Here is a 224243-nt window from a genome sequence, read left to right on the forward strand (position 1 = left end):
GTATGCGGGCATGGACCTGAAGAAGTTCTACTGATGCAGGCCTGGTTGCTCAAGCCCTGGGCCAAGCCGCTGGTCTTCACGCTGTGCCTGCTGCCTTGCGCATGGCTGTTCTATGCGGCGTTTACCGACGGGCTGGGGGCCAATCCGGCCGAAGCCCTGCTGCGCAGCACGGGCGACTGGACCCTGCGCTTTCTCTGCATCGTGCTGGCGGTGACGCCGCTGCGTCAGTTCAGCGGCTGGAACCTGCTGGTGCGTTACCGGCGCATGCTGGGTCTGTACGTGTTCTTCTACGCCTGTCTGCACCTGCTTTGCTATGCCTGGTTCGACATGGGACTGGACTGGGGCGATATCCTGGCCGATATCCCCAAGCGTCCGTTCATTTTGGTGGGTTTCAGCACCTGGCTGCTGCTGCTGGTGCTGGCTGCCACCTCGCCAAAGTTCATGCTCAGGGCTCTGGGCGGCAAGCGCTGGCAATGGCTGCACCGCGCCGTCTATGTGGCGGTGCCGCTGGCCTTGCTGCATTTTTTCTGGATGCGTGCCGGCAAGAACAATTTTGCCGAGGTGGCTGTTTATGCAGCCATTCTCGGCAGCTTGCTTGGCTGGCGAGTGCTGCGCGCACTCAGAGGCAATCAACCGGCTACAGCGCGCAGGGGCGGACGTACCTGACGCGAGACCGGGTCGATCTCTGCTGAGGGCAGCTGGTAGGCGCGCTGGTCGAACAGGTCGATTCCGCACTGCAGGCCTTCGAGCCAGTTGAACAGGTCGCCAATCGCCTGTTTGCCCATGATGGGCGCGCCATGCTGGGGCACGATCATGTCTATGGACAACTGTCGTGCCATCTGCACCCATAGCCTCAGAATCTTGTTGGAGACCATGTAGCGGCGGTGAAAGCCTTCCATGCGCGAGATATGGGGAGCGAGGTCGGTGACGGGCTTCTGCGCTTCTGCTCCGGTGGTCAGGGACACGCCCAGGTCGCCGGTGAACAGGATCTTGCTGATGGGGTCGTAGAAGTGAAAGTTCCCCTCGGCATGGAGAAAATGCGCCGGCAGCAGCACCAGCTCGCTGTGGCCCAGAGGCAGGCGTGCACCCGAGTCAGGTACGCCGATGACGCGGTTTTCCGTTTTGCCCACCTTGGTGAAGTGCGGTGCAAAACGCTCCCAGATGCGCGATATGACCAGTTGTGCGCGGGTGCTGCTCATCCAGCGATCCAGCGAGGCAATGATGTCCGGGTCGGCATGCGAGGCAATCAGATAGGCGAGCTTTTGCGGCGGGAAATGCCGTGACATGCCCATGAACAGCTCGTTGAAAGCCAGGTTGCCACCGGGATCGATGATGGCGCCCGTGCCGTTGTCCACAATCAGGAACTGGTTGGCCTGAATGGCCTGACCGTCCTCCTCGATGAGGTCGGTGAACATCAGACAGACGTGGTTTTTGTCGCGATAGAGCTCAATGGACATGGCAGTTTGTCAAAGGACAAGATGCCGTCACTCTAGAGAGTAAGCCCGGGCGCCATGTTGATGTGTATCAAGCCTCAGGGCTTGGCATCGGTCCGGGGCATCTCGTCAGCCTCTGTCGGCGTGGCTTTCGTTGCGGGTGTTGCTGCGCTGGAAGGCTTGGTGGAAATGCCCAGTGTTTCGGGCAGCGTGGCGCGACCCTGCGCCGCAGGATCCGTAGGCAGATAGAGCGGGCCTTTTTGTCCGCAGGCGGAAAGTGCTGCCAGGGACGCCGCACAAGCCGCAAGGGCAATGCTCCTGACTAAAATTTGGTTGGCTTTCAACATGGGCAAATTGTAATGACTGACCTTGAATATCTGGATCGCGCCGACCAACTTCTGCTGGCTGTGGAGCAATGCTGTGATCGCATCAATGACGAAACCGATGCCGACCTTGATGCCCAGCGCGTGGGCGGCATGGTGACTTTGGTGTTTGCCAATCGCAGCCAGATTGTCATCAACCAGCAAAAACCCCTGCATGAAATCTGGCTGGCGGCCAAGGCTGGCGGCTTTCACTATCGTTTTGACGAAGACAAGAAAGTCTGGCTGGACACCAAGGGTGCTGGCGAGTTCTTTGCCAATCTGACGCAATATGCGAGCGAGCAGTCGGGCATGGCTCTGGAGTTCAAGGCCCTGGCCTGAATATTCAGGGTGCTGGAATAAAAAAGCCTGCCTCGATGAGAGGCAGGCTTTTTGTTGTTGGAGGCCTTAGTTTCTGAACAGGTCCAGAATGCGGCTGCGCTCCTCTGCGGCCGGCGGTTGGGTGGCACCCGGGCCTGCGTTGCCAGGATCGGAGACGCCTTCCATGCCGAGGCTGGAGACGCCGCCGTTGCGTGCGTTTTCTTCGTAATACCAGTCGCCGCCCATATTGACCACGCCAGGCGGGGTTTGCACTTCGGCCACTGGCACGCCCTTGAGCGCGTGCTGCATGAAACTGATCCAGATGGGCAGGCTCAGGCCGCCACCGGTTTCGCGCGAGCCCAGATTGCGCGGGGTGTCGTAGCCAATCCAGGAGACTGCGGCAATGCTGGGCTGGTAACCGGCAAACCAGGCGTCCACCGAGTCATTGGTGGTGCCAGTCTTGCCATACAGGTCGGGGCGCTTGAGTGTGGCCTGGGCACGTGCAGCCGTGCCCACGCGTGCCACATCATTGAGCAAGGTGCCGGTGAGGAAGGCATTGCGCTCGGGGATGGCCTGGGGCAGCTCCTTCACCGCGGGTGGCGTGAACTCGGAGAGGATGCGACCCTTGTGGTCTGTCACGCGGGCAATCAGCCAGGGATTGATGCGGTGGCCGCCGTTGGCAAACACCGAATAGGCGCCCGCCATCTGCAGCGGCGTGACGGAGCCGGCGCCCAGGGCCATTGTCAGGTAGGCGGGCTGTTTGGCGGCGTCAAAGCCAAAGCGCGTCGCCCATTCCTGTCCGGTCTTCGGACCGATGGCCTGAAGCAATCGGATGGAGATCATGTTCTTGGACTTGTTCAAGCCCGTGCGCATGGTCATGGGGCCGTCGTAGCGGCCGTCGTAGTTCTTGGGCTCCCAGGGCTGGCCACCGGTGGTTGCTGCACTGAAGAAGATCGGTGCGTCGTTGATCATGGTGGAGGGCGAGAAGCCGTGCTCCAGCGCCGCCGAGTAGATGAAGGGCTTGAAGCTGGAGCCCGGCTGGCGCCAGGCCTGGGTCACGTGGTTGAACTTGTTCTTTTCGAAGTCGAAGCCTCCGATCAGCGCGCGGATGGCGCCGGTTTGCGTGGACATGGCCACAAAAGCGCCTTCGACTTCGGGCAGCTGGGTGATTTCCCAGGCACCCTTGGCGTTCTTGATGGCGCGGATCACGGCACCGGGGCGGATCTTGATATTGGGCGGTGCCTTGGGGCTGAGGCCGGATTCGGCGGGCTTGAGGTTGTCGCCCGTGATCTCGAAATGGGTACCGTCCGCACGGGCCGCGACGATCTTGCGAGGCGATGCTTCCAGCACCACGGCCGCAACCACATCGCCGTTGTCGGGATGGTTGGCCAGCGCATCGTCAATGGCGTCTTCCAGCTCCTGTGCGTTGCTGGGCAAAGTGATGAACTTCTCGGGGCCGCGGTACTTCTGGCGACGTTCGTAGTTCATGATGCCTTCGCGCAAAGCCTTGTAGGCAGCCTCTTGTTCACCGGCATTGAGGGTGGTGTAGACGTTCAGGCCGCGGGTATAGGCGTCGCTGCCGTATTGGGCAAAGATCAGCTGACGGGCCATTTCAGCCACGTACTCTGCATGTACGCGGGTCGAATTGGCAGCAGTACGCAGCTTGAGCGGCTCTTCGCGGGCCTGCTTGGCCTGCTCGGCGGTGATGAAGCCGTTTTCCTCCATGCGCTCGATGATGTAGAGCTGACGGATGCGAGCGCGCTTGGGGTTGCTGATCGGGTTGTAGGCCGATGGGGCCTTGGGCAGGCCGGCCAGCATGGCGGCTTCTGCCACCGTGATGTCCTTGAGCGGATGGCCGAAATAGGCTTCACAGGCTGCTGCAAAGCCATAGGCGCGGTTGCCAAGGAAAATCTGGTTCATGTAGATCTCGAGGATCTGCTCCTTGGTGAGCAAGTGCTCAAGCTTGAAGGTCAGCAGTATTTCGTAGATCTTGCGGGTATAGGTCTTCTCGGAAGAGAGATAGACATTGCGCGCGACCTGCATGGTGATGGTGGAGGCGCCCTGGCTCTTGACCTTGCCCAGGTTGGCCAGCGCAGCACGCAGCATGCCCTTGTAGTCCACGCCGCCATGCTCGAAGAAGCGGGTGTCTTCGATGGCCAGCACCGCATCCGTCATGACCTTGGGGATCTCGTTGATGGGCGTCAGGGTACGACGTTCCTCCCCAAATTCGCCCAGCAGAGCGCCTTCGCTGGAGTAGACCCGCAGCGGTAGCTTGGGGCGGTAGTCTGCAAGTTCGGAGACGTCTGGAAGATTGGGGTAAGCCATGGCCAGCGCCACGGCCACGGCCAGCAAAACGGCCAGGGCAGCAGCGACGGCAAGTCCGATCAGCCAGAAAATGGAACGCGGCAGCCAGTGCATGCGTTTTTTGGGAGTTTGAGACCCAGGCGCAGGTGCCTGGTGAGCAGAATGTTCTGATGGCGGCATTTCGCAGTATTGGCAAGGGGTAGGGCATTATAGAAATGCCGCCCGGAAAAGCATCGTGGCGGCAGGGGAGGGGCCGCGCTTTGATGGAATCCTAAATCACAGGGTAAGCACCAGTATGCGCAGGGACTGAAGTTCTTGCAGTTTGACGTTACACAAGTTTGTCTTTTTTTGACCACGAAATACGGTGCAAAGCGCTGCAGCAAAGCATGTTCTGCTATAGCTTGCTGCTAGGATCCCGGGGTATTGCTGGCTTTTGTTTCCATTCTTACAAACCTGGGGGGGCATGTTGATTGCTCTGAGTTCTTTATTCAGCCGTCAGCCTGCGCCTTTGCTTGGCATTGATGTCAGCTCCTCCAGCGTGAAGCTGGTCGAGCTGGCCAAAAGCAAATCCGGCGAGTGGCAACTGGAGCGTTGTGCGATTGAGCCTCTTGAAAAAGGCTGGATCACCGACGGCAATATCGAGAAATTTGATGAGGTGGCGGAGGCTGTGCGCCGCCTGGTCAAGAAAAGCGGAACGCGTACAAAGCAGGTGGCCATGGCGCTGCCGGCAGCTGCTGTGATTACCAAGAAGATCACCTTGCCAGCCGGCTTGACCGAGCTGGAAATGGAAGTTCAGGTCGAGTCCGAAGCCAATCAATACATTCCGTTCTCGCTCGATGAGGTGAGCCTGGATTTCTGTGTCATAGGCCCGTCGCTGGCATCGCCTGGCGATGTGGATGTGCTGATCGCGGCGTCACGCAAGGAAAAAGTGCAGGACCGCCAGGGCCTGGCCGAGGCTGCCGGTCTCAAGCCCATCGTGATCGATATCGAGCCCTACGCCGCCCGAACGGCAGCAACGCGTCTGGTGTCGCGTTTGCCCAATGCCGGGCGTGACGCTGTCGTGGCGCTATTCGAGGTGGGAGCAATGACTACCAGCATGCAGGTGCTTCGCAATGACGAGGTGCTGTATGAGCGTGATCAGGCCTTTGGCGGTGCACAGCTCACCCAGTTGATTGCGCGCCAGTACGGTTTTTCTCCGGAAGAGGCAGAAGCCAAGAAGCGCAACGGCGAATTGCCAGACGACTATGCGGCTGGTGTGCTCAAGCCCTTCGTGCAAAGCCTGACCCAGGAAGTGGCGCGGGCGTTGCAGTTCTTCTTCACGAGTACTCCCTATAACCGCGTCGATCATGTTTTGCTGGCCGGTGGATCGTCGTCCTTGCCGGGGCTGGTGGATGCCGTCAGCCAGCAGACTGGATGTGCCTGCAGTCTTGCCAATCCTTTCGAAGGCATGGAAATTGGCAGCGGCGTGCGTCTGAAGAGGATGGCGCGTGAAGCGCCGTCCTATCTGACCTCTTGCGGCTTGGCCATGCGGAGGTTTCAAGAGTGATACTGATTAACCTTTTACCGCACCGCGAAGCAGCCAAAAAGCGCCGTAAAGAAGCGTTTCAGGTCAATATGGTGCTGGGCGCACTGGGTGGACTGCTGATCGCAGCACTGATTTACTGGTACTTCCAGATGATGATCGAGGGCCAGCAGAACAAGAACAATTTGCTGCGCTCCGAAATCACGGTCCTGGAAACACAGATCAAGGCAATCGAGGGGCTTGAGGCTGAAATCGCCGCTCTGCGTGCACGACAGAAGGCGGTGGAGGATCTCCAGTCCGACCGCAATCTGCCGGTGTACATGCTCAATGAGCTGGTCAAACAACTGCCGGACGGTGTCTACATCAGCAGCATCAAGCAAGAAGGCCTGTCTGTGACCATGCAGGGAACTGCGCAGTCGAATGAGCGTATTTCCGAGATGCTGCGCAATCTTACGGATGGCTCGCCCTGGTTCTCCAAGCCGGAGCTGATGGAAATTGTGGCCAAGACGGTTGATGTGACTGCCAAGGATAAGCGCCGTGCAGCTGCATTCACATTGCGCTTCAATCTGGCCAGGGCCAGCGATGCGGAGAAAAATCTGCTTGCTGTGACCTCCCCTGTGAAGGCGCAGTAATGGCAAAAAAGAAGAAATCTCTGGACATCGACTTCGTTGCACTGCAAGAGAGAGTTCAGCGTCAATTCCGGAATCTGGATCCCAATGATCCTTCGGTCTGGCCTGCCTTGCCCAAGGCACTGCTGTATGTTGCGATTGCAGTCGCGGTCGCTGCCTTGCTGTGGTTCGTCATCCTGAAGGATTACGAGGCAGAGCTGGACGCCGAGCGTGCGACCGAGGTGACTCTGCGCGAAGACTACTCCAGGAAAATGATCAAGGCGGTGAGTCTGGATGGCTTGAAGAAGCAGCGCGAGCAGGTGCAGCAGTATGTGATGCAGCTGGAAAAGCAACTGCCCAGCAAAGCGGAGATGGCTGCTCTGCTTTCCGATATCAACCAGGCAGGCTTGGGACGTAGTCTGCAGTTTGAAGTATTCCGCCCTGGCGCCATGGTGGCCAAGGAGTACTACGCCGAGCTGCCAATCACCCTGAAGGTGACTGGGCGCTATCACGACATCGGTGCTTTTGCCTCGGATATCGCTTTCCTGTCCCGTATTGTGACCTTGAACAATCTGTCCATCACTCCGGGCGGCAAGGACACGGATGTGCTGTCCATGGATGCCACGGCACGGACATTCCGATATCTGGATGCGGACGAAGTCAAGGCGCAGCGCGACGCGGCCAAGGGGAAGAAATGAGCAGAGCATTCTTGAGCCCTGTCTGGTTGGTCCTGATGAGCAGTGCTTTGCTGGCGGGCTGCGCCTCCTCCGAGGAGGAGCAACTGCGTGAGTGGATGGCCCAGGAGCGGGCCAATGCCAGGCCTCGTGTGACTCCTCTGGAAGAGCCCAAGCCTTTCAAACCCCAGGCCTATACAGGCGCTGATGGCATGGAACCCTTCAATCCGCTCAAGCTGATCCAGGTGCTGCGCAAGGAGTCTGCGCAATCCAACATCAGCACGGCGTTGCTCACGCCAGAGCTGAGTCGCCGCAAGGAGCCGCTGGAGGCCGAGCCGCTGGACACCATGACCATGGTGGGCAGTCTCGACAAAAAGAACGTGCCCACGGCCTTGGTCAAAGTTGGCGGTCTGCTCTATCAGGTACGTGTTGGCAACTATCTGGGGCAGAACTACGGAAAGATCACCAAGATTACGGAAAACTCCATCCAGCTAAGAGAAATTATCCAGGATGGCGGTGGTGACTGGATTGAAAGAACAAGCACTTTGGAGTTGCAGGAGGTTGGCAAATGATGGGTATTAATCGCAGCACTATGGCGAAGGCCCGTTGGGGTCTGACCCTGAGCGGCCTTTTGCTTTCTTCGGCAGCTTGGGCGCAAGCACGCATTGAGGCTGTTACAGGCACTTTGCAGTCAGGCTCCGAGGTCGTCCGTGTTGAGATGTCCGAACCGCTGGCTGCAGACCCGACCGGATTCGTGGTTCAGTCTCCTGCGCGTATCGCTCTGGATTTTCCGGGTGTGAGCAATGGTTCAGGCAAGTCCTTGCTTGAATTCAATCAGGGCAATCTGCGATCAGCAAATCTGGTGGAAGCATCGGGTCGCTCGCGTCTGGTGTTGAACCTGAGGACGGCTACGACCTACCGCTTGCAGCGCCAGGGCAAATCTTTGCTGATCTTGCTTGATCCCGCAGGTGCGGCGACAGCCGCTGCAGCTGCGGCTCCTGTCATGGCTCCGGTGTTCGAGAACAAGACGGCAGCCTCTGATGCAGCTCCGATTCGCGGTATCGACTTTCGCCGTGGTAGCGATGGCTCCGGCCGGGTTGTCGTCAGCCTTGGCAGCAGCCAGGTTGGGGTGGATCTGCGGCAGGAGGGCAAGGGTCTGACGGTGGACTTCCTGCGTACAGCCCTGCCTGAAAATTTGCGCAAGAAGCTCGATGTGGGAGATTTCGGTACGCCTGTGCAAACGATCTCGACCACTCAGCAAGGTGATCGTGTTCGGATGCGCATTGACCCCGTGGGGGACTGGGAGCACAGCGCATACCAGAGCGACAATCAGTTCGTGGTGGAAGTGCGCCAGAAAAAGGTCGACACCAGCAAGTTGACGCAAGGCCCGGGCTACAGCGGCGAAAAGCTGTCGCTCAATTTCCAGAATATTGAAGTGCGTTCTTTGCTGCAGGTCATCGCGGACTTCACCAACTTCAATATCGTCACCTCGGATACGGTGACCGGTGCCTTGACTCTGCGTCTGAAGGATGTCCCTTGGGACCAGGCTCTTCAGATCATCATGGATGCCAAGGGGTTGGGTATGCGCAAGTCCGGCTCCGTGCTCTGGATCGCTCCCAAGGACGAGATTGACGCACGTACCAAGCGTGACTACGAAGCGGCCATGGAGATCCAGAAGCTGGAGCCTCTGCGCACGCAAGGCTTCCAGCTCAACTATGCGAAGGCGGCGGACATTCTGCAGCAGATCACGACTTCGACAGGCGGCGGTGGTGCCGGCGGCACAGGTTCCAGCACGCGCTTTCTGTCGTCGCGTGGCTCCGCCATTTCCGAGCCACGCACCAATCAGTTGTTTGTGACGGATACGCCGACCAAGCTGGAAGAAATGAAGGCTTTGCTGGCAACGCTGGATGTGCCGGTACGCCAGGTCATGATCGAGGCCCGCATTGTGGAGGCACGCGATACCTTTGGCCGTTCGTTGGGTGTGAAGTTTGGCGGAGGGGCTGCAGGCAGCAATGCCGCCATGACATCGTCCCAGTTTCTGCCGGGCGGAAACTCTGGATCGACCAAGTTCCCCAGTGGCAATTTTGTCAATTTGCCGGCCAGTGTTGCTGGCGTTAACACGGTGGGACAGGTCGCATTTTCGGTCTTCAATAGCTCGATGTCGCGTTTTCTGTCCCTGGAGCTGTCCGCTCTGGAAGCTGAGGGTGATGGCAAGATCATCTCCAACCCCCGTCTGGTGACCGCAGACCAGAACAAGGCCTTGATCGAGCAAGGCACGGAATATCCTTATTCCGTCACGGCGCCGAACGGCGCCACGACGATTGCGTTCAAGAAGGCAGTGCTGAAGCTGGAAGTGACTCCGCAGATCACGCCTGAAGGCGACATCATTCTGGATCTGGATGTGAACAAGGACAGCCGCGGCGAGACCACGACTCAGGGCGTCGCCATTGATACCAAGCATGTCAAGACCCAGGTGCTGGTCGAAAATGGTGGCACCGTGGTGATTGGCGGTATCTTTGAGCTGGAGGAGACCAACCAGCTCAACAAGGTACCGCTGTTCGGAGATCTGCCTGTGTTGGGGCATTTGTTCCGTAGCAATACCAAGGCTTCGAGCAAGCGTGAAATGCTGGTTTTCATCACTCCCAGGATGCTGAGCCAGGCGCGCAGCACCAGCAAATAACTGTTATCAGTTTTTACATAGGGCCCGCACGAGTTGATGCGGGCCTTTTCATTTGTAATATCTGCGGGCTGCGAGAATCATGGGCTGGCCAGATTGGCGGATGACGGTAACGCGATGACTGTTCTAAAGAAATTTCATATTGCCCTTGTGGGCTTGCCAGGCTCCGGCAAATCCACCATCGGACGCTATTTGGCCAAGCGTTGGTCTATGCCTTTTGTGGATGTGGATGTGGCCATTGAAGAGCATATCGGCTGCACGATCCGCGATTTTTTTGCCAAGGAAGGCGAGTCCAGATTCAGGGATGTAGAGCAGGTGGTGCTGGCAGCGCTGCTGGCGCGACCTGAGAAAACGGTGGTTGCCACAGGTGGCGGTGCCGTGCTGAAGGCTGAAAACCGGCAAGAGCTGACCGAGCATGCACAGGTGGTCTATCTGAGTGCATCACCGCATGAAATTGCCAAGCGCCTGCAGCGGGATACGCAGCGCCCCTTGCTGCAGGTGGACAATCCATTGCAGCGCTTGCTGGATTTGCATGCCATCAGAGATCCGCTCTACAAGGAAGTGGCGGATTTTGTGGTGGCGGGCAGCGGCCTGTCTGCTGCGCAGGTGGCTCAGCGAGTGGCCATGCAGATTGAACTCGGTCAGCATTCCTGATTGCGCTGAAAAGCTTGCTGGTCAATACACTGCGTGTGGTTCCTGCTATGTATTTTGAGAGAGGTTGAACGTGGAAACGGTGCATATTGATCTGGGAGAGCGCAGCTATCCCATCGTGATTGCAGAAGGCTTGCTGGCCCAGAGCTCCACTTGGCAGGCATTGCCCAAGGCGGCGGCGGCTCTGGTCGTGACGAATGATGTCGTGGCTCCGCTTTATCTGTCTGCGCTCAAGCAGGCCCTGAGCGGCCAATATGCCCAGGTTCATGAGGTGGTGCTGCCCGATGGTGAAGCGCATAAAGACTGGCAGACCCTGAACCTGATCTTTGACGCCCTGCTGCAGCATGGATGTGATCGCAAGACAGTGCTGTTTGCGCTGGGCGGCGGTGTGGTGGGCGATATGACGGGCTTTGCTGCCGCCAGCTATATGCGTGGCGTGCCTTTTGTGCAGGTGCCGACCACGCTGCTGTCCCAGGTCGATTCCTCGGTGGGGGGCAAGACGGCCATCAACCACCCGCTGGGCAAGAACATGATTGGGGCCTTCTACCAGCCGCAACTGGTGCTCTGCGATCTGGCTACGCTGGATACCCTGCCCGAGCGCGAGTTGAGCGCAGGTCTGGGGGAAATCATCAAATACGGCCCCATTGCCGATATGCAGTTCTTCGACTGGCTTGAACAGAACATGGATGGTCTGCTGCGCCGCGATCGCGACTTGCTCGCCCATGCCGTCAAGCGAAGTGTGCAGATCAAGGCCTGGGTCGTGGGGCAAGACGAGAAGGAAGCGGGTCTTCGCGCGATTCTCAATTTTGGTCATACCTTTGGTCATGCGATCGAGGCCGGCATGGGCTACGGCAACTGGCTGCACGGTGAGGGTGTGGCGGCAGGGATGGTGATGGCAGCTGAGCTGTCCCAACGTCTTGGCCTGGTGGAGGCGAGCTTTGTCTCGCGCCTGCGCAAGCTGATTGAGCGAGCGGGCTTGCCGGTGCGCGCAGCGGTCATCGATGCCCATGACAATGCCGCTCGCTATCTGGAGCTGATGCGGGTCGACAAGAAATCCGAAGCCGGTGAAATCCGCTTTGTGCTGATCGATGGTCCTGGCAAGGCGGTGATGAGGTCGGCGCCCGACGCGCTGGTGCGTGAAGTGATAGGCAGTTGCTGCGCTTGATGGATGGCGCTATGTGAGCAGACCCTGGGGGCGGCAAGCCCATAGCTGTTAGAGTCATTGCATTGAGTTGTTGAGGCGATTTGCATGACCGCTCTGGCTTCCTACGCCTGCCATCCCCAGCAAAGTCGCGGGCGTCGCTTTGCTGAGCCCCCGGCTCCCACGCGCAGCGACTTTCAGCGCGATCGGGATCGCATTGTTCACTCCTCGGCCTTCAGGAGGTTGGTTTACAAGACCCAGGTTTTTGTGAACCATGAGGGCGATCTGTTCCGAACCCGGCTCACGCATTCTCTGGAAGTGGCGCAACTGGGGCGCTCCATCGCGCGTTCTTTGCGGCTGGATGAAGACCTGGTTGAAGCCATCTGTCTGGCGCATGATCTGGGGCACACACCTTTTGGACACGCGGGGCAAGACGCGCTCAATGAGTGCATGAAGCCCCATGGCGGCTTTGAGCACAACCTCCAAAGTCTGCGTGTCGTGGATAGGTTGGAGGAGCGTTATCCTGCCTTTGACGGTCTGAACCTGACTTTTGAAACGCGCGAAGGAATTCTCAAGCATTGCTCGCTCAGCAATGCGCAATGGCTGAATGCACGGGAGCCCGGCGGCGTGGCTCAGCGTTTTCTGGATGGCACTCAGCCTTCTCTGGAGGCTCAGCTATGCAATCTGGCGGATGCGATTGCCTATAACGCCCATGATGTGGACGACGGCGTTCGATCGGGTTTGATCACCATGGCCCAGTTGCGTGAAGCCGTGCCTTTGTTTGCCCGCTATTACGCCTCGACATTGGCGGATTGGCCCGATCTGGCTTTGCCGGATGCTCAGCGCAAGCTGCTCTATGAGAGCATTCGCCGCATGCTCAGTGACCAGGTCTATGACGTCATCCATCACTCACAGGCCGGTATTGAGCAGGCGGCTGTGAACTCGGTGCAGGAGGTTCGTCAGCATGGCCGGACGCTGATCGGTTTCAGCGAAGAGATGAAAGCGCAGTCCCTGGTGCTCAAGCAGTTCTTATTCAGGCAGCTCTATCGGCACCCTCAAGTCATGCAGACCATGAACAGTGCCCAGCAAGTTGTGAAAGAGCTGTTTGCCGCCTATATGGTGGAGCCTGAGCGCATGAAGCCGCGCTTTGTTCAGCGTGCCCATATCGCCACTACCCTGCATGAACGTGCGCGAGTGGTGGCAGACTTTATTGCGGGCATGACGGATCGTTATGCGGCGCGCGAGCATGAGCGCATTACCGGGCTTAGGCTGCTGGGCGAGGCCTGAGGGATGCTTGCCAACGGTCTTGCTGCCAGTGGCGAGCATGGCACAGGCCGGATCGCTAAAATAGCGGCGCTGTGTATCTAGAGCCGGAATATTTCCCGCCCAGTGCGCATTCTTTGGGGGCGATGGCCCCCGTTTGCATTTTGGAGGGCCTTGTCATGACCGAAACTTCAACCATCGCCGATCAGGCTTTCCCGCCAGAGCTTGTGATTGCGGATACCGTGCGCTGGCTGGAAAAGGCAGTCATCGGCCTCAATCTTTGCCCCTTCGCCAAAGGCGTGCATGCCAAAGCCCAGATCCACTATGTCGTCAGCGATGCGAGCGATGCACAGGGCGTGGCGGATGCCCTGCATCGCGAGCTTGAGGCCCTGGCCGAGGCCAGCGCGGAAAAACGCGACACCACGCTGCTGATCCTGCCCCATGCCTTGCAGGACTTCCTGGACTTCAATGACTTTCTTGAAGTGGCCGATGCCATGGTCGAGGAGCTGGATCTGGGCGGCATCTTGCAGGTCGCCTCGTTTCATCCTCAATTTCAGTTTGAGGGCACGGATGTGGATGACGTCACCAACTGCACCAATCGTGCTCCCTATCCCATATTGCATTTGCTGCGGGAAGACAGCATCGACAAGGCAGTGGAGGTGTTTCCTGAAGCCGAAACGATATACGAGCGCAATATGGAAACGCTGGAAAAGATCGGCATCGAGGGCTGGCTGGATCTGGATGTCGGGGCTCGCTGCCCCGTGACCGGCCATGGTGAGGCAAAGGCAGAGAAGTGATGGGTAAGACCGACAAAAAGCAGAGCCTGCAAAAGCCCGCCAAAGCAGGGGCACTTGATATCGCCGAGCAACTGGGGCTCAAGCCCGGCCAGAGCCTTGAGCTGCTCAAGGCTTTGCATATTCTGACGCGCGAGGGCAAGCTCAATCAGGATTCGCGCCGCAAGCTCAAGCAGGTCTATCACCTCTATCAGTTCATCGAGCCTTTGCTGACAGAACTGTCTAAGGATGGGCATGCCGTGACACTGGCTGACCATGGGGCGGGCAAGTCCTATCTGGGGTTCATTCTTTACGACCTGTATTTCAAGGCCTTGGCTCAGGGCCGGATTTTCGGTATCGAGACGCGTGCGCCGCTGGTCGAGGCGTCTCAGAAGTTGGCGACTGAACTTGGCTTCGATCGCATGGAGTTTCTCAATATGTCGGTGGCCGAGTCGACGCGAGCAGACTTCATGCCCGCGCAGTTCGATGTGGTCACGGCCTTGCACGCCTGCGATACGGCGACTGATGATGCGATAGCCTTCGGGCTGGAAAAGCAGGCCAAGGCCATGGTGCTCGTGCCTTGCTGTCAGGCAGAGGTGGCAGCATGCCTGCGCCAGACCAAGGCCATGAGTCTGGCGCGCACTCCGCTGGCCGAGTTGTGGCGTCACCCGATCCACACTCGCGAGATGGGCAGTCAGATTACCAATGTGCTGCGCTGTCTGTATCTGGAGGCTTGCGGCTACCAGGTCACGGTCACCGAGCTGGTGGGCTGGGAGCACAGCATGAAAAACGAATTGATCGTGGCCCGTTACACGGGGCAGAAAAAGCGCAGTGCGGCGCAACGCCTGCTTCAGCTGCTCGCCGAGTTTGGGCTGGAAGGTCTGGCCGGCGTGCGCTATCCCCATTTGCCGCAAACCAGCGCGGTTTGAGCAGGCTTGAAGCATGAGCCCTAGCGGGCTCGCTGTTCGTGATGCTCAGTGACCTTGCATCAGGCGCTTCATCAGCTCCTGCGTCGATGCGTCCACTCCTGCCCAGTCATTGTGGCTCTGGCGGGTATGCAGCTGCTTTGCCAGCTTCTTGCCCAGCTCCACACCCCACTGGTCGAAGCTGTTGATATCCCAGATGGCGCCGGAGACAAAGATGCGATGTTCATACAGCGCGATCAAGGCGCCCAGAGAGGCGGGGTCCAGTCTTTCAAGCATCAGGAAGCTGCTGGGGCGATTGCCGTCGCAGTCTTTTTCCAGACCTTCGCCGCTGCGCCCCACCATCAGCGCCTGGGCCTGGGCAATCGCGTTGACCACCAGGCTTTGATGGTGCTCTCCCAGGTATTTGCCCCCGTCGCGCAGGGCGATGAACTCGACCGGTATGACATCGCGCCCCTGATGCAGCATCTGGAAAAAAGCATGTTGCCCATTGGTGCCGGGCTCGCCCCAGATCACCGGTGCAGTGGGAGCTGTGAGTCGAACGCCATTCTTGTTGATGCTTTTGCCATTGCTCTCCATCTCCAGCTGCTGCAGATAGGCCGTCAGGCGGCGCAGACCATGGCTGTAAGGCGCAATGCAGCGGCTGGAAAACTGGCAGAAATTGCGATACCAGACATCCAGCAGACCCAGGCGCACCGGAAGATTGCTTTGCAGGGGGGCTGTGAAAAAGTGGGCATCCATCGCATGCGCGCCGCCCAGTAGCGCCCTGAATTGCTCCGAACCTATGGCGATGGCAATGGGCAGTCCGATGGCGGACCACAGTGAAAAGCGTCCGCCCACCCAGTCCCAGAAACCCAGTGTGCGCTGTATGCCGAACTCTGCCGCCGCCTGTGTGTTGGAGGTGAGAGCCACGAAGTGTCGGTCGATAGAGCAGGAGGCCTGTGGATCTGCGCTGCCTCCATGATCGAGAAACCACTGCCTGGCCGAGCGTGCATTCAGCATGGTCTCTGCCGTGGTGAAGGATTTGGAGGCAATCAGGAACAGCGTGCTTTCCGGCTTGACCCGCCGCAGCACATGTCCCAGTTCATGGCCGTCTACATTGGAGACAAAGTGAAAGTTCTTGTCCTGGTCTATCCAGTCCTCAAGGGCATTGACCACGACTTCCGGACCCAGGTGCGAGCCGCCGATGCCGATATTGACGATATCAGTGATCTGCTGGCTGCCCCTGATCTGATCGGCCAGGGCGAGCATTCGATCCAGCGTGTCGTGCACTTCACGCAGTGCCGAACGCATGTCCTGGGGCCAGGAGCGAAGCACAGGGGACTGGGCGAGCTGCCCGCCGTCTGCGGGAGTGCGCAGCAGCCAGTGCATCGCGCTGCGCTGCTCGCTGGTATTGATGGCTGCGCCGGCCAGCATGGCATCGCGTTTGCAAGCGAGCTGGCTCTCGGCTGCAAGCTGCCCCAGCAAGGCCTCGGTCTCGCAAGTCCAGAGGTTCTTCGACAGGTCGGCGAAGACATATGGTGCCTGCATGCTCAGGGCATCAAGACGTTGTGGGTCCTGTGCAAAAGCCTGGCGCAAATCCAGATGCTGGATCTGCGACCGGTAATGGGTTTGCAAAGCCTGCCAGGCAGGCAGCTCGTGACAAAGAGGCATCAAAGGAAATTCCCGTCAATCTGCAGCCGCTTGCTGCATCAATGCTTCCAGCTTCAGGGTGTCTGCGGTGAAAGCGCGAATGCCCTCGGCCAGCTTTTCCGTGGCCATGGCATCTTCGTTCAGCGCAAAGCGAAACGAGGCCTGGTCGTACAAAACGCGCTCCTGCGGCTGGGCCCTGGCCTTGTCCGGGTCCAGGGCGCGGGCCAAAGGCATGGCGTCGTCCTGCTGTGCACGGAGCTGGGCCAGCAGCTCAGGTGCAATGGTAAGCAGATCACAGCCCGCCAGAGCCAGAATCTGGCCGGTATTACGAAAGCTTGCACCCATGACTTCGGTGGAAACATCGAAGTGCTTGTAGTAGTCGTAAATTTTCTGCACCGAGCGCACTCCGGGGTCATTGGCACCAGCCATGGCGGCCTCATCCCATTGCGCGCCGGCTTGCTTTTTGTACCAGTCGTAGATGCGGCCCACAAAGGGCGAGATCAGCTGGACCTTGGCCTGGCCGCAGGCAACGGCCTGACAGAAGGAGAACAGCAGCGTCAGGTTGGTGTAAATGCCGCGCTGCTCAAGAATGCGGGCCGCTTCAATCCCTTCCCAGGTGGCGGCGATCTTGATGAGCACGCGCTCGGTGTGGATGCCTGCGGCCTGATACAGCTCGATCAGTCGCTCGGCGCGCGTGACCGTGGCCACGGTGTCGAAAGACAGGCGGGCATCGACCTCGGTGGAGACACGGCCGGGGATGGTGTTCAGAATCTCGCAGCCGAAGCGCACCAGCGTCCGGTCCATGATTTCGTCCAGCCCTCTGTCTTTGAACTGCGCCACGGTAGCGCGCATCAGCGGCGCATATTCGGTCTTTTGAACCGCCTTGAGAATCAGGGATGGATTGGTGGTGGCATCTTGCGGTTGAAACTGCGCCAATTGATGAAAATCACCGGTGTCCGCGACCACGGTTGTGAATTGCTTGAGCGCCTCCAACTGATTCATGTCCATCCTTTGCTGTGTTTCAAACTAACCAGCAAGTGTAGAGCGTGAATCCCAGATTGAGAACGAGCCTGCCGACACTCTGTTTGATGGTGCATCAAGGCAAACCCTGCTGAATATGTTCGCTCTCCTATTTATTTGCGGAAATATTCAAGTTTTGCAGCCATTTTGCAAGGTGTGAGGCGCTTCGGTCTTATGCTCGCCTTTTTCTGCACGCATTTATTGCTTCCACCTCATCCGCGCCAATATGCTTGATCGGATTACCGCCTCCCTTCCGTCCCTGGCGCCTGCAGAGCAGCGTGTTGCACGCCTGGTGCTGGCCGACCCGCGGGCCTTCGCGCATCTGCCGGTGCGAGAGCTGGCAGTGCGGGCGCATGTCAGCAAGCCGACGGTGGTGCGCTTTTGTCGCAGCATGGGCTATGACGGCCTGGCGGACTTCAAGCTCAAGCTCGCGGGCAGCGTCAGCGAAGGCGTGCCCTTCATCCATCGCAGTGTGGACAGCGATGACAAGACCAGCGATGTCATGGTCAAGGTGGTGGACAACGCGGTTGCCGCTTTTCTACAGTACCGCAATGCGGCCAGCACGGCGGCCATAGAGCAGGCTGCGCAGGCGATTGCGGCGACCTGGCAGACGGGCAAACGCATCGAGTTTTACGGCGCCGGAAACTCGGGCATCGTGGCGCTGGATGCCCAGCACAAGTTTTTCCGCCTCGGTGTGACCAGTCTGGCCACCAGCGATGGCCATATGCAGGTCATGAGCGCCACCTTGCTGGGTCCGGGCGATTGCGTGGTCATCATCTCGAACTCCGGCCGAACGCGGGATCTGATGGATGCGGCGGATATCGCCCGCAAGAACGGGGCCACCACGATTGCCATCACGGCCAGCGGCTCGCCTCTTGCCTCGGCGTGCCAGGTGCATCTGGCTGCCGATCACCCTGAAGGCTACGACCGCTACAGTCCCATGGTCTCGCGGCTGCTGCACCTGCTCATCATTGACGTGCTGGCGACCTGCGTGGCTCTGCGCATCGGGCCAGCACTGCAGCCGGCGCTGGAGCAGATGAAGAACAATCTGCGCGCCAAGCGCTACACCTGAAGACCTGCAAAGACGCAGTCCGGGACGGACAGCAGTGAAGGTCCGAATGCTCTTTTAATAGGAGCTTCTATCGCTCTATTGATAAACATTTCAGATGCAAAACATATTGAATTTGTTTGTGAGTAGGCGATGACAGCTATCAAAAAAAAGCCCATGCGGCCAGGAGCTGCATGGGCTTTGTTATGGGCGGGCGCTTGCCCGCAGCTTCCGTGCTTACTCCTGCACGATGGAGGAGGGGTGGTTGGCTAGGGGCTTGACCTTGATCTGCATATATGGGAACAGCGGCAGGCCGCTGAGCAGGCTGTGCAGCTCGTCATTGCTCTGGACATCGAAGATGCTGACGTTGGCGTATTCGCCCACCACGCGCCAGATATGGCGCCACTTGCCTTCGCGCTGCAGCTTTTGCGAGTATTCCTTCTCGTCCTGCTTGATCTGCGCAACCAGGGCGGGGTCCAGCGAGTGGGGGATCTGGACAATCATTTCGACCATGAACAGCATGGGTTCTCCTAGGTGAGGATGTGAACGGAAAAACGGAAAAAGGACGTCGGCGCCCGGTTACAGGTGCGGCCAGATCAGCATGGTGCTCGCGTAGATCACGCCGACCAGCATCATGGAGACCACGGTATAGCCCATGATGTCCTTGAGCTTGAGCTTGGACAGCGCCAGGGCCGGCAGGATCCAGAAAGGCTGCACCAGGTCGTTCCAGCCATTGCCCAGCATCACCGACATGGCGGTCTGGGCCTGCGAGGCCCCCAGGGTCTTGGCCGCGTCGATCATGAACGGGCCCTGCAGCACCCAGTGGCCGCCGCCCGAGGGTGCGAAGAAGTTGATCACGAAGGAGCTGATCAGCCCCCACAGCGGCAGCGTGTGCTCGTTGGCGATGCTCACGAAGATGTGGGCGATGGACTCCACCAGGCCCGAGCCATGCATGATGGCCATGATGCCTGCGTAGAAGGGGAACTGCAGGATGATGCCGCCGATGGTCTTGACGCCCTCATTGACCTTTTCCACATAGAGCATGGGTGTCTTGAGCAGCAGCACGCCCAGGAACAGGATGAAGAAGTTGATCATGTTCAGGTCGAGGTTGCCGCCCTTGACGAAGTGCAGTACCACATAGGCCATGCCGCACAGGCCGATCAGCAGATTGAGCACGCGGCTGTTGTTCAGGCGGTAGGCCAGGGTCTTCTGGTCGCCCAGCAGGTCGTGGCCTGCGCCGCCCTTGCCTTCGTCAGCGGCCATGGCGGGGTCCAGCTCCACGATCTTCTCGCCGGCCTTGGGGTGCATGGCGGCGTTGAGCAGCGGCAGGGCGATGAGCACGGCCAGACTGGTCAGCAGCATGGGGGCCGAGAAGATGGTCTGCGTCAGCGGGATCAGGCCCATGCTGCTCTCGAAGGTGTGACCCTTGGTCGAGATCAGCACCGGAATCGTGGCCGAGAAGCCCAGGCTGTACATGGTGAAGCCGGTATAGGCCGAGGCGATGATCAGCGGATAGTGAACGCCCTTGACCTTGAGCGCCAGCTTGCGCGCCATGATGCCGCCGATCACCAGGCCGAAGCCCCAGTTCAGGTAGCTGCCCACGCAGCCCACGATGGTGGCCACGATGATGGCCTGGCGCGGCGTGTGCACGTGGCTGGCGATTCGGTCCAGGAAGCGGTTGACCAGGGGCGCGGCCGCCAGCACATAGCCCATGACCAGGATCACGGCCATCTGGGTGGTGAAGGCCAGCAGGCTCCAGAAGCCCTTGCCCCAGTCCTCGACGACCAGGTTGACGGGCCGGCTTTCCACGGCAAAGGCCAGGACCATGGTCAACAGGGTCAGCAGGATGGCGAAGACAAAGGGGTCGGGCAGATACTTGCGCATCAGCTCGGTGAAGAAGGCGGTGATTTTCGACATGGGTGCCGGTCTCCGGGGTTGGAATGGTTTGTGGGGAGAGGAAGGCGCCTGCGCCGTGGGGCGCAAGGCTGGAGCGTGGTTCTGCTCAAGCGGCCGGCAGGGCTCGCGTCAGAGACGCCGAGCCAGGGCCGTCCCGCAGCGTGGGCGTCGTCCCCCTCCCGCGCAGCGAGAGAAGGGGGAGGCCGAACTGCGGCTCAGCGGGTGTTCATACGGACGCCACGCCGACGGTCATGCCGCCGCAGACATAGAGCACCTGTCCGGTCACGAAGCCGCTGCGCTCGTCGAGCATGTAGGACACGGCATGGGCCACGTCTTCGGGTGTGCCCACGCGCTTGACGGGCACGGACTGGATGATCTTTTGCGTGCGCGGTGCATCGGGCGGGTTGGCCTTGTCGAACAGCTCGGTGCGGATGGGACCGGGGCCGATGGCGTTGGCCGTGATGCCCCATTGGCCCAGCTCCAGCGCCCAGACCCGTGTCATGCCGATCAGGCCGGCCTTGGTGGCTGCGTAGGCGGTGCGCAGGTCCTTGCCCAGCGCGGCGCGCGAGGACATGTTGACGATGCGCCCGAACCCCGCCTCCTTCATGCCGGGCAGCAGGGCCTGCATGCACTGGAAGGCGCAGCGCAGGTTCAGCGAGACGGCCAGGTCGAACTCGGCCAGGGTCTGGGACGCGGCGTCATTGGGCACGACCACGCCCACGTTGTTGATCAGGCGCGTGATGGGCCCGCCCTCCAGGGCCAGGCGCAGGGCGCGGGCCGTGTCCTCGGCATTGCTGAGGTCGGCCTGGATGCCGCCCGCAACGTGATCAACCACACGGTCGATGATGATGGGCTCGTAGCCGTCGGCACGGCAGCGCTCGGCGGCGGCCGCACCGATGCCGGCACCGCCACCGGTGATCAGCACGCGGGGACGGACAGGAAGGGAAGCGTTCTGGGAAGACATGGCAATACTTTCGGGCGGAATGCGGGGAAAGGAGGGGCGGCCGGACTGGAGCTAGGCCGCCGCAGGCAGGTGGCTGGTGCCGGCGACATAGGCTTTGCGCCAGCGGGTGATGGACACGCGCTCGAACAGGCCGGCCTGGAAGAAGGGGTCGGATTCTATGAAGGACTGGGCTGCTTCGCGCGTGTCCAGTTCCACCACGTACAGGCCGCCGCCGAGGTCGCTGCCGTCGTCGGCCAGCTTGGCGCCGCAGGCCAGCAGCAGGTGTTTGTGGGTGTCCAGAAAGTCCAGGTGTGCGGGGCGATGGGCCTGACGCACGGCCTGGTGGCCGGGCTTGTCGAAGGTTTCGATGATGAAGGGCATGAAGGCTCCGGTGTTGGGCTCAGACCGTGGCGACCGGTGTGACCGGCGAGGCGATGGCACCCGGCAGGTTCAATGGCGGCGCTGTGAGCAGGAAGCGATGGCGGCCGTGCTCGCGCAGCCAGTGCGCCAGCGGCGTCAGATGCCACAGCTCACCCAGGTGCACGCCCAGCTTGAACAGGCAGTGCTCGTGCAGGGGCAGGGCCGCGCAGCAGGCGGCGCCCGGGCGCGCGGGGAAGGCCTCGACCGCGTAGTTGTCGGTGGCGATGACGGCGATCTGGCTGTCGGTGATCCACTGCAGCAGGCGTGCATCGCGCCCGTCGAGCACGGCGCAGGCGTGTTCCAGCACCTCGGGGTCGGGGTTTTTGTGCATGTCCAGCACGCGCTGGGCAAAGCCTGTGTGCAGGCACAGCATGTCGCCGGGTTCGATCTGCACGCCGTCGGCGGCGATGACCTGCATCAACTGCTCGTAGCCGACCAGGGTGCGGGCGTCGCCGAAATGGGCGCGCAGGTCCACCATCACTCCGCGGCCTTGCACGCCGTTGCGGGCCATGCCTTCAATGCCCAGGGCCTTGGCGCAACTGGTGCTGGCGTTGTCGTCAAGGCGCGCGGGAATGCCGGTGCCGCTCAGCTCGGCGGGGCCCACGATGTCGACGCCGGCGGCAAAGCCGTTGTAGTACAGCGGCTCGGGCAGGCCGTCGCCATTGGCATCGAACAGGGCGCCCACGTGGGCCAGGCCGTCCCACTGCGTGGAGTACTGCAGCGAGAGGATGACCATGTCGTCCGAGAGCACATCGGTGCGGCCCGGCTCCAGCTCCTGCAGCAGGCAGTTGAAGTTGACGCGGCCCTTGCGCTGCAGCGGGCGCAGCACGGGCGGCTTGCGGTTGGGGTTGAGGGCGCTGCCGCCCGGGTAGTCCAGCGGCAGGCTCAGCGCAAAGCGCTGGCCGGTCTGCACTTCGGCTGCACCTTGGCGGACTTTTTCGGGGGTCAGCAGGTTCAGGCGGCCGAGCTGGTCGTCTTCACCGAAGTCGCCCCAGGTCGAACCTTGGGGGCGCTGCTTCCAGCGGCGGGAGCGTGTGGACATGGCAATCTCCGTATCACAGGCTGTGGCGGCCGCTGCCGGATGCGGGCAGCCGGTCGTCGCGGCGTCGGTCAGTGCTGGCGCGCAAAGCCGGCCAGGGCTTGCTCGAAGGCCTCGGGTGCCTCCAGGTTGGACAGGTGCGAGGCCTGCAGCTCGGCCAGCTGCGAGCCGGCGATGGCGGCCTGCATGGCCTGGGCATCGGCCACCGTGGTCACGGGGTCCTGTGCGCCGGCCACCAGCAGAGTGGGGGTGGCGATGCCGGCAATCGCAGTGCGCAGATCTTCGCGGGCCAGGGCTTCGCAGCAACTGGCATAGCCCTCGGGCGCGATACCTGCGATCCAGCCCTGGGCGCGTTGCACCACGGCGGGCTGGGCAGCCGCGAAGCCCGGCGTGAACCAGCGGCCGGGCGATGATTCGGCCAGGGCCAGCATGCCGGCCGCGCCGTTGGCGCGCACCTGGGCGGCACGTTCCAGCCAGGCCGACTCCACGCCGATCTTGGCGGCGCTGTTGGCCACAGTGAGGCTGCGCAGGCGCTGGCCGGCATTGACGCCCAGCCACAGGCCGGTCAGGCCGCCCATGGAGATGCCGCAGAAATGCGCCTGCTGCACCTGCAGCGCGTCGAGAATGGCCAGCACGTCACGGCCCAGCTGGTCGAAGCTGTAAGGGCCGCTGCTGCAGACACTGGCACCATGGCCGCGCGTGTCGTAGCGCAGCACACGAAATTCGCTGCGCAGGGCAGCTGCCTGCGCGTCCCACATCTCCAGCGTAGTGCCCAGGGAGTTGGAGAGCATGAGCACGGGAGCGTCGGCAGGGCCTTGCAGATCAATGCGGAAATCGCCGGTGGCGGTGGAGAGGAGAGAGGTGGTCATACAGACTTGCAGACGATGCGTGAAATAGAGCGCGCAGCAGCGCATGAAACTGGCGTGGACCAAGCCAGGGACAGCGAGCAAGGGCCTATGCCGGCCGCGCCGTCCCGCAGCGGGGGCTGCCCCAGCGAGGCTGTCGTCCCCCTCCCGAAGGAGAGGGCGCCGTGCCACGGGGGAAGCCGCGCAGCGGCTCAGGGGGAGTGTTGGATCTCAGACGCTGGCGCCGGAGTCCTTGACGACCTTGCCCCACTTCTTGGTTTCGGCGTCGATGAACTTGGCAAAGCCTTCCTGGGTGTCGATCACGACTTCTCCGCCCTGGTCGTTGATCTTCTTGATCACGGCGGGATCCTTGAGCACCTTGGCGATGGCGGCATGCAGCTTTTGCTGGATATCGGCCGGTGTCTTGGCCGGAACGAAGAGACCGAACCAGGAGGTGGCCTCATAGCCGGGCACGCCGGCTTCGGCCACGGTGGGCACATCGGGCAGTTCGGGCGAGCGCTTGGCCGTGGTCACGGCGATGGGGCGCAGCTTGCCCGAGCGCACATGCTGGATGGCCGAGGGCATGTTGTCGAACATGATGGCGATCTGGTTGCCCAGCAGGTCGGTGATGGCCGGCGCGCTGCCCTTGTAGGGCACATGCACCATGTCCAGATGGGTCATGGACTTGAACAGCTCGCCCGACAGATGGATGGAGCTGCCCGAGCCCGAGGAGCCGAAATTGAGCTTGCCGGGATTGGCCTTGGCGTAGGCCATCATTTCCTTGACCGTCTTGAACGGCTGGCTGGGGTGGGCCACCAGCAGATTGGGCACATTGGCGACGCGAGTCAGCGGAGCGAAGTCCTTGACCGGGTCGAAGGGCATCTTCTTGTACAGGGCTTCGTTGATGGCGTGCGTGCCCACCGTCCCCATGAACAGGGTGTAGCCGTCGCCAGCTGCACGGGCTGCGGCCTGGCCGCCGATATTGCCGCCCGCGCCGGGGCGGTTGTCGATGATGATGCTCTGGCCCAGTTCGGTGTTCAGGGCCTGACCCACCACGCGCGCCAGGATATCGGTCGTGCCGCCGGCCGAGAAGGGCACGATCATGGTGATGGGCTTGCTGGGATAGGGCGTCTGGGCCATGGCGGGAGCAGCGCCCAGAGCGAACAGGGCGGTTGCTGCCAGGGTCTGCAGACTGCGGCGGCGAGACAGGGAAAGGGAATTCGACATTGAGGTCTCCGGGAAAAGGCAAGACACCGCCGGCCAGTGGCCGGGGCGCGGGCTGCCGCGGTGGCACACCTGCGAGAGAAGGTGCACGTCAGCGGTCGTTGTTTTTGAGCAAGAGGCAAGGGGGCGGCAGCAGGCCGGACTGATCCGGCCCTGCCGCAGTCGGGATCAGACGCGTTCGAGCACCACGGCAATGCCCTGGCCCACGCCGATGCACATGGTGCACAGTGCGTAGCGGCCGCCCAGGGTATGGAGCTGATTCACGGCCGTGGTGGCCAGGCGGGCGCCTGATGCGCCCAGGGGGTGACCCAGGGCGATGGCGCCGCCCCACTGGTTGACGCGGCGGTCATCGTCGGCAATGCCCAGGTCGCGCAGCACGGCCAGGCCTTGTGCGGCAAAGGCTTCGTTGAGCTCGATGACATCCATCTGCTCAAGAGTCAGGCCTGTCTGGGCCAGCACCTTGCGCACGGCGGGAGCGGGACCGAAGCCCATGATGCGCGGCGCGACGCCGGCCACGGCCATGCCGACCACACGGGCGCGCGGCACCAGTCCGTACTGGCGGGCGGCTTCCTCGTTGGCCAGCAGCAGGGCGCAGGCGCCGTCGTTGACGCCGCTGGCGTTGCCGGCCGTGACCGTGCCATCGGGGCGTACCACGCCCTTGAGCTTGGCCAGTGCCTCGATGGTGGTGGCGCGGGGGTGCTCGTCCTGGCTCACGACGATGGGGTCACCCTTCTTCTGGGCGATGGAGACGGGAACGATCTCGCGTGCCAGATGGCCGGCAGCAATCGCTGCTGCTGCCTTTTCCTGGCTGGCCAGGGCCATGCGGTCCTGGGCTTCGCGCTCGATCCTGAAGTCGTCGGCCACGTTTTCGGCGGTCTCGGGCATGGAGTCCACGCCATACTGGGCTTTCATCAGCTTGTTGACGAAGCGCCAGCCGATGGTGGTGTCGTAGACGGCATTGCTGCGGCTGAAGGCGGACTCGGCCTTGGGCATGACGAAGGGCGCGCGGCTCATGCTCTCCACGCCGCCGGCAATCATCAGGCGTGCTTCACCGGACTTGATGGCGCGCGCGGCCGTGCCCACAGCATCCAGGCCCGAGCCGCACAGGCGGTTGATGGTGGCGCCGGACACGTCTATGGGCAGGCCGGCCAGCAGTGCCGACATGCGGGCCACATTGCGGTTGTCCTCGCCTGCCTGGTTGGCGCAGCCATAGAGCACATCGGCCACGGCGGTCCAGTCCACGTCGGGGTTGCGCTGCATCAGCGCCTTGATGGGCAGGGCGCCCAGATCATCGGTGCGCACGCTGGACAGCGCGCCGCCGTAGCGACCGAAGGGGGTGCGGATGGCGTCGCAGATAAAGGCTTGGTTCTGGTTGCTCATGGCATGTCTCCGTTATGAAAATTGAACTTCTGGTGCAGACCGGATCGGCCCTGAAGGCCGTCAGCGTGTCGTTCAGGCCGCGATGGGCAGGCCCACGATGCGTTCGAGCTCGGCGTGCTCCAGGCCTTCGACCTTGTCGATCAGGCGCAGCCCCTCGGCAGTGCATGCCAGGGTGCACAGATCGGTGTAGATGCGCTTGACGCAGCCCAGCCCGGTCAGCGGGTAGCTGCACTGGGCCACGACCTTGCTTTCGCCCTTTTTGGTGAGCAAATCCATCATCACCCAGGTCTGCTTGGCGCCAATGGCCAGGTCCATGGCTCCGCCCACGGCGGGAATGGCGCCGGGCTCGCCCGTGCTCCAGTTGGCCAGGTCGCCCGTGGCCGAAACCTGGAAGGCTCCGAGCACGCAGATGTCCAGATGGCCGCCGCGCATCATGGCGAAGCTGTCGGCGTGGTGGAAATAGCTGCCACCGGGCAGCAGGGTCACGGGCTGCTTGCCGGCATTGGTCAGGTCGTAGTCTTCAGAGCCGGCAGCCGGTGCCGGGCCCATGCCCAGAATGCCGTTCTCGCTTTGCAGCACGATTTCGCGTCCTGCGGGGATGTGGTTGGCCACCAGGGTGGGCTGGCCTATGCCCAGATTCACATAGGCACCGTCATGAATGTCCTGGGCCACGCGCAGGGCCAGTTCGTCCTTGCTTCGTTTTTGATAGCTCACGCTTGTATCTCCTTGCTGGACATTGGCTGGCTCAGGCCGCCTTCTTGAAGCCGCCGGCCTGGGTGGCCACGCGCTCGATCTTCACCACCTGGCTCACATAGATGCCCGGGGTGACCACGGATTCGGGGTCAAGCTGGCCGAGTTCCACGATGTCATGCACGGTGGCCACGGTGAACTTGGCGGCCGAAGCCATCACGGGGCCGAAGTTGCGCGCCGACATGCGGTAGGTCAGATTGCCCCATCGGTCGCCTTTTTCCGCCTTGATCAAGGCCACATCGCCATGGATCGGGTACTCCAGCACGTAGTGCTTGCCGTTGATCTCGCGCGTTTCCTTGCCTTTGGCGAGTTCGGTGCCGTAGGCCGTGGGGCAGAAGAAAGCGCCTATGCCTGCAGCGGCGGCGCGCATGCGCTCGGCCAGATTGCCCTGGGCCACCAGCTCTAGCTCGATCTTGCCGCTGCGGTACAGCTCGTCGAAGACCCAGCTGTCCACCTGGCGCGGGAAGCTGCAGATGATCTTGCGCACCTGGCCGGTCTTGAGCAGGGCGGCCAGGCCGGTGTCGCCATTGCCGGCATTGTTGTTGACCACGGTGAGCTCGCGTGCACCCTGGGCGATCAGGCCGTCGATCAGCTCGCCGGGGATGCCCGAGGTGCCGAAGCCGCCGATGAGCACGGTGGAGCCGTCTTGAATGCCGGACAGGGCCTGAGCGACCGAGTCGGCGATCTTGTTGATCATGGGGGTCTCCAATTTTCTATACAAAGACTTGCGCCATTGGCGCTAAAATGTTCGCATATAGAACATTTGTTCGCTAAAAGAATTGTAGGAAAGGATGAAGAAAATGGAGACTGTAAAAACCACATCAGGGAAAACCCCGGTTGAGGGCGAGGTGCCCTCTCTCAAGCCCGGCGACAGCTATGTGCAGTCCTTTGCCCGGGGGCTGGAAGTCATACGCTCGTTCAGTGCCAGGGCGCCGGAGCAGACGCTCAGCGAGGTGGCTGCCGCCACGGGTCTGACGCGTGCCGGTGCCAGGCGCATCCTGCTGACGCTGCAGACGTTGGGCTATGTGCGCAGTGACGGCAAGTACTACGCACTCACCCCGCGCATCCTGGAGTTGGGTTTTGCCTATCTGAGCTCCACGCCGCTGTGGAATCTCGCCGAGCCTGTCATGGAGCGTCTCTCGGACGAGGTTCATGAATCTTGCTCGGCTGCCGTGCTCGAAGGACAGGATGTGGTCTATGTGCTGCGCGTGCACACGCACAAGATCATGAGCACCAATCTGGGGGTGGGCTCGCGTTTGCCGGCTTGCTGGACATCGCTAGGCAGGGTGCTGCTTGCGGCGCTGACACCTATGCAACTGGAGCAGGTCCTGAACGAGCGGCAGCGCAAGCAATTCACTCTTCATACTCTTCAGGACGACACAGCTTTGCGCAAGGAAATCGCTCAAGTACGACAGCAAGGTTGGTGCTTGCTGAACCAGGAACTTGAAGAAGGTCTGATTTCCATCGCTGCCCCCATCCTCAATGCACGGGGAGAGACGATTGCGGCACTGAACATCAGTGGTCAAGCAAATCGCACTACCCCCGACATCATGCGCGAACAAATGCTGCCTCGCTTGCTGAGTGCAGCAGGTGAAGTGTCGCGCTTGGTGGCACTGCAGCCGCGGCGTTGACGGCCTGTCGGCTCGATCAGAAGCAGGCTAAAGACAGTGCGCCAATAGCGTCATCTTGGAATATCTGCTTCTTTTTATTCTAAAAATAATATTAATCAATTTCTCAATTAGGATATTTCTGAAATTCAATGGGTTTTCTCAAGAATATGGTGAATACCCGTAGGTGATAATACTCAAATTAACGACTGGACCTATGAAATGTGTTCATCTGGATCTATGTCATACCCAATTGCCTATCTAGTATGGAGACGGTTTTCCATGGATTAGCGAGGCAAAAGAATGAGGATTCTCTTTCAGGCTGGTTTGGCGACTTTGATTTTGGCCAAGGGTATGGCGGGGTCAGTGGTCTTGGCCCAAGAAACGCCAAATAAAGGGGGCACTCTGGTCATGGCATTTCCCCAGACTCCCCGACACCTCAACAGCGCCGTGCAGTCAGGCGTGGCAACGCAGATACCGGCCACTCAGTTGTTCGCCAGCCCGCTGCGTTTTGACGATAACTGGAAGCCTCAGCCCTATCTGGCCGAATCCTGGGAAATGGCGCCTGACGGCAAGAGTCTGACCCTGCATTTGAGAAAGGATGCAGTTTTCCATGATGGAAAGCCGATTACTTCCGAAGATGTGGCATTTTCCTTGATAGCCATCAAGCAAGACCATCCTTTTGAAAGCATGATGGCGCCAGTCGAAAAGGTGGAGACGCCTGATAAATATACGGCCATCATTCGGATGAGTAAATCTCATCCGGCCATTATTCTGGCCATGTCACCGGCATTGGCACCTATTTTGCCAAAGCATATTTATGGTGATGGTAAGGATTTGAAAACTCACCCGCGCAACAGCAAGGATGTGGTGGGGTCCGGTCCGTTCAAGTTGGTTAATTTCGAGCCCGGACGTCGAGTGGTTCTGGAGAGATTCGACAAGTATTTCCTCAAGGGCAAGCCCTACCTCGACAAGATCGTGATCGATGTGTCGCCTGACATCACGGCCACCACACTGGCCTTCCAGCGCGGCTCGATCCAGATGATGCCCTTCTTCAACCGCACTGTGGACCTGCGACGCATGCAGTCGAACAAGCAGATTGCGATGACCTCCAAGGGCTACGAGGGTGTGGGGGCCATGGACTGGCTGGCCTTCAATCTCAAGAAGAAGGAGTTCTCTGATGTGCGCGTGCGCAAGGCCATCGCCTATGCGATCGACATGGGTTTCGTCAACAAGGCGCTGAACGCAGGGCTGTCCACCTCGGCCGACGGGCCTGTCGCGCCCTCCAGCCCCTTGGCCAGCAAGGAGCTTGAGATCTATTCCGTGGACCTGAAGAAGGCTGCCGAACTGCTGGATGAGGCAGGCTACAAGATCGAGGGTGGCAAGCCTCGCATGAAGCTCGTCATGGACTTCGTGCCCGGTGGGGGCAATGCCAAGACACTGGCGGAATACATCGCCGCGCAGCTGCGCAAGCTGAACATCGTCACGGAGGTTCGTACATCGGCCGATTTCCCGAGCTGGGCCAAGCGCATGGCGGAGCGGGACTACGACATGAGCATCGACACGGTCTTCAACTGGGGTGATCCTGTCATCGGCGTGCACCGCACATACCTGAGCTCCAACATCAAGCCGGCCGTATGGACCAATACGCAGAACTACAGCAACAGCAAGGTGGATGCGTTGCTGGAGCAGGCTGGGCAGGAGATGGATCTGACCAGGCGCAAAGCCCTGTACGCCGAGTTCCAGAAGATCGTGACGGACGAGGTGCCCATCCGCTTTCTCGACATGGTGCCCTACTACACGCTTACCCAGGGCAACGTCGGCAATGTGCCGACGACGATCTGGGGTCCAGTGAGCCCGCTGGACGAAGTTTTCCTGAAGTAGTGCGGTCGGTCATGAAAAGCCTGATCTTCAAGCTCCTGAGCGGACTTGTGCTGGTGCTGGCGGTCGTTGTACTCAACTTCGTCTTGATTCACGCGGCACCAGGTGATCCCGTGGAAACCATCGCCGGCGAGAGCGGTGGCATGAGTGAGGAGCTCAGAACGCAGTTGCGCACACAGTACGGTTTGGACCAACCCCTGCCGGTGCAGTTGGGCCGCTACCTGGGCAAAGTGGTGCAAGGCGACCTGGGCTACTCCTACTACTTCAACATGCCAGTGTCCTCGCTGATCCTGGAGCGGCTGGAACCCACGCTGCTGCTGGTGGTGGTCTCGGTGCTGCTGGCTTTCTCCGTCGGCACTTGGCTGGGGGTGCGGGCCTCGCGAAATCCGAATGGCTGGCTGTCGCAGTTCACCACGGTGTTCTCGATCGCCGGATTTTCGGCGCCGGTATTCTGGACCGGGATGATGCTCATCATCTTGTTCGCGTCGGTGTGGCCCGTGCTGCCGGTGGGAGACATGACCGATTCCGCCTCCACGGCTACCGGCTGGGCCGTGCTGCCGGATGTGCTGCTGCACACCATCCTGCCCGCGACGACGCTGGCTTTCGTCTACATGGCTCAGTACAGCCGGCTTTCACGCGCTTCGATGGTCGATGTGCTTGGCTCGGACTATGTGCGCACTGCGCGCGCCAAGGGCGTGTCGGAGCGCAACATTCTCTACAGGCACGCGCTGCGCAATGCAGTGCTGCCCGTCATTACGGTGCTGGGCTTGCAGTTCGGTAATGTGCTGGCTGGCGCCGTGCTGGTGGAGACGGTCTTCAACTGGCCCGGTCTGGGGCGCCTGGCATTCGACTCGGTGCTGCGGCGTGACTACCCAACTGTCCTCGGTATCTTGTTGTTCTCATCCATCCTGGTGGTGGTGATGAACGTGCTCACTGACCTGGTCTACCGCATGGTGGATCCTCGCATCAAGACATCATGAGTGCTGCAACCCCCTCTACCGTCAAGGCCCGTGTGCCGTCCGCACCGCCTGCGATCCAGACCGAGAACCCCTGGCAGGAAGCCGCGCGCATGTTCATGCGCAACAAGTCTGCCGTTGTCGGGCTGCTGGTGCTGCTGGCAGTGGTGATCGGCTCGGTGCTCATGCCCTACATCTACCCGACGGACCCGTTCGAGATCGCCGCAGCGCCGATGACGCCGCCGTTCATCGAGCCCGATGTGTGGCTGGGCACCGACTACCTGGGCCGCGATGTGCTGAACATGCTGCTTTTCGGCGGGCGCGTCACGCTGCTGGTGGGCGCTGTGGCCGCGCTGCTGTCTGTCACCATCGGCGTCACGCTGGGTGCACTGGCAGGCTTTTACGAAGGCCACTGGTTCAGCAGCCTGCTGTCGCGCATCACTGAGTTCTTCCAGGTGTTGCCGGCCCTGTTGTTCGCCATGGTGGTGACCAGCCTGTTCTCGCCCACGCTGGTCACGGTCACCATTGCCATCGGCATCGTGAGCTGGACGGCCACGGCCCGGCTGACGCGGGCCGAGTTCCTGCGCTTGCGCAACATCGACTACGTGCGCGCCGAGCGCGCCATCGGCGCGAAGAACGGCCGCATCATCTGGCAGGTCATCCTGCCGAACGCGCTGCCGCCGCTGATCGTGTCGGCCACGCTGGCCATAGGCACAGCCATCCTGTTCGAGGCCGGCCTGTCCTTCCTGGGGCTGAGCGACCCCAACCAGATGAGCTGGGGGCTGATGATCGGCTCCAGCCGCGCCTATGTGTTGACCAACTGGTGGGCGGTGACCTTTCCGGGCCTGGCCATCTTCATCTTGGTCCTGGCCATCAGCCTGATCGGCGATGGGCTCAACGATGCCTTCAACCCCAAGCTGCGGGAGCGCTGATGACTGAACAAGCTTTGTTGCACGTGGAAGACCTGCGCGTGGAATTCAAGACCCGCCGCGGCGTGGCCTCGGTGCTCAATGGCGTGAGCTTCCAGGTGCGCCCACGTGAGACGCTGTGCGTGGTGGGGGAGTCGGGCTGCGGCAAGAGCATGACGGCGCTGGCCTTGCTTCGGCTGATCCCGACGCCGCCCGGCAAGATCGCTTCCGGCCGTGTGCTTTACGGGCAAGAGGATCTGCTGCAGGCCAGCCCGGCGCGCATGCGCGAGATCCGCGGTAACCGCATCTCCATGATCTTCCAGGAGCCCATGACCTCGCTGAACCCGGTCTACACAGTGGGCCAGCAGATCGCTGAAGCGCTGCAATTGCACACCGACCTCAATGGCAGCCAGGTGCGCCAGCGCACCATCGCCATGCTGCGACAGGTGGGAATTCCGGCTCCTGAGCGCCGCGTTGACGACTACCCGCACCAGATGTCGGGCGGTATGCGCCAGCGCGTGATGATCGCCATGGCCCTGGCTTGCGAGCCCGAGGTTTTGATTGCCGACGAGCCCACAACGGCGCTGGATGTGACGGTGCAGGCGCAGATCTTCGATTTGCTGCGTCAACTGCAGGCCGATCGTGGCACGGCCATCGTGATGATTACGCACGACATGGGCGCGGTAGCCGAGATGGCCGACCGCGTGATGGTCATGTATGCCGGGCGTGTTATCGAGGAGGGCACGGCCGATCAGGTGCTGCAGCAGCCGCTTCACCCTTACACCCAGGGTCTGATTGCATGCTTGCCCGAACTGGGTCGCAGCGCTGGCGGCCAGCGCGCGGTGCTGCCAGAGATCCCTGGGATGGTGCCGTCGATCTGGGAGCTGGGCAGCAACTGTGCCTTTCACCAGCGCTGCGCCCATGCCACGGACCAGTGCCGGAGTCAGGTGCCGGCTATGGTGCAGAAGACGCAGGGCCATGGTGTGGCCTGCTGGCTATACCAGGCAGTACAAGCGCAGGCCCTAGAGGAGGTGCCGGCATGAGTGCGTTCCCCCATTTTTCCGAGCGCCAGCGCCAGCCTCTGGTCTCGGTGCGTGACTTGACGATTCATTTCCCGGTCGGCAAGCGCGGCTGGGGCCAGCCGCCTGAGCTGGTGCGTGCCGTCGATGGCGTGAGCTTCGATGTGGCGCGTGGTCGGACCATGGCCATCGTCGGCGAGTCCGGATCGGGCAAGACCACGACCGCGCTGGGCGTGTTGCGCCTGGTTCCGGTCACCTCGGGCCGGGTGCAGCTGGGAGGTGTGGACATGACGGCGCTGGAGGGCGAGCCGCTGCGACAAGCGCGGCGCCATGCGCAGATCGTGTTTCAGGATCCGTTCAGCGCGCTGAATCCGCGCCAGCGCGCGGGCGAGGTGGTGCGCAGTCCGCTTGAGCTGATGCGCATAGGCAGCAAGGCCGAGCGCGAGGACCGTGTGGACGAACTGTTCCTTCAGGTGGGCCTTCGCCCCGAGCAGAAGCAACTGTTCCCGCACCAGTTCTCGGGTGGTCAGCGCCAGCGCATCAACATTGCGCGCGCTCTGTCCACCAAGCCTCAGCTTGTGGTCTGCGACGAACCGGTCTCGGCACTGGATGTGGCCATCCGCGCGCAGACGCTCAATCTGCTGTCGCGGCTGCAGCAGGAGCTGGGTCTGACTTACATGTTCATTTCACACGACATGGCGGTCGTGGAGCACCTGAGCGACGACATCTCGGTGATGTACCTGGGGCAGATCGTCGAACAGGCGCCGCGCCGGCCGTTTTTCACACGGCCGCTGCATCCCTACAGCGTGGCGCTGATGTCGGCCGTGCCAACGGTGAGTGGGGGCCGGGCGCGTGCGGCTCAGCGCATCAAGCTGATGGGCGATCCGCCCAGCCCGATCTCGCCGCCGCCCGGCTGCCGCTTTGCCCAGCGCTGCCCGGTGGCGTTGCCGGAGTGCTCGCAGGCGCTGCCCGAGCTGCGCGAGGTCGAGCCCGACCACTGGGTGCGCTGCCACCGTGTGGAAACACGCTGTGGCGTGGCCCAGCCAGTGCTGCAGTGGCAGGCTGCCTGAAATTCCATTGTTTGAAACCACGCCACAGGAGCGGTGCGCATGTCTGAAACCACGGTCTATGTAGCCAGGAAAATCCTCACGATGAATCCCCGCCAGCCCGAAGCGACCCACTTGGCGGTGCGCGATGGCCGTATCCTCGCCGTGGGCGATCTGGCGCGTATGCAGGCCTGGGGGAGGCACCGTCTGGACACCCGGTTCGAGGGCAAGGTGCTGATGCCCGGCCTGGTTGAAGGGCACTGCCATCTCAAGGAAGGTGGCATGTGGGTGTTTCCGTATGTGGGCTGGTTCGACCGTGTAGGGCCAGACGGTCGCCTCTGGCAAGGCTTGCAATCCATGGAGGCGGTGGTCGACTCCATGAAGGCTGCCTCCGACGCCTGGGACGCAGCGGGTCGGCCGGCGGACGACCCGCTGGTGGTCTGGGGGTTCGATCCGATCTACTTCGGCCGGGATCGCATGAGCGTGAAGCACCTGGACCGCGCCAGCAGCACGCGCCCGCTGGTGGTCTGCCATTCCAACGGCCATCTGATGAACGTGAACTCGCGCATGATGGCCATGGCCGGTATTACGCGTGATACCGACATCGAGGGCGTGGTCAAGTTCGCCGATGGCGAGCCCACGGGTGAGCTGCAGGAGCCGGCGGCCATGTTTCCGGTGGCGCGGCGCCTGGGGCCCTCGGGCTCGGGCCTGCTCGCACCCATGGACGACGACGGTATGCGCGGCTTCGGGGCCATCGCCTGCATGCGTGGCGTCACCACGGCGACCGATCTCGTCAACCAGCTTGCCGATCACGATATGCAGGTGCTGCTCGGGGCCTGTGAGCGCGACGACTACAACGTACGCGTAGTGCCAGCCTTCAAGGCCTTTCACGGGACCTGGGGCGCGCAGGACGGTGTGGCGCGTATCGCGCAACTGCAGGCTCAGCATGGTGGCATGGACAGGCTGCGCTTCGGCGTGGTCAAGATGATGCTGGATGGCTCCATCCAGGGCTTCTCGGCGCGACTGCGCTGGCCTGGATATTTCAACGGCGCATCCAACGGCATCTGGGTTACCTCGCCGGCGCAGTTTGAGGCCGATTTCGAGACCTATCACCGCGCGGGTCTGACCATCCATGTGCACACCAATGGCGATGAGGCCAGTCTGGTGGCCATCGAGGCGATCGAGCGGGTGCTGGCACGTGCGCCGCGCGCCGATCACCGTCACACGCTTCAGCACGGCCAGATGATCGACAGTGCCATGTTCCGGCGCATGGCGGCGCTGGGCCTGTGCGCCAACCTGTTTGCCAACCATGTCTACTATTGGGGCGACCAGCACGCGCAGATGACCATGGGGCCTGACCGCGCCATGCGCATGAACGCCTGCGCCAGTGCGCTGGCCCATGGCGTGGCCCTGGCCATTCATTCCGATGCGCCGGTAACACCGCTGGGCCCCTTGTTCACCGCTTGGTGTGCAGTCAACCGGCGTACCGCCTCGGGTCAGGTGCTGGGTGAGAGCGAGTGCATCTCGGTACCTCAGGCCTTGCACGCAATCACGCTGGGTGCCTCCTGGACGCTGAAACTCGACGGAGAGATCGGCAGTATCGAATGCGGCAAGCGCGCCGACCTGTGCGTGCTTGAGGATGACCCGTTGGCCGTCGCTCCGATGGAGCTCAAGGACGTGCGGGTGTGGGGCACGATGCTGTCCGGCCGTGTCTTCGAGGCCTCCAGCATGCGGCACTCGGTCGGTTAGGCCGAAAAAAGCTCGGCCAGTTGTTCGCGTGGCAATTGCTCACTCAGGCCGATGGCGACGAGCTGCTGCAGAGCTGGGTCAGGCGCCTGCGCGAGACGGCGGAAGTTCGCGCGCCGGCCAGCGAACTGGATCTCGGCCCAGCCGTGCTCCAGCGTCCGCACCTGGCCCTTGAGGCGCAGAAGCCGGCCAGCCAGCGGCGCTAGGCTGCTACGCAGCGCCTCGCTGCCAAACGCGGGCAGGGCGGTGGTGGATATGGACCAGGTCTCGAAAGCCAGTGCATGCTGGCGTGAAGCCTGCAATGGTCGGTTCGCAAAGTTCTCAGTGTTGCCCGGTCTGGTGGTGCGCGGTCGGTAGGCATGGCCGAAGCTGGAGCCAAGAAGGGTCGGGTCGATCTCGCCTTGCGTGGCCGGTACGGTCACCGCCTGAGGGCAGGCTGCCTGGCACCAGGCCAGGACTTGCGCCATCTGCGCCGGCGTGACCAGGTCGGCTTTGTTGAGCACCAGCAGGTCGGCATGCACCAGTTGCAGGCGAAGGCCATCGCGCAGCAGCGGATCGTTGGCCTGCTGCAGGATGCTGTCGCAGTCCACGACCACCACCACGCTTTCCAGTCGCAGATCGGGGTCGACCAGGCCGATCTGGGCGATGCGCCACGGATCCGAGATGCCACTGGCCTCGACCACAATGCTGTCGAAGCGGGGAGTGGCCGCGAGTACCCGGATCATGGCGTTCGACAGGTCGTCGCCGATGGAGCAGCACACGCAGCCATTGGTTAGCGCAATCGTGTCACCCTGCACACCGGCCAGAAGGCCTGCGTCAATGTTGATGGCGCCGAAGTCATTCACCAGCACGGCGCAGCGTGGCATGTTAGGCATGCGCAGCAGGTGGTTGAGCAGCGAGGTTTTGCCGGCACCGAGGAAGCCGCCGATGACGGTCAGAGGGCGGGGTTGAACGTTTGCGCTGTGAAGCAAGGTCTAAGTTCCGGTGAGTACTTGTGCTTGCATTCTCTAGTGCCCTCTCCTCAGGAGCAAGTGCTGGCGACTTGGGGTTGAGCATCGCCCAGCGCAGGTACGGAGCATCTGTCTGAGCGAGCGCTGTTTGGCGGCATGTGCAAATGTTGACCCGAGCCCCCGCGCCGTAGCCTTGAGCGGTGGATGTGGCGTAGCCTCGATTGGCGCCCAGGAGCAAGAGGCTGCCTCATAATAATTGGATCGTCTTTTTGCTCGGGCCCGCTCACCCAGGCTCTGCTGAGATCCATCCATGGCCCGTCTTCCCCGTCTCACGCTGGCAAACATGCCGCACCACATCATCCAGCGTGGCAACAACAGCGGCGAGATCTTTGTGGATGCGCAGGATCGCCTGGTCATGCTGGATCTGATGCGCGAGATGGCGCGGCGCTTCGAGGTCGATGTGCATGCCTATGTGCTCATGCCCAATCACTTCCATCTGCTGCTGACGCCCAGGACGGAGCAGGGCGTGCCCCAGTTCATGCAGGCCGTGGGGCGCAGCTATGTGCGCTACTTCAACAACCGGCACGGGCGTACCGGCACCCTGTGGGAGGGGCGCTACCGCTGCACCGTGCTGCAGGCCGAGCAATGGCTGATGGCGACCATGGTCTCCATGGATCTCAACCCCGTGCGCGACGGGCTGGTGCAGCGCGCGGTGGACTGGCCCTGGTCCAGCTATGCGCACAACGCAGGCCTGCAAAGCGATGCGCTCATCAGCCCGCACGCGCTTTTCTGGGCTCTGGGCAACACGCCGTTTGCCCGGGATGCGGCTTATGTCAGGGCCGTGGAGGCCGGTCTGGATGCCGATACCCAGGCGCAGATCAGCCATGCCGCACTGCGTGGCTGGGCTTTGGGTGAGCCCGATTTCATTGAAAATTTGCAACAGAAAACCGAGCGGCGCGTGAAGCGGCAGAAGGCCGGCAGGCCTGCAGCACGCACAGCTTCGGTGCACGAGGACTAGGGAGCTTTCCCAACTCCTTGTTTTTATTGGATTGCTTTTCTCGGTTTTTATATGTCCCTAATTAAATTCAAATAAAAAAAGTTGAGAATTAATTGGAATCTGACCCCAATTAATACTTATTGCATAACTTCATGTCATGTCGTAATCTTGCGTTCCCCGCGATTGATATAAGAGGATTCCCCATGACGACTGCTGCCGAGATCAAGTATCTCCAGGACCACGGTCTGTACTCCAAGAGCAACGAACACGATGCCTGCGGTCTGGGCTTTGTGGCCCATATCAAGGGCCAGAAGCGCCATGACATCGTGCTGGGGGCGCTGAAGATCCTCGAAAACATCGACCATCGCGGTGCTGTGGGTGCGGACCCCCTGATGGGCGACGGCGCCGGTATCCTGATCCAGATCCCGGATCAGCTCTACCGCGAAGAAATGGCCAAGCAGGGCGTGGCACTGCCTCCTGCCGGCGAATATGGCGTGGGCATGATCTTCCTGCCCAAGGAACATGCTTCGCGCCTGGCTTGCCAGCAGGAGATGGAGCGCGCGATCAAGGCCGAAGGCCAGGTGCTGCTGGGCTGGCGCGATGTGCCGGTGAACCGCGACATGCCCATGTCGCCCACCGTGCAGGAAAAGGAACCCATCCTGCGCCAGGTCTTCATCGGCCGTGGTGCCGATGTCATCGTGCAGGATGCGCTGGAGCGCAAGCTGTACGTGATCCGCAAGACGGCCTCGGCCGCCATCCAGAACCTGGGCCTCAAGCACAGCAAGGAATACTACGTGCCCAGCATGAGCAGCCGCACTGTGGTCTACAAGGGCCTGCTGCTGGCCGATCAGGTGGGCGTGTACTACCGTGACCTGGCCGACGAGCGCTGCGTCTCGGCCATCGGCCTGGTGCACCAGCGTTTCTCCACCAACACCTTCCCCGAGTGGCCTCTGGCTCACCCCTACCGCTATGTGGCCCACAACGGTGAAATCAACACCGTGCGCGGCAACTACAACTGGATGCTGGCGCGCGAAGGCGTGATGGCCTCTCCCGTGCTGGGCGAAGACCTGCAAAAGCTCTATCCCATCAGCTTTGCCGGCCAGTCCGACACTGCCACCTTCGACAACTGCCTGGAGCTGCTGACCATGGCCGGCTACCCCATCAGCCAGGCCGTGATGATGATGATTCCCGAGCCCTGGGAGCAGCACGAAGCCATGGACGAGCGCCGCCGCGCCTTCTATGAATACCACGCTGCGATGATCGAGCCCTGGGACGGCCCCGCCTCCATCGTGTTCACCGATGGCCGCCAGATCGGCGCCACGCTGGACCGCAACGGTCTGCGTCCCTCGCGCTACTGCATCACCGATGACGATATGGTGATCCTGGCTTCCGAAGCCGGCGTGCTGCCCGTGCCCGATAGCAAGATCGTGCGCAAGTGGCGCCTGCAGCCCGGCAAGATGCTGCTGATCGACCTGGAGCAAGGTCGCATGATCGAAGACGAAGAGCTCAAGGCCAACGTCGTCAACACCAAGCCCTATAAGCAGTGGATCGAGAACCTGCGCATCAAGCTCGACGAGGTGGAAATCCCCGCCGACTTCAAGGCCCCCGCAGCCAAGACCGAGCTGTCCCTGCTGGACCGCCAGCAAGCCTTCGGCTTCACGCAGGAAGACATCAAGTTCCTGCTGACCCCCATGGCCGAGAAGGGCGAGGAAGGCATTGGCTCGATGGGCAACGACAGCCCGCTGGCCGTGCTGTCCGACAAGAACAAGCCGCTGTACAACTACTTCCGTCAGATGTTCGCCCAGGTGACGAACCCCCCCATCGACCCGATCCGCGAAGCGATCGTGATGTCGCTGGTGTCGTTCGTGGGTCCCAAGCCCAACCTGCTGGACATCAACCAGGTCAACCCGCCCATGCGCCTGGAGCTGCAGCAGCCCGTGCTCGACTTCGAAGGCATGGCCAGGCTGCGTGATATCGAAAAGCGCACCAACGGCAAGTTCAAGAGCTCGACCATCGACATCACCTACCCGCTGTCCTGGGGCAAGCAGGGTGTGGAGGCCAAGCTGGCTTCGCTGTGCGCCCACGCTGTGGACGAGATCAAGGGCGGTGCCAACATCCTGATCATCAGCGACCGCAACATGAGCGCCACGCAAGTGGCCATCCCTGCGCTGCTGGCGCTGTCCGCCATCCACCAGCATCTGGTGCGTGAAGGCCTGCGCACCACCGCCGGTCTGGTGGTGGAAACCGGCACGGCCCGCGAAGTGCATCACTTTGCCGTGCTGGCCGGCTACGGCGCCGAAGCCGTGCACCCCTATCTGGCGATGGAGACCCTGGTCGACATCTTCAGCCGCGAAGGTGCGCCCATCACTGCCGACAAGGCCATCTATCACTATGTGAAGGCCATCGGCAAGGGTCTGTCCAAGATCATGTCCAAGATGGGCGTGTCCACCTATATGTCCTACTGCGGCGCCCAGCTGTTCGAGGCCGTGGGCCTGAACAGCGAGACCGTGGACAAGTACTTCACGGGCACGGCCAGCCGTGTGGAAGGTATCGGAGTCTTCGAGATCGCCGAGGAAACCATCCGCAACCACGAGGCTGCCTTCAGCGACGACCCCGTGCTGGAAACCATGCTGGATGCCGGCGGCGAGTACGCCTGGCGTGCCCGTGGTGAAGAGCATATGTGGACGCCTGACGTGATCGCCAAGCTGCAGCACTCCACACGTGCCAACAACTTCAGCACCTACAAGGAATACGCCCAGCTGATCAACGACCAGACCAAGCGCCACATGACGCTGCGCGGCCTGTTCGAGTTCAAGTTCGACCCCGCCAAGGCCATTCCCGTGGACCAGGTCGAGTCGGCCAAGGAAATCGTCAAGCGCTTTGCCACGGGTGCCATGTCGCTGGGCTCCATCTCCACCGAAGCCCATGCCACGCTGGCCGTGGCCATGAACCGCATCGGCGGCAAGAGCAACACCGGCGAAGGCGGCGAAGATCCCAAGCGCTATCGCAATGAGCTCAAGGGCATCCCCATCAGCAAGGGCGAAACCCTGGCCTCCATCATCGGCAAGGACAAGGTCGAGTCCGATATCGAACTGCAGGCCGGCGACTCGCTGCGCTCCAAGATCAAGCAGGTCGCATCCGGTCGTTTCGGCGTGACTGCCGAATATCTGGCTTCCTCGGACCAGATCCAGATCAAGATGGCCCAGGGCGCCAAGCCCGGCGAAGGCGGCCAGCTGCCCGGCGGCAAGGTCTCCGACTACATCGGCGCACTGCGTCACTCCGTGCCCGGTGTGGGCCTGATCTCGCCTCCTCCCCACCACGACATCTACTCGATCGAAGACCTGGCGCAGCTGATCCACGATCTGAAGAACGTGGCTCCGCACGCCAGCATCAGCACCAAGCTGGTGTCCGAAGTCGGTGTGGGCACGATTGCCGCAGGCGTGACCAAGTGCAAGAGCGATCACCTGGTGATCGCAGGGCATGACGGCGGCACCGGCGCTTCGCCCTGGTCCTCCATCAAGCATGCGGGCGGCCCTTGGGAAATCGGTCTGGCCGAGACCCAGCAGACCCTGGTGCTGAACCGTCTGCGCGGCCGTGTGCGTGTGCAGGCCGACGGCCAGATGAAGACCGGTCGCGACGTGGTCATCGGCGCTTTGCTGGGTGCTGACGAGTTCGGCTTCGCCACGGCTCCGCTGGTGGTGGAAGGCTGCATCATGATGCGCAAGTGCCACCTCAACACCTGCCCCGTGGGCGTGGCTACGCAAGACCCCGTGCTGCGTGCCAAGTTCACCGGCAAGCCCGAGCATGTGGTGAACTATTTCTTCTTCATCGCTGAAGAAGTGCGCCAGATCATGGCCCAGCTGGGCATTGCCAAGTTCGACGACCTGATCGGCCGCTGCGACCTGCTCGACACCCGCAAGGGCATCGAGCACTGGAAGGCTCAGGGCCTGGACTTCAGCCGTCTGTTCGCCCAGCCCGAAGTGCCTGCCGGTGTGGCCCGCTACCACGTGGAAAGCCAGGATCACCTGCTGGACAAGGCGCTGGACGTCAAACTCATCGAGCGCTGCAAGCCCGCCATCGAAAACGGCGAGAAGGTGCGCATCATGGAAGTGGCGCGCAACGTCAACCGCTCCGTCGGTGCCATGCTCTCGGGCGCGGTGACCAAGCATCACGCCGAAGGTCTGCCAGATGACACCATCCGTATCCACTTCGAAGGTACGGGCGGCCAGTCCTTCGGTGCCTTCCTGTGCAACGGCATCACGCTGAACCTCAGCGGTGAAGCCAACGACTACACCGGCAAGGGCCTGTCCGGCGGCCGCGTGGTGGTGCATCCCAGCCATGAGTTCCGTGGCTCGACGACGACCAACACCATCGTGGGCAACACCGTGATGTTCGGCGCCACCAGCGGTGAAGCCTTCTTCAGCGGCGTGGCCGGCGAGCGCTTTGCCGTGCGTCTGTCCGGCGCCACGGCCGTGGTCGAAGGCGTGGGTGACCACGGCTGCGAATACATGACCGGCGGTACCGTGGTCGTGCTGGGCAAGACCGGCCGCAACTTCGCGGCCGGCATGAGCGGCGGCGTGGCCTATGTCTACGACGAGGACGGCAAGTTCGCCGAACGCTGCAACACCGCTTCGGTGAAGCTGGAGAAGGTGCTGCCGCACGACGAGTTTGTCTCGCGTGTCGATCCCGGCATCTGGCACCGCGGCCAGAGCGACGATCAGCAGCTGCGCGACATGGTGGAGGCTCACAGCCGCTGGACGGGTTCCAAGCGTGCCCGTGATCTGCTGGACAACTGGGCCGCAGCGCGTGCCAAGTTTGTCAAGGTGTTCCCGACCGAGTACCAGCGTGCACTTGGCGAGATCTTTGAACGCAAACAGAAGGAAAAGCAAGCTGCGAAAGCGCCAGCAGCTCCTCAAAAAGAAGCAGTAGCCGCCAAGTAAACACGGCTCCAAGCGGTGGCGGCCAGGCGGCCACCGCACTGCAAGCGAACACAGATTTCAAGGATTAAAGATCATGGGAAAGACCACCGGCTTCATGGAATACGAGCGCATCGAAGAGGGCTATGCCCCCGTTGCGGAACGTCTCAAGCACTACAAGGAATTCGTCATCGGCCTGACCACCGATCAGGCCAAGGTGCAGGCTGCGCGCTGCATGGACTGCGGCACGCCGTTTTGCAACAACGGCTGCCCGGTCAACAACATCATTCCGGACTTCAACGACCTCGTGTACCAGGGTGACTGGAAGAACGCCATCACCACGCTGCACAGCACCAACAACTTCCCCGAGTTCACGGGCCGCATCTGCCCCGCACCCTGCGAAGCTGCCTGTGTGGCCAATATCAATGGCGACGCCATCGGCATCAAGTCCATCGAGCACTCCATCATCGACCGCGCCTGGAGCGAAGGCTGGGTCAAGCCCCTGCCGCCCAAGCACAAGACCGGCAAGAAGGTGGCGGTGGTCGGTGCCGGCCCTGCTGGCATGGCAGCGGCCCAGCAACTGGTGCGCGCCGGCCACGACGTGACCCTGTTCGAGAAGAACGACCGCGTGGGCGGCCTGCTGCGCTACGGCATTCCCGACTTCAAGCTGGACAAGGGCCTGATCGAGCGCCGTGTCGAGCAGATGGTGGCCGAAGGCCTGAAGATCCGCACCGGCGTGCTGATTGCCGGCAAGGACGGTCTGGGCAAGGATTCCAAGGTCACCAACTGGGCCAAGGAAACCATCAGCCCCGAGCAGCTCAATGCCGAGTTCGACGCCGTGCTGCTGACCGGCGGTTCCGAGCAGTCGCGTGACCTGCCCGTGCCCGGCCGCGATCTGGAAGGCGTGCACTTCGCGATGGAGTTCCTGCCCCAGCAGAACAAGGTCAACGCGGGTGACAAGCTCAAGGGCCAGATCCGTGCCGACGGCAAGCATGTCATCGTCATCGGCGGTGGCGACACCGGCTCCGACTGCGTGGGCACCTCCAACCGCCATGGCGCCAAGAGCGTGACCCAGTTCGAGGTCATGCCCATGCCGCCCGAGCAGGAGAACAAGCCCCTGGTCTGGCCTTACTGGCCGATCAAGCTGCGTACCTCGTCCAGCCACGACGAAGGCGTGACGCGCGAGTTCGCCATCTCCACCAAGGAATTCACCGGCGAAAAGGGCAAGGTCAAGAGCCTGACCACCGTGCAGGTCGAGTTCAAGGACGGCAAGCTGAGCGAAGTGCCCGGCACGGAAAAGGTCTGGCCCGCCGATCTGGTGCTGCTGGCCATGGGCTTTGTGAACCCGGTGGCCACCGTGCTCGAAGCCTTTGGCGTCGACAAGGATGCACGCGGCAACGCCAAGGCCAGCACCGACTTCATCGGCGGCTATGCCACCAGCGTGCCCAAGGTGTTCGCTGCCGGCGACATCCGCCGCGGCCAGTCGCTGGTCGTGTGGGCGATTCGCGAAGGCCGCCAGGCGGCGCGTGCCGTGGACGAGTTCCTGATGGGCGCCAGCGAACTGCCTCGCTGATCATTCACAGCGGGTCATCACACAAAAGGCATTCCTCGGAATGCCTTTTGTTTTTGATAGCTGCAAGCGCTTGCCATGGCTGGAATTCAAATAGTTTTTACTAGTTTTTTGATTGCTGTAAAGCGCAAGGTGCTATCAAAATATTCAGCGCATCCACAGCAGCCGAGGCCGGGCGTCGGCATCGCTCCACAGCACGGCGTTCTGCTGCCAGCGCCGGCCCCATTGCCGGGCCGTGTCGGCGTCCATGCCCCAGATCAGCACGCTGTCTTCGGCGGGCCACTGGCCTTGGGGGTCCTGGCCGCAGCCGCCCAGATACTGCCAGCCCTCCCTGTCCAGCGCATGGCGCAGGGCGCGCATGCGGCGTGCGTTTTCAGCCGGCTCCAGGATCTGTCCCCAGGGATTGCAGGCCGTGAGATAGCAGGCGGCCCGGATGGGCTGCCGTCCCAGTTGCTGCCCGAGCCAGTCATTGCGCTCGCCCACGCGTAGCGTCTGTGCGACAGCGCCCTGTGCGACAGCGCCCTGTGCGACAGCGCCCTGGGCGGCATCGACCCGGTAGAGCGCGTTGCGATAGGCATGCTGCAAGGCGGCGGGGAGCTGGCTGGTGCCGGGTGACGGTGGTGACATGGTCTGGAGTTTGGCAAGCTTGCACTTGGTGAGGACTTACGCACACAAGAATGCAGCAACAACGGCCTGCCTCCTGAGGCAGCCGTCTTGCCTGAGTCTGTTTTGCGTAAGTCGTGATGGTTTTGCGACCGGCGAGTGACGTTCTGTCCCGTCTGCGCGACAATAGCGGATTCGGCGCTGGCGGCAGCCCGGCTCCGGGGCTGTTGCGATAGACCCGGGCAGGAGACAAAGCCCCTGCCTCCGCTTTTTCCACTTCAAATTTTGACGCCATGAAAAAACGTACCCTGCTGGCCTCGGTGGCCCTGACTGCAATTTTGGCTGCCTGCGGCAAGAACGAGCCCGCAAGCAACACCGCTGCAGCTCCTGCGCCCGCTCCTGCGGCAGCCGCCGCCAAGCTGGTGGTGGGTCTGGACGACAACTTCCCGCCCATGGGTTTCCGTGACGAAAAGAACGAGCTGGTCGGTTTCGACATCGACATGGCCCGTGAAGTGGCCAAGCGCGCCAATATCGAAGTGCAATTCAAGCCCATCGACTGGAACGCCAAGGAAGCCGAGCTGCTGGGCAAGCGCGTGGACGCGCTGTGGAACGGCCTGACCATTCTGGAAGAGCGCAAGGAAAAGATCCTGTTCTCCGACCCCTACATGGTCAACAAGCAGATCATCATCGTGAAGGCCGGCTCTCCCATCAAGAGCAAGGCCGACATGGTCGGCAAGGTCGTGGGTGCCCAGGAAGGCTCCAGCGCCGTGACCGCCCTGACCAAGGACAAGGAGCTGTCGGACAAGTTCAAGGAAACCAAGCTGTTCGGCGACAACATCACGGCTCTGATGGATCTGGACGCCGGCCGTCTGGACGTGGTGGTGGTGGATGAAGTGGTGGGCCGTTTCCTGGTCAACAAAAAGCCCGAAAACTACGTGGTGCTGGCTGATGACTTCGGCACCGAAGACTACGGCGTGGGCTTTCGCAAGGATGACGAAGCCACACGCAACAAGGTCAACGATGTGCTGAGCGAAATGAAGAAGGACGGCAAGGCTGCTGAAATCGCCCAGAAGTGGTTTGGCGCTGACGTGATCAAGCACTAATCCCTTTTTCGTGTACTGCACCGGCAATGCCTGGCATTGCCGGTTTTTTTTGCGACGACAATGCGTGCAAACACTTCCTTTTGCGCACGCCCGTGCCTGTGGCGGGCTTTCGATAGCTGCAGCGCCACACTGAAGGCCATTTGATGGACTATGTAATCTCGCTCCTGGGGCCCATGTCGGCTGGTGCCCTTGTCACACTCAAGCTGTTTTTCATCACGCTGGTGCTTTCCATCCCTCTGGGGCTGGCGTTGGCGCTGATGCGCATCTCCAGCATCAAGCCGCTGAGCAGCGCCGTGGGCGCCTATATCTGGCTGATGCGTGGCACGCCGCTGATGCTGCAGCTGCTGTTTGTTTACTTCGCGCTGCCCTTTGTGCCCTACATCGGCGTGCGCCTGCCCGACTTTCAGGCGGCCGTGGTGGCATTTGCGCTGAACTACGCGGCCTATTTCGCTGAAATTTTCCGTGCTGGCATCAAGTCCGTGGACCGCGGCCAGTACGAAGGTGCCAAGGTGCTGGGGATGACTTATGCCCAGACCATGCGCCGCATTGTGCTGCCCCAGATGTGGGCCCGCATCCTGCCGCCCGTCAGCAACGAGACCATTACCCTGGTCAAGGACACTTCGCTGATCTATGTGCTGGCGCTCAACGACCTGCTGCGCGTGGCGCGCGGTGTGGTGCAGCGCGACTTCAGCTTCACGCCCTTTGTCGTGGCTGCGGCCTTCTATCTGATCATGACCCTGGTGCTGACCTGGGGCTTCCAATACCTCGAGAAACGCTATGCCAAGTATGAAGCCTGATGTGATGATCTCCGCCCAGGGCATCCACAAGGCCTTTGGCGGCAATGAAGTGCTGCGCGGCGTCTCCCTGGATCTGCTGCGCGGCGAGGTGGTGGCCGTGATCGGCCCGTCCGGCTCGGGCAAGAGCACCTTTCTGCGCTGCCTCAACCACCTGGAAACGATTGACCGAGGCACCATCAGCATCGAAGGTGCGGTGCTGGCGCGCTCCGAGGGCGAGGCCAGGGCCCAGTATGTGAGCGAGGCCGAGATCCGCAAGATCGGCCGCAAGATGGGCATGGTGTTTCAGTCCTTCAATCTGTTTCCCCATCTCACGGTGCTGGAAAACATCATCGAGGCGCCCGTCGTCGTCAAGGGCATGAAGCGCGAAGACATCGTCCCCAAGGCCGAGGCCCTGCTTGCCAAGGTGGGACTGGCCGCCAAGCGCGATGCCTACCCCAACCATCTCTCAGGCGGTCAGAAGCAGCGCGTGGCGATTGCGCGTGCGCTGGCCATGGAGCCGGACATTCTGCTGTTCGACGAGCCCACCTCGGCGCTGGACCCCGAGCTGACCGGCGAGGTGCTGCGCACCATGCGCGAACTGGCCGAGGAGCACATGACCATGCTGGTCGTGACCCACGAGATGGGTTTTGCGCGAGAGGTGGCCAACCGCGTCATCTTCATGGACGGTGGCTACATCGTCGAGCAAGGCCCGTCTGAAGCATTTTTTGCGGCGCCTCAGCACGAGCGCACCAAGGCGTTTCTGCAGAATATGTTGTAAATAAGTCGCAACTGCCGATGAGGTTTAATATCGCAAAAAAAGCAGTTTGCGCATGTACAACAAGCGCTGACAGCTCCTGAAACAGGAGTGATGGCTCTGCGATACAAGCCAGGCTTTGAAGAAACATTCGTGAATGTATGTTTACTTGGGGCTAACCCGCGCTTTTTGTCGAGCTTGTCGGCACAATACCAGTTTGCTTTCTCTTGAGCGGCTCTTTACGCATGTCATCCAACGCACCCTTTGTGGAACTGCGCAATGTCACCTTTGGCTATGGTGACCGCGTCATCCTGCGCGATCTGTCCCTGCAAGTGCCGCGCGGCAAGGTCACGGCGCTGATGGGCGCATCGGGCGGCGGCAAGACCACGGTGCTGCGTCTGATCGGCGGGCAGAACCGCGCCCAGCAGGGGCAGGTGCTGTTTGACGGCCAGGATGTGACCACCATGGATGCGCAGCAGCTCTACGCCGCGCGTCGCCGCATGGGCATGCTGTTTCAGTTCGGTGCACTGTTCACCGATATGAGCGTGTTCGACAACGTGGCCTTTCCGCTGCGCGAGCACACCGATCTGCCCGAAGAGCTGATTCGCGACATCGTGCTCATGAAGCTGCATGCCGTGGGCCTGCGCGGTGCGCGCGATCTGATGCCTTCCCAGGTCTCGGGCGGCATGGCCCGCCGCGTGGCACTGGCCCGCGCGATTGCGCTGGATCCCGAACTCATCATGTATGACGAGCCTTTCGCGGGCCTGGACCCTATTTCACTGGGTACCTCGGCGCAGCTGATCCGCCAGCTCAACGATGCCATGGGCCTGACTTCGATTCTGGTTTCCCACGATCTGGAGGAAACCTTCCGCGTGGCCGACCATGTGGTGATTCTGGGGGCCGGCGGCGTTGCCGCTCAGGGCACACCCGATGAGGTGCGCGCCAGCGCCGACCCGCTGGTGCAGCAGTTCATCCATGCCAGACCCACGGGGCCTGTGCCGTTTCACTATCCGGGCGTCAGCGCCGACGAGGACTTTGGCAGCAGGAGGCGTGCATGAACTTTCTCGCACGCATTGGCCTGGCGGTGCGCTGCCAGCTGGTGAACATGGGGATTGCCGCGCGCCTGCTGTGGCGCCTGCTGGGCTTGATGGGGCCGGCGCTCAGGCGACCGCGCCTGATCGGCGACCAGATTCACTTTCTGGGCAATTATTCGCTGGCCATCATCGGCGTCTCCGGTCTGTTCGTGGGCTTTGTGCTGGGTCTGCAGGGCTATTACATCCTGCAGCGCTATGGCTCGGCCGAGGCGCTGGGCATGATGGTGGCCCTGAGCCTGCTACGCGAGCTGGGACCCGTAGTCACTGCCTTGCTGTTCGCGGGCCGTGCCGGCACGGCCCTGACTGCCGAAATCGGCCTGATGAAGGCTGGTGAACAGCTGTCGGCCATGGAGATGATGGCGGTTGACCCCGTCAAACGCATTCTGGCGCCGCGCTTCTGGGCCGGTCTGATCACCATGCCTTTGCTGGCTGCGGTCTTCAGTGCCGTCGGCGTGCTCGGCGGCTGGCTGGTGGGCGTGGTGATGATCGGCGTCGACAGCGGTGCTTTCTGGGGGCAGATGCAGCAGGGGGTGGACTGGTGGAGCGATTTGGGCAATGGCGTGCTCAAGAGCTTTGTCTTCGGTTTGGCCGTGACCTTTGTGGCCCTGCTTGAGGGCTATGCCGCCAAGCCTACGCCCGAAGGGGTTTCCCGAGCCACCACCCGTACCGTGGTCGTGGCCTCGCTGGCGGTGCTGGGTCTGGACTTCCTGCTCACAGCAACCATGTTCAGCATTTGAGGCTGCACAGCAGATAAAGGTAGAAAATCATGCAGCAAAAGAAAAGTGATCTCTGGGTTGGCCTGTTTGTGCTGATCGGTGTTCTGGCCCTGGTGTTCCTGGCCTTGCAGTCGGCCAATCTGCTGAACCTGAACTTCCAGAAGACCTATACGATTACCGCCCGCTTTGACAATATCGGCGGGCTCAAGCCCAAGGCCGCCGTCAAGAGCGCAGGCGTGGTTGTGGGCCGCATCGAGTCCATCACCTTCAACGACCAGACCTTCCAGGCCAACGTGGCCATGAGCATGGAAACCCGTTACGCCTTTCCCAAGGATAGTTCGCTGAAAATTCTGACAAGCGGTCTGCTGGGCGATCAGTACATTGGTATTGAGGCGGGCGCCAGCGAAGAGAACCTCAAGGCCGGCGACCGCGTGACGGCCACCCAGTCTGCCGTGGTGCTGGAGAATCTGATCGGTCAGTTTCTCTACAGCAAGGCGGAGCAGGGTGGTGATTCAGGTGGTGCCACGGCCAACGGGGGAGCGAAAGAATGATGACTACAACAAGCCCACAGACGAAATTGACGTCAGACAAGAACCAGGCGCTCAGCCGCGTTGCGCTGGCAGCCAGTGTTTCCGTAGCCGCACTGCTGTCCGGCTGCGCCACCACCACGGGCCCTGCCAACCCTGCCGACCCGCTGGAGTCCATGAACCGCAGCATCTACTCCTTCAACGAAGGCGTGGACGATGCGATCTTCAAGCCCGTGGCCACGGCCTATCAGACCGTGACGCCGCGTGTGGCGCGTCAGGGCGTGACCAACTTCTTCGACAATCTCGGCGATGCTTGGTCCTTCGTCAACAATGTGCTGCAGGGCCAGGGCCAGGGGGCTTACAACTCCATGGTGCGCTTCAGCGTGAACACGGTGCTGGGTATCGGCGGTCTGTTCGACATCGCCAGCGAGGCTGGCATCGAGCGCCGCAAGCAGGACTTTGGCCAGACTCTGGGTCGCTGGGGCATGCCCACGGGGCCGTATCTGGTGCTGCCCTTCTGGGGGCCGTCCACGGTGCGGGATTCGGCCGGCCTGGTGGTCGATGCCTACGGCTATCCCGCCAACACCATGGATGATGTGCGCTGGCGCAACAGCCTGTTCGGTCTGCGCATGGTCAACAACCGTGCCAATTTGCTCAAGGCCGGCGATGTGCTGGACTCCGTTGCGCTCGACAAATACAGCCTGGTGCGCGATGTCTATCTGCGCTCGCGCATTGGCGGCGCGGCGTCCGGCGGCGATGGTCGTCTCGAAAACTATGATGACGACAACGCCGGCAAGCTGCCCCCAGAAGGCCAGTGAGCCGGTAGAGCTTGGTTACAAACATGATGCACAGGCTGCGTGAGTACGGTGACACTTGCGGGCCTAGGAGAAAAAACGCAATGAAGATTACTCGTCGCATGTGGGGCATGGCAGCAGGTGCCGTGCTCGCTCTGAATCTGGGTCTGCCCGCAGCCCGGGCTGCTGAGGAAGCGCCCGATGCACTGGTCAAGCGCGTCTCTTCCGATGTGCTGGAGACCATCAAGAAGGATGCCTCGCTGCGCAACGGCGATTCCAGCAAGATCAATGCGCTGGTCAACGAGAAGGTCATGCCCTATGTGGACTTTCGCCGCATGACATCGGCCGCGGTCGGTCCGGCCTGGCGTCAGGCCACACCCGAGCAGCGCCAGAAGCTGCAGGATGAGTTCAAGGCCTTGCTGATTCGCACCTATGCGGGGGCCCTGTCCCAGGTCGGCGATCAGACCATTACCGTCAGGCCTGTGCGCATGGCCGCCGGCGACACCGACGTGCTGGTGCGTACCCAGGTCAACGGCCGTGGCGACCCCGTGCAGCTGGATTTCCGTCTGGAAAAGCAGGGCACGGGTTGGAAGCTCTACAACTTCAACGTGCTCGGTGTGTGGCTGGTGGAAACCTATCGCAACCAGTTTGCGCAGGAAATCAATGCCAATGGCATTGATGGCCTGATCAAGACCCTGGCCTCGCGCAGCTCCATGCCGGCCACGGCCACCAAGTAAGCAAAGCGCTTCAGACGTCATGGCGCGCTCAGCTAGCAACCCTCTGCAATTGCCCAAGGAACTGACCTATCGTCAGGGGCGCGACTGTCTGCTGCGTCTGCGTCCGTTGGTCACGGGCCATGCAGATGCCCAGGTGGTGCTGGATGCCAGCGCCGTCAAGGTCTTTGACTCGGCGGCTCTGGCCGTGCTGCTGGGCTGCCGGCGTGCTGCCCAGGAGGTGGGCAAGCAGCTCATCGTCCAGGGTCTGCCCAAGGGGCTGCAGTCCATGGCCGCGCTGTATGGCGTGGACGGATTGCTGATGCCCGCTCCCGAGCCCGATGCGGCTGCCACCGCTCAGCAGGGCTAGGCTGACGAATCATTGTGTCCGGCTAAGCCCCGCCAAGGCAGAGGCTGTGGGCAAGCCCTAGAATCATGGGCTCCATGTCCGCAGTCTCATTCCAATCCGTCTCCAAGACCTACCGCACCCCCAAGGGGGATTTCCAGGCGCTCAAATCGGTGAGCCTGGATATCGAGGAAGGTGAATTCTTCGGTCTGCTAGGCCCCAACGGCGCCGGCAAGACCACGATGATCAGTATCCTCGCCGGACTGGCGCAAGCCACGGGCGGGCGCGTGCTGGTGCAGGGAAGCGATGTGCAGGCCGATTACGCCGATGCACGCCGCAAGCTGGGCATCGTGCCGCAGGAGCTGGTGTTCGACCCGTTCTTCAATGTGCGCGAGGCCTTGAAATTCCAGTCCGGATATTTCGGCGTCAAGAACAACGATGACTGGATCGACGAGCTGCTCGACAGCCTGGGCCTGATGGACAAGGCACACAACAATATGCGCCAGCTCTCGGGCGGCATGAAGCGCCGCGTGCTGGTGGCCCAGGCCCTGGTGCACAAGCCGCCCATCATCGTGCTGGACGAGCCCACGGCCGGTGTGGACGTGGAGCTGCGCCAGACTCTGTGGCATTTCATTGCCAAGCTCAACAAGCAGGGCCACACGGTTCTGCTGACCACCCACTATCTCGAAGAAGCCGAGGCACTGTGCAGCCGCGTGGCCATGCTCAAGCGCGGCGAGATCATCAAGCTCTCGCCCATGAGCGAGCTGCTCAAATCGGCTTCCAGCAATGTGCTGCAGTTCAAGACCGATAGCGCCTTGCCCAAGGCAGTGGCTGACAGAGCGCGTGTAACCGGTCGAATCGTGCAGATTCCCGCCGCCCATGCAGTCGATGTGGAGCAACTGCTGGCCGCTTTGCGCGAAGCGGGTGTGACCCCCGAGGATGTGGAGATCCGCCGCGCGGATCTGGAAGATGTGTTCATCCACATCATGAATGAAGGCTCCAGGACACAGGCTCCTGCAGGAGGTGTCCAATGAACGGTTGGCAGACCCTGCTCAAGAAGGAAGTGCTGCGCTTCTGGAAAGTGAGCTTTCAGACCGTGGCCGCACCGGTGCTCACGGCCGTGCTCTATCTGCTGGTTTTCGGCCATGTGCTCGAAGGCCGGGTCATGGTCTACGACCGCATCCCCTACACCGCGTTCCTGATTCCCGGTCTGGTGATGATGAGCATGTTGCAAAACGCTTTTGCCAACAGCTCGTCCAGCCTGGTGCAGAGCAAGATCATGGGCTCGCTGGTGTTCGTGCTGCTCACGCCGCTGTCGCACTGGGCCTGGTTCAGCGCCTATGTGGGAGCGGCCATTTTGCGCGGCCTGCTGGTCGGTCTGGGCGTGTTTGTGGTCACGCTGTTCTTTGCCGTGCCCGACTTTGCCGCGCCGCTGTGGATTTTGGTGTTCGGCTTTCTGGGCTGTGCCCTGATGGGCACGCTGGGCCTGATCGCCGGTCTGTGGGCCGAGAAGTTCGACCAGATGGCGGCTTTCCAGAACTTTCTGATCATGCCCCTGACCTTTCTGTCCGGCGTGTTCTATTCCGTGCACTCGCTGCCCGGCTTCTGGCAGGCGGTCAGCCATGTCAACCCGTTCTTCTACATGATCGACGGCTTCCGCTATGGCTTCTTCGGCCAGAGCGATGTCTCGCCCTGGCTCAGCTTTGCCATCGTGGGCGCTGCCTGGCTGGCCGTGAGCGCGCTGGCCGTGCACCTGCTGCGTATCGGCTACAAGATTCGTAACTGATTTTTAGAATGGACGCAGGGCGGCGTGCGAGACAATGACCGGTTTCGCCAGCTTTGCGCTTAAAGGTTCCCCATGACTGCAGACCAACTCAAAGACCTGATCGCCGCCGGCCTGCCCTGCGAGCATATTGCGCTGGAAGGCGATGGCCGACATTGGTTTGCCACCATCGTGTCTGCACAGTTTGAAGGCCAGCGTCTGCTGGGCCGCCAGCGCCTGGTGTATGCGACGCTGGGCAACCGCATGGCCACCGATGAAGTCCATGCCCTGTCCATGAAGACCTACACCCCGGCAGAATGGGCTGCCGCCCAGGCCTGAGGCGGCTTGAAAAGCAAGATTGATAGCCGTCAGCGCTTGATACATAAGCGCTGAGTGCATTTTTTATATACATAACATTCAAGGCTTGAAGCCATGGACAAACTCAAGATCCACGGTGGTCGTCCCCTCAAGGGCGAAGTAATCATTTCCGGTGCCAAAAACGCCGCTCTGCCTGAAATGTGTGCCGCACTGCTCACGGCCGAGCCCGTGCATCTGCACAATGTGCCGCGTCTGCACGATGTGGCCACCATGCGCAAGCTGCTGGCCAATATGGGTGTGCAGACCGAAACCCATGGCGAACGCGGCGGCATGAGCTTTGTGGCCCCCGACAGCCTGACGCCCGAAGCGCCTTACGAGCTGGTCAAGACCATGCGCGCCTCGGTGCTGGCCCTGGGCCCGCTGCTGGCCCGCTTCGGCCACGCCAAGGTGTCGCTGCCCGGCGGCTGCGCGATAGGCTCGCGCCCCGTGGATCAGCACATCAAGGGCCTGCAGGCCATGGGTGCCATCATCACCGTGGAAAACGGCTATATGCATGCCAGCCTGCCCGAAGGCCGCAAGCGTCTGAAGGGCGCACGCATCACCACCGACATGGTGACCGTGACCGGCACCGAGAACTTCCTGATGGCCGCTGCGCTGGCCGAAGGCGAGACAGTGCTGGAAAACGCCGCCATGGAGCCCGAAATCTCCGATCTGGCCGAGATGCTGATCAAGATGGGGGCCAGGATCACCGGTCACGGCACCAGCCATATTGTGATTCAGGGCGTGGACAGGCTCCATGGCTGCGAGCACCAGGTGGTGGCCGACCGTATCGAGGCCGGCACCTTCCTGTGCGCCGTGGCAGCCACCAGCGGTGAGGCGCTGCTGCACCACGCGCGTGCCGACCATCTGGGCGCCGTGATCGACAAGCTCAAGGATGCGGGTGTGAGCGTGGAGTGCGTGGATGGCGGCCTGAAGGTGGCCTCCTCGGGCAAGCTCAAGGCCCAGGGCTTTCGCACCACCGAATATCCGGGCTTTCCCACCGATATGCAGGCCCAGTTCATGGCGCTGAACCTGGTGGCCGAAGGCACCAGCATGGTGACCGAGACCATCTTCGAGAACCGCTTCATGCATGTCAACGAGATGGTGCGCCTGGGCGCGCGCATCACCACCGACGGCCGCGTGGCGACCATCGAAGGCGGCAAGCGCCTGTCCGGCGCCACCGTGATGGCCACCGATCTGCGCGCTTCGGCCAGCCTGGTGATTGCCGGTCTGGTGGCCGAGGGCGAGACCATCGTCGATCGCATCTACCACCTGGATCGTGGCTACGACCGAATGGAAGACAAGCTGCGCGCCCTGGGCGCCGATATCGAGAGAATTTCCGCATGAGCACCGCAACGCCTGTGACCATCGCCCTGTCCAAGGGCCGCATTTTTGAAGAAACGGTGCCTCTGCTGGCCGCTGCCGGCATCGAGGTGACCGAGGATGTGGAAAAGTCGCGCAAGCTGATTTTCGACACCAACCGTCCCGATGTGCGCGTGGTGCTGGTGCGAGCTTCGGACGTGCCCGTCTATGTGCAATACGGTGGCGCGGACCTGGGCGTCTCGGGCCTGGATTCGTTGATCGAGCATGGCGGCCAGGGCCTGTACCAGCCGCTGGACCTGCAGATCGCCAAGTGCCGCGTCAGCGTGGCCGTGCGCAACGGCTTCGACTACCAACTGGCCGTCAAGCAGGGCGCGCGTCTGCGCATCGCCACCAAGTACCCCGAGATTGCCCGCAACTTCTTTGCCAAGAAGGGCGTGCACGTGGACATGGTCAAGCTCTACGGCTCCATGGAGCTGGCGCCGCTGACCGGCATGGCCGATGCCATCGTCGATCTGGTGTCCACCGGCAACACGCTCAAGGCCAACGATCTGGTCGAGGTCGAGCCCATCATGGACATCAGCTCGCGTCTGGTCGTCAACCAGGCTTCGCTCAAGCTCAAGCAGGCTCCGCTGCGCCACATCATCGATGCGTTTGCGCAGGCCGTTGCCGCCAAGAACAACTGATTTCCCCCACTGGTAAATACTATGGAATTCGTAGCTGCTCCCGCCCGTCTTTCAACCGCTGATGCCCAGTTCGAGCATGATTTTGCGCAGCGTCTGCATTGGTCGGCGGACACGGACGCGGCCATCGAGCAGCGGGTGGCCGACATCCTGGCCGATGTACAGCAGCGTGGCGATGCCGCCGTACTGGAGTACACGGCACGCTTTGACGGCCTGCAGGCCGATTCCATGGCGGCACTGGAGCTGACCAAGCAGGAGCTCAAAGCCGCCTTCGACGGCCTGCCAGCTGCCGAGCGCGAAGCGCTGCAGTCGGCAGCGCGCCGTGTGCGCAGCTATCACGAGGCGCAGAAAAAGGCCAATGGCGAGAGCTGGAGCTACCGCGACGAAGACGGCACGCTGCTGGGCCAGAAGGTCACGCCGCTCGATCGCGTGGGCATCTACGTGCCCGGCGGCAAGGCGGCCTACCCGTCTAGCGTGCTGATGAACGCCATTCCCGCCCATGTGGCCGGTGTGCCCGAGATCATCATGGTTGTGCCCACGCCTAAGGGTGAGAAGAACCCGCTGGTGCTGGCCGCCGCCTATGTGGCGGGCGTGACGCGTGCCTTCACCGTCGGCGGTGCCCAGGCCGTGGCGGCCCTGGCCTATGGCACGGCCACCGTGCCCAAGGTGGACAAGATCACCGGCCCCGGCAATGCCTATGTGGCCAGCGCCAAGAAGCGCGTGTTCGGCATTGTCGGCATCGACATGATTGCCGGTCCTTCGGAAATTCTGGTGCTGGCCGACGGCACGACCCCGCCCGACTGGGTGGCCATGGATCTGTTCAGCCAGGCCGAGCACGACGAGCTGGCCCAGTCCATCTTGCTGTGCCCCGATGCGGCCTATATCGATGCCGTTCAGGCCGCGATCGACCGCCTGCTGCCCGAGATGCCGCGCAAGGCCATCATCGCCAAGAGCCTGAGCGACCGCGGCGCGCTGATCCTGACCAAGGACATGGAAGAGGCCTGCGCGATCAGCAACCGCATTGCGCCCGAGCACCTGGAAGTCTCCAGCCGAGACCCGCACCGCTGGGAGCCTCTGCTCAGGCACGCCGGCGCCATCTTTCTGGGCGCATATACGTCGGAGAGCCTGGGCGACTACTGCGCAGGCCCGAATCACGTGCTGCCCACCAGCGGCACTGCGCGCTTTTCCTCGCCGCTGGGGGTGTACGACTTCCAAAAGCGCAGCTCCATCATCGAAGTCAGCGAGGCCGGTGCCCAGATCCTGGGCAAGACCGCTGCCGTGCTGGCCTATGGCGAAGGCCTGCAGGGCCACGCCAGGGCTGCCGAAATGCGCCTGAAGTAAATCCGCCGGCGCTTGTACATCAGCCGTGGCTTGCCCACGGCTTTTTTCATTTCCGGGCGGCTCTGAATGTCCCTCGTCTCGGGGCAAATCATCTCCAGATGTTTCCTTGCGCGGGAAAGAGCGGATTTGCGGTGACACTCGGCGGGCTGCGACGCAGCGAAGCATTCAATTGCCAATCACAACAAGGGAGCGTGAAGATGAGTCAAGTCGTGAGTTTCTGGCGCGGAGGCGGCTGGCGGCTGCTGGGCGGATTGCTGCTGGTCGCGGGACTGGCCGCCTGCGGTGCACCGCCTTCGGCGCAGGACGCCTTGCAGGTCGCACAGAGCGCATCGGCAGCGCCGCGCACGCCCAGGGTCGAGTCCACACTCGGCACGCAATGGGGGGAAGGGCGCGAGTCCGTCACCAAGGTGGTGCGAGCATCTCGCCTGACGCCAGAGCGTCCACGCGATGTGGGCCAGCTGCGCTATTCGGACGAGCACAGCATTCTGCGTGCGCTTGGCAACTCCGCTGAGCGGCAGACCAATGCGTTGCTGGCCGATGGCGATGTGGAGTTGCAGGTGCTCGGCGGAAGCGGATCGGTGCTGCGCATTTTCTCCACGCGCGGAGCCAGGGACTTCCATGTCGCGGGCAGCCATGGCGAACGCTATGAACTGCTCTACATCAACCGCAGCAATCGCTTCTATGAAGTGGTGGCGACTGTCGATGGACTGGATGTGCTGAGCGGTCAGCCAGGCAGCGTGAACAGTGGCGGTTATCTGCTGCGCCCGGGCGAGCGGCTGGTGATTGACGGCTTTCGCAAAAGCGACCGCGAGGTTGCGGCATTTCGCTTTTCTGACAAGGGTAGGGCCTATGCCAACAATACGCCCGCAGGCGATGCGCGCAATGTGGGGGTGATTGGTACGGCGCTGTTTGATGTGCGCCTGGACGAGCGTGACCCGGATCTGCCTCGCCGCCCTGCACCCGCGGTGGAACTGCGCGATTCCCGTGACCCCAGCGCCTTCCCGGCGGATGGCCGGCAGTATGCGCCGCCGCCGCAGTATCGACGCTGAGACCGTTTTCTTTTCTGTTGAAGGCCCGGCTCTGCTGGGCCTTTTTTATGCACAGCTTCAGGCCGTCGCTGCTGCTGGCAGTGCTGGTGCAGCAGGGGCCGCTGAGGTGCGCTTGCCGGTGTTGCTCCAGCGCAGGGTCGCCGGCTGTGAGCCTTGCGTGCCAAGATACAGCCGGGCCGGTCCGTCAAAGCGCAGCGATTCACCGGCTTGCACAAAGTAGTCCCTGGGCTGTCCCTCGCAGGTCAGCCAGACAATGCCGCTCTGTGTCTGCAGCCACAGGCTTTGACCGGCGCTCAGGTGCATGGTCCGCACCGATGCTGCGGCCTGCAGGGACATGGTGTTCCACGAGGAATAAGTGAGAGCTGAGTTCATGCTTCGACTGTGCAAAACGCAGATCTGTACCACCAGCCACAGCGGCAGCCGATCTGGATGAGTACAGATGACTGCAGCCTTGCATCTGTACTGACCGTTCTGCCGCTCATCTGTGCTGTATGTGCTTGCCCGAGCCAGTACAGAATCCCGTCATGGATTTTGACGCGTCGACACCGCTATATCTGCAGATCGCTGGGCAACTGAGTCAGGCCATACGTCAGGGGGCGCTGGCCCATGGGCAAAAACTACCCTCGGTGCGCATGCTGGCTCGGCAGTACGGTGTGGCGCAGACCACGGTGGTGCAGGCCTATCACTGGCTGGAGGATGCACGGCAGATCACGGCACGCCCGCGTTCGGGTTTTTTCGTGACGCCACGTGCCGTGCAATTGCCCGAACCCAAGATTTCCCGGCCCATGCGCCGCCCTCGCACCGTATCGCTGGACTGGCTGGGGCAGCGCGTCCTGGGGCGGGAACAGCCCGAAGGCATGGTGTCGTTCAGCAGCGGCACGCCCGGCATCGACCTGCTCAACCCCGACCGCGTGCGCCGCGCGCTGACCCGTGCCGTGCAAAAGCACCGCCATCTGCTGTGCACCTATCCAAGCTCGGACGGTCATGAAGAGGCACGCCGCGCGCTGGCGCGCTATGCCGTGGGGCTGGGCTGCAGTCTGGACCCGGAGCGCATTCTCATCACCGGCGGATGCATGGATAGCGTTGCCCTGTGTCTGCGTGCCGTGACCCAGCCTGGCGATGTAGTGGCCCTGGAGTCGCCCACGCACTTTTCGTTTCTGGAGGTGCTGCAGGCCTTGCAGCTGAAGGCTCTGGAGATTCCCAGTCACCCACGCCATGGCCTGTCGCTGGATGCTCTGCAACTGGCGCTGGAAACCCAGCCTGTCAAAGCCTTGCTGCTGGTGCCCACGCTCAGCAACCCGCTGGGCAGCTGCATGCCCCAGGCCGAGCGCAAAAAGCTGGTGCAGCTCGCAGTTCAGCATGAACTGCCGGTGATCGAGGATGCCATCTATGTCGATCTGGCCGAAGGCGATGCTGCCCGGCGCAGCCTCAAGTCCTATGACGGCTCGGGCCAGGTGATGCTGTGCCACTCCTTTTCCAAAACGTTGGCGCCGGGCCTGCGCCTGGGGTGGCTGGAGGCCGGCCGCTGGACGGACAAGGTGCGCCATATCAAGGAGATGCAGGCTGGTGGTCAATCGGCGGTGCTGGAGCTGGCGCTGGCGGACCTGATCTCGCAGGCAGGTCACCATGCGGCCATGCGCCAGTTGCGTGCTGCCATTGCCGCTCGGGTCGAGCAGGCCAGGCAAGTGATCGCGCAGAGCTTTCCTCCAGGCACGCGGGTCAGCGATCCGCCGGGTGGGCTGCTGCTGTGGTTGGAGTTGCCGGCGCCACTGGATGCCGTGGCCTTGCATGAAGCCTGTCTGTCCCGGCAGATCCTGATCGCTCCTGGTGCGCTGTTTAGCGCCGCAGGACGCTTCAGGCAGGGAGTCCGTGTAGGCCTGGGAGGCGACTGGACGCCGCAGCATCTGCAGGCCTTGCGGCAGGTGGGGGAAGTGGCCTGTTCCATGCTGAGTTCGATGTGATGGCGATTCCCACGAATTTCGTGTAGCACGAATTTCGTGTACTATTCGACTCATGAAGAACGTCACCATCACCGTTGAAGACAGCGTGCTTGACTGGGCGCGCATTGAAGCGGCCAGGCGTGGCAGCAGTGTGTCGCGCATGCTGGGTGACTTCATGGCCGAGCTGATGCAGCGCGAGGATGCCTACGAGCGTGCCTACCTGGCCTGGCGCACGGATGAGCGCACCTGGCAAGCTGCCGGTCAGTCGGCAAAATCCCTGGCGCGCAGTGCCAGCAGCAAGCGTGCTGCCGTTCAAAGCAATGCCGAGACCGAGGTGGCAAAGTGAGTCCCGTGTTTGTCGACACCTCGGTGCTGATCGCCGCAGAAGATGCGGCCGGCGGCGCGCTGTATGCGGCCACGCTGCAATGGCTGGATCTGCTGTGGCGCAGCCGCAGCGGCCGCACCAGCAACCAGGCGCTGGTGGAGTTCTATGACCAGGCCACCACCGCAGCCCTGCCCCTGCCGCAGGGCGATGCCCGCGCCGCCATCCGTCGCTACCAGACCTGGACGCCCTGGAAGACCGACGCCGCCACGCTGGAGACCGCCTGGGCCGTGCAGGCCCGCCATGCGCTGGATTTTGGCGACTGCCTGGCCGTGGCCTGCGCCCAGCACAGCGGCTGCAACCAGATGCTGAGCCTGCACCTGCCCCATGGGGCAGAGTTTGGCGGTGTGACCGTGGTGCACCCGCTGCAGCAATCTGCCCGTGAGAATCTTGAGGCTTGAGCGCCACGACCGCAGCGACCCGTATCGACTGCATTGGCCAACGCAAGCCTCGTGTGAAGGAGTGAACCCATGACTGCTCAAGACATCCAGACCAAAGCCCTGCAACGCATCCGCGCCGATGTACGCGCCATGCAGGGCTACCATGTGCAGCCCGCGCAAGGCCTGCTCAAGATGGACACGATGGAGAACCCCTACCGTCTGCCGCCCGAGTTGCAGCAGAAGCTGGGAGAGCATCTGGGCGGCCTGGAAATCAACCGCTATCCTGGCGAGCGTCAGGAAGTGCTCAAGCAGATGCTGGCCGACTATGCCGGTGCACCGGCCGGCACCTCGGTGCTGCTGGGCAATGGCTCGGACGAAATCATCACCCTGCTGGCACTGGCCACGGCCCAGCCTTGCAACAATGCCCGCGCCAAGATGCTGGCGCCCATGCCGGGCTTTGTGATGTATCCGCTGTCTGCCAAGCTGCAGGGCCTGGATTTCGTGGGCGTGAATCTGACGGGCGACTTTGACCTGGATGTGCCGGCCATGCAGGCCGCCATTGCCGAGCACCAGCCTGCCATCACCTATATCGCCTATCCCAACAATCCCACCGCCACGCTGTGGGCCGAGGACAAGGTGCAGGCCGTGATCGATGCCGTGGCCGAGGTTGGCGGTCTGGTCGTGATGGACGAGGCCTACCAGCCCTTCGCCAGCCGCAGCTGGATCACCCGCATGAAGGCCGACCCCGCGCGCAACGCCCATGTGCTGCTGATGCGCACTCTGTCCAAGTTCGGTCTGGCCGGTGCGCGCCTGGGCTATCTGATCGGCCCTTCGGCCATCGTCAACGAGATCGACAAGGTGCGCCCGCCCTACAACATCAGCGTGCTCAACTGCGAGACGGCGATTTTTGCGCTGCAGCACGAGTCCCTGTATGCCGAGCAGGCCGCTGCCATCCGCGCCGAACGCCAGCCGCTGATCGATGCCCTTGTCGCGCTGGATGGCGTGCAAAAAGTCTGGCCCTCCGAAGCCAATATGGTGCTGCTGCGCGTGCGCGACGCCGGCAAGGCCCAGATCGAGATGAAGCAGCGCGGCGTGCTGGTCAAGAACGTATCGGCCATGCACCCCTTGCTGCACAACTGCCTGCGCCTGACCGTGGGCACCCGCGAAGAAAACGCCCAGATGCTGGCGGCACTGAAAGAAAGCCTATGAGCAATATCGTCCCCTCCATCGCCCAGAACCTGCCGCGCATTGCCGAAGTGCAGCGCAACACTGCCGAGACCCGCGTCGCCGTGCGCGTCAACCTCGACGGCACGGGCAAGGCCAGCCTGAACTCCGGCATCGGCTTTCTCGACCACATGCTGGACCAGATCGCGCGCCACGGCCTGATCGACATGGACATCGAATGCGCGGGCGATCTGCACATCGACGGCCACCATACGGTGGAGGACATCGGCATCACCCTGGGCCAGGCCTTCGCCAAGGCCATCGGCGACAAGAAAGGTATTCGCCGCTACGGTCATGCCTATGTGCCGCTGGACGAAGCCCTGAGCCGGGTCGTCATCGACTTCTCGGGCCGTCCCGGTCTGCACATGGATGTGAAGTTCACGGCCGGCAGCATCGGTCAGCTCGATACGCAGCTGGTCTTCGAATTCTTCCAGGGCTTTGTCAATCATGCCGGCGTGACGCTGCACATCGACAACCTCAAGGGCTTCAACGCCCACCACCAGTGCGAAACCATCTTCAAGGCCTTTGCGCGCGCCATGCGCTTTGCGCTGGAGCATGACGAGCGCATGGCCGGCGTGATTCCCTCGACCAAGGGTGCTCTGTAATCAGGAGCGTCTTTCGCTTGTTAACACTGAATTTCAGAGCTCTTTGTTTGTAAAAACCAATCTCCATAAGCGGTAGCTGCTATGAGTTTGAAGAACAACACCGTGGCCGTGGTCGATTACGGCATGGGCAATCTGCGCTCGGTCTCGCAGGCGGTGCGCACGGCCGCGGCCGATACCGGCTGCGACGTGGTCGTCACGGCCGATCCCGAGGTGGTCCATGCCGCCAGCCGCGTGATCCTGCCCGGTCAGGGCGCCATGCCCGACTGCATGCGCGAGCTGCGCGAATCGGGCCTGCAGCAGGCCGTGCTCGATGCGGCCGTCAACAAGCCGTTGTTCGGCGTCTGTGTGGGCATGCAGATGCTGCTCGATCACAGCGATGAAGGCGATGTGCCGGGCCTGGGGCTGATTCCCGGCAATGTGCGCAAGTTCGATCTGGAAGGCAGGACGCAAGCCGACGGCAGCCGCTTCAAGGTGCCGCAGATGGGCTGGAACCAGGTGCAGCAGACGCAGCAGGGCGGCAAGCCCCATGCGCTGTGGACCGGTATTCCCGACGGCAGCTTCTACTACTTTGTGCACAGCTTTTATGCGCAGGTGCAACAAAGCGCGCATTGCGCGGCCGAGACCGACTATGGCGGCCTCTTTGCATGTGCCGTCGCACGCGATAATATTTTCGCAACCCAGTTCCACCCCGAGAAAAGCTCGGACCAGGGACTGGCGCTGTTCCGCAACTTCCTGGGCTGGAAGCCCTAAAGGTCCACATTGAACAAGTCTTTGCGCGCATCGCAGGACTTATTCACTGTTAACCCGAGTTTTTTCAACCGGCCATTTCTGACGGCCAAACTTGCTAGCAGATCACCATCATGTTGCTCATCCCCGCTATCGACCTCAAGGACGGCCACTGCGTTCGCCTGATTCAGGGTGATATGGACCAGTCCACCACTTTCGGTGAAGATCCCGCAGCCATGGCCGCCAAATGGCTGGATGCGGGCGCCCGTCGCCTGCACCTGGTAGACCTGAACGGCGCCTTTGCGGGTCAGCCCAAGAACCTGTCGGCCATCAAGAGCATCCTCAAGGAAGTCGATGGCGAGATTCCTGTGCAGCTGGGCGGCGGCATTCGTGATCTGGACACCATCGAGCGCTACATCGATCTGGGCATCGAGTACCTGATCATCGGCACCGCTGCCGTGAAGAACCCCGGTTTCCTGCAGGATGCCTGCAGCGCCTTTCCCGGCCACATCATCGTGGGCCTGGACGCCAAGGACGGCAAGGTGGCGATTGACGGCTGGAGCAAGCTCACCGGCCAGGATGTGATCGAGACTGCCAAGCGCTTCGAGGACTGGGGCGTGGAATCCATCATCTACACCGACATCGGTCGTGACGGCATGCTCAGCGGCATCAACATCGACGCCACCGTCAAGCTGGCCCAGTCGCTGAAGATTCCGGTCATCGCCTCGGGCGGTCTGGCCGGTATGGCCGACATCGAAGCGCTGTGCAAGGTGCAGAACGAGGGCGTGGAAGGCGTGATCTGCGGCCGCGCCATCTATACCGGCGATCTGGACTTCGCCGCCGGCCAGGAGCGTGCGGACGAGCTCACGGGTGAGTGATTTGACGTTTGAGGCCCAGTCCGTTGACTGGAAAGGACTCCCTGCCATTGCTTTGAAGCTGGGTCAGGGGGATTCGGTGCTGATCTGTCTGCAGGGTGCCCAGGTGCTGTCCTGGATCGGCCGGGGGCAGGAGCGCCTGTTCCTCAGTCCCAGGGCCGCCCATGATGGCCAGAGCGCCATTCGCGGCGGCATTCCGGTCTGTTTCCCCCAGTTCAATCAGCGTGGTCCCTTGGTCAAGCATGGCTTTGCGCGCCTCAGCCACTGGCAGGCCGATGCCGCTCGCCCATTGGGCGAGGATGGTGTGCAAATCTCCTTGTGCCTGACGGACAGCGAAGCATCGCGTGCGGTCTGGCCGCACGCCTTTGAAGCAGTGCTCACAATTCAGCTCAGGCCCGGCGCGTTGCGTGTGGAGCTGGCCGTGCATAACCGCGGCCGGCAGGACCTGTCTTTTTCCGCAGCCTTGCACGGCTATCTTCGTGTTGCGCAGCTCGAGCAGGCCAGCTTGCATGGCCTCGAAGGTTTGAGCTACTGGGATGCCGCTGCGGCTGAGCCGAACACCCATGTCACGCAGGAGGGTTGCGTCAGCTTCGGTGCGGAGACCGATCGCGTCTATCCACGTGCTGCTGCCGCCGTGCAACTGCAAAGCTCGGGGCAGCCCTGGCTGCGGCTTGCCCAGGATGCATCCTGGAGCGAAACCGTGGTCTGGAATCCAGGCCCCGCGCTGTGCGCCACGCTCAAGGACATGGAGGCCGACAGCTGGCAGCAGATGCTGTGTGTGGAGGCTGCGGCCATTGATGCGCCTGTGATTCTTGCACCCGAGCAGCGCTGGAAGGCGGCGCAGACCTTCGAATGCTTTTGAAGCGCTGAACGGCACGGGGTGATGCCACCCGGGTCTGGGCCTTTCCGTATGCGCAGCTCTGTGGGCTGTCAGCCTGCTCAGCCCTGTTGCCGGCTCCATGGGCCGCAGCTGTAGAAGCAGGGCGGACGGCGATTCATCGGGATTTGGTGCTCAGAGCATCCGCCAATGCATCAACCAGAGGCGGGCTCAGATAATGCGGGCCGTCGAATGCGAAGACCGTCCAGCCTTGGTAGGCCGCCAGCTGGGGCAGGAATTCCTCTGCCATGGCGCTGCGAAAGCCCCCGCCCGGCGCAGGCCGGAAGGCCTCGGCAATCACCCGTACCCGCGCCTGGCCCAGGTGGGCGGTCAGCATTTGCAGGTATTCGCGTGCCACGCTGGGAGTGCGCGCGTGCACGCCAACTCCATCCTGGAAAAACACGCCCACATCTTCAGGTATCCAGCGCATGATCCAGTCAACCAACGCCTGGGGACCCAGGTTGGCATTGTCATAGGCGCTGATCCACAGCGGACGCGGCAGCTTGTTGAGAACTTCGGTGAGAAGACTGGGCGCAGCCCAGGTCGGATCGACTTCGACCGGGAAGTACCAGCCGGCAACCCGCAGCGGCAGCGCTGTGATCGCCGCTTTCAAGGCATATGACTGCATTGCCAGATCCGCGAGACCGGCGCGGGCCTTTGCCTCGTCATGCATGCCGGCCAAGCCGAGAATCAGCTCCTGCGCCCAGGGTTCTGCAGCGATGCGCTCCCAGTCCGGGAGATTGCGGCTTATAGAGGGCAGGTAAGTGCCGGGCACCAGGCTCAGATTGTCCACGGCCGTCCATTGCACCAGCAGGCGGCGGATGCCCAGACGCTGCCATGGTCCATGGGGCCGCAGAGTATCGGCACTGGGCTGCCAGACCATGCCAGGCAGACGCAGATCGGGCTTGGCCTGTGCGTCAGGCAGGCTGCAGCTCAGCGCCCAGGCCAGGCCCAGTGCCTCGCGTCTGGTGCATTGTTCCATCGTCATGGCTATTGATCGAGCCGCTTTCTCCTTTCGGAGAAAGCGCTTTTCTTTCATGGCAGCTGGCTCGGAACCGTCCAGGTGAAGCCCAGATTGGAGATGCCGCTGACAAGGCTCTTGAAGTCCGCCAGGCCAGGGGTTCCAACCTGCGGCTCCAGCCAGAACGGGTGGAAGAAGAACGAGGCATAACCGTCACGTACCGTCTTCACATACTGGGCATTGGTGAGAATGTCCTGCCATGTGTAGTTGAAGGAGGAGGTCGGATCGATCAGGTGGATGTCATATTCGATGTTTCCCAGACTTTCCGGCAACACTTTCTGCCCGTAGTAGTCGGTCTTGATGGGGTAGGGGAAGATCTGGCCCACGGCAAAATCCTTCTCCACCGACGCAGTGAAATTGGGCTTGTCTGCGGTGTAGTACACCACGCGTTGATACGTCTTGGGGAAGACCTGCGTACTGGCCTTGGATGCCAGCGCCGAGGCCTGGTAGTGGGGGGTTTCCCAGGCGGTAGCGCGATATCCATTGAGAGACAGCTCCAGCAGGCCGGCCTGATAGCGTCCCAATGCCCAGTTGGTCGAGTCTTCCGGAAGGGGCTTGTTGTTGACAATGTCCCAGAACTCGTAGTCATCGCCACTCACTGCCGTATAGCGGTTGCGCACATTGCTGTACTGGTGCGTGTAGCCATGCATCACGATTTCGCCGCCGCGCACCAGCGCATAGTTGAGAGCTCTCTTCAGATTGGTCGCCAGTGACAGGGGCACCTGCATTGGTACTCCTGAGTTGTACACGCCAAGAGGATCTTTGTAGTACGGAATGGTCGCAATCGAAAACGGTATCCGTTGCAGGTAGAGGTAGTCCGTCAGCGATTTCATCGCTGTTACGCTGACATTGGCACTCACATCTTCAAGACGGACCATGGCCTTGTGGCTCTCGGCATGGTTCACCCCCAGCATGTCATGCAGCATGTCTGCCAGCACGAGATAGCGATCGCGCGGTCCGATATAGCTGAACGGCATATCCGCCACATACCAGAAGTTGCCCGACCTCACCACATAGGGCGCCTGCTCGCCGGTCTTGGGATTGGACATGGAGACCAGATTCTGGGCCTTGGTGGTGTCGGTGATGGCCGTCAGCCCGACATCGGGATCCGCATTCACGGCTCCGGTGCTGCTGTCGTATGCGTAGTATTTGATAAAGGGCAGGTTTTTGTAGGTGATGGTGTCAAAGAACCCCGGCGTGGTGTTGCTCGCAGTTGGCGCCGCATTGAGTCCTCGCAGCGCCGTCAGGTTGAAGCCATAGCGGGACTGGAAGCCGTAGGCCGGATCCCAGGCAAACTGCCAGATGTTGTACTTGAACCAGACGATGGTCTTGCTCGAGTTGGCGGCATCGGTCATGAAGGCGGCGGGAACCGGGTTGTCGTAATACGCGCCCAGATAGAACGTGGCGTCGTAGCCGCTTAGCTGGCCTGCCGTGTAGTTCTGCACCGGGACCATATCGACCTTGCTGTCGAAATGTCCCAGCAGGTTGCGCAGCATGATGGCATAGCCCATGCCGAGCTTGGTGTAGGCCGTATTGGGCGGCGCGTCATACAGGATCAGTGTGCGGGGACCTGTTTGCGCAAAGGCGCCAGGGCTCGCAAAGAGCATGGCCAGCAGCCATGCCCCAAGAAGGCGTCCTAGGGTTTTCATGAGACTCTCCTGAGATCATTACACGGTGAGGCTTATTGCTACTGGTCACGGAATGGACTGCCCGGATTGGGCTTGCCTTTCGGCGGATTGCCGGGGGAAGGGTTGCCAGGTTTGATAGGCGGCTCGTCCAGCGTGTCATCCCGTGTGAAATCCTTCTTGAAATGTCCTTTGTGGTGATGCGCACGTTCGTTGCGCTTGCGCTCTACGGGGGACGCACCGACATCCATGCGGATCTGGGCGCTTCCAGGTGGCAAGGGGGGCGGCATGACGTTGGAGGCCTGGGACCAGGTGGCCCAGCTCAGCAGCGCCAGCGCGAGCAGCGCGCGCGTGGCCTGCCTTTGATCATGGGAGTGCATGAGAGTCTCCTTTCTGGAGGGCAGAAAGAAAAAGTGTCAAACAGCACCATCTCCATAAACTTTAAAAATGGCGATGGGTTCGGGCCTTAAAGGCGTGCCTTCTCAAAACACCAGGGCGGCACGTAGAAACACGCCTTTCCCTCTGTCGTCCCCGGCAAGCCGGGCTCGATACTGCAGGGAGAGGTCGAGGTAGGAGCGAGGTGCATGGTCACGGTCCTCGCGGAACCAGAAACGCATGCTCACACCAACGCCAGCGCCAACCGAGCTTTGCTTGCCCGAGGCTGTGCGTTCAGAGTTGTAATCAGCGCCCAGGACTGCATGCGGAAACAGCACCAGTCTTGAGTCGCTCCCCCCCATTCGGAAACTGCGCCCTGCTTGGGCCTCGAACGTCGCGTAGTTCTGCTTGCGCTGAATGAAGCGACCTGCTTCGGCGTACATATTGAACGTGTTCCAGCTGGGCACATCCACGCGCAGGTCAGTGCCCATGCCGCCCGAATATCCCATGCGCAGCAACCAGTCGTTGCTGGACAGCGAGCCGATGCGCACGCGCCGTTCGGCCGCGAGTATGAGGTTGTAATCGCTCAGCGGCTTGGCTCGAATACCGATAGCACCCTGGGTGGTCTGGCCTCCCGTGGGCACATCGTGGCGGCTGTAGACCGTTTGCGCAGCGCCGCCGTACAGCTCCCAGAAGCGGCCGTCGCCGAACTTCTGCGGGCGCCAGTACACCTCGCTGACCAGCTGGGCCACGTCGCCATAGAGGCTGGGCTGGGCACCCGCCGCCCCCAGGGAAATTCCCCGATAGCCGAGCAAGGTGTTGATGCCCCAGGAGCGGTCCCGGTCGGCAACTTCACGCCGCGTCTCATATTGCTGCTGCGGCGTCATGGCGAGCCTGCCGTCATGTGCTGCGGCAATGGCCTGCTTGAAGTAGTCGATGGACTGCTCGTTCTCGGCCAGCCTGCTGGCCGCGTAGGCTCCATCGCGCAGCGCCGTGTCCGGCAGGCGGCTCTGGTCCCGTGCGCGGTTGAAGATGGACAAGGCACTGCGATCATCGCCCACGCGGACGGCCAGATAGGCCAGATTGGGGTCGGCGCTTTGCTGCAGCCCAGGCTCCGAGACGGCCTGGGCAAAGCGTGTTGCAGCCTCCTCGCGCCGTCCCAGTTGCAGCAGCAGATCCACTTCGCTGGACAGAGACAGGCCGCCCATCTGCAACGCCGTCCGTGCGTCGGCGTTGGCAGCCTCGGTCATGCCCTGCTCTTGGTGCAGACGGCTGCGCAAGGCCAGCACTTCGGCTGCATCGGGCTGAAGCTGCAGTGTTTGATCGGCCTCCTCAAGTGCCTGCGCCTTTTGGCCAGCAGCCAGCAATGCCTGCAGGCGAAGCTGACGGTAGGGTAGATGTCCGGGGTTGAGCTGCACGGCAGCCCCGGCCTTTTCTGCCGCCAAAGCATATTGCCCATCGCTGTAGGCTTGATAGGCTTCATGTGCGACCTTGTATGCCGGGTCTGGGGCCTCCTGCCCGGGCCAGATTTCGCAGCCGGGCACATCGCCGGCGCTGAAGCAGTTGACCAGGAGCAGTGGCAGCTCGTAGCTGCGTGACATGGTTGAGGTGCGCAGCGCCCTGAGCTGTTCCCGGCGGCTGTTGACGTCGGCATTGCTGTCCGCCTCCAGCGCCTGCACCAGCCGCTGGGCTCGTTCTGTCTGGCCGGCGGCCAGCGCCGCATCCAGGGCTATCACACCGTAGTTCTGCCGCTCCGAGCGCGACAGATGGGGGGCGGCAAGCGCTGCGTCGAAGGCCTGTTCGGAGGCCATGCCGCGACCTTGGACATGCAGGGCCACGCCCTGCAGTACCTGTAGTGCAGGATCATGCTGCAGCGCCAGCCCTTGCTCTGCCACGCGCTGTGCCTGGGCCGCTTGCCCATCCTGAAGCAGCAGGCCCAGCCATTGCAGGCGCGGCGCCAGCGCCTGCGGTGCCAGACGCACGCTGGACTCGGCATGGCGCAGGGCCTTGGCCATGTCGCCTTGCTCGCGGGCCTGCAAGGCCTGCTCGAAGGGCCGCAGGGCGCGGCGCTGACGTATGGATGTACGCAGCATCTGCCAATCGGAGTCCGATTGCAGTTGCTTGACCTTGTCCAGCCTTGTTGCCCGGGCCTCGGCCTCGTCGAAGCGTCCGTTCTCCACCAGCAGATAGACCAGCAGGCGCTGGTAGTCCAGACGCCCGGGGGCCGCCGCTACGGCCTGCCTGGCCAGAGGCAATGCAGCGGCAAAGTCGCGTCGCTCGGTGGCGGCATAGGCCTGGCTGGCCTTGGCGTAACCAGCAGGCATGGCCTGTGCTGCCGGGCTCTTGCGCGGGCGCGGCGTGTTGTCAGTTGCCGGTGCGGCAGCCTTCGCAGGCTGCGCTGTCGTGGCTGTTGCAGGCTCCGCAATGTCGGGTGTCTTGGACGCTTTCTGGGTGACGGGGGCCGGTACGGACTGAGGCTCGGGCTGTATGGCCGGAGCAGCGCCCTGGTGCATATCGCGCAGAGCCTGGGCCAGACGCGCATCGCCAGGGTGGCGCTGAAGCTGAGCTTTCAGTACAGCTTCGGCCTGTGCGGGTTGGCCAAAGCGGCGATGGGCTGCTGCCAACTGCAAGGCGAGCTCGGTATTGTCCGGTGCCAGACGCTGAGCCTGCTGCAGCTCGGAGATGGCGCGTTGGCCATCGCCGCGCGCCATGGCCTCATACGCCTTGTCGATCCGGGGGTAGACCTGAAAGCGCTGTCTGGGAGTGATATCCGGACCTAGATCCACCGTCTGCGCCAGACCATCGTATGGGGCGACGCATGCCAAGGAAAGAACCAGAATAGGACGAGAAAGCTTCATATATTGGCACCTAAGCAGCAACAGACACGATCGGGGCGGCATCAAGGCGGCGCAAAAGTTGCGCCATGGTGACCTGCAGCTGTTGCTGCAGTCGCAGTGCTTCATCCAGCGTGGCCTGCGTCAACGCCCCCTGGTTCACCAGGAACTGGCCCAGGCTCTCATCGCTTTGCTCATGTCTGAGCAGCAAGGCATTCAGCACGGCCGTGTCGATGCGGCCCAGGGCTTGAAGCACTTCGCCCAGCATCAGCTGCCGCGACACATAGAATTTCCACAGATCTTTCGCCTGTTCGGCGGAGACGCGTTTGCGCTCCACGGCCCAGGCCAGCAGTTCGCGAGCCGGCTCCCCGTGCTGCCTTGCATACAGACGCCGCAGCTCGACCGTGACCTCTCCCTTGGGGGCAATGAGGTAGCGCACAGGCCTGTCCAGCTTGCGCTCCAGGGCTGCATGCGAGACCGGGTCTATGACCGATTCGCTGGCCAGGATCAGTGTCTGTCCCTCCTCGCGCAGCGGCACCACGCTGTAATGCAGTGCCAGATGTGCCGGCAGCAGCGCCGCGATCTCGTCGGGGATCAGGCGCTCTCCCAGAAACTCCCATGAAACGCCGGCCTGTTGGGCCACTGCGGCGGCCAGCTGTGCGCTGCTGATCAGGTCCTTGTGCACCAGCGCACTGCCAAGGCGCAAGCCGGGAGTGGGGCGCAACAGGGCCTCCTGCAACTGGCTCTCGGTCAAGGCACCTTGTGCGATCAGTATCTGCCCCAGGGGCTGGCGCAGTCGGGGTCCCTCTCCCAGCATGGGAAAGTCATGGTCAGTCTTGGCCCAGGCCATGCGCCGGATATCCTTGGCCTGCAGCGCCTGGGCGATGGCTCGCCAATTGGCCAGAAAGTTCACTAAATTGCCCCAGAGCAGGCGCGGAAGCGACATCAATCCCTGGACGATGCCGTAGTAGCTGGTGACGAAGAACATGCGCTGGGCAATGCGGTTGAGCATCAGCACGAAGTTCGCGGCCAGCAGCGCATACAGCCACCAGTCACCCTGGAAGATGGAGAGAAACCGGTAGCTGTCCGGCACCAGGCGCTGGTAGAGCCAGATGGCAATCAGCTGCATCGCCAGCAGCATGGCCAGGAAGCTGGCGAAGTTGGTGAGAGCACCCTTGCGGTCACGCCAGAGAAAATAGTTCAGCACGCCGCTCTTGGTCCAGCGCAGGGTCTTGAAACCCTGGATCACGATGCCCGTGATCCAGCGGGACTTCTGTCGCACCGCCGCATTCAGCGTATCGGGAAAGAACTCCCGCACGCAGATGACGCTGGCTTCACGCGCGCTGCGTCCGCGTCGGCGTGGCTGGTCGGGATCGGCCGGCTGGTCCGCATCATGCACGGGAAAGCGCACGAAGATCTCGCGCATACCCAGCTGCTTGAGCCGGAAACCGATGTCGTAGTCCTCGGTCAGGCTCTGGGTATCGAAGGCCGTGCCATCGCCCAACTCCAGCAGCGCCGTGATGGCGCGGCGGCTGAAGCAGGTGCCGACCCCGGCGCTGGGCACCTGACCCACCAGGGCCTCGCGCACCACGATGTCCTTGGCATGCAACTCGGCAAACTCGTCCAGATAATGCCCGCCGGTAAATTCGCGCAGCGGCCGCTCCAGGGGGTAGACCGGCAGCTGGATCAGATCCTTGCGACCCACGAGGAAGTTGAACAGTCTCAGCTCCAGCCTGGACAGCACGTCTTCCGAGTCATGCAGGATGAAGCCTGCAAACACTATGCCCGAGCGCTGCTCGAACTGGAAGATGGCATCGAGCACATTGTTGAGGCAGTCGGCCTTGCTGGTCGGCCCGGGGCGTGCGCAGACCACGCTGTGCACATTCGGGAAATGGGCTCTTACCTGTTCCACATCGGCGTGTGTCTGGGGGTCGTTGGGGTAGGTGCCGATGAAGATGTGGTAGTTTTCATAGTCCAGTGTGGTGGCCGCCAGCTGCGCCATCTTGCCGATCACGCCATGCTCCTGCCAGGCGGGCACCATGATGGCCAGCGGCTTCTCGTCCACGCCGAGCAAGGCCTTGTAATTCATCTGCTCATGGCGCGAATACACGGTCAGTGCACGCCAGGCGCGCCGCCCCCAGTACATGAGGTCGATGAACAGATCGTCCAGTCCGCTGATGAAGATCACCACCGCAATGACGATGGCGATGCTCTTGAGGACATAGAGGTATCCGGTGAACAGGTCAAGCCAGGACATGAGGCGTCCTTTCTGCGGCTTTCTGTGCCAGGCCAGCTTGATCAGGCCTCAGCATCTGGTGCAGTCTTTTCACGGTGCGCTGTGCTGCAGTCCCGTCACCAAACGGGTTGCTGCTGGCCTGCATGCTCCGGTAGGCAGCATCGTCATGCATCAGGTGGCGCACGGACTGAACGATCCTGCTTCTGTCGGCTCCAACCAAAGCGGCGCAGCCGGCCTCCAGCACCTCGGGGCGCTCGGTCTCGTCGCGCAAGACCAGCACCGGAACCTTGAAGGTCGGCGCCTCCTCCTGCAGTCCGCCGGAATCGGTCAGCACCAGCCAGGCATCGGCCAGGGCCTGCTGCATGGCCAGGTAATCCAGCGGCTCGGTCAGCTTGACATTCGCAAGTCCGCCCAGCAGCCGGTATACGGGCTCCTTGACCACCGGATTGAGGTGGACCGGGAACAGCACCGGCATCTGGGGAAACTCGCGCGCGATATCGGCAATGGCTTCGCACACATGATCCACATCGGGGCCCCAGTTCTCTCGCCGGTGCATGGTCACCAGAATATGGCCCCGGCCCTGCATGCGGCGATGGATGTGGTGATGCTGGCTGGCCCAGAGCTGGGCATCGACGACGGTATTGCCGGTGAGCTCGATCTTTTCCTTCGCCACGTTTTCGCGCTCCAGTGCCTGCTGGGCTCTCAAGGTGGGGGCCAGATGCAGGCTGGCGATGCGCCCTATCATCTGCCGCAGACCTTCTTCCGGAAAAGGGCGGTGCAGGTTGTAGGTGCGCAGGCCGGCCTCGACATGGACGACCGGCACCTTCAGGTAGAAGCCTGCCAATGCCCCCTGAAACGCGCTCTCTGTGTCGCCCTGCACGATCACCGCCTCACAGCTCGTATCCGCCAGCACGGACTCCAACTGAGTCCGGCAACCTGTGGCGAATTCCAGCAGCGAGCTTCCTTGCCTTTGCAGCACATGATTGGGCTGGATATGAAAGCAATCCAGCATTTGCGCAGCCATGTCGCCATGCTGGCCGGTGTGCAGCCAGATGGGGCGGGCCCAGTGCGTCTGTTGCAGCGCGTGATAGACAGGGGCCAGCTTGATGATTTCGGGCCTGGTCCCGGACACGATGAGCAACTGCGCGATGTCTTGCTTGGCGTGAAGAGCCTCGGGGTCCTGATTCATGGCGTTCTCCCTTTGAGTCAATTGGTATCAGACTGTCTTCATTCGTACCTGCTCAAAATCATCTTTCACGCTCTGCTTCGGGTATGTCAGCCAGCTCCTCATGCTGGCCTCTATCGGTGCCGGCTGGCTTTCTCTGCTGCATGAGCGGCGCAGCCGCATCAGTGGGCTAACCGTCTCTGGCAGCCGTGACCAGTCGCTCGGCGCATCGGCTGGCCTGATCGCCATCTTGCGCTTCCACCATCACATGCAGCAGCGGCTCCGTGCCGCTGTGGCGCACCAGCACACGCCCGGTAGAACCCAGCTCGGCCTCGACCTGTGCCTGCACTCGTGCCAGCAACGCATTGCTGCGCCAATCCCGGTCTGGCGACCAGTGCACATTGAGCAATGCCTGGGGGTACAGCTGCACCGGCAGCAGCCATTGCGACAGCGAGCGGCCGGTGCGCACACACGCCTGCAATATCTGCAGCGCATTCACCAGACCGTCGCCCGTGCTGTGCCGGTCAAGGATCAGCAGATGGCCTGACCCTTCGCCGCCGAAGGTCCAGCCCCTGCGGCTGAGCTCTTCGAGCACGTAGCGGTCGCCGACCTTGGTGCGCATGAAGTCCACATCCAGCACCCCGAATGCCCGTTCCACCGCCATATTCGTCATCAGCGTGCCGACGGCGCCCGCAATGCTCTCGTCATGCTCCAGGCGGTCGGCGACGATCAGGTACAGCAACTCGTCCCCGTTATAGAGCCGGCCGGCGGCATCGACGACCAGCAGGCGATCCGCATCGCCATCCAGGGCGATGCCGAAATCCGCACCGCAACCAGAAACAGTCGTGGCCAGGAGCTCCGGATGGGCGGCTCCAGCCCCCTGGTTGATATTCATGCCATCGGGCGCGCAGCCTATGGCAACCACTTCGGCTCCGAGTTCATGAAAGACCATGGGTGCTATCTGATAGGCCGCACCATGGCCGGCATCGACCACGATCTTCAGTCCTCGCAAGGTGAATGCATGGTCGCAAGTGCTCTTGCAAAACTCGATATAGCGACCGGCGGCATCCTCCAGGAGCTGGGTCTTGCCGAGTGCGATCGCCGGGACCCAATGCGGCTCATCCAGCAGCATTTGCTCGACTGCCACCTCCCAGACGTAGGGCAGCTTGGTACCTTTGGCACTGAAGAATTTGATGCCGTTGTCCTCGAAGGTGTTGTGGCTGGCGCTGATGACCACTCCGAGACTGGCCCGCAAGGCCCGCGTGAGATAGGCCACCCCCGGTGTAGGCAGCGTCCCAAGCAGCACCACATCCACGCCAGAGGAATTGAAGCCCGACACCAGGGCGCTTTCGAGCATGTGCCCCGAGATGCGCGTGTCCTTGCCGATCAGCACCGTCGGGCGCTCTTCGTTGCGATGAAGCATGCGTCCGACGACATGGGCGAGATGCAGAGCAAAGTCCGGCGTGATGGGGAAATACCCAGCCCGCCCACGGATTCCGTCGGTACCGAAATATTGGCGTCTCATATCCATGCTGATCACCTGTGCCTGAATACATTGATCGAACGGGATGGGTTTCCGGGTTCGGTCAATTATTTATGGGGACAACACTGACAAAGTATTAAAAACTATTGATTTATTTTTTTCATAGTTTCACTAGCAAAAACAATCCGAACAAGAAGGCAGCGTAAAAAGAAACATCTTTTTACGCTATGAATATTTGGATGCCGAATTGGGGTTTTATACACAATATTTAAGGTATATCGCTTCCCGCTCGGGACTGCCTTGCATTGCTGTAAACCCTGGCGTCAGGCGGCTTGCCAAAGCCCGATCCGCAATAGATTTGCTTGTCACGCAGTCGTGTGCCGCTCTCGGCAGTGCCGCTTATCGCTGGCGTGGAGGTCGCTCATCGAGAATATCAGTGCCTTTATTTTTGGATCGCTTGTGGCACTCCTGCTCAGGAGCGGGCGATGGTCCTGTGTGCGCCAGTTAATCTGAGCCGGAATATTGATGCAGGAAAGAAATTGCGGCTGAAAGCAATAAATCCTGAGGCCGGCTCTGTGTTTGCTGTTATTTAATTGGGAGCACAGGGATTTTGTGCCGCTTTATGGATTGGGGCTGATGTCGAGTTGAAACGTTTCAACTCGCTCAGGCTGGATGCGCAATGCGACGGCTGTGGCCGGGCTGCGTGCCGCCGAAGCGGGGCGGCAATGCCATGGCAGCGACAAGGGCGCGCCGTCGGCAGATGCCCTGGGCAGCGGCGAGGCCGTGGTATCTTTGGCCTCCTTGTTCGTAGATATTCCGAGACTGGTCCATGCTTGCCAAACGCATCATTCCCTGCCTTGACGTGACCGGCGGCCGCGTGGTCAAGGGCGTCAATTTTCTGGAGCTGCGCGATGCGGGCGACCCGGTGGAGATTGCCGCGCGCTACAACGCCCAGGGTGCGGACGAGCTGACTTTTCTGGACATCACGGCCACCAGCGATGGCCGTGACCTGATCCTGCCCATCATCGAGGCCGTGGCTTCGCAGGTCTTCATTCCGCTGACCGTGGGCGGTGGCGTGCGCAGCGTGGAAGATGTGCGCCGCCTGCTCAATGCCGGAGCCGACAAGACCAGCTTCAACTCCGCCGCCATTGCCAACCCGGACACCATCAATGCCTGCAGCGACAAGTACGGCGCGCAATGCATCGTGGTGGCCATCGACGCCAAGCGCCGCACGCCCGAGGACGAGCAGCGCATCGGCCCCGGCGGCACGCCCATGGGGCCGGGCTGGGATGTGTACAGCCATGGCGGGCGCAAGAACGTGGGGCTGGACGTGGTGCGCTGGGCCGAGGAGATGGCCAGGCGTGGTGCCGGCGAGATCCTGCTGACCAGCATGGACAAGGACGGCACCAAGAGCGGCTTCGATCTGAAGCTCACGCGTGCCGTGGCCGATGCCGTGGCCGTGCCCGTGATCGCATCGGGCGGTGTCGGCAATCTGGAAGATCTGGCCGATGGCGTGACCATTGGCGGCGCCGATGCGGTGCTGGCCGCCAGCATCTTCCACTATGGCGAGTACACCGTGCAGCAGGCCAAGGAATGCATGCGCGCGCGTGGCATTCCCGTTCGCTTGTAATAGTTAATTTGAGAGCTGCTTGCGCAGGCTACAAGCGGATTTCAATATGTTTTGTGGTTGAAATTGGCTACTGGCCTGCGCTGGCAGCTATACAAAACAAAGGTCTGCAATGAGCTGGCTGGATCAGGTCAAATGGGATGCGCAGGGGCTGGTGCCCGTGATCGCACAGGAGCAAAGCAGCGGCGACGTGGTCATGTTCGCCTGGATGAACCGCGAGGCACTGGAAAAGACTGCCGAGCTCGGGCGTGCCGTCTACTTCAGCCGCTCGCGCAACAAGCTGTGGTTCAAGGGCGAGGAGTCCGGCCATGTGCAGACCGTGCACGAGATGCGCATCGACTGCGACAACGACGTGGTTTTGCTCAAGATCACGCAAGAGGGGCATGATCCCGGTATTGCCTGCCATACCGGTCGCCACTCCTGCTTCTACAGCGTTTTCAAGGACGGACAGTGGCTGGCTGTCGATCCGGTCTTGAAAGATCCTGCTTCCATCTACAAATAAAGTCATGTCTGAACACAACACCGCGTCGGTCGAGGGCGCACTGGCCCGTCTGGCCGCCGTGATCGAAAGCCGCAAGGTCGCCAACGGTGGCGATCCCGAAAAAAGCTATGTCGCGCGCCTGCTGCACAAGGGGCCCGACGCCTTTCTGAAGAAGATCGGCGAAGAGGCAACCGAAGTCGTGATGGCCGCCAAGGATGTCGATCATGGCGCGGACAAGGGCAAGATCCTCTATGAAGTGGCCGATCTGTGGTTTCACTCCATGATTGCGCTGTCGCATTATGGATTGACGCCCGCAGACGTGGTGGCCGAGCTGGAGCGCCGCGAGGGCACCAGCGGTCTGGAGGAAAAAGCCCTGCGCAAGGCCCAGGAACGCGCTGCTCAGGAAGGGGCGGCCAAGCAATAAACAAGGAGGAAGCGCATGAATGACGATCGCGACATCATCGATGTAGGCCCCAGCGGCTCTGCCGAGGTCGAGGGCCTGAAGGCCTGGGGCTGGGTCAGCTATCTGCTGCACCTGATCGTGGCCGTGGCTGCGGTGCTGCCGGGCGCGCAGGTCAGTGTGCTGCTGTTGCTGATTGCAGTCGTCATCGATCTGGTCAAGCGCGACGATGCGCGCGGCACCTGGCAGGAGAGCCATTTTTCCTGGCGTCTGCGCAGCGTGCTCTGGGCCATCGTGCTCTATGCCGTGACCTTCCCGTTCTTCCTGCTGGGCCTCTTGATCTTCAACCCCGCCTGGGTGCTGATCTCCATCTGGTTCCTCTACCGCATCGTCAGCGGCATGATCGCCATGAACAAGAACCGAGCGATCCAGTCCTGAGCCGAACTTGCCAGACACCCAAGCCCCCGCTTTACGGCCGGGGCTTTTTTGTTTTGGCAAGCGGTTTTGCTGCACTGCAACAGATTCGAGGTCGCAGGCTGACACGAGTGCCGGGCCTGTGCAATGCTCGCGGTGCTGGATAAGCTGCACGACTTACGCAGATTCGAATCGGGAATGGTGTTTTGTCCATGGATATGCCCGGTGTACCGTCTTGTCTGCGCAAGTCCCAAGCCCCTTGCTTGGTTCCTCAACCTTCACAGGATCGCGCCATGGCTGCAGAGACTTCCCATACCCTCAACCTGGCCTTGCAGGGCGGGGGATCGCATGGTGCGCTGACCTGGGGCGTGCTGGATGCATTGCTGGACGATGACGGCCTGATCTTCGAAGGCATCAGCGGCACCAGCGCCGGTGCCATGAATGCCGTGGCGCTGGCCCATGGCTTCGCGCAGGCGGCCGCACAGGAAAAAAAAGTGGACGATGCCCGTTACCTGGGGCGGCAGCTGGCGCGCCAGTCTCTGCGCGAGCTGTGGGAAGGCGTGGGCACCATGGGCAGCGTGGGCAAGATGTTCTGGGCCGCGCCGTTGCCGGGCAGCAAGCAGTTCATGGGCGTGCTCAATCAGTTTCTGTCGCCCTATCAGACCAATCCGCTCAATATCAACCCGCTGCGCCAGTTGCTCACCCGGGTGGTGGACTTCGAGATGCTGGCGCATCCCGAGCATCCCAGCGTGGTGCCCAAACTTTTCATCTGCGCCACCAATGTGCGCACGGGCGCCGGCAAGATCTTCAAGGGCGAGCAGGTGACGGCAGACGCCATCATGGCCTCGGCCTGCCTGCCGCAGCTGTTCAAGGCGGTGGAGATTGACGGGGAGTGCTACTGGGATGGCGGGTTTTCGGGCAATCCGGCCCTGTATCCGCTGATCTACGAGACCCGGAGCCGGGACATCCTGCTGGTGCAGATCAATCCCAAGGAGTCCGATGTCTCGCCTGACACGGCTCGCGAGATCATGGACCGCATGAACGAAATCACCTTCAACGCCAGCTTGCTGGCCGAGTTGAGGGCCATCGAGTTCGTGGTCAAGCTGCTGGAGCAAAAGCGCCTGGACCCCGAGCGCTACAAGCATGTGCTGATGCACCGCATCGATGGCGGCTCGGTGCTCAAGCCCTTTGGCGCCTCGAGCAAGGTGCGCGCAGACATGGGCATGGTGCGCAAGCTGTTCGAGCTGGGGCGCGAGCGCGGCCAGCAATGGCTGCAGCTCAACCGCGAGCACCTTGGCGTCAAGCAGACACTGCGATTCAACGAGAATAGGGGATAGCCTCCGCAGGGGGGCGACGCCATTGCTTGCTTTGTGGCTTCCCGGGCCATGGTCAGGGCAGGGCGTCCGCAGTACTGAACCGTAGAGATACCAGAGACCATGCACGACCACGATTACGACGCCCATTGCATTTTCTGCCGCATCGCCAAGGGGGAGATTCCTTCGCGCAAGGTGTATGAGGACGAGGAACTGTTCGCCTTCCATGACATTCACCCCGGTGCGCCCGTGCACTTCCTGGTGATTCCCAAGAAGCACATCCGCTCCATGGCCCAGGTCGGCGCCGAGGATGCGCCCCTGCTGGGCCGCATGATGGCGCTGGCTCCCAAGCTGGCGATGGAGCAGGGCTGCAACCCTTATCCCGATGGCGGTTTCCGCATCGTGGTCAATACCGGCAGCGAAGGCGGGCAGGAAGTGCACCATCTGCACCTGCACGTCATGGGCGGCCCGCGCCCCTGGCTCAAGGGCTGATCCGGCGCAGGCGAGGCCTGCTGCCGTCGATAGAGCTGTGCGCTGCAGGCTTTTTGGGTGATTGATTCGTATCTGTCACAAGCCCCGTCTAAAATGGTTTGCAATTTCTAGGAGATTCTCATGGGCTCGTTTTCTATCTGGCACTGGGCGATCGTGCTGCTCATCGTGGTTCTGGTGTTTGGCACCAAGAAGCTCAAGAACATCGGCTCCGACCTGGGCGGCGCCGTCAAGGGCTTCAAGGACGGCATGAAGGAGGGCGGGACTGACGCCGATGCCAAGGCCGCGACCGGCCAGGTGGCCAACCAGCAGGCCGCCGAAAAGGCCACCATCGACGTGGAAGCCAAGCAAAAGAGCTGATCTCGGCAGGACTGACATTTAGATGTTTGATATTGGCCTGTCCAAAATGGCGCTGATCGGTGCCGTGGCCCTGGTGGTCATCGGTCCCGAGAAGCTGCCGCGCGTGGCCCGCATGGTGGGCACCTTGCTTGGCAGGGCACAGCGCTATGTGTCCGACGTCAAGGCCGAGGTCAACCGCTCCATGGAGCTCGATGAGCTGCGCAAGATGAAGGACACGGTCGAGACCGCCGCGCGGGACGTCGAGTCCAGCATGCGCAGTCAGGCCTCCGATCTTGAAAAGGACTGGAGCGATGCGACCAGGGACCTGCGCGACGACTCGAACATGACTTCGGCTTCGTCCTTCGGCTCCTATGACGCAGAAGGTGGCTACACCGGTCTGGATACGCACAGCAGCGTGGTGCCCAGCTATCGCCATCCGCGCAAGAACTGGCGCGTCAAGCGCGGTGCCGTGCCCCAGTGGTACAAGGCCCGTGCCGGGGTACGCAGCAAGGTCCAGTCGGGCGCGGCACGCGTGGCGCGCTTTCGCCCCAAGAAGTTCCATTGAACATGCAGCTCAGCAGCCTGCCGGCCGCAAGGTCGGCCATGGCCGACCCCAGGGGGTCGGCTTGGCTGCCTGCATGTCGCTCTTTGCCCGTGATCCGCGGGCGTTGTTGTTTCTCAAGCGCGTGGAGCCGATCGGGCTCCGGCGCGGTTTTGCACCATGTCCGAACCCTCTAAAGAAGACGAACTCTCTGGCACGGAGCAGCCGTTTGTCCAGCACCTGATGGAGCTGCGTGATCGCCTGCTCTACAGCCTGTATGGCGTTTTGATCGGCGTCGGGCTGCTGATGTTCTGGCCAGGCCCTGACGGCCTGATCGACTTCATCGCCCTGCCCATCAAGGAGCACATGCCGCCTGGCGCCAAGCTGATTGCGGTGGGCGTTTTCTCGCCCTTCTTCGTGCCGCTCAAGGTGTTGATGATGGTGGCCGTGCTGCTGGCGCTGCCCTGGATCATGTACCAGATCTGGGCCTTTGTGGCACCGGGCCTGTACAGCCACGAGAAGAAGTTCGCCCTGCCGCTGATCATGTTCGGCAGCCTTCTGGCCTATGCCGGCATTGCCTTCGTACAGTTCTTTGTGCTGGGCAATATGTTCAAGTTCATCCAGCATTTCACGCCGGCCAGCGTGGCGGCCACGCCCGACATTGCCTCGTATGTGGAAGCTATTCTCTCGCTCTACATCGCGTTTGCGGCGGCCTTTCAGGTACCCATCGTAGTGATGCTGCTGGTGCGCTTTGGTCTGGTGGAGGTTGAAAAGCTCAAGGCCTTCCGCGGCTATTTCGTGGTGCTGGCCTTTGTGATTGCTGCCGTCATCACGCCGCCCGATGTGATCTCTCAACTGGCGCTGGCCTTGCCCATGTGCCTGCTCTACGAGATCGGCATTCTGGGGGCCGGCTGGTTCAGCCGGGTATCGCGTGCGCCCGATGCCCAGGAGGCTGCGGGCACGGAAGTGGAGAAATCCACGGACGGCCACTGATCTTCATCCCCGACTCCCGGCAAAGCCCTTGAAGCAATTCAAGGGCTTTTGTTTTGATGGCCGCCGGCGCTTTGCCTGCAAGCGCTTGAGCCGTGTTCCTGAGGAGTCCTGATGATCCCTGATGTTGCGGCTGCGGCTTGCAGAGCGGGCCGCAGCATGAAAAAAGCCAGCGACTGGCGCTGGCTTGTGTGGGCTTGATGGCGCGGCAATCAGCGCCGTGGGCGGCTTTGCTGCTGCAAGGTACTGGCTGCCGGGCGGGCACCCGGAGTGATGTCCAGCACCACTTCGCTGTCGCCGCGACGCACATCGAACTTGGCGGCTTCGCCGGGCTTGAGCGAGGCCACGGCCGTCAGCAGTTCGGAGACATTGCGGGTCGCGGTCTCGCCCACCTTGACGATCACGTCGCCGGGGCGCATGCCGGCCTGCGCGGCGGGGCCGGCCTGCAGCACGCCGGTGATGATGACGCCGGCATCGGCCTTGACGCCAAAGGTCTCGGCCAGCTCGGGCGAGAGCTCGTTGGGTTCCACGCCGATCCAGCCGCGCGTGACCTTGCCGTCCTTGACGATGCCGTCCAGCACCATCTTGGCTGTGGAGACGGGAATCGCGAAACCGATGCCCATGCTGCCGCCCGAGCGCGAGTAGATGGCCGTGTTGATGCCCAGCAGATTGCCGTTGGCATCCACCAGCGCACCGCCGGAGTTGCCGGGGTTGATGGCAGCGTCGGTCTGGATGAAGTTCTCGAAGGTGTTGATGCCCAGCTGGCTGCGGCCCAGAGCGCTGATGATGCCGCTGGTCACGGTCTGGCCCACGCCGAAGGGATTGCCGATGGCCAGCACGCGGTCGCCCACAGCGACCTGATCGGAGTTGCCCAGCACGATGACGGGCAGCTTGTCGAGTTCGATCTTGAGAATGGCCAGATCGGTCTCGGGGTCCGTGCCAATGACCTTGGCCTTGGCCTGACGGCTATCGGTGAGCGTGACTTCGATATCGTCGGCACCTTCCACCACATGGTTGTTGGTGAGGATGTAGCCATCTTGACTGATGATGACGCCGCTACCCAAACCAGATTGCTCTTGCGGACCCTGATCGCCAAAGAAGAACTGGAACCAGGGATCGTTGGCGCGCGGGTGGCGAACGGCCTTGCTGGTGTTGATGCTGACCACGGCGGGCGAAGCCTTGCGCGCGGCAGGCGCAAAGCTGCCGGGAGCGACTTCACCCGCCGGAGTGGATGGAGCCTGCAGCAGCGAAACACCGGCACTGCTACGGATATTTCCGCGCTGAAGCCAAGTGGGCTGTAGGGTAGCCACTACAAAATAGATAGCCACCAGCACGGTGACGACCTGCGAAAACAGCAACCAGGTGCGTTTCATGTAATGCGTATAGGTAGTGAGGAGAACAAGCCCACATTGTGAAGCATGGCTGCACCGGGCGTCGAAGCGAACATTTGCTTGCACGCAATTGCTTAACGCAAAGCTTTACAGATTGCAGGGCCGATGGCTATAGGACTGCAGGCATCTATAGTTTTGCGCGCCCAGGAGCCATGAGTGAAAACCCTAGAATGTTTTTTCGACTGCGCTTACGCCGCCGTTACTGAAGTGACTGCCCACAAGGTGCTCATATTCGGTCTGGTGTGGTTTTGTATCTGAAGCCCGCCGCAATCGGTCTGCCACTGCACGTTGACCCGTGATCAGCGGCCTTATCCGCGCTGTCCTGTTGTTCGATCTAGGAAACACCATGACTACGCTTGACCACGCTGCATCGGCTGACGCGCCGGCTGCAGCGACGAATCGTCTCCTGAACCGGGAGGACTACAAGACCCTGGGCTTATCGGCCCTGGGCGGAACGCTGGAGTTTTACGACTTCGTGGTGTTCGTCTTTTTTGCCAATGTGATTGGCAGCCTGTTCTTTCCTGCTTCGCTGCCGGAGTGGATGCGCCAGCTGCAGACTCTGGGCATTTTCGCGGCCGGCTATCTGGCACGCCCCATCGGCGGCATCTTGATTGCCCACTTCGGCGACATCCTGGGCCGCAAGAAGATGTTCACGCTGTCGGTGTTCCTGATGGCCGTGCCCACGCTGGTCATCGGCCTGCTGCCGACCTATGAAACCATAGGCCTTGCCGCTCCCATCCTGCTGCTGCTGATGCGCGTGATGCAAGGTGCCGCCATCGGCGGTGAAATGCCCGGTGCCTGGGTGTTCGTAGCCGAGCATGCGCCCCAGAAGCGTTACGGCTTTGCGATCGGCGCACTGACCTCCGGCATTACCGGCGGCATTTTCCTGGGCTCCATCATCGGGGTCTGGCTCAACAGCACCTACAGCCAGGGCGAGATCCACGACTGGGCCTGGCGTCTGCCCTTCATTCTGGGCGGTGTCTTCGGTCTGGTGTCGGTGTATCTGCGCAAGTTCCTGCACGAGACCCCCATCTTCCAGGAACTGCAGGCCCGCAAGGCCGCTGACCGCGAACTGCCGATCAAGACCATCTTGCGCGACCACCGGGAAGCCTGCGTTGTCGTGGCGCTGATGACCTGGGTGCTGTCCACGGCGATTGTGGTGGTGATCCTGTTCACGCCGGCCTATTTGCAAAAGGTGTTCCACATCGAGCCTGCCATGGCCCTGAAGGCCAATGCCGTGGCGACCGTGACGCTGACCATGGGCTGCGTGTTCTGGGGCTGGCTGTCCGACAAGATCGGCACCAAGCTGACCATGCTCATCGGCTGGGGCGGCATGACGGCCACGGCCTATCTGTTCTATCTGAACCTGCCGGGCAACGAGGCGTCTCTGATCTGCAACTATGCGACCGTGGGCTTTTTTGTGGGCTCCATCTCGCTGCTGCCTGTGGTGGGCGTGCGGGCTTTTCCGCCAGAAGTGCGCTTCACCGGTCTGTCCTTCTCCTACAACATGGCTTATGCCGTGTTTGGCGGCCTGACTCCCATGCTGGTGTCCGTGTGGCAGCAGGTGGATGTGATGGCTCCTGCCCACTATGTGGCGGCCATGGGCGTGCTGGGCATGGCCATGGGCTTCTGGCCGCTGGCCTGCAAGGGCTGGCAGCCGCGCAGAGGGTGAGTCTGCACAGGCGAATGAGAAAAGGCAGTCAGCAGTGGCTGCCTTTTTTTTCGCTGCTTGCGCGTTTGCGGCGGCGCGGCTGTATGGCAGGCGCGGAGACGGTGCCCAGCACCATGTCGGCAAAGGCGCTCCCGCCTGCCGAGATATGGTTGCGCATGGCCTCGGCAGCGACTTCGCTGTTGCCGGCCAGAATGGCGGCCACCACGGTTTCATGCTCTGTCTGGGAGTGCAGCAGGCGCTCCGGCTTTTCAAACATCTTGCTGCGGTACGGCGCGACCCTGAGTCTGGCCTCGCGGGTCTGCTCGACGATAAAGGTGTTTCTGCTGGATTGATATATCAGATCATGCAGTCTGGCGTTCGCTTGTTCGTAGCCAATGGAATCGGCCGTCCGCGCATGGGCCGCCGTCTGCGCCAGAGCCGCTTGCAGCAGTGTTCTCTGCTCCGCATTGATGCGCCTGGCCGCCAGGCGCGCCAGCACGCCTTCCAGTTCGGCAAGTCCTTCCATCATCGCAATCAGCTCACGGGGGTCGAGGTGGCGCACGTAGATGCCGACGCGCGGAAGAATGCTCACCATTCCCTTGGCGGACAGCAGCAGCAAGGCCTCGCGGACCGGCGTGCGCGAAGCCTGGAAGCGCTCGCACAGCGCCTGTTCGTCGATGGCGGCGCCCGGCCGCAATGCACCGTTGCGCAGGTCTTGCTCCAGCGCCAGGCGGATGCGGTCCTGCATGCTGAGCGCGTCTAGGGTTTCTGCCGTTGGCGGATGTTTAGGCTTCATTGTTCAATATTAGATATATCTATTAATATTTCTGATACGCATGAATCCACGACTGCATTTCCAGGACCGTGTTGCAACCATCACACTCCAGCGCCCCACGGTGGCGAACCGTCTGGCGCCTGATGATTTGCCGGTGCTCATTGAATCCATAGCATGCGTCAATCAGAGGGAGGATGTGCGGGTGCTGGTGTTGCGTAGCGAAGGCAGGCATTTCTGCAGTGGCTACGATATATCACAAATCGAAAACAGCCAGAGCGAAGGCAGCAGCTTCGGCGAGATGGTTGACGTGGTGGAGCAGTGCCGCGCGGTGACCATCGCCGCCATTCAAGGGGGCGTCTATGGCGGCGCAACCGATCTGGCACTGGCTTGCGACTTTCGCGTGGGCTCGATGGCGGCGGACATGTTCATGCCCGCCGCGCGGCTGGGCCTGCATTTCTATGCCTCGGGGCTCGAGCGCTATGTCAGCCGTCTGGGGCTCGATACCGCCAAGCGCCTGTTTCTGACCTGCGAGAGCCTCGATGCCGAGCAGATGAAGGCCTGTGGCTTCCTGACGCATCTGGTGGCGCAAACGCAGCTCGACGAGACCGTAGCGAGCCTGGCCGGGACGCTGGCAGCGATGGCGCCCATGCCCCTGTTCGGCATGAAAAAACACCTGAATCTGATTGCCTGCGGTCGCCATGACCCCGAGTCGATTGCGTGCGACGTGCAGCGTTCGGTCGAGTCCGAGGATTTGCGTGAGGGCGGCCTGGCCTGGCGCGAGAAGCGCGTGCCGGTTTTCAACGGCTGCTAGCGCCGCACTGGCGCCGAAAACACAACCCTAGCTTCCATCAAGGAGACAAGCATGTTCAAGAAAGCATTGGTATCGGCCTGCCTGCTGAGCGCCAGCGCCTTGGCGTTGGCGGACGCTTACCCGTCTCGCCCCATCACGCTGATGGTGGGCTTTCCGCCGGGCGGTGGCGCCGACGCGGTGGCGCGCATCGTCAGCGAAAAGCTGGGGCGGGTGTTGAACCAGGCGGTGCTGGTGGACAACCGCCCCGGTGCTGGCACGACGATTGCATCGGACCTGGTGGCGCGGGCGCCAGCCGACGGCTACACCTTGCTGCTGGGCTCCGCCAATCTATATGGTACGGACCAGATTCTTTATAAGAGTGCGCGCTATGACGGCGTCAGGAGCTTCACGCCCATCATGCGCTGGAGCGATTCACCGATGCTGCTAGCGGTGAAAAAGGACTTTCCCGAGAAAACGGTGGCCGGCCTGATCGCGCAGGCCCGCAAGCATCCCGGCAAGCTGACGTATTCCTCGTCCGGCACCGGTGTGGTCACCCATCTGGCCGGTGCCTCATTTGCGCATGCCGCCGGCATCGACATGCTGCATGTGCCGTTCAAGGGCGGCGCTCCGTCGATTCAGGCAGTGGGCGCGGGTGATGTGGACATGACTTTCGGGACGCCGCCTTCGGTGATGCCGATGGCCGCTGGCGGCAAGCTGCGCATCATGGCTGTGACGACGGCCCAGCGCTCGCAGCTGTTTCCCGATCTGCCGGCCATGCAGGAGTCCGGCATCGATGGGGCGGACTTCACGCTCTGGTTCGGCCTTTACGGGCCGGCCAAGCTGCCCAGGGAGATCACGCAAAAGCTGTTCGAAGCCAGCCGCCAGGCCTTGAGCGATCCGGAGGTCAAGGCCAAGCTTGAAAAGCAGGGCGTTGTGGCCTATCCCTCGGCATCGCCCCAGGAGTTCGAGGTCTGGGCCCAGGCCGATGGCAAGAAGCAAAAAGCCGTGGCCGAGCGAGCCATGGCGGGGCAATGAAGCGGTTTCCAGCAAAGAGAGTTATCCATATGTCTGACATGAACATGTTCGCCGCACTGCGCGCGGCTTTCCCGGCCGATCTGGACGAGGTCGCCATCGAGGCCGTATCGCCCCAGGCTCCGGCCGACGCGCCGCTTCTCTATACCTGGCGCGACCTGGACCGCATGAGTGCGCGTATGGCGAATTGGCTCGCTTCGCTCGATCTGCCCGCCGGCAGCCGTATTGCGGTGCAGGTGGAAAAGTCGGTCGAGGCGCTGATGCTGTACCTGGCCACATTGCGCGCGGGCCATGTGTTCCTGCCGCTCAATACCGCCTACCAGAGCGCCGAGATCGAATATTTCATCGCCAATGCCGAGCCCGCCGTGGTGGTCTGTACGCCCGCCAATGCTGACTGGGTGGCAAAGGTGGCGGCGGACTGCGGCACCCAGCATGTCTTCACGCTGGGCGAAGCGCAGGACGGCAGCCTGCTGGAGCAGGCGCTACGTTTCGACGACGTACATGTGCCGGTGCCATGCCGGGCCGACGATCTGGCCGCCATTCTCTACACCAGCGGCACCACTGGCCGCAGCAAGGGGGCGATGCTCTCGCATGGCAATCTGCTCTCGAACGCACTCATGCTCAGGCAGTACTGGGGCTGGCGCACGCGCGAGCAGGGCGGCGACGTGCTGATCCACGCCTTGCCGATCTTCCATGCGCACGGGCTGTTCGTCGCCATCCATGGCGCTCTCATCAACGGCAGCAAGATCATCTGGATGTCGAAATTCGACGCCAGGGCCGTGATCGCCGCCATGCCGCGCGCCACCGTGTTCATGGGCGTGCCGACGCTGTATGTACGCATGCTGGCCGAGCCGGCGCTGACCAAGCAGGCGGCCAGCCGGATGAGGCTGTTCATCTCCGGCTCCGCGCCGCTGCTGATCGAAACTTTTGGCGAGTGGTGCCAACGCACCGGCCACACCATCCTGGAGCGCTATGGCATGAGCGAGACCATCATGCTTACCTCCAACCCCTACGCGCCCGATCCGCGCCACGGCGGTCAGGCGGAGCGCCGCGGCGGCACCGTGGGCTTTGCACTGCCCGGTGTGGGAGTGCGCGTGGCGGGAGACAGCGGGCAGCCGCTGCCCACGGGCGAAGTCGGTGCCATCGAGGTCCAGGGGCCCAATATCTTCAAGGGCTACTGGCGCATGCCTGAAAAAACGGCGCAGGAGTTCACTGCAGACGGCTGGTTCAGGACTGGCGACGTCGGCAAGATGGATGAGCGCGGCTATATCACCATCGTGGGCCGCAGCAAGGATCTGATCATCAGCGGCGGCTACAACGTCTACCCGGCGGAGATCGAAGGCTTTATCAACGAGATGCCTGGTGTGGCTGAGAGCGCTCTGGTCGGTGTGCCGCACCCGGATTTCGGCGAGGTGGGCGTGGCGGTGGTTGTCGCCAGGCCGGGGCATTCGCCCGGCAGCGAGGCGATCGTCGCACAGCTGAAAGCGCGGCTCGCCAATTTCAAGATTCCCAAGCGCTGCTTTGTCGTGGCGGAGTTGCCGCGCAATGCCATGGGCAAGGTGCAGAAAAACCTGCTGCGTGACCAGTATCAAAGTCTGTTCACTTGAAAAGCATAGCTGCTACCGCATGCTATGCAATATTTTCAGCAACTTTTAATGTTGAAATGATTGGGCAGCATGCGATAGATGCTCCTTACTTTGAAACAATCAGGGTGCGACAATCATGCCCATGATGACCACCCGCCAAGACATGTTGCAGGCCTTCGATGCCTTGCTGCAGCCCGAACGCTTCAAGGACTATGGACCCAACGGCCTGCAGGTCGAGGGCAGGAGCGAGATTCGTCGCATCGTCAGCGGTGTGACGGCCAGTCGCGCCCTGATCGAAGCTGCGATCGAGGCCGGGGCCGATGCCATCTTCGTGCACCACGGCCTGTTCTGGCGCGGCATGGATGGCCGCATCACGGGATGGCTCAAGGAGCGCATCCGTCTGCTGCTGGCGCATGACATCAATCTGTTTGCCTATCACCTGCCGCTGGATGCCCATGCCGAACTGGGCAACAACGCGCAACTCGGTGCGCGGCTGGGCGTGCAGGGTCAGGCCGCATTCGGCGACCAGAACCTGGGCTGGCTGGCCGATGCGGACTTTGCCGATGCCACTGCTCTGGCCGAACATGTGCAGGGCGTGCTGGGGCGCAAGGTGACGCTGGCCGGTGCACAAGAGCGCAGGCCGATTCGCAAGCTGGCCTGGTGCACCGGAGGGGCTCAGGGATTTTTCGAGTCCGCGATTGCCGCCGGCGCCGATGCCTATATCACCGGCGAGATCTCCGAGCCCCAGATGCATCTGGCGCGAGAGATGGGCGTGAGCTTTATCGCCGCCGGCCATCACGCCACCGAGCGCTACGGCGCGCCGGCCGTGGCCGCCCATGTGGCCCGGGAGTGCGGGCTGGAGCACCGCTTCATCGATATCGACAACCCGGCCTGATCCGGTCCTGGACCTTCGTCTCTCACTTTTGATGGCTGCAAGCACTTGGGAACCGAGGAGCTTGTGGCGCTTTGGATGCCTATGTCCGTCATCGCTTCAACCCAAACCATCGCCATTACCCAGGGCGACTGCGCAGGCATAGGGCCTGAAATCATCGCCAAGGCCTTTCGGGCTGCACCGCAGGTCATGCGCGGCTGCTTTGTGGTGGGTGAGTTGCAGACCCTGCGTCGGGCGACAGCGCTGGCCGCCAGTGCCGCCGACGGCGATCAGGCCATCGCCCAGCCCGTGGTGGTGATCGATGAGCCGGGCGAAGCCTGGTCTGTTCCGCAAGGTGCTGTCGCGCTGCTGAACTTGCCGGGGCTGGCGGGGCCTCAGCCCTATGGCCAGATTTGCGCAGCGGCCGGGCAGGCGGCTGCGCAATGCGTGGTCTGGGCCGCGCAAGCGGCTTTGCGTGGCGAGATTGCCGCCCTGGTCACGGCACCCTTGCATAAGGAGGCGCTGCATCTGGCAGGCGTGACTTTCCCCGGGCATACGGAACTTCTGCAGGCGGAGGCGGCCGCCCATGCGGGCGTTTCGCTCGAGCAGATGCCGGTGCGCATGATGCTGGCGAACGACGAGTTGCGCACCGTGCTGGTCAGCATCCATGTCTCGCTGCGCGAGGCCATCGAGGCCGTGACCGGGTCGCAGATCCTGCAGACCTTGCGCATCACGCATCAGGCGCTGAGCAGGAGCCTGGGGCGTGCGCCTCGCATTGCCGTGGCCGGACTCAATCCACATGCGGGCGAGGGCGGCATCTTCGGTCGTGAGGAGATCGAGATCATTGCCCCGGCGATCGCCGCAGCGCAGGCCGAAGGCATGGATGTGCAGGGGCCGTTTGCGCCAGACACGGTCTTCATGCGGGCGCGAAATACGCCAGCCCACCCGGGTGAATTCGATGTGGTGTTGGCGATGTACCACGACCAAGGGTTGATCCCAGTCAAATATTTGGGTGTGGAAAAAGGCGTCAACGTGACCCTGGGTTTGCCGCTGGTGCGCACCAGTCCCGACCATGGCACGGCCTTTGACATTGCCGGCCTGGGCGTGGCCGACGAGGCCAGCCTGCTCGAAGCCGTGCACATGGCCCGCAGTCTGGCTATTTGACGGGTCTTCAGCGGCGGATCGAGCGGCAGATCGAGCGGTGGCCGTCCGCAGGTGTGCACGGCATGCGCCCCCATGAAAAAAGCCTGCCGGTGACGGCAGGCTTTCAGTCATCGGATTGGAAGGATCTCAGGCCTTGCGATTGAGGCTGTCGCGGATCTCGCGCAGCAGCTGAATGTCTTCAGGGGTAGCGGGCGCTTGCTCCGGTGCCGCAGGTGCCTCGCGCTTGAGGCGGTTGATCTGCTTGACCATCATGAAAATGATGAAGGCCAGAATCACGAAATTCACTGCAACCGTGATGAAGTTGCCGTAAGCAAATACAGGAATTCCGGCTTTTTTCAGTGCATCCAGAGTACGAGGAACTCCTTCGGGCATGGTGCCCAGAACGACGAACAGGTTGGAGAAATCCAGCTTGCCAAAGAACAGACCCACCAAAGGCATGATGAGGTCGTTGACCACGGAATCAACGATTTTCCCGAACGCACCGCCGATGATCACGCCCACGGCCAGATCCATGACGTTTCCCTTGATTGCGAACTCACGGAATTCTTGCATCATGCCCATAAGCAGTTCCAGTCACTAAGAGTTTGAGATAGCGCAGTATTGCGTGACTTTGGCGGTTGTCAACGTCGGACTGGGGCTGGAATAACCATAACCCCACCGCTAGAATTTGCAGCTGACCCCAAATCAAGCGATGTACTTCGAGGAAATCCATGAGTGACTCTCCAGTCGACTCCAGCAAGCGCACGTGGATCATCACGTCAGCATGTGCTGGTGCCGTGGGCGGTGTGGCAACGGCCGTCCCTTTTGTGAGCTCCTTCCAGCCTTCTGAAAAAGCCAAAGCAGCAGGTGCTGCGGTAGAGGTGGATATCTCCAATCTCAAGGATGGTGAGAAGCTCACCGTCGAGTGGCGTGGCAAGCCAGTGTGGATCATCAAGCGCACACCCGAGCAGCTCAAGGACTTGCCTGGCCTTGATGGCGAACTGGCGGACCCGACCTCGGCGCGTCATCCCGAAGAGTTCACGCCTCCTTACGCGCAAAATGAAGCGCGCTCCATCAAGCCTGAAATCCTGGTGGTCGTGGGCATCTGTACCCACCTGGGCTGCTCTCCCTCGGACAGGTTCGTTGCAGGGCCTCAGCCTTCGCTGCCTGCAGACTGGAAGGGCGGTTTCCTGTGCCCATGCCATGGCTCCACCTTTGACATGGCCGGCCGGGTGTTCAAGAACAAGCCAGCGCCGGACAACCTGCAGGTGCCGCCACATATGTATCTGTCCGACACCAAGCTGCTGATTGGTGAAGACACCAAGGCAGCCTGAGGGAGACAAGAACAATGGCCCACGAATTCAAGCAAATCGACCCGAACTCCACGACCGGAGCGAAGGCCATGAACTGGCTGGAGAACCGGTTTCCGACGGCATTCGATGCATACCGCGTCCATATGTCGGAGTACTACGCTCCCAAGAACTTCAACTTCTGGTACATCTTTGGCTCGCTGGCGCTGCTGGTGCTGGTGATCCAGATCGTCACCGGCATCTTCCTGGTGATGCACTACAAGCCCGACGCCGAAAAGGCGTTTGCTTCCGTGGAATACATCATGCGTGATGTGCCCTGGGGCTGGCTGATCCGCTACATGCACTCCACGGGCGCCTCGGCGTTCTTTGTGGTGGTCTATCTGCATATGTTCCGCGGTCTTCTGTACGGTTCTTACCGCAAACCGCGTGAACTGGTCTGGATCTTCGGTTGCGCCATCTTCCTGGTGCTGATGGCCGAAGCCTTTATGGGCTATCTGCTGCCCTGGGGCCAGATGTCGTACTGGGGCGCCCAGGTGATCGTGAACCTGTTCTCCGCCATCCCCTTTGTCGGTCCCGATCTGGCCTTGCTGATCCGCGGCGACTATGTGGTGGGCGATGCGACGCTGAACCGCTTCTTCAGCTTCCACGTGATCGCCGTGCCCCTGGTGCTGCTGGGGCTGGTCGTGGCGCATTTGCTGGCGCTGCACGATGTGGGTTCCAACAACCCCGATGGCATTGAAATCAAGGGCCCCAACGCGCCCAAGGATGCCAAGGGCAATCCGCTGGACGGCATACCCTTCCATCCCTACTACACCGTGCACGACATCTTTGGTGTGACCGTGTTCCTGTTCCTGTTCTCGGCGGTGGTGTTCTTTGCGCCCGAGTTCGGCGGCTACTTCCTGGAGTACAACAACTTCATCCCCGCCGATCCGCTCAAGACGCCCAATCACATTGCCCCCGTCTGGTACTTCACGCCCTTCTATTCGATGCTGCGTGCCATCACCGGCGAGATGATGTATGTGCTGATTGCCTGCGTGGTGCTGGGTGCCGGCTACGGCATTCTGAAGTCGCGCCTGCCCGGTTTTGCCAAGGGTGCGGTGGCCATCGTGGCGCTGGGTGCCATCGCCATGATGCTGTCCATCGACGCCAAGTTCTGGGGTGTGGTGGTCATGGGTGGTGCGGTCATCATCCTGTTTGCCTTGCCATGGCTCGATTGCAGCCCGGTCAAGTCGATCCGCTATCGTCCCAGCTGGCACAAATATGTGTATGCAGTGTTTGTGGTGAACTTCGTCGTCCTGGCCTATCTGGGGGTGCAGCCTCCGTCGCCGATTGGCGAGAAGGTGTCTCAGGTTGGCACGCTGTTCTACTTCGGCTTCTTCCTGCTCATGCCCTGGTGGAGTCGCTTGGGCGAGACCAAGCCCGTGCCCGAGCGTGTGACCTTCAAGCCTCACTGAAGCAGGAGAGAACAAGAATGAAGAAACTGATTCTGACCCTGGTTGCGGCCCTGGGTATTGCCGGTGCCGCGCAAGCCTCCGAAGGCGGCATCCACTGGGACAAGGCGCCGGTCAACACCAGCGACACGGCATCCCTGCAAAACGGTGCCAAGATCTTTGTCAACTACTGCCTGAGCTGCCACTCGGCTGCCTTCATGCGTTTCAACCGCCTGAAGGATATTGGTCTGACCGATCAGGACATCAAGGACAATCTGTTGTTCACCACCGACAAGGTGGGCGAGACCATGAAGGCAGCCATCAATCCCAAGGAAGCCAAGGAGTGGTTTGGTGCCAACCCTCCCGACTTGACCGTGATCGCGCGCTCGCGCGCCGGCTCGGGCGGATCAGGAGCTGATTACCTGTATACCTTCTTGCGTACTTTCTACAGGGATGACACCAAGGCCACGGGCTGGAATAATCTCGCCTTTCCCAGCGTAGGCATGCCGCATGCGCTGTGGGAGCTGCAGGGCGAGCGTCGCGCCATCTTCGAAGAGCATGACGACCATGGAACTAAGACCCAGGTGTTCAAGGGTTGGGAGCAGGTGTCTCCTGGCAAGATGAGCGCAGTGCAGTACGATCAGGCAGTTGGCGATCTGGTGAATTACCTGCAATGGATGGGGGAGCCGGCTCAGAACACCCGAACCCGTATCGGGGTGGGTGTGTTGATTTTCCTGGCCTTCTTCATCTTTATCGCTTGGCGCCTGAATGCCGCGTTCTGGAAAGACGTGAAATAAGCGTTGCCGCCGTGCAGAAGTTATCTGCAGCCAAACCGTGTTAGTGCAGAGTGGGGTGCCGTGGGCAACCCACTCTTTTTGATTTTTAGGAGTCTCCACCATGATGGTGCTTTATTCGGGAACGACTTGCCCCTTCTCACACCGCTGCCGCTTTGTGCTGTTTGAAAAAGGCATGGATTTCGAGATCCGCGATGTGGACTTGTTCAGCAAGCCCGAAGAAATCGCCGTGATGAACCCCTATGGTCAAGTGCCAATCCTGGTCGAGCGCGACCTGATTCTGTACGAGTCCAACATCATCAACGAGTACATCGATGAGCGCTTTCCCCATCCCCAGCTGATGCCTGGCGACCCGGTGGACCGTGCTCGTGTGCGCCTGTTCCTGCTGAACTTCGAAAAGGAACTGTTCGTGCACGTGAGCGCTCTGGAAGAGCGCAACGTCAAGGGCAATGAAAAGGCTCTGGAGAAGGCCCGTGCCCATATCCGTGACCGCCTGACCCAGATGGCGCCCATCTTCCTGAAGAACAAGTACATCATGGGCGAGAACTTCTCCATGCTGGATGTGGCCATTGCTCCGCTGCTGTGGCGCCTGGACTACTACGGCATCGAGCTGTCCAAGAATGCCGCTCCTTTGCTCAAGTATGCCGAGCGCATCTTCTCGCGTCCGGCTTACATTGAAGCGCTGACGCCTTCGGAAAAGGTCATGCGCAAGTAATTGCACATGAGCGCAGAGCGGGCATGCTGAAGGGATTTCCTTCATCTGCCCGCTTTTTTGTCTTTGCAATCTTCTGGATTTGATTCGTCAGGAAACGAGATGACAGCCCCTGAAACGACTTCAACCCGTCCGTATCTGCTGCGGGCTCTGTTTGAATGGTGTACCGACAATGGTTTGACGCCGCATATCGCCGTGCGTGTGGATCGCAGCACCCAGGTGCCCATGGAATTTGTGCGTGATGGCCAGATCGTGCTCAACATCAGCTATGACGCGACCAGCGGCCTGCTGATCGGCAATGAATATGTTGAATTCAATGCACGCTTTGGCGGCCAGCCCCGGCAAATCATGGTGCCTGTGGCGAACGTCCTGGCCATCTATGCACGCGAGACCGGCCAGGGCATGGCCTTCCCGCCCGAGGAGGACGAAGTCCCCGAGGATGGCGATGAGCCGTCGATGGAGGAGGTCGAGCCCGGCATGGAGTCGGATGAGGCGTCCTCGGCCGAGCGGGTGGTGCAACTGGTTCCCGTCAAGGTGGAAGCAGAAGCTTCCGGCGAAGATGATGCTCCTCGTACTCCACCGCCCGCAGGCGGCCGTCCGGCGCTCAAGCGTGTGAAGTAGTCCGGCCAGTGTTTTTGCCGGTAGATCGGGAAATTTCAGGATTCTTCTTTTGGGGCTGAATTTCTACGTTAGAATTCAGTCTTCGCCGGTTTAGCTCAGTTGGTAGAGCACCCGCCTTGTAAGCGGTAGGTCGTCAGTTCGAATCCGACAACCGGCACCAAACAAATAGGTCTCTTAGGAGACCTTTTTTGTTTTTCAGTGCCTAAAAAGCCTTATCGGGCCTGAACTTTGATGCGGATGCTGGTGACGGCCCATCCTTTGGTGCGCAGATGAGCCGCCATGGCTGGCAGCAGTTGGCGCACTTTGGCTGCCGCTGCGTTGTTTTTCACGATCAGGCACCAGCTGTCTTCATCGATGGGGCCGGCCTGCAAGCTGGCGCGCAGCATGGGCGGAACCAGGGGCAAAACGGCTTTGAGTCGGTTGCTGGAGTCCTGAGTCAGTGCTGCCAGGCGCGCCAATGTGGGAGAAGACTCCATGGCATTGATGGCAGTGACGGCGTGATGGCGGCGAACAATGGTCATGCGAGTGGCAAACAGTTGGGCAAGGGCAAGCCCAAGCTTAGCTCAGCCGAGAATGAATGCCGCAGTGCCGGCTATCGCAGTGCCGGCTATTTGCGCGTGCAGTGCAATCCCATACGTGCTCTGGAGTAGCGAAAAGCCAAGGCAGGCTTGCGCGGTTAGAATCTTTTTTTGGTCCTGTCCCTGTTTGGGGTGCGCCAGGAGGTTTTTTCACCCATTTCGGGTGTGGCTCTTGACTGCCGCAGGGACGGCCCCATCTGAAGACCAACAATCAAGGGATCCTGGACACATTGCTTTGCGCAACAGGCAAAAAAGTAATGTGCCTTCGCACGCATGGCCACCAATTTCCTCACCAAACTGTTCGGCAGCCGCAATGACCGGTTGCTCAAGCAATACCGTAAAACAGTCGCTCGCATCAATGCGATGGAGCCTGAGTACGAAAAGCTCAGCGATGAGGCATTGCGCGCCAAGACGCAGGAGTTCAAGGAGCGCGTTGCCAAGGGCGAGGCGCTGGACGAGTTGTTGCCCGAAGCCTTTGCCGTAGTGCGTGAAGGCTCCAAGCGCGTCATGAAGATGCGTCACTTCGATGTACAGATGCTGGGGGCCATGGCGCTGCATGACGGCAAGATTGCCGAAATGCGCACCGGAGAAGGCAAGACGCTGACTGCGACGCTGCCCGTGTACCTCAATGCCCTGTCGGGCGAGGGCGTGCATGTCGTGACCGTCAACGATTACCTGGCCAATCGCGATGCGATGACCATGGCTCGCCTCTACAACTTCCTTGGCCTGTCGGTGGGCATCAACCTGCCCAATCTGTCGCGAGAGCAAAAGCAGCAGGCATACAACTCCGACATCACCTACGGCACGAACAACGAATACGGCTTCGACTACCTGCGTGACAACATGGTGTACGAGCCCGGCGACCGCGTGCAGCGCGTGCTGAACTACGCCATCGTCGACGAGGTGGACTCCATCCTGATCGACGAGGCGCGTACTCCGCTGATCATCTCCGGCCCAGCCGAAGATCACACGGCCATGTACGTGGCCATGAACCAGATCGTGCCTAATCTGGTGCGCCAGGAGGGCGAAGCCGATCCCCGCACGGGTGAAGGCGTGACCAAGCCCGGCGACTTCACGGTCGATGAGAAATCCCATCAGGTCTATCTGACCGACCAGGGCTATGAGGCGGCCGAGCGCCTGCTGGCCCATGCCGGCCTGATCACCGAAGGCTCGTCCCTGTACGATCCCTCCAATATCTCTCTGGTGCATCATCTGTACGCCGCGCTGCGTGCCAACCAGCTGTACTTCCGCGATCAGCACTATGTGGTGCAGAACGACGAAATCGTGATCGTGGACGAGTTCACCGGCCGTCTGATGGCAGGCCGTCGCTGGAGCGATGGCCTGCATCAGGCCGTGGAAGCCAAGGAAGGTGTGGCCATCCAGGCCGAGAACCAGACCATGGCCTCGATCACCTTCCAGAACTACTTCCGTCTGTACAAGAAGCTGTCGGGCATGACCGGTACTGCCGATACCGAAGCCTACGAATTCCAGGAAATCTATGGCCTGGAAACCGTGGTGGTGCCGCCCAACAAGCCGAGCAAGCGCCAGGACCAGCTCGATCGCGTCTACAAGACCACCAAGGAAAAGTACGACGCGGCAATCAAGGACATCCGCGAGTGCTACGAGCGCGGCCAGCCCGTGCTGGTCGGCACGACCTCGATCGAGAACTCCGAAATTATCGACCAGCTGCTGACGCGCGAAAAGCTGCCCCATCAGGTGCTCAACGCCAAGCAGCATGAGCGCGAGGCCGACATCATTGCCCAGGCGGGCAGCGAAGGCATGATCACCATCGCCACCAATATGGCCGGCCGTGGTACCGACATCGTGCTGGGCGGCAATATCGACAAGCAGCTCAAGGCCATCGAGAGCAACGAGGCACTCAGCGAGACCGAGCGTCAGCAGCAGATCGAGCAGCTGCGTGCCGACTGGCAAGTGGCCCACGACAAGATCGTGGCGCTGGGCGGTCTGCGCATCATCGCCACCGAGCGTCATGAGTCGCGCCGTATCGACAACCAGCTGCGTGGCCGCTCGGGCCGCCAGGGCGACCCCGGTTCCTCGCGCTTCTATCTGAGCCTGGACGACCAGCTGATGCGCATCTTCGCGGGCGACCGAGTCAAGGCCATCATGGACCGCCTGAAGATGCCCGAAGGCGAAGCCATCGAGGCAGGCATCGTGACCCGCTCCATCGAGTCGGCGCAGCGCAAGGTCGAAGCACGCAACTTCGATATGCGCAAGCAGCTGCTCGAATACGACGACGTGGCCAACGACCAGCGCAAGGTGATCTACCAGCAGCGCAACGACATTCTGGATTCGACCGATCTGGGCGGCATGCTGGCCGCCATGCGCGAGGACGTGATCACCGACCTGGTGCGTCAGTACGTGCCGGCCGATTCCATGGAAGAGCAGTGGGATGTGTCCGGCCTGGAGAAGGCACTGGCCAGCGAATGGCAGATCGATCTTTCCTTGCAGCAGGACGTGGCGGGTTCGGAATCCATCACCGACGACGACATTCTGGAAAAGGTCGTCAAGGCAGCCCACGATCTGTTCGATGCCAAGGTGGCCTTGATCGGTCAGGAGAACTTCACGCAATTCCAGCGTGCCGTGCTGCTGCAGAGCTTCGACACCAACTGGCGCGACCACCTGGCTGCGCTGGACTATCTGCGCCAGGGCATTCACCTGCGCGGCTATGCCCAGAAGCAGCCCAAGCAGGAATACAAGCGCGAGGCTTTCGAGCTGTTCCGCCAGCTGATCGATCAGGTCAAGACCGAAGTCACCCGTGTGCTGATGACGGTGCAGGTCCGTTCGCGCGAAGAGATGGACGAAGCCGCCGTTGCCATGAACGAGCGCGGCGCGCAGAGTCTGGAGCACATGAGCTATGCCTCGCCCTCGGAAACCGAAGGCATGAGCATAGAAGACGATGTGATGCTGGCCGAGCCACTGGCCATGCCCGAGGGTGTGCATGTGGGCCGCAACGACCCTTGCCCTTGCGGCAGCGGCAAGAAGTTCAAGCTTTGCCACGGCAAGCTGTCCTGACCCCCTGAGGCGCTCTGCGCCGTCCCCCTGTGAAGGGGACTCATTGCTGTGTGGCGTCCCTTGCTGGCCGTCTCTGGCTTGGAGCATGCGTTATCGAACAACACGGGCTGCGGCCCGTGTTTGCATTGGGGTGCAGCTTTTTGCGCAACAAAATCCGGCAAGTCCGATCAGGCCTCCGTTTGTTCCGATAATGGAGAACGTTTTAACTTTCGACCCCTAGGCTGCAGCACGGGGCGCGCTCTTGGCCAGAGACATCGAGCAAGAGCCGCCTCGCGGCGAAGATGTCGTCCCCCTCGGGGGAAGCCGCGCAGCGGCACAGGGGGAGGCCTTTGTCAGGAACATACAGAAATGTCCGTGAATCTTTCCGCTCCCGTCGCCGCTGATCTGCTGGCGATCAATGGCGTTCGCATTGGCGTTACCGAAGCCGGCGTGCGCAAGGCCAATCGCAAGGACCTGACGGTGTTCCTGCTCGACGAAGGCACCTCGGTGGCCGGCGTGTTCACCCGGAACCGTTTCTGCGCCGCTCCCGTGCAGATCTGCCGCGAGCATCTGGCGGCCGGCACCGGCATCCGCGCCATGGTCATCAACACTGGCAATGCCAATGCCGGCACCGGCGCAGCCGGTCTGGCCAATGCCCGTGCCACCTGCGCTGCGCTGGCCCGGGAGCTGGATCTGAATGCGGGCCAGATCCTGCCTTTTTCCACCGGCGTGATCATGGAGGAGTTGCCCGTGGACCGCATCGTGGCGGGCATGCCCAAGGCCATCGCTGCCGCCAAGGCTGATAACTGGGCCACGGCTGCCGAAGGCATCATGACCACCGACACCTTGCCCAAGGCCTTCAGCCGCAGCGTCAGCATTGGCGGCAAGACGGTCTCCATCACCGGCATCAGCAAGGGTGCGGGCATGATCCGCCCCAATATGGCGACCATGCTGGGCTTTCTGGCCACCGATGCGGCGATCGCACCCGAGCTGCTGCAGCCCCTGGTCAAGGAGCTGGCAGACGGCTCCTTCAACCGCGTGACCATTGATGGCGACACCTCCACCAATGACTCGTTCGTGCTGATCGCCACCCACAAGGCAGGCAACGCCCAGATCAAGGCGCTCTCCAGCGCCGAGGGCGAGCAGCTCAAGGCAGCATTGCTGGAAGTTGCGCAAAAGCTCGCGCAAGCCATTGTGCGCGATGGCGAGGGCGCCACCAAGTTCATCAGCGTCAAGGTCGAGGGCGGCAAGAATGAGGAAGAGTGCCGCCTGGTCGCTTACTCCATTGCCCACTCGCCCCTGGTCAAGACGGCCTTTTTTGCTTCCGACCCCAACCTGGGGCGCATCCTGGCTGCTGTAGGCTATGCCGGCATTGCCGATCTGGATCAGACCAAGATCGATCTGTACCTGGATGATGTGCATGTGGTGGTCGACGGCGGACGCAACCCTTCCTACAAGGAAGAAGACGGTCAGCGCGTGATGAAACAGCAGGAGATCGTGGTGCGCGTGGTGCTGGGTCGTGGCGATGCCGCGCAGACGGTGTGGACCTGCGATCTGAGTCACGAGTATGTGACGATCAATGCGGATTACCGGTCGTAATTGAGCACCCCCTGAGCGGCGGCGCCTGGGCGGCCCCACCGCTTCCCCCTCTCTCTACGCGCTGCGCGCTAGGGGAGGGGAACGACAGCCTCGCTGCGCGGCGGCGCTTGCTCGCTGTCCCTTGCTGGTGAGCGCCCCTATTTGGGTGCTTCAATTTCAGGAGCTGTTTGCGCTTGTCTATATTGAGTTTTGATTGCTTTTCAAGCTGAAATCAAGATCCATCAAGCGCAAGAAGCTATAAAAATATGGAGATTTGGTCGTGCAAGATGTGATGAACCCTTTGGAGCGCCTGGTCGAGCGTGCCGAGCAATTGATGCAGCGCATCGAGTCCGTGCTGCCCCAGCCCCTGCAGGCACCTGCCGACTGGGGTGCGGCGATTGCCTGGCGCTACCGCAAGCGAGCCAACGGCTGCGGCGTGCTGGAGCCGGTGCGCCATGTGGGTGCCATGCAGTTGTCGGATCTGCAGAACATCGATGTGCAAAAGGAAAAGATTGCCCGCAATACCGAGCAGTTCGTCAGCGGTCGCACGGCGAACAACGTGCTGCTGACAGGCGCGCGTGGCACGGGCAAGTCCTCGCTGATCCGCGCCTGCCTGCACAGCTATGCACCCCAGGGTCTGCGTCTGATCGAGGTGGACAAGGTCGATCTGACCGATCTGCCCGACATCGTCGACGTGGTTGCGGGCCGAAGCGAGAAGTTCATCATCTATTGCGACGATCTGAGCTTTGAAGAGGGCGAGCCCGGCTACAAGGCCATGAAATCCATGCTGGATGGCTCGGTCTCGGCGGCCACGCCCAATGTGCTGGTCTATGCCACCAGCAATCGCCGCCATCTGCTGCCCGAGTACATGACGGACAACCTGGCGCAGCAAAAAAGCGAGAACGGCGAGATCCACCCTGGCGAGGTGGTGGAAGAAAAAATCTCCCTGTCCGAGCGCTTCGGCCTCTGGGTGAGCTTCTACCCCTTCAGCCAGGACGAGTATCTGCGCGTGGTGGCGCAGTGGCTGTCAGCGCTGGGCATGGACCAGGCCACCATCGAGTCGGCCAGGCCCGAAGCCCTGGTCTGGGCGCTGGAGCGCGGCTCGCGAAGCGGCCGTGTGGCCCACCAGTTCGCGCGCGACTACGCGGGCCGCAACGAGCGCCCCGTGACGGTCAAGAAACGCATTGAAGATGTGGACGGTCTGGCTGAAGAAGCAGACCTGGAATGAAGAAAGAGTGTTGTGGAAGTGACTGCTGAAACACAGGCGCAGCGCAAGCACACGGAAGTGGCCGTGGGCGTGCTGTTGCGCGAATCCGATGGGGCGCTGCTGATTTCAAGCCGCCCTGCAGGCAAGCCTTATGCGGGCTACTGGGAGTTTCCTGGCGGCAAGCTGGAAGCTGGCGAGAGCGTGGAAGAGGCCTTGCGCCGCGAGCTGATCGAAGAGCTGGGCGTGACCATTGGCCAGGCCCATGCCTGGAAGGTGACCGAGCATGACTACCCGCATGCGCTGGTGCGTCTGCACTGGTGCAAGGTGACGCAATGGACGGGCGAGTTCGAGATGCGCGAGGGCCAGCAGATGGCCTGGCAGCAGTTGCCGCTCGATGTGCACCCGGTCCTGCCGGGCGCCTATCCCGTGCTGCAATGGCTGAGCGAGGAGCGTGGACTGGTCTTTGATCAAAGCCATTACGAGGCGCAGCAGCCCGTGGATTGAAGCGGTATGCGCTTAGTTTTCCGTGCGTGGATCGCCAAATGGCGCATCTTCGGGGGGCGTCTGAGCCGGAACGCGGAACTCTTCATTGCCCCAGGCGCCCAGGTCGATATTGCGGCAACGCTCGCTGCAGAAGGGGCGGAATTTGTTGCTGGGCAAAAAAACGCTGGGGCCGCCGCAGGTCGGGCATTTCACCATGGTGGGGGATTGCTTGTCAGTGCTCATGGCGTAGATGTATCACAGCTGGAAAACACGGGTGGCTGACCCTGAAAGCCATTGAGCCGCAATTTGCGGCTCAATCGGGGCGAGAAGACTGCCGGTGACTTATGCGCAGAGCGTCAGCTCGAAAGAGGCGTCGTCATTGCTGGGCTGAGGCTTGCTGCCATTGGCCAGCCTGAGCAGGCGCACCGATACCAGCAGGCGGTTGCCGCTGATCTCGGGCACCAGATTCAGATGGGGATCTATGCGCAGGCGCAGCAGCTGGAAGCTGCGGCCGGCCGGCATGGCCTGCTGGAACACGCCTTGCTCGGCCACCACGCGCTGGGGAATGCCGGTTTCGCGCAGCAGCTGCAGGATCAGCTCAAGCGCCTGACCCAGCGGGGTCAGCTCGCTGGCCCAGTCTTCGAGGTCACGCTGGCGGTAGCGCGGATCGAGGTTCTGCCAGGCGTGATAGGCCGGCAGGTCAAAGCTGCAGGTGCCGCCGGGTATGCCCACACGGCTGCGGATGGACATCAGCCATTCGTTTTCGGTCAGCGCCTGGCCGGTCTTGCCGGTCTGTGCATTGATGGTGGCAAAGCAGCTCTCCACCTGGCGCGCCACCTGGTGCAGCATGTGCTGGGAAATATCGGGGTTGTCGCGCAACACGTCCAGCAGGTGCTTCTGGCGCTCCAGATCCTTGATGACGTCGGCCCGCAGATCGCTGCGCGAGGCCACGTCCATGATCTCGAAGATGGTGATCAGGGCGAAATGATGATCGACCGAATGCGCGCGGGTCAGCAGCTCGCGCAGACGGCGATACAGCTGCTCAAGGCGCAGATAAGTTCTCAGACGCTCGTTAAAAGGATATTCGTACAGGATCACGTTTGCTGGGCTCCTCGGGGCGCACAGGAATCAGCGGTCAACGTGCACATGCGGCGATCACACGCACAGGCCAAGCCATGGCCTGCATCATAGCCCGAACCATGCAGCGATTTGATCGGTATATGCGTGGAGAGTTTCGATTGTGACCCCGTCATCGTTATAGATGACCCAGTCGGCCGTGGCCAGACGCTGGGCACGCGTGGCCTGGGCGTCGATGATGGCCTGCACGGCCTCGTGTGTGAGAGCGCTGCGCGCCATGACGCGCTCTGACTGCGTGCTCTCTCGGCAATCCACGACCAGCACGCCATCCAGGCGTGCTCGCCAGTGGCCGGACTCGACCAGCAGCGGAATGTCGTGCACGATGAGTTGGCTGCCGGCCGCCACGGCTGCTTCATGCTGCTGCCGGGTCTGCTCGGCGATCAGGGGGTGGAGTATGGCTTCCAGGCGTTGCCGCGCGGACGGATCGGCGAAGACCAGCTCGCGCATGCGGACGCGGTTGAGGGCGCCCTGCGCGTCGATCAGGTCGGCGCCAAAATCCTGAGCGATAAGCGGCAGGGCGATGCCGCCGCTTGCCGTCAGGCTGCGTGAGATATGGTCGGCATCAATCAGCGTTGCGCCGCATGCCTGCAGCCTGGCTGCAACGGTGCTTTTGCCGCTGCCGATGCCGCCCGTCAGCCCTAGCCTGAATGGTGAGCGCTCAGGTGCGACGTTCATGGCTTACAGGCCTGCAAAGCTGAGCACCGCTTGCGGGCCCCAGATCAGACTGACGAAACCGCCGCCGGCGAGAAAGGGACCGAAGGGCACATAGCCGCCTTCGCGCAGCTGGCTGTTGATCTTGAGTGCAATGCCGATGACGGCACCCACGACCGATGCCATGAGAATGATGGGTACCAGTGCCTGCCAACCAAACCAGGCACCGAGTGCGGCAAACAGCTTGAAGTCGCCGTAGCCCATGCCTTCCTTGCCCGTTGCCAGCTTGAAGGCCCAAAAGACAAGCCATAGCGACATATAGCCTGCGACAGCACCCCACAGCGATTGCTGCAAAGGTACGCTGGTCCACTGCAGTGCGGAGGCGATCAGGCCGGCCCAGAGCAGGGGCAGAGTGATGGAGTCCGGCAGGAATGTGGTGTCCCAATCTATCAGTGCAAGCGCCAGCAGCGCCGCGCTGAAGCCGCACCAGGCAAAGCCGGTGGCGGTCAGGCCGTCGCGGCCCAGGCAGAAGGCAAACAGCGCGGCGCAGACCAGTTCAACCACCGGGTAGCGCAGGCTGATGGGCTTTTTGCACTCGGCGCAGCGGCCGCGCAGAAACAGATAGCTCAGCACGGGAATGTTCTCGTACCAGGCAATCTGATGACCGCAATGCGGGCAGCGCGAACGAGGCTGGCTCAGAGTGACAGCAGGCTTGGCCGGCGGCAGCTCGATCCTGGCGCCCTTGTCCTTTTGTTCTTCGGCCCATTGCGCACCTTCGGCATGCCATTCCTGCTCCATCATCAGAGGCAGGCGGTGGATCACCACATTCAAAAAGCTGCCGATCAGCAAGCCCAGGACGCCGCCGGCAGCGGCATTCAACACCAGTTCGGAAATCATCACACCACTTGCCCCATCTTGAAGATAGGCAGATACATGGACACCACGATGCCGCCGATCAAGGTACCCAGGAAGACGATGATGATGGGCTCCATCAGGCTGGACAGACCCGCCACCATTTCGTCGACTTCGCTCTCATAGAAATCGGCTGCCTTGCCCAGCATATGGTCGATGGCGCCCGACTCCTCGCCGATGGCGCACATCTGCAGCACCATGGAAGGGAAGATATTGGCATTGGCCATGGCAACCGTGAGGCTGGTGCCCGTTGAGACTTCCGACTGAATCCTGTCGGTGGCGTTTCTGTAGAGGTAATTGCCCGAGGCACCTCCCACGGAGTCCAGCGCCTCGACCAGCGGCACGCCGGCGGCAAACATGGTGGACAGCGTACGCGTCCAGCGGGCCACGCAGGACTTTTCAATCAGCACGCCGAAGATAGGCAGCTTGAGTATGGCGCGGTCCATGAACTGCTGCACGCGCTCGTTGCGCTTCCAGGCCTGCATGAAGAAATAGATGCCGCCACCCAGCACGCCGAAGATCAGCCACCAGTACTGGACAAAGTAATCGCTGATGCCCATCACCAGCAGCGTGGGCGCGGGCAGGTCGGCGCCAAAGGAGGTGAAGACCTCCTTGAAGGCCGGGATCACGAAGATCATGATCACGGTCACCACGATAAAGGCCACGATCACGACCGACATGGGGTACATCAGCGCCGACTTGATCTTGGACTTGATGGCCTCCGTCTTTTCCATGTAGGTGGCAAGACGGTCCAGCAGCGATTCCAGAATACCTGCGGCCTCGCCGGCCTCCACCAGGTTGCAGTAGAGGTTGTTGAAATAGAGCGGAAACTTGCGAAAGGCCGCGCTCAGCGAGGTGCCGGTTTCCACGTCTGAGCGGATGTCGTTGAGCAGCTTGGTGACATTGGGATTGGTGTTGCCTCGGCCCACGATGTCGAAAGACTGCAGCAGCGGCACGCCGGCCTTCATCATGGTGGCCAGCTGGCGCGTGAACAGCGCAATGTCCTTGGGCTTGATCTTCTTGCCGCCGCGGGTCCTGCGCTTCTTGATCTTGGACGGAGTCACGCCCTGGCGGCGCAGCATGGCCTGGATCTGGTTTTCTCCACCGGCACGAGTCTCGCCGCGAACGATCTTGCCGTTGCGGTCCTTACCTTCCCACTCGAAGAGAAATTCCTTGATTCCCTTGGACGCTGCGCTTGCCATGGCGTTCCCTCACTGATACTGGTTTTATTCGTTGGTGACAGCCAGCACTTCTTCGAGTGAGGTCAGACCCAACTTGACTTTATGCAGGCCCGAGCCGCGCAGAGAGCGTACTCCTTCGGCCTTTGCCTGTTCGGCAATCTCCAGAGCGCTGCCGTCACGCAAGATGATGCGTTGAATTTCTTCGCTGATGGGCATCACCTGATAGATACCGACACGTCCCTTGTAGCCGTTGTTGCAGGCCGGGCAGCCGACAGGCTTGTAGCTGACCCAGCTGCCATTGAGTTCGGCTTCATCGTAGCCCGCCTCGAGCAGGGCCTCATGCGGTATGTCGGCAGGCTCCTTGCACTGCGCGCACAGGCGTCGCGCCAGACGCTGGGCGGTGATCAAAATCACGCTGGAGGCAATATTGAAAGGGGCGATGCCCATATTGCGCATGCGTGTCAGCGTGGTCGGAGCGTCATTGGTGTGCAGCGTGGACAGCACCAGGTGACCGGTCTGGGCGGCCTTGATCGAGATGTCGGCGGTTTCCAGGTCGCGGATTTCGCCGACCATGATGATGTCCGGGTCCTGGCGCAGAAAGGATTTGAGCGCAGCAGCAAAGGTCAGGCCGGCCTTCTCGTTCACATTGACCTGGTTGACGCCGGGCATGTTGATTTCGGAGGGGTCTTCGGCGGTGGCAATGTTCACGCCCGGCTGGTTGAGTAGGTTCAGGCAGGTGTAGAGCGACACGGTCTTGCCCGAGCCCGTGGGGCCGGTGACCAGAATCATCCCGTAGGGACGGTTGATGGCCTTGAGCAGGCGCTCTTTTTCCTCGGGCTCGTAGCCCAGGGCGTCGATGCCCATCTTGGCCGAGCTCGGGTCCAGGATACGGATCACGATCTTCTCGCCAAACAGCGTGGGCAAGGTGCTGACACGAAAGTCGATGACGCGGTCGGGGCCGACCTTGAGCTTCATGCGGCCGTCCTGCGGAACGCGTTTCTCCGAGATGTCCAGGCGCGAGATCACCTTGATGCGCGAAGCCAGCTTGTCCTTGATCGCGATAGGAGGAGAGGCTATCTCGCGCAGTTCGCCGTCGATGCGAAAGCGCACGCGGTAATTGTGTTCGTAGGGCTCGAAATGCAAGTCGGATGCGCGCATATTGAAGGCGTCCAGCAGCATCTTGTGCAGAAACTTGACGACCGGCGCATCCTCGACCTCGGCGCCGACGGTATTGTCTTTTTCCTCGGGGGTATCCTCGATCTTGACGTCGTCAAAGTCAAAGTCTCCGGAGCTGGAATAGGGGTCCAGGGATTCGCTGGCGCTCTTGCCGGTCTGCTCGACGAGCTTTTGCAGCTTGTCGGCCTCGACAACCACCCAGTCCACCAGCAACTGAGTCGTGAATTTGATCTGTTCGGCAGCTTCCTGCTGAGTGGGGTCTGCCGTGGCGATGGTGAGCCGATTGCCGCGCTTGCTGATTGCCAGCACACGATAGGCGTTGCTGATTTTCGGGTCCAGCAGTTCGCGCGGAAGTTGCTGGACGTCGATCGCATTGAGGTCCAGCAGCGGAGTGCTGAACATCATGGAAATGGTTTCGGCAATTTCCAGCGCGCTGATTTCGCCAGACTGGCTGAGCTCGGTAATGAACGGGGTCTTGCCTGTGGCGGCTTTCTTGGCAGCGTTCTCGGCGGCTTGCTGCGAAACCTTTCCTGCAGAAATCAGGGCTCTGCCTAGACCAGGGATGGCGATGGGCGCAGGGGCGTTCTTTTGCAGATTGTCGGCAGCGGCCATGTATCCAAGTCTGGGAGGGGTGGGAGAGGACCTATCCTACCATTCTTGTTGTGACAAACGACAGGTCGCCACAGGCGCATGCATGCGTCAATGCCGCGTCATTGAACATGGCGCAAGAAACTGCGACAAAAATGAAATTGGTCGGGGTGAGAGGATTCGAACCTCCGGCCTCTACGTCCCGAACGTAGCGCTCTACCAGGCTAAGCTACACCCCGCAGGCTTTGTTTGCCGAGCACCATGGTGTACCTGGCGATTCAGGTGCGGCGCTCCAAAAGCTGAGAAGCCAATTGTAGCAAACTTGCGGTGTATGTATTGCTTGGCAGCGAAGCCAAAGCATCAATGGCGCGCTGAGCTTCCGCGTGCGCGGCGGCTCGGGCAACGTCCAGGGCGCCGGTGCTGCGCACGATTTCCACTACGGCATCCAGTTGATCCGTAGAGCCTTGTTCGATGGCGTTGCGCACGATGGCAGCCTGCTCGGCGTTGCCGCGCTGCATGGCGGCGATCAGGGGCAGGGTGCATTTGCCTTCGCGCAGGTCATCGCCCAGGTTCTTGCCCATTTCCTGAGCGTTGCCGGTGTAGTCGAGCACATCGTCAATGATCTGGAATGCCGTTCCAAGTGCCTGGCCGTAGGCTGCACAGGCTTGCTCCACTTCGGGCGTGGCATCCGCCAGCACGGCTGCCAGCTGTGCGCTGGCCTCGAATAGCTGGGCGGTCTTGGAGCGGATGACGTGCAGATAGCCGGCTTCATTCAGCGAAGCATCATGAGTGTTGATGAGCTGCTGGACTTCGCCTTCTGCGATCACGTTGGTGGCGTCGGACAGAATCTGCAGCACACGCATGCTGCCCACTTCCACCATCATCTGGAAGGAGCGGGTGTGCAGGAAGTCTCCGACCAGAACGCTGGCAGGGTTGCCAAAGGTCTCGTTGGCCGTGGCCCTGCCACGACGCAGCGTGGATTCGTCCACCACGTCGTCGTGCAGCAAGGTCGCGGTGTGAATCAGCTCCACCACGGCGGCCAGGATGTATTTGCTCTTGGCCTGGTGGCCCAGGGCGCCGGCGATCAGCAGCAGCAGTGCCGGGCGCAGGCGCTTGCCGCCGGCGGCAATGATGTATTGGGAGATCTGTGCGATCAGGGGGACGCTGGTTGTCAGTCGCTGAGCAATGACGATATCCACTTCGCGCATGTCATCTGCGATCAAGGCAAGCGGATTGGATGTGGAAATTTCTGTAGTCAAGGTGATGAACCGCCAAGTGGACTCACGATTATAGGAAGATGCAACAGGATTTTGCGTGGTGTCCTCAGAGCCCGTTCAAGTGAACAGAGGCTTTGCGGGCGGTCTGCGGCCTTGCCGCGCGCTTGCGGCTGGCATCCCGTTTCGTGCAGCCAGGGGGTCACGGTCGCGGCTTGCGGAGATCCCGAAGCGCTTCCTGGGGGTATGGCGGCAGAGAAAATGCATGCGTGCTAGAATCGCCGGCTCCGTGGAAATCATTTCATGGAACTCTCAAAATTTAGAGGTTTTCAATGTACGCAGTCATAAAAACCGGCGGCAAGCAGTATCGCGTTGCAGCTGGCGAAAAGATCAAGGTAGAACAGATTGCTGCGGACGTAGGCCAGGAAATCGTGATCGACCAAGTTTTGGCCGTCGGCAACGGCGCTGAAATCAAGGTTGGTGCCCCCCTGGTGTCCGGTGCATCTGTAAAGGCAACTGTGGTTGCTCACGGCAAGCACGACAAAGTGCACATCTTCAAGATGCGCCGTCGTAAGCACTATCAAAAGCGCCAAGGCCATCGTCAGCAGTTCACCGAACTGCAAATCGTGGCAATCGCTGCTTAATTTTAGGAGCTAAGTCATGGCACAGAAAAAAGGCGGCGGCTCTACGCGTAACGGACGTGATTCCAAGCCAAAAATGCTGGGCGTGAAGGCCTTTGGTGGTGAGCTGGTGACAGCTGGTTCCATCATCGTGCGTCAGCGCGGCACCAAGTTCCACCCCGGTGAGAACGTCGGCGTGGGCAAGGATCACACCCTGTTTGCACTGGTTGACGGCCACGTGTCGTTCGGTGTGAAGGGCGCTCTGTCCAAGCAAACAGTCAACATCACGGCTGCATAAGTCGTCTTTGACTCAAACAAAGCCCCGACTTGTCGGGGCTTTGTTGTTTGAAAAGGCTCCAGGCAGCAGATTTCTGGCAGATGGGGCATGGTAATAGACCACTCAGGTGTGGCCCGGGGCTTCTGGTGCACACCGATTTTGTAGACTGGATGCCTCATGAAGTTCGTTGACGAAGCTTTTATCGACATTGCAGCCGGTGACGGCGGCAATGGTTGCGTGTCTTTCCGGCACGAAAAATACAAGGAATTTGGCGGCCCCGACGGTGGCGATGGCGGCCGTGGCGGTCATGTGTACGCCGTGGCCGATGTGAACCTGAACACGCTGGTGGATTACCGCTATTCGCGTCGCCACGAGGCCAAGCGCGGTCAGCACGGCATGGGCTCCGACATGTTTGGTGCGGCCGGTGACGACATCACGCTGAACATGCCCGTGGGCACCATCATCAGCGATGCGGATACCGGCGAGGTGCTGTTCGAGCTGCTCGAGCCCGGCCAGGTCATCACCATCGCCAAGGGCGGTGACGGCGGTTTCGGCAATCTGCGTTTCAAGAGCGCCATCAACAGGGCGCCGCGCCAGAAGACTCCCGGCTATCCCGGCGAGCGCCGCAACCTGAAGCTGGAGCTCAAGGTGCTGGCCGATGTGGGCCTGCTGGGCATGCCCAATGCCGGCAAGTCTACTTTCATCACGGCCGTCTCCAATGCCCGCCCCAAGATTGCCGACTATCCCTTCACCACCTTGCATCCCAATCTGGGCGTGGTGCGCGTGGCCGCCGAGCAGAGCTTTGTGGTGGCCGACATTCCGGGTCTGATCGAGGGCGCCTCCGAAGGTGCTGGCCTGGGTCACCAGTTCCTGCGCCATCTGCAGCGCACGCGTCTGTTGCTGCATATCGTGGACATTGCACCGTTCGACGAGGGCGTGGACCCGGTGGAGCAGGCCAGGGCCATCGTGGCCGAGCTCAAGAAGTACGACGCCGAGCTCTACGACAAGCCGCGCTGGCTGGTGCTCAACAAGCTGGACATGGTTCCCGCAGAGGAGCGTGTCGCCAAGGTCAAGGACTTCGTCAAGCGCTTCAAGTGGAAGGGCCCGGTCTACGAGATCTCGGCGCTGACCCGCGAAGGCTGCGAACCGCTGATCCGCAAGATCTACGAGCATGTGCACAACCAGCAGCTGGCGGAACAGGCTCCCAAGGAGATCGATCCTCGTTTTGCGGGAGGCGAGGATTCTGGTCTGGATATGACCGATCCGCGTTTCGCCTCTTACGATCCGGAATAAGCTAGAGGGTATAACCCAGCAGCGCACTTGGTGCGCTGTTTTGCTTTGAATTTAATAGCTGATTTCGCTTTATTCATAAGCGTTAGAGGCTTAAAACACTGTAAATTCTCATGTCTTCCAATGTGCTGCGTGATGCCCGTCGCATCGTCGTCAAAGTCGGCTCCAGCCTGGTTACGAATGAAGGTCGTGGTCTGGATGAGGCCGCCATTGAAGAGTGGAGCCGCCAGTTGGCGGCATTGGTGAATGGTGAAGACGGCGTCAAGCGTGAAGTCATCATGGTCTCCAGCGGCGCCATTGCCGAAGGCATGAAGCGACTGGGCTGGGCCACGCGTCCGACCGAGGTGCATGAGTTGCAGGCCGCTGCTGCCGTCGGTCAGATGGGGCTGGCCCAGATGTACGAGACCAAGCTGCGCGGCGAAGGCGTGCCCAGTGCCCAGGTGCTGCTGACCCATGCGGATCTGGCCGATCGCGAGCGCTATCTGAACGCCCGCACCACGCTGCTGACGCTGCTGCAGCTGGGCGTGGTGCCCGTCATCAACGAGAACGACACGGTGGTGATCGACGAGATCCGCTTTGGCGACAACGACACCCTGGGCGCGCTGGTGGCCAATCTGGTCGAGGCCGATGCCCTGGTCATCCTGACCGATCAGCGCGGCCTCTACAGCGCCGATCCGCGCAAGAATCCTGATGCTAGGTTCATCGACGTGGCCGAAGCCGGCAACCCCGAGCTGGAAGCCATGGCCGGCGGCGCGGGCCTGTCCATCGGCACCGGCGGCATGATCACCAAGATCCTGGCGGCCAAGCGTGCAGCGGGCTCCGGTGCTTCCACCGTGATCGCCTGGGGACGTGAGAAAGACGTGCTGCTGCGCCTGACGCGTGGCGAGTCCATTGGCACGCTGCTGGTCGCCAACACGCACAAGATGCAGGCGCGCAAGCAGTGGATTGCCGATCATCTGCAGCTGCGTGGTTCGGTGACCGTGGATGCGGGTGCCGTCTCCAAGCTGCGTGATGAAGGCAAGAGCCTGCTGCCCATAGGCATGATCACCGTGGAGGGCGATTTCTCGCGCGGCGAAGTGATTGCAGTGCGTGATGAGAACGGCGCCGAGATCGCCCGTGGTCTGGCCAGCTATGCCAGCGCCGAAGCGCGACTGCTGTGCCGCAAGAGCTCCTCGGAGATCGAAGCGCTGCTGGGCTACTCGGCCGGCCCCGAAATGATGCATCGCGACAATATGGTGGTGGCCGGACACTGAGTCTGGGCCGCCGACAAAAAAGCCGTAATGCTGCGAGGCATTACGGCTTTGTTCATTGCAGAGGCTTGTGGTCGGGCGGATTGTCTATGCCGGTCTGCGGGTCCGGGTCAAAACTGGCACCGGGCGGCAGCTCTATGCCGGGGTTGATGCGAAAGCTCCCTGTGCGGGCGGGGTACATGACCTGATGGTGCTGCCCCGGATGGGCAGTGCTGCCGGTGGTCTGGCCTGCCTCCTGCTCGCGCGGCCGCATGCCGCTGCGCAGATAGCGGTTGCGCTGCTGCTCGCCGCGCGGTAAAAAGCGCGCGAGCTCGGTCAACGCCATTTCATAGACGCCGCGTTTGAATTCGACCACCACATCCAGAGGAACCCAGTAGTCATTCCAGCGCCAGGCATCGAACTCAGGGTGGTCGGTGGCACGCAGGTTCAAGTCCCAGTCATGCCCGACCAGTTGAAGCAAAAACCATATCTGCTTCTGGCCTTTGTAATGCCCGCGCGCGTCGCGGCGGATGTACCTGTCTGGCACCTCGTAGCGCAACCAGTCCCTGGTGCGGGCAACCACGCGAACGTGATTGGGCTTCAGCCCCACTTCCTCGTGCAGCTCGCGAAACATGGCTTGCTCGGGTGTCTCACCCCGATCAATGCCACCTTGCGGAAACTGCCAGCTGTGGGTGCGAATGCGTTTTCCCCAGAACACCTGGTTTCTTTGGTTGAGCAGGATGATGCCGACGTTCGGGCGAAATCCGTCCCGGTCAAGCATAATCAAACCCCAAATTTTTGAATTGTGTTCATTATGCATGGCCCCTTGTGATCGACAAGCGGGCCATGCCTATTTCCACTGAATTGCCAGTTCCATGAAAGCCTCCCAATTTCTCATCTCCACCCTGAAAGAAGCTCCGGCCGATGCCGAAGTGGTCAGCCACAAGCTCATGATGCGGGCTGGCATGATCAAAAAGCTGGGTGCTGGCATTTACAACTACATGCCCATGGGCTTGCGGGTGATCCGCAAGGTCGAGGCCATCGTGCGCGAGGAAATGAACCGCGCCGGTGCCATCGAAACCACCATGCCCGTGGTGCAGCCCGCTGAGCTGTGGCAGGAAACCGGCCGCTTCGAGAAGATGGGCCCCGAGCTGCTGCGCATCCAGGATCGCCATGGCCGTGATTTCGTGATCCAGCCCACTTCCGAAGAAGTGGTCACCGATATCGCGCGCCAGGAGTTCAAGAGCTACAAGCAGCTGCCCAAGAACCTCTACCAGATCCAGACCAAGTTCCGTGACGAGCGCCGTCCGCGCTTCGGCCTGATGCGCGGTCGCGAGTTCATCATGAAGGACGCCTATTCCTTCGACAAGGATCGCGATGCGGCCCAGATCAGCTACCAGACCATGCGCGAAGCCTATAAGCGCATCTTCGATCGCTTCGGTCTGCAGTACCGCGCCGTACGTGCCGATTCGGGCGCCATCGGTGGCGATCTGAGCGAGGAGTTCCAGGTCATCGCTTCCACGGGCGAGGACGCCATCGTCTACTGCCCGAGCAGCGACTACGCGGCCAATATCGAGAAGGCCGAGAGCCTGGCGCCCGCCCAGGCCCGTCCTGCCGCCGCGCAGGCCCTGCAAAAGGTCGCCACACCCGGCAACAGCACCTGCGAAGCCGTGGCCGAGCAGCTGGGCCTGCCTCTGGCGCAGACCGTGAAGTCGCTGGTGCTGGCCACGGACGAGCTCGACGACAAGGGTCTGATCGTGAAGACGCAGGTGTGGCTGCTGTTGCTGCGCGGCGATCATGAGATGAACGAGATCAAGGTCGGCAAGGTCGAGGGCCTGGCGGGCTTCCGTTTCGCGACCGTGGGCGAGATCGAAGAGCATTTCGGCACCAAGCCCGGCTATCTGGGCCCCATCGGTCTGAAGAAGCCCGTGAACATCGTGGTGGACCGCGATGTGGCCGTGATGGCCGACTGGGTCTGCGGCGCCAACGAGGAAGACTTCCACATCACCGGCGTGAACTTCGGCCGTGATCTGCCCGAGCCCGCCGTGGTGGCTGATCTGCGCAATGTGGTGGCGGGCGACCGCTCGCCCGACGGTGCGGGTGAGCTGGCGATTGAGCGCGGCATTGAAATCGGCCATGTGTTCTACCTGGGCACCAAGTATTCCAAGGCCATGGACGCGACCTTCCTGGGCGACAACGGCAAGCCGCAGCACTTCGAGATGGGTTGCTACGGCATTGGCGTGACCCGCCTGCCCGCCGCTGCCGTGGAGCAGAACCACGACGAGCGCGGCATGATCTGGCCCGATGCGATTGCGCCGTTCACCGTGGTGATCTGCCCCATCGGCATGGGGCGCAGCGAGGCCGTGAAGACCGAGGCCGAGAAGCTCTACGGCGAGCTGCTGGCACTGGGCGTGGACGTGATCCTGGACGACCGCGACGAGCGCCCCGGTGCCATGCTGGCCGACTGGGAGCTGATCGGCGTGCCCCACCGCGTGGTGCTGGGCGACCGTGGCCTGAAGGAAGGCGTGGTCGAGTACCAGCAGCGCCGTGACACAGAAGCCACAAAGCTGGCGACCAATGAGGTGCTGGGTCACCTCAAGAGCCGCCTGGGCTTGTAAGCTGCTTCAATGCCGGAAATCCTCCTCAGCCGCCGCTCCTGTCTGACTGCCGCAGCCTCGCTAGCCGTTCCATCGGCGGGCTGGCTGCTGCCGCACACCGCATGGGCGGGCGGTCAGCTGGAGGAGCCGCTGGCGGATTCGGTACGTACGGCCCTGAGTGCAGCGGTGGCCGGCTCTGGGGCCCCGCCCGAGCTGGAGTTCACCTCCACAGAGGCGCGCATGAGCTATCTGCGCTGGCTGGTGGCTTGCAGCGACAAGCTGGCCAAGCGCAAGCCCGATCCTCAGGTCCGGCGCGAGTTCTTGCAGACCGTCTGGTATGAGTCCAAGCGCGCGGGCCTTGATGTGTCCATGGTCATGGGCCTGATTCAGGTGGAGAGCGGCTATCGCAAATACGCCATCTCCAGCGTGGGTGCGCGCGGCTATATGCAGATCATGCCGTTCTGGATGCGGCTGATCGGTGACGGCGATATCGGCAAGCTGTTCCACATGCAGACCAATCTGCGCTTCGGCTGCGTGATCCTGCGCCACTACATGGATCGCGAAAAGGGCGATGCCTATATGGCGCTGGGCCGCTACAACGGCAGCCGGGGCCAGCCCCAGTATCCGAATGCCGTGTTCGGCGCGCAGCGGCGCTGGCTGGTGGAGGAGCCGCAGTCGGTCTGATACCGTCGCGATATACAAAAAAAAGAGAGCGCCTAGCGCTCTCTTTTCATTGGTTTCAGCAATAAAAGAATCTGAAGTCCTTTTGGGGTAAGCGCAAGAAGCTACTGATTCAGGAGTGGCTGCTTTTGCTGGCCTGAGCCTGGGCGGCGCTGCCCTGTACCTTGGCCGCGGCGGCCGCCGAAGGTGCGGCAGATTCGGCCGCGGGCTCGGGCAGCTGGGTCACCATGACCTGGTCGATGCGGTAGCTGTCCACGTCCAGCACTTCAAACTTGTAGCCGCCCCAGATCACCGCATCGGTGCGGCGCGGCACGCGGCGCAGCATGACCATCAGGAAGCCGCCCAGGGTTTCGTATTCATCGTCATGCGGCATATCGTCCAGTTGCAGCACGCGCATCACATCCTCGACGGGGGTGACGCCGTCGATCAGCCAGGAATGCTCGTCGCGGCGGACGATCTGCTCTTCCTCGTCAGAAGGGCTGACCAGATCGCCCATCACCGTGCTCATCACATCGTTCAGGGTGACGACACCGACGACGCGGCTGTACTCGTTGACGATGACGGCAAAGTCTTCGTGCACCATGCGGAACTGCTCCAGCACCTCTGCAAGACTCAGTCGGTCGGGCACGATGAGCACCTTGTGAATCAGCGATCCATCCTGCAGGGACAGGGGCTGGTTGTTGAGCGCGCGCTGGAACAGGTCCTTGGCGTCCACATAGCCGATCACATGGTCGATATCGCCGTCGCAGACCGGGTAGGTGGAGAAGGGCTCCTCGGCAATGCGGGCGCGAATGATGGCGTCGGCGTCATCCTTGAAGAAAAAGGCAATGCGCTCGCGCTGCGTCATGGCCGAGGCCACGATGCGCGAGTCCAGCTCGAACACGTTGGCAATCACCTGCTGCTCGCGGGCGGCCAGCACGCCGGCCTTGGTGCCCGCTTCGGTCATGGCCAGGATGTCGTCGCTGGTGATGCGCTCGTCGCGCGTGGCAGGCAGGCCGAGCAGGCGAAACAGGGTGTCGGTCGCCAGGTTGTAGAACCAGATGATGGGCTTGAAGATCACCACAAACCAGCGCATGGGCGCGAGCACGCGCACCACATAGCGCTCGGGCTCGTTCATGCTGATGCGGCGCGGCAACAGGTCGGCCAGCAGGATGAAGGCCGAGGTGACTATGAAAAACGAGAGCAGGAACCCGAGCGTCGTCGAGAGGCTGGGCGAGAACCAGATCGTGAAAAATTCGGTCAACGCGGGGCTGAACGCCCCCTCGCCAACGATGCCGCCGAGGATGGCGACGGCATTCTGTCCCACTTGCACCACGGTGAAATATTCGCCCGGCTGCTCCTGTACGCGCAGGGCATGCTCGGCTCCCTCATTGCCATCGTCGGCCATCTGGCGCAGGCGCAGGCGGCGGGAGGCGGCCAGAGAAATCTCCGCCACAGAGAAAAAGGCGCTGAGCAGAATCAGCAGAACAATCACCGCAAGGCTTTGGGACACACTCATAGGCAGGGCTGCTGCGGCACGTCGACGTGCCTGCGGCCGGTTATCAAGGAGTCTCTATTCGACCACATAAAGCCTGTTGCAGGCAGCTGTACTGGCTTCAGGACTGAAGCGCGGCTGCCGAATGGGCCATGCGTGCCAGTGCATCGGCCTCGGTATTGCGGTGTCTGGGCACCCATTGCAGCACCAGCTCGTCAAAGCCCTGCATCTGTGCACGGGCGGCCTCGAACAGCTGGCTGAGCCGCACAATCGGCCGCGCCGGCTTGGCCATGGGCGGGCCGAGCTGCTCCAGCAGCACCCGGGAGTCGGTGCGCACGGTCAGGCTGCGCGCGCCGAGATCGCGTGCCAGCGTCAGGGCCGCCATCAGGGCGCGCAGCTCGGCTTCGTTGTTGCAGCCGCTGCGGTGCAGATCCTGCGACAGCGTATGGCGACTGCCATCGGGCAGCTGCAGCAACACGCCCAGGCTCATGGGGCCGGGGTTGGGCAGGGCGCTGCCATCGACATGGATGCAGCAGTGGTGGGCGGGCGCGGGTTTGGGGGGCGGCATGAAAAAAGCCACCGGGGGCCGGTGGCTTGCAGGCAGCTTGGTCTTACTTGGCGGCCAGCACTTGCTGCAGCTCGCCCGATTCGTACATCTCCATCATGATGTCCGAGCCGCCGATGAATTCGCCCTTGATGTAGAGCTGGGGGATGGTGGGCCACTGGCTGTAGTCCTTGATGCCCTGGCGGATTTCCTGGTCTTCCAGCACGTTCACGGTGGCGATGGACTTGGCATCCACACCGCAGGCCTTGAGGATCTGGATGGCACGGCCGGAGAAGCCGCACTGAGGGAAGCTGGCGTTGCCCTTCATGAACAGCAGGATGTCGTTGTTCTTGACCAGGTCGTCGATGCGTTGTTGAGTGTTGCTCATAGTGGGCTCCGGATTTTGGAAATGGCGGTACCAGCCGCGATGTCTGCAATTATTTCACCGACCGCAAGCAATGCGATGCTGTGAGGAAATCTTGCTGCCTGTTTATCTGGGGGCTCAGTTCTGGAAATCAAGCCTTGTCAGGGCGACAGCCGCCCGTGCAGCGCGCAATGCCGGCCAGGTCGTGGCGGTGCTGGACCTGCCCGAAGCCCGCAGCCCGCATCAGCCGCGCCACGTCTTCGGCCTGATCCCAGCCATGCTCGAAAAGCAGCCAGCCGCCGCCCTTCAGGTGTGCCGGGGCCTGCTCGATGATGCTGCGTATGTCCTCCAGCCCGTCGGCGCCGCTGGCCAGGGCCGACAGTGGTTCGTGGGTCAGCGCCGCCAGGTGCGGGTCGTCGGCGCGGATATAGGGCGGATTGCTGACGATCAGATCGACAGGTTCCTGCCCGTTCAAGGGCTCCAGCCAGCTGCCGTGGGCGAACTGCACGGGCAGTTGGAGCCGGGCGGCGTTGCTGCGGGCCACGGCCAGGGCATCGGCACTGGCGTCCACGGCAATGACCCGGGCTGCGGGGCGCTGGCTTTGCAGGGCCAGGGCAATGGCGCCACTGCCGGTGCCCAGGTCGACGACGTGAACCGGCTGCCCTTCAGGCATGAGCTCCAGCGCCCAGTCCACCAGGGTCTCGGTGTCGGGGCGCGGGTCCAGCACCCGGCTGTCCACGGCCAGATTCAGGCCATAGAACTCTTTGCTTCCGGTCAGGTAGGCGACAGGCGTGCCTTGCTGGCGCAGGGCGCACAGCTGGCCCCAGCGGGCCTGCTGCTCGGCGTTCAGCATATCGCCGTCATGGGTGATGAGCCAGGCGCGGGCATGCGCTGGCTGCTGCATCAAGTGCAGCAGCAGCATCTGTGCATCGACACGTGCCAGCCCTTGGCTGGCGGCTTGCTGCAGGGCTTGAGCGACGGAGAAAGTGGGGGGCGAGAATTCGGTCATGGCTTGGCCGGTGGCCATCTTCTTCGGAAATTCAGTAAGGATATATCTCGGGGGCGCCCGCCTTGTAGCGCCTGCCGTACAACTGGGTCGATGGCTGGCCGGGCTCCAGCATGGGGCGCGAGCGTATACCCAGCAACAGATGCTCCAGCGCCTGCTGAAGATTCTCGCCCTCGAAGCACATGCCTACAAAAGACCAGCCAAAGCAGCGTCCATCGCCCGCCATCAGCAACTGGCCGTGCCCATGGTGAACTTCGGCAAGTGGTATCAGCCGGGTGTTCAGGCGCTGTTCCCAGCAGAGCAGGGCTTCGTCCGCGTCTTCGCTGGTGAAATGCGCTTCGCGCCAGTCAAACTCTATATCGCTGCTGGCGCATTCCCGGCCCTTGCCCACCCGGCCTATGTGCAAGCCTGCCAGGTTCTGCAGCGCAGCCACGGCGGGGTGGCCGGCCAGACTGGGCTGTTGGTCCAGAGCGCTCCGGATAAGCGCGGGTATGGCGACCTCGCGCTGCGGGGTCCAGCCCTGGGCTTGCAGCAGCTCCACTACAACAGGTGACTCGAAATTCAGCATGGCGGATTCTTAACGTACGGGGGCCGAGATGAAGGGGCGCGACTGCAGGATGATGAGCTGATCGCCCTGCACGGCCCACTCGATGTCCTGGTCCTTGCCGCCAAAGCGCTGCTTGATGCCGGCTCCTGCGCGGGCCAGTCGCTGCACCAGTGCGTCGCTGAGCACGGCGCGGCCGGGCGCAACCGCCACTTCACGCACGCCGCCCCTGGTATCCAGCTGCAGGGCCACATCGTCCTGGGAGCGGTTGAGCACCTGCACGGCCTTGCTGCGGCTGGAGTAGAGGATCTGCTCTGCAACCCGCCGGCCCTCGACCACGCGGATGCCTATGCCGCGCTTGGCGGCGATATAGCTCATGTAGCGGTGCGAGGCATCGAAGGGGTCGCGGGTGATCATCACCCCCGATGCCGAGGAGTCCACGGCTTTTTGTACCAACACCGACATCATCACCTGCGCGTCGTCGATGCCCGCTGCCTGTCTGGCTTCCCAGGCCTCGAAGTTGTAGACAGAGGCCCAGACCTTGCGCACCGCAGCAGCCAGATCCGTGCCGCTGCGTACATTGGGCACGGTGGTGTACAGGCCTGCTCCGCTGAAGTTGGGCAGGTCCTCGGAGCTGGAGGAGCTGCGTACGAACACGCCCTGGCTGCCCAGCTGGCCGGACCAGCGCTGCGCCCAGGCATCGGCCACGGCCGGGCTGACGGGCCATTGCTCGATTTCGGCCTGCAGCGCGGACAGGGCTTGCCTTCGGATGCCGGCATCCGTCGCAAAACCGGGCTGCTGGCGCATGCGGGCAATGCGCTCGGCCAGGCCGTTGGCGCGCATGAAGTCGGCATAGGCGGCAAACGGAATGCAAAAGCCATCGGGCACGCTGACGTCCGCCAGGCGGGCGGACTGGATCTCGCCCAGATTGGCGGCCTTGGCACCGCAGCGGCGGCGATCCGCGCTGCGCAGGGCGGCCAGAGGCACCAGCTCGCTGCGGCGCAGATCGGGCTGCAGCAAGACCTTGCGGCCCTTGGCGGGCTGGCGCAGTGCCTGCTGCTGCGCGCTTTGCTGTTCGGCAGCCGTGGCGGCGCGCAGCGCAAAGCTGGCGGGCTGTACGTCGATATGCACCCAGCGGCCGTTGAAGGCAGCGTATTGCTCGGCCGCTTTTTGCACATAGGCATTGGGTATGCCCCAGCCGCGCGCCAGCAAATTGACATGAGACAGCACGGTTGACGGCCTTTCCGTCACCACGCCGGCCACGGGCGGCAAGCTGATGGGCACTTCGCGCAGCAGCACGATGTCATTGGGCTGAAGATCACTCACCTCTTCAGCCTGGCTCAGGATGCGCAGCCGGCCCACGGCCTGACCCTGGTTCAGCGGCAGATAGGTCTGGGCACCCAGCAACTGGGCCTGGGTGACTGCTGCAACACCGGCTTGCTGGGCCACGGCTTCTTGCTGAGTGGAGTTGGCCTTGAAGCGCACAGGGGCGAAGAAGCCGGTTTTCAGTGCAGCCGCCGTGGTCTGCAGCAGCTCGGGTGTGAGCTGGTCGCCCTCCCAGAACTCGTAGCTGTAGTCCTTGAGCGCGGGCTGCCAGCTCAGCGTGCCGAGAATGAAGCGGCGGCCCGGTTCGCGGTAATTGCGGTTGAGCGCAGGCTTGCCGCCCTGCAGCAGGCCTTTGGCACGCAGAAAATCTTCGTGAAACGCATAGCGCGGCGTGTTGATGAAATGCAGCGGTGCACTCTTGCTGTGGCGGTCGATCACAAACAGCACATGGGGCATGGCGCTGGCTGGCTCGAAGATACGGGCCATGCGATCGAAATCGGCGCGGCTGGCCAGCGCCGGAAGGCTGGCAGCAGCGCTGCGGTTGCCGCTGGCGTCGACCGGGCTTCCCGCGCCCGAGTCATAGGCCGATGGCTTGCGCAAGGCCTGAGCCTGGGCGGCGGTCGATGCGAACAACAGGCCCGATAGCAAAGCAGAAACCAGAGTCGGCAAAAAGCGCTGTGTCATCTTGAAATTGTTCCCATTGCTGGCGAGTCGTTCGAGCGGGCCGGGTTCGAGCCGGCTGCCGCCTGGCTGCCCCCTGCCGCAGGGCAATGCCTGTGGCCTCAGGATGCGGCCAGTTCTGCCAGCAGCTCGGCTTCGCGTGCATGTTGCAGGGCCTGGATCACATCGCCCAGATCGCCTTCCATCACAGCCAGCAGCTTGTACAGCGTGAGGTTGATGCGGTGGTCGGTGAGGCGGCCCTGGGGAAAGTTGTAGGTGCGGATGCGGTCGCTGCGGTCGCCCGAGCCGATCAGGCCCTTGCGCATGGCCGCTTCCTTGGCGGCCCGCTCGCTGCGTTCCTTTTCCTGGATGCGGGCCTGCAGCACCTGCAGGGCCTTGGCCTTGTTGCTGTGCTGGCTGCGACCGTCCTGGCATTCGGCCACGATGCCCGTGGGCAGGTGGACCACGCGCACGGCGGAGTCGGTCTTGTTGATATGCTGGCCGCCGGCACCGCTGGCGCGAAAGGTGTCGATGCGCAGATCGGCGGGATTGAGCGTGATGGCCTCGGCCTCGTCGGGCTCCGGCATCACGGCCACGGTGCAGGCGCTGGTGTGGATGCGCCCCTGGGTTTCAGTGGCGGGCACACGCTGCACGCGGTGGCCGCCCGACTCGAAGCGCAGCGCGCCGTACACGTTGTCGCCCTCGATGCGCAGCACGACTTCCTTGTAGCCGCCGATTTCGTTTTCGCTGGCGCTCATCACTTCCACCTTCCAGCCCACGTTGGTGGCGTAGCGGGTGTACATGCGGGTCAGGTCGCCGGCAAACAGGGCCGACTCGTCACCACCCGTGCCGGCGCGGATTTCGACAAAGGCGGGGCGGGCATCGTCGGGGTCCTTGGGCAGCAGCAGGCGCTGCAGCTCGTCCTCGAGCTTGATCAGCTCGGCCTCGCCGCTGCCGATCTCTTCCTGCGCCATTTCGGCCATGTCGGGGTCGTCCAGCATGTCACGCGCGGCGGCGATGTCGGCTTCGGTCTGCAGGTAGCGGGTGTAGCGGCTGGCAATGGCCGTCACATCGGCATGCTCGCGCGAGATGGTGCGGTACTGCTTCATGTCGCCCATGATGTCTTCGCGCGAGAGCAGAAAGTCCAGCTCCTGCAGGCGTTGGGCGTAGCGTTCGAGCTGGTTGCGCAAAAAGTCTTGCATAGGGGGCACCTAGGGCTTGGGAAGGTGAGGGTGCTCACCTTTGTGGAGTCAGAAAAGAGGGAGGGCGGGCCACGGTCGGGCCGTGCGCTGCACGAGGACGGCAGCGCCAAAGCGGGCGAGCGCCGCTAAAGCTTGCTGGGGTTGCGGCTGGCGCGCAGGAACAGACGGGAGACGGTGTCCGCTGTCTGGGCACGCTCTTCGGCGTCGCCCTTGTGCAGCTCGGCCATGGTGCCGTGCAGCATTTTCTGTGTGAGGCCGCGCGAGAGCGCTTCCAGCACGGTGTCGATATCTTCGCCCTTGGCCAGCAGCTTTTTGGCACGGGCAATTTCCAGCGCACGCCATTCGTCGGCCTGGGCATTGACCTGCTGGATCAGTGAGACCGCGCCGCCCACGGGGTTGCGCTGGTCCATCCATTGCATGAAGCTTTGCACGCCGGTGTCGATGATGACCTCGGCCTGCTGCACGGCGGCCTGGCGCTGGGCCTGACCGGTGCGCACGACGGTTGCCAGATCGTCCACGGTATAGAGATAGACGTCGTTGAGGTGCTTGACCTCGGCTTCGATATCGCGCGGCACGGCCAGGTCCACCATGAAGATGGGGCGGCGCTTGCGCTTCTTGAGAGCAGACTCCACGGCACCCAGGCCGATGATGGGCAGGGTGGAGGCGGTGCAGCTGATGATGGCGTCGTACTCGTGCAGATGCTCGGGCAGGTCGGCCAGGCGCATGGTGCCGGCGCCGAACTGGGCCGCCAGCTTTTCGCCACGCTCCATGGTGCGGTTGGCGATGGTGATCTGCCTGGGGTTGCGGGCGGCAAAGTGGGTGGAGACCAGCTCGATCATCTCGCCTGCGCCCACGAAGAGCACGCGGATCTTGCTGAGGTCTTCGAACAGCTGACCGGCCAGACGCACGGCGGCGGCAGCCATGGAGATGCTGTGCGCGCCGATCTCGGTGGAGCTGCGCACTTCCTTGGCCACGGCAAAGCTGCGCTGAAACAGCTGGTTGAGCGTGGTGCCCAGTGCGCCTGCGGTTTCGGCAGCGCGCACGGCGTTCTTCATCTGGCCGAGGATCTGCGCCTCGCCCAGCACCATGGAGTCCAGCCCCGAAGCCACGCGGAAGGCGTGACGGGCGACCGAGCCGTCCTGCAGCAGATACGAGTGCTGGCGCAGCAGCTCAGGCGCTACGCCGCCGCTGTTGGCCAGCCAGTGCATGGTGTGATCCATGGCCGGGGCGTCGGCCGCGCAGTAGATCTCGGTGCGGTTGCAGGTGGAGAGGATGGCGGTTTCCACGGCGCTGTGAGCCCGGCCCGCATGGGACAGGGATGCGCGCAGGCCTTGCAGCGTCGGCGCGATCTGATCAAGCGCGAACGCAAAACGGCCCCGCATATCGAGCGGCGCCGTGTGGTGATTGATACCTAAAGCCCAGACTGCCATAACTGAGGATTATAAAATTTAGAACCGGATTGGGCATCCCCCGGTCTCAAAGCCTTGGAATCGATTGTTGCCATGGATTTTGTTGCGAGCGTTAATCATTTATTCAACTTCGTCGCCCCCGCTTTTTTTCTCGCGCTGGGCCTGGCTGTCTGCGCACGCTTGTTCAAGAAAAACAAGGCTGGAGCCCAATCCTTCATTGCGCAGGTAGCTATTAATTTCATATTAGGTGTGGCGGTTTTGCTGGCCAGTCTCTGGCTGTTTTCACGCGATGGCAAGATGCTCGGCTATGCCGCACTGGTGTGCACAAGTGCCTGCTGCCAATGGGTGCTTTGCAGAGCCTGGCGCTGATTGGCGCACTGGCTGGAAAGCAGTTTTGCGTGAAATCTTGATCTGACTCAAGAGTGCCTGTTGTATTCGCGCCAGTCTCTGGCCGGGCCTCAGTCGCTGACGGCCCTGGGGCCGGCCTGCTCCAGTATCCAGCGGCGAAACTGCTTTAAGGCCTCCGTCGGAGGGCGGCTGCCTTGCTGGCACAGAAAGTAGCCGCGCTCGATATGCACCGGTGCATCCAGCGCCAGAGCCACGCGCCCCGAGGCCAGATCCTCCTCCACCAGGCAGCGCTGAACCATGGCTGCGCCCATGCCGGCAGCCACGGCCTGCACCAGCAGGGCCACGGTCTCAAAGTCCGCAACCGGGGCAGGGCAGGGCTGGTCGAGGCCCCGGGCCTGCATCCAACTGGCCCAGTTGCCCGGGTAGTTGGTGTGGAACAGCAGCGGGCGGTTCAGCAAATCCTGCTCGCTGCGGATGGGGTTCGGTCCCTGCAGCTCGCGCGGGTGGCAGATGGGAATCAGGTCGCGGCCGATCACATATTCGGCCTCCACGCCTGCCGGCCAGTGCTGGCTGCCGACGCGAATCCAGGCATCGATCTCCGGCGCATTGAGCGGATCGTCGCGCCGGTAGGGCGCGAAGGAAAGCATGATTTGCGGATGACGGCGGTTGAAGTCGGGCAGGCGCGGAATCAGCCAGTGGCTGAACAGCGTGGGAATGACCGACAGACGCAGCTGGGGCCCGTGGCGGCGCCTGCGCGCGGCGGCCGATGCGGCTTCGATCGCCATCACGGCAGGCTCTACCGCCTGCAGATAGTCCTGTCCTGCTGCGGTGAGCGCATTGCGTCTGCCCAGGCGCTCGAACAGGGCAAAGCCCAGATGCTCCTCAAGCCTGGCAATGGCCCGGCTGATGCCGCCCTGCGTCACATACAGCTCCTGGGCGGCGAGCGAGTAGCTGCCCAGGCGGGCGGCTGCGGCAAAGGCGTGAAGTTCGGACAGGGACGGGGAGTGCATGCGCATGACGGCTTGAATTATGACGGTTGGTAATACTTGCGTGCCGTCTTGTCGCTTTTCGTGCCACGGCCTGCGGCACAGAATGAAACAAAGGTCGGAGCGTTCGGTGAAGCGCTCTGAGCCGACCCATAACCAGTCTTTCACGAGATCCAAGGAGAAGCCGCATGGCCATTCGTCGTACCGTTCTGTCGTCCATTGCCGCCTGCGCAGCGGCCGCCGCGCTGTCCCCCGCGTTCGCGGCCAATGCCGCAGCGGACTACCCCAATCGTCCTATCCGCCTGATCGTGCCCTTTGGTGCGGGCGGCTCTACCGATATGGTGGCGCGTCTGCTGGCCGACAAGATGGGCCAGATTCTGGGCAAGGCCGTGGTGGTGGACAACCGGGGCGGAGCCGGCGGCTCCATCGGCGCTTCGGAAATCGCCAAGGCCGCTCCCGACGGCTACACCATCGGCATGGCCACGGTGTCCACCCATGGCTCCAATCCGGCCATCTTCCGCAAGCTGCCCTATGACGCGATCAAGGACTTTGCTCCCATCACCAATGTGATGAGCGTGCCCAGCGTCTTCGTGGTGAACGCCAGCGTGCCTGCCAAGACGATGAAGGAATTCATCGCGCTGGCCAAGGCCAACCCCGACAAGTACACCTTTGCCTCGCCGGGCACGGGCTCGCTCGGTCATGCCAATATCGAGAACTTCATGAACCTCGCGGGCATCCAGCTGCTGCACATTCCTTACAAGGGTGCGGGCCAGGCGATTACGGACGCGCTGGGCGGACAGGTCAATGCCATGACGGACAACCTGCCCTCGACCCTGCCGCATATCAAGGCTGGCCAGCTGCGTCCCCTGGCCGTGCTGGCCCTCAAGCGCAGCGATGTGCTGCCCGATGTGCCCACCTATACCGAGCTGGGCTTTCCCCAGATGGGTGACGGCGGCTGGTTCGGCCTGGTGGCGCCTGCCGGCACGCCCAAGCCCATCATCGACAAGCTCAATGCGGCGGCCCACAAGGTCATGGCTTCGCCCGACTATCTGGAAAAGCAGAAGTCCATCTCCGGTGAGTCCATGGGCAACACGCCCGAGCAGTTCGCCAAGCAGATCCGGGCCGCGATCGAGCGCTACACGGCCGTGGCCAAGCGCGCCAATATCAAGCTGGACTGATGAAGACCTCAATGTCTGTGCCTGATTTTCTGCAAGCCAGACCGGCCGAGCCGGTGCTGGTGCACCCGGCCCGGGGCGAGGTGCTGCCCATAGTCTGCGACTCGCCGCACAGCGGCACGGCCTATCCGGAGGACTTCGGTGCCGTCGTGCCCATGAGTCTGCTGCGCCGTGGCGAGGACACGCATGTGGCCGCGCTCTGGGACCGCTGGCCCGAGTTCGGCGCGACGCTGCTGGAGGCGACTTTCCCGCGCACCTATGTCGATCCGAACCGCAACGAGTCCGATCTGGACCCCGCGCAGATCGAGGGCGAGTGGCCGGTGCCGCTGTCGCCCAGCATCAAGACCCAGCAGGGGCTGGGCCTGATCTGGCAGCGCATCAGCAAGGCCGGCGTGGCCACGCCCCTGTATGAGCGCAAGCGCACCGTGGCCGAGGTGCAGCACCGTATCGAGCGCTACTGGCGCCCCTATCACGCGGCGCTGGCGCAGGCCATCGACGACAGCGTGGCGCGCTTCGGGGCTGTGTGGCATCTGAATCTGCACTCCATGCCCAACGACGTGTACCAGCGACTGGGTCGTAGCGATGCGCCGCCGCTGGCCGACTTCGTGCTGGGCGACCGCGATGGCACGACCTGTGCGCCCGAGTTCATCCATCTGGTGGGCGATACGCTCAAGGGCTTCGGCTACAGCGTGGCCTATAACGAGCCCTATAAAGGTGTGGAGTTGATCGGGCGCATCGGCCAGCCGCAGCTCAATCGCCACTCGATGCAGATCGAGATCCGTCGCCCCGTCTATATGGACGAGGACACGCGTGAACCGAATGCCGGCTTCGAGCCGCTGCGCGCGCATTTTGCCGAGCTCATGCAGGTGCTGGCGGACTATGTGCGCCAGCAGATGGCCAGGGGCTGAAACCTTTACGTCCTGACAGGCCCGGCATTGCCGGGCTTTTTCATGGCCCGGCCAAATGTCAAAAAACTGTGGCTAGGATGCCGCGATTGAGGGATTCCTTATCGAAGCTGCTATCAGAATCAGTTACGCTCGCAGGTTGGTGTCATCGTATGTCTGATGTAACAACAAGCGTCTAGGAATCGTACCGGAATGAAGTTCACTCCCATCGCAGCGCTGGTCATGTCGAGTCTGGCGGCCTTTGCCCAGAGCGCATCCGCGCAAACCGGTGCGGAAGGTCGCATGAATTTTTTGCGCGATTCCAGAGCCGCCACATCGGGCCCCCAGTTTGAATTCAGCCGCCTGCAATATGGCCCGCTGCCGATTGCAGGCTCGCGCGTGGCCTCCACGGCCGGACCGCTGCAGGAGGCTGAGCGCGGCGATGCCAAGGCGCAGAACCAGCTGGGCGAGATGTATGTGCACGGCCAGGGCGTGCCCCAGAATGCCGCCACCGCCGCACAATGGTTCCGCAAGGCCGCGGCGCAGGGGCACGCGGGTGCCCAGAACAGCCTGGGTGCGCTGTATGCCAACGGCCAGGGCGTGCCTCAGAACTATCGCGAGGCGGCCCAGTGGTACGGCCGCGCGGCGCAGCAGAACAATGCCGTGGCGCAGTACAACCTGTCCCACCTCTATCAGCAAGGTCTGGGCGTGCCCCAGAGCTTCAGCACCGCTGCCCAGTGGCTGGAGAAATCCGCCGCACAAGGCCATGTGACGGCCCAGTTCGAGCTGGGCCAGCGCTATCTCAAGGGCGATGGCGTGGCCGTGAACTACATGACGGCTGCAGACTGGTTCAAGAAAGCCGCCGATCAAGGCCATGCACAAGCGCAGAACCAACTGGGCTCCATGCTGTCCGACGGAGTGGGCGTGAAGCTGGACCCCGTGCAGGCCGCCCAGTGGCTGCAGCGCGCTGCCGAACAGGGCGACGCCAGGGCCCAGAACAGCCTGGGCCGCATGTATATGGATGGCGTGGGCGTCCCGCGCGACTACAAGCTGGCGGCTTCCTGGTTCCAGAAGAGCGCCGAGCAGTGGAATGCCGACGGCCAGAACCATCTGGGCCGCCTGTATCTATACGGCCTGGGTGTGGAGCAAAGCCCTGCCTATGCAGCGCAATGGTTCCAGCGCGCGGCCGACCAGAATCACGCCGATGCCCAGTACAACCTGGGCACCATCTATGCCGAAGGCCTGGGCACGCCCCAGAACTACGGCACGGCTTTGCAGTGGTATCAGAAGGCGGCCGAGCAAGGCCATGCAGCGGCCATCAACAACGTGGGTACGCTGTACGCCGAAGGCCGTGGCGTTGCGCAGAACTATGCGACGGCCATGCAGTGGTTCCGCCGCGCGGCCGACAAGGGCGATGCCTCGGCCCAGTTCAACCTGGCGCGTCTGTATGCCGATGGTCAGGGCGGTGCCGCCAGCCCCGCTCAGGCGATGAAGTGGTATGCCGCAGCGGCCGAGCAAGGCCATTCCGGCGCGCAGAACCGCCTGGGCGTGATGTATGCCGAAGGCCAGGGCGCTGCGCGCGACTACGCCAAGGCCGTGCAGTGGTACCAGCGTGCGGCCGAGCAGGGCGATGCCGCAGCCCAGTACAACCTGGGCATGGTCTATGCACAGGGTCAGGGCGTGCCGCGTGACAATGCCAGGGCCTACTTCTGGTACAACCTGGCGGCCATGGAGCTCGGTGGCGATGCCGCCAAGCGCCGCGATGAAGCGGCCAACAAGCTCAGCATTGCCCAGGTGGCCGAGCAGCAGAACAAGGCGCTGGCCTGGCAACCCAAGCGCTGATTGCCGCTTGGCACTCAGGCACCCAAGCGCTTCCTTCGAGAAGCGCTTTTTTATGTCGGCCGGCTCCCGCCATGGTTCAAGTCATGGCTCGAATGCCGCTATCCAGCGCAGGTTGACTACCGATCAGACTGCCCGTACAGCGCTTTGTGCGGCCGATGATTTCTAAAGCCAAGGAGACAACAATGAACAAGACTTCAATGAACATGCTGGCCGGCCTGATGGCTGGTGCAGGCCTGCTTTTGTCCGCGGGCGCACAGGCTCAGGACGCCTTTCCGACCAAGCCGATTCGCATCGTGCTGGGCTTTCCCGCCGGCGGCCCGCTGGACCAGCATGCCCGCTTGCTGACCGAAAAGCTGCAAGGCGTGCTCGGACAGCCGCTAGTGGTGGATTACAAGCCCGGAGCGGGCGGCTCCGTGGGGGCGCAGGACGTGATGCGCTCGCCCGCCGACGGCTACACGCTGATGCTGGCCAATACCGGCGTGATGGTCATCAACCCTGCGCTCTACAGCAAGCTGCCCTACAACACGCTCAAGGACTTCACGCCGATTGCCCGCACCGCCATGCAGCCGCTGGCGCTGCTGGTCAACAACAAGGTGCCGGCCAAGACGCTGATCGAGTTCACGACCTATGCCAAGGCCAACCCCGGCAAGATCAACTTCGGCTCGGCCGGCAATGGCGGCATCAGCCATCTGGTGCCCGAGATGTTCAAGAGCGCCGCAGGCGTGGATCTGGTGCACATTCCCTACAAGGGCAGCGCGCCTGCCTTCACCGATTTGATCGGCGGTCAGGTGCAGTTCATGGCCGAGAGCATTCCTCAGGCTGCGGCCTATCACAAGCAGGGCAAGGTGCGTGCTCTGGCCGTGACCAGCAAGGAGCGCAACCCCGCACTGCCCGAGGTGCCGACCGCCATAGAGTCCGGCCTCAAGGGGTTCGATGTGGTGGGCTTCTATGGCTTTCTCGCCCCCGCCGGCCTGCCCAAGGAGGTGACGGCCAAGCTCAGCAACGCCTTCCAGCAGGTCATGAACCTGCCCGATGTGAAGAGCCGCATGGTGGAGCAGGGCGCCGATCCGGCCTTCCTGGGCTCCGAGGCCTTCGGCAAGTTCCTGGCCAGCGAGACGCCGCGCTGGGCGGCAGCCGTCAAGGCCTCCGGCACGAAACTGGATTGACACTCCCTGAGGCGCTTGCGCGGCCGCCCTGCTTTGTCAGTGCCGGTATTGGAGGAGGTGAAAGCAAAAAAGCCCGGTCACTTTGGGTGGCCGGGCTTTTGTATTGCTATGAATATAGAAGCTGCTTGCGCTTGATTTGAAGGGAATTCAGCATTGATTGATGCTGAGGTTATTGGTGGATATGCGTAAGCAGCTACTGATTTACAGCTGCTCGCCTGTCTGCGCGGGGCTGAACAGATCCACGCGGTCGGTGATGATGCCGTCCGTGCCCAGGTCTATCAGGCGCTGCGCCGCCCATGGGTCGTTGACGGTGTAGCTGCTGCAGTAGAGGCCGGCGCCATGCACCTTGGCCACCAGCTCGGGCGTCCACAGCGCATGGTTGAGCACCATGGCGCTGCACTCCAGCTCCAGAGCCAGCTTCAGGTCGGCATCGCCGCTGGCGTCGGCCAGCTTGTCCACCAGCAGGCCGCGCGGAATATGCGGAGCGGTCTCGCGGGCGCCCTTGAGCGAGTCGGACTTGAACGAGGTGAACAGCGGCTGCACCTCGGTCTTCGGCCAGATGCGCTGCATCAGCTCGCCGCAGGCACGGCCGGTTTCCAGCTCCTGGCCCGGAGTCGGCTTGATTTCCACATTCAGGTGCAGATGGTTGGCCAGGCACCAGCGCGCCAGGGCTTCCAGCGTGGGCAGGGCTTCGCCCGCATAGGCGCGTGAGTGCCAGCTGCCGGCGTCGAGCTGGGCGATCTCGCCCATGCTCAGTGCGCCGCCAATGCCGCGACCGTTGGTGGTTCGCTCCAGCGTGGCGTCATGCATCAGAAACAGCACGCCGTCCTGGCTGAGCTTGGCATCGCATTCAAAGAAGCGGTAGCCGTGTTGCGCGCCCAGGCGGAAGGCGCTCATGGTGTTCTCCGGTGCCAGCTTGCCGGCGCCGCGGTGGGCCACCCAACGAGGGTAGGGCCAGGGTTTCAAAGCAGTAGTCATGATCAATCCAACAAAGGTTTGCGGCTCAACACTTTTCTGCGAGTTTGGCGCTGCGCCTGTAGCAGGCAGCATTCAAACAGGAGACACCGAGGAAGGGCCGCCCCGCACCGAGGGTGTCGTCCCCCTCCGGCGCTCGCGCCAGAGAGGGGGAAGCGGCGAAGCCGCTCAGGGGGTGTTGCGATCTATACGCGTTTGCCGGTTTCGGCGTTGAACCAGTGCAGGCGGTCTTCGCGCGCCGAGATGCGGGCGGTTTCACCGGGCTTGGGATAGGGCTTGCCTTCTTCCACGCGCACGGTGACGTCTTCATCGCCCACCTTGCCGTAGAGCAGGCGCTCGGCCCCCAGCAGTTCCACGGTCTGGACCTTGAACTCCAGGCCGCCGGCTTCCACCAGGTCGATATGCTCGGGGCGGATGCCCAGGATCAGGCCGGGCTTGCCGTTGGGCGAGTGCTTGAGCAGGTTCATGGGAGGGGAGCCGATGAAGCCCGCCACAAAGGTGGAGGCGGGTGTGTGATAGACCTCTTCGGGCGTGCCGAACTGCTCCACATTGCCGCCGTTCATCACCACCATGCGCTGCGCCAGGGTCATGGCCTCGACCTGATCGTGGGTCACGAACAGGCTGGTGATGCCCAGCTCGGCGTGCAGCTTCTGGATCTCCAGGCGGGTCTGGCCGCGCAGCTTGGCGTCCAGATTGGACAGGGGTTCGTCGAACAGGAAGACCTGGGGCTGGCGCACGATGGCGCGGCCCATGGCCACGCGCTGGCGCTGGCCGCCAGAGAGCTGGCGCGGCTTGCGGTCCAGCAGATGGCTCAGCTCCAGAATCTTGGCGGCCTTGTCCACGCGGCGCTTGATCTCGTCCTCGGGCACCTTGGCGAGCTTCAGGCCGTAGGCCATGTTCTCGTAGTTGCTCATATGGGGGTAGAGCGCGTAGTTCTGGAACACCATGGCGATATTGCGCTTGGCGGGCTCCAGGTCGTTTACCTTGTTGCTGCCGATCAGCAGGTCGCCATCGGTGATTTCTTCCAGGCCTGCGATCATGCGCAGCAGGGTGGACTTGCCGCAGCCCGAGGGGCCGACCAGCACGATGAATTCGCCGTCCTTGATTTCGACGTTGATGCCGTGAATGACGGGCACGGCAGACTTGCCGGTGCCGTAACGCTTGATGATGTTCTTCAGAGAGATGGATGCCATGACAGGTCTTCCAAGTATTCGTTCAATGGGGCAAAAGGCGGGATGGGTCGTGGTCGAGGCTTATTTCTCGGTATCCACCAGACCCTTCACAAACCACTTTTGCATCAGCATCACCACGGCCGTAGGCGGCAGCATGGCCAGGATGGCAGTGGCCATCACAATGTTCCAGTCGACGCTGGCGTCGCCGCCGCCGCCCAGCATGCTCTTGATACCGACGACCACGGGGTACATGTCTTCCGAGGTGGTCATGAGAAGAGGCCACAGGTACTGGTTCCAGCCGTAGATGAACTGGATCACGAACAGCGCGGCAATCGAGGTCTTGGACAAGGGCACCAGAATGTCCTTGAAAAAGCGCATGGGGCCGGCGCCGTCGATGCGGGCTGCTTCCACCAGTTCGTCCGGCACGCTCAGGAAGAACTGGCGGAACAGGAAGGTGGCGGTGGCGGAGGCGATCAGCGGCAGGGACAGACCGGCGTAGCTGTTGAGCAGGCCCAGTTCGGCCACAACCTTGTAGGTGGGCAGAATGCGCACTTCCACGGGCAGCATCAGCGTCACGAAGATGGCCCAAAAGCACAGCATCTTGAAGGGGAAGCGGAAGTAGACGATGGCAAAGGCCGAGAGCAGCGAAATCGCGATCTTGCCCACGGTGATGATCATGGCCACGCAAAAGCTCACCCACATCATCTGCACGACGTTGGTGTTGGAGCCCAGTTTGCCCGAGCCCACCAGGGCTTCCTTGTAGTTTTCCCACAGGTGCGAGCCGGGCAGCAGCGGCATGGGTGCCTGCACGATCTCGCTGGCCGTGTGGGTGGAGGCGACCAGTGCCAGGTACAGCGGGAAGGCGACGATGGCCACGCCGAGAATCAGTACGGCGTGGGAGAAGAAATTAAGCCAGGGATTGCGATCGACCATGATCAGTACTGCACTTTCTTTTCAACATAGCGGAACTGGATCACGGTCAGCACGACAACAATCAGCATCAGGATCACGGACTGGGCTGCCGAGCCGCCCAGGTCCAGCGCCTTGAAGCCGTCCAGATAGACCTTGTAGACCAGAATCGATGTCGATTGACCGGGGCCGCCATGGGTGGCTGCGTCGATGATGCCGAAGGTGTCAAAGAACGCGTAGACGATGTTGATCACCAGCAGGAAGAAGGTGGTGGGCGAGAGCAGCGGCAGCTGGATGTTCCAGAAACGGCGCCATGGACCGGCACCGTCGATGGATGCGGCTTCGATCAGCGCCTTGGGGATGGACTGCAGGCCCGCAAGGAAGAACAGGAAGTTGTAGGAGATCTGTTTCCACACCGAGGCCAGCACGATCAGCGTCATGGCCTGGTTTTCGTTCATCAGATGGTTCCAGGTATAGCCTAGCTTGTTCAGGAAATACGCCACCACACCGATGGAGGGCGAGAACATGAAGACCCACAGCACACCCGCGATGACGGGGGCGACCGCGTAGGGGATGATCAGCAAGGTCTTGTAGACCATGGCGAAGCGCACGATGCGATCCGCAAAGATGGCCAGGGCCAATGAGGTGGCAATGCCAAGACCAGCGACGAGCACGGAAAACAGGGCTGTACGCTTGAAGGAATTCAGATAGGTGGGGTCGGAGAAGATCTGCCGGAAATTGTCAAATCCCACCCATTCGGTGCTCATGCCGAACGCGTCTTCCATCTGGAATGACTGGAGGACAGCCTGACCAGCGGGCCAGAAAAAGAAGATACCGATGATCAGTAGCTGGGGGGCGATCAGCACCCAGGGCAGCCACTTGGATCGGAAAAGAACGCGTTTTTCCATGAGGAGTCACAAATAAAAAAACCGCCGGAGCCTGGGTGCAGTCAACGGGGTATTTGGGGGTGCAGAGCCTTGTTTGAAGGCCCCGCAGGCCTTGGCGGCACCCTTGCGGGTGCCTGGAGGGTTTACTGTTTGTAGGAGCGCTCGAAGCGAGCCAGCAATTCGTTGCCGCGGCTCACGATGGAGTCCAGCGCCTGCTTGCCGGTCTTCTTGCCAGCCCACACCTGTTCGAGTTCTTCATCCTCGATGGTACGGATCTGCACGTAGTTGCCCAGACGGATGCCGCGCGAGTTGTCGGTCACCTTGCGGATCATCTGCGTCACGGCCGTGTCGGTGCCGGGGTTCTTGGCGTAGAAGCCGGACTTTTCGGTCAGGTCATAGGCCGCCATGGTCACGGGCAGGTAGCCGGTGCGCTGGTGCGAAGCGGCCTGCACCTTGGTCTGCGACAGGAACTCGAAGAACTTGGCCACGCCCTTGTACTCTTCGGCCTTCTTGCCGGCCATGACCCACAGCGAAGCGCCGCCGATCACGGTGTTCTGGGGCGCGCCCTTGACATCGGGATAGTAGGGCAGGGGAGCCAGGGCGTAGTTGAACTTGGCGTTCTTGGCCACATCGCCGTAGAAGCCGGACGAAGTCTGGATCATGGCGCATTCACCGGCGGTGAACGAAGCCTGGGGGGTGGAGGCGCGACCCTTGTAGACAAACTCGCCAGCCTTGGCCGCTGCGGCCAGATTGTCGATGTGCTTGACGTGCAAAGGCGAGTTGATCTTCATGCGCGCCTTGTAGCCGTTGGCGCTCAGACCGTTGTGCTCGGTTGCGAATTCCACGTTGTGCCAGGTGGAGAAGGACTCCAGCTGGGTCCAGCCTTGCCATGCCAGGGTCATGGGGCAGCTGTGGCCGCTTTCCTTGAGCTTCTTGGCGGCAGCAAAGACTTCGGGCCAGGTCTTGGGGGCGACGTCGGGGTTCAGGCCGGCCTTCTTGAAGGCGTCCTTGTTGTAGTAGAAGATGGTTGTCGAGCTGTTGAAGGGGAAGCTCAGCATCTGGCCGTTGGGAGCCGTGTAGTAGCCGGCCACGGCGGGGATGTAGGCCTTGGGGTCGAAAGCGACGCCGGCGTCCTGCATCACCTTGCCCACGGGCACGGTCGCGCCCTTGGAGGCCATCATGGTGGCAGTACCCACTTCAAACACCTGCAGGATGTGAGGGGCGTTGCCCGAGCGGAAGGCTGCAATCGCGGCTGTCATGGATTCGTCGTACACGCCCTTGAACGTGGGGACGACCTTGTAATCCTTCTGGCTTTCGTTGAACTGCTTGGCCAGATCATTGACCCACTCGTTATTCACGGCAGTCATCGAGTGCCACCATTGGATTTCGGTGACGGCTTGTGCCGAGAAAGTAGTAGCGGCGACGGCGGCGGCCATGGCCAGTTGCTTGAATTGCATGAAGGCTCCTCTAACGATCGTTGACGAAATATGCGGTGATGCACACTAAGTCATCCGTATGACATATGGATGTCATTGTTTGCATGGGCAACGCGTCTCACCATGGGCAGAACCCGCAGTCACAAGCCTATGTATGACGATCCGGTGACATTTGGTGGTGCGCGAAGCTGCGCCATTCTAGGTCAATGGCATTTCGTTTGTTGTTGGTAGTCTTTCGTATTGAGTTGTTTTTGATTCGGAAATGTATGATTTTTGTCTCAATAGCCTATGGAAGATTCATCTGCGCATTTGGCTGCATGCAGTGGTGAGCGGGTTCGCGGTGCCCTTGTGCACTGTCATGTGGCGAGTCGCCTGGGAAATGCCGGTGGGGCTTGCTGCTTTGGCGATAGCAGGGCTGGCCACTCAGAACCCATAGCAAAGCATGGCTGAGCCGCCGTCGCTTAAAATCGTCATCCCACTGGCTTAGGGGTGCCACACAGAGGGCGCCCGACACGGTCTACCCCCATGAATGTACCGATTGCGTTGGCTGCCGCCCTCCAGGCCCAGGCTGCCGAACCCGCACGACTGCGCGAGATTCCCTATAACTACACATCGTTCTCTGACCGTGAGATTGTGATTCGTCTGCTGGGCTCATCCATGTGGGATGTGCTCAATCAGCTGCGTCAGGAACGCCGGACCGGCCGATCTGCCCGCATGCTCTACGAAGTGCTGGGGGATATCTGGGTTGTGCAGCGCAATCCCTATCTTCAGGACGATCTGATCCACAACCCCGACCGCCGCAAGTCGCTGGTCGAGGCTCTGGAGCATCGCCTGGCCGAGATCGACAAGCGCCGCGAGCCCAACGAGGATGCGCTGCGCGATCAGCTGGTGGGTCAGCTGGTGGAAGCGGCCCACCGCGCCGTGCATGAATTCAACGCCACTTTTGTCGAGGCCGAGCAGCTGCGCCGCCGCGCGCAGAAGACGCTGCGTCGCTATACCGCCAAGGACAACATCAAGTTCGACGGTCTGTCGCGCGTGGCCCATGTGACCGATGCGACCGACTGGCGCGTCGAGTACCCGTTTGTCGTGCTGACGCCCGATACCGAAGTCGAAATGGCCGGTCTGGTCAAGGGCTGTATCGAGCTGGGACTGACCATCATCCCGCGCGGAGGCGGTACCGGATACACGGGTGGTGCCATACCTTTGACCTGGCGCTCGGTGGTCATCAACACCGAGAAGCTGGAAGCGCTGAGCGAAGTCGAGATGCGCATGATTCCCGGCGTGGATCATGAAGTGCCCACCATCTACTCCGAAGCCGGAGTGGTGACACAGCGCGTGGCCGATGCGGCCGAGCGCGGCGGCTTTGTGTTTGCCGTGGATCCGACCTCCATCGAGGCCTCCTGCATCGGCGGCAATATCGCCATGAACGCGGGCGGCAAAAAGGCCGTGCTCTGGGGTACCGCCCTGGACAATCTGGTGTCCTGGCGCATGGTCACGCCCGATGCGCAATGGCTGGAAGTCACGCGTCTGGACCACAACCTGGGCAAGATTCACGATGCCGAGATGGCCTGCTTCGAGCTGAAGTACTTCGAGGCGGACGGCAAGACCCATGTGCGCACCGAGCGCCTGGACATTCCCGGTCACACCTTCCGCAAGGAAGGCCTGGGCAAGGACGTGACGGACAAGTTCCTCTCGGGTCTGCCCGGTATTCAGAAGGAAGGTACGGACGGCCTGATCACCAGCGCGCGCTGGGTGGTGCACCGCATGCCGGCGCATACGCGTACCGTGTGCATGGAGTTCTTCGGCAATGCCAAGGACGCCGTGCCCTCCATCGTCGAGATCAAGGACTATATGTTCGCCGAGCAAAAGTGCTCGGGCGTGCTGCTGGCCGGTCTCGAACACCTGGACGACCGCTACCTCAAGGCCGTGGGCTACGCGACCAAGAGCAAGAAGGGCAACGGCCATCTGCCCAAGATGGTGCTGCTGGGCGATATCGCCGGTGATGATGCCGATGAAGTGGCGCGCGTGACCAGCGAAGTGGTGCGCATTGCCAATTCGCGCAACGGCGAGGGCTTTATCGCCATCAGCTCCGAGGCGCGCAAGAAGTTCTGGCTGGACCGCAAGCGCACTGCCGCCATCTCGCGCCATACCAACGCCTTCAAGATCAATGAAGACGTGGTGATTCCTCTGCCCCGCATGGCCGAGTACACCGACGGCATCGAGCGCATCAATATCGAGCTGTCGCTGCGCAACAAGCTCAAGCTCTGCGACGAGCTGAGCGGCTTCTTCAAGCACTCCGATCTGCCCCTGGGCAAGAGCGACGACGCCGGCGACATCCCCAGCGCCGAGTTGCTGGAAGACCGCGTGCAGCAGGCGCTGGCGCTGGTGGCCGAGGTGCGCGAGCTCTGGCAGGGCTGGCTGGACGGCGTGGCCACGCTGTTCCCCGAACTGCAGGACCACCGCTTGCGTGCGAGCTGGAAGACCCAGCTCAAGGAGCCGCTGTCCACGATTTTCGCGGGCGCTGCCTTCCAGCCGCTGCGCGAGTCCATCAACGAGATTCACCAGAAGGTGCTCAAGGGCCGTGTCTGGGTGGCGCTGCACATGCACGCCGGTGACGGCAATGTGCACACCAACATCCCCGTCAACTCCGACGACTATGAAATGCTGCAGACCGCGCACGAAGCCGTGGCTCGCATCATGGAGCTGGCGCGTAGTCTGGACGGCGTGATCTCGGGCGAGCACGGCATCGGCATCACCAAGCTGGAATTCCTCTCGGATGCCGAGCTGGCGCCGTTTGCCGATTACAAGAAGCGTGTGGACCCCGAAGGCCGCTTCAACAAGGGCAAGCTGATCCGCAACGAAGAGTGGGATGCCCTGGCACACCAGAGTCACGACGGTCGCTCGCCGCGCGAGTCGCTGATGTTTGCCGACCTGACCAACGCCTACACGCCCAGCTTCGGCCTGATGGGTTATGAGTCTATCATCATGCAGCAGTCGGACATCGGCGCCATCGCCAACTCCGTCAAGGACTGCCTGCGCTGCGGCAAGTGCAAGCCCGTGTGCGCCACCCATGTGCCGCGCGCCAATCTGCTGTACTCGCCACGCAACAAGATCCTGGCCACCTCGCTGCTGGTGGAGGCCTTCCTCTACGAGGAGCAGACACGCCGTGGCGTGTCCATCAAGCACTGGCAGGAATTCGAAGATGTGGCCGACCACTGCACGGTCTGCCACAAGTGCTTCAACCCCTGCCCGGTCAAGATCGACTTCGGCGACGTGACCATGAATATGCGCAATCTGCTGCGCAAGATGGACAAGAAGAGCTTCCGTCCCGGCAACAAGCTGGCCATGGCCATGCTCAATGCCACCAACCCCGACACCATCAAGTTCATGCGCACGGCCATGGTGGGCGTGGGCTTCAAGGCCCAGCGCCTGGCGGCCGACTTGCTGGGGGCTGTCGCCAAGAAGCAGACCGCGCATCCGCCCGCATCCGTGGGCACGGCTCCCATCAAGGAGCAGGTGATTCACTTCATCAACAAGAAGCTGCCCGGTGGTCTGCCCACCAAGACGGCGCGCGCCTTGCTGGATATCGAAGACAAGGATTACGTGCCCATCATCCGCGACCCGCAGGCCACCAAGTCGGATACCGAGGCGGTGTTCTACTTCCCGGGTTGCGGCTCCGAGCGCCTGTTCAGCCAGGTGGGTCTGGCCACGCAGGCCATGCTCTGGCATGCGGGTGTGCAGACCGTGCTGCCGCCCGGGTATCTGTGCTGCGGCTATCCCCAGCGCGGCTCGGGCCAGTTCGACAAGGCCGAGAAGATGATCACGGACAACCGTGTGCTCTTCCACCGTGTGGCGACCACGCTCAACTATCTGGACATCAAGACCGTGGTGGTGAGCTGCGGCACCTGCTATGACCAGCTGCAGGGCTACCAGTTCGACAAGATCTTCCCCGGCTGCCGCATCATCGACATCCACGAATATCTGCTCGAAAAGGGCATCACGCTGCAGAACAAGGGCTCGTACCTCTACCACGACCCCTGCCATACGCCCATGAAGCAGCAGGACCCGATGAAGACCGTCAAGGCCTTGATGGGTGACAACGTGCTCAAGAGCGAGCGCTGCTGCGGCGAGTCCGGCACGCTGGGCGTGACGCGTCCCGACATCTCCACGCAGATCCGCTTCCGCAAGACCGAGGAGATCCGCAAGGGCGAGGCCGCGTTGCGCGACAACGGTCAACTGGGCGCTCAGGACAACGTCAAGATCCTGACCAGCTGCCCCAGCTGCCTGCAGGGCCTGAGCCGCTATGGCAACGATCTGAACAACGGGCTGCTCGAAGCCGACTACATCGTGGTCGAGATGGCGCGCGACATCCTGGGCGAGAACTGGATGGCCGAGTACGTCAATCGCGCCAACCAGGGCGGTATCGAGCGTGTGCTGGTGTGATGCCCCCTGAGTCGCTTCGCGCCCTCCCCCCAAAAGGGGGCGACACCCTCGGCGCGGGGCGGCGCGGCCGGCATAGACCCTTGCTCGGAGCCTCTGGCCTGCGCTGGGGTCACATCGCAGTGATGTGGGTAAGAAGCATTGCAATGGAGATTTCAGATGTTGGTTGAAAACTGTCCTCTGTGTGCAACCGATGGCGGTGCGCTGGTCTGGCGCGGCGACAAGCTGCGCGTGATCCGTGCAGCGGAAGCTGGCTTTCCGGCCTTCTATCGCGTGGTCTGGAATGACCATGCGGCCGAATTCTCGGAGCTGAGCGCGACGGATCGCATTGTCTGCATGGATGCCGTGGCTCTGGTCGAGCGTGTGCTGCGCGAGCAACTGGCCCCGACCAAGATCAACCTGGCGGCTCTCGGTAACATGGTGGCGCATCTGCACTGGCATGTGATTGCGCGCTATGACTGGGACAGCCACTTTCCCGCCTCGGTCTGGGCTGCGGCCCAGCGCAAGCGCGATGAAGAGCGCGAAGCCCAGATTGCCCGCCAGCTGCCGCAGGTGGATGAAGTGCTACAAAAGGCGTTGGCCCTCTGGGCCGCGTGATGTTTTTCATCTCCCTCGGGAGATTCAAAGGGCAGCTTGAGGCTGCCCTTTTATGCATTGATTAGGAGAAAACCATGGCAGGTCTGCAAGCCAACACTCCCACCCCTCAGTCGCTGACCGTGCATGGTGCATCACGCGTGCTGGAGGTCTCTTATTCGGACGGCAAGACTTTCCGCATTCCGTTCGAGTTGCTGCGCGTGTACTCTCCCTCGGCCGAGGTGCAAGGTCATGGCCCGGGCCAGGAAGTGCTGCAGACCGGCAAGCGCGATGTGGGCATCAACACCATCGAGCCGGTGGGCAACTACGCCATCAAGCCGTTCTTCAGCGATGGGCACGAAAGCGGTCTGTACACCTGGGAATACCTCTACCAGCTGGGCAGCCAGCAAGATGCTCTGTGGCAGCAATATCAGCAGCGCCTGGAAGAGGCCGGGATGGATCGCGATACGCCCATGCCCGAGAAGGGCGCAGGCGGTCATGGCTGCAGCGTGCATTGAGCTTTGACTGTCAGGGGCTTGAATGTCGGCTCAAAAGCCGGCAGCAACGTCCCGTACACGCCACATAGCCCATGCGTACGGCACAGGGTTATTGAGGCTGGTGCTATATTTACAATAGCTTTAAGCGCGCATGAAATAAGCGCTCAAGGCGAATTCTTTCCAAAAACCATAGTGCTTCAAAGCCTGTAGCTATACGGGGTTGTCGCTGTACGCGCAAGCACTGCCTGCTTAGCATTCTTTGTTATGAGCTCCACACACTTCGGATTCCAGACTGTTGATGAAAGCGAGAAGGCATCGCGCGTACGCGGTGTGTTCGACTCCGTGGCGTCCAAGTACGACGTCATGAACGACGTGATGTCGGGTGGGCTGCACCGCGCCTGGAAGGCTTACACGCTGATGGTGGCCAACCTCAAGGAAGGCGACAAGGCGCTGGACATCGCGGGCGGCACAGGCGATCTGTCCCTGGCTTTTTCCAAGAAGGTGGGCGCCAGCGGTCAGGTGGTGCACACCGACATCAATGAAGCCATGCTGCGCGTGGGGCGTGATCGTCTGACCGACAAGGGTGTGATCCTGCCCACGCTGGTCTGCGATGCGGAAAAGCTGCCCTTCCCCGACAACTATTTCGATCTGGTCAGCGTCGCCTTCGGCCTGCGCAATATGACGCACAAGGATGCAGCGCTCAAGGAAATGAACCGCGTGCTGCGCCCCGGCGGCAAGCTGCTGGTGCTGGAGTTTTCCAAGGTGGCCAAACCGCTGGAGAAAGTCTATGACTGGTACTCGTTCAAGATTTTGCCGACCATGGGCAAGATGATTGCCGGCGACGCCGAAAGCTATCGCTATCTGGCTGAGTCCATCCGCATGCACCCAGGCCAGAAGGAGCTCAAGGCCCTGATGCAGCAATGCGGCTTTGGCCATGTGGACTATCACAACATGACAGGAGGCGTCTGTGCCTTGCATGTGGGAATCAAGTGTTAAGTGCGCCCTGTGCGCAGATTTGTAGCGACTTTCTATAAGAAGGGAGATGAGATGAAGAAACTTTGGTCAATCGCTTTGGTGGCGATGCTGGTGGTGGCACATGGACAGGCCGATGCAAAACGCATGGGCGGTGGCTCATCGTTCGGCAAGCAGTCGGGTAACGTCACTCAACGCGAAGCGTCTCGTGCTCCTGCCCAGCAGGCTCCGCAGCAAAATGCGGCGCAGCAAAACCGTGCTGCTCCGCCTGCAGCGGCTCCGGCTGCTGCCCCCAAGAAGCCATGGGGCGCCATGCTGGGCGGCCTGGCCGCAGGCCTGGGCCTGGCCTGGCTGGCCAACTCGCTGGGCATGGGCGAAGCCTTTGCCAATATGCTGATGTTCGGTCTGCTGGCCATGGTGATCATGGTGGTGGTCGGCATGATCATGCGCCGTCGCAAGGCAGCGCCTGCCGTGCAGAGCGCTAGCAGTCCATTCGCCTTTCAGGGCGCAGGCAATCTGGGCGGTGATGTGAATGCCCCTCAGGCACGCCAGTACAACCCTGAAAAAGTGGGCAATGACGCGTCGGCTCGTCCTTGGGAGCAGAACCATATTCCCGAAGCCGCAGCAGCTGCTGCTGGCGGCTCCATGATCGGCTCTGCCCTGTCGGGTTCGCAGAACTGGGGCGTGCCTGCAGACTTCGATGCCGAAGGCTTTCTCACCGCAGCCAAGCGCAACTTCGTGACGCTGCAGTCGGCCTGGGATCGTTCCGACATCACCACTTTGCGCTCCATGATGACCGACGAGATGCTCGCGGAAATCCGCGGCCAGCTGTCCGAGCGCGAGACGCAGCGCGCGGGCGAGCCCAACCACACCGATGTGTTGATGATCGATGCGCAGCTGCTGGGCATCGAAGACCTGGGCAATGGCTATATGGCCAGCGTCGAGTTCTCCGGCATGATCCGCGAAGAGGCATCGGCAGGCCCCAGCCCCTTCCGTGAAGTCTGGAACATGACCAAGCCCAAGAGCGGCAACAGCGGCTGGCTGGTGGCTGGCGTGCAAGCCCTGCAATAAGCGCAGCAGGTTTGGATTCACTCGCGGTCCGCGCGAGGGGCTCCAAGCCGGGGCTGCCCCCCAGCGATGGTGCCGTCCCACTCAGGGGGAAGGCGCAAAGCTCCACAGGGGGGAATCAAATTCATGAATAATCGGGGACTATGGCAACACAGTCCCCTTTTTCTTTTCTGGGCGGTCTCGTCGAACGCGTGATGGCCGGTCCCCAAGCTCCTGAATGGCTGGTGAGTGAAATGCACCAGCGTCTGGTGCTTTTCCTCAATCATGTGCTGATGCAGGAAAAAGAGGCCACGGATCGCCTCGTGCGCCAGAAGGGGCGTATTGCGCGTGTGCAATGGCGCCAGTATTCGGTCGCCTTGCTGGTCACTCCTGCTGGCCTGTTCGACGTGGCTCCTGCCGATGCCGCGCCCGATCTGATGCTGGAAGTCACCGAGACCTCTCCTTTGTCGCTGGCCCAGACGGCCTTGCGTGGCGACAAGCCCAGCATTCGCATCGAAGGCGATGTGCAGTTCGCCGCCGAGATCAATTGGCTGGTGGATAACGTCAAGTGGGATGTGGAGGAAGATCTGGCTCGCCTGATCGGCGATGTGCCGGCCCACACCATTGGCAAGGTTGCACGCACGGCAGCACAGGGGCTGCGTCAGTTCGTCGGCGCACGCATGGGCAGCAAGTCTGCCTCTGCTGCCGATGTGGCCCATCCTGTCAGCACGGTACCCGTGGCAGCCATGCCCGGAGCCGATTACACACAGCCATGAGCCGCTTTCTGCGAGGCTGGGCCATCCTCTGGGTGGTGTTTCGTTATGGACTCGACGAGCTGGTGCTCTCCGGGATTCCGCATCCGCGCCTGCGCAGCTTGCGCGGCGTGCTGACCTTCGGGCGCAAGCTGGACAAGCCACGTGGCGTGCGCCTGCGCGAAGCGCTGGAGGAGCTCGGTCCCATCTTCGTGAAGTTCGGTCAGGTGCTGTCCACGCGCAGCGACCTGATGCCGCCCGATGTGGCCGAGGAACTGGCCAAGCTGCAGGATCGCGTGCCGCCGTTCGATTCGCAAATCGCGGTGGACACCATCGAGCGTTCCTTTCGCAAGCCGCTGGAGCAGATCTTCATCAGCTTCGAGCGTCAGCCCGTGGCCAGTGCCTCGATTGCGCAAGTGCACTTTGCCGTGATTCGCGACAAGGCGGGTGTTGAGCATGAGGTGGCCGTCAAGGTGTTGCGTCCGGGCATGAAGTCCGTGATCGACAAAGACCTGGCGCTGATGCACATGATGGCGAGCTGGCTGGAAAAGCTCTCCCGCGATGGCAAGCGCCTCAAGCCCAAGGAAGTCGTTGCCGAGTTCGACAACTATCTGCACGACGAGCTGGACCTGATCCGCGAAGCCTCCAATGCCGCGCAACTGCGCCGCAATATGGATGGGCTGGATCTGGTGCTGATCCCCGAGATCTACTGGGATTACTGCCACACCGATGTGATGGTGATGGAGCGCATGAAGGGTGTGCCCATCAGCCAGGTCGAGCGCCTGCGCGAAGCCGGCGTGGACATCCCCAAGCTGGCGCGCGATGGCGTGACCATCTTCTTCACCCAGGTGTTCCGCGACGGCTTCTTTCATGCCGACATGCACCCGGGCAACATCATGGTCAGCCTGGAGCCCGATACCTTCGGGCGCTATATCTCGCTGGACTTCGGCATCGTCGGCACGCTGACCGAGTTCGACAAGGAATATCTGGCGCAGAACTTCCTGGCCTTCTTTCGCCGCGACTACAAGCGTGTTGCCGCCTTGCATGTGGAAAGCGGCTGGGTGCCGGCCACGACGCGCGTCGAGGAGCTGGAGGCGGCCATTCGCGCCGTCTGCGAGCCTTATTTCGACCGGCCGCTGGCCGAAATCTCGCTGGGCATGGTGCTGATGCGCCTGTTCCAGACCTCGCGCCGTTTCCAGGTCGAGATTCAGCCCCAGCTGGTGCTGCTGCAAAAGACGCTGCTCAATATCGAAGGCCTGGGGCGTCAGCTCGACCCCAACCTCGATCTGTGGAGCACGGCCAAGCCGTTTCTCGAGAAATGGATGCTGGACCAGATGGGGCCGCAGCGCCTATGGCATGAGCTGCAGGCACAGGCGCCGCGCTACGCCAAGATCCTGCCCGACATTCCACGCGTGCTGCACCAGTATCTGTCCAGGCATGGCTCCGGCAACGACAGCGAGGCCCTGCTCAAAGAGCTGCTGCAGCAGCAGAAAACGACCAACCGTCTGCTGCAGGCCATCCTTTGCGGCGGCATCGGTTTCGTCATCGGGCTGGTGGTGTTGCAGGTTCTGCTGCGCATCCGCTTCTGAGCTTTCCCCTTCTTTAGAGTTCGAGGAGTGCCAGCGTGCTGCTCTCATTGGTGATCGTCTACCTGTTTGTGACCATCGGCATCGGCCTGTGGGCCGCCAGACGCGTGAAGAACACGGCGGATTTCGCCATTGCCGGCCGTCATCTGCCGCTCTACATGATCATCACCACCACCTTTGCGACCTGGTTCGGGTCCGAGCTGGTGCTGGGCGTGCCTGCCAAGTTCATCGAGGGCGGTCTGCATGCGCTGGTGGAGGATCCGTTTGGCGCGGGCATGTGCCTGATTCTGGTCGGGTGCTTTTTCGCGGCCAAGCTCTACCGCATGAACCTGCTGACCATCAGCGACTACTACCGCTCGCGCTATGGCCGGACCATCGAGGTTGTCTGCTCGCTGATCATCATGCTCAGCTATCTGGGCTGGGTCTCGGCCCAGGTCACGGCGCTGGGCCTGGTGTTCAACCTGCTCTCGGGCGGGGCCGTCAGTATTCCCATGGGCATGACGATTGGCGTGCTCTCCGTGCTGGTCTATACGCTGTTTGGCGGCATGTGGTCCGTGGCCGTGACGGATTTCGTGCAGATGATCATCTTGGTTGCAGGCCTGCTGATACTGGCCTTCTTTGCCGGTGACATGGCGGGCGGCGCGGGCAAGGTGGTCGATCTGGCCACCAGCCGGGATCTCTTCAAGTTTCTGCCAGAGCCCTCGCTGCATGAAATCGTTTTCTTCATCGGTGCTGCCGTGACCATGATGCTGGGCTCGATTCCGCAGCAGGACATCTTTCAGCGCGTGATGTCGGCAGACACCGAAAAATCGGCCGTGCGCGGCACCATCATCGGCGGTGCCTGCTATGTGATCTTTGCCTTCGTGCCCATGTTCCTGGTGGCCAGTGCGCTGATCATCATGCCCGCCGAAGCCACGGCTTTGCTGGCCGATGATCCGCAGAAGGTGCTGCCCACCCTGGTGATGGACAAGATGCCGTTTGCCATGCAGGTGCTGTTCTTCGGTGCGCTGCTCTCGGCCATCAAGTCCTGTGCGTCGGCCACCTTGCTGGCCCCCAGCGTGACCTTTACCGAGAACATCTGGCGTCAGTTCCGCCCCTACACCTCGGACAAGGACAATCTCAGGACCATGCGCATCAGCGTGCTGGTGTTCGCGGCCTGCGTGCTGGGCTATTCGATCGTCATGCAAGGCACGCCCATCTATGAGCTGGTCGCCAGTGCCTATCAGGTGCCGCTGGTGGGGGCCTTCGTGCCGCTGGTGTTCGGCCTGTACTGGAAGAGGGCCACTACCCAGGGCGCCATCAGCGCCGTGGCGCTGGGCATCGGTGTGTGGCTCATCTTCATGGTCACGCCCGCGCTCAACCAGGCTTTTCCACAGCAGCTGGCTGGTCTTTTGGCTGCGGTTACCGGCATGCTGGCAGGTTCGCTGCTGCCGCAGTGGATCAGCAACCACCACCGTGAAATCGAGTCCTTGGCCGAGATCAAGGCCTGAGAGAGCAAACCGGCTGCAGCGGGGCTTGCTTGCGCAGCGCAGCAAAACCGGGGGCGGCGCCTATAATTGAGAGTTTTTGCACTTCCCCCGTTTTTAGCGCTATGCCTATCTATGCATACAAGTGTGGCTCCTGCGGTCACGCCAAGGATGTGCTGCAGAAAATCTCGGACGCGCCGCTGACCGTGTGCCCAGCCTGCGGGGCCGAGGCCTTTTCTAAGCAGCTTACCGCTCCGGGCTTTCAGCTCAAGGGTTCTGGCTGGTATGCCACGGACTTCAAGAACAGCGGCAGCAAGCCGGCTGCAAGCACTTCTTCATCCAGTGACAGTGCCGCAGCCCCTGCACCCGCAGCAGCTGCCGCTCCTGCACCCCCTGCACCCGCCAATTCCTGAGGCTTGTCCACACTATGTCTGCATTGCGCAAGTGGCTGATTGCCGGTTTGCTGGTCATCGTTCCCCTGGTGATCACGCTGGGCGTGCTCAACTGGATCATCGGGACGCTGGATCAGACGCTGGCCATTCTTCCCGAGGCCTGGCAGCCCGACAGATTGCTGGGCATGCATATTCCGGGCTTTGGCGTTATTCTGACCTTGCTGATTTTGCTGCTCGTGGGCGGCATTGCCAGCAATTTCATCGGCCGCAAGCTGGTGGGCTGGGGTGATGCGCTGGTGCGCCGCATTCCCGTGGTGCGTTCCATCTATTCCAGCGTCAAGCAGGTCTCGGACACCGTGTTCTCCGACAGCGGCAACGCTTTTCGCACGGCGGTGCTGGTGCAGTGGCCGCGCGAGGGCGTATGGACCGTGGCCTTCGTCACCGGCCAGCCCAGCGGCGAAGTGGCGGCCTTGCTGCGCGATGAATATGTGAGCGTCTTCGTGCCCACCACGCCCAACCCCACCGGGGGTTACTTCGTGCTGGTGCGCAAGAGCGAATGCATCGAGCTGGAAATGAGTGTGGATACGGCGCTCAAATACATTGTTTCGATGGGCGTGGTGGCTCCGCCAGACCTCTCCCTGATCGAAGACTCCAAACAAACAACCTTGTCGCACCCCTAAGGTGCAGGAAGAATTTTCATGGCAATGCGTTCTCAATACTGCGGTCTGGTGACCGAAGCCCAAATGGGCGAAACCGTGACCCTGTGCGGCTGGGTGAACCGCCGCCGTGACCATGGTGGTGTGATCTTCATCGACCTGCGCGACCGCGAAGGCTATGTGCAGGTGGTCTGCGATCCCGACCGCGCCGAGATGTTCAAGGTGGCCGAAGACGTGCGCAACGAGTTCTGCGTGCAGGTCAAGGGTGTGGTGCGTGCGCGTCCCGCCGGCACCACCAACGACAAGCTCAAGAGCGGCCAGATCGAAGTGCTGTGCCATGAGCTCAACGTGCTCAACGCTTCCGTCACGCCTCCTTTCCAGCTGGACGACGACAACCTGTCGGAAACCGTGCGCCTCACGAATCGCGTGATGGATCTGCGTCGTCCCGTGATGCAGCGCAACATGATGCTGCGTTACAAGACCGCCATCCAGGTGCGCAACTTCCTCGACAAGGAAGGCTTCATCGACATCGAGACCCCCATGCTGGGCAAGTCCACGCCCGAAGGCGCCCGTGACTACCTGGTGCCCTCGCGTGTGCATGACGGTGAATTCTTCGCTCTGCCCCAGTCGCCTCAGCTGTACAAGCAGATGCTGATGGTCTCGGGTTTCGACCGCTACTACCAGATCACCAAGTGCTTCCGCGACGAAGACCTGCGCGCTGACCGTCAGCCCGAATTCACGCAGATCGACTGCGAAACCTCCTTCCTGAACGAAGAGGAAATCCGCGCCATCTTCCAGCGCATGATCAAGGAAGTGTTCCAGACCCAGCTGAACGTGGATCTGGGCGATTTCCCCATCATGAGCTACCAGGACGCGGCCTTCCGCTTCGGCTCGGACAAGCCCGACCTGCGCGTCAAGCTCGAATTCACCGAGCTGACCGACATCATGGGCGATGTGGACTTCAAGGTCTTCTCCACCCCCGCCACCACCAAGGGCGGCCGTGTCGTGGCCCTGCGCGTTCCCGGCGGTGCAGCCATCTCGCGCGGCGAGATCGACGGCTACACCGAGTTCGTCAAGATCTACGGTGCCAAGGGTCTGGCCTGGATCAAGGTCAACGAAGTGGCCCAGGGTCGCGAAGGCCTGCAGTCGCCCATCGTCAAGAACCTGCATGATGCAGCGATTGCCGAAATCCTCAAGCGCACCGGCGCGCAGGATGGCGACCTCATCTTCTTCGGTGCTGACAAGGAAAAGATCGTCAACGACTCCATCGGTGCCCTGCGCCTGAAGGTCGGTCACAGCGAATTCGGCAAGAAGAGCGGCCTGTTCGAAGACAAGTGGGCACCGCTGTGGGTGGTGGACTTCCCCATGTTCGAGCATGACGAGGAATCCGGCCGCTGGGTGGCCGTGCACCACCCCTTCACCTCGCCCAAGGACGGTCACGAAGACCTGATGGACACCGACCCCGGCAAGTGCATTGCCAAGGCCTACGACATGGTCCTGAACGGCTGGGAGCTGGGCGGCGGCTCGGTGCGTATCCACCGCGCCGACGTGCAGGCCAAGGTATTCGCTGCCTTGAACATCAGCCCGGAAGACCAGCGGGCCAAGTTCGGCTACCTGCTGGACGCGCTGCAGTACGGCGCACCTCCCCACGGCGGCCTGGCCTTCGGCCTGGATCGTCTGATCACGCTGATGACCGGCTCCGACTCCATCCGCGACGTGATTGCCTTCCCCAAGACACAGCGCGCCCAGGATCTGCTGACCCAGGCTCCCTCGCCCGTGGACGAGAAGCAACTGCGCGAGCTGCACATCAAGCTGCGCAACCCCATGGTGGTCACCACCGAGGCTTGATTGCCAAGCTCCCCGTGAACAGCGCCGGTCGCTGTTCACACCGGGCGCCAGTTCGCGACAGCGGCTGGCGCTTTTTTGTTGCTTTGAAATCAGGAGCTGCTTGCGCCCGTCAATCTTGAAATGCAGATGCTTTTCAATCTGAATTTAAGGAATAGCAAGCGGTTACAGCTATAAATATTGATGGCTATCAAGCAGCAGGGCGACTCAGCCTGCTGTCATCCTGGCCGCGCTAATATGGTGCGATGCAAGTCAGGCCCTACAAGATTCCGCAGTCCGTGCTGGTCGTGATCTACCGTGAAGACGGGCAGGTGTTGCTGCTGCGCCGCAGCATTGCCGCGCCAGAGGGCGAGCCATTCTGGCAATCCGTCACGGGCAGCAAGGACAGCCTGGACGAGGACTGGCATGAAACCGCCGTGCGCGAGGTGCTGGAGGAAACCGGCATCGACGCGCTGGCGCCCGACTGCTGCCTGAGCGACTGGGAACTCGAGAACGTCTACGCCATCTATCCACAGTGGCTGCATCGTTACGCGCCGGGCGTCAGCCATAACCAGGAGCGTGTCTTCGGCCTTCGTGTGCCACTTCACATGACCGTGCACTTGAATCCCAGGGAGCACACCGCACATGATTGGCATGATTGGCGTGAGGCAGCCCAGCGCTGCTTTTCTTCTTCCAACGCAGAAGCCATTTTGCTGTTGCCGCGCTTCGAGCCGGCGCTGATCGAGCGCCGCTGCCGGCAACAGCCTTGAAACCATCAGTGCCTATGTCTGAAGTTCAGTTGTTTACGCCGCCAGAGCCGCAGATCCTGCGCGTGGCCACCTACAACATTCACAAGGGTGTGCAGGGCCTGGGCCCTGCCAGGCGGCTGGAGATTCACAATCTGGGACTCGCGGTGGAGCAGCTTGATGCGGACATCGTCTGCCTGCAGGAAGTGCGCAAGATGAACCGCAAGGAGGAGCAGTATTTCGACCGCTGGCCCAATGTGCCGCAGGCCGAGTACCTGGCTCCCGAAGGCTATGAGTCCGTCTATCTGACCAATGCCTACACCCGGGACGGCGAGCATGGCAATGCGCTGCTCAGCCGCTGGCCCGTGATCGGCTACCAGCACGAGGACATCTCGGACCATCGCTTCGAGCAGCGCGGCCTGCTGCATGTGGAGCTGGACATCCACGGCCGGCGCGTGCACTCCATCGTCGTGCACCTGGGCCTGATTCCGGGCAGCCGCATCCGCCAGATTGCACTGCTGCAGCGCTTCATCGAGCGCGAGGTGCCGCCCAATGCGCCGCTGGTGGTGGCGGGCGACTTCAACGACTGGGGCAACCAGATCAAGCGCATGCTGGCGGGCTTTGGCCTGTTCGAGTACGAGGAAACGCAGGGCATTCTGACCTATCCCTCGCGGCTGCCGATTGCGCAGCTCGACCATATCTATGTGCGCGGCCTGACCCCGCTGGGGCTGCAGGTGCCCAAGGGGCGTATCTGGTGGCGCATGTCGGATCATCTGCCGCTGATCGCAGAGTTCAAGCTGTAGCGCCCTGAGCCGCTTTGCCCGGGCGGCCCCGCGCCTTTGCCTCTCTCGCGGCTCTTGAAGGCGCGACAGCCTCGCCGCGCGGCGGCGCTTGCTCGCTGTCTCTGCTCGGGTGCATGCCTATTTTGAGATTGCTCCTGAAACCATAGCTTCCAAAGCCTTGTAAACGTGCATCTGGACGGCAAATCCTTTGTGGCTTCGGGAAGTTGATTCACTGGTACCATTCTTGAATGTTCAGAGATCTCGCCGACATGAAAAAAGACCACTCAGCCGAAGGAACACCCGTTTCGGTCAAGATCCGCGAGCGGTTGCAGGCAGCTAACAAACGTTTTCACGCCAACGACAACATTGCCGAATTCATTGAGCCCGGCGAGCTGGAGAAGCTGCTGGACGAGGTGCAGGAGAAGATGCAGGGCGTGCTCGACTCCATGGTCATCGACACCGTGCATGACCACAACACGCGCGCCACGGCCCGCCGTGTGGCCAAGATGTATGTGAACGAAGTGTTCCGTGGCCGTTATGTGCATCAGCCGGCCATCACCGAATTTCCCAACGCCGAGCATCTGAACGAGCTGATGATCGTCGGCCCGATCACCGTGCGCAGCGCCTGCAGCCACCACCTGTGTCCCGTGATCGGCAAGATCTGGGTCGGCGTGCTGCCCAACAAGAACACCAATGTCATCGGTCTGTCCAAGTACGCGCGTCTGGTGGACTGGATCATGGGTCGCCCGCAGATCCAGGAAGAGGCCATCATCCAGCTGGCCGACCTGATCATGGACAAGACCCGACCCGACGGGCTGGCCGTGGTCATGGAAGCCTCGCATTTCTGCATGTCCTGGCGCGGCGTGCGCGAGATGGATTCCAAAATGCTGAACTCCGTCATGCGCGGCGCATTCCTCACCAACTCCGAACTGCGCCGCGAATTCCTCTCGCTCATAGCGGCTCGAAAGTAAATGATCCCCCCTGAGTCGCTGCGCGCCTTCCCCCAAGGGGGACGATGCCCTCGCTGCGAGGCGGCTCTTGCTCGGCATCCCTCTGACGGCTGGCGCCAGTTTCATGAGGTGTCGGTCATACTCGGCCAGATGAGCAACTGAACTTTTCTTTTCAAAAGGCTGCGCGTCGCGCGGCCTTTTGCATTTCCGGCTCCTATGTCCCTGCAAGCGTTCACTCTCATCATCCTGGCCGGCCTGATCCATTCGGGCTGGAACATCGTGGCCAAGAAGGCGGGTGGAGACGCCCGCTTCTCGCTCTACACCGCCATCTGCAACGCCATCATCTGGCTGCCGCTGGGCTGGTGGCTGGGCAAGGATGTGGTGCCGCTCTGGGGCTGGATGGAGTGGGCGTTCGTCACCGCCAGCGCCGTGCTGCATGTGGCTTATTTCGTGGTGCTGCTGCGCGGCTATCGCGTGGCCGACCTGACGGTGGTCTATCCGCTGGCGCGCGGCAGCGGGCCGTTGATCTCATCGCTGGTGGCGGTGATGTTCTTGGGGGAGCAGATCTCCACGCTGGGGGCTGCCGGCATTGCGGGCGTAGTGCTGGGCGTGTTCCTGATTGCGGGCGGCCCGCGGATGATCATCACCATCCGCGAAGGGCAGAACGCCGAGGCGCGCCAGCGTGTGCTCGCGGGTCTCTACTATGGCCTGCTGACGGGCATGTTCATTGCCAGCTATACGGTGGTGGACAGCTATGCCGTCAAGGTGCTGCTGATGTCGCCAATTCTGGTGGACTATGTGGGCAACCTGATCCGCCTGGTGATTCTGGCCCCGCTGGCCGTCAAGGATTGGTCCGAGACCAAGCGCCTGTGGCGTCTGCAATGGCGCCATGCGGCCTTGGTGGCCTTCTTCAGCCCGATTGCCTATGTGCTGGTGCTCTATGCGGTGCAAAGCGCACCCATCTCTCACGTCGCTCCTGCGCGCGAGGTGTCCATGCTGTTCGCGGCCCTGATCGGCGGCAGGCTGCTGGGCGAGGGCGACCGCGCCCTGCGCATTGCAGGGGCCGTCATGATTGCCCTGGGCGTGACGGCGCTGGGCCTGGGTTGAAGCGGGCGGCCGGCCCAGGCGGGCCTGCAGGCTTTGCCGTTGAATCGCACGCTGCCATTTTTTTTGAAGAGAGCTGACAATGCCGACTTGGGAAGTCCTGATCACATTCTTTGGCGTGGCCCTGCTGCTGGGCCTGAGCCCCGGCCCCGACAATCTGTTTGTACTGGTGCAATCGGCCCAGCGCGGCTGGCGCGTGGGGCTGTGCGTCGTGCTGGGCCTGTGTCTGGGCATTGTCGGGCATACGGCCGCCGTGGCGCTGGGGCTGGCGGCCGTGGTGGCGACATCGCCCATGCTGTTCACGGCGCTCAAGCTCTGCGGCGCCGCCTATCTGGTCTATCTGGCCTGGGGCGCATGGCATGCGCCCGTCAGCGTGGAAGAAAGTGCCAGGGCGCAGGAGCAGCGCGATGTGTTGACTCTGCGCTCCGCCATGGGCTGGGTGGGCAAAGGCGTGGTCATGAACCTGAGCAACCCCAAGGTGCTGATTTTCTTTCTGGCCTTTTTGCCCCAGTTCACCGACCCTGCTCGCGGCAGCGTGCCAGTGCAGATCATGGTGCTGGGCAGCGTCTTCATGGCGGCAGCCTGGCTGGTCTTTGGCTCTATTGCCTGTTTCTCTGGGCTCTTTGGCCAGATCCTGCAGCGCTCCGCCCGCGCCCAGCGCTGGCTTAACCGCATCGCTGCCACCGTCTTCGGTGCGCTCGCACTTCGTCTTGTGATGGTGCAGCGCTAGAGGCAAACACTCTTCACACTGGCGCGCCCCAGCAAAGGCAGCGAGCAAGGCCTGGGCGGCCCCAACCGCCCCGCAGCGAGGCTGCTGCCGACCCCCCTCCCATGGTGCGCAGCACTTAGAGACAGGGGGCGCACGGCTGGGGGAAGGCGCGTAGCGCCTCAGGGGGATGCTCTAGCCCCAGGATAGGGCAGACAAGTCATTGACAAACACCGGCATGTCCTTCCACAGCCCGCGCAGCCTCTGGTTCGCCACGGTCACCCACTGCGGGGTGTAGAGAAAGCCGTGTACCGAATCATGCGCCAGCAGGCGCTGTGCATCGCCAAGCAGGCGTGCGCGGTCGGCGGGGCGCGGTGTGTGCTTGATCTTGTCGAAAAGTTCGTTGAATTCCTGGGACTGGTAGCCCCAGTAGTAATCGGGCTTGGCAAAGTTGCCCAGATCAAACGGCTCCACATGCGAAATGATGGTCAGGTCGTAGTTCTTGTTGGTGTAGGTGCCCGACAGCCACTGTGCCCATTCCACATTCTGCAGCTTGAGCTGGATACCGATCTTGGCCAGCTGGGCTGCAATCAGCTCACCGCCTTGGCGCGCATAGGGCGCTGGCGGCAGCGTCATGGTCAGCGTCAGCGGGGTCTTGACGCCTGCTTCAGCCATCAGGGCCTTGGCTTTTTCCAGGTCAAAGGGGTTGATGCCCGTGGTGTCCACATAGCCAAAGGCGGTGGGCACATAGTAGCTGCCGATGGGCACGCCATAGCCATCGGCGGCACCGGCAATCACGGCCTTGCGATCGATGGCGGCGGCAATGGCACGGCGCACGCGAATATCGCTGAGCGGCTTTCGCGCATTGTTGATGGCCAGAATGGTCTTGGCGCGAGAGTTGCTCACCACCACCTGAAAGCGGGCATTGGCTTTGAACTGAGGCACGCTGCGCGGCGAGACGCGCGGGAAGGCATCGACATCGCCGGCCAGCAGGGCTGCCACTTGTGCCGCAGGGTCGGGAATGAAGCGGAACACGGCACGCTTGATGCGAATGCTCTGTGCCGAGCGATATTCGGGCCAGGCAGTCAGCGTGACCGAGGCACCCTTGGCCCAGGCCGCAAGCTTGTAGGGGCCGGTGCCCACGGGCTTGCTGGCGTTGGTGGTAGCGCTCTTGGGCTCCACGATGATGGAAGTGGCCTGACCCATCATGAACAGAAAGTCGGGATCGATCTCCTGGTTGGTCAGCACCACCGTGTGCTCGTCGGCAACCTTGGTGCTCAGATTGGCAAAGGTGCGCTTGTCCTTGTTGGTGCTTTTGTCGGCGGCTGCGCGGTCGAACGAGAACTTGACGGCGGCAGCGTTGAAGGGCTCGCCGTTGTGGAACTTCACATCCTTGCGCAGGCGAAAGGTGTAGGTCTTGAGATCGGACGAGACTTCCCAGCTTTCGGCCAGCAGAGGCGAGACGCTGCCGTCGGAGTTGATCTTGGTCAGCGTCTCAAACACGTTGTAGAGCACGACTTCGGCAATCGAGGAGGCAGCCCCGGCCGTGGGGTCCAGTCCTGGTGGCTCCAGCGTCATGGCCAGCGTGACGCTGTCTTTCTTGGCCTGGGCCATGGCAGGCCAGGCAGCGAACAAGGGCAAGCTGGCAGCCGAGCTGGCCAGCAAGGAGCGGCGATTGAGCATCAACAAAGTCTCCGATGGGGGGCTGGCCGCGTGGGGCCATCAAAAGCGCTGCAAGTCATCGCGGGGAGCGGACTTGTTTCATATGCGTTTTTACACCAGTCGGGGCAGGCTTTGCTGTGGTCGACAGCATATCGCTGCTGCGAGTGTGAACAACTGTTTGCCGGACCGGTTCAGATGACTCGCGGTGCGGCCTTGACCAAGGCCTGGGTATAGGGGTGCTCGGGGGCAGAGAACAGCTTGCGCGGTGTGCCGCGCTCCACCACTTCACCCTGATGGAGCACGATGACCTGATCGCAGACATGCTGGACCACGGCCAGGTCATGACTGATGAACAGATAGGACAGGCCCAGCTCGCGTTGCAAGTCCTGCATGAGATTGAGCACCTGGGCCTGCACCGAGACGTCGAGCGCGCTGACCGGCTCGTCGGCCACGATCAGGCGGGGGCGGGTAATCAGAGCGCGGGCAATGGCAATGCGCTGGCGTTGGCCGCCAGAGAACTCGTGCGGATATTTGTCGGCGTCCTGTACGCGCAGACCCACCTGGTCAAGCACGCTCATCACCTGCTGGCGTCTGACAGGGCGAGTGAGCTTTTCATGAGTCGTTCCCAAAGGCTCGCTGACGATGGCTTCCACTGTCATGCGTGGGTCCAGCGATCCATAGGGGTCCTGAAACACCATCTGGAAGTCGCGCCGCGCGGCGCGCAGTTCCTGTTCGCAGAGGCGGTGCAGATTGCGGCCCAGCAGTTCCACCCTGCCTTCGCTGGGACGGTCCAGCGCCATGACCAGGCGCGCCAGTGTGGACTTGCCGGAACCCGATTCGCCGACCACGCCCAGGCTCTGTCCCGCTGGCAATTCAAAGCTCACGCCGCGCAGTGCCTGCAGCGGCTCGGGCTTGTGCCACAGCGATGTGCGAGGGCGTGAATAGGCGCGTTTCAGGCCGCTAACCCTCAGCAAGACTGCGCCGCTGGTTCCTGTTTCAGAAGTTTCGGCCGGCTTGATCATGTCTTGGCTCCTGCCGTCAGCACCTGTTCATACAGGCAGCGTGCCATATGGGGCTTGCGCCAGGAAGCCAGAGAGGCCGGTGCCGCCACGCTGGGCTGGTGCAGCGTGCGAGGCTGGGGGCGCTGCACATAGCAGTCGTCCTGGGTGTGGGCGCAGCGGCCCGCAAACGGGCAGCCTGCGGGCAGGTCCACGAGCTCTGGCACGGCTCCGGCAATGGTGGGCAGATGGGCTGTACCTTCTGTGGCGTGCAGTTGCGGGCGTGCAGCAAACAGGCGGCGCGTATAGGGGTGGGCGCGCCTGGCGAACACTGCTTCCGTCATGCCGGACTCGACCACGGTGCCGCCATACATGACCAGCAGCTGCTCTGCATTCTGGGCAATCACGCCCAGATCATGGCTGATGAGAACCAGCGCCATGGAATGCTCGGCCACCAGCTCCTGCAGCAGATCCAGAATGCGCTGCTGAACCGTCACATCCAGAGCGGTGGTGGGCTCGTCGGCCACCAGCAGATCGGGACCGCAGGCCAGTGCCATGGCAATCATGATGCGCTGGCGCTGGCCGCCGGAGAACTGGTGCGGATATTCATCGAGCCGCTGTGCGGCCTGCGCAATGCCCACCCGCTCCAGCAGCTCGGTGGCGCGGGCGCGGGCCTGGGCGCGGCTCATTCCCTGGTGAAGCCGCAGCGGCTCTGCGACCTGGCGGCTGATGCTGTGCACGGGGTTGAGGGCGCTCATGGGCTCCTGAAACACCATGGCCATGCGGTTGCCGCGCAGGGCGCAGAGCTGGCGCTCGCTCAGGCCCAGCAGCTCCTGGCCGTCCAGCTGGATGCTGCCGTCCACTTGCGCGTGCTCGGGCAGCAGGCCCATCAGCGCCAATGCCGTCAGCGATTTGCCGCAGCCCGATTCGCCGATCAGGCCCAGTGTGGCACCGCGCTCCAGCGTGAAGCTCACATCGCGCACGGCTTGGGCCCGGCCGCGATGGGTCTGCAAATTGATGGTGAGGCTGGAGACTTCAAGCAAAGCCATGGTCGGTATCCCTACGCATTAGCGCTCGCGTGTCAGTCGGGGGTCCAGCAGGTCGCGCAGACCGTCGCCCAGCAGGTTCAGACCCAGCACCGACAAGGCGATTGCCAGGCCGGGCCAGACGGCCAGCAGCGGCGCCTGGAACATCAGGGTCTGGGCTTCGCTGAGCATGCGCCCCCAGGATGGCTGGGGCGGCTGCGTGCCCAGCCCCAGATAGGATAGGGCGGCCTCGGCCAGAATGGCCAGCGCAAACTGAATGGTGGCCTGCACGACCAGCACGGCAGCAATATTGGGCAGCACATGCTGCACCGTGATGGCACTGCGGCTTTTGCCGCAGGCGCGCGCGGCCAGCACGTAGTCGCGGGCCCAGATGGCATTGGCCGAGGCGCGGGTGATGCGCGCAAAGGTGGGGATGTTGAAGATGCCGATGGCAATGATGGCATTGACCATGCCGGCTCCGAACACGGCTGTGAGCATGATGGCCGAGAGCAGGGCTGGAAAGGCAAAGGTGAAGTCCGCCAGCCGCATGATGATTTCTTCCACCCAGCCGCGGCGTGCGGCGGCGATCAGGCCCAGCAGCACGCCCAGCGCCAGTCCTATGCCCACGGCAATCAGGCCCACGGCAATCGAGGCGCGCGCACCGACCAGAATCTGCGAGGCCGTGTCACGCCCGAAGGCGTCGGTGCCCAGCCAGTGCCGGCTGCTGCTGGCCTGCAGGGCGGCGTCCATGTCCACTTCATAGGCCGAGCCCGGCGTCCAGACAAAAGACAGCAGTGCGGCGGCAATCAGCAAGGTCGTGAGCAGGGCGCCGAGCACAAAGCTGCGGTGCTGCAGGGCGCGTCGGCCAAAGCCCTGGGGCTGTGCACGCGTGAAGGCGCGTGTCGGGTAGTGGGCCGCGCTGGCGCGCGTATCGGTCTGCCTGCTCATATGTCGCCGGCCTTGATGCGGGGGTCGATGGCGGCATAAAGCACGTCGACGACAAAATTCACCACCACCACCATGGCGGCCAGCAGCAGCACGCAGTTGCGCACCACGATCACATCGCGGTTGGAGATGGATTGAAAGATCAGCCGGCCCAGGCCCGGCAGATAGAACACGTTCTCCACCACGATGGTGCCTGCCAGCAGGTTGGCGAACTGCAGTCCCATGACGGTGATGACGGGAATCATGGCGTTGCGCAGCACATGACGCCAGAGCGCCGCACTGCGTGACAGCCCCTTGGCGCGGGCGGTGCGTACAAAGTCCTCGCGCAGCACCTCCAGCACCGCAGAGCGGGTGATGCGCGCCAGGATGGCGGCCTGCACCACGGCCAGCGCAACAGCAGGCAGCAGCAATGCCTGCAGCGCAGGCCAGAAGCCGCCGCCGGCCTCCTCGCTCCAGCCCGGAAAGCCGCCTGCCGAGAACCATTGCAGCTTCACCGAGAACAGCAGGATCAAAAGAATCGCAAACCAGAAGTTGGGGATGGCAATGCCGATCTGGGCCAGGCCCATGAGGCCCACATCGCCCCAGCGCTTGTGGTTGGCGGCCGCAAAGACGCCCGCAGCAATGGCCAGCACGGCGGTGATGCACATGGCCATGATGGCCAGCGGCACGGTGACCGCAAGGCGTTCCCAGACCAGCTCGGCCACGGGCGAGCCATAGACGTAGCTGTCGCCCATGTCGCCGTGCAGCAGGCCGGCTATCCACTGCCAGTAGCGCGTCAGCGCGGGCTGGTCCAGGCCCAGTTGCTGCGCCATGGCTGCCACGGCCTCAGGCTCGGCATCGGGGCCCATGAGCATCTGGGCTGCATCGCCGGGAAGGACTTCCAGCACGGCAAAAACCACGATGGAGGCACCGATCAATGTGGCGATCAGCGTGAGCAGGCGTTTGAGCAAGAAGATGCTCATGGCGTGGGGCGTTGTTTCATCGTGAAGTGGGCTCAGACGCAGGGTTTGCGTGCTGCGCAGCATAGCGGCAATTGTGCCGCGTCCGAGAGGGGGGTGCTTTGTCCCGGGCGCTGCCATGTCTTGGGGAGCTTGGGATAATGTGGGCCGATACCGAGAACTGCACAGGAGCTGGCACATGGCATTGATGATTACCGATGAATGCATCAACTGCGATGTGTGCGAGCCCGAGTGCCCCAACGATGCCATCTATATGGGTGAGGATTTCTACGAAATCGATCCGCACAAGTGCACCGAGTGCGTGGGCCATTTTGACGAGCCCCAGTGCGTGCAGATCTGCCCTGTGGCCTGCATACCGGTGAACCCCGAGTACATTGAAAGCCGTGAGGTGCTGTTCAAGAAATATGAGCAGCTTACGCAGGCCAAGAAAGAAAGTTAAGGCTTTTTGAGTCTGAATTCGTTGTATATCAAGCGCTAATAGCTCCTTATTCAGGAGCTATTTTTTCATTCTGCCTTGGGTTCAGGCCTCGCCAGCAGCGGGCTGGGCGGCATCGGGCGCAGGCTTGCGGGGGGGCTTGGGGCGTGGTGCCTTGGTGGTGTGGATGGCCAGAGTGGCCTTGTCCATCTGGCCGGCCACCATATCGGGCCAGGCCTTGAGCGAATGTGCGATGGCGTCTTCGATCAGCTTGAGCTGGTCGGGGGCCGGCTTTTTGAGCACCCAGCTGGCGACCTCGCCCTTGTGGCCGGGGTGGCCGATGCCCACGCGCAGACGCCAGTAACTGGGCGAACCCAGCTGGGCATGGATGTCGCGCAAGCCGTTGTGGCCGCCATGGCTGCCGCCGAGCTTGAGCTTGACCACGCCGGGCTCGAAGTCCAGCTCGTCATGCACGACCAGGATTTCCTCGGGCTGGATCTTGAAGAAGCGCGCCAGTGCGCCGACCGACTTGCCCGAGAGATTCATGAAGGTCTGCGGCTCCAGCAGCCAGACGTTCTGGCCGTGGATGCTGGTGCGGGCCATCAGTCCCCAGTAGCTGCGTTCGGGAACCAGACTGACCTTGAGTTCGCGCGCCAGCGCATCGATCCACCAGAAGCCGGCATTGTGCCGGGTGTCTTCATATTCAGGGCCAGGGTTGCCGAGGCCGACAAACAGTTTGATCATTGCTCGATTATCTTCTTGCCAGCAAAGCTGGGCGGACAGGGGCTGTTCTGCATGGGCCAAAGAAAAAGCCCACCGAGGTGGGCCTTTTCTTGGAGTACAGCGGCAGCCGCCGTACCGAAGTCACAAGAATTACTTCTTGCCCTTCTTGGCGGGAGCAGCTACGGGAGCAGGTGCAGCGCCTTCGGCAGGAGCCACTTCGGGCAGCTTGATCGAGATCAGCGAAGGGTTCTTGTTGGCGCCACGCACCACAGCCTTCACGCCGTTGGGCAGCTTCAGAGCTTGCAGGCCCAGCACGGACTTGGAAGTCAGGGCGCTCAGGTCCACCTTGATGAACTCGGGCAGGTTTGCGGGTTCGCAGATCACTTGCAGCTCGTGCATCAGAGGAGTCACGGTGCAGTTCTCGCCCTTCACGGCGGGGGATTCAGCAGCGCCTTCGAAGTGCAGGGGCACGTTCATGTGCAGCTTGGTGTTGCCGTCCACGCGCTGGAAGTCGATGTGTTGCACCAGCTTCTTGTAGGGGTGGAACTGCACGTCGCGCAGCACGACCTTGGTCACTTGACCGTTGACTTCCATGTCCAGGATGCTGGAGTGGAAAGCTTCCTTGTGCACAGCGTGCCACAGGGCGTTGTGATCGATTTCGATCAGTTGGGCTTCACCAGCACCGTAAACGATACCGGGGGTCTTGCCCGACAGACGCAGACGGCGGCTCGCACCCGTACCTTGCTTGGCGCGCTCAGTAGCGACGAATTGCATAACTAACTCCTAGATGGGCGGACCGCGACCAGTCTCGCCCGATTGATAAAAGAATCTGCACCTTGCAGCAAGGCCGTGGATTCTTGCGGTGGCCTCGAAACAGTCAAACCTCCCGAAGGAGGTTTGCTTGGGCTCAAGGCCGAAAAACCAAAGATTTTAAGCGGTAAACAGACTGCTCACCGAATCGCCTGTGGAAATGCGGTGAATTGTCTCGGCAAAGAGGCCCGCCACAGACAGCTGGCGAATCTTGCCGCATTGCTGGGCTGCGGGGCTCAGAGGAATGGTGTTGGTCACAACCACTTCGTCCAGAGCGCTGCCGTTGCCGATGCGTTCCAGGGCCGGGCCCGAGAAGATGGGGTGCGAGCAGTAGGCGTACACGTTCTTGGCGCCGCGCTGCTTGAGCACTTCGGCAGCCTTGACCAGCGTGCCGGCGGTATCGATCATGTCGTCCATGATCACGCAGTTGCGGCCGTCGATATCGCCGATCACGTGCATGACTTCGGACACGTTCGCCTTGGGGCGACGCTTGTCGATGATGGCCAGATCGCAACCCAGCTCCTTGGCCAGGGCGCGAGCACGCACCACACCGCCAACGTCGGGGGAGACGACGATCAGGTCTTCGTAGTTCTTCTGACGCAGATCACCCAGCAGCACAGGGGTGGCGTAGATGTTGTCCACGGGGATGTCGAAGAAGCCCTGGATCTGATCGGCATGCAGGTCCATGGTCAGCACGCGCTCGACACCTACGGCCTGCAGCATGTTGGCCACCACCTTGGCGGTGATGGGCACGCGGCTGGAGCGGGGGCGGCGATCCTGGCGGGCATAGCCGAAGTAGGGGATCACGGCGCAGATGCGCTCGGCCGATGCGCGCTTGAGGGCATCGACCATGACCAGCAACTCCATCAGGTTGTCGTTGGTCGGAGCGCAGGTGGACTGAACCACGAAAACGTCGCGGGCGCGAACGTTCTGCTTGATCTCGACCGCGACTTCTCCATCGGAGAAGCGGCCAACGTCAGCAGCACCAAGAGAGGTACCGAGGTGCTTAACAATCTCTTCGGCCATGCCAGCATTGGCATTGCCTGTGAAGACCATGAAATCTGAGTGATGTGAATGCATTGTGCGTCCCAGTGCTGTGGGTTGCTATGACGCAAGAAGATGTTTGGCAGGGGAAGAAGGATTCGAACCTTCGCATGCCGGAATCAAAATCCGGTGCCTTAACCAACTTGGCGACTCCCCTACACAGGCCTTTTGTCGAAGACAAAAAGCCTTATAACTTGTTCTCTGGAATCCAGCTATTAAGTGGGTGTTTTTCCAGATTTCTGCAAACCCTGATTTGCCATGTGCCAGGAGCACAGCTCAAATCAATGCTTTGCGCTATCGGTGAAAATACCGCACTTCCAGAGCCCGTCATTCTAGCATGCAATTTGAGTGATTCAAGCCAGCTTCTGACTTTCATCACTTCGGGCTGCAAGCCTTCAGCGACCGGCTGCAGGTCGTTTCGGCCAAAGCCGAAGTGGTTTGCAGCGAAGTCCGCAACTATAGCAGGCTTTGTGTCGCGTTTCAGGGACTCGCTGGAAAAAATCTTGCCGGTTTCCAAGCCCTCTTCGGGCTTGACCACCAGGAACTGCTGCTGCGGCAAGGCATTGCGGCCTGTCAGCGGGGTGATGATTTCACCGATGCCGCTGACCCAGGCCGAGTGACCGCAGAGGAAAAAGGGGACATCGGCGCCGAGCTTCAAGCCTATGCTTTGCAGTTCCTGGCGCGAGAGGTTCAGATTCCAGAGGCGGTTCAGCGCCATCAGTGTGCTGGCAGCATCGGATGAGCCGCCCCCCATGCCGGCTTGGGCGGGCAGGTGCTTTTCAATCCCTATGCGCACGCCTTGCGTGCAGCCTGTGGCTTGTTGCAGGGCGCGGGCCGCGCGTGTGATCAGATCATCGGCAGGAAGGGCAACGCCGTTGAGGTCTTCACGGCTGATCTGGCTGCTGACCGTACGCTCGAAATGCAGCACATCATGCCAGTCGATGAGCATGAAGACGGATTCCAGCAGGTGATAGCCGTCAGGCCTGCGGCCGGTGATATGCAAAAAAAGATTGAGCTTGGCCGGGGCCGGCACGTCATAAAGCGAGTGCATGGCGTGTATGTGTCAGTAAGAGAAAAACGGTGCAACGATAGCACCGGGTTGCCGGCCAGTCAGCGAGCGTCCTGATCGAGAACGATACGCAAAGAGGCCTCGGGTGGCGGGCTGATACGGTCGGCACGCAGGCGGCCGTCGCTGATGCGCGAAAGATCAGTCTGCCAGCCGGTCACGGCCGTGTTCCTGCCTTGCAGCCAGTCGAACAGTGCAGCGACGGGAATATCGCTGCCTGTCATGCGGGTGATGAGTTCAGGCAGGGAGTCCGACTGGGTGATCTGATCGCCTTGCTGCAAGGTGGCTCCGCCACGCGTCCATTGCAGGCGGGCCATGATGGATCCCAGTGGGTTGAAGACCAGCAAAGTACCGCTTTCGGGCTGACCTTGCAGCTCAAAACCGGCGCTGAAGGATTGCTGCTGGGCATCCTGAACCTGTAGCGCCATGCGGCCGGACCAGTGGTGGCTGGCCGCCACATCGAGCGGCAACTGCCGTGCCGGTTGGGCGCAGCCGCCGAGCATGGCCGCTGCCAGAGCCAGCCCGAGGGCGGGAACCATCTTCAAGAAAGCCGGGCTGCGCTTCATGGCGTCACTTTGAGCCGTTTGAGCGTTTCCAGCAAAGTGTCATTGCTGCTGTCTGCCTTCATGCCCTGGCGCCAGATGAGTTGGGCGCGGTCTTGCTTGCCTTGGGCCCAGAGAACTTCTCCCAGGTGGGCGGCAATTTCTGCATCCTGACGCGTGGCATAGGCCTGCTCCAGCAGCTTTTCGGCTTCGTCCAGATTGCCGCGGCGGAAATGCACCCAGGCCAGGCTGTCGGTGATGAACGGATCACCGGGCTGCATGTCCAGAGCCGTCTGGATCAAGGTCTGCGCTTCTTCCAGCTTGATGCCGCGATCCGCGTAGGAGTATCCCAGTGCGTTGTACGCATGCTTGAAGTCGGGCTTGCGCTTGATGATGTCGCGCAGCAGGCGCTCCATCTCGCTGAAATTCCCGGCTCTTTCCGCGAGCAAGGCTGTGTCGTAGGTCAGCTCCACATCATCGGGTGCCTGGCTCAGCAGATGGGCTTGCAGCGCATAGGCTTCCTTGTTCAGGCCGGCGTCGCGCAGCAGCTGCACCTCGGCAATCTGCTTGAGGCGCTTCTGGTTGGGGCCGTTTGCCGGAATGGCCTGGATAAGGGCGCGAGCTTCCTTGACCTTGCCCTGGCGAGCCAGCAGATCGGCGCGCCGGGCCTGCACGCTGAGCAGGTTGGCGGCATCGGGAATGCGCTGCAGATAGACGTCGGCCTCGTCGTAGCGCTGGCGCTTTTCGGCCAGATCTGCCCTGAGCAGATAGAGCTGGGATTCGCCAGCAGCGCGGCCCACACCCTCAGGCAGCTTGGGCAGCAGAGAGCTGAACTGTGTCAGGGACACGTCGGCAGCATCCAGCTCGCCATCCTGCAATTGCAAATTGGCGAGCATGACCCAGGCTTCCGGAAATTCGGGTGCCTCGCGGGTTATGAGCTGCAGCTGGGTCTTGGCATCGGCATTGCGCTTTTGTCCCAGCAGCACGCGGGCATAGGTCAGGCGCAGCTGGGGCGAATGATTTTTTTCAAGATAGCGCTTGACCAGCGGCTCCACTTCGGCGGAACCCGATTCCAGCAGCTCCATGGCCAGCAAGGCGACGGCACCCGACTCAGGACTCAGCTTGGCGCCGTTCTGCAACGCCTGCAGGGCGGCGGGCTTCTGGCCGGCGATCAGGCGCATATGGCCTATGGCGGCCCAGGCCATGGGGCCGTTCTTCGGGTCCTTGAAATCGATTTCCAGCGCTTGCTCGACCACATCGGCGGCCAGAGGCTTGTCCGAGGCATTGTTGTAGAGCTGGGTGATGGCCAGAAAAGTGGCGCTTCGATTGGCTTGCGGGGTCAGCTCGACCTCTCGACGCAGATAGCTGCCCGAGTCTGCGATGCGGTTCATCACCACCAGAATGCGCAGCACGGCGCGGTTGGCATCGCGTGATTCGGGGTAGGCCTCCAGCCAGGCGCGGGCATTGCGCAATGCGCGGTCGCCCGAGCGTGACTGAATGGCGAGTTCGGTGGCGCGACGATAGAGCTTTTCGTTGTTGCTGCCGCGCGCGGCCTCCATCATCAGGGCCTGAGCGTCCGTCAGAGCGCCTTCCTGAGCGGCCATCTCTGCCACCAGGATTTCGTAGAACAGCTCGGCAGACAGAGCTGCTTGCTCATTCTCACGCTCCGCGGCCTGTTCGAGATCGGTGCTTTGCTCGATCTTGTCCTGCTGGGGGGGCGGGTCAGCGGTCTGGGCGGATGCGATTGCCGATCCCATGGCCAGAACGGCGGCCACGGCGAGTCCCTGAAAACGTAGAGGATGAACCATCGGCTCATAATAATCCAAGCTTGTTGAACACTTGGCGAAGATGAGATTGCATGCCTGAGTTGCCCGAAGTCGAGGTTACGCGCCGCTCTTTTGCTGACCGCATTGCGGGTGCGCAGATTGAGAAAGCCACCTTGGGAAAGCCCCTGCGCTGGCCTCTGGGACTGTTGCCGCAGGCACTGGCCGGCAAAGTCGTGCTGGGCGTGCGCAGACGCGGCAAGTATCTGCTGCTGGACCTGAGCGAAGGTCTGCTGCTCATGCACCTGGGCATGTCGGGCAGCCTGCGCTTTGCGGGCCTCGACGAGGAGCCGCTGGGCACGGCCGGAGCGCATGATCACTTTGACCTGCAGACATCGCGCGGCTTGCTGCGCCTGCATGATCCGCGCCGCTTCGGTGCCGTGATCTATGTTCCGGATGAGGGCGATGCCCTGGCGCGCAAGCTGCTTGACCATCTGGGTATGGAGCCGCTGAGCGAGGGATTCACGCTGGATGCCTTTCAGGCCGGGCTGGCCGCCAGCCGCTCGCCCATCAAGCAACTGCTGCTCAGCGGCAGCGTGGTGGTCGGTGTCGGCAATATCTATGCTTCCGAGGTGTTGTTTCTCTCGCGGATTCACCCGGCAACACCGGCGCGCGATGTGGGCAGGCGCAAGGTCAAGGTTTTGTATGAGGCCATTCGCACCGTGCTGGCCTTGGCGGTGGAGAAAGGCGGCACGACCTTGCGCGACTTTTCCGCAGCCAACGGCATGGAAGGGCACTTTCAGCTGGAGGCCCGGGTCTATGGCCGCGATGGCCTGCCTTGCTCGCATTGCGGCGCCGCCATTCAGCTCATGCGCCAGGGGCAGCGCAGCACCTATTACTGCGCCCGCTGCCAGAAAGCCGCGAAAACCCTCTGAATTTGATAGCTAATACCGCAGTTTGAGTATGCGTTCAGGCATGTTTTGACGTCACAATTTCATTTTGGTGCTTGATATGCCTCAGGGGCGTCGCCAATGCCCAGGCATTGGCGCTGTTCTGCGCCGTTGCGCGCAGATACTTCGCGGCTAGGGATATCAGGCCAGCCTCTGGAAGAGCCGTAGATGCTGTCAAGGGGCAATGCTATATATTGATCTGGCTGTCAGCCTTGGCTGACCCGGCGACTCAGACAAACAAGAGGGGTAGATGTGTCAGCTTCATTCAACGAGCAGTTCGGACAGTATGGTGCCTGGCGAAGGGGCTTTGCCACCCAACTGCAGGAGCTGCGTGAATGGTTGATGGCCCAGGATCTGCTGGACGCCTCGGTGCAGGAGCGCTTGCAGAGACTGGAAGAGCAGATGCGCACCGACAAGGTCATGGTGGCCTTTGTGGCCGAGTTCTCGCGCGGCAAATCCGAGCTGATCAATGCCGTCTTCTTCGCCCATTACGGCCGCCGGCTGATGCCGGCCAGTGCAGGCCGCACCACCATGTGTCCAGCGGAGCTGGGTTGGGAGCCGGAGTTGCCGCCCTGTCTGCGTCTGCTGCCCATCGATACCAGAGAGTCGCAGGAGAGCCTCGGCCAGTGGCGCATGCGCCCCGACGCCTGGGTGCAGCAGCCCCTGGATATCGCCGATGCACAGCAGATATCCGACACGCTGGCCAAGGTGGCCGAGGTGCGCAAGGTCTCCATCGATCAGGCCAGGGCCTGGGGCTTTTGGCATGACGACGATGCTGCCGATAACCCCATGGTCGATGCCGACGGTTGGGTCGAAGTGCCAATGTGGCGCCATGCCTTGATCAATATGCCCCATCCGCTGCTCAAACAGGGGCTGGTGATTCTCGATACGCCTGGTCTGAATGCAGTGGGTGCCGAGCCGGAGCTGACCGTCAATCTGATACCCCAGGCACATGCCGTGGTCTTTGTGCTGGGCGCCGATACCGGAGTGACCAAGTCCGACCTTGCCATCTGGCGCGACCATGTGCTGCCGGCAGGAGCCGGCAAGGCAGGGGGCGATGACGCCCTGGCTGCATCGCGTCTGGTGGTGCTCAACAAGGTGGATACGCTGTGGGACAGTCTGAGTTCTGGCGCGCAGGTGCAGGCCCAGTTGCGCCGTCAGCAGCAGGACTCGGCCCAGTTGCTGGGGGTGGCGCTGGAGCGTGTGCTGCCCATCTCCGCCCAGAAGGGGCTGGTCGCCAAGGTGGGGCGTAACGACAGCCTGCTTCAGGCCAGCGGTCTGCCCGCTTTTGAAGACCTTCTGGCCAATGGCATCATGGGGCAGCGCCAGAAAGTGCTGCAGGCAGCTGTGCGTACCAATGTGCAACAACTGCAGTCGCAGGTCGAGCGCGTCATCAATATGCGCCGCAGCGATCTTGACGACCAGCTGGCCGAGCTCTGCGGCCTGCGCGGAAAGAATGCGACGGTGATTGCCAGCATGCGTGCCCGCATCGAGGCCGAGCACAAGGAATTCGACCAGAGTGCCGGCCGCATCCAGGCCATGCGCCACATCCATATGCGCATGCTCAAGGAGCTGTTCCAGCTTCTGAGCTCGAGCACTTTGAAGGCCGAATTGGCCGGGCTGAAAGAGGCGCTGGATCAGCGCGGGCTCAAACTTGGCCTGCGAAAGGTCTATGAACAGACCTTCGGGCGTCTGCATGCTGTGGCTGCAAAGGTGCAGGACCAGGCCGATGAGATCCAGGCAATGATGAGCTCCTCGTTCAAGGAACTCAATGCGGAGTTCGGCTTCTCCCTGCAGACACCGCCGCAGCTGGTGCTGTCCGAGCTCAAGGACGACTTGCGCAGCATCGAGGGCAGCTACACCCAGTATCTGGGGCTTAGCAGTGTCATCAGGCTCGGCAGTGCCGACTTTTCGCAGCGCCTGATCAAGGCGCTGGCGCTGCGCTTGCGCACGGTGTTTGAAGCGGCATCGAACGACGTGGATATGTGGAGCAAATCACTGACTGCGCCGGTCGATGCACAATTGCGCGAACGTAAACGCAGTTACACGCGCCGCCTGGAGGCCGTGGACCGGATCAGCGGTGCAGCCACTGAGCTGGAGGAGCGCATTGCCGACATGGAAAATGTGAAAGCCCGCATGGGAATGCTGCAGACGCAGCTGATCAGCGCATCGGCGCAACTGCTGGATCCGATTGCGGCCGAGCGGCCGCAGGCCGCGTCCATGCCGTTGGACATCAACCTGGTAGCTTGAAATCTTGACTCTCCCTTCGATTGCCGCAGCTGTAGTGCAGTGGCAGGCCAGCCATGGCCGCAATCATCTGCCCTGGCAGCAAACCCGTGACCCTTACCGCGTCTGGCTGTCTGAAATCATGCTGCAGCAGACCCAGGTCAGTACCGTGCTGGGCTACTACCAGCGCTTCCTGGACGCTTTTCCGGATGTGGCCAGCTTGGCTGCTGCTCCGCAGGATGCCGTGCTGGCGCTGTGGAGCGGCCTGGGCTACTACAGCCGCGCGCGCAATCTGCATCAATGCGCGCAGACCGTGATGGAGCAATGGGGCGGGGCTTTTCCGCAAACGGCCGAAGAACTGGCGACCTTGCCAGGCATTGGCCGTTCCACGGCCGGTGCCATTTCCTCGTTCTGCTTTTCCGAGCGGGTGCCGATTCTGGATGCCAATGTGCGACGTGTTCTCACACGGGTGCTGGCGTTCGATGCGGATCTGGCGCAGTCCAGAAATGAAAAGCAGCTTTGGGAACACGCCCAGCAACTGTGCCCCACAGAGAATCTGCACGAAGCCATGCCGCGCTACACCCAGGGCATGATGGATCTGGGCGCCAGCGTCTGCACATCGCGCAAGCCCACTTGCCTGGTGTGCCCCTTGCACTCCGAATGCCGGGCGGCCCGCGCCGGCAACCCGGAGAACTATCCCGTGCGCACGAGAAAGATCAAGCGCAGCTCCGAGTCCTGGTGGCTGCTGCTGGCGGTGGATGCACAGCGCCGCGTATGGCTGCAAAAGCGTCCGCAAGCCGGTATCTGGGCCGGGCTTTACAGCCCGCCGGTCTTTGAAGACTATGCGGCACTGCAAAGCCATGCGCAGGCCGCATGGCCTCAGGACGGGACCAGGGGCTGGCAGGATCTTCCAGGCTTTTTGCATGTGCTGACCCACAAGGATCTGCACCTGCATCCGGTTCTGGTGCCCGTCGATCAGGCGCATGCAGCCCTGGTGTCAGAGGGCGATGCATCGTGCTGGGCGGATGCAGCTGCCTGGGCCGAGCTGGGTCTGCCGGCCCCTATCCGCAAGCTGCTCGACGCCGAGCTGGCCTGAACGCCTGCCCATGAATGAAAAAAGGTGACGGCTGGCGTCACCTTTTTTCATGGCTGCAGATTTCAGAAGCGCAATCTGGGCATCAGCATGGAGCAGCGCAGCCCCATCAAGGCCAGCCACAGGGCCTTGGCCTGCGGGTTGCTGCGCTGCGCCTGCAATTGCCGGCCGGCGGCCACCACCTGCTGGCGCAGGACTTGCTGCTCCCTGCGGTCGCCTTGACTTTGTGCGCTCAGCCAGAGTTGCTGGTACTGCTGCACGCTGAGCTGGCAAGGCTCGCCGAGCAGATGGCGCGACGAAGTGTTCAGCAAGGCCTGAGCCTGCGGGGTGTGCCGTGACTGGCTCATGCGGCCTCCTCTTGTTTCGAAGACTTGCTCGGCGCTTCGCTCTCACTGCGTCCAAAGGCGTACCAGTCCACATGACGGGTGCAGATCATGACCAGGGCCAGCACGCCGAACAGGGCGATGGAGCCGACAACCAGAGCGGTCTGCTCCAGCTGCAGCAGCACATACAGCAGGCCGTACAGTGCCGAGATGGCAACCGCGAACGGCAGGCCGCGCCTGATGCTGCCAAGAATGTGGCTGGCATAGAAAGCCAGCAGAGCCACGCAGGAGCTGGCCGCTATCGCATAGGCCGTGGCAAAGCCCAGGTGTTCGGACAGGCTGATGAGCAGCAGGAAGAAGCTGCACAAGGCCGAGCCGACCAGCAGGTACTGCACGGGGTGAACGCGCAGCTTTTTCATCACTTCGAACAGACCGACCGCGACAAAGGTCAGGATCACAAAAAGAATGCCGTACTTGGTGGCGCGCTCGCTCAGCGAGTAGACATTGACGGGGTTGACGAACTCCGTGTCCATGGTTTCGAGGCAGGGGCCGCTGTCGTCATGGCTGCGGGCTGCAGAGGCCGCATAGGTTTCCGAGCCGCCCCAGTAGCCAGGGCTGCAAAGACGTTGCTGGCGGGTGAAGGCCGTGCTGGCAGAAGTGGCCAGCGAAGACAGCTCCCAGCTGGCGGTGAAGCCGCTGTCCGTCACCTCGCGTCGGCTGGGTAGAAAGCTGCCGCCAAACGAGGGGTGGGGCCAGTCGGCAGTCAGCGTGACCTTGCTTTCCGTGGCGATGGGGCTGAAGGCGAGCTGCTCCGTGCCCAGCAACTGCAGCTTGAGGTCCAGGTTCAGGGCTTCACCTTTTTTCAGCAGGCTGGCATCAATCTCTGCCTGAATGCCTTTGCCATAGCGCTCCAGCGGCGTGCCGGACTCGACCGCCAGGTCCTGGCCGTTGGCCTGCAGCGTCGCACTGCGGATGCCGCGCGGGTCGCTGAGCGCAAATGCCACAAGGACCTTCTTGCAGCGCACCACGGCGTTGGGCTCGCTGGGCTTGGGCAGCTCCGCATACTGCGCGGCATTGGCAAAGCCGGCCGATATCTGGTCGTGCAGCACATAGGTGTTGATGTGGTGCAGGCCGCGTGAGCGCTCTTCCATCTTGGCATTGGCGTCGTGGTTGAGCGTGTCGGGCAGCAGCATGCGCTGGAATTCCCGGGTGCTGTATTCGATTTTCTTGCCATTGGTCGTGCTGGTGGTCTCCGTGCAGCTCTGCACCAGGGCCGGCCCAATCAGCGTTTGCGTGCCGGCCAGGCTGGAGACCACGCTTTGCACGGCGTAGTCGCGGTTGCGGATGCGGTCTTTCACCACATCCTGAATCATGGACAGGCCGGCCATGAGCAAGGCCAGAACGATCAGCAGTGAGACTGTCTTGAACAGCAGTCGGTTTTTCATGCGTGCTCCTGAATGAGGGGTTTCAGGACGCAGTGTCGGCAGCGACTGTGTGGACGCAATGAAGTCTGTGAAGCGGGTGTGAAGTCCTGCTTGAAAGCCTTGGTTGCTCAGCTTTGGGGAGCGAAATCCAGGGTCACGGCAAGGCCAGGGTGGCGATTTCGGACCTGCATGCTGCCGCCATGAAGATGCATGATGCGGCTGACGATGGACAGGCCCAGGCCGGTGCCGCTGCGCTCTCCGTTGGGTCTGGGCGTGGTGAAGAAGCGCTCGCCCAGACGGGCCAGCAAGGGCTCGGCAACCCCTGGGCCCTGATCACTGACGGTGATGCGGTGCTGGCCCAGCTCAAGCTCGATCACGCTGTTCTCGGCAGAGAAATCCAGGGCGTTCTGCAGCAGATTGCTGATGGCCAGGGTGACCAGGCCGGTCTCCCAGGGGCCGCTGCTGTCCACGCCGCTCAGGCGTATGGAGATGCGGCGTTGCTCGGCATGGCTTTGAAGAGAGTCCATGGCCTGGCGCGCACATTCCATCAGGCTGCAGCCGTGGCTGGTGTCCAGTTGCTGGCGCTGTTCGAGACGGCTGAGCTGCAGCAGCTGGTCGATCAGGTTCTGCAGGCGCAGGCTCTGGTCCACCACCTGTCTGGCAAACATGGCACGGTCCTGGGGCGGTAGCTCTTCCTGCAGCAACTCGCCCGCGCCGCGTATGGCGGCCACCGGGCTTTTGAGTTCGTGGGTCAGAGCGCGTACATACCCCTCGATATAGTCGCGCCCTTCCAGGCGCTTGCGCATATTGTCCATGGCCTGGGCCAGCTCGCCCAGCTCGCCGGGCATGTCGGGTATGGCCGCAGGAGCCGAGGCCTGTGCGGGGTGGGCAGACTCGTTGAGCGTGGGGGCCTGCACCTGTTGTGCATAGTTGCGCAGCCGGCGCACGTGAAGCACAAACCACCAGGTCACCGCACAGCCTACGGCGGCGGACAGCAGCACAAACAGCAGGCCGCCGCGCAGAATCTTCTGCTCGGCGCCGTCGACGATTTTCTGTACCGAGCTGGAGGGCTTGGAGGTGGTCAGCACCCCGGCAATCTGGCCGTCCACCATGATGGGCGCGGAGACATACATGACGCTGCTGGATTCGTCCTCCTTGACGGCTCGCGTGGTGCGTGCGCCATATTCACCGCGCAGCGTCAGATAGACATCGCGCCAGCGCGAGTAGTCGGCGCCCTGGTCCCTGCCCTGGGAGTCGAACAGCACGATGCCTTGGTCGTCGGTGACGGTGATGCGCAGATCCAGCGTGGTCTTGCGTGTGTCCCAGATCCAGGCCTGTATCGGCTTTTGTGTGTAGCCCTGAAGCTGAGTGGCAAACGTGCTGTCCGCACCGGCTTGCAGCCGACCTTTTTCCATGTCGGCACTGGCCAGCGTGGCAAGCGCATAGGCGGTCTCCACCAGCGTGTCCTCGGTCACCTTGCGCACGCTGGGCTTGATCTCCACCATGAAGACGCGCAGCACGAAAAAGGCGGCCAGACCGTTGATCAGGAAGAAGGCAAAGAAAAGGCGCAGGCCCAGACGCATACCGGCTATCCGGGCTGGTTCAGGCTGTAGCCCAGACCGCGGTGGGTGACGATGAGCTCCTGATCGGGCAAACGCTCGCGCAGTTTGGCGCGCAGGGTCTTGATATGGGTATCCACCGTGCGGTCCGTGCTCTCGCTGTCCAGCCCCCAGATTTGCTCCAGCAAGGCGTCGCGGCTCAGGATACGGCCTGCGGCGTTGACAAGGCTTTGCAGCAGCTGATATTCGCGCCGTGTCAGATCCAGCGCTTTGCTGTGGATCAGAGCCCGTTGCCCTTGCTCATCTATTTGAAGTGCTTTCGCAAGCTGGACGGGCGCTGCAGGCTGAAACTGCCTGGAGCGGCGCAGCAGGGCTCGGGTGCGCGCCAGCAGCTCGCGCGGGCTGAAGGGCTTGGTCAGATAGTCGTCCGCGCCCAGTTCCAGGCCCAGGACCTTGTCCATCTCCTCGCCTCTGGCACTGAGCACCAGTACCGGAACAATGGAGCCGGCAGAGCGCAGCTCGCGGCACCAGTCCAGGCCGTTGCCGTCGGGCAGGCCCACGTCCATGAGCAGTACATCAAACGCTGTCCTGCCCCATTGCTGACGCGCATCGGCGATCAGCAGGCTGTGGGTGACGGCTATGCCCTCGCGCTCCAGAGCGTAGCAAATCGTTCTTGCAATGGCCGGGTCGTCTTCGAGCAGCAGCACCTGCATGGCTGACGTCTGAGTGCTGAGCATGCGGTTCAGCTGACCGGTTGGATGGCGTCCGGGGCCAGAAACTGCTGAGAGACCTGGATGAATTTGTCGCGAAAATCCAGTGAGCGGTGGCGGCGCACGGTGGGCCACTGCTTCTCGAAATGTCTGGCCAGGGCTTCGACGAGAAAGACGGAGCGGTGCTGCCCGCCCGTGCAGCCTATGCCCACGGTGACATAGCTGCGGTGGTCTCTGGACAGCAGCGGTAGCCAGCGTTCGAGGAATTGCTGTATGTCCAGCTGCATCTGCTGCACCTCGGGCAGGGCACCCAGATAGTCGGCAACCGGCTTGTCCAGGCCCGTCAAGGCACGCAGCTCCTTGTCGTAGAAGGGATTGGGTAGCATGCGCACGTCAAACACGTAGTCAGAGTCTGTGGGCATGCTGTGCTTGAACCCAAAGGACTGGAACATCAGCGTCATCTGCCCTGTGGGTGCTTCGATGATCTGCTTGATATAGCTTTGCAGCTGCGCCGACTTGAGGTCCCCGGTGTCGATGACGATGGAGCGGTCACGCAGCAGGCCCAGCAGCTCGCGCTCCTTTTCGATATCGAGCTCCAGTGCCTGGCGCTCGTTCGTCTGGGCGCCCGGAGACAGAGGGTGGCGCCTTCTGGTTTCCGAAAAGCGCCTGATCAGAGTGCTGCTGTCCGCATCGAGAAAAATCATGCGCGGCATCAGCCCCTGCTTTTTCAGGCGATGCAGCTGGTCAGGCAGCTGAGGCAGGCCCTTGGCGCTGCGTGCATCCATGGCAATGGCCACTTTCTCGTCCTGATGGGTGAGCTTGAGCTCCACAAAGGACTGCAGCAATTCCGGGGGCAGGTTGTCGACGCAGTAGTAGCCAGCATCCTCCAGCGCGTGCAGCGCAACGGATTTGCCCGATCCGGACATGCCGCTGATCAGAACAATCTCCATGGACATGATTTCAAACTCCTCTGACTTTGCCGCTCTTGCGGGCTGTCGTGCTGGCCTTGGCGCTTCTGGCTGGGGTGGCCGATGGACGCAGGGCGCTGTTGGCGGCCTGCTTTGCAGGCAATCTTGCCATGGCCAGCATTTCTCTGGCATGGGCCATGGTTGCTTCGGACAGGTGCTCGCCGCCCAGCATGCGGGCCATTTCCATCTCGCGCTCCTCGCCCGCCAGCGGGTCCACGCTGCTGATGGTGGTGTTGGATTTGGGGCGCTTGGTCACTCGGTAATGCTGGTCTGCATAGGCTGCGACCTGGGGCAGGTGTGTGACGGCCAGCACCTGGCGCGAGCCGCCGAGCGAGTGCATGAGGCGGCCTACGGTTTCGGCCACGGCTCCACCCACACCGGAGTCCACCTCGTCAAAGATCAAGGTCCCGGCCTGACCCAGTTCGCTGGTGGTCACGGCAATGGCCAGCGAGATGCGCGACAACTCGCCGCCTGATGCCACCTTGGCCACGGGCTTGGGCGTGGCGCCGGTATGGCCGGCCACAAGAAAGGTGATGCTGTCCGTGCCGGCCGGGCTGGCGGCGTCGGCATGCTCCAGCTGCACTTCGAAACGACCGCCCTTCATGCCCAGACTTTGCATGGACTGGGTGATGGCGCGCGACAGGCGTGGTGCTGCCAGGGTGCGCTGTTGCGAGATTTTGCGCGCCTCGGCCTGATACCTGAGGTGGGCGGCTTGCTCTTTGGCGCGCAGCCCCTCCACATCGACGGCGGCATCCAGCTGGTGCAGCTCCTGTTTCCAGCCTTCGAGCAGGGCGGGCAAGTCCTCGGGTGTGCGCTTGTAGCGGCGCGCCAGCTGCATCCACAGCGACAGGCGTTCATCGAGATCGGCCAGCAGCTCGGGGTCCAGATCGGCGCGGCGCAGATAGGCCTGCAGCGAGTGACGGGCATCGTGCAACTGGGCCACACAGGAGCCCAGTACGTCGGCAATGCTCTGAAACTCAGGCTCCAGGTGCTCTTGATCCTGCAGCAGGTGGTGGGCTCTGCCCAATGGGGTGGCCGCTCCTGCATCATCATCCTCCAGCAGCTGCAGGCAGGACTGTGCCGAGTCCATCAAGGTCTGCGCGTGCGACAGACGCGTGTGCTGGGAATTGAGCTCATCCCACTCTTCAGCGCGTGGCGACAGCTTGTCCAGCTCGGAAATCTGCCATTGCAGGCGTTCCCGTTCGCGTTGCAGATTGTCCTGGGCCGAGAGCGCCTGCTCCAGAGCCTGATGGCTCTGGCGCCAGTCCTGCCAAAGCGATTTGAGCTGGGCCGTCTCAATGCCGCCATAGGTATCCAGCATGGCGCGTGCTGCGTCAGGGCGGGTCAGGCTTTGCCAGGCATGCTGGCCGTGAATATCGATCAACTGATCGCCCAGATGGCGCAGCTGTGTGGCCGTGGCGGGCGAGCCGTTGATCCAGGCGCGGCTGCGACCCAGACTGTCAATGACGCGGCGCAGCAGCAAATCCTGCTCCTGCGCAAAACCCGACTCCTCCAGCCATTCATTCAGTTGGGGTGGGCAATCGAACTCTGCGCAAATATCGGCCTGAGGGCAGCCTTCGCGCACCACCTGTGCATCGGCTCGTGCGCCCAGCACCAGTTGCAGAGCGTCGAGCATGATGGACTTGCCGGCGCCGGTTTCGCCGGTCAGCACCGTGAAGCCGGTCTGCCAGTCCAGATCGAGTGACTGGACAATCACAAAGTCCCGCAGGACGATGCGCTTCAAGGCCATGGTCAGACGCCTCCCTCGTTCCAGCCCAGCTTTTTGCGCAGGGTGTCGAAGTAATTCCAGCCCTTGGGGTGCAGAAAGTGCACGCTGTGATCGGCGCGCGTCACCAGGATGCGGTCGCCATGCTGCAGCGATTTCAGGGACTGCATGTCGAAGTTCGCGCTGGCGTCGCCCCGGCCGCCCACCACCTCGATAGTCACTTCCTGGGCGTCGGAGAGCACGATGGGACGGTTGGAGAGGTTGTGCGGCGCGATGGGTACCATCACCCAGGCCGGAATCGAAGGGTGCAGCATGGGGCCGCCGGCCGAGAGCGCATAGGCGGTGGAGCCCGTGGGGGTGGCCACGATCAAGCCGTCCGCGCGCTGGTTGGAAACAAAGCTGCCGCCGACCTCGATGCGCAACTCCACCATGCCCGAGGTCGAGCCACGGTTGACCACCACATCATTCATGGCCTGGGCCTCAAACACGCACTGGCCGTCGCGCATGACGCGAGCATTCATCAAGGTGCGTTCGTCTTCCTCGTACTCGCCCTGCAGTATGGGCGTGATCGAGGCTTCGAATTCATCCAGGGCAATATCGGTGACAAACCCCAGCCGCCCCTGGTTGATGCCGACCAGCGGCGTGCCATAGCGCGCCAGATGGCGACACACGCCCAGCATGGTGCCGTCGCCGCCCACCACCAGACCCAGGTCGCAATGCCTGCCCAGTCCGTCCACATCCATGCTCGGGTAATCGGGCAGGCCCGCGTAGATGGCGGACTGGGTATCCAGAATCACCTCACAACCCATGCTGCGCACGTAACCGGCAATCCGTTGCAGCGCTTCGCTGGCTGCATCGGACGGAACGCCTGCTGCGGGTGTGTGGTACTTGCCGATCAGGGCAATATGGTGGAACGTGGATGTCATCTGGGAAATTACATCATTAAAATGAAATCATGCTCGACGAACGTGCCAAGTTATTGCTCAAAGCGCTGATCGAGCGTTACATCGCTGACGGTCAACCAGTCGGTTCGCGCACTCTTTCACGTGCATCCGGGCTTGAATTGTCGCCTGCCACCATACGCAATGTGATGGCCGACCTGGAAGAGATGGGACTGATCATCAGTCCTCACACATCGGCAGGCCGCGTGCCGACAGCCAGGGGATACCGCCTGTTTGTCGACACCATGCTGACCGTGGATCGCTGCGATCTTGTAACGCCCGGCCTGATGCCCGAACAGCCGCAGAAGGTGATAGCCAATGCGGCCAATCTGCTGTCCAGCCTCTCCCAGTTCGTGGGAGTGGTCATGGTGCCGCGTCGCAGCTCCGTCTTCAAGCATATCGAGTTCGTGCGCCTGTCGGAGCGGCGCTTTCTGGTCATCATCGTCTCGCCCGAAGGCGATGTGCAAAACCGCGTGATCTTCACGGATGTGGATTACGAGTCCTCGCAACTGATAGAAGCCTCGAATTTCCTCAATCACCATTACGCCGGTTTGGCAATGGAGGAGGTGCGCACGCGGCTGCAAACCGAGGTGGAGCAATTGCGGGGCCAGGTTGCCAGCCTCATGCAGGCGGCGGTAAATGTAGGCACCGAGGTCATGAGCAACCATGATCGCGAGGATGTGGTGATCGCCGGCGAGCGCAATCTACTGTCCGTGAGCGATTTTTCCAGCGACATGGGCAATCTGCGCCGTGCTTTCGACCTGTTCGAGCAGAAAACGCAAATCCTGAGGTTGCTGGACTTCTCCAATCAGGCTGATGGCGTACGCATCTATATCGGCGGCGAGAGCCAGACCGTACCGTTTGAAGATCTGTCTGTAGTGAGTGCTCCCTATGAGCTCGACGGCAAGGTGGTCGGCACCTTGGGGGTGATCGGTCCTACGCGCATGCACTACGACAAGATGATCCAGATTGTCGATATCACATCCAAACTGGTGAGCAATGCTCTGAGCCACAAGCGTTAGGCCCTACAATGGCGAAGTTTTTCTGGTGGCAGCCACGGCTGTTGTCAGTGTTGGGGCGTTAGCTCAGTTGGTTAGAGCAGAGGACTCATAATCCTTTGGTCGTCGGTTCAAGTCCGCCACGCCCTACCAAGCTGCATGAAAGCCTGCCATCTTCATCGATGGCAGGCTTTTTCTTTGCATGAACGCGAAAAAGTTGTCGATTTGGTCCGAGAGCCGTTTTTGCGCTGCTAGAATACAACCCTGTTGCGGCTGTAGCTCAGCTGGATAGAGTACTTGGCTACGAACCAAGGGGTCGTGGGTTCGATTCCTGCCAGCCGCACCAAAAAACGTCAAGCCTCAGAACTGAAAAGTTCTGAGGCTTTTTCGTTTCTGGGCTCAGGCTTTGGGTATCAGCAAGGTGAAGCTGCTGCCTTGGCCCAGCTGGCTGCTGATCTGCAGGCTGCCGCCATGACGCTGTGCCACGGTGCGCGTGAAGGCCAAGCCCAGGCCCACGCCATCCATGCGCTGGTGCTGCTGCAGGCGCTCGAATGGCTGGCTGAGCCTGGCCAGCGACTCCTCATCCATGCCGCAGCCGTGATCGCGCACGGCAATGCCCCACTGGCTGCCTTGCTCGACAATATGGATTTCCACAAGGGCGATGGCATCGGTATCTTGCGGCTTGCCGTACTTGACGGCATTGGTCAGCAAATTGATGACGGCGCGGTGCAGCAGACCGGGGTCGCCATGCACGCAGGCTTCGGCATCAGGCAGCTCGAACACCAGTTGCATGTTCTGCTGCTGGGCAAGGGTCCAGCAATCCGAGACGGCCTGATCCGCCAGCAGACCCAGATCCAGGACTTCGCTGCGGTATTGCTGCTGCTGGGCTCTGGCCAGATGCACAAAATCGTCTGCCAGCTGAAGGGATGACTGGGCATAGCCCTCAATGCGCTTAAACAGAGCATCTTGCGAATCGATGCGCTTGCCTGTGCGCTGCATCTCCAGCAAGGTGATGATGGAGCCTATCGGTGCACGGATATCGTGGGAGATGAACTGCATGGCTTGGTCGCGCTGGGCCTGTGCACTGCGCAGGTCGCTGATATCGACCAGGGTGATGAGCCAGCCTGAGGTGGGCGGTGCCTCGAAGCTCTGGCTCAGCAGCATCAGGTGGCGGCCCTGGGTGTCGCGCCCTTCGCTTTGGCGTGACAGAGTGGCTTGCTGCAATGCACTGTGCGTGAGCAGTGGTGTGCTGCTGGCGCTGTTCAGGCCGCGCAGAAGGGCGACCAGATCGTCGCCTTGCTGGAGTTTGTGCTCCAGGCTTTCGATATAGCGGTGCGCGGCCGTGTTGGCGAGCAGCAGAATCCCTTCGCGGTCGCAGACAAAAGTGGCCGAGGGCAGCTGGCGCAGGCTTTCGCTGACGAAATGATGCAATGCACGCAGCTGGCGCGAGGCTTGCTCCACTGCGTCAATCCGCTGATCGAGTGCATCGCTTTTGAGCGAGGGCGCGGGAAGGCCCTGGCCTTGCAGATCGCGCAGCTCCAGCGCCAGAAAGCGTGTGGCGGCGCGCAGGCGCAGCCAGCTCCACAGCGGGTAGGCAAGCGACAGGCTCAGCAGTGCCGCAGCGGGGGCTGTCTGCACATGACCCCAACGCGGCGCCAAACCGGCTATCGATAGACTGAGCAAGGCCAGCAGGATGCTGGAAATCAGCCCGCCAGAAGGGCCGAGCCAGGCCAGAGCCAGCAGGCCCAGCAGCACGGGCAGCACATTGAGGCTGCGGTTGAGCGTGGCAGAGGCCGGCTCCAGATGCGTGTCCTGAAGGATGCCGTTGAGCACATGGCCCAGCATTTCCACATTCGAGATCAGGCGCGCATCAAAGCCGATGGGGGCGGTGAATTTTTCGCCAATACCCGCGGCAGTGGCTCCAATCAGCACGTATTTGCCGCGAAAAGCGACTGCCGGGATATTGCCGCGCAGGATGTCGATATAGGAGTAGGTGGTGAACGGCGAGCCCAGGCTGTTCTGGCGGTCCCGCGAAGCCTGGGCAAAAGCGATGAACTGGGGCTGCAGCTTTTGCCAGGAGTTGGCTGCAACCGAGTCTGCTGGAGGTGAGGCAGATGGTTGGCAGGGGCGGGCGGTCTGGCCCACGCAGTGCAGGCTCAGCGCCATATGCCACCAGAGCTGGTCGGCCCTGCCTTCCTGCGCATAAAAGCGTCGCACCACGCCGTCGGCATCCACAGGCATCTGGGTGTGTCCCAGAGCAGCAGCCTCGCTGGCAAGGCTTTGCAAAGGGGCGGTGGCAGTGCTTTGCGCGGAGCGCGTGACGGGCAGCACTACATTGCCGCTTTTTTGCAATGCCCGTTGCAAAAGCAGATCGTCTCCGGGGTAGTCCCAGTCTTCCTCGCTGAAGACCACATCCATGCCGATGGCGCGGGGCTGGCCTTGGGTGATGCGCTCCAGCACGGCGGCGTGCAGTGCACGCCGCCAGGGCCAGCGGCCTATGCTGTCGATGCTGTCATCGTCGATGGCCACGATGACGATATCGGGCGAGGCGGGACGCTGGTGCAGCCAGGCCGATGTGTCCTGAATAATGCCGTTGAGACGTGCCAGCTGCCCCGGGCCGCTGAGCCACCAGGTCATGCCGAGCAGGAAAGTGCTGAGCAGCAGCCAGCTCAGGCGCAGGTTCTGCAAGCGGCTTTTGCGCAGGTTGGGAGCTTCAACCATAGGGGTGATTCGGTAAGAAGCACATAAAACCATAGCATCCAGCGCTTGCTATATAAGCATTCAAGAGATGAATCCTATGAAGTTTCATGGAATTCAAGCGCTGGCAGCTATTGTTTTTACTGGCGCATCAGGCGTGAACCGTCGCCGGAAGTCATCGTCTGCCCCTCGGACGAGGTTACCCAGTTGCCGGTCTGGAATTGGCGCGCGGCAGACAGATTGCTGCGCAGGCCGTTGGCATCCTCGACCTGCATCTGCAGATAGTAGGTACCAGGAGGCAGGTCCTGCGTGCTCCACTGAGGCTGGGTCACCCAGATGTCGATCAGGGGGGCAGTAAAACCGGCGTCGCTGGCGACCACGATGCGGTAGCGTTGACCCTCTTCACCTGCCCAGTGAATATGGCTGCTGCCTTCGCCGGGCGCGCCGCCGATCTGCATCTCGGGCGATTGGGGGGCCAGGGCCAGTTTCATCTTTTGCGGGGCGGCGAAGGGGCCCGCATCCGGCTGTCCGTTGTCAAGCGTACGTATGCTGCTGACGCGCCACATATATTCGCCAACAGGCAGCTTGGTCAGCGCATTGGCAGGCAGGGCGCAGTCCTTGAGGTCGTTGGCATCGATGAGCGGCTGGGCAAAGCTGCCGTCGGCGGCGGCCACCTGGATGCGGTAGGCCGAGGCTTCGGCCACCTGGGTGCATTGCAGGCCTTGCTGGCCCTGTCCGACGGTGGCTTCAGGTGCTGGCGACTCGTAGAGCGGAGGCACCGGATGCGCTTTGATGCGCAACGCTTGCAGGCTGCGCTTGCCAGGAATGCCGTTGGTGTCAATGGCGCGAATGGCCGCAATGTAGCTGCCGTCTTCCACTCCCGTCAGGCGTGCAGGTGACTTGGTGAACATGCCGCCGCGCACGATCTGGGTCAGCTCCTTGTCCTGAGCCAGCAGCACTTGGTAACGCACGGCACCAGCCATGGCCGGCAAGGGCAGGCTGACCCAGCTGGCGTCTTCGACAAGAGAGGGCCAGGCCGCAATATCGGGAGCCTCCAGCATGGCGGTGGGCCTGCCGATCTGGCCGTTGGCGGAAACGGATAGACCTTGACCTGGCCTCAGCAAGGCTGCGGGCTGGCCCGTCTGCACGGCGACCGAGCCTTCGTCGACGGCAGCAGCCGTGCGGCCCGCGTCATCGCTCATTACCAGAAACTGGGTGCCGCGCACGCTGGTCGAGGCCGCCGGGGTGCGCACTTCGAAGCGGCGCTCGCCATTGGTCTGCCTGGACACTTTGGCTTCAATCGCGCCCTCGCGCAGATCGATGACGGACTGCAGAGTGCCGGCTCGGCCTTTGCGGCGCATCTGTCGCAACTCGACATCGGATTCGGACTGCACGCGCACCAGTGAGCCATCTGCCAGACGCACAGAGACAAAGGCGTTGGCGGGAACCTGGAGCGAATCGCCTTCCTGCAGCAACTGGCCTTTTTGCACAGGCTGAGGTGGCGCGTTGACGGAGTCTGCGAGATGGCTCGCAGAGCGCGAGCTTTGCACATCGCCTTGCACAAACACCACCGAAGCCATCGCGGCGCGCAACAGGCGCGTGGGAATTTCCAGCACCGAACCAGGGCGCAGACGCAAGGGGTCTTCCACCTTGTTGTGGTTTTGCAGCGCCGTCCAGCGCTTGTGGTCGCCCAGATAACGTGCTGCCAGCGTCTCCAGCGTATCTCCAGTCTCCACGCGGTGGGCAATGACATCGTTGCCGCGGGGCGTGATCTGGGCATGGGCCAGACCTGCTGCCGTCATCCCTCCAAACGCCACCCACAGCATGCCTGCACCCAGAATGGGCATGGGGGAGCGGACGGAAAAGAGGTTTTGACGTAAATCAGGCATCTTTAAAGGCAGGTTATGGGCTGCGAACTCAGGCAGCTGGGGCTGCGGGCTGCGCAGCTTCGGGGGTATCGAGGCGGTAACCATAGCCATAAACGGCTGAAATGGCGTAGGGCTGACCAGCGCGCAAGTTCAGCAGATTGCGCAGGCGCGAGACATGGGTATCCAGCGAGCGTGACTGCACCTCGGCGTTCTGGCCCCAGACGACCTCGCGCAGATGATCGCGCGAGAGCAAACGGCCCTGGTTCTGGAACAGCGTCAGTGCCAGCGTGTATTCGCGGTGCGTGACCTCCACGGGCTGGCCGTCCATCTCTATGCCATTGATGGCGGTGAGAAAGCGGTAGGGACCGAAGTCCAGCACGCTTTGTGCCGTCAGCGGATAGGCGCGGCGCAGCAGCGCGGCGATGCGTGCGCGCAGCTCGCCCGCACGGATGGGCTTGATCATGAAGTCATCGGCACCGCTGGCCAGGCCTTCGACAATGTCGGCCTCTTCGCTGCGGTGCGTCACGAAGACGATCGGCACTTCCTTGCTGATCTGCTCGCGCACCCAGCGCACGATGTCCGGCCCGCTGCTATCGGGCAGCTCCCAGTCGACAAGCAGCAGATCGAAGCTCTCGCGCCGCAGGGCCTGCTGAAGGGCAGCTCCCTTGAGGTAAGAGTGACAGCTGTGCCCGGCTTCCGTCGCGACTTGTTGCAACAGTTCCAGTTGTAGTGGATCGTCATCCAGAGCAGCAATACGCATCGGTAGTTCCTTTAGTGCGAAGGATTGCATCCACGCTGTCCTTTGAGTGCGGAGGCAGCGTCCATCGGGCAGCGAGGAGCTATTGCTCGGCCGCCTCACGCAGTTGTTCCAGAGCCTGGATCACCTGGTCATCGCTGACACCATCCAGTGTCTGCAGGCGCGGCTTGATGGCGGCCAGAGCCGTCGCGCCTTCGCGCTGCAACTGGGCAATGTTCTGCCCCGCTTCCTTGGGGGCGGCAAAGCCCAGGCTTTGCAGCAGCAGCTGGCCGTCAGCGGCCACCAGCTTGAAGTAGAACTGGCCGTCCGTCTCGCGATACTGCTTGAACTGGGGCAGCGCCGTCTTGGCGGCCTTGGTCTTGGCCTTGCTGGCCTGCGCCAGATTGCGGATGCCCACGGCGGCGCGCAACTGCTGCAGCAAAGGGGTTGCCAGCTTGCGGGCCTTGATCGCACCGGCCTGAAGAATCTCTTCCAGCTCGGCGGGATGGGCAATCAGGTACTCGTAGCGCTCGCGCATGGGGGCGATTTCGCGGTCGATGCGCTCGAACAGGATCTGTTTGGCATCGCCCCAGGCAATGCCTTCGGCATATTGCTGGCGCAGTGCGGCACTTTCCTCTTCGCTGGCAAAGCCCTGATAGATCTGGAACAGGGCCGAGCCTTCGACTTCCTTGGCCTCGCCGGGGGCGCGCGAGTCGGTGGTGATGCTGTTGATGAGCTTTCTGAGCTGCTCGCGTGGTGCGAAGAGCGGAATCGTGTTGTTGTAGCTCTTGCTCATCTTGCGGCCGTCAAGGCCGGGCAGGGTGGCGACAGACTCTTCCACCACGGCCTCAGGCAGCGTGAAGTACTCGCTGCCGTAGATGTGGTTGAAGCTCGACGCCATGTCGCGCGCCATCTCCAGATGCTGCACCTGATCGCGCCCCACAGGAACCTTGTTGGCGTTGAAGATCAGAATGTCGGCGCCCATGAGCACGGGATACATGAAAAGACCGGCGGTCACCCCGTCGTCAGGTTCACTGCCGGATGCATTGTTCTTGTCCACCGCCGCCTTGTAGGCGTGGGCGCGGTTAAGCAGGCCCTTGCCGGTCACGCAGGTCAGGAACCAGGTCAGCTCCGGAATCTCGGGGATGTCCGACTGGCGGTAGAAGGTCACATGCTCGGGGTCGAGACCAGCGGCCAGCCAGCTGGCGGCGATTTCGATGGTCGAGCGCTGCACGCGCTCGGGGTCCTGACACTTGATGAGCGCGTGGTAGTCGGCCAGAAAGTAGAAGTTCTCCACATTCTTGTCACGACTGGCTTCGATGGCGGGGCGCATCATGCCTGCGTAGTTGCCCAGGTGTGGGGTACCGCTGGGGGTGATGCCGGTCAGAAAACGGGTGGTGCTCATAGGGATCAACAACAGATATCAGTAGCAGACCAGGCGCGGGGTTCAGCGCAGCAAGGCCATGAAGGGGTAGAGGATCAGATCGATGGCCGAGTAGCCCAGGCTCATCAACGGGCGCAGCCAGTAGTTGCCGACCACGCCGGCAATCACCAGCGCCATGACGATGAAAAAGCCATAGGGTTCGATACGCGCCACCAGTTGCGCCTGTTTCCAGGGCAGCAGACCGACCAGAATGCGGCCGCCGTCCAGAGGCGGCAACGGAAAGAGATTGAAAGCCCACATCACCAGATTGACCAGAATGCCGGCGCGGCACATCTCTAGGAAAAAGCGCTCGTGCAGACCTGAACCTACCAAGACGATCAGCAGCAGACCCCAGAACACGGCCTGCGCGAAATTGGAGGCGGGACCGGCCAGCGCTACCCAGATCATGTCGCGCTTGGGGTGGCGCAGATGGTCAAAGCGCACGGGCACGGGCTTGGCGTAGCCGAAAAGAAACGCCCCCGAGGTAGCGAAATACAGCAGTAGCGGCATCAAGATGGTGCCGATGGGATCGATATGCTTGATAGGGTTGAGCGTGATGCGCCCCATCATGGCTGCGGTGTTGTCGCCAAAGTGACGCGCCGCATAGCCGTGCGCCGCCTCATGAATGGTGATGGCGAACAGCACGGGCAGTGCGTAAATCAGTACGGTTTGTATGAGTTCGGTGAGTTCCACGCACTGATTGTCTCAGACGCCGAGTCAAGCTGCTGTCTTGTGTCGGGACAAGCCGTTTGCTGTTGCAGAAATACGGGTTGCACATAGTTGTGTGGTAAACCAGATGTTGCAAAATGCAACTCGCGCAAATCTGCGGTTGCTGCCTGCACGGCAGAACAGGTTTTGTGCGGGTTGATGAAATCAATACATAACGCGGCGTTCGGCAGGACAGGGCAAGGGGATCGATATGACGGTAAGCAAGCGACTGGTAATCGCATTTGTCAGCATCAGTGTTTTTGTGCTGGCTTTGATGGGAATTGCCTGGTCAGCAATGTCCGATGTGCTGGAGGTGCTCAAGGCGGGTTCGCTGACGGCGCAGCAGTCCGAGAGCCTGATGGCCGAGGTGGAACGTTCGCGCTGGTGGCTGCTGGCACTGGGGGCCTGGGTCTGCATTTCCTGCGCCTGGTCGTGGGTCAGCCTGCGACGCCGCATCGTCGCGCCCCTGCAGGAAGCCATACTGATTGCCGAGACCGTGGCGGCAGGGGACCTGAGCAAGGAGTTCTCTTCCAATGCCGAAGGCGAGTTCGGACGTTTGCTGACGGCACTGAGCACCATGGAAGACACGCTGACCGAGTTGGTGGGCCGTATCAAGCAGTCCACCGACTCGCTGGCCGTGTCGGCCTACGAGATTGATGCAGGCAACACCAACCTCTCCAGCCGTACCGAGCAGCAGGTCAGCGCGCTGACCGAAACCGCAGCCAGCATGGAGCAGCTCACCGTCACCGTGCGCCAGAACGCAGAGCGCGCTCATTCGGCCAGCTCTCTGGCGGTCGCTGCATCGGCCACGGCCGGACGTGGCGGTGAAGTGGTGGACCAGGTGGTTCACACCATGGATGCCATCAGCGGCAGCTCGCGCAAGATTGTGGACATCATTCAGGTCATTGAAGGTATCGCCTTCCAGACCAATATCCTGGCCCTCAATGCGGCCGTGGAAGCGGCCCGTGCTGGCGAGCAGGGACGTGGCTTTGCCGTGGTGGCCAGCGAGGTGCGCTCGCTGGCCCAGCGCAGTGCCGAAGCGGCCAAGCAGATCAAGGAGCTGATCACGGCCAGCGTGACCCAGGTCGAAAGCGGCTCTGGCCTGGTGGGCCAGGCCGGCAGCACCATGAAGGACATCATGCAGTCCGTGGGCCAGGTCACAGGCCTGCTGAGCGAAATCTCCGGTGCGCTGCAGCAGCAAAGCGAGGGCATCGCCCATGTGAATATGGCCGTGGCCCATATGGACAGCACCAATCAGGAAAATGCCGCCCTGGTCATGCAGGCCACGCAAGCCGCTGCTGCGCTCAATGCGCGCACGCAGGATCTGCAGCAGGCGGTGGGTGCCTTCAAACTCGATGACGATGAAGCGCCTGGTCTGGTTCCTTTCGCCATGCCAGCTCCACGCGGAGCGGTGGCCGCGCAGGCGCGTCCAGCTCGTGCCCGCGAGCTGGCCTATGAAGAACTTTGATTCAGCGAATTTCGTGCAGATAGCCGTAAATGGCTACGACGGCAAAGCCGAAATGGAGGCAGATAGCCGTTCCCAGCAAGACTTTGCGGCGCAGCATGGAGTCATCCTCATGTGCCGACAGTCCTGGACAGACATGGAATGATTGGCCTTTGCCATAGGCCCTGATCGCCCACGCCGTCCAGAGGGTGGCCAGGGCATAGATCAGCCATGACGGAGACGCCCGCCAGAACAGCACCGCCACCATCACCGAGTACGCGCACAAAAAGCCGGTGAGCCAGGGCCAGTGGCGCTGAACAAAGTCTTGCGGCGGCTGCTTTGGCTGCATGAGGCCGCGCTTATTCGGGTTGCAGGCCGATGTCCTTGAGGCTGCCCATGCCCTGGCGCACCACGACGGGCGAATTGTTCAAGGCCATGGGCGTGAGGTCCAGCACCGTGGTGGGTTGCTGCGGGCAGGCACCGGAGTCGACCACGGCATCCAGCTCATGGGGGAAGCGCTCCAGAATCGACTCTGCATCATTGAGCGGCTCGGTCTCTCCGGGCGCGATCAAGGTGGTGGCCAGCAAGGGCTCGCCCAGCTCTTCCAGCAGCAGTTGCAGGCCTTTGCGATCCGGCACGCGCAGGCCGATGGTCTTGCGCGAGGGGTGGCTCAGGCGCTTGGGCACTTCCTTGCTGGCTTCAAGAATAAAGGTGTAGGGGCCTGGCGTGGCCAGCTTGAGCAGGCGGTACTGGCGGTTGTCCACGCGGGCATAGTTGGCCAGCTCGGACAGGTCGCGGCACAGCAGCGTGAGGTGGTGCTTGTCGTTGATCTGCCGGATGCGGCGCATGCGGTCCACGGCGTTCTTGTCGTCCAGGTGGCAGACCAGGGCATAGCTGGAATCGGTGGGTACTGCAAGAATGGCACCCTTGCGCAGCATTTCTGCCGCCTGCTTGATGATGCGCGGTTGCGGGTTCTCTGGATAGACTTCAAAAACGGTGGTCATGCAATCTCTCTCTGTGATTTACGCACGCTGTATGCGGTCCTGCAGCAGCTCCCAGACGGGTGTGAGCTGGCTGGGCAGATGGGGCAGCTGCCCCAGGTCTATCTGCGATTCATCGGGGCTGTGAAAGTCGCTGCCGCGCGATGCGGCCAGTCCGAATTCCAGGGCCAGATCGGCATAGATCGCATATTCGTGCGGGCGATGGCTGCCGGTCACGACCTCCACGCCCTGGCCGCCGAGTTCCTTGAACTTGGAAAACAGCGCATATTCCTCGTTGCGGCTCAAGTCGTAACGTGCGGGGTGAGCAATCACGGCGACGCCTCCTGCATCCACGATCCAGCGCACGGCATCCTCCAGATTCGCCCAGACATGGGCGACATAACCGGGCTTGCCTTCTGTCAGATAGCGTTTGAAGACTTCATAGGTGTCGCTGCAGACTCCGCTCTCCACGAGAAAGCGCGCAAAGTGGGTGCGTGAGATCAGCTCGGGGTTGCCTGCGTGGCGCAGTGCTCCTTCATAGGCACCCGGAATGCCGGCCAGCTCCAGCTGCCTGGCCATTTCGCGGGCGCGTGGGCCGCGGCCGTTGCGCGTGTCGTACAGGCCTTGGGTCAGAGCTGCGTTATCGGCGTCAAAGCCCAGGCCCACGATATGTACGCCGCTGCCCGAGAAGCTGACGGAAATTTCAGTGCCTGTCAGATAGTCCAGCCCCGCTGACCTGGCTGCGGCTGCTGCCCGGTGCTGGCCACCGACCTCGTCGTGATCGGTCAGCGCCCAGAGCTCCACCCCTCGCTCGGCAGCACGCAGAGCCAGTTGCTCGGGCGTCAGAGTGCCGTCGGAGACGACGGAGTGGCAGTGCAGATCGGCGTTCAGATAGGTTTTGGGCACGGCTTGATTGTAGGCGGCTGTACGCAATCATGATGTGTGTCATCGCACGAGCGCTGTTGCCGTCGTAGCTTGTAACAAAGCTCAAATCTCTCGCAAGTATGCCGATTAAGGATTAGCTACAGCTCTTGTGAGTTTCTGAATTCGTTAAGGCTGCCACGGTGTTGCTTGATCTATTGAGATGGATAAAAAAATGAAATTGAATCAGTTCTCTGTGTCACAAAAGCTGTGGGCTTTGGTGATTGGCTTGCTGGCGGGCTTGCTGCTGGTATCTGCAGGCAGTCTGATCTATCTGGATCGCGTGTACGTGAGCATCTCCAAGGAGGCCACACGCACCCGAATGGCTGCCAACATTGCCAGCGAGTGGCGTCATCTGACCGAGCAAAGTGTGGATCGCTCCATCGTCGCTGCCATTTCCTCCGAGGAAAACCTGGTGGAGCAGCAGCGCAAGCTGATGAGTGACGGGATTGCGCATATCACCGAACTGCAGAAAAAGCTCAACGAACTGGTCACTGACGATGAGTCACGCAAGGTGCTGGACGAGGTTGCCGAGCGCAGGCGCAAGACGCTGGAGAGCAATGCAGCCGTGCAGGCCGCGCGCAATAGCAGTGATTTCGCGGCAGCTTTCGACATTGTGGAAAAGCGGCTGCGTCCCGACGCCAAAACCTATATGGATGCCCAGCGCAAGTTTGTGCAGTTGCAGGAGCAGCGCAGCGAGCGCGCGATTGCCGATGGCGAAGCGCGCCAGTCTCAGGCCTATGTGGCTATCGGTCTGGTCTGTGGTCTGATTGTTCTGCTGGGCTTGGCGATGGCTGTGCTGATTCTGCGCTCGATCACCGCTCCATTGAATGAGGCGATGGTGCTGGCCGACTCGATCGCTGCCGGCGATTTGACGGCAACGGTACGCAATGACCGTCATGACGAACTTGGCCGTCTGCTCAAGTCCCTGAACGCCATGGCCGAGCGCTTGCGCTCCGTCGTTGGTCAGGTGCGCTCGGGCGTGGAGTCCGTCTCCTCGGCCTCGGGCCAGATTGCCACGGGCAACCAGGACCTGTCGGCCCGCACCGAGCAGACGGCGGCCAACCTCGAAGAAACCGCTGCCAGCATGGAAGAGCTGACGGCCACCGTCACCCAGTCTGCCGACACTGCGCGTCAGGCCAATCAGCTGGCATCGACAGCCGCCCAGGCGGCCGAGCAAGGCGGTCGCGTGGTGCAGCAGGTCGTGCAGAGCATGGGCCAGATCACCGACAGCAGCCGCAAGATTGCCGACATCATCGGCGTGATCGACTCCATTGCCTTCCAGACCAACATCCTGGCCTTGAATGCCGCCGTGGAAGCGGCCCGAGCTGGCGAGCAAGGCCGTGGTTTTGCCGTGGTGGCGGGCGAGGTGCGCAGCCTGGCGCAGCGCAGCGCAGAGGCGGCCAAGGAGATCAAGCAGCTCATCACCACTAGCGTCGATAACGTGCAGTCCGGCTCGCAGCAGGTAGAGCTGGCGGGCCAGAGCATGAGCGAGATTGTGGCCGGCGTGCGCCGCGTCAGCGACCTGATTGGCGAGATCACGGCCTCGTCCACCGAGCAGCGCGACGGCATCAACCAGGTCAATCAGGCGGTGAGCAATCTGGACCAGATGACGCAGCAGAACGCTGCGCTGGTGGAGGAGTCCAGTGCAGCAGCGCTGTCCATGCAGGAGCAGGCGCGCCGCCTGGCCGAAGTGGTGTCTGTCTTCAAGCTCGGCCATGAAACCGGCTATGCCAAGGCGGCAGCTCCCCAGCGCCCGGCCAGCCGCGCCATGCCGGCCATGGCGCCAGTGAAGCAGACTGCTGCTGCAGTCAGGCCCGCGATCAAGAAAGCGCCCGCCGGCCCGGCTCCCACTGCACTGAGTGCCAGCAAGGCCAAGCCTGCTGCGCACTCTGACGATGGGGATTGGGAAACTTTCTAAACCGCAGGCCGACACCTGCTTGCAGGCCCGCCGCTTCTGACAGGAGGCGGCGGGCTTTTTCATTCTGGCCGGCCAACTCCAGCCGTGTCGAAAAGCGGGAAAGTACTGAGAACATCAGTCGTGCGCAATATGCAAAGCAGTTGTAACAATTATTAATATATTGATGAGACCTCGGGGAGAGCATCCCGCAGAGGTGGAGGGAGGACGTCAGGGGCCAGGAATTGACCGTCAGAGTCATGCACAAGCCAGCCCGGAGTTCACGATGCGGACGTGCCTGTGTTTGTGGGTTCTTTTGTCTGGATTGGTTGGTTCATGAAGTTGTTTCAATTCACCGTGGCTCGGAAGCTGTGGGCGTTGGTGATCGGTCTTTTGGCGGGCATGCTGTTGCTGGTGGCAGGCAGCCTGGTTTATTCCAAACGTGTCAACGAGGGCGTTCTTGCGGCGGTGGTGGAAGCTCAGACTGCTGCTGCGCAGGCCAAGGAGTGGCGCATCCTGACCCAGATGAGCATGGATCGCTTCACGGCGGCCGCCATGTCCACGGAAGAGAATCTGGTCGAGCACCAGTACAAGGCCATGGCCGGCCTGATCGCCAGCATCAACGAGTTGCGCGACAAGGTGCTGGCACAGGTTCATACGCAAGAGGCCAAGAGCCTGATGGCCGATGTGAACACGCATAGAGATGCCTTGTTTGCGGTGAACAAGGAGGTGGATCAGGCTCGTCAATCCAAGGATTTCGAGCGTTCGCAAAAGCTGATCGAAGAGCGGCTCAATCCGATGGCGCAAAAGTACTATGCGACCCTGGATGCCTATGTGCAGCTGCAGGACCGCTACCGGGTGCAGGCGCTGGAGCTGGGTGAATCCATCCGCTCCAAAGCCTATGTGGTGATAGCTATCTCTTGCGGCGTCATCATGCTGCTGGGCCTGGTGACCGGCCTGCTCATCATGCGCTCCATCACCCAGCCTCTGCTTGAGGCCGTGGAGCTGGCAGATGCGATTGCCGAGGGCGATCTGAGTTTCAGAACCGGGCATGACAGCGAAGACGAACTGGGCCATCTGCACCAGTCATTGAATGCCATGGCCGAGCGTCTGCGCTCTGTGGTCGGTCAGGTGCGATCGGGCGTGGAGTCCGTCTCCTCGGCCTCGGGCCAGATTGCCACGGGCAACCAGGACCTGTCGGCCCGCACCGAGCAGACGGCGGCCAACCTCGAAGAAACCGCTGCCAGCATGGAAGAGCTGACGGCCACCGTCACCCAGTCTGCCGACACGGCCCGCCAGGCCAACCAGCTGGCATCGACAGCCGCCCAGGCGGCCGAGCAAGGCGGTCGCGTGGTGCAGCAGGTGGTGCAGAGCATGGGCCAGATCACCGACAGCAGTCGCAAGATTGCCGACATCATCGGCGTGATCGACTCGATTGCCTTCCAGACCAACATCCTGGCCTTGAATGCCGCCGTGGAAGCGGCCCGAGCTGGCGAGCAAGGCCGTGGTTTTGCCGTGGTGGCGGGCGAGGTGCGCAGCCTGGCGCAGCGCAGCGCCGAGGCAGCCAAGGAGATCAAGCAGCTCATCACCACTAGCGTCGATAACGTGCAGTCCGGCTCGCAGCAGGTAGAGCTGGCGGGCCAGAGCATGAGCGAGATTGTGGCCGGCGTGCGCCGCGTCAGCGACCTGATTGGCGAGATCACCGCCTCGTCCACCGAGCAGCGCGACGGCATCAACCAGGTCAATCAGGCGGTGAGCAATCTGGACCAGATGACGCAGCAGAACGCGGCGCTGGTGGAGGAGTCCAGTGCGGCAGCGCTGTCCATGCAGGAGCAGGCGCGCCGCCTGGCCGAAGTGGTGTCTGTCTTCAAGCTGGGACGAGATGCCGAGGCCTTCGCGGCTAAGCCCATATCGCTTATGAAAGTGCCAGCGACGATCAAGGCGATCAGGCCTGCGGCTCAGCCTGTCGCAGCCCTCCCCAGGCTGACGCAGGCCAGGCCCAAGGCCCGGTCGGTCGCAAGCACTGCGGACGACGATAGCTGGGCGCAGTTCTAAGTAGCGGGCGCTGCGCGCACAGTACAGCCGCCGCGTCCCCGGTGGCGGCTTCCCTGGCTGGGGTGAAGATCAGAAGCCCATGTTGCCGGCACCACCCTCGAAGTCCTGCGCGGCTTCCACGAGAAACTGCACCTTGCGTTCGCCGCGCCATTCGTTGATGTCCAGGCGATAGGCCAGGGTGGTGCGCGCGGGCAGCGGGTCGGTGTGGTTGAACCAGATGCCGTCGATCTTGGAGCCATGGTGCAGCAGCTCCAGCTTCAGATGCTTTTCGCCGACCAGTCGCTGCGAGGTGATCTCCAGCTCTTCGCTGAAAGTCGGCGCGGCAAAGCCCTGGCCCCAGACGGCCAGCTGCATTTGTTCGATCAGGCCGGTGTCCAGCCATTGGGGCGAAAGCGGCCCGTCGGTCTCCAGTCTGCGCGTCAGCGTTGCGGCATCCAGCCATTCCCTGGCGACCTGGGCAAAAGCCTGCTCGAACTCGTCAAAGTGCGCTTCCTCTATGGTGCAGCCTGCCGCCATGGCGTGGCCGCCAAAACGCAGTATCAGACCGGGATGGCGCTTGCTGACGAGGTCCAGCGCATCGCGCAGGTGAAAGCCTGGAATGGAGCGGCCCGAGCCCTTGAGCTCGTGCTCCTTGCCCGGAGCGCCACTGGCTGCAAAGACAAACGTGGGCCGGTGCAGCTTGTCCTTGATGCGCGATGCCACTACACCGACCACGCCTTCGTGAAAGTCGGGGTCGAACACGCTGATGGCAGGCGGCGGCGTCATGCCGTCCTCGCACAGGCCCTCGGCCATGAGCAGGGCATGCTCGCGCATGCTGACTTCGATCTCACGGCGCTCGCGGTTGATGCTGTCCAGCATGCGTGCCAGATTGTCGGCGCGGCTGACATCTTCCGTGGTCAGGCACTCGATGCCTATGGTCATGTCGGCAAGACGACCGGCGGCATTGATGCGCGGGCCCAGGGCAAAGCCGAAGTCGATGGTGGAGGCCATGTCAAAGCGGCGGCCCGATGCCTCGAACAGCGCGCGTATGCCGGGCTGCATGCTGCCTTTGCGAATCTGCTTGAGGCCCAGTGCCACCAGGCGGCGGTTGTTGGCGTCGAGCTTGACCACATCGGCCACCGTGCCCAGGGCGACCAGCGGCAGCAATTGCTCAAGACGGGGCTGGTTGTGGCGGTCAAAGCGGCCGCGGTTGCGTAGCTCGGTGCGCAGTGCCAGCAGCACATAGAACATGACGCCCACGCCGGCCATGGATTTGCTCGCGAACTCGCAGCCAGGCTGGTTGGGGTTGACGATGGCATCGGCTGGCGGCAGGTGGTCGCCAGGCAAGTGGTGGTCGGTCACAACGACGGACATGCCCAGCTCCTTGGCCACGGCCACGCCTTCCACGCTGGCAATGCCGTTGTCCACGGTGATCAGCATGTCGGCACCGGTCTCCTTGACGCGGCGCGAGATGGGGGCGGTCAGGCCGTAGCCGTCGATCACGCGGTCGGGCACGAGGTAGTCGGCATGGGCAGCGCCCAGCATGCGCAGGCCGCGCAGGCCCACGGCGCAGGCTGTTGCGCCATCGCAGTCATAGTCGGCGACGATGCACAGACGCTTTTGCGCGTCTATGGCATCGGCCAGCAGTTGCACGGCAGCATCGATGCCGCGCAGGCCCGAAGGCGGCAGCAGCCGGGCCGGGGCATCGTCCAGTTCGTCGGCCGAGCAGACGCCTCGCGCTGCATAGAGCTGGGCCAGCAAGGGATGAACCTTGGCCTGAAGCAGTGCAGAGACACTGTCGTTGGGGATGGATCTGGGAATTATTTTCATAGCATTTCCCGTAGATCAGGCAGGCGTTTCGTGCCAAAAACACTCTTTATCTTGTCCATCAGGCCGCGTGGCTGGCTTTGCCACTGCACCGCATTGCGTTCGCCGCAGAGCGTGAGCTTTACGGGTTCGCCACGGGCAGCCCGCTGCTGCAGCTCGGCGATCAGGCCGCTGTCCAGCGCCTGCCAGGCCTTTTGCCAGCCTTGCACATTGCCTTGCAGCGCGCTGTGGCGCAGATCATCCACGCACACGGTCCGGGCGGTCGCCGCAGGCAGGCTGGCGAGGTCTCCCGTGCCATGCACCCAGAAGGAGTTGATGGGCGGCAGGCCGCGCTCGGCCCGCAGGTCGTTGAATACATGGGTGTAGAGCAGCATCTGCAACTCGGTCTGCAGACGCTGAATGATGGCTCCCTGAATCGGGTCGGGCATCCAGGGGCGCACGTCGCGGCCCAGCGCGCGGTCCATCGATGCGGTGGCCAGACCCTTGAAGGCTGCACCGCGTGCCAGCCAGAGGTCGGCGCGCAGATATTGCAGCGTGATGCCGTCGTCGCTGAACCAGGGAGCGATCAGCGCCAGCAACTGGCGGGATTCGTCTTCGTCCAGCGGCGCGCTGGCCGGGTCGGTCTGATGGACCTGGTCCGGCGTGATATGCCAGTGGCAGGGCGTGATGAAGGCACAGGCCTGACTGCTGTCTCCAGCCGCCAGTGCAGCCCAGGGAATCAGACCGGGTGTATCGGGCAGCTGCATGCCACGGGCCAGGGCGCGCTCATGCGGGGGAGAGAAATCCATCTCGTCGCCCTGCACCATCGGGGACGGTGCCAGCGTTGCCAGCAAGGCCTGCAGGTGAGGGAGTTGCAAACCGTCCCATGCCTGGGGAATGTCGGCAGGGCCGCTGGCATAGGCAACAATGATTTCAGAGGTGCCTATGCCCAGGGCTTGGGCGGCAGGCAGCAAAGGCGCGGTCAAAGACATGGGCGCTATTGTCGGGCATGGCCGCCGCCCGGGCATGGTGCGGGGTGCTTTGTCACCTCGCCGGCATATTTTTCAGGGTGTAGACCAGGCTGTAGCTCGCGTCCTCGGCAATGGCGGGCATGCCGGCATTCCAGTCGTCCCAGTGCTGGCGCATGGCCTGCATGCGCTCGGGGTGCTGGCCGGCCAGATTGGCACGCTCGCGCTCGTCCTGCGCCAGATTGAACAGGTATTCGTTGTCTTCCACGCGCAGGTATTTCCATTCGCCCTCGCGCAGCGCACGCTGGTTGCGGTAGAGCATGCGCCAGTACAGCGGCCGGGCAAACTCCGCACCGTCGGTGCGCAGCACGGGCAGCAGGGAGACGCCGTCCAGCGGGTAGTCGGGATCGGCGCTCACACCGGCAGCATCCAGCACCGTGGCCGACCAGTCCATGCTCATGCATGGCTGGGCGCTGGCGCGACGGGCTTCGATCACGGCAGGCCAGTGGGCGATCCAGGGCACGCGGATGCCGCCTTCGGTCAGGTCCATCTTGCCGCCCACCAGAGGCCAGCTGTCCGAGAAGCGCTCGCCGCCGTTGTCGCTGGTGAAGACGATCAGCGTGTTGTCGAGCTGGCCGCTCTTGCGCAGTGCTTCGACGATCCAGCCTATGCCCTCATCCATGTGATGAATCATGCGGCGGTACTGGTGAATATTGCCTCCCGTCAGATGCGTGATGCCCGCTCCCAGCTGCTCGGCAGTCTCGCGGTCATCACGGGTTTCCCAGGGCCAGTGCGGCGCCGTGTAGTGCAGGCTCAGGAAGAAGGGGGCGTTGCCCTCGCTCATGCGGTTGACAAAGTCCACGCTGCGCTGGGACAGCAGGTCGGTCAGATAGCCTTCGTCGTGATACTCCTCTTCGCCCACCCACAGATCGTGCTGGCCCGAGCTGCTCAGATGGGTGAAGTAATCCACGCCGCCCGACATGGGGCCGAAGTACTCCTCGTAGCCAGAGCGCAACGGGCCGAAGTGGGGAGGGTAGCCCAGATGCCATTTGCCGATCAGTGCCGTGCGGTAGCCCGCGCCCTTGAGCAGCGAGGCGACGGTGGGGATCTCGGGCGGCAGGCCCAGCTTGGCGCCCAGCGGCGTGCCACGCGTCTTGCTGTTGATGGGCTCCTCGGCGGCACCGCGCAAGCGGTATTGATAGCGGGCCGTGGCCAAGGCAAAACGCGTGGGCGAGCACACGGGGGAATTGGCATAGCCCTGGGTGAGCCTGAGGCCGTTGGCGGCCAGGCGGTCGAGCACCGGAGATACCGGGCCGAAGTCGGCATCGCGGCCGCCGTAGCAGCCCAGATCGGCATAGCCGAGATCGTCGGCGACGATAAAGATGATGTTGGGACGAGTCATGAAATGCGGGCCGTTGTTGTTATAGGTCGGTAGGTCGGCAAGAGGCCCTATTCCATCTTCATGCCGGTGGCCTGCGCCAGCACACGGTAGCGGTCGGCCAGGGCCTGGATGCGCTTGGCGGCTGCATCACCTGTCAGTCCTTCGTAGACCATGTCGTTGACACGCATGCGCTCGCGCAGCGTGCCGTCCTTCATGGCCTTCTCGAGGTGTGCCTGGATTTTCTGCACCAGCGGCTCAGGTGTGCTGCTGGGCACCCAGGCCGCGAAAAGCACTTCCTGCTGCAGCTCCTTGTGTCCCAGCTCTGCCACCGAGGGGACTTTCGGCAGCAAGGGGTTGCGCTGGGCCGTGGTCACCGCCAGCGCCGTGATCTTTGCAGTGGTCACATGGGGCAGCATGGCAGTGGAGCTGATGACGCCGCCATCCACTTCGCCCGAGAGCATCGCCAGCGTGGCGGGTGCATTGCCTTTGTAGGGCACGTGGTTGACCTTGGCTCCGGTGGCGTAAGTCAGGATGCTGGAGGCCAGATGGCCGGGGGTTCCATAGCCGGCGGAGCCCAGGGTCAGGCCCTTGTCCTTGCCGCGGGCAATGAACTGCTCCAGTGTCTTGATATTGGTCTTGGGACTGACAGCCATCAGCATGCCTTGCGAGGCGAACACCATGACAGGACGCAGGTCGCCATTTTTGAACGGCATGCTTTTGTAGATCAGCGGGTTGACCGTGAAGCTCGTGTCCAGGCCGATCAGCATGGTGTAGCCGTCGGCGGCAGCCTTGGCGACGTAATCGGCTCCTATGTTGCCGCCAGCGCCGGTGCGGTTTTCAACAACGAAGGGCTGCTTGGTTTCGCGCTGAAGCACTTCTCCGACACCGCGCGCCAATATGTCCACCGCCCCTCCGGGAGCGAAGGCTGCTATCAGCCGAACCGGCTTGTGAGGCCAGGCGGCGACGGCAGCGCCATCGACAGATTGGGCCAGGGAGGCGAAGGCGGAGCAGCCCAGCAGCAGAGCCAGGCTGGTTGGGAGAAGGCGGCGGGGTGCAGTCAGGCGAGCCATGGAATCACTCTCTTGTCTGAGGGAGGAGCCGGCATTTGCGAAAATCCCCGGCACTCCCCTTTGTCTCTGTATTGGGAATGCCACTGTAGAAGTGACATCCACAATTGATCTAATCAACTCATCCCCGTGAATACCCGACAACCCACCTCCATTCAGCAGATGCTGTTGTTTCGCATCAGCCGCTTCTTTGGCGTGGCGGGCGGAATGGCGATGCGCATGTGCGAGGCCCGCTTCGGCCTCACGCGTCGTGAATGGGGAGTGATGGCGACGCTGGCGACCGAGGAGGGTTTGCTGTCCTCCGAGCTGGCGCAGAAGGTGCAACTGGACAGGGCGCGCACCTCTCGGGCGCTCGGCGGTTTGGAGGACAAAGGCTGGGTGCTGCGCAAACCTCTGGATGGAGACCGCCGGCGCGTGGCCATGTATCTGACCGATGAGGGGCGGCGCATGTACGGCCTGATACTGCCCGAGATGGTCAAGATCCATGCCGATATCGTGTCCATTCTCAGCGATGAGGAACTGGCCTTGTTTGACGGCCTGCTGGCAAAGCTCCAGGCCCATGCGGTGACGCTGGAGCAGCAGGATCGGTATGCGGATCTGCCGCGCATAGGGCGCAGCAGGCCGCCCCGATAGAGGGGGTGGACAGTCAGGTCGCAGAAGGCTGGCGCCGACAACAGGGCATTGCCGGCAATGCCACAATGCATGCCAACATGCAATTTCCCTACGAACTGGCCGTGGGCTGGCGCTATACCCGTGCAGGGCGCGCCACACGCCGCAATGGCTTCATCTCCTTTATCTCGGGTGTCTCCATGCTTGGCATTGCGCTGGGCGTGGCGGCGCTGATCATTGTGCTGAGCGTGATGAACGGCTTCCAGAAGGAAGTGCGGGATCGCATGCTCAGCGTCGTCTCACATGTGGAGATCTACGCCCCTCAGGGCGCGCCCCTGCCCGATGTGGAGCGCACCATGCGCGAGGCCAGAGCCAACCCCGATGTGGTGGGGGCCGCGCCTTTTGTGGCGGCCCAGGCATTGCTGGCGCGTGGCGAGGACATGAAAGGCGCCTTGGTGCGCGGTATCGATCCGGCGCGTGAGGGCGAGGTGACCGACCTGGCGGCCGCCAGCGGCGAGGTGCTCAAGCGCCTGGTGCCCGGCGAGTTCAAGGTGGTGCTTGGCATCGAGCTGGCGCGCAGTCTCGGTGTGAGCGAAGGCGATGTGATCACGCTGATCGCGCCCAGCGGACAGGTCACGCCAGCGGGCGTGCTGCCGCGCATGAAGCAGATGACGGTGGCCGGCACCTTCGATTCCGGTCACTACGAATATGACTCGGCGCTGGTGATGATGCATTACGAGGATGCACAGCGCATCTTCCGCCTGGAAGGGCCGACCGGCATTCGTCTCAAGCTCAAGGATCTGCACGAGGCGCCGCGCGTGGCGCATGAACTGGCGGACACCCTGACGGATCGCTTGTTCATCCGTGACTGGACGCAGCAGAACAAGACCTGGTTTGCCGCCGTGCAGCTTGAAAAACGCATGATGTTCATCATCCTGACCCTGATCGTGGCCGTGGCGGCTTTCAATCTGGTGTCCACCCTGGTGATGAGCGTGCAGGACAAGCGTGCCGACATTGCCATCCTGCGCACCCTGGGGGCCTCGCCCTCGTCCATCATGGGTATCTTCATGGTGCAGGGCGCCATGGTCGGCGTCATCGGTACCTTGGCCGGTCTGGCGCTGGGGCTGGCGATTGCCTTCAATATCGACGTCATCGTGCCGGCCATTGAGCAGGCGCTGCATGCCAATTTCCTGCCCAAGGACATCTACCTGATCAGCAAGATGCCCAGCGAGCCGCAGTCCACGGACATCGTGCCGATCGCCGTGATTTCCCTGATTCTTTCTTTTGTGGCCACGATTTACCCCAGCTGGCGTGCCAGCCGCGTGAACCCTGCGGAGGCACTGCGTTATGAATGATGTTGTGATGGAGCGGAATGTGCTGGAGGCACGCGGCCTGACCAAGCGCTTTGCCGAAGGCAAGCTGGATGTGACCGTGCTGCAGGGTGTGGATCTGCAGGTTCAGGCGGGCGAGACGCTGGCGATTGTCGGCGCCTCGGGCTCGGGAAAATCGACCTTGCTGCATTTGCTGGGCGGGCTGGATGCGCCCACCACCGGCAGCGTCAGCCTCATGGGTCAGCCCCTGCACCAGCTCAGCCCGCAAAAGCAGGGCGCGCTGCGCAACCGGCATCTGGGCTTCATCTACCAGTTCCACCACCTGCTGGCCGAATTTTCGGCTCAGGAAAATGTGGCCATGCCACTGCGCATTCGCCGCGATGTCAGGGAGGACTGCATGGACCGCGCGGCCGAGATGCTGCGCGCCGTGGGCCTGGGCCAGCGCATGGCGCATCGCCCGGCCGAGCTGTCGGGCGGCGAGCGTCAGCGCGTGGCCATTGCACGCGCCCTGGTCACGCGTCCGGCCTGCGTGCTGGCCGACGAGCCCACGGGCAATCTGGATCGCGGCACGGCCGATACGGTGTTTGCGCTGATGCTGGAGCTGGCGCGCAGCCATGGTACGGCGTTCGTGATGGTCACCCATGACGAGGGCTTGGCCGCGCGTTGCGATCGCATGGTCAGGCTGGGGCGCGGGCAATTGGCCTGATCGTGCTCAGCCACAGCAAGGCCCGGGTCGCTGCAGTTGCAGTGCCCCGGGCCTTTTTTCATGAAAGTCGCCTGAAACGATCTATCAATAAGCGCTGACAGCTGCATTTCTGATAGCGACCTTGGCTTGCTCGCGAGCCGATGCCTGCAGCGGCACGGCGGGGCGCGGCTTGCCTGAGCCAGGGTTGGTCGAGACATCCTGAGCCGTCAGGTCGTCGGTGACCTCACGCAGCCTGGCGGACTGGGCCAGCGAAGTCTGCACCACTTCGCCCATGATCTGCGTGACCTGGCGCGATGAGTTCACGATCTCCGCCATGGTGGTGCCCGCTTCGCGCACCTGCGTCACCCCCTGGGTGACCTGGGTGACCGAGGTCTGGATCAGTTGCTTGATTTCCTTGGCGGCTTCGGCACTGTGCTGGGCCAGCTGGCGCACCTCATTGGCCACCACGGCAAAGCCCCGTCCCTGGTCACCGGCGCGGGCCGCTTCCACGGCGGCGTTGAGCGCCAGCAGATTGGTCTGGAAGGCGATGGAGTCCATCATGCCGATGATGTCGCTGATCTTGCGCGAGCTGGCGCTGATGGATTCCATGGTGGTCACCACATCCTGCACGGTGCGACCGCCGGCCTCGGCCACGCTGCAGGCGTCCTGGGCCAGCTCGTTGGCCTGGCGCGCATGGTTGGCGCTTTCGGTCAGCCCCTCTACCGTGGCGCGCAGGGTTTGCGCTGCGGTCACGCGGCGTGTGATGTTGGTGGCGAACTTGACGACCTTGAAGGGCCGGCCTTCGGCGTCGAGTATGGGGTTGTAGCTGGCTTCGATCCAGACCTGGCGGCCGGCCTTGGCTATGCGCAGGTACTGGCCTGCATCATGATGGCCCAGGGCCAGCTTCTGCCAGAAATGCTGATAGGCCGGGGATTGGCGCTCGTGCGGCTGGACAAACATGCTGTGGTGCCTGCCAACGACTTCGGCGAGGGAGTAGCCCATGGTCTGCAGGAACAGATCGTTGGCCGTGAGGATGTTGCCGTTCAAATCGAACTCGATGATGGCTTGCACCTTGGCAATGGCCTGGAGCTGGCCGCGTGCATCGTCTTCGTGCTGCTGCTGCTCGGTGATATCGGTGGCGTACTTGATGACTTTGCGCGGCTGGCCCTGGCTGTCGAAGATCGGGTTGTAGCTGGCCTGCAGCCACACATCCTCGCCCTGGCTGTTGATGCGGCGGTAGCGGCCGCTGTCATGCAGGCCTGCCGCCAGGCGCTGCCAGAACTGGGCGTACTCGGCAGAGGCCCGGGTCTCCTCGTCCACAAACATGCGGTGATGCTGGCCGATGATCTGCTCGGCGCTATAGCCCATGGTGCGCAGAAAGTTGTCGTTGGCCGTCAGCACATGGCCTTGCAGATCGAACTCGATCACGGCCTGCACCTGATCCAGTGCGGCCAGCTTGCCCTGCATATCGGCGCGTTGATGACTCTGGCTCAGGCGTTGCCAGAGCGTGCTTTGCAGAAGTCCCGTCATAACTTGCTCCTTTGGCCGATAGCACAGGGCAGGGGGGGTGAAGTTGCTTAATGTTTTATTTGTTTCAATGTGTGTACCGTAGGACAAGACTGGAAACTGTCTGTAGTCACTTGACGTGTCATCTGCCGATGCCGCCCTGCGCAGGCAGCCCGGCCGAGGCATGATGTGCAGATGCCAACCTGGATAGATACCCATTGCCACCTGGATGCGCCCGAATTCGCGCCTGACAGAGATGCCGTGCGCGCCGCTGCGCAGGCCGCAGGCGTCACGCATCTGGTCATTCCCGCCGTGCAGCGCAGCCACTGGAAAGAGGTGATTGCACTTGCGCATCTGCATGGCGACAGCTATGCGCTGGGCATCCATCCGCTCTACACGCCCGGCGCCGAGGAGTCCGATATCGCGGCGCTGCGCGAACTGCTGAACCAGCAGCGCGGGGACCCGCATCTGGTGGCGGTGGGCGAAATCGGCCTCGACTTTTTTGTCCCCGGACTGGACGAGCAGCGCCAGATCTGGTTCTACGAGCAGCAGATCCGGCTGGCATGCGAGTTCGAGCTGCCCGTCATCCTGCATGTGCGCAAGAGCAGCGATCGTCTGCTCAAGACCTTGCGTCAGCACAGGGTTGTGGGTGGCATTGCCCATGCCTTCAACGGCAGCGCCCAGCAGGCGCAGGCCTTCATCGATATGGGCTTCAAGCTGGGCTTTGGCGGTGCCATCACCTATGAGCGCGCGCTCAAGCTGCGCGAGCTGGCGGCCAGCCTGCCGCTGCAGGCCCTGGTGCTGGAGACCGATGCGCCCGATATCCCGCCGCACTGGCTCTACACCACGGCCGAGCAGCGCGCGGCCGGCCGGCCCCAGGGACGCAACAGCTCCGCCGAGCTGCCGCGCATTGCTGCGCAGATCGCGCGGCTGCGCGGCATAGGCATTGAGCAGCTGGCGCAGGCCAGCACGGCCAATGCACGCAAGGCGCTCAAAGGGCTGCCGGCACTCCCGTAGATGGGCAGTATCTATCCTTTGCAGGCGATGAGGTTTATGCTCATCTTTTTGAATATCAGCCCAAGATCCAGGCCGATGATGGCTGGGCGACAATAGCGCATGACCGAGGATTCTTCAGCCACTCCAACAGAGACTGGCCTGCGCTGGCAGGGGCTGGCGGCGGTGGCTGATGGCCGCACGCGAGCGCTGGTGCTGGGCAGCTTTCCGGGCCTGAAGTCGCTGCAGCAGGCACAGTACTACGCCCATCCGCAAAACCAGTTCTGGCCTTTGCTGCAGGCCTTGTGGCCTGCGTATCCCCAGCCGCCACGCCCCGACTACGCGGGCCGCTGCGAGTGGCTGCTGGAGCGTGGCCTGGGTCTGTGGGATGTGTATGCGAGTTGCGAGCGCGAGGGCAGTCTGGACAGCGCCATTCGCTGCGCCCAGGTCAACGACTTTGCCGGGCTGCGTCAGCGCTGCCCGGATCTGCAGCTGGCATTGCACAACGGCGGCGAAAGCTACAAGCATGCCCGCCAGACCGAGGCGCTGGGGCTGACGGCCCTCAAGCTGCCATCGACCAGCCCGGCCAATGCCAGCTGGCCGTTCGATAAAAAACTGCAGGCCTGGCGCCATGCGCTGGCGGCCCATGGCCTGCTTTGAAGATTGGTGTGAAACGTGATCCGTAAAACCCGTGGCGGTGCCAAATCCGCGCAGGACAAGAATGTGGGCAGCGTGCAGGAGCTGCCCGAAGTCAGCGTCTCCGACGATGGCGATATCCGCTATCTGCATCTGGGTACGCCCTGGGTGCAGGGCTCCATGCGCATTCGCGACCCTTTTGATCTCGACCTGGAATATGTGCAGCGCATGATGGGCTGGCTGCTGTTTGCCACGCCTGCCGAAGTACCCCGGATGCACGCCATGCAACTAGGTCTGGGGGCTGCAGCCATCACCAAGTTCTGCCACAAGAAGCTGCGCATGAAGACCACGGCGGTCGAGCTCAATCCCCAGGTGCTGGCCGTGTGCCGCAGCTGGTTCAAGCTGCCTCCCGACAGCAGCACGCTGCAGGTGGTGCTGGCCGATGCAGCTCAAGAGATCAAAAAGACTGAATGGCAGGGCACGGTCGATGCACTGGCAGTCGACCTCTATGACCATGAAGCGGCGGCTCCCGTTCTCGACAGCGCAGAGTTCTATGCTGATTGCCGCAATCTTCTGACCGAGGACGGCATCATGACCGTCAACCTCTTTGGCCGCTCCTCAAGCTTTGACAAAAGCCTGGATCAGATGGCCCAGGCCTTTGGCGAGGATGCGCTCTGGGCCTTCCGCCCCACACGCGAAGGCAATACCGTGGTGCTGGCACAGCGCACACCGCGTGTTCTGCAGGGCGCCGAGCTGGATCTGGCCTGTGACCAGGTGCAGGCCCGCTGGGACCTGAACACCACGCGCTGGGCCAAGGTGTTCGTGCCGGCCCGCGATGCCGAGGCCGGCAGCAAGACGGCCAGATCCAAGGTCGTCCGAATCGGCCGAGGCGCAGCCGAATGACTGCAAAGCCTGAGTAAGTTGATGGTGTCGGCCTTTAGTGCGGCGGTTTTGTGCCGATGATATGGTCATGACGATCAGTGCCATCTCCTCCAGTTCTGCCAGCCCAGCCTCTTCGGCGGCTGGCGTGGCATCGCGTATCCAGCAGCTGCAAAGGCAGATCAAGGATGCCACCAACGAACTCAAAGAAGTTGCCAACAGCGACGCTGATGCCAAAACCAAGAAGCAGCAGGCGCAGTTGCTGCAGACCAAGATCCAGATGTTGCAGGCCCAGATAGAGGCATTGCAGAACCAGCAGGCAGAGCAGGCCCAGCAGGCTGCCCAGCGTGGGGCCGAGGCCGTCCGGCAAAAGCCGGACGATGCGGTGCAGAGCAGCAGTCGCAGCAATGCGGGCCAGGGTGGGCTGGGCGGTCTGCTGGACGAATACGCCTGAGCTGCATCAGACAAAAGGGATAAAAGGCCTTTATCGGTCTCTTATGCACCGTCCTGATCGGGTGCATGGGCCGATGGCGGTACAGTCAAGGCAGTTTTGTTGCCACAGCCGCCCATGTCATTGACTGAATCCATCCTGCCCCGATCCGTCAAGCCAGCCCACTACCAGGGGCCGCTGGACTGGCGCACGCTGGTGCAGTGGCTGCAGGAAGACGGTGTGATCACGGCGCAGGAGGCGGGGCGCACGGTGGCGCGCTGCTCGGCGGCCGAGAGTGCTCAGCTGCCGCTGGTGCGCCTGGCCAATGTGGGCGTTGTCGGCGCCCAGACGCATCAGCCGCTGGATCTGGAGGCCCTGACCCAGTACCTGGCCCAGCGCAGCGGCCTGGCCTATCTGCGCATCGACCCGTTGCGCGTGGATGTGGGCCGCGTGGGCGAGGTCATGAGCGCCAGCTACGCCGAGCGCCACAAGGTGCTGCCCGTGCAGGTCACGGCCAAGGAGGTGGTGATTGCCACGGCCGAGCCCTTCATCACGGACTGGGTGAGCGAAGTCGAGCGGCAGGCCCACCGCAGCGTGCGCTGCGTGGTGGCCAATCCGCAGGACATCAAGCGCTACACGGCAGAGTTCTTTGCGCTGGCCAAGTCCGTGCGTGCTGCCGAGAAAGCCGGCGGTGCGACCGGTGGCGCGAGCTTCGAGCAACTGGTGGAGCTGGGCCAAAGCAACAAGCAGCTCGACGCCAACGACCAGGGCGTGGTGCGCGTGGTGGACTGGCTGTGGCAGTATGCCTTCGACCAGCGCGCCAGCGACATCCACCTGGAGCCCAGGCGCGAGCAGGGCGTGATCCGCTTTCGCATCGACGGCGTGCTGCACCCGGTCTACCAGATGCCCATGGGCGTGCTGAACGCCATGGTGGCGCGCGTCAAGCTGCTGGGGCGCATGGATGTGGTGGAAAAGCGCCGCCCGCTGGACGGCCGCATCAAGACGCGCAACCCGCGCGGCGAGGAAGTGGAAATGCGCTTGTCCACCTTGCCCACGGCCTTTGGCGAGAAGATGGTGATGCGCATCTTCGATCCCGAGAACACGGTCAAGAACCTCGATGCGCTGGGCTTCAGTGCCCATGATGCCCAGCGCTGGGAAGATCTGGTCAAGCGTCCGCACGGCATCATTTTGGTCACCGGCCCCACAGGCTCGGGCAAGACCACCACGCTGTACTCCACGCTCAAGCGGGTGGCGACCGAGGAGGTCAATGTCAGCACGGTGGAAGACCCCATCGAAATGATCGAGCCCAGCTTCAACCAGACCCAGGTTCAGCCCCAGCTTGATTTCGGCTTCACCGAAGGCCTGCGCGCGCTGATGCGTCAGGACCCGGACATCATCATGGTGGGCGAGATCCGCGATCTGGCCACGGCCGAGATGGCGGTGCAGGCTGCCTTGACCGGCCATCTGGTGTTTTCCACGCTGCATACCAACGATGCCCCCAGCGCCGTCAGCCGCCTGATGGAGCTGGGCGTGCCCTCGTATCTCATCAACGCCACATTGCTGGGTGTGCTGGCCCAGCGCCTGGTGCGTACGCTGTGCTCCAGCTGCAAGGTGCGCGATGAAGACGCAAAGCCCGAGGATCTGGCCGAGTCGGTCAGGCCCTGGAAGCTGACGGGCAGTTACCAGCCCTACAAGCCCGTGGGTTGCGAGGACTGCCGCATGACAGGCTACCGCGGCCGCATGGGGTTGTACGAGCTGCTCATGGTCACCGAGGCCCTCAAGAAGCAGATTCACGATGCCCCGTCCATGGACGCTCTGCGCCGTCAGGCCGTGCAGGACGGCATGCGCCCTCTGCGTCTGGCCGGGGCTTTGCGAGTGGCAGAGGGTGTGACCACCTTGCCCGAAGTGCTGGCCTGCACGCCGCTGATGAGCGAAATCTGAAGGTTCGAGTGCAAGTGCTTGCTTTCGGTTTTTCTCAGCAAGAAAAGGCCGTCACTGGCCTGGGCTGAATGGGTAAATGTGTACAAAACGTCGGCATTAGGGTATGCCCTTTGTAGGTGGAATCCACATCAATTTGGCATATCTATGAAACGAGAATCGCCAAGTCGTGATTTCCGTAAGGAGACGTTTTGTGAAAATCAAGAGCCAAAAAGACTTTTTCTCCGGTCTGATGTTCTTGGCCGTCGGTCTCGCATTTGCGATCGGCGCGTCCAACTACACCATTGGCACCGGTGCCCGTATGGGTCCAGGTTACTTCCCTCTGATCCTGGGTGTGCTCATGTCCATCCTGGGTGCAGCCATCTGCGTCGGCGGCCTGACCAAGGGCCCCGAAGGTGGTGACAAGATCGGTAAGTGGGCCTGGAAGCCGGTGTTCTTCGTGCTGGCTGCCAACTTTGCCTTCGGCATTCTGTTGGTGGGCGTGCCGGCTGTGGGCATCCCCCAGTTCGGTTTGATCATTGCGATCTACGCTTTGGTCTTTATCGCCAGCATGGCCGGTCAGACCTTCAACCTCAAGGAAACAGCAATCCTGGCCACCGTTCTGGCCGTGGGCAGCTATTTCGCTTTCGTGTGGGCGCTGAATCTGCAGTTCCCCGTGTGGCCTAGCTTCATCGCTGGCTAATCAGGAGCATCGTCCATGGATCTGATTAATAACTTGTCGATAGGTTTTGGCGTGGCTTTCACGTTCCAGAACCTGATCTACTGCTTTGTGGGCTGTCTGCTCGGTACGCTGATCGGTGTGCTGCCAGGTATTGGCCCCGTGGCGACCATCGCCATGTTGCTGCCCGCCACTTACGCTCTGCCTCCTGTGGCGGCGCTGATCATGCTGGCCGGTATTTACTACGGCGCCCAGTACGGTGGCTCCACTACTGCCATTTTGGTGAACCTGCCTGGTGAGTCCTCGTCGGTGGTGACGGTGATCGACGGTTACCAGATGGCCCGAAAAGGCCGTGCGGGGCCCGCGTTGGCGGCAGCCGGTATCGGCTCCTTCTTCGCAGGCTGCGTGGGTACCGTGATTCTGGCTGCCTTCGCTCCTCCTCTGACCGAAGTCGCTTTCAAGTTCGGCCCTGCCGAGTACTTCTCGCTGATGACCCTGGGTCTGATCGGTGCCGTGGTGCTGGCTTCCGGCTCGCTGCTCAAGGCGATCGCGATGATCGTGCTGGGTCTGCTGCTGGGCATGGTCGGTACCGACGTGAACTCTGGCGTGGCTCGTTACAGCTTCGACATTCCTGAGCTGACCGACGGCATCGACTTCGTCGTGATCGCCATGGGTGTGTTCGGTTACGGCGAAATTATTGCCAACCTGTCCAAGCCCGACGACGAGCGCGAAGTGTTCGCCGCCAAGGTGACCGGTCTGATGCCCACAAGCGAAGACTTCAAGCGCATGATTCCTGCCATGCTGCGCGGCACGGCCCTGGGTTCGGCCCTGGGTATCTTGCCCGGTGGCGGTGCCATGCTGTCGGCCTTTGCTGCCTACACCATCGAAAAGAAGACCAAGCTGAAGCCCGGCGAAGTTCCTTTCGGTCAAGGCAATATCCGTGGCGTGTGCGCTCCCGAGTCGGCCAACAACGCCGGTTCGCAGACATCGTTCATTCCTCTGCTGACCCTGGGTATTCCTCCCAACGCCGTGATGGCGCTGATGGTGGGTGCCATGACGATCCACAACATCCAGCCCGGCCCGCAGGTGATGACCAGCAACCCAGAACTGTTCTGGGGTCTGATCGCCTCCATGTGGATTGGTAACCTGATGCTGATCATCTTGAACCTGCCGCTGATCGGCGTCTGGATCAAGCTGCTGACCGTGCCTTACCGCTGGCTGTTCCCGTCCATCGTGTTGTTCTGTGCTATCGGCGTGTACGGTACCAACAACAACGCCTGGGACGTGTGGATGGTGGGTATCTTCGGTTTCATCGGCTATGTGTTCCACAAGCTGGGTACCGAACCTGCTCCTCTGCTGCTGGGCTTCATCCTGGGCCCGATGATGGAAGAAAACCTGCGCCGTGCCCTGCTGCTGTCGCGTGGTGACTGGTCGGTCTTCGTGACCCGCCCCATCTCTGCCTGCCTGCTGGCCGCTGCCCTGGTGCTGCTGGTGATCGTGCTGATGCCTGCAGTGAAGAACAAGCGTGAAGAAGCTTTTGTGGAAGACTGATCGTCAACCTGATCGCTGATCAACGTGAAAGCGGCCCTTACGGGGCCGTTTTTTTTATATGAGGACCTTTGTTTCGGGGACTATGGATTAGGGCGGCAAAATAGCTGCAGTTATTCGAAAGATTGCATGGCCTTGTCTTTATTGCCCGCGCAGCACCCTCAGCGGGTCTTGCTGCACAACGAAATTCATGCCCGTCCTGCGGAAATCATGCAGGCCCCTCTGGCTATCACCCATATCGTGATGCTTACCGATGCGGCCCAGCGTGAAGCCAGCCGTGAGCATGTGGCAGCCCTGTTGCGCAACCACCATCGCCCTTTGCCCGATGCGGCAACCACCCATGTGCTGATCGATCTGGGTGCATTTCGCCTGCGTTGGGAGCAGCACACCGAGTTCGTGGCCTGGACCTTCACCACGCCCATGGCGCAGGCCGGCGTGGCGGATGTGCGCGAGCCCGAGACAGCCATCGACGCCGTGCCGCGCGACTGGCTGGCCGCCCTGCCGGGGCAGTGCCTGAGCAGTCTGCATCTGTGGGCGCTGAACGAGCAGGATGTGGACCCGCAGTACCTGATGCGCCACATGCTGCAAGCCGATACGTTGGTCGGCTCGCGCGTCTCTGGCGGTGCGGGGGCCATCTATACCGACTTTGCGATTCACCCCGATGGTTTCTCGCGCATGCTGCTGCTGGCGGGCGCCGACCTGTCCCCGCGCCGCCTGGGCCGTCTGGTGCAGCGCGTGCTGGAGATCGAGACCTATCGTATGGCGGCGCTGCTGGGACTGCCCGCCGCACGCAAGGCAGCTGCCGTGCTGGCCACGGCCGAGCGTGAACTGGCCGAGCTGGCCAATGCCATTCGCGCGGCCGACCGCGACACCGAGCCGGCGCTGCTGGACCGCCTGACCCGGCTGGCCGGCCAGGTGGAGAGCGAATATGCGGCCACGCATTCGCGCTTTTCGGCCAGTTCCGCCTATTTCGAGCTGGTGGACAGGCGCATTCAGGAAATTCAGGAGACGCGGGTGGACGGCATCCAGACCATCCGTGAATTCATGGACCGGCGACTCACGCCTGCGCGTGCGACCTGCGAATGGGCGACACGCCGTCAGAATGCGCTGTCCGAGCGGGTCTCCCGCGTCAGCAGCCTGTTGCGCACTCGTGTCGAGATCGAGCAGCAGCAAAGCAGCCAGCAACTGCTGGGCACGATGAACGACCGACAGGGCACCCAGCTCAAGCTGCAGTCCACGGTGGAAGGCCTGTCGGTGGCGGCCATCACCTACTACATCACCGGCTTGATCAGCTATCTGGCCAAGGGCGGGCAGAAGCTGGGCTGGCCCTGGTCGCCCGAGTCGACGGCGGCCGTGGCCATTCCGGTCGTCGCACTGGGCGTCTGGTGGTCGCTTCGCAGGCTGCACCACAAGCTGTTTCATGGTCGCAGTCATTGAGCATGAAATGGGATGCCGGCGCTTTCTGATAAGGCGCTGGCAGTGATTGATTTTGATAGCGTCGGGCAGCTTGCCCGGCTTGGACATTGTGTGAAAGGACACTGACATGGACTTTGGTATCTCCGGGCGCTGGGCTCTGGTCTGCGGCGCCAGCAAAGGTTTGGGTTTTGGCTGCGCCAAGGCTCTGGCCGAAGAGGGGGTGAATCTGGTCATCAACGCCAGAAACCCCGAGGCATTGCAGCTGGCCGTGCAGAAGTTGCAGGCCATTGCTCCTCAGGTCAAGGTCATCGGTGTCGCTGCAGACATCACCACGCCAGAAGGTCGCACGGCCGTGTTCGAAGCCGCCGGCGGCCCGGGCAAGGACTACGACATCGTCGTGACCAATGCCGGCGGCCCGCCTCCTGGCGACTTCCGTACCTGGGATCGTGAGGCCTGGATCAAGGCAGTGGACGCCAATATGCTCACCCCTATCGAGCTGATCAAGGCCACGGTGGACGGCATGGCTGCGCGTGGCTTCGGTCGCATCGTCAACATCACCTCCAGCGCGGTCAAGGCACCCATCGACATCCTGGGTCTGTCCAACGGCGCGCGCAGCGGTCTGACGGGCTTTGTGGCCGGCCTGGCGCGTTCGGGCATTGCCGCCAAGGGCGTCACCATCAACAGCATCCTGCCCGGCAAGTTCGATACCGACCGTCTGGTGGCAACCCATCAGGCGGCAGCCAACAAGACCGGCCAGGACCTGGATGCCGTGCGCCAGGCCCAGGCCGCCCAGATCCCTGCCAAGCGCTTTGGCACGGCCGAGGAGTTCGGCGCCATCTGTGCCTTCCTGTGCAGCCGCCAGGCCGGCTATATGACGGGACAGAACATCCTGCCCGACGGCGGCCTGTATCCCGGCACTTACTGATCCGGGATCGAGTACCGAAACGACAAAGCCCCGCAATGCGGGGCTTTTGTCTGGGGGGCAGCCGTTTATTTGCGCGACGACACGACGATGCCGGTCACGATCAGCGCAAACGCAAGCGCGTGGTAGAGGTGCGGGGTTTCGCCGAGCACGGGAATCGACAGCAGGGCCGTGAACAGCGGAATCAGATTGCCGAAGAAGCCCGCAATGGCGGGCGTGGCGCGCTGCACGCCCATGCCCCAGAAGCGGTAGGCCAAAATGGCCGGGCCCACGGCGATGAACAGCAGGCTGCCGAGCAGCGGCCAGCCCGGCACCAGGCGGAACTCGCCCAGCAAGGCTTCGCCGGCCGTGAAAAGGCCGGACCAGAGCAGGCCGAAAACGATCTGCGCGAGCAAAAAGCTGGCCCAATGCGATTTCACTTCCTGGGGGCCGCTGCTGCGCGACAGCAGCCAGGTGTAGAAGGCCCAGGCGATGGTGGCCAGCACCATGAAAAGGTCGCCGGGCACAAAGCGCAGAGCAAGCAGCGTCTGCCAGTTGCCGCGCGACATCACCACCGCCACGCCCAGCACGGACAGCAGCGCTCCGCCCATCTGGCGGCGGCTGACGCGAATACCCCAGCACAGCCGGCCTATGGCCAGCATCCACACCGGCATGCTGGAGCTCACCAGCGTCACATTCAGCGGGGTCGAGGTCTTGAGCGCCAGGTACAGCAAGGCGTTGTAGCAGCCGATGCCCAGCAGCCCGAGCAGCATGTACTGACGCCACAGCGGCCAGATCGGACTGTTCCTGCGCAGCACCCGCCACGCCAGCGGCAGCAGCAGCACAAAGGCGATGCACCAGCGCAGGAAGTTGAGCGCGAAAGGCGAGATCAGATCGTGAGCGAGGCGGCCCACGATGGCATTGCCGGCCCAAAGTGCCGGAGCCAGGCTGAGCATGGCGACCGTGGCGGGTTTCAGGGGGGAATTCATGGGTTGTCACTGTAACGCGCGGCCACTGGCCTTTGGCGCTGCAGCGCCCTGCGCGCGCAGTTGTTGCCGGCAAACTGGTGAGCATCAATAGTGATGCAAGCCTTCCCGTTTTGCGAAGCTGAGCACAATGCAGTGCATGGGAGATTTTTCATGAAGCAGCAAACCACGTCGCTCCAGCAGCAATGGCTGCAGGCACAACATGCCATGGCCAGCAGGCAGCCTCTGCGCCCACGCCAGCCGCTGTGCATTGATGATCAACAGATCGGCAGTATCGAGGAAGACTTCGCTCGGAAGCTGGGGCAGGAGCTGCTGGCGGTGCACGAGGTCGACTTGCAGTCGGTTGCCGGGCAATGGCTTTTGAAGGGAGCGGGCGGGGCGAGCGAGAATCTGAACCGGCTGGCCCTGGCCATGCGCAGTGCCGGTCTTGCCGGGGCCTGGCGCAATGAACAACTGGCGGTCTGCAATGCACAAGGCCAGCAACTGGCAACCGTCGAGCGTGGTGCCGTGCGGCCACTGGGCATCGCCACCAAAGCCGTGCATCTGGTGGGCGTCTGCGCGGATGGCTCGATCTGGGTGCAGCAGCGCGCGCAGGACAAGGCCAACAACCCCGGCATGTGGGATACCTTGATGGGCGGCATGGTCTCGGCGGCAGATGGTCTGGCCGAGGCGCTGGCGCGTGAAACCTGGGAGGAGGCCGGTCTGCATGTGGCAGAACTGCGCGGGCTTCGGCACGGCGGAAATGTGATGTTCGCAAGGCCCAGCGACGAAGCAGAGGGGCAGGGCTATATGGTCGAGCGCATCGACTGGTTCTCGGCCCTGGTGCCCGATGCGCTGCAGCCTGTGAATCAGGATGGCGAGGTGCAGCGTTTCGAGCGGCTGGAGCGGACCGAGGTCCAGGGCTGGATGCTGCAGGGCTGTTTCACGCCCGAGGCGTCCCTGGTGCTTGCCGCCTACATGGGCTGGTAGGGCGGCGGCACAGCATCTAGCGCTGGCTCTCCAGTGTGGTGGACTTGAGCCGGCTGGGCGCCAGGGCTCCGGCCTGTTCCAGAATCGGGTAGGCCACCGAGCACAGCAGCGAGTTGATGCGCTTGAGGTCACTGATCATGTCGATATGCAAAGAGCTGGTCTCTATGCTTGAAACCGTGTGCTGCGACAGGCGCTCCAGGTGGGTTGCCGAGTAGGCCAGTTCCAGATCGCGAAAGCGCGCTTTTTCCTCAAGCAGCTTTTGCGCCTCGCGCACATTGCCATTGAGAAAGACGCTCATGGCCAGGCGCAGATTGTCCAGCAGATGCTGGGTCAGCTCGTGAATTTCCTGTTTTCCGGCGGCCGAGAACTGGCGGCCCTTCTTGATCTTCTTGTCTTCCAGATCCAGCAGCACGCGCTCGATGATGTCGCCGATCTGCTCCATATTGATGGTGAAGCTGATGATTTCCGTCCAGCGCTGACCTTCGCGCTCGTCGAGTTCGGCGCGCGAGATCTTGGTCATGTAGTACTTGATGGCCGAGTACAGGTCGTCCACCGTGCCTTCCAGGTTGCGCACTTCCTCGGACAGTTTGGCATCGTCGGTTTCGGCCACTTTTTGCAGGCCGATCAGCATGGACTCCACGACGTCGGCCTGGTGCAGTGACTCGCGCACGGCGCAGGTGATGGCCAGCGAGGGAGTGGACAGGGCCGAGGGGTCCAGGTGGCGTGGGCGCAGCAGTTTGGCCGCGCTTTCTTCCTCGGGCTTGGGCAGCATGGCCGTCACCCAGCGGGCCACGATCTGGGTCAGGCCGATAAAGCACAGGCTGTTGAAGACATTGAACGCCAGATGGAACATCACCACGTTCTGGCCGGCGTTGGGCAGATAGGGCTGGGCGTACTGCGACCACAGTCCGATAAAGGGGGCGACGATGGCCACGCCCATGATCTTGAACAGCAGATTGCCTATGGTGACCTGACGCTCCTCCACCGCCGATTTGGCGGTGGTGAGCGCCGCAACCAGGCCGCTGCCCAGGTTGGCACCCAGAGTCAGGCCCAGAGCCACATCCAGCGGAATGGCACCGGAGCTGGCCATGGCCGCAATCAGCAGCACCACGGCCAGGCTGGAATAGGCCAGCACGGCCAGTACCGCGCCCAGCAGCAGCTCCATGAACAGATCGCTGCTGACCGAGGCCAGTAGGGTGCGCACGGCAGGGGCCTGCAGCAGGGGCTCGGTGGCTTCCACCACCAGGCGCAGGGCCAGCAGCATCAGGCCCAGGCCGATGAGCACGCGGCCGATACGCCCGGGCTTGGAATCCTTGCGCGAGATATAGAGCACCACGCCGACAAAGATGAACAGCGGCGACAGCCAGGAGAGGTCGGTGGAGAAAAGCACGGCCATCATGGCCGTGCCCACATCGGCACCGCGCATCACGGCCAGGGCCGAGGGCAAGGTGATCAGGCCCTGGCCCACAAAGGACGAGGTCATCAGCGAGGTGGCCGTGCTGGACTGAACCAGGGCGGTGACGCCCATGCCGGAAAGCGCCGCAGACAAGCGGTTGCGCATGCTGCGGGCAAGAATATTGCGAAGGTTTGCGCCGAAGACCTGCAGAACGCCGGTGCGAACCATCTGAGAGCCCCAGATCAACAGGGCAATGGCTGCTAAAAGATTCAATAAATGCTTCATGTTCTGCCCGCGAAGGAGCGACCTAATATACCCCTGAGTGAGGTCGGTCTGCCTGGATGACTCACTCTTCACGCACAAATAAGTGCGGAATAAGGAACACAATAGAACAAAAACGAATTATTTAAAACATCGTTTCTACGGATGTGATTTCAGCGCCGGTCGAGCTTTCCGTATATCTGTATTGCGTTCGATGCTATTAAAAAGGTAGGCTCATGATTCCTGTCATGTCCGGCGCCGCTGCGGTGGGCTTCCTTTTGATGCTGCTGGCAGCCTTGGCCGCCGCCGGCTTGCTGCTCCGGTAGGGGGGCGCAATGAGCAAGGCCCGCTGTCTGCTATAGAGACAGCGGGCCTTGCCGATGAAAAGCGGCTGATGCTTATCAGCGCTGGTTCTTGGCGCGTTTTGCGCGCAAAACCTCATCCAGGATCAGCAGTATGGCGCCCAGGGTGATGCCCATGTCGGCCACGTTGAAGGCCGGAAAATGGCTGCTGCCCCAGTAGAAGTCCAGGAAGTCCACCACATAGCCGTGCTGCAGGCGGTCCACCACATTGCCGATGGCCCCGCCCAGAATGCTGGACAGCGACAGGCAGAACATCTTCTCGCCAGGGTGCTTGCGCAGTTGCCAGACGATGAGCACGGTGGCAATCACGCCGATGGCCACGAACAGCCAGCGCTGCCAGCCGCTGCCGCCCGCAAGGAAGGAGAAGGCTGCGCCCGTGTTGTGCGCGCGCACGATGTTGAAGAAGCCGGTGATGGGAGTCCAGTCCCCATACTGGTAGTGGCTCAGAATCATCTGCTTGGTGATCTGATCCACGCCGATGATGACAAGCGCCCACAGCAGCCAGGGCCAGATACGGCCAAGGCCTGCGAAGGAGGTCTGGGTGTTGCTCATGGCAGCTCTTTGCTAAGTTTTTTTGATAGCGGTTAGCGCTTGATTCAAAAGGGTTTCAGCAAGATTTAATGCTGAAAATGGCTACCAGCATGCGCTGGTAGCTCACTTTTTAAGACTCAAGCCTTGGTGCGGACTTCGCCCGAGCCGTGCAGATTGCTGTCGCAGCGGCCGCAGATCGAGGGGTGCTCGGGGTTCACGCCCACGTCTTCACGGTAGTGCCAGCAGCGCTCGCACTTGGCGTGCTCGCTGGCCTTCACGGTGGTGCTCAGGGCATCGCCGGCCACGGCAGTCGCAGCCGAGGTGATGAAGACGAACTTCAGATCGTCCTTGAGGCTTTGCAGCAGGGCCAGGTCCTCGGGCTCGGCCGTGAGCGTGACTTCGGCCTGCAGGGACGAGCCCACGGCGCCGGTGGTACGCACCACTTCGATGTCCTTGTTGACCAGGTTGCGGATCTCGCACAGGCGCGTCCACTTGGCCAGCAGGCCTTCGTCGCCGGCGGGCAGCTCGGTGAACTTTTCCAGGAAGATGGATTCGCTGTGGCCCACGATCTTCCAGGCTTCCTCGGCCGTGAAGGACAGGAAGGGCGACATCCAGCGCAGCAGCGCCTGGGTGATCTGGTAGAGCGCGGTCTGGGCCGAGCGGCGTGCCAGGCTCTTGGGGGCGCTGGTGTAGAGGCGGTCCTTGAGCACGTCCAGGTAGAAGCCGCCCAGGTCCTCGGAGCAGAACAGCTGCAGCTTGGCGACCACGGGGTGGAACTCGTAGACCTTGTAGTGGGCCAGGATCTCCTGCTGCAGCTGGGCCGAACGCGCCAGCGCGAACTGGTCGATCTCCAGCATCTCGCCGTAGGCCACGGAGTCCTTGCTCGCATCGAAGTCGCTGGTGTTGGCCAGCAAAAAGCGCAGCGTGTTGCGGATGCGGCGATAGGCGTCCACCACGCGGGCCAGGATCTTGTCGTCGATGCCCAGGTCGCCCGAGTAGTCGGTCGAGGCCACCCACAGACGGATGATTTCCGCGCCCATCTTGCTGGACACATCCTGCGGGGCCACGGTGTTGCCCAGCGACTTGGACATCTTCTTGCCCTGGCCGTCCACGGTGAAGCCGTGGGTCAGCAGGCCGCGGTAGGGCGCGCGGCCGAAGATGGCCGATGCCAGCAGCAGCGAGCTGTGGAACCAGCCGCGGTGCTGGTCGTGGCCTTCCAGGTACAGATCGGCCTCGGGGCCCTTGTCGTGGTGGTGCTCGGGATGGGTGCCGCGCAGCACATGCCAGAAGGTGGAGCCCGAGTCGAACCAGACTTCCAGAATGTCGGTGCTCTTGGTGTAGTGCCTGGCTTCCTCTGCGCCCAGGATATCTTCGGTGCTCACGCGGCTCCAGGCCTCGATGCCGCCTTGCTCGATCATGGCTGCCGCCTGGTCGATGATCTCCATGGTGCGCGGGTGCAGGGCGCCCGTGTCCACATGCAGGAAGAAGGGGATGGGCACGCCCCAGCTGCGCTGACGCGAGATGCACCAGTCGGGACGGCCGGCGATCATGGCGCGCAGGCGGTCCTGACCGTTTTGCGGGTAGAAGTTGGTCTGCTCGATGGCGTCCAGCGCGATCTGGCGCAGGGTCTTCTCGGGCTTTTGCGCGGGATCGGTGAACACGCCTTCGCCTTCGTCCATGCGGATGAACCACTGGGCGGCCGCGCGGTAGATGACGGGCGTCTTGTGGCGCCAGCAGTGCGGATAGCTGTGGCTGATGGTGGTGGTGTCCATCAGGCGGCCCGCGACCTTCAGGGCGTCGAGGATGACGGGCACGGCCTTCCAGATATGCTGGCCGCCGAACAGGGGCAGATCGGCCGCGTACACGCCGTTGCCCTGCACGGGGTTCAGGATCTGCTTGTAGTCCATGCCGTTGGACATGCAGCTGTTGAAGTCGTCCACGCCATAGGCAGGGGCCGAGTGCACGATGCCGGTGCCGTCGTCGGCGGTGGCGTACTCGGCCAGGTACACGGGCGAGATGCGGTCAAAGCCCTTGTCCACATGGGCCAGCGGGTGCTTGAAGGGCATGTGGTCGAGCTTTTCGCCCTTGGCGGTGGCAAGCACGCGGCCCTCCAGCTTCCAGCGGGCCAGGCATTTCTCGACCAGCGCGGAGGCCACGATCAGCAGGCCGCGCTCGGTCTCCACCAGGCTGTATTCCAGATCGGGGTTGACGTTGAGCGCCTGGTTGGCAGGAATCGTCCAGGCCGTCGTCGTCCAGATGACGATGAAGGCTTCTTTGTCGAGCTTGTCCAGGCCGAATGCTGCGGCCAGTTTGGCAGGCTCGGCTGCGGGGAACATCACGTCCAGGGTCTGACTTTGCTTGTCGGCGTATTCGATCTCGAACTCGGCCAGCGAGGAGGCGCAGTCAAAGCACCAGTACACGGGCTTGAGGCCGCGGTAGACAAAGCCACGCTCCATCACCTTCTTCAAGGCACGCAGCTCGGCGGCCTCGTTGGCGTAGTTCATGGTCTTGTAGGGGTGGTCCCAGTCGCCGAGCACGCCCAGGCGCTTGAAGTCCACCATCTGCTGATCGATCTGCTCGGCGGCAAAGGCGCGGCTCTTGGCCTGCATCTCGTCGCGCGGCAGGTTGCGGCCATGCAGCTTCTCGATGGCGTTCTCGATGGGCAGACCGTGGCAGTCCCAGCCCGGTGCGTAGAGCGCGTCGAAGCCTTCGAGCTGGCGGCTCTTGACGATCATGTCCTTGAGGATCTTGTTCACCGCATGGCCGATGTGCAGCTTGCCGTTGGCGTACGGAGGGCCGTCGTGCAGGATGAACTTGGGCGCGCCGCTGCGGGCGTCGCGCAGCTTCTTGTAGATGCCCTTGTCGTCCCATTCCTTGGCCCAGGCGGGCTCGCGCTTGGGCAGGTCGCCGCGCATGGGGAAGGGGGTGTCGGGCATGTTCAGCGTGGCGCGGTAGGCGGACGCTTCGGGCTTGTTGGACTTCGAATCAGACATGGGGAACCTTGAAAGCAATGCAATGCCCGGGCAGTTCTGCCAGGGCGTGAATGGTGAGGTGAGCGCCAGTGCGCTGCTGCGCCTGAGGCGTGCGAGCAGCGAGCTTCAAATTCGGTCGCGCGTGGTCTGGCGACGAGTCTCTGTGTGCGACGAGGTATGGGACGGTATGTGGGCCGAGGCGAAAAACGCGCGCGCGTCTTCGCAGTCCTTGGCGATGCCGACCGTCAGGGCATCGAGACTGTCATACTTCAGCTCGTCGTGCAGTTTGTGCAGAAGTTCCACGCGGATGATTTTACCGTAGGCACCTTCTCCACCCAGCTGGGCGGGCCAATCGAAACAGTGGGTCTCCAGCAGCACCCGGCCGCCGTTGATGTCGTCGGGGTCCAGCGAGGGGCGCACGCCCAGGTTGGCCACGCCCTGCAGCGGTTGGTCCGTCAGTCCGTGCACGAGCACGGCAAAAATGCCGCTGGCGGCGGGCTTCCAGTGGTCGAAGCGCAGATTCAGCGTGCTAAAACCGTCCTCGGCCCCGCTTTGGGATTCGGCCAGCCTGCGGCCCAGCTTGCGTCCATGCACCACATGGCCCGAGATGCGGTAGGGGTGGCCCAGCAGCTTGGCGGCCTGCTGCATGTCGCCGGCGGCCAGCGCCTCGCGCACGGCCGTGCTGGACACGCGCAGGCCATGGACTTCATAGCTGTTCATGCGGGCCACATCAAAGCCCAGGGCCTGGCCGGAGTTGTCCAGCATGGCGTAGTCGCCCGCGCGCTTGGCACCAAAGCGGAAGTCGTCGCCCACCAGCACGTATTTGGCGCCCAGACCCGAGATCAGTACATCCTGAATGAAGTCTTCGGGGCTTTGGCTGGCCAGAGCCTGGTTGAAGGGCAGGATCACGACCTGATCGACGCCGCAGACTTCGAGCTGGCTGAGCTTGTCGCGCAGCGTGCCCACGCGGGCCGGGGCCAGCTCAGGCCTGCCCAGCTTCTTGGCAAAGTAGTCGCGCGGGTGCGGCTCGAAGGTCATGGCGCAGCTGGGAATGCCGCGCTGGGCCGCCTCGGCCTTGAGCAGGCCCAGCATGGCTTGATGTCCCCGGTGCACACCATCAAAATTGCCAATAGTCACAGCGCAGGCCGGAGCCAGGCCGGGATGATTGATACCGCGAAAAATCTTCATGGGCTGCTTTGTTATTTGTAGCAACTGGCGCCGATGCATGCGACACAAGCCGTCAATTTGACATAGTTTCAGAGTATATTGCTTCAAATCAGGCAGCTGTGGAGGCTGCACGATTGTGCTCAAAAGCGCCAAGATGCTTGTCCGTTTTCCGTGGTCGATGTTTGACTGTATGGAGGCTGGTTGTGAAAGTCTTGAAGCTGACAGCCCAGGGGCTGCCGCAGTCCTGGGTAACGCTGGAGCAGGCGGCGCTGCATTACGCAGCAGAAGATGTGCGCTGGGAAGCCGGTGTCGAAATCGCCTGCTTTCGTGGTGGCCACAATGCGGTGACGGGCAAGCAGTCAGTCATTCACATCAACTCCATCATCGGCACCAAGGGCATGCCGAATATCAACCCGCACGAATTGCTGCCGGGGCTGACGAATGGCAAGCTCTTTGCGCGTGACCGCTGTGTCTGCGCCTATTGCGGGCGGCAGTTCCACGAGGGCGATCTCACTCGCGAGCACATTGTCCCCGTGAGCACCGGCGGGCAGCACAGCTGGATGAATCTGGTCACTGCCTGCCGCGCCTGCAACCACCGCAAGGGTGCCAGAACGCCGGAGCAGGCACGCATGCCTTTGCTCTACACGCCCTACACGCCCACGCTGTGGGAGGATTTCATCCTGAGAAACCGCCGCATTCTGGCCGACCAGATGGAGTTTCTCGTGGCCCATGTGCCGCGTGGATCACGCTGGCGCAGCTAAAAAAAGCATGAAAAAAGCCCCGGGCCGGAGCGCGCGGGGCTGTAAAGAGAGGACGGGAGAAAGCGCTCAGGCGGTGGCAGAGACGGCCTTTTGCCAGGCCTCGTAGAGGTCTTCGCCCGTGTCGCGCACGCGCTGGCCGATCAGGGCCATCTCGCGCTGGTCTTCGGGCTTGGCCAGTTCCACATAGCCGCGCGCGGCCGACAGGTCGTAGGGCTCGCCGTCTTCGTTGGAGTAGGCGAAGTACACCTGTTTCACGCCGGCCAGCAGCATGGCCGTATAGCACATGGAGCAAGGGTAGCCGCTGGCATACATGACGGACCCCGACAGATCGGTGCTGCCCTGGGCCTTGGCGCCTATGCGCAGGGCCTGCATCTCGGCGTGGGCCGAAGGGTCGCAGAGCTCATCGACCTGGTTGACGGCGCGCGCCAGCACCTGGCCGTCCCTGACCAGCACGGCGCCGAAGGGCC

The 224243-nt window shown here is 62.1% G+C and carries 209 protein-coding genes and 5 tRNA genes (2 of these 214 cut by a window edge); 124 read left to right on the forward strand and 90 right to left on the reverse strand.

The window, feature by feature from the left end:
- Positions 1–34, forward strand: partial view of a protein-methionine-sulfoxide reductase catalytic subunit MsrP gene (msrP, locus tag AC1RTQ_RS05485; protein ID WP_492874638.1) — the final stretch only. 959 nt of this gene lie to the left of the window's left edge; only the last 34 of its 993 coding nucleotides appear in the window; its start codon lies beyond the left edge, outside the window; the stop codon is at positions 32–34.
- Positions 34–666, forward strand: a complete 633-nt coding sequence (msrQ, locus tag AC1RTQ_RS05490; protein WP_302092258.1) for a protein-methionine-sulfoxide reductase heme-binding subunit MsrQ — start codon at positions 34–36, stop codon at positions 664–666. The genes msrP and msrQ overlap by 1 nt, the downstream gene beginning before the upstream one ends.
- Here msrQ and AC1RTQ_RS05495 read toward each other — a convergent pair.
- Both AC1RTQ_RS05495 and lptM read right to left on the reverse strand, forming a co-directional pair.
- A complete protein-coding gene (locus AC1RTQ_RS05495; protein ID WP_302092257.1) occupies positions 630–1457 on the reverse strand; it encodes an oxygen-binding di-iron domain-containing protein in 828 nt (275 codons plus the stop codon). The genes msrQ and AC1RTQ_RS05495 overlap by 37 nt on opposite strands.
- 74 nt (positions 1458–1531) lie before the next feature.
- Entirely contained in the window at positions 1532–1780 is a 249-nt protein-coding gene (gene lptM, locus AC1RTQ_RS05500) for an LPS translocon maturation chaperone LptM (RefSeq protein ID WP_409813772.1), read from the reverse strand.
- Between the two features lie 12 nt (positions 1781–1792).
- Between lptM and cyaY the strand changes: the two genes are divergently transcribed.
- Complete coding sequence (gene cyaY, locus AC1RTQ_RS05505; protein ID WP_003061987.1) at positions 1793–2134, forward strand: iron donor protein CyaY; 342 nt, start codon at positions 1793–1795, stop codon at positions 2132–2134.
- Positions 2135–2200: 66 nt separating this feature from the next.
- Here the strand turns inward: cyaY and AC1RTQ_RS05510 are convergent, their stop codons facing one another.
- Positions 2201–4531 carry a penicillin-binding protein 1A gene (locus AC1RTQ_RS05510; RefSeq protein ID WP_492874639.1) on the reverse strand — a complete coding sequence of 777 codons (2331 nt, stop codon included), beginning with the start codon at positions 4529–4531 and terminating at the stop codon, positions 2201–2203.
- 349 nt (positions 4532–4880) lie between these two features.
- Here AC1RTQ_RS05510 and AC1RTQ_RS05515 point away from each other — a divergent pair, with 349 nt between their 5' ends.
- The 10 genes from AC1RTQ_RS05515 (at position 4881) to AC1RTQ_RS05560 (ending at position 14655) form a co-directional block, all read left to right on the forward strand.
- A complete protein-coding gene (locus AC1RTQ_RS05515; protein WP_492874640.1) occupies positions 4881–5963 on the forward strand; it encodes a pilus assembly protein PilM in 1083 nt (360 codons plus the stop codon).
- On the forward strand, positions 5960–6571 hold the full coding sequence (locus AC1RTQ_RS05520; RefSeq protein ID WP_492874972.1) for a PilN domain-containing protein: 612 nt from the start codon (positions 5960–5962) through the stop codon (positions 6569–6571). Before AC1RTQ_RS05515 ends, AC1RTQ_RS05520 begins: the two co-directional genes overlap by 4 nt.
- Complete coding sequence (locus AC1RTQ_RS05525) at positions 6571–7245, forward strand: type IV pilus inner membrane component PilO (protein WP_492874641.1); 675 nt, start codon at positions 6571–6573, stop codon at positions 7243–7245. Before AC1RTQ_RS05520 ends, AC1RTQ_RS05525 begins: the two co-directional genes overlap by 1 nt.
- Positions 7242–7793 (forward strand): pilus assembly protein PilP, encoded by a 552-nt coding sequence (locus AC1RTQ_RS05530; protein WP_302092251.1) that lies wholly within the window; start codon positions 7242–7244, stop codon positions 7791–7793. The genes AC1RTQ_RS05525 and AC1RTQ_RS05530 overlap by 4 nt, the downstream gene beginning before the upstream one ends.
- Complete coding sequence (locus AC1RTQ_RS05535) at positions 7790–9901, forward strand: type IV pilus secretin PilQ (protein ID WP_492874642.1); 2112 nt, start codon at positions 7790–7792, stop codon at positions 9899–9901. The genes AC1RTQ_RS05530 and AC1RTQ_RS05535 overlap by 4 nt, the downstream gene beginning before the upstream one ends.
- 114 nt (positions 9902–10015) lie before the next feature.
- The gene (locus AC1RTQ_RS05540) at positions 10016–10552 is read left to right on the forward strand and encodes a shikimate kinase (RefSeq protein WP_492874643.1); all 537 of its coding nucleotides are present in this window, start codon (positions 10016–10018) and stop codon (positions 10550–10552) included.
- A gap of 64 nt (positions 10553–10616) precedes the next feature.
- On the forward strand, positions 10617–11714 hold the full coding sequence (gene aroB / locus AC1RTQ_RS05545; protein ID WP_492874644.1) for a 3-dehydroquinate synthase: 1098 nt from the start codon (positions 10617–10619) through the stop codon (positions 11712–11714).
- A gap of 84 nt (positions 11715–11798) precedes the next feature.
- Complete coding sequence (locus AC1RTQ_RS05550) at positions 11799–12977, forward strand: deoxyguanosinetriphosphate triphosphohydrolase (protein ID WP_492874645.1); 1179 nt, start codon at positions 11799–11801, stop codon at positions 12975–12977.
- 155 nt (positions 12978–13132) lie between these two features.
- A complete protein-coding gene (locus tag AC1RTQ_RS05555) occupies positions 13133–13750 on the forward strand; it encodes a DUF1415 domain-containing protein (RefSeq protein ID WP_492874646.1) in 618 nt (205 codons plus the stop codon).
- Positions 13750–14655, forward strand: a complete 906-nt coding sequence (locus tag AC1RTQ_RS05560; RefSeq protein ID WP_492874647.1) for a class I SAM-dependent methyltransferase — start codon at positions 13750–13752, stop codon at positions 14653–14655. The genes AC1RTQ_RS05555 and AC1RTQ_RS05560 overlap by 1 nt, the downstream gene beginning before the upstream one ends.
- Positions 14656–14700: 45 nt before the next feature.
- Here the strand turns inward: AC1RTQ_RS05560 and pgi are convergent, their stop codons facing one another.
- Together pgi and tal are read right to left on the reverse strand one after the other, a co-directional pair.
- Entirely contained in the window at positions 14701–16302 is a 1602-nt protein-coding gene (gene pgi, locus AC1RTQ_RS05565) for a glucose-6-phosphate isomerase (protein ID WP_492874648.1), read from the reverse strand.
- 15 nt (positions 16303–16317) lie between these two features.
- Positions 16318–17283, reverse strand: a complete 966-nt coding sequence (gene tal / locus AC1RTQ_RS05570; protein ID WP_302092244.1) for a transaldolase — start codon at positions 17281–17283, stop codon at positions 16318–16320.
- Between the two features lie 244 nt (positions 17284–17527).
- Here tal and AC1RTQ_RS05575 point away from each other — a divergent pair, with 244 nt between their 5' ends.
- On the forward strand, positions 17528–18373 hold the full coding sequence (locus AC1RTQ_RS05575) for an SIS domain-containing protein (protein ID WP_003058703.1): 846 nt from the start codon (positions 17528–17530) through the stop codon (positions 18371–18373).
- 213 nt (positions 18374–18586) lie between these two features.
- Here the strand turns inward: AC1RTQ_RS05575 and catC are convergent, their stop codons facing one another.
- The 10 genes from catC to AC1RTQ_RS05625 form a co-directional block, all read right to left on the reverse strand.
- On the reverse strand, positions 18587–18871 hold the full coding sequence (catC, locus tag AC1RTQ_RS05580; protein ID WP_302092243.1) for a muconolactone Delta-isomerase: 285 nt from the start codon (positions 18869–18871) through the stop codon (positions 18587–18589).
- Positions 18872–18928: 57 nt separating this feature from the next.
- The gene (locus AC1RTQ_RS05585) at positions 18929–20266 is read right to left on the reverse strand and encodes a short-chain fatty acid transporter (RefSeq protein ID WP_302092242.1); all 1338 of its coding nucleotides are present in this window, start codon (positions 20264–20266) and stop codon (positions 18929–18931) included.
- 205 nt (positions 20267–20471) lie between these two features.
- The gene (locus AC1RTQ_RS05590; RefSeq protein WP_409813800.1) at positions 20472–21209 is read right to left on the reverse strand and encodes an SDR family oxidoreductase; all 738 of its coding nucleotides are present in this window, start codon (positions 21207–21209) and stop codon (positions 20472–20474) included.
- Between the two features lie 51 nt (positions 21210–21260).
- Entirely contained in the window at positions 21261–21569 is a 309-nt protein-coding gene (locus AC1RTQ_RS05595) for a YciI family protein (RefSeq protein ID WP_304352008.1), read from the reverse strand.
- Positions 21570–21588: 19 nt separating this feature from the next.
- Positions 21589–22650, reverse strand: coding sequence for a cyclase family protein (locus tag AC1RTQ_RS05600; RefSeq protein ID WP_492874649.1), 1062 nt, complete (start codon positions 22648–22650; stop codon positions 21589–21591).
- A 68-nt stretch (positions 22651–22718) separates the two neighbouring features.
- Positions 22719–23516, reverse strand: coding sequence for a 3-oxoadipate enol-lactonase (gene pcaD / locus AC1RTQ_RS05605; protein ID WP_492874650.1), 798 nt, complete (start codon positions 23514–23516; stop codon positions 22719–22721).
- 207 nt (positions 23517–23723) lie between these two features.
- Positions 23724–24719 carry a Bug family tripartite tricarboxylate transporter substrate binding protein gene (locus tag AC1RTQ_RS05610; RefSeq protein ID WP_492874651.1) on the reverse strand — a complete coding sequence of 332 codons (996 nt, stop codon included), beginning with the start codon at positions 24717–24719 and terminating at the stop codon, positions 23724–23726.
- 165 nt (positions 24720–24884) lie between these two features.
- Positions 24885–26096: a 3-oxoadipyl-CoA thiolase gene (gene pcaF / locus AC1RTQ_RS05615; RefSeq protein ID WP_302092236.1), complete on the reverse strand. Its 1212-nt coding sequence runs from the start codon at positions 26094–26096 to the stop codon at positions 24885–24887.
- A 72-nt stretch (positions 26097–26168) separates the two neighbouring features.
- Complete coding sequence (locus AC1RTQ_RS05620) at positions 26169–26810, reverse strand: 3-oxoacid CoA-transferase subunit B (RefSeq protein WP_003074107.1); 642 nt, start codon at positions 26808–26810, stop codon at positions 26169–26171.
- Between the two features lie 31 nt (positions 26811–26841).
- On the reverse strand, positions 26842–27543 hold the full coding sequence (locus AC1RTQ_RS05625) for a 3-oxoacid CoA-transferase subunit A (RefSeq protein ID WP_003058692.1): 702 nt from the start codon (positions 27541–27543) through the stop codon (positions 26842–26844).
- A 103-nt stretch (positions 27544–27646) separates the two neighbouring features.
- Here AC1RTQ_RS05625 and AC1RTQ_RS05630 point away from each other — a divergent pair, with 103 nt between their 5' ends.
- From AC1RTQ_RS05630 to AC1RTQ_RS05660, 7 genes are all read left to right on the forward strand, one after another.
- Positions 27647–28477 (forward strand): IclR family transcriptional regulator domain-containing protein, encoded by an 831-nt coding sequence (locus AC1RTQ_RS05630; RefSeq protein WP_492874652.1) that lies wholly within the window; start codon positions 27647–27649, stop codon positions 28475–28477.
- 279 nt (positions 28478–28756) lie between these two features.
- Positions 28757–30337 (forward strand): ABC transporter substrate-binding protein, encoded by a 1581-nt coding sequence (locus AC1RTQ_RS05635; protein WP_492874653.1) that lies wholly within the window; start codon positions 28757–28759, stop codon positions 30335–30337.
- A gap of 11 nt (positions 30338–30348) precedes the next feature.
- Entirely contained in the window at positions 30349–31314 is a 966-nt protein-coding gene (locus AC1RTQ_RS05640) for an ABC transporter permease (protein WP_492874654.1), read from the forward strand.
- Positions 31311–32222, forward strand: a complete 912-nt coding sequence (locus AC1RTQ_RS05645; protein ID WP_492874655.1) for an ABC transporter permease — start codon at positions 31311–31313, stop codon at positions 32220–32222. The genes AC1RTQ_RS05640 and AC1RTQ_RS05645 overlap by 4 nt, the downstream gene beginning before the upstream one ends.
- Complete coding sequence (locus tag AC1RTQ_RS05650) at positions 32222–33241, forward strand: ABC transporter ATP-binding protein (RefSeq protein WP_492874656.1); 1020 nt, start codon at positions 32222–32224, stop codon at positions 33239–33241. Before AC1RTQ_RS05645 ends, AC1RTQ_RS05650 begins: the two co-directional genes overlap by 1 nt.
- Positions 33238–34287, forward strand: coding sequence for an ABC transporter ATP-binding protein (locus AC1RTQ_RS05655; RefSeq protein WP_492874657.1), 1050 nt, complete (start codon positions 33238–33240; stop codon positions 34285–34287). Before AC1RTQ_RS05650 ends, AC1RTQ_RS05655 begins: the two co-directional genes overlap by 4 nt.
- Before the next feature lie 39 nt (positions 34288–34326).
- On the forward strand, positions 34327–36012 hold the full coding sequence (locus AC1RTQ_RS05660; protein ID WP_492874658.1) for an amidohydrolase: 1686 nt from the start codon (positions 34327–34329) through the stop codon (positions 36010–36012).
- Here AC1RTQ_RS05660 and AC1RTQ_RS05665 read toward each other — a convergent pair.
- Entirely contained in the window at positions 36009–36980 is a 972-nt protein-coding gene (locus AC1RTQ_RS05665; protein ID WP_492874659.1) for a CobW family GTP-binding protein, read from the reverse strand. The genes AC1RTQ_RS05660 and AC1RTQ_RS05665 overlap by 4 nt on opposite strands.
- A 289-nt stretch (positions 36981–37269) precedes the next feature.
- Here AC1RTQ_RS05665 and AC1RTQ_RS05670 point away from each other — a divergent pair, with 289 nt between their 5' ends.
- From AC1RTQ_RS05670 to AC1RTQ_RS05680, 3 genes are all read left to right on the forward strand, one after another.
- Positions 37270–37977 carry a transposase gene (locus tag AC1RTQ_RS05670; protein WP_003062049.1) on the forward strand — a complete coding sequence of 236 codons (708 nt, stop codon included), beginning with the start codon at positions 37270–37272 and terminating at the stop codon, positions 37975–37977.
- A gap of 182 nt (positions 37978–38159) precedes the next feature.
- Entirely contained in the window at positions 38160–42896 is a 4737-nt protein-coding gene (locus AC1RTQ_RS05675) for a glutamate synthase-related protein (RefSeq protein ID WP_302092233.1), read from the forward strand.
- A gap of 73 nt (positions 42897–42969) precedes the next feature.
- Positions 42970–44445: a glutamate synthase subunit beta gene (locus AC1RTQ_RS05680; protein ID WP_302092232.1), complete on the forward strand. Its 1476-nt coding sequence runs from the start codon at positions 42970–42972 to the stop codon at positions 44443–44445.
- A gap of 144 nt (positions 44446–44589) precedes the next feature.
- Here AC1RTQ_RS05680 and AC1RTQ_RS05685 read toward each other — a convergent pair whose 3' ends face one another.
- A complete protein-coding gene (locus tag AC1RTQ_RS05685) occupies positions 44590–45069 on the reverse strand; it encodes a DUF3293 domain-containing protein (RefSeq protein ID WP_492874660.1) in 480 nt (159 codons plus the stop codon).
- Positions 45070–45338: 269 nt separating this feature from the next.
- On the opposite strand from AC1RTQ_RS05685, the gene AC1RTQ_RS05690 reads away from it, so the two are divergent.
- The 16 genes from AC1RTQ_RS05690 to AC1RTQ_RS05765 all read left to right on the forward strand — a co-directional run bounded on the left by AC1RTQ_RS05690 (position 45339) and on the right by AC1RTQ_RS05765 (position 58380).
- Positions 45339–46148 carry an amino acid ABC transporter substrate-binding protein gene (locus AC1RTQ_RS05690; RefSeq protein ID WP_492874661.1) on the forward strand — a complete coding sequence of 270 codons (810 nt, stop codon included), beginning with the start codon at positions 45339–45341 and terminating at the stop codon, positions 46146–46148.
- Positions 46149–46291: 143 nt separating this feature from the next.
- The gene (locus tag AC1RTQ_RS05695) at positions 46292–46945 is read left to right on the forward strand and encodes an amino acid ABC transporter permease (RefSeq protein ID WP_302092229.1); all 654 of its coding nucleotides are present in this window, start codon (positions 46292–46294) and stop codon (positions 46943–46945) included.
- Positions 46926–47702 (forward strand): amino acid ABC transporter ATP-binding protein, encoded by a 777-nt coding sequence (locus tag AC1RTQ_RS05700; RefSeq protein ID WP_492874662.1) that lies wholly within the window; start codon positions 46926–46928, stop codon positions 47700–47702. Before AC1RTQ_RS05695 ends, AC1RTQ_RS05700 begins: the two co-directional genes overlap by 20 nt.
- Before the next feature lie 221 nt (positions 47703–47923).
- Positions 47924–48736: an ABC transporter ATP-binding protein gene (locus AC1RTQ_RS05705; RefSeq protein ID WP_302092228.1), complete on the forward strand. Its 813-nt coding sequence runs from the start codon at positions 47924–47926 to the stop codon at positions 48734–48736.
- Positions 48733–49509 carry a lipid asymmetry maintenance ABC transporter permease subunit MlaE gene (mlaE, locus tag AC1RTQ_RS05710; protein ID WP_492874663.1) on the forward strand — a complete coding sequence of 259 codons (777 nt, stop codon included), beginning with the start codon at positions 48733–48735 and terminating at the stop codon, positions 49507–49509. Before AC1RTQ_RS05705 ends, mlaE begins: the two co-directional genes overlap by 4 nt.
- A gap of 29 nt (positions 49510–49538) precedes the next feature.
- Positions 49539–50039: an outer membrane lipid asymmetry maintenance protein MlaD gene (mlaD, locus tag AC1RTQ_RS05715; protein WP_492874664.1), complete on the forward strand. Its 501-nt coding sequence runs from the start codon at positions 49539–49541 to the stop codon at positions 50037–50039.
- Entirely contained in the window at positions 50036–50833 is a 798-nt protein-coding gene (locus AC1RTQ_RS05720; RefSeq protein WP_492874665.1) for an MlaA family lipoprotein, read from the forward strand. Before mlaD ends, AC1RTQ_RS05720 begins: the two co-directional genes overlap by 4 nt.
- 80 nt (positions 50834–50913) lie before the next feature.
- A complete protein-coding gene (locus AC1RTQ_RS05725; protein WP_492874666.1) occupies positions 50914–51546 on the forward strand; it encodes an MlaC/ttg2D family ABC transporter substrate-binding protein in 633 nt (210 codons plus the stop codon).
- 19 nt (positions 51547–51565) lie between these two features.
- Entirely contained in the window at positions 51566–51892 is a 327-nt protein-coding gene (locus AC1RTQ_RS05730) for an STAS domain-containing protein (protein ID WP_302092223.1), read from the forward strand.
- Positions 51893–51966: 74 nt separating this feature from the next.
- Positions 51967–52902 (forward strand): ABC transporter ATP-binding protein, encoded by a 936-nt coding sequence (locus AC1RTQ_RS05735; RefSeq protein ID WP_492874667.1) that lies wholly within the window; start codon positions 51967–51969, stop codon positions 52900–52902.
- Positions 52899–53654 (forward strand): ABC transporter permease, encoded by a 756-nt coding sequence (locus tag AC1RTQ_RS05740; RefSeq protein WP_003058656.1) that lies wholly within the window; start codon positions 52899–52901, stop codon positions 53652–53654. Before AC1RTQ_RS05735 ends, AC1RTQ_RS05740 begins: the two co-directional genes overlap by 4 nt.
- A gap of 72 nt (positions 53655–53726) precedes the next feature.
- Positions 53727–53969 carry a BolA family protein gene (locus AC1RTQ_RS05745; RefSeq protein ID WP_003062090.1) on the forward strand — a complete coding sequence of 81 codons (243 nt, stop codon included), beginning with the start codon at positions 53727–53729 and terminating at the stop codon, positions 53967–53969.
- Between the two features lie 93 nt (positions 53970–54062).
- Complete coding sequence (gene murA, locus AC1RTQ_RS05750; RefSeq protein WP_492874668.1) at positions 54063–55334, forward strand: UDP-N-acetylglucosamine 1-carboxyvinyltransferase; 1272 nt, start codon at positions 54063–54065, stop codon at positions 55332–55334.
- Entirely contained in the window at positions 55331–55993 is a 663-nt protein-coding gene (gene hisG, locus AC1RTQ_RS05755) for an ATP phosphoribosyltransferase (RefSeq protein WP_034364421.1), read from the forward strand. The genes murA and hisG overlap by 4 nt, the downstream gene beginning before the upstream one ends.
- A gap of 21 nt (positions 55994–56014) precedes the next feature.
- Positions 56015–57331 carry a histidinol dehydrogenase gene (gene hisD / locus AC1RTQ_RS05760; RefSeq protein WP_492874669.1) on the forward strand — a complete coding sequence of 439 codons (1317 nt, stop codon included), beginning with the start codon at positions 56015–56017 and terminating at the stop codon, positions 57329–57331.
- Positions 57332–57528: 197 nt separating this feature from the next.
- Complete coding sequence (locus tag AC1RTQ_RS05765) at positions 57529–58380, forward strand: hypothetical protein (RefSeq protein WP_492874670.1); 852 nt, start codon at positions 57529–57531, stop codon at positions 58378–58380.
- A gap of 57 nt (positions 58381–58437) precedes the next feature.
- Here AC1RTQ_RS05765 and AC1RTQ_RS05770 read toward each other — a convergent pair whose 3' ends face one another.
- Positions 58438–58752, reverse strand: coding sequence for a DUF2917 domain-containing protein (locus AC1RTQ_RS05770; protein WP_492874671.1), 315 nt, complete (start codon positions 58750–58752; stop codon positions 58438–58440).
- 152 nt (positions 58753–58904) lie between these two features.
- On the opposite strand from AC1RTQ_RS05770, the gene AC1RTQ_RS05775 reads away from it, so the two are divergent.
- The 8 genes from AC1RTQ_RS05775 to AC1RTQ_RS05810 all read left to right on the forward strand — a co-directional run bounded on the left by AC1RTQ_RS05775 (position 58905) and on the right by AC1RTQ_RS05810 (position 65374).
- The gene (locus tag AC1RTQ_RS05775; protein ID WP_492874672.1) at positions 58905–60341 is read left to right on the forward strand and encodes an aminotransferase-like domain-containing protein; all 1437 of its coding nucleotides are present in this window, start codon (positions 58905–58907) and stop codon (positions 60339–60341) included.
- Positions 60342–60393: 52 nt separating this feature from the next.
- Positions 60394–60666, forward strand: coding sequence for a hypothetical protein (locus tag AC1RTQ_RS05780; RefSeq protein ID WP_492874673.1), 273 nt, complete (start codon positions 60394–60396; stop codon positions 60664–60666).
- Positions 60663–61103, forward strand: coding sequence for a PIN domain-containing protein (locus tag AC1RTQ_RS05785; RefSeq protein ID WP_367882844.1), 441 nt, complete (start codon positions 60663–60665; stop codon positions 61101–61103). Before AC1RTQ_RS05780 ends, AC1RTQ_RS05785 begins: the two co-directional genes overlap by 4 nt.
- Positions 61104–61172: 69 nt before the next feature.
- Complete coding sequence (gene hisC, locus AC1RTQ_RS05790; protein ID WP_492874674.1) at positions 61173–62291, forward strand: histidinol-phosphate transaminase; 1119 nt, start codon at positions 61173–61175, stop codon at positions 62289–62291.
- The gene (gene hisB / locus AC1RTQ_RS05795) at positions 62288–62911 is read left to right on the forward strand and encodes an imidazoleglycerol-phosphate dehydratase HisB (RefSeq protein ID WP_003058637.1); all 624 of its coding nucleotides are present in this window, start codon (positions 62288–62290) and stop codon (positions 62909–62911) included. The genes hisC and hisB overlap by 4 nt, the downstream gene beginning before the upstream one ends.
- 81 nt (positions 62912–62992) lie before the next feature.
- Positions 62993–63661 (forward strand): imidazole glycerol phosphate synthase subunit HisH, encoded by a 669-nt coding sequence (gene hisH, locus AC1RTQ_RS05800; RefSeq protein WP_492874675.1) that lies wholly within the window; start codon positions 62993–62995, stop codon positions 63659–63661.
- 110 nt (positions 63662–63771) lie between these two features.
- On the forward strand, positions 63772–64515 hold the full coding sequence (gene hisA, locus AC1RTQ_RS05805; RefSeq protein WP_302092213.1) for a 1-(5-phosphoribosyl)-5-[(5-phosphoribosylamino)methylideneamino]imidazole-4-carboxamide isomerase: 744 nt from the start codon (positions 63772–63774) through the stop codon (positions 64513–64515).
- A complete protein-coding gene (locus AC1RTQ_RS05810; RefSeq protein ID WP_492874676.1) occupies positions 64508–65374 on the forward strand; it encodes a D-hexose-6-phosphate mutarotase in 867 nt (288 codons plus the stop codon). The genes hisA and AC1RTQ_RS05810 overlap by 8 nt, the downstream gene beginning before the upstream one ends.
- A gap of 133 nt (positions 65375–65507) precedes the next feature.
- Here AC1RTQ_RS05810 and AC1RTQ_RS05815 read toward each other — a convergent pair whose 3' ends face one another.
- The 7 genes from AC1RTQ_RS05815 to glmM form a co-directional block, all read right to left on the reverse strand.
- Positions 65508–66377 carry an alpha-amylase family protein gene (locus AC1RTQ_RS05815; RefSeq protein ID WP_492874677.1) on the reverse strand — a complete coding sequence of 290 codons (870 nt, stop codon included), beginning with the start codon at positions 66375–66377 and terminating at the stop codon, positions 65508–65510.
- A gap of 47 nt (positions 66378–66424) precedes the next feature.
- On the reverse strand, positions 66425–68059 hold the full coding sequence (locus AC1RTQ_RS05820) for a DUF2334 domain-containing protein (RefSeq protein WP_492874678.1): 1635 nt from the start codon (positions 68057–68059) through the stop codon (positions 66425–66427).
- Positions 68060–68097: 38 nt separating this feature from the next.
- Positions 68098–68415, reverse strand: a complete 318-nt coding sequence (locus AC1RTQ_RS05825; protein ID WP_492874679.1) for a hypothetical protein — start codon at positions 68413–68415, stop codon at positions 68098–68100.
- 102 nt (positions 68416–68517) lie between these two features.
- On the reverse strand, positions 68518–71268 hold the full coding sequence (locus AC1RTQ_RS05830; RefSeq protein WP_492874680.1) for an NfrA family protein: 2751 nt from the start codon (positions 71266–71268) through the stop codon (positions 68518–68520).
- A gap of 10 nt (positions 71269–71278) precedes the next feature.
- Positions 71279–73501, reverse strand: a complete 2223-nt coding sequence (nfrB, locus tag AC1RTQ_RS05835; RefSeq protein ID WP_492874681.1) for a cyclic di-3',5'-guanylate-activated glycosyltransferase NfrB — start codon at positions 73499–73501, stop codon at positions 71279–71281.
- Complete coding sequence (gene wecB, locus AC1RTQ_RS05840) at positions 73488–74669, reverse strand: non-hydrolyzing UDP-N-acetylglucosamine 2-epimerase (RefSeq protein WP_492874682.1); 1182 nt, start codon at positions 74667–74669, stop codon at positions 73488–73490. Before wecB ends, nfrB begins: the two co-directional genes overlap by 14 nt.
- 166 nt (positions 74670–74835) lie before the next feature.
- A complete protein-coding gene (gene glmM, locus AC1RTQ_RS05845) occupies positions 74836–76170 on the reverse strand; it encodes a phosphoglucosamine mutase (RefSeq protein WP_492874973.1) in 1335 nt (444 codons plus the stop codon).
- Positions 76171–76957: 787 nt separating this feature from the next.
- On the opposite strand from glmM, the gene hisF reads away from it, so the two are divergent.
- From hisF to tatC, 9 genes are all read left to right on the forward strand, one after another.
- Positions 76958–77758, forward strand: a complete 801-nt coding sequence (gene hisF, locus AC1RTQ_RS05850; RefSeq protein ID WP_003058607.1) for an imidazole glycerol phosphate synthase subunit HisF — start codon at positions 76958–76960, stop codon at positions 77756–77758.
- A 70-nt stretch (positions 77759–77828) separates the two neighbouring features.
- Positions 77829–78257 (forward strand): phosphoribosyl-AMP cyclohydrolase, encoded by a 429-nt coding sequence (gene hisI / locus AC1RTQ_RS05855; RefSeq protein WP_255538961.1) that lies wholly within the window; start codon positions 77829–77831, stop codon positions 78255–78257.
- 4 nt (positions 78258–78261) lie between these two features.
- Positions 78262–78660 (forward strand): phosphoribosyl-ATP diphosphatase, encoded by a 399-nt coding sequence (locus AC1RTQ_RS05860; RefSeq protein ID WP_492874683.1) that lies wholly within the window; start codon positions 78262–78264, stop codon positions 78658–78660.
- Between the two features lie 15 nt (positions 78661–78675).
- The gene (locus tag AC1RTQ_RS05865; RefSeq protein ID WP_492874684.1) at positions 78676–79074 is read left to right on the forward strand and encodes a DUF4870 family protein; all 399 of its coding nucleotides are present in this window, start codon (positions 78676–78678) and stop codon (positions 79072–79074) included.
- 269 nt (positions 79075–79343) lie between these two features.
- The gene (locus AC1RTQ_RS05870; RefSeq protein WP_492874685.1) at positions 79344–80387 is read left to right on the forward strand and encodes a patatin-like phospholipase family protein; all 1044 of its coding nucleotides are present in this window, start codon (positions 79344–79346) and stop codon (positions 80385–80387) included.
- A 99-nt stretch (positions 80388–80486) separates the two neighbouring features.
- A complete protein-coding gene (locus AC1RTQ_RS05875; protein WP_149354967.1) occupies positions 80487–80855 on the forward strand; it encodes a histidine triad nucleotide-binding protein in 369 nt (122 codons plus the stop codon).
- A 120-nt stretch (positions 80856–80975) separates the two neighbouring features.
- Positions 80976–81212: a Sec-independent protein translocase subunit TatA gene (tatA, locus tag AC1RTQ_RS05880; RefSeq protein ID WP_492874686.1), complete on the forward strand. Its 237-nt coding sequence runs from the start codon at positions 80976–80978 to the stop codon at positions 81210–81212.
- A 22-nt stretch (positions 81213–81234) separates the two neighbouring features.
- Positions 81235–81756 carry a Sec-independent protein translocase protein TatB gene (gene tatB / locus AC1RTQ_RS05885; RefSeq protein ID WP_492874687.1) on the forward strand — a complete coding sequence of 174 codons (522 nt, stop codon included), beginning with the start codon at positions 81235–81237 and terminating at the stop codon, positions 81754–81756.
- A 156-nt stretch (positions 81757–81912) separates the two neighbouring features.
- Complete coding sequence (tatC, locus tag AC1RTQ_RS05890; protein ID WP_492874688.1) at positions 81913–82725, forward strand: twin-arginine translocase subunit TatC; 813 nt, start codon at positions 81913–81915, stop codon at positions 82723–82725.
- A 209-nt stretch (positions 82726–82934) separates the two neighbouring features.
- On the opposite strand, the gene AC1RTQ_RS05895 is transcribed toward tatC, so the two are convergent.
- Positions 82935–84095, reverse strand: a complete 1161-nt coding sequence (locus AC1RTQ_RS05895) for a trypsin-like peptidase domain-containing protein (RefSeq protein ID WP_034364461.1) — start codon at positions 84093–84095, stop codon at positions 82935–82937.
- Between the two features lie 364 nt (positions 84096–84459).
- On the opposite strand from AC1RTQ_RS05895, the gene AC1RTQ_RS05900 reads away from it, so the two are divergent.
- The gene (locus AC1RTQ_RS05900) at positions 84460–85785 is read left to right on the forward strand and encodes an MFS transporter (RefSeq protein ID WP_492874689.1); all 1326 of its coding nucleotides are present in this window, start codon (positions 84460–84462) and stop codon (positions 85783–85785) included.
- Between the two features lie 28 nt (positions 85786–85813).
- Here AC1RTQ_RS05900 and AC1RTQ_RS05905 read toward each other — a convergent pair whose 3' ends face one another.
- Positions 85814–86512 (reverse strand): GntR family transcriptional regulator, encoded by a 699-nt coding sequence (locus tag AC1RTQ_RS05905; RefSeq protein ID WP_492874690.1) that lies wholly within the window; start codon positions 86510–86512, stop codon positions 85814–85816.
- An 88-nt stretch (positions 86513–86600) separates the two neighbouring features.
- Between AC1RTQ_RS05905 and AC1RTQ_RS05910 the strand changes: the two genes are divergently transcribed.
- From AC1RTQ_RS05910 to pdxA, 5 genes are all read left to right on the forward strand, one after another.
- Positions 86601–87350 carry an enoyl-CoA hydratase/isomerase family protein gene (locus AC1RTQ_RS05910; protein ID WP_492874691.1) on the forward strand — a complete coding sequence of 250 codons (750 nt, stop codon included), beginning with the start codon at positions 86601–86603 and terminating at the stop codon, positions 87348–87350.
- Positions 87351–87401: 51 nt separating this feature from the next.
- Positions 87402–88364 carry a tripartite tricarboxylate transporter substrate binding protein gene (locus AC1RTQ_RS05915; RefSeq protein ID WP_492874692.1) on the forward strand — a complete coding sequence of 321 codons (963 nt, stop codon included), beginning with the start codon at positions 87402–87404 and terminating at the stop codon, positions 88362–88364.
- 29 nt (positions 88365–88393) lie between these two features.
- Entirely contained in the window at positions 88394–89968 is a 1575-nt protein-coding gene (locus tag AC1RTQ_RS05920; RefSeq protein WP_492874693.1) for a malonate--CoA ligase, read from the forward strand.
- 115 nt (positions 89969–90083) lie between these two features.
- A complete protein-coding gene (locus AC1RTQ_RS05925; RefSeq protein ID WP_492874694.1) occupies positions 90084–90842 on the forward strand; it encodes a Nif3-like dinuclear metal center hexameric protein in 759 nt (252 codons plus the stop codon).
- A gap of 81 nt (positions 90843–90923) precedes the next feature.
- Positions 90924–91982, forward strand: coding sequence for a 4-hydroxythreonine-4-phosphate dehydrogenase PdxA (gene pdxA / locus AC1RTQ_RS05930; protein WP_492874974.1), 1059 nt, complete (start codon positions 90924–90926; stop codon positions 91980–91982).
- A gap of 126 nt (positions 91983–92108) precedes the next feature.
- On the opposite strand, the gene mscL is transcribed toward pdxA, so the two are convergent.
- Positions 92109–92543 carry a large conductance mechanosensitive channel protein MscL gene (mscL, locus tag AC1RTQ_RS05935; RefSeq protein WP_003058572.1) on the reverse strand — a complete coding sequence of 145 codons (435 nt, stop codon included), beginning with the start codon at positions 92541–92543 and terminating at the stop codon, positions 92109–92111.
- Between the two features lie 149 nt (positions 92544–92692).
- Here mscL and petA point away from each other — a divergent pair, with 149 nt between their 5' ends.
- From petA to AC1RTQ_RS05965, 6 genes are all read left to right on the forward strand, one after another.
- Positions 92693–93295: a ubiquinol-cytochrome c reductase iron-sulfur subunit gene (petA, locus tag AC1RTQ_RS05940; protein ID WP_492874695.1), complete on the forward strand. Its 603-nt coding sequence runs from the start codon at positions 92693–92695 to the stop codon at positions 93293–93295.
- A 14-nt stretch (positions 93296–93309) separates the two neighbouring features.
- Positions 93310–94725, forward strand: a complete 1416-nt coding sequence (locus AC1RTQ_RS05945) for a cytochrome b (RefSeq protein ID WP_302092196.1) — start codon at positions 93310–93312, stop codon at positions 94723–94725.
- Between the two features lie 17 nt (positions 94726–94742).
- On the forward strand, positions 94743–95498 hold the full coding sequence (locus tag AC1RTQ_RS05950) for a cytochrome c1 (protein WP_003062174.1): 756 nt from the start codon (positions 94743–94745) through the stop codon (positions 95496–95498).
- 100 nt (positions 95499–95598) lie between these two features.
- A complete protein-coding gene (locus tag AC1RTQ_RS05955) occupies positions 95599–96210 on the forward strand; it encodes a glutathione S-transferase N-terminal domain-containing protein (RefSeq protein ID WP_003058564.1) in 612 nt (203 codons plus the stop codon).
- Positions 96211–96309: 99 nt separating this feature from the next.
- Positions 96310–96828 (forward strand): ClpXP protease specificity-enhancing factor, encoded by a 519-nt coding sequence (locus tag AC1RTQ_RS05960; protein ID WP_302092195.1) that lies wholly within the window; start codon positions 96310–96312, stop codon positions 96826–96828.
- An 84-nt stretch (positions 96829–96912) separates the two neighbouring features.
- A tRNA-Thr gene (locus AC1RTQ_RS05965) sits at positions 96913–96988 on the forward strand.
- 52 nt (positions 96989–97040) lie between these two features.
- Here the strand turns inward: AC1RTQ_RS05965 and AC1RTQ_RS05970 are convergent.
- On the reverse strand, positions 97041–97349 hold the full coding sequence (locus AC1RTQ_RS05970; RefSeq protein ID WP_492874696.1) for a hypothetical protein: 309 nt from the start codon (positions 97347–97349) through the stop codon (positions 97041–97043).
- A 330-nt stretch (positions 97350–97679) separates the two neighbouring features.
- Here AC1RTQ_RS05970 and secA point away from each other — a divergent pair, with 330 nt between their 5' ends.
- From secA to AC1RTQ_RS05990, 4 genes are all read left to right on the forward strand, one after another.
- Positions 97680–100439 (forward strand): preprotein translocase subunit SecA, encoded by a 2760-nt coding sequence (secA, locus tag AC1RTQ_RS05975; protein ID WP_492874697.1) that lies wholly within the window; start codon positions 97680–97682, stop codon positions 100437–100439.
- A gap of 348 nt (positions 100440–100787) precedes the next feature.
- The gene (argJ, locus tag AC1RTQ_RS05980; RefSeq protein ID WP_492874698.1) at positions 100788–102017 is read left to right on the forward strand and encodes a bifunctional glutamate N-acetyltransferase/amino-acid acetyltransferase ArgJ; all 1230 of its coding nucleotides are present in this window, start codon (positions 100788–100790) and stop codon (positions 102015–102017) included.
- A gap of 271 nt (positions 102018–102288) precedes the next feature.
- On the forward strand, positions 102289–103224 hold the full coding sequence (locus tag AC1RTQ_RS05985; protein WP_492874975.1) for an ATP-binding protein: 936 nt from the start codon (positions 102289–102291) through the stop codon (positions 103222–103224).
- A 12-nt stretch (positions 103225–103236) separates the two neighbouring features.
- Positions 103237–103707, forward strand: coding sequence for an NUDIX domain-containing protein (locus AC1RTQ_RS05990; protein ID WP_302092192.1), 471 nt, complete (start codon positions 103237–103239; stop codon positions 103705–103707).
- A gap of 12 nt (positions 103708–103719) precedes the next feature.
- On the opposite strand, the gene AC1RTQ_RS05995 is transcribed toward AC1RTQ_RS05990, so the two are convergent.
- From AC1RTQ_RS05995 to AC1RTQ_RS06030, 8 genes are all read right to left on the reverse strand, one after another.
- Entirely contained in the window at positions 103720–103929 is a 210-nt protein-coding gene (locus AC1RTQ_RS05995) for a DNA gyrase inhibitor YacG (protein WP_034357520.1), read from the reverse strand.
- Positions 103930–104028: 99 nt separating this feature from the next.
- A complete protein-coding gene (gene zapD, locus AC1RTQ_RS06000) occupies positions 104029–104784 on the reverse strand; it encodes a cell division protein ZapD (RefSeq protein WP_302092191.1) in 756 nt (251 codons plus the stop codon).
- An 87-nt stretch (positions 104785–104871) separates the two neighbouring features.
- Positions 104872–105498: a dephospho-CoA kinase gene (gene coaE, locus AC1RTQ_RS06005; protein WP_492874699.1), complete on the reverse strand. Its 627-nt coding sequence runs from the start codon at positions 105496–105498 to the stop codon at positions 104872–104874.
- Positions 105499–105501: 3 nt separating this feature from the next.
- Positions 105502–106371: a prepilin peptidase gene (locus AC1RTQ_RS06010; RefSeq protein WP_492874700.1), complete on the reverse strand. Its 870-nt coding sequence runs from the start codon at positions 106369–106371 to the stop codon at positions 105502–105504.
- A complete protein-coding gene (locus tag AC1RTQ_RS06015) occupies positions 106371–107588 on the reverse strand; it encodes a type II secretion system F family protein (protein ID WP_492874701.1) in 1218 nt (405 codons plus the stop codon). The genes AC1RTQ_RS06010 and AC1RTQ_RS06015 overlap by 1 nt, the downstream gene beginning before the upstream one ends.
- Before the next feature lie 24 nt (positions 107589–107612).
- Entirely contained in the window at positions 107613–109355 is a 1743-nt protein-coding gene (gene pilB, locus AC1RTQ_RS06020; protein WP_492874702.1) for a type IV-A pilus assembly ATPase PilB, read from the reverse strand.
- 138 nt (positions 109356–109493) lie between these two features.
- Positions 109494–109570: transfer RNA gene (locus tag AC1RTQ_RS06025), tRNA-Pro, on the reverse strand.
- A gap of 39 nt (positions 109571–109609) precedes the next feature.
- On the reverse strand, positions 109610–110539 hold the full coding sequence (locus AC1RTQ_RS06030; protein ID WP_492874703.1) for a polyprenyl synthetase family protein: 930 nt from the start codon (positions 110537–110539) through the stop codon (positions 109610–109612).
- Positions 110540–110877: 338 nt separating this feature from the next.
- Here AC1RTQ_RS06030 and rplU point away from each other — a divergent pair, with 338 nt between their 5' ends.
- The 4 genes from rplU (at position 110878) to proB (ending at position 113985) form a co-directional block, all read left to right on the forward strand.
- Positions 110878–111189 carry a 50S ribosomal protein L21 gene (rplU, locus tag AC1RTQ_RS06035; RefSeq protein ID WP_003058536.1) on the forward strand — a complete coding sequence of 104 codons (312 nt, stop codon included), beginning with the start codon at positions 110878–110880 and terminating at the stop codon, positions 111187–111189.
- Between the two features lie 16 nt (positions 111190–111205).
- Positions 111206–111463: a 50S ribosomal protein L27 gene (rpmA, locus tag AC1RTQ_RS06040; RefSeq protein WP_003058534.1), complete on the forward strand. Its 258-nt coding sequence runs from the start codon at positions 111206–111208 to the stop codon at positions 111461–111463.
- Positions 111464–111619: 156 nt separating this feature from the next.
- The gene (gene cgtA, locus AC1RTQ_RS06045) at positions 111620–112735 is read left to right on the forward strand and encodes an Obg family GTPase CgtA (RefSeq protein WP_492874704.1); all 1116 of its coding nucleotides are present in this window, start codon (positions 111620–111622) and stop codon (positions 112733–112735) included.
- 110 nt (positions 112736–112845) lie between these two features.
- Positions 112846–113985, forward strand: coding sequence for a glutamate 5-kinase (proB, locus tag AC1RTQ_RS06050; RefSeq protein WP_003073991.1), 1140 nt, complete (start codon positions 112846–112848; stop codon positions 113983–113985).
- A gap of 52 nt (positions 113986–114037) precedes the next feature.
- Here the strand turns inward: proB and AC1RTQ_RS06055 are convergent, their stop codons facing one another.
- Positions 114038–114742 (reverse strand): RNA pyrophosphohydrolase, encoded by a 705-nt coding sequence (locus tag AC1RTQ_RS06055; protein WP_302092183.1) that lies wholly within the window; start codon positions 114740–114742, stop codon positions 114038–114040.
- 94 nt (positions 114743–114836) lie between these two features.
- Between AC1RTQ_RS06055 and AC1RTQ_RS06060 the strand changes: the two genes are divergently transcribed.
- Positions 114837–116579: a proline--tRNA ligase gene (locus tag AC1RTQ_RS06060; RefSeq protein ID WP_302092182.1), complete on the forward strand. Its 1743-nt coding sequence runs from the start codon at positions 114837–114839 to the stop codon at positions 116577–116579.
- Between the two features lie 9 nt (positions 116580–116588).
- On the forward strand, positions 116589–117242 hold the full coding sequence (locus AC1RTQ_RS06065; RefSeq protein ID WP_492874705.1) for a lytic transglycosylase domain-containing protein: 654 nt from the start codon (positions 116589–116591) through the stop codon (positions 117240–117242).
- 109 nt (positions 117243–117351) lie between these two features.
- Here AC1RTQ_RS06065 and paeA read toward each other — a convergent pair whose 3' ends face one another.
- The 8 genes from paeA to hemA all read right to left on the reverse strand — a co-directional run bounded on the left by paeA (position 117352) and on the right by hemA (position 125789).
- Positions 117352–118737, reverse strand: coding sequence for a polyamine export protein PaeA (gene paeA / locus AC1RTQ_RS06070; RefSeq protein ID WP_492874706.1), 1386 nt, complete (start codon positions 118735–118737; stop codon positions 117352–117354).
- A 97-nt stretch (positions 118738–118834) separates the two neighbouring features.
- A complete protein-coding gene (locus tag AC1RTQ_RS06075) occupies positions 118835–119293 on the reverse strand; it encodes a ribonuclease HI family protein (RefSeq protein ID WP_302092179.1) in 459 nt (152 codons plus the stop codon).
- Positions 119294–119324: 31 nt separating this feature from the next.
- Positions 119325–119645 (reverse strand): Grx4 family monothiol glutaredoxin, encoded by a 321-nt coding sequence (gene grxD, locus AC1RTQ_RS06080; RefSeq protein WP_003058519.1) that lies wholly within the window; start codon positions 119643–119645, stop codon positions 119325–119327.
- 127 nt (positions 119646–119772) lie between these two features.
- Positions 119773–120648 (reverse strand): peptide chain release factor N(5)-glutamine methyltransferase, encoded by an 876-nt coding sequence (prmC, locus tag AC1RTQ_RS06085; protein WP_492874707.1) that lies wholly within the window; start codon positions 120646–120648, stop codon positions 119773–119775.
- A 13-nt stretch (positions 120649–120661) separates the two neighbouring features.
- On the reverse strand, positions 120662–121195 hold the full coding sequence (locus AC1RTQ_RS06090) for an SUKH-3 domain-containing protein (protein ID WP_492874708.1): 534 nt from the start codon (positions 121193–121195) through the stop codon (positions 120662–120664).
- Positions 121196–121204: 9 nt separating this feature from the next.
- Positions 121205–123181: a PEP/pyruvate-binding domain-containing protein gene (locus tag AC1RTQ_RS06095; RefSeq protein WP_492874709.1), complete on the reverse strand. Its 1977-nt coding sequence runs from the start codon at positions 123179–123181 to the stop codon at positions 121205–121207.
- A gap of 98 nt (positions 123182–123279) precedes the next feature.
- Positions 123280–124359 carry a peptide chain release factor 1 gene (prfA, locus tag AC1RTQ_RS06100; RefSeq protein ID WP_302092175.1) on the reverse strand — a complete coding sequence of 360 codons (1080 nt, stop codon included), beginning with the start codon at positions 124357–124359 and terminating at the stop codon, positions 123280–123282.
- Positions 124360–124484: 125 nt separating this feature from the next.
- Positions 124485–125789, reverse strand: coding sequence for a glutamyl-tRNA reductase (gene hemA, locus AC1RTQ_RS06105; protein WP_409813892.1), 1305 nt, complete (start codon positions 125787–125789; stop codon positions 124485–124487).
- Between the two features lie 72 nt (positions 125790–125861).
- Here hemA and AC1RTQ_RS06110 point away from each other — a divergent pair, with 72 nt between their 5' ends.
- Positions 125862–126137 carry a hypothetical protein gene (locus AC1RTQ_RS06110; protein ID WP_492874710.1) on the forward strand — a complete coding sequence of 92 codons (276 nt, stop codon included), beginning with the start codon at positions 125862–125864 and terminating at the stop codon, positions 126135–126137.
- An 89-nt stretch (positions 126138–126226) separates the two neighbouring features.
- Here the strand turns inward: AC1RTQ_RS06110 and AC1RTQ_RS06115 are convergent, their stop codons facing one another.
- Entirely contained in the window at positions 126227–127132 is a 906-nt protein-coding gene (locus AC1RTQ_RS06115) for a LysR substrate-binding domain-containing protein (RefSeq protein ID WP_492874711.1), read from the reverse strand.
- Positions 127133–127290: 158 nt separating this feature from the next.
- Here AC1RTQ_RS06115 and AC1RTQ_RS06120 point away from each other — a divergent pair, with 158 nt between their 5' ends.
- The 4 genes from AC1RTQ_RS06120 (at position 127291) to AC1RTQ_RS06135 (ending at position 132169) form a co-directional block, all read left to right on the forward strand.
- Entirely contained in the window at positions 127291–128280 is a 990-nt protein-coding gene (locus tag AC1RTQ_RS06120) for a tripartite tricarboxylate transporter substrate binding protein BugE (protein WP_302092171.1), read from the forward strand.
- 11 nt (positions 128281–128291) lie between these two features.
- Entirely contained in the window at positions 128292–129185 is an 894-nt protein-coding gene (locus tag AC1RTQ_RS06125; RefSeq protein WP_003065977.1) for an N-formylglutamate amidohydrolase, read from the forward strand.
- Positions 129186–129374: 189 nt separating this feature from the next.
- A complete protein-coding gene (locus AC1RTQ_RS06130) occupies positions 129375–131003 on the forward strand; it encodes an SEL1-like repeat protein (RefSeq protein WP_304352042.1) in 1629 nt (542 codons plus the stop codon).
- Positions 131004–131185: 182 nt separating this feature from the next.
- Positions 131186–132169: a Bug family tripartite tricarboxylate transporter substrate binding protein gene (locus tag AC1RTQ_RS06135; RefSeq protein WP_492874712.1), complete on the forward strand. Its 984-nt coding sequence runs from the start codon at positions 131186–131188 to the stop codon at positions 132167–132169.
- Between the two features lie 201 nt (positions 132170–132370).
- Here AC1RTQ_RS06135 and ugpQ read toward each other — a convergent pair whose 3' ends face one another.
- The 5 genes from ugpQ to ugpB form a co-directional block, all read right to left on the reverse strand.
- Entirely contained in the window at positions 132371–133147 is a 777-nt protein-coding gene (gene ugpQ, locus AC1RTQ_RS06140) for a glycerophosphodiester phosphodiesterase (protein WP_492874713.1), read from the reverse strand.
- Positions 133148–133329: 182 nt separating this feature from the next.
- The gene (locus AC1RTQ_RS06145; RefSeq protein WP_492874714.1) at positions 133330–134337 is read right to left on the reverse strand and encodes a sn-glycerol-3-phosphate import ATP-binding protein UgpC; all 1008 of its coding nucleotides are present in this window, start codon (positions 134335–134337) and stop codon (positions 133330–133332) included.
- A 60-nt stretch (positions 134338–134397) separates the two neighbouring features.
- On the reverse strand, positions 134398–135249 hold the full coding sequence (ugpE, locus tag AC1RTQ_RS06150; protein WP_492874715.1) for a sn-glycerol-3-phosphate ABC transporter permease UgpE: 852 nt from the start codon (positions 135247–135249) through the stop codon (positions 134398–134400).
- 2 nt (positions 135250–135251) lie between these two features.
- A complete protein-coding gene (gene ugpA, locus AC1RTQ_RS06155) occupies positions 135252–136133 on the reverse strand; it encodes a sn-glycerol-3-phosphate ABC transporter permease UgpA (RefSeq protein WP_034364530.1) in 882 nt (293 codons plus the stop codon).
- 122 nt (positions 136134–136255) lie between these two features.
- Positions 136256–137569 carry a sn-glycerol-3-phosphate ABC transporter substrate-binding protein UgpB gene (gene ugpB, locus AC1RTQ_RS06160; RefSeq protein WP_034364532.1) on the reverse strand — a complete coding sequence of 438 codons (1314 nt, stop codon included), beginning with the start codon at positions 137567–137569 and terminating at the stop codon, positions 136256–136258.
- 504 nt (positions 137570–138073) lie between these two features.
- Here ugpB and AC1RTQ_RS06165 point away from each other — a divergent pair.
- The 16 genes from AC1RTQ_RS06165 (at position 138074) to AC1RTQ_RS06240 (ending at position 156065) form a co-directional block, all read left to right on the forward strand.
- Complete coding sequence (locus AC1RTQ_RS06165; RefSeq protein ID WP_492874716.1) at positions 138074–141991, forward strand: DUF3683 domain-containing protein; 3918 nt, start codon at positions 138074–138076, stop codon at positions 141989–141991.
- Positions 141992–142147: 156 nt separating this feature from the next.
- The gene (locus tag AC1RTQ_RS06170; RefSeq protein ID WP_492874717.1) at positions 142148–142585 is read left to right on the forward strand and encodes an HIT family protein; all 438 of its coding nucleotides are present in this window, start codon (positions 142148–142150) and stop codon (positions 142583–142585) included.
- 74 nt (positions 142586–142659) lie between these two features.
- Positions 142660–143079 (forward strand): gamma-butyrobetaine hydroxylase family protein, encoded by a 420-nt coding sequence (locus tag AC1RTQ_RS06175; RefSeq protein WP_302092161.1) that lies wholly within the window; start codon positions 142660–142662, stop codon positions 143077–143079.
- A gap of 243 nt (positions 143080–143322) precedes the next feature.
- Positions 143323–144054: a bifunctional demethylmenaquinone methyltransferase/2-methoxy-6-polyprenyl-1,4-benzoquinol methylase UbiE gene (ubiE, locus tag AC1RTQ_RS06180; RefSeq protein ID WP_003065997.1), complete on the forward strand. Its 732-nt coding sequence runs from the start codon at positions 143323–143325 to the stop codon at positions 144052–144054.
- A gap of 51 nt (positions 144055–144105) precedes the next feature.
- Entirely contained in the window at positions 144106–145101 is a 996-nt protein-coding gene (locus AC1RTQ_RS06185) for a Tim44 domain-containing protein (RefSeq protein ID WP_492874718.1), read from the forward strand.
- 140 nt (positions 145102–145241) lie between these two features.
- On the forward strand, positions 145242–145853 hold the full coding sequence (locus AC1RTQ_RS06190; RefSeq protein ID WP_302092158.1) for a hypothetical protein: 612 nt from the start codon (positions 145242–145244) through the stop codon (positions 145851–145853).
- Positions 145850–147418, forward strand: coding sequence for a ubiquinone biosynthesis regulatory protein kinase UbiB (gene ubiB, locus AC1RTQ_RS06195; RefSeq protein WP_326999410.1), 1569 nt, complete (start codon positions 145850–145852; stop codon positions 147416–147418). The genes AC1RTQ_RS06190 and ubiB overlap by 4 nt, the downstream gene beginning before the upstream one ends.
- Before the next feature lie 35 nt (positions 147419–147453).
- Entirely contained in the window at positions 147454–148905 is a 1452-nt protein-coding gene (locus AC1RTQ_RS06200; protein WP_492874719.1) for a high affinity choline transporter 1, read from the forward strand.
- Positions 148906–149006: 101 nt separating this feature from the next.
- Positions 149007–149294: an FmdB family zinc ribbon protein gene (locus tag AC1RTQ_RS06205; RefSeq protein ID WP_302092155.1), complete on the forward strand. Its 288-nt coding sequence runs from the start codon at positions 149007–149009 to the stop codon at positions 149292–149294.
- Between the two features lie 14 nt (positions 149295–149308).
- Positions 149309–149953, forward strand: coding sequence for a DUF502 domain-containing protein (locus AC1RTQ_RS06210; RefSeq protein WP_302092154.1), 645 nt, complete (start codon positions 149309–149311; stop codon positions 149951–149953).
- An 18-nt stretch (positions 149954–149971) separates the two neighbouring features.
- Positions 149972–151777 carry an aspartate--tRNA ligase gene (gene aspS, locus AC1RTQ_RS06215; protein ID WP_302092153.1) on the forward strand — a complete coding sequence of 602 codons (1806 nt, stop codon included), beginning with the start codon at positions 149972–149974 and terminating at the stop codon, positions 151775–151777.
- 242 nt (positions 151778–152019) lie between these two features.
- The gene (gene nudB, locus AC1RTQ_RS06220; protein WP_302092152.1) at positions 152020–152523 is read left to right on the forward strand and encodes a dihydroneopterin triphosphate diphosphatase; all 504 of its coding nucleotides are present in this window, start codon (positions 152020–152022) and stop codon (positions 152521–152523) included.
- A gap of 14 nt (positions 152524–152537) precedes the next feature.
- The gene (locus tag AC1RTQ_RS06225) at positions 152538–153302 is read left to right on the forward strand and encodes an endonuclease/exonuclease/phosphatase family protein (RefSeq protein ID WP_302092151.1); all 765 of its coding nucleotides are present in this window, start codon (positions 152538–152540) and stop codon (positions 153300–153302) included.
- A gap of 227 nt (positions 153303–153529) precedes the next feature.
- On the forward strand, positions 153530–154252 hold the full coding sequence (gene folE, locus AC1RTQ_RS06230; protein ID WP_302092150.1) for a GTP cyclohydrolase I: 723 nt from the start codon (positions 153530–153532) through the stop codon (positions 154250–154252).
- A gap of 195 nt (positions 154253–154447) precedes the next feature.
- The gene (locus AC1RTQ_RS06235; protein ID WP_492874720.1) at positions 154448–155338 is read left to right on the forward strand and encodes an EamA family transporter; all 891 of its coding nucleotides are present in this window, start codon (positions 154448–154450) and stop codon (positions 155336–155338) included.
- A gap of 79 nt (positions 155339–155417) precedes the next feature.
- Positions 155418–156065 carry a LysE family translocator gene (locus tag AC1RTQ_RS06240; RefSeq protein WP_409813924.1) on the forward strand — a complete coding sequence of 216 codons (648 nt, stop codon included), beginning with the start codon at positions 155418–155420 and terminating at the stop codon, positions 156063–156065.
- Between the two features lie 171 nt (positions 156066–156236).
- Here AC1RTQ_RS06240 and AC1RTQ_RS06245 read toward each other — a convergent pair whose 3' ends face one another.
- The 5 genes from AC1RTQ_RS06245 to AC1RTQ_RS06265 all read right to left on the reverse strand — a co-directional run bounded on the left by AC1RTQ_RS06245 (position 156237) and on the right by AC1RTQ_RS06265 (position 161633).
- Complete coding sequence (locus tag AC1RTQ_RS06245) at positions 156237–157724, reverse strand: ABC transporter substrate-binding protein (RefSeq protein ID WP_492874721.1); 1488 nt, start codon at positions 157722–157724, stop codon at positions 156237–156239.
- A 170-nt stretch (positions 157725–157894) separates the two neighbouring features.
- Positions 157895–158725 (reverse strand): ATP-binding cassette domain-containing protein, encoded by an 831-nt coding sequence (locus tag AC1RTQ_RS06250; RefSeq protein ID WP_492874722.1) that lies wholly within the window; start codon positions 158723–158725, stop codon positions 157895–157897.
- Positions 158722–159750 (reverse strand): ABC transporter ATP-binding protein, encoded by a 1029-nt coding sequence (locus AC1RTQ_RS06255; RefSeq protein WP_492874723.1) that lies wholly within the window; start codon positions 159748–159750, stop codon positions 158722–158724. Before AC1RTQ_RS06255 ends, AC1RTQ_RS06250 begins: the two co-directional genes overlap by 4 nt.
- 18 nt (positions 159751–159768) lie before the next feature.
- Positions 159769–160674: an ABC transporter permease gene (locus AC1RTQ_RS06260; protein ID WP_492874724.1), complete on the reverse strand. Its 906-nt coding sequence runs from the start codon at positions 160672–160674 to the stop codon at positions 159769–159771.
- Positions 160671–161633 (reverse strand): ABC transporter permease, encoded by a 963-nt coding sequence (locus tag AC1RTQ_RS06265; RefSeq protein ID WP_304349959.1) that lies wholly within the window; start codon positions 161631–161633, stop codon positions 160671–160673. Before AC1RTQ_RS06265 ends, AC1RTQ_RS06260 begins: the two co-directional genes overlap by 4 nt.
- 175 nt (positions 161634–161808) lie before the next feature.
- On the opposite strand from AC1RTQ_RS06265, the gene AC1RTQ_RS06270 reads away from it, so the two are divergent.
- On the forward strand, positions 161809–162069 hold the full coding sequence (locus AC1RTQ_RS06270) for a YfhL family 4Fe-4S dicluster ferredoxin (RefSeq protein WP_302092142.1): 261 nt from the start codon (positions 161809–161811) through the stop codon (positions 162067–162069).
- Positions 162070–162150: 81 nt separating this feature from the next.
- On the opposite strand, the gene pth is transcribed toward AC1RTQ_RS06270, so the two are convergent.
- The 7 genes from pth to AC1RTQ_RS06305 form a co-directional block, all read right to left on the reverse strand.
- A complete protein-coding gene (gene pth, locus AC1RTQ_RS06275; protein WP_492874725.1) occupies positions 162151–162789 on the reverse strand; it encodes an aminoacyl-tRNA hydrolase in 639 nt (212 codons plus the stop codon).
- A 129-nt stretch (positions 162790–162918) separates the two neighbouring features.
- Positions 162919–163542 carry a 50S ribosomal protein L25/general stress protein Ctc gene (locus AC1RTQ_RS06280; protein ID WP_492874726.1) on the reverse strand — a complete coding sequence of 208 codons (624 nt, stop codon included), beginning with the start codon at positions 163540–163542 and terminating at the stop codon, positions 162919–162921.
- 156 nt (positions 163543–163698) lie between these two features.
- Positions 163699–164658 (reverse strand): ribose-phosphate pyrophosphokinase, encoded by a 960-nt coding sequence (locus AC1RTQ_RS06285; protein WP_003066035.1) that lies wholly within the window; start codon positions 164656–164658, stop codon positions 163699–163701.
- A 44-nt stretch (positions 164659–164702) separates the two neighbouring features.
- A tRNA-Gln gene (locus AC1RTQ_RS06290) sits at positions 164703–164779 on the reverse strand.
- Positions 164780–164809: 30 nt separating this feature from the next.
- Entirely contained in the window at positions 164810–165673 is an 864-nt protein-coding gene (gene ispE, locus AC1RTQ_RS06295; RefSeq protein WP_492874727.1) for a 4-(cytidine 5'-diphospho)-2-C-methyl-D-erythritol kinase, read from the reverse strand.
- A 59-nt stretch (positions 165674–165732) separates the two neighbouring features.
- Entirely contained in the window at positions 165733–166254 is a 522-nt protein-coding gene (locus AC1RTQ_RS06300; RefSeq protein WP_492874728.1) for an outer membrane lipoprotein LolB, read from the reverse strand.
- The gene (locus AC1RTQ_RS06305) at positions 166251–168038 is read right to left on the reverse strand and encodes a tetratricopeptide repeat protein (RefSeq protein WP_492874729.1); all 1788 of its coding nucleotides are present in this window, start codon (positions 168036–168038) and stop codon (positions 166251–166253) included. The genes AC1RTQ_RS06300 and AC1RTQ_RS06305 overlap by 4 nt, the downstream gene beginning before the upstream one ends.
- A gap of 50 nt (positions 168039–168088) precedes the next feature.
- Between AC1RTQ_RS06305 and mutM the strand changes: the two genes are divergently transcribed.
- From mutM to mutY, 3 genes are all read left to right on the forward strand, one after another.
- Positions 168089–168928: a bifunctional DNA-formamidopyrimidine glycosylase/DNA-(apurinic or apyrimidinic site) lyase gene (mutM, locus tag AC1RTQ_RS06310; RefSeq protein ID WP_302092136.1), complete on the forward strand. Its 840-nt coding sequence runs from the start codon at positions 168089–168091 to the stop codon at positions 168926–168928.
- Between the two features lie 267 nt (positions 168929–169195).
- Complete coding sequence (locus AC1RTQ_RS06315; RefSeq protein WP_492874730.1) at positions 169196–171193, forward strand: dynamin family protein; 1998 nt, start codon at positions 169196–169198, stop codon at positions 171191–171193.
- A gap of 4 nt (positions 171194–171197) precedes the next feature.
- Entirely contained in the window at positions 171198–172265 is a 1068-nt protein-coding gene (gene mutY / locus AC1RTQ_RS06320) for an A/G-specific adenine glycosylase (RefSeq protein WP_492874731.1), read from the forward strand.
- Between the two features lie 62 nt (positions 172266–172327).
- On the opposite strand, the gene AC1RTQ_RS06325 is transcribed toward mutY, so the two are convergent.
- The 7 genes from AC1RTQ_RS06325 to AC1RTQ_RS06355 form a co-directional block, all read right to left on the reverse strand.
- A complete protein-coding gene (locus AC1RTQ_RS06325) occupies positions 172328–172609 on the reverse strand; it encodes a hypothetical protein (protein ID WP_302092133.1) in 282 nt (93 codons plus the stop codon).
- Positions 172606–174030, reverse strand: a complete 1425-nt coding sequence (gene creD, locus AC1RTQ_RS06330) for a cell envelope integrity protein CreD (RefSeq protein ID WP_492874732.1) — start codon at positions 174028–174030, stop codon at positions 172606–172608. The genes AC1RTQ_RS06325 and creD overlap by 4 nt, the downstream gene beginning before the upstream one ends.
- 107 nt (positions 174031–174137) lie before the next feature.
- A complete protein-coding gene (gene creC, locus AC1RTQ_RS06335; RefSeq protein ID WP_492874733.1) occupies positions 174138–175592 on the reverse strand; it encodes a two-component system sensor histidine kinase CreC in 1455 nt (484 codons plus the stop codon).
- A gap of 5 nt (positions 175593–175597) precedes the next feature.
- Complete coding sequence (locus AC1RTQ_RS06340; RefSeq protein WP_492874976.1) at positions 175598–176281, reverse strand: winged helix-turn-helix domain-containing protein; 684 nt, start codon at positions 176279–176281, stop codon at positions 175598–175600.
- Positions 176282–176310: 29 nt separating this feature from the next.
- Positions 176311–177234, reverse strand: coding sequence for an RNase adapter RapZ (gene rapZ / locus AC1RTQ_RS06345; protein ID WP_492874734.1), 924 nt, complete (start codon positions 177232–177234; stop codon positions 176311–176313).
- A 4-nt stretch (positions 177235–177238) separates the two neighbouring features.
- Positions 177239–178996, reverse strand: a complete 1758-nt coding sequence (gene recN, locus AC1RTQ_RS06350) for a DNA repair protein RecN (protein ID WP_492874735.1) — start codon at positions 178994–178996, stop codon at positions 177239–177241.
- A gap of 2 nt (positions 178997–178998) precedes the next feature.
- The gene (locus AC1RTQ_RS06355) at positions 178999–179898 is read right to left on the reverse strand and encodes an NAD kinase (protein ID WP_302092128.1); all 900 of its coding nucleotides are present in this window, start codon (positions 179896–179898) and stop codon (positions 178999–179001) included.
- A 29-nt stretch (positions 179899–179927) separates the two neighbouring features.
- On the opposite strand from AC1RTQ_RS06355, the gene hrcA reads away from it, so the two are divergent.
- From hrcA to AC1RTQ_RS06370, 3 genes are all read left to right on the forward strand, one after another.
- The gene (hrcA, locus tag AC1RTQ_RS06360) at positions 179928–180935 is read left to right on the forward strand and encodes a heat-inducible transcriptional repressor HrcA (RefSeq protein WP_302092127.1); all 1008 of its coding nucleotides are present in this window, start codon (positions 179928–179930) and stop codon (positions 180933–180935) included.
- A gap of 52 nt (positions 180936–180987) precedes the next feature.
- A tRNA-Ile gene (locus AC1RTQ_RS06365) sits at positions 180988–181064 on the forward strand.
- A gap of 116 nt (positions 181065–181180) precedes the next feature.
- Positions 181181–181257 (forward strand) — tRNA-Arg (locus AC1RTQ_RS06370).
- A 53-nt stretch (positions 181258–181310) separates the two neighbouring features.
- Here AC1RTQ_RS06370 and AC1RTQ_RS06375 read toward each other — a convergent pair.
- The 5 genes from AC1RTQ_RS06375 to AC1RTQ_RS06395 form a co-directional block, all read right to left on the reverse strand.
- On the reverse strand, positions 181311–183632 hold the full coding sequence (locus AC1RTQ_RS06375) for a CHASE2 domain-containing protein (RefSeq protein WP_492874736.1): 2322 nt from the start codon (positions 183630–183632) through the stop codon (positions 181311–181313).
- Positions 183633–183748: 116 nt separating this feature from the next.
- Positions 183749–185455 (reverse strand): FecR family protein, encoded by a 1707-nt coding sequence (locus AC1RTQ_RS06380; RefSeq protein ID WP_492874737.1) that lies wholly within the window; start codon positions 185453–185455, stop codon positions 183749–183751.
- Between the two features lie 70 nt (positions 185456–185525).
- Complete coding sequence (locus AC1RTQ_RS06385; protein ID WP_492874738.1) at positions 185526–186236, reverse strand: response regulator transcription factor; 711 nt, start codon at positions 186234–186236, stop codon at positions 185526–185528.
- A 79-nt stretch (positions 186237–186315) separates the two neighbouring features.
- A complete protein-coding gene (locus tag AC1RTQ_RS06390; RefSeq protein WP_492874739.1) occupies positions 186316–187617 on the reverse strand; it encodes a tryptophan--tRNA ligase in 1302 nt (433 codons plus the stop codon).
- A 42-nt stretch (positions 187618–187659) separates the two neighbouring features.
- Positions 187660–188328: a site-2 protease family protein gene (locus AC1RTQ_RS06395; protein ID WP_409813956.1), complete on the reverse strand. Its 669-nt coding sequence runs from the start codon at positions 188326–188328 to the stop codon at positions 187660–187662.
- A 226-nt stretch (positions 188329–188554) separates the two neighbouring features.
- Here AC1RTQ_RS06395 and AC1RTQ_RS06400 point away from each other — a divergent pair, with 226 nt between their 5' ends.
- On the forward strand, positions 188555–189811 hold the full coding sequence (locus tag AC1RTQ_RS06400) for a methyl-accepting chemotaxis protein (protein WP_492874740.1): 1257 nt from the start codon (positions 188555–188557) through the stop codon (positions 189809–189811).
- A gap of 1 nt (position 189812) precedes the next feature.
- Here AC1RTQ_RS06400 and AC1RTQ_RS06405 read toward each other — a convergent pair whose 3' ends face one another.
- From AC1RTQ_RS06405 to AC1RTQ_RS06415, 3 genes are read right to left on the reverse strand one after another with little or no spacing between them, the layout of a single operon-like run.
- Positions 189813–190136, reverse strand: a complete 324-nt coding sequence (locus tag AC1RTQ_RS06405) for a hypothetical protein (protein ID WP_492874741.1) — start codon at positions 190134–190136, stop codon at positions 189813–189815.
- 10 nt (positions 190137–190146) lie between these two features.
- A complete protein-coding gene (locus tag AC1RTQ_RS06410; RefSeq protein WP_492874742.1) occupies positions 190147–190791 on the reverse strand; it encodes an L-threonylcarbamoyladenylate synthase in 645 nt (214 codons plus the stop codon).
- A gap of 18 nt (positions 190792–190809) precedes the next feature.
- The gene (locus AC1RTQ_RS06415; protein WP_492874743.1) at positions 190810–191673 is read right to left on the reverse strand and encodes a 3',5'-nucleoside bisphosphate phosphatase; all 864 of its coding nucleotides are present in this window, start codon (positions 191671–191673) and stop codon (positions 190810–190812) included.
- A gap of 190 nt (positions 191674–191863) precedes the next feature.
- On the opposite strand from AC1RTQ_RS06415, the gene AC1RTQ_RS06420 reads away from it, so the two are divergent.
- Together AC1RTQ_RS06420 and AC1RTQ_RS06425 are read left to right on the forward strand one after the other, a co-directional pair.
- Entirely contained in the window at positions 191864–193609 is a 1746-nt protein-coding gene (locus tag AC1RTQ_RS06420; RefSeq protein WP_492874744.1) for a methyl-accepting chemotaxis protein, read from the forward strand.
- 312 nt (positions 193610–193921) lie between these two features.
- Positions 193922–195640 carry a methyl-accepting chemotaxis protein gene (locus AC1RTQ_RS06425; RefSeq protein ID WP_492874745.1) on the forward strand — a complete coding sequence of 573 codons (1719 nt, stop codon included), beginning with the start codon at positions 193922–193924 and terminating at the stop codon, positions 195638–195640.
- Between the two features lie 69 nt (positions 195641–195709).
- Here AC1RTQ_RS06425 and recJ read toward each other — a convergent pair whose 3' ends face one another.
- Genes recJ through AC1RTQ_RS06445 form a run of 4 tightly spaced genes read right to left on the reverse strand, consistent with a single transcriptional unit; the run spans position 195710 to position 200844 of the window.
- Entirely contained in the window at positions 195710–197449 is a 1740-nt protein-coding gene (recJ, locus tag AC1RTQ_RS06430; protein WP_492874746.1) for a single-stranded-DNA-specific exonuclease RecJ, read from the reverse strand.
- Entirely contained in the window at positions 197446–198417 is a 972-nt protein-coding gene (locus AC1RTQ_RS06435; RefSeq protein WP_492874747.1) for a phosphoglycerate mutase, read from the reverse strand. The genes recJ and AC1RTQ_RS06435 overlap by 4 nt, the downstream gene beginning before the upstream one ends.
- A 52-nt stretch (positions 198418–198469) precedes the next feature.
- Positions 198470–199795 (reverse strand): sulfatase family protein, encoded by a 1326-nt coding sequence (locus AC1RTQ_RS06440; protein ID WP_492874748.1) that lies wholly within the window; start codon positions 199793–199795, stop codon positions 198470–198472.
- Between the two features lie 47 nt (positions 199796–199842).
- Entirely contained in the window at positions 199843–200844 is a 1002-nt protein-coding gene (locus AC1RTQ_RS06445) for a Bug family tripartite tricarboxylate transporter substrate binding protein (RefSeq protein ID WP_492874749.1), read from the reverse strand.
- Between the two features lie 159 nt (positions 200845–201003).
- Here AC1RTQ_RS06445 and AC1RTQ_RS06450 point away from each other — a divergent pair, with 159 nt between their 5' ends.
- The 3 genes from AC1RTQ_RS06450 to lolD all read left to right on the forward strand — a co-directional run bounded on the left by AC1RTQ_RS06450 (position 201004) and on the right by lolD (position 203487).
- Positions 201004–201474, forward strand: coding sequence for a MarR family winged helix-turn-helix transcriptional regulator (locus AC1RTQ_RS06450; RefSeq protein WP_326999585.1), 471 nt, complete (start codon positions 201004–201006; stop codon positions 201472–201474).
- A gap of 77 nt (positions 201475–201551) precedes the next feature.
- Positions 201552–202805, forward strand: a complete 1254-nt coding sequence (locus AC1RTQ_RS06455; RefSeq protein WP_409813981.1) for a lipoprotein-releasing ABC transporter permease subunit — start codon at positions 201552–201554, stop codon at positions 202803–202805.
- Positions 202798–203487 (forward strand): lipoprotein-releasing ABC transporter ATP-binding protein LolD, encoded by a 690-nt coding sequence (gene lolD, locus AC1RTQ_RS06460; protein WP_492874750.1) that lies wholly within the window; start codon positions 202798–202800, stop codon positions 203485–203487. Before AC1RTQ_RS06455 ends, lolD begins: the two co-directional genes overlap by 8 nt.
- Positions 203488–203571: 84 nt before the next feature.
- Here the strand turns inward: lolD and AC1RTQ_RS06465 are convergent, their stop codons facing one another.
- Positions 203572–204996 carry a methyl-accepting chemotaxis protein gene (locus tag AC1RTQ_RS06465; RefSeq protein WP_492874751.1) on the reverse strand — a complete coding sequence of 475 codons (1425 nt, stop codon included), beginning with the start codon at positions 204994–204996 and terminating at the stop codon, positions 203572–203574.
- Between the two features lie 171 nt (positions 204997–205167).
- Between AC1RTQ_RS06465 and AC1RTQ_RS06470 the strand changes: the two genes are divergently transcribed.
- From AC1RTQ_RS06470 to AC1RTQ_RS06510, 9 genes are all read left to right on the forward strand, one after another.
- Positions 205168–205989 (forward strand): TatD family hydrolase, encoded by an 822-nt coding sequence (locus AC1RTQ_RS06470; protein ID WP_492874752.1) that lies wholly within the window; start codon positions 205168–205170, stop codon positions 205987–205989.
- 99 nt (positions 205990–206088) lie between these two features.
- Positions 206089–206625: a DNA-deoxyinosine glycosylase gene (locus tag AC1RTQ_RS06475; RefSeq protein ID WP_492874753.1), complete on the forward strand. Its 537-nt coding sequence runs from the start codon at positions 206089–206091 to the stop codon at positions 206623–206625.
- A 15-nt stretch (positions 206626–206640) separates the two neighbouring features.
- Complete coding sequence (locus AC1RTQ_RS06480; protein ID WP_492874754.1) at positions 206641–207504, forward strand: spermine/spermidine synthase domain-containing protein; 864 nt, start codon at positions 206641–206643, stop codon at positions 207502–207504.
- Between the two features lie 67 nt (positions 207505–207571).
- A complete protein-coding gene (locus tag AC1RTQ_RS06485; protein WP_492874755.1) occupies positions 207572–207934 on the forward strand; it encodes a FlxA-like family protein in 363 nt (120 codons plus the stop codon).
- A gap of 114 nt (positions 207935–208048) precedes the next feature.
- Positions 208049–209851 (forward strand): type IV pilus assembly ATPase TfpB, encoded by a 1803-nt coding sequence (gene tfpB, locus AC1RTQ_RS06490; protein ID WP_492874756.1) that lies wholly within the window; start codon positions 208049–208051, stop codon positions 209849–209851.
- Positions 209852–210041: 190 nt separating this feature from the next.
- Positions 210042–210530 (forward strand): tripartite tricarboxylate transporter TctB family protein, encoded by a 489-nt coding sequence (locus AC1RTQ_RS06495; protein WP_492874757.1) that lies wholly within the window; start codon positions 210042–210044, stop codon positions 210528–210530.
- Positions 210531–210545: 15 nt separating this feature from the next.
- On the forward strand, positions 210546–212057 hold the full coding sequence (locus AC1RTQ_RS06500; protein ID WP_492874758.1) for a tripartite tricarboxylate transporter permease: 1512 nt from the start codon (positions 210546–210548) through the stop codon (positions 212055–212057).
- A 126-nt stretch (positions 212058–212183) separates the two neighbouring features.
- Positions 212184–213491 (forward strand): DUF3422 family protein, encoded by a 1308-nt coding sequence (locus AC1RTQ_RS06505; protein ID WP_034349041.1) that lies wholly within the window; start codon positions 212184–212186, stop codon positions 213489–213491.
- 106 nt (positions 213492–213597) lie between these two features.
- Positions 213598–214395: an SDR family oxidoreductase gene (locus AC1RTQ_RS06510; protein ID WP_492874759.1), complete on the forward strand. Its 798-nt coding sequence runs from the start codon at positions 213598–213600 to the stop codon at positions 214393–214395.
- Between the two features lie 65 nt (positions 214396–214460).
- On the opposite strand, the gene AC1RTQ_RS06515 is transcribed toward AC1RTQ_RS06510, so the two are convergent.
- Positions 214461–215360: a DMT family transporter gene (locus AC1RTQ_RS06515; protein ID WP_492874760.1), complete on the reverse strand. Its 900-nt coding sequence runs from the start codon at positions 215358–215360 to the stop codon at positions 214461–214463.
- Positions 215361–215510: 150 nt separating this feature from the next.
- On the opposite strand from AC1RTQ_RS06515, the gene AC1RTQ_RS06520 reads away from it, so the two are divergent.
- Positions 215511–216326 carry an NUDIX hydrolase gene (locus tag AC1RTQ_RS06520; protein WP_492874761.1) on the forward strand — a complete coding sequence of 272 codons (816 nt, stop codon included), beginning with the start codon at positions 215511–215513 and terminating at the stop codon, positions 216324–216326.
- 16 nt (positions 216327–216342) lie between these two features.
- On the opposite strand, the gene AC1RTQ_RS06525 is transcribed toward AC1RTQ_RS06520, so the two are convergent.
- From AC1RTQ_RS06525 to AC1RTQ_RS06540, 4 genes are all read right to left on the reverse strand, one after another.
- A complete protein-coding gene (locus tag AC1RTQ_RS06525; RefSeq protein WP_302092100.1) occupies positions 216343–218007 on the reverse strand; it encodes a Na/Pi cotransporter family protein in 1665 nt (554 codons plus the stop codon).
- A gap of 377 nt (positions 218008–218384) precedes the next feature.
- Positions 218385–218897, reverse strand: a complete 513-nt coding sequence (gene lspA / locus AC1RTQ_RS06530) for a signal peptidase II (protein ID WP_409814002.1) — start codon at positions 218895–218897, stop codon at positions 218385–218387.
- 116 nt (positions 218898–219013) lie between these two features.
- The gene (ileS, locus tag AC1RTQ_RS06535; protein WP_492874762.1) at positions 219014–221869 is read right to left on the reverse strand and encodes an isoleucine--tRNA ligase; all 2856 of its coding nucleotides are present in this window, start codon (positions 221867–221869) and stop codon (positions 219014–219016) included.
- Positions 221870–221974: 105 nt separating this feature from the next.
- On the reverse strand, positions 221975–223036 hold the full coding sequence (locus AC1RTQ_RS06540) for a bifunctional riboflavin kinase/FAD synthetase (protein ID WP_492874763.1): 1062 nt from the start codon (positions 223034–223036) through the stop codon (positions 221975–221977).
- Between the two features lie 182 nt (positions 223037–223218).
- Between AC1RTQ_RS06540 and AC1RTQ_RS06545 the strand changes: the two genes are divergently transcribed.
- On the forward strand, positions 223219–223776 hold the full coding sequence (locus AC1RTQ_RS06545; protein ID WP_034364656.1) for an HNH endonuclease: 558 nt from the start codon (positions 223219–223221) through the stop codon (positions 223774–223776).
- A 66-nt stretch (positions 223777–223842) separates the two neighbouring features.
- Here the strand turns inward: AC1RTQ_RS06545 and AC1RTQ_RS06550 are convergent, their stop codons facing one another.
- A protein-coding gene (locus tag AC1RTQ_RS06550; RefSeq protein WP_492874764.1) for a nucleoside deaminase crosses the window boundary here: on the reverse strand, positions 223843–224243 show its 3' portion. Its footprint extends 88 nt past the window's final position; 401 of the gene's 489 nt are visible here — the last part of the coding sequence; its start codon lies beyond the right edge, outside the window; its stop codon occupies positions 223843–223845.

It is taken from the genome of Comamonas sp. GW821-FHT11H03 (assembly GCF_058807955.1).

Excerpts from the sequence above, each read along its gene's own strand:
- AC1RTQ_RS06280 (WP_492874726.1), bottom strand. The coding sequence starts at position 163,542 with ATGCAATTCGTCGCTACTGAGCGCGCCAAGCAAGGTACGGGTGCGAGC.
- nfrB (WP_492874681.1), bottom strand. The coding sequence starts at position 73,501 with ATGTCCTGGCTTGACCTGTTCACCGGATACCTCTATGTCCTCAAGAGC.
- AC1RTQ_RS05675 (WP_302092233.1), top strand. The coding sequence starts at position 38,160 with ATGACGACTGCTGCCGAGATCAAGTATCTCCAGGACCACGGTCTGTAC.
- AC1RTQ_RS06270 (WP_302092142.1), top strand. The coding sequence starts at position 161,809 with ATGGCATTGATGATTACCGATGAATGCATCAACTGCGATGTGTGCGAG.
- grxD (WP_003058519.1), bottom strand. The coding sequence starts at position 119,645 with ATGAGCAACACTCAACAACGCATCGACGACCTGGTCAAGAACAACGAC.
- AC1RTQ_RS05830 (WP_492874680.1), bottom strand. The coding sequence starts at position 71,268 with ATGAAGCTTTCTCGTCCTATTCTGGTTCTTTCCTTGGCATGCGTCGCC.
- AC1RTQ_RS05860 (WP_492874683.1), top strand. The coding sequence starts at position 78,262 with ATGTCTGAACACAACACCGCGTCGGTCGAGGGCGCACTGGCCCGTCTG.
- AC1RTQ_RS05900 (WP_492874689.1), top strand. The coding sequence starts at position 84,460 with ATGACTACGCTTGACCACGCTGCATCGGCTGACGCGCCGGCTGCAGCG.
- AC1RTQ_RS06455 (WP_409813981.1), top strand. The coding sequence starts at position 201,552 with ATGCAATTTCCCTACGAACTGGCCGTGGGCTGGCGCTATACCCGTGCA.
- AC1RTQ_RS05920 (WP_492874693.1), top strand. The coding sequence starts at position 88,394 with ATGTCTGACATGAACATGTTCGCCGCACTGCGCGCGGCTTTCCCGGCC.
- AC1RTQ_RS06245 (WP_492874721.1), bottom strand. The coding sequence starts at position 157,724 with ATGCTCAATCGCCGCTCCTTGCTGGCCAGCTCGGCTGCCAGCTTGCCC.
- AC1RTQ_RS06205 (WP_302092155.1), top strand. The coding sequence starts at position 149,007 with ATGCCTATCTATGCATACAAGTGTGGCTCCTGCGGTCACGCCAAGGAT.
- mutM (WP_302092136.1), top strand. The coding sequence starts at position 168,089 with ATGCCTGAGTTGCCCGAAGTCGAGGTTACGCGCCGCTCTTTTGCTGAC.
- lolD (WP_492874750.1), top strand. The coding sequence starts at position 202,798 with ATGAATGATGTTGTGATGGAGCGGAATGTGCTGGAGGCACGCGGCCTG.
- AC1RTQ_RS05660 (WP_492874658.1), top strand. The coding sequence starts at position 34,327 with ATGTCTGAAACCACGGTCTATGTAGCCAGGAAAATCCTCACGATGAAT.
- AC1RTQ_RS06340 (WP_492874976.1), bottom strand. The coding sequence starts at position 176,281 with ATGCAGGTGCTGCTGCTCGAAGACGACCCGGCCATTGCAAGAACGATT.
- AC1RTQ_RS05530 (WP_302092251.1), top strand. The coding sequence starts at position 7,242 with ATGAGCAGAGCATTCTTGAGCCCTGTCTGGTTGGTCCTGATGAGCAGT.
- lptM (WP_409813772.1), bottom strand. The coding sequence starts at position 1,780 with ATGTTGAAAGCCAACCAAATTTTAGTCAGGAGCATTGCCCTTGCGGCT.
- pilB (WP_492874702.1), bottom strand. The coding sequence starts at position 109,355 with ATGGCCGCTGCCGACAATCTGCAAAAGAACGCCCCTGCGCCCATCGCC.
- ugpA (WP_034364530.1), bottom strand. The coding sequence starts at position 136,133 with ATGGAAAAACGCGTTCTTTTCCGATCCAAGTGGCTGCCCTGGGTGCTG.
- glmM (WP_492874973.1), bottom strand. The coding sequence starts at position 76,170 with ATGAGACGCCAATATTTCGGTACCGACGGAATCCGTGGGCGGGCTGGG.
- AC1RTQ_RS05590 (WP_409813800.1), bottom strand. The coding sequence starts at position 21,209 with ATGTCTTCCCAGAACGCTTCCCTTCCTGTCCGTCCCCGCGTGCTGATC.
- AC1RTQ_RS06260 (WP_492874724.1), bottom strand. The coding sequence starts at position 160,674 with ATGAGCAGGCAGACCGATACGCGCGCCAGCGCGGCCCACTACCCGACA.
- hrcA (WP_302092127.1), top strand. The coding sequence starts at position 179,928 with ATGCTCGACGAACGTGCCAAGTTATTGCTCAAAGCGCTGATCGAGCGT.
- AC1RTQ_RS05645 (WP_492874655.1), top strand. The coding sequence starts at position 31,311 with ATGAGTGCTGCAACCCCCTCTACCGTCAAGGCCCGTGTGCCGTCCGCA.
- AC1RTQ_RS05950 (WP_003062174.1), top strand. The coding sequence starts at position 94,743 with ATGAAGAAACTGATTCTGACCCTGGTTGCGGCCCTGGGTATTGCCGGT.
- AC1RTQ_RS05695 (WP_302092229.1), top strand. The coding sequence starts at position 46,292 with ATGGACTATGTAATCTCGCTCCTGGGGCCCATGTCGGCTGGTGCCCTT.
- cyaY (WP_003061987.1), top strand. The coding sequence starts at position 1,793 with ATGACTGACCTTGAATATCTGGATCGCGCCGACCAACTTCTGCTGGCT.
- AC1RTQ_RS05730 (WP_302092223.1), top strand. The coding sequence starts at position 51,566 with ATGGCGCGCTCAGCTAGCAACCCTCTGCAATTGCCCAAGGAACTGACC.
- hisC (WP_492874674.1), top strand. The coding sequence starts at position 61,173 with ATGACTGCTCAAGACATCCAGACCAAAGCCCTGCAACGCATCCGCGCC.
- AC1RTQ_RS05725 (WP_492874666.1), top strand. The coding sequence starts at position 50,914 with ATGAAGATTACTCGTCGCATGTGGGGCATGGCAGCAGGTGCCGTGCTC.
- AC1RTQ_RS06250 (WP_492874722.1), bottom strand. The coding sequence starts at position 158,725 with ATGATCAAGCCGGCCGAAACTTCTGAAACAGGAACCAGCGGCGCAGTC.
- AC1RTQ_RS06125 (WP_003065977.1), top strand. The coding sequence starts at position 128,292 with ATGTCTGTGCCTGATTTTCTGCAAGCCAGACCGGCCGAGCCGGTGCTG.
- AC1RTQ_RS05610 (WP_492874651.1), bottom strand. The coding sequence starts at position 24,719 with ATGTCGAATTCCCTTTCCCTGTCTCGCCGCCGCAGTCTGCAGACCCTG.
- ubiE (WP_003065997.1), top strand. The coding sequence starts at position 143,323 with ATGAGCTCCACACACTTCGGATTCCAGACTGTTGATGAAAGCGAGAAG.
- hisH (WP_492874675.1), top strand. The coding sequence starts at position 62,993 with ATGAGTTTGAAGAACAACACCGTGGCCGTGGTCGATTACGGCATGGGC.
- AC1RTQ_RS05765 (WP_492874670.1), top strand. The coding sequence starts at position 57,529 with ATGAGTCAAGTCGTGAGTTTCTGGCGCGGAGGCGGCTGGCGGCTGCTG.
- AC1RTQ_RS06300 (WP_492874728.1), bottom strand. The coding sequence starts at position 166,254 with ATGAAGCGCAGCCCGGCTTTCTTGAAGATGGTTCCCGCCCTCGGGCTG.
- tfpB (WP_492874756.1), top strand. The coding sequence starts at position 208,049 with ATGTCATTGACTGAATCCATCCTGCCCCGATCCGTCAAGCCAGCCCAC.
- AC1RTQ_RS06235 (WP_492874720.1), top strand. The coding sequence starts at position 154,448 with ATGTCCCTGCAAGCGTTCACTCTCATCATCCTGGCCGGCCTGATCCAT.
- AC1RTQ_RS05905 (WP_492874690.1), bottom strand. The coding sequence starts at position 86,512 with ATGCAGGACCGCATCCGCCTGGCGCTGGAGCAAGACCTGCGCAACGGT.
- ugpQ (WP_492874713.1), bottom strand. The coding sequence starts at position 133,147 with ATGACTACTGCTTTGAAACCCTGGCCCTACCCTCGTTGGGTGGCCCAC.
- AC1RTQ_RS06240 (WP_409813924.1), top strand. The coding sequence starts at position 155,418 with ATGCCGACTTGGGAAGTCCTGATCACATTCTTTGGCGTGGCCCTGCTG.
- AC1RTQ_RS05815 (WP_492874677.1), bottom strand. The coding sequence starts at position 66,377 with ATGACGATGGAACAATGCACCAGACGCGAGGCACTGGGCCTGGCCTGG.
- prfA (WP_302092175.1), bottom strand. The coding sequence starts at position 124,359 with ATGCAAGACTTTTTGCGCAACCAGCTCGAACGCTACGCCCAACGCCTG.
- AC1RTQ_RS05510 (WP_492874639.1), bottom strand. The coding sequence starts at position 4,531 with ATGCACTGGCTGCCGCGTTCCATTTTCTGGCTGATCGGACTTGCCGTC.
- AC1RTQ_RS05670 (WP_003062049.1), top strand. The coding sequence starts at position 37,270 with ATGGCCCGTCTTCCCCGTCTCACGCTGGCAAACATGCCGCACCACATC.
- AC1RTQ_RS06185 (WP_492874718.1), top strand. The coding sequence starts at position 144,106 with ATGAAGAAACTTTGGTCAATCGCTTTGGTGGCGATGCTGGTGGTGGCA.
- ugpE (WP_492874715.1), bottom strand. The coding sequence starts at position 135,249 with ATGGTCGATCGCAATCCCTGGCTTAATTTCTTCTCCCACGCCGTACTG.
- hisD (WP_492874669.1), top strand. The coding sequence starts at position 56,015 with ATGGAATTCGTAGCTGCTCCCGCCCGTCTTTCAACCGCTGATGCCCAG.
- ispE (WP_492874727.1), bottom strand. The coding sequence starts at position 165,673 with ATGCACTCGCTTTATGACGTGCCGGCCCCGGCCAAGCTCAATCTTTTT.
- paeA (WP_492874706.1), bottom strand. The coding sequence starts at position 118,737 with ATGAGTGTGTCCCAAAGCCTTGCGGTGATTGTTCTGCTGATTCTGCTC.
- AC1RTQ_RS06445 (WP_492874749.1), bottom strand. The coding sequence starts at position 200,844 with ATGGCTCGCCTGACTGCACCCCGCCGCCTTCTCCCAACCAGCCTGGCT.
- AC1RTQ_RS06355 (WP_302092128.1), bottom strand. The coding sequence starts at position 179,898 with ATGACATCCACGTTCCACCATATTGCCCTGATCGGCAAGTACCACACA.
- tatC (WP_492874688.1), top strand. The coding sequence starts at position 81,913 with ATGTCCGAACCCTCTAAAGAAGACGAACTCTCTGGCACGGAGCAGCCG.
- aspS (WP_302092153.1), top strand. The coding sequence starts at position 149,972 with ATGGCAATGCGTTCTCAATACTGCGGTCTGGTGACCGAAGCCCAAATG.
- rpmA (WP_003058534.1), top strand. The coding sequence starts at position 111,206 with ATGGCACAGAAAAAAGGCGGCGGCTCTACGCGTAACGGACGTGATTCC.
- AC1RTQ_RS06515 (WP_492874760.1), bottom strand. The coding sequence starts at position 215,360 with ATGAATTCCCCCCTGAAACCCGCCACGGTCGCCATGCTCAGCCTGGCT.
- AC1RTQ_RS05555 (WP_492874646.1), top strand. The coding sequence starts at position 13,133 with ATGACCGAAACTTCAACCATCGCCGATCAGGCTTTCCCGCCAGAGCTT.
- creD (WP_492874732.1), bottom strand. The coding sequence starts at position 174,030 with ATGAAAAACCGACTGCTGTTCAAGACAGTCTCACTGCTGATCGTTCTG.
- cgtA (WP_492874704.1), top strand. The coding sequence starts at position 111,620 with ATGAAGTTCGTTGACGAAGCTTTTATCGACATTGCAGCCGGTGACGGC.
- AC1RTQ_RS06305 (WP_492874729.1), bottom strand. The coding sequence starts at position 168,038 with ATGGTTCATCCTCTACGTTTTCAGGGACTCGCCGTGGCCGCCGTTCTG.
- AC1RTQ_RS05925 (WP_492874694.1), top strand. The coding sequence starts at position 90,084 with ATGCCCATGATGACCACCCGCCAAGACATGTTGCAGGCCTTCGATGCC.
- AC1RTQ_RS05690 (WP_492874661.1), top strand. The coding sequence starts at position 45,339 with ATGAAAAAACGTACCCTGCTGGCCTCGGTGGCCCTGACTGCAATTTTG.
- ubiB (WP_326999410.1), top strand. The coding sequence starts at position 145,850 with ATGAGCCGCTTTCTGCGAGGCTGGGCCATCCTCTGGGTGGTGTTTCGT.
- AC1RTQ_RS06115 (WP_492874711.1), bottom strand. The coding sequence starts at position 127,132 with ATGCGCATGCACTCCCCGTCCCTGTCCGAACTTCACGCCTTTGCCGCA.
- AC1RTQ_RS06170 (WP_492874717.1), top strand. The coding sequence starts at position 142,148 with ATGTTGGTTGAAAACTGTCCTCTGTGTGCAACCGATGGCGGTGCGCTG.
- AC1RTQ_RS05625 (WP_003058692.1), bottom strand. The coding sequence starts at position 27,543 with ATGATCAACAAGATCGCCGACTCGGTCGCTCAGGCCCTGTCCGGCATT.
- hisG (WP_034364421.1), top strand. The coding sequence starts at position 55,331 with ATGAGCACCGCAACGCCTGTGACCATCGCCCTGTCCAAGGGCCGCATT.
- AC1RTQ_RS06435 (WP_492874747.1), bottom strand. The coding sequence starts at position 198,417 with ATGTCTTTGACCGCGCCTTTGCTGCCTGCCGCCCAAGCCCTGGGCATA.
- AC1RTQ_RS05820 (WP_492874678.1), bottom strand. The coding sequence starts at position 68,059 with ATGAAAACCCTAGGACGCCTTCTTGGGGCATGGCTGCTGGCCATGCTC.
- AC1RTQ_RS06405 (WP_492874741.1), bottom strand. The coding sequence starts at position 190,136 with ATGCAGCCAAAGCAGCCGCCGCAAGACTTTGTTCAGCGCCACTGGCCC.
- AC1RTQ_RS06010 (WP_492874700.1), bottom strand. The coding sequence starts at position 106,371 with ATGATTTCCGAACTGGTGTTGAATGCCGCTGCCGGCGGCGTCCTGGGC.
- AC1RTQ_RS05875 (WP_149354967.1), top strand. The coding sequence starts at position 80,487 with ATGCACGACCACGATTACGACGCCCATTGCATTTTCTGCCGCATCGCC.
- AC1RTQ_RS06465 (WP_492874751.1), bottom strand. The coding sequence starts at position 204,996 with ATGACGGGACTTCTGCAAAGCACGCTCTGGCAACGCCTGAGCCAGAGT.
- AC1RTQ_RS06055 (WP_302092183.1), bottom strand. The coding sequence starts at position 114,742 with ATGCTTGACCGGGACGGATTTCGCCCGAACGTCGGCATCATCCTGCTC.
- AC1RTQ_RS06065 (WP_492874705.1), top strand. The coding sequence starts at position 116,589 with ATGCCGGAAATCCTCCTCAGCCGCCGCTCCTGTCTGACTGCCGCAGCC.
- coaE (WP_492874699.1), bottom strand. The coding sequence starts at position 105,498 with ATGAACGTCGCACCTGAGCGCTCACCATTCAGGCTAGGGCTGACGGGC.
- mscL (WP_003058572.1), bottom strand. The coding sequence starts at position 92,543 with ATGGGCATGATGCAAGAATTCCGTGAGTTCGCAATCAAGGGAAACGTC.
- AC1RTQ_RS05735 (WP_492874667.1), top strand. The coding sequence starts at position 51,967 with ATGTCCGCAGTCTCATTCCAATCCGTCTCCAAGACCTACCGCACCCCC.
- AC1RTQ_RS06510 (WP_492874759.1), top strand. The coding sequence starts at position 213,598 with ATGGACTTTGGTATCTCCGGGCGCTGGGCTCTGGTCTGCGGCGCCAGC.
- AC1RTQ_RS06135 (WP_492874712.1), top strand. The coding sequence starts at position 131,186 with ATGAACAAGACTTCAATGAACATGCTGGCCGGCCTGATGGCTGGTGCA.
- AC1RTQ_RS05635 (WP_492874653.1), top strand. The coding sequence starts at position 28,757 with ATGAGGATTCTCTTTCAGGCTGGTTTGGCGACTTTGATTTTGGCCAAG.
- mlaD (WP_492874664.1), top strand. The coding sequence starts at position 49,539 with ATGCAGCAAAAGAAAAGTGATCTCTGGGTTGGCCTGTTTGTGCTGATC.
- tal (WP_302092244.1), bottom strand. The coding sequence starts at position 17,283 with ATGAATCAGTTGGAGGCGCTCAAGCAATTCACAACCGTGGTCGCGGAC.
- AC1RTQ_RS06425 (WP_492874745.1), top strand. The coding sequence starts at position 193,922 with ATGAAGTTGTTTCAATTCACCGTGGCTCGGAAGCTGTGGGCGTTGGTG.
- argJ (WP_492874698.1), top strand. The coding sequence starts at position 100,788 with ATGTCCGTGAATCTTTCCGCTCCCGTCGCCGCTGATCTGCTGGCGATC.
- secA (WP_492874697.1), top strand. The coding sequence starts at position 97,680 with ATGGCCACCAATTTCCTCACCAAACTGTTCGGCAGCCGCAATGACCGG.
- AC1RTQ_RS06485 (WP_492874755.1), top strand. The coding sequence starts at position 207,572 with ATGACGATCAGTGCCATCTCCTCCAGTTCTGCCAGCCCAGCCTCTTCG.
- nudB (WP_302092152.1), top strand. The coding sequence starts at position 152,020 with ATGCAAGTCAGGCCCTACAAGATTCCGCAGTCCGTGCTGGTCGTGATC.
- AC1RTQ_RS06090 (WP_492874708.1), bottom strand. The coding sequence starts at position 121,195 with ATGCTGAATTTCGAGTCACCTGTTGTAGTGGAGCTGCTGCAAGCCCAG.
- AC1RTQ_RS05525 (WP_492874641.1), top strand. The coding sequence starts at position 6,571 with ATGGCAAAAAAGAAGAAATCTCTGGACATCGACTTCGTTGCACTGCAA.
- AC1RTQ_RS05575 (WP_003058703.1), top strand. The coding sequence starts at position 17,528 with ATGCTTGATCGGATTACCGCCTCCCTTCCGTCCCTGGCGCCTGCAGAG.
- recN (WP_492874735.1), bottom strand. The coding sequence starts at position 178,996 with ATGGCCTTGAAGCGCATCGTCCTGCGGGACTTTGTGATTGTCCAGTCA.
- pth (WP_492874725.1), bottom strand. The coding sequence starts at position 162,789 with ATGATCAAACTGTTTGTCGGCCTCGGCAACCCTGGCCCTGAATATGAA.
- AC1RTQ_RS05945 (WP_302092196.1), top strand. The coding sequence starts at position 93,310 with ATGGCCCACGAATTCAAGCAAATCGACCCGAACTCCACGACCGGAGCG.
- rapZ (WP_492874734.1), bottom strand. The coding sequence starts at position 177,234 with ATGTCCATGGAGATTGTTCTGATCAGCGGCATGTCCGGATCGGGCAAA.
- ugpB (WP_034364532.1), bottom strand. The coding sequence starts at position 137,569 with ATGCAATTCAAGCAACTGGCCATGGCCGCCGCCGTCGCCGCTACTACT.
- AC1RTQ_RS05540 (WP_492874643.1), top strand. The coding sequence starts at position 10,016 with ATGACTGTTCTAAAGAAATTTCATATTGCCCTTGTGGGCTTGCCAGGC.
- AC1RTQ_RS05650 (WP_492874656.1), top strand. The coding sequence starts at position 32,222 with ATGACTGAACAAGCTTTGTTGCACGTGGAAGACCTGCGCGTGGAATTC.
- AC1RTQ_RS06385 (WP_492874738.1), bottom strand. The coding sequence starts at position 186,236 with ATGCGTATTGCTGCTCTGGATGACGATCCACTACAACTGGAACTGTTG.
- ileS (WP_492874762.1), bottom strand. The coding sequence starts at position 221,869 with ATGTCTGATTCGAAGTCCAACAAGCCCGAAGCGTCCGCCTACCGCGCC.
- murA (WP_492874668.1), top strand. The coding sequence starts at position 54,063 with ATGGACAAACTCAAGATCCACGGTGGTCGTCCCCTCAAGGGCGAAGTA.
- AC1RTQ_RS06390 (WP_492874739.1), bottom strand. The coding sequence starts at position 187,617 with ATGAGCACCACCCGTTTTCTGACCGGCATCACCCCCAGCGGTACCCCA.
- AC1RTQ_RS05515 (WP_492874640.1), top strand. The coding sequence starts at position 4,881 with ATGTTGATTGCTCTGAGTTCTTTATTCAGCCGTCAGCCTGCGCCTTTG.
- AC1RTQ_RS05910 (WP_492874691.1), top strand. The coding sequence starts at position 86,601 with ATGAATCCACGACTGCATTTCCAGGACCGTGTTGCAACCATCACACTC.
- hisA (WP_302092213.1), top strand. The coding sequence starts at position 63,772 with ATGTTGCTCATCCCCGCTATCGACCTCAAGGACGGCCACTGCGTTCGC.
- AC1RTQ_RS06095 (WP_492874709.1), bottom strand. The coding sequence starts at position 123,181 with ATGACACAGCGCTTTTTGCCGACTCTGGTTTCTGCTTTGCTATCGGGC.
- AC1RTQ_RS05825 (WP_492874679.1), bottom strand. The coding sequence starts at position 68,415 with ATGCACTCCCATGATCAAAGGCAGGCCACGCGCGCGCTGCTCGCGCTG.
- pcaD (WP_492874650.1), bottom strand. The coding sequence starts at position 23,516 with ATGACCACCTCTCTCCTCTCCACCGCCACCGGCGATTTCCGCATTGAT.
- tatB (WP_492874687.1), top strand. The coding sequence starts at position 81,235 with ATGTTTGATATTGGCCTGTCCAAAATGGCGCTGATCGGTGCCGTGGCC.
- mlaE (WP_492874663.1), top strand. The coding sequence starts at position 48,733 with ATGAACTTTCTCGCACGCATTGGCCTGGCGGTGCGCTGCCAGCTGGTG.
- wecB (WP_492874682.1), bottom strand. The coding sequence starts at position 74,669 with ATGAATCAGGACCCCGAGGCTCTTCACGCCAAGCAAGACATCGCGCAG.
- AC1RTQ_RS06265 (WP_304349959.1), bottom strand. The coding sequence starts at position 161,633 with ATGAGCATCTTCTTGCTCAAACGCCTGCTCACGCTGATCGCCACATTG.
- AC1RTQ_RS06400 (WP_492874740.1), top strand. The coding sequence starts at position 188,555 with ATGACGGTAAGCAAGCGACTGGTAATCGCATTTGTCAGCATCAGTGTT.
- petA (WP_492874695.1), top strand. The coding sequence starts at position 92,693 with ATGAGTGACTCTCCAGTCGACTCCAGCAAGCGCACGTGGATCATCACG.
- AC1RTQ_RS06060 (WP_302092182.1), top strand. The coding sequence starts at position 114,837 with ATGAAAGCCTCCCAATTTCTCATCTCCACCCTGAAAGAAGCTCCGGCC.
- AC1RTQ_RS06120 (WP_302092171.1), top strand. The coding sequence starts at position 127,291 with ATGGCCATTCGTCGTACCGTTCTGTCGTCCATTGCCGCCTGCGCAGCG.
- rplU (WP_003058536.1), top strand. The coding sequence starts at position 110,878 with ATGTACGCAGTCATAAAAACCGGCGGCAAGCAGTATCGCGTTGCAGCT.
- AC1RTQ_RS05560 (WP_492874647.1), top strand. The coding sequence starts at position 13,750 with ATGGGTAAGACCGACAAAAAGCAGAGCCTGCAAAAGCCCGCCAAAGCA.
- AC1RTQ_RS05535 (WP_492874642.1), top strand. The coding sequence starts at position 7,790 with ATGATGGGTATTAATCGCAGCACTATGGCGAAGGCCCGTTGGGGTCTG.
- AC1RTQ_RS06410 (WP_492874742.1), bottom strand. The coding sequence starts at position 190,791 with ATGACCACCGTTTTTGAAGTCTATCCAGAGAACCCGCAACCGCGCATC.
- AC1RTQ_RS05915 (WP_492874692.1), top strand. The coding sequence starts at position 87,402 with ATGTTCAAGAAAGCATTGGTATCGGCCTGCCTGCTGAGCGCCAGCGCC.
- AC1RTQ_RS05720 (WP_492874665.1), top strand. The coding sequence starts at position 50,036 with ATGATGACTACAACAAGCCCACAGACGAAATTGACGTCAGACAAGAAC.
- AC1RTQ_RS06440 (WP_492874748.1), bottom strand. The coding sequence starts at position 199,795 with ATGACTCGTCCCAACATCATCTTTATCGTCGCCGACGATCTCGGCTAT.
- AC1RTQ_RS06475 (WP_492874753.1), top strand. The coding sequence starts at position 206,089 with ATGACCGAGGATTCTTCAGCCACTCCAACAGAGACTGGCCTGCGCTGG.
- recJ (WP_492874746.1), bottom strand. The coding sequence starts at position 197,449 with ATGAAAATAATTCCCAGATCCATCCCCAACGACAGTGTCTCTGCACTG.
- lspA (WP_409814002.1), bottom strand. The coding sequence starts at position 218,897 with ATGAGCAACACCCAGACCTCCTTCGCAGGCCTTGGCCGTATCTGGCCC.
- AC1RTQ_RS05680 (WP_302092232.1), top strand. The coding sequence starts at position 42,970 with ATGGGAAAGACCACCGGCTTCATGGAATACGAGCGCATCGAAGAGGGC.
- AC1RTQ_RS05865 (WP_492874684.1), top strand. The coding sequence starts at position 78,676 with ATGAATGACGATCGCGACATCATCGATGTAGGCCCCAGCGGCTCTGCC.
- AC1RTQ_RS05585 (WP_302092242.1), bottom strand. The coding sequence starts at position 20,266 with ATGTCGAAAATCACCGCCTTCTTCACCGAGCTGATGCGCAAGTATCTG.
- pcaF (WP_302092236.1), bottom strand. The coding sequence starts at position 26,096 with ATGAGCAACCAGAACCAAGCCTTTATCTGCGACGCCATCCGCACCCCC.
- AC1RTQ_RS05705 (WP_302092228.1), top strand. The coding sequence starts at position 47,924 with ATGTCATCCAACGCACCCTTTGTGGAACTGCGCAATGTCACCTTTGGC.
- hisF (WP_003058607.1), top strand. The coding sequence starts at position 76,958 with ATGCTTGCCAAACGCATCATTCCCTGCCTTGACGTGACCGGCGGCCGC.
- creC (WP_492874733.1), bottom strand. The coding sequence starts at position 175,592 with ATGCGTCTGGGCCTGCGCCTTTTCTTTGCCTTCTTCCTGATCAACGGT.
- AC1RTQ_RS06285 (WP_003066035.1), bottom strand. The coding sequence starts at position 164,658 with ATGCATTCACATCACTCAGATTTCATGGTCTTCACAGGCAATGCCAAT.
- folE (WP_302092150.1), top strand. The coding sequence starts at position 153,530 with ATGTTCAGAGATCTCGCCGACATGAAAAAAGACCACTCAGCCGAAGGA.
- AC1RTQ_RS05700 (WP_492874662.1), top strand. The coding sequence starts at position 46,926 with ATGCCAAGTATGAAGCCTGATGTGATGATCTCCGCCCAGGGCATCCAC.
- AC1RTQ_RS06130 (WP_304352042.1), top strand. The coding sequence starts at position 129,375 with ATGAAGTTCACTCCCATCGCAGCGCTGGTCATGTCGAGTCTGGCGGCC.
- AC1RTQ_RS06520 (WP_492874761.1), top strand. The coding sequence starts at position 215,511 with ATGAAGCAGCAAACCACGTCGCTCCAGCAGCAATGGCTGCAGGCACAA.
- AC1RTQ_RS06540 (WP_492874763.1), bottom strand. The coding sequence starts at position 223,036 with ATGAAGATTTTTCGCGGTATCAATCATCCCGGCCTGGCTCCGGCCTGC.
- AC1RTQ_RS06225 (WP_302092151.1), top strand. The coding sequence starts at position 152,538 with ATGTCTGAAGTTCAGTTGTTTACGCCGCCAGAGCCGCAGATCCTGCGC.
- AC1RTQ_RS05995 (WP_034357520.1), bottom strand. The coding sequence starts at position 103,929 with ATGAGCACTGACAAGCAATCCCCCACCATGGTGAAATGCCCGACCTGC.
- AC1RTQ_RS05960 (WP_302092195.1), top strand. The coding sequence starts at position 96,310 with ATGACAGCCCCTGAAACGACTTCAACCCGTCCGTATCTGCTGCGGGCT.
- AC1RTQ_RS06255 (WP_492874723.1), bottom strand. The coding sequence starts at position 159,750 with ATGGCTTTGCTTGAAGTCTCCAGCCTCACCATCAATTTGCAGACCCAT.
- AC1RTQ_RS05495 (WP_302092257.1), bottom strand. The coding sequence starts at position 1,457 with ATGTCCATTGAGCTCTATCGCGACAAAAACCACGTCTGTCTGATGTTC.
- AC1RTQ_RS06500 (WP_492874758.1), top strand. The coding sequence starts at position 210,546 with ATGGATCTGATTAATAACTTGTCGATAGGTTTTGGCGTGGCTTTCACG.
- AC1RTQ_RS06450 (WP_326999585.1), top strand. The coding sequence starts at position 201,004 with ATGCTGTTGTTTCGCATCAGCCGCTTCTTTGGCGTGGCGGGCGGAATG.
- AC1RTQ_RS05955 (WP_003058564.1), top strand. The coding sequence starts at position 95,599 with ATGATGGTGCTTTATTCGGGAACGACTTGCCCCTTCTCACACCGCTGC.
- proB (WP_003073991.1), top strand. The coding sequence starts at position 112,846 with ATGTCTTCCAATGTGCTGCGTGATGCCCGTCGCATCGTCGTCAAAGTC.
- AC1RTQ_RS05655 (WP_492874657.1), top strand. The coding sequence starts at position 33,238 with ATGAGTGCGTTCCCCCATTTTTCCGAGCGCCAGCGCCAGCCTCTGGTC.
- AC1RTQ_RS05685 (WP_492874660.1), bottom strand. The coding sequence starts at position 45,069 with ATGTCACCACCGTCACCCGGCACCAGCCAGCTCCCCGCCGCCTTGCAG.
- AC1RTQ_RS05985 (WP_492874975.1), top strand. The coding sequence starts at position 102,289 with ATGAACCCTTTGGAGCGCCTGGTCGAGCGTGCCGAGCAATTGATGCAG.
- pdxA (WP_492874974.1), top strand. The coding sequence starts at position 90,924 with ATGTCCGTCATCGCTTCAACCCAAACCATCGCCATTACCCAGGGCGAC.
- AC1RTQ_RS05780 (WP_492874673.1), top strand. The coding sequence starts at position 60,394 with ATGAAGAACGTCACCATCACCGTTGAAGACAGCGTGCTTGACTGGGCG.
- AC1RTQ_RS06190 (WP_302092158.1), top strand. The coding sequence starts at position 145,242 with ATGGCAACACAGTCCCCTTTTTCTTTTCTGGGCGGTCTCGTCGAACGC.
- AC1RTQ_RS06175 (WP_302092161.1), top strand. The coding sequence starts at position 142,660 with ATGGCAGGTCTGCAAGCCAACACTCCCACCCCTCAGTCGCTGACCGTG.
- msrQ (WP_302092258.1), top strand. The coding sequence starts at position 34 with ATGCAGGCCTGGTTGCTCAAGCCCTGGGCCAAGCCGCTGGTCTTCACG.
- AC1RTQ_RS05600 (WP_492874649.1), bottom strand. The coding sequence starts at position 22,650 with ATGTCCACACGCTCCCGCCGCTGGAAGCAGCGCCCCCAAGGTTCGACC.
- AC1RTQ_RS05895 (WP_034364461.1), bottom strand. The coding sequence starts at position 84,095 with ATGAAACGCACCTGGTTGCTGTTTTCGCAGGTCGTCACCGTGCTGGTG.
- AC1RTQ_RS06030 (WP_492874703.1), bottom strand. The coding sequence starts at position 110,539 with ATGCGCGAAGTGGATATCGTCATTGCTCAGCGACTGACAACCAGCGTC.
- AC1RTQ_RS05550 (WP_492874645.1), top strand. The coding sequence starts at position 11,799 with ATGACCGCTCTGGCTTCCTACGCCTGCCATCCCCAGCAAAGTCGCGGG.
- AC1RTQ_RS06380 (WP_492874737.1), bottom strand. The coding sequence starts at position 185,455 with ATGCCCATTCTGGGTGCAGGCATGCTGTGGGTGGCGTTTGGAGGGATG.
- AC1RTQ_RS05745 (WP_003062090.1), top strand. The coding sequence starts at position 53,727 with ATGACTGCAGACCAACTCAAAGACCTGATCGCCGCCGGCCTGCCCTGC.
- AC1RTQ_RS06015 (WP_492874701.1), bottom strand. The coding sequence starts at position 107,588 with ATGGCAAGCGCAGCGTCCAAGGGAATCAAGGAATTTCTCTTCGAGTGG.
- AC1RTQ_RS05870 (WP_492874685.1), top strand. The coding sequence starts at position 79,344 with ATGGCTGCAGAGACTTCCCATACCCTCAACCTGGCCTTGCAGGGCGGG.
- AC1RTQ_RS06470 (WP_492874752.1), top strand. The coding sequence starts at position 205,168 with ATGCCAACCTGGATAGATACCCATTGCCACCTGGATGCGCCCGAATTC.
- AC1RTQ_RS06165 (WP_492874716.1), top strand. The coding sequence starts at position 138,074 with ATGAATGTACCGATTGCGTTGGCTGCCGCCCTCCAGGCCCAGGCTGCC.
- AC1RTQ_RS05770 (WP_492874671.1), bottom strand. The coding sequence starts at position 58,752 with ATGAACTCAGCTCTCACTTATTCCTCGTGGAACACCATGTCCCTGCAG.
- AC1RTQ_RS05640 (WP_492874654.1), top strand. The coding sequence starts at position 30,349 with ATGAAAAGCCTGATCTTCAAGCTCCTGAGCGGACTTGTGCTGGTGCTG.
- AC1RTQ_RS06375 (WP_492874736.1), bottom strand. The coding sequence starts at position 183,632 with ATGGTTGAAGCTCCCAACCTGCGCAAAAGCCGCTTGCAGAACCTGCGC.
- AC1RTQ_RS06145 (WP_492874714.1), bottom strand. The coding sequence starts at position 134,337 with ATGGCATCCATCTCTCTGAAGAACATCATCAAGCGTTACGGCACCGGC.
- tatA (WP_492874686.1), top strand. The coding sequence starts at position 80,976 with ATGGGCTCGTTTTCTATCTGGCACTGGGCGATCGTGCTGCTCATCGTG.
- AC1RTQ_RS05630 (WP_492874652.1), top strand. The coding sequence starts at position 27,647 with ATGGAGACTGTAAAAACCACATCAGGGAAAACCCCGGTTGAGGGCGAG.
- AC1RTQ_RS06325 (WP_302092133.1), bottom strand. The coding sequence starts at position 172,609 with ATGAGCCAGTCACGGCACACCCCGCAGGCTCAGGCCTTGCTGAACACT.
- pgi (WP_492874648.1), bottom strand. The coding sequence starts at position 16,302 with ATGCCTCTTTGTCACGAGCTGCCTGCCTGGCAGGCTTTGCAAACCCAT.
- AC1RTQ_RS06505 (WP_034349041.1), top strand. The coding sequence starts at position 212,184 with ATGGCCTTGTCTTTATTGCCCGCGCAGCACCCTCAGCGGGTCTTGCTG.
- AC1RTQ_RS05740 (WP_003058656.1), top strand. The coding sequence starts at position 52,899 with ATGAACGGTTGGCAGACCCTGCTCAAGAAGGAAGTGCTGCGCTTCTGG.
- catC (WP_302092243.1), bottom strand. The coding sequence starts at position 18,871 with ATGCTGTTCATGGTCGAAATGATTGTCCAGATCCCCCACTCGCTGGAC.
- AC1RTQ_RS06210 (WP_302092154.1), top strand. The coding sequence starts at position 149,309 with ATGTCTGCATTGCGCAAGTGGCTGATTGCCGGTTTGCTGGTCATCGTT.
- AC1RTQ_RS05970 (WP_492874696.1), bottom strand. The coding sequence starts at position 97,349 with ATGACCATTGTTCGCCGCCATCACGCCGTCACTGCCATCAATGCCATG.
- prmC (WP_492874707.1), bottom strand. The coding sequence starts at position 120,648 with ATGGCCACCGGCCAAGCCATGACCGAATTCTCGCCCCCCACTTTCTCC.
- hisB (WP_003058637.1), top strand. The coding sequence starts at position 62,288 with ATGAGCAATATCGTCCCCTCCATCGCCCAGAACCTGCCGCGCATTGCC.
- AC1RTQ_RS05595 (WP_304352008.1), bottom strand. The coding sequence starts at position 21,569 with ATGCCCTTCATCATCGAAACCTTCGACAAGCCCGGCCACCAGGCCGTG.
- AC1RTQ_RS06110 (WP_492874710.1), top strand. The coding sequence starts at position 125,862 with ATGGATTTTGTTGCGAGCGTTAATCATTTATTCAACTTCGTCGCCCCC.
- AC1RTQ_RS06525 (WP_302092100.1), bottom strand. The coding sequence starts at position 218,007 with ATGAAGCATTTATTGAATCTTTTAGCAGCCATTGCCCTGTTGATCTGG.
- AC1RTQ_RS06420 (WP_492874744.1), top strand. The coding sequence starts at position 191,864 with ATGAAATTGAATCAGTTCTCTGTGTCACAAAAGCTGTGGGCTTTGGTG.
- AC1RTQ_RS05775 (WP_492874672.1), top strand. The coding sequence starts at position 58,905 with ATGGATTTTGACGCGTCGACACCGCTATATCTGCAGATCGCTGGGCAA.
- hemA (WP_409813892.1), bottom strand. The coding sequence starts at position 125,789 with ATGGCAGTCTGGGCTTTAGGTATCAATCACCACACGGCGCCGCTCGAT.